Consider the following 230,686-nt stretch of genomic DNA (forward strand, 5'->3'; position numbering starts at 1 on the left):
GTCAATTTGTGCTGAATCAATGGATGATCGCAAATCACCAATTTTCCCATGTTGTCCCTCCGGTAATTGTAAGTCTTATTTATAGCCAAAGTAAGCACTTGGCTTCTCAGGTGGCTAAATCCTATCTATTATATCATCACCAAGACTGCTTTTCACCTACAGATAGACAGATCCGCGAGTCGTCCTGCTTCCTGCAGATTCCCAGCCCATGGAAGCTTAAGGCAATATAGCCACCTCTCTGGATATAAAACAAAGCTTAGTTTGTACGATTAAGCGCTTTTAATACTATTCACAGTTCTTTCACTACTTTTAATGAAAGTTCCATGAACTTTCATGTAATTTTCAACATAATTCATTCGTTTTCTCAGCAGCTATTTGTGAACATTATGTAACAGCAACGCAGCAAATAAAAAGCCTTTGCGTACTTCCGGCGGAACCGGGTACGCAAAGGCGATTATTAGAGGACTCTGATTAGTATTGCAATCCAGGGTAAATCGGATATTGTTCAGTCAGCTTGGCTACCTCACGCGCCGCCTGAGTCAAGTTAGCTTCATCCTGCGGGTTCTTCAGGACAGTAGCAATAATCCGGCCGATTGTAACCATAGCCTGCTCATCCATACCGCGTGAAGTAACAGCCGGTGTGCCGATGCGGATACCGCTGGTTACGAATGGGCTAGTCGGGTCAAACGGAATCGCGTTCTTGTTGACTGTAATTCCGATGGAATCCAGCACCTTCTCAGCAACCTTGCCGGTAATGTTCAGGTTGCGGGTATCAAGCAGGATCAGATGGTTATCGGTTCCACCGGATACAATATTAATACCTTCACCAACAAGGGTCTCTGCCAGTACCTTGGCATTCTTAACTACGTTCTCGGCATAAGTCTTGAATGAAGGCTGCAGCGCCTCACCGAACGATACGGCTTTGGACGCAATCACATGCATCAAAGGTCCGCCCTGGGAACCAGGGAAGACTGCTTTATCAATCGCGGCAGCCCATGGCTGTCTGCACAGAATCATCCCGCCGCGCGGACCGCGCAGGGTTTTGTGCGTAGTTGTAGTGACGAAGTGGGCATGAGGAACCGGATTCGGGTGAAGACCGGCAGCCACCAGACCGGCAATATGGGCCATATCGACCATGAACAGAGCGCCCACATCATTTGCAATCGAACCGAGTGCGGCAAAATCAATCGTACGCGGATACGCGCTCGCACCGGCAACGATCATTTTGGGACGGTGCTTGAAGGCGGCTTTGCGCACTTCATCATAATCGATCAGGAAGGAATCCTCCTGTACACCATAAGCCACGAAGTTATACAGAATTCCGGAGGCATTCACCGGGCTGCCGTGGGTCAAATGGCCGCCATGCGCCAGATTCATACCCAGTACTGTATCGCCAGGGCTAAGGGCAGCAAGATATACAGCCATGTTAGCCTGTGCGCCGGAATGCGGCTGCACGTTGGCATGCTCTGCACCGAACAGCTCCTTGGCACGGTCACGGGCCAGGTTCTCTACGATATCCACATCTTCACAGCCGCCGTAGTAACGCTTGCCGGGATAACCTTCGGCGTATTTGTTCGTAAGCACGGAGCCCATGGCCTCCATGACGGCTTCACTTACAATATTCTCTGAGGCAATAAGTTCAATGTTCGCACGCTGGCGGCTCAGTTCGAGGCCCATCGCTTCCAATACTGCCGGGTCACTTTTACGCAATTGTTCCATGTTTCTAATTTCCTCCCTGTAACTCTGATTTATGTGGTGTTAGTTAAAACCTCTCACTTCAGTCACAATTCACGGAACCGCTAGTCTCAGGCGTGCGGTACACGGCCCGTTCCCCGCCGATCAGCGGCGGTCTGCTCCATGCGGCATTTACCCGGGCAGCCCCGATATACCGCAGGCTAGGCCGGTAAGGTACGGCAATCCGGCGCAGATGCATGCCAATCAGGGTCTCCCCGATATCTATACCGGCATGAGCTTCAATCGTCTCTGCCAGTACCGGATCTGTCATGGACTGGTAGGCCGCTGCAGCCATAGAGCCTCCGGCCCCCGGAATGGGTACAGCCGACACCTCTCTGAGACCAAGGGCTTCCAGCAGAGCGCGTTCCATCACCAGCGAACGGTTCAAATGCTCGCAGCATTGATAGACCGGGTGAAAACCAAATTCATCCGCAATCTGCGTAATCCCCTCCAGCAGCTGCCGCGCAACCTCCAGCGCACCGCCTGTCCCAATCCGCTTCCCTGCCACTTCGCTTGTGCTGGCTCCGACGACCATGATCTTCCCCGGACCGAGCTGGCCCGCTACTGCAAGTTCACGCGTTACCGCAGCAGTGGCTGCGGCCAAAGAAAGCTCCCCGCCGCCCGTTAGCTGCTGCTCTGCAGCCGCCATACCGGATAAGCGGTCATCCCCTGACTTCTGCTTCAGGACTTCCTCCATCTTACCGCCCCCTTCAACCGTTTCTGATTTCCATGGAGATGCAACTTTTAAACAAAAAAGAGCAGTCCGCAGGTTGAACTGCGGATGTGCTCTTTTGCCCAGGCGACCGGCCGTTTATTCCAGGTGCTCCATCGTGGTTTCATCCACACTTGTCGCCAGTTACACCGGAACCGGATCATATTTATTACATCTTAAGGGATAGTCAGCAAAAAATCAACCACTTCAAAGCCGTCTCAGCGATTCAAGCTTATCGAGTAGACTGTACAGCGCCGTACGGATCTCGGCAGCCGCCAGCTCGTAATCTTCACGCGAGCCGCCGAACGGATCACTGATATCGAAGCTGGGGATACGCTGGCGGATCTCAATCATCCGCTGCATAGCCGCAGCATCCGGCTCGGTGCCCAGGGCCAGATTCAGCTCCGCATCTGCATACAAGCTGTCCAGCTCCCGGATATCGGCGTTCACGGATTCCTGCGTCTGGACATACTCCTTAAGGGTATGGGTCTTGGTAACGGCGTCAGGAAAATATTGCAGCAAATGCCGCTTATGCGCTCCTGTCAGGGTGAGGATCAGATCGGCCCAAGCCACTGCCTCCCCGTTCAGCTGTGAGGATACGATGCGGTCCTGAATCCCTTCATCCTGCAGAATGCCCGCAGCATGTCTGGATATGGAAGTACCCGGGACAGCAGAAACTCCGGCAGACCGCACCTCCACATGAATGCCCCGCTCCTTCGCAAGCTTCCGCAGAAGCCCTTCGGCCATGGGACTACGGCAGGTATTACCTGTGCAGACAAATAAAATATGCAGCAACCTTTCCACCTCCGGTAAACATTATAATTTCGGTATGAAGCAAGCTTAAAAATTATGGGTATTGCCGTTATTGTATCAAAAGATGAACATCAAGCCAAACGCCAGGAGAATGGCTCCGCCCAGCGCTTCCCCGTACTCTCCAAGGCCCCGGCTCACCCGCCTGCCCAGCAGCAGCCCTGTAATGGACATAACACCGCCACAGGCACCGAAGGCCAGCACGGTTAGAATAATACTATTCACAAACATCCCAAGCGAAACCCCGACCGAGAAAGAATCCACACTTACACTGAGCGAGATCAGCAGCATGCCCCACACTGTCCGGTGATCCATCTGCCGACTGCTGCCGCCGTCGTCCTGACGGAAGGAGTTGAACACCATATGTCCGCCCAGCAAAACAAGCAGGCCTCCGGCAGCATAGGTGGTAACCTGTCCCAGTAAATGCCCGACATAGCTGCCCGTGAACAAGCCCAGCAGCGGCATCAGCACATGAAAAAAAGCAATCAGCAGGCTAAGCTGCAGCACATGCAGCAGACGGATGCCCCTCATCCCGATGCCCACGCCAAGCGAGAACGCATCCATCCCCAGCGCAACTGCCATAATGGCCACTGTTACTATCTGGCCCCAGCCCCCATGTATTCCGCCCCAGCCCCCAACCATTCCGTCCCAGCCCATGAATAACCCTCCACCCTGAGTCCGTAAGTTCTTGTACAACAACGATATGCGGACAAGATGGTATTCATGACTGTGGGGTGGATGGCAGGGCGGGGGCGAAGGGCCATGGCCTGCGTAAAATCAGGTGTATCCGAACATTCATTTTCCAAATTTATCGAAGTATTCCTTTGCCTTTTTGAGGATGGCTAACTCTTCCTCCATCTCGGCCAGCTGCCGATCGCGTTCCTTCAGTTGCCGTTCAAGCTCTCTGAGTTTGTTCTGATCGGCTTCCTGATCCTTTCCACTCATAGCAGCACCTCCACGTTAATCTTATGAGTTCCAGTCTTAGAAGGAGGACATGGTCCATACCATCCTAACAGCAACTGACTACCCGGCGTCGATCACTGATTCTCCAGCGGCTTTCATCAGCCGGTTCATGATGGCTGCGCCTAGGCCCGTGACCGGGCAGGCCTCGGCCAGAATGTACGTGGCCCCCGCTTCATCGAAGCGCCGCAAGGCGGCATACAGGAAGCGGGCGGTCTCCTCCGGCGAGGACAGCGAGCCGAGAGACACCGTGCAGGCGGCCGGGTCGGCGGGATACAGGGACCTATGCTCCTCGAAGAGGAGCAGGCCCGTGATCTCGCCCGCCCGCTGCGCCGCCTGCAGCAGCCCAGCGGCGGTCTCCGCCACGCGCTGCGCGGAGGAGCCGCGTACGATGCCAAGCGCGCCGCGCGGGGCATAGTGCGTGTACTTCATGCCCGGCGCGCGCGGCGCCGGGCCGCTGCCTGCGGCCGCCTGCGCAGCAGCGCCGGCTTCGCCGCCGCCGGGCACGGCTGCCGGCGGCACAGGCACGGACCCGCCGCCGGATGCACCGGCAGGCATGTCCGCCCCGGCGGCCGGCTCCGCTGCGGCCGCTTCAGTGCCGGTCACCGCCGCGAGCTGCTCGGCGGTGATGCCCCCGGGACGGAGCACGGCTACCGTCCCGTCCGGCTGCACCTGCACCACGGTCGACTCCAGGCCGACCCCGGCCGCGCCGCCGTCCAGAACCCCGCCGATATATCCGGCGAGGTCTTCCAGCACATGGGCGGCCAGCGTCGGACTCGGCCGCCCGGAGCGGTTGGCGCTAGGCGCAGCCACCGGACAATCCGCCGCGCGCAGCAGCGCAAGCGCCACCGGATGATCCGGCATGCGCACGCCAACCGTATCCAGACCCGCCGTCACCAGCGGCGAGAGGACGCCGGGACGCACCGGCAGCACCAGCGTCAGCGGGCCGGGCCAGAACGCATCGATCAGCGCCTCGGCCACCGGATGCACCTCCGTCACCAGGCGACCGAGATCCTCCCGCCGGGCAATATGAACGATCAGCGGGTTATCGGAGGGACGGCCTTTGGCTGCGAATACCGCTTCTACCGCTGCGGTGTTCCGCGCATCTGCGCCCAGCCCGTACACCGTCTCCGTCGGAAAGGCCACTGTCTCCCCGCTCCGCAGCAGCGTTGCCGCTTCCGAGATCATGCCCAGGTCACTCGTGCTCACCGGCAAACCGTCAGAACTCTCCGTTCCGCCATCCGTTCCCTCCTTGCCGGAAGCAAGGCTCCAGTACAGGGTGGATTCTATATGACCGCTGCGGCGCTGGGCCGCGAATGGTAAATGCTTATCTTCTGTCATCTATCATCACTAGCTTTCTAAATTGAATTATTACGGAACAAAATCATCCGACCGGATGAATGGGATTACCTGCGCGTCAGCACAATGTATGCTGTTTTCCACATACAATTGGTCCATATGCCTGCATGGTAGCCAATGTATGCTGTTTTTGGCATACATTTGGGCCATACTCCTTCACGCCAGCATAATGTATGCTGTTTTTCACATACATTCGGGCATTCGCCTCCTGTGCCAGCACAATGTATGCTGTTTTTCACATACATTTGGTCCATAAGGCCCTGTGCCAGCTTATGGCATTCGGTTTTAGGCACCTTGTCCACAACAGGAGGAAACAATAGTTTCCTCTACACTCAAAAACGGCCCCCTCAGGTGGAGCCGCCTCTGCTCAAGTTCTGCAATCATCGTACCATATCCGGCGCAAAAACTGTAGAATCCAATATACGTTTACGCCATGCTTTTCAAGACATTCAGGCAAACAGCCCGCAGATCCAGCTCCAGATATTCTTCAGCAGCTCCCACACGAAGAACTTCACCTTCGGTGCCTCAGCAGTATCACCCGAACTTCCTTCCTTGTTAGCAGAATCCGAGAGACTGGATACTGCCCCTTGCGCTGTTCCATCCGCCGCCTTCACCTTCGCACCGTCTCCCGAAGCCTTGGCTGAAACCTTAGCCGCACCCTTGGCCTCCGCCTTCGCAGCAGCCGGTTCCGCAGCCGCAGCATCCCGGTTCCTGCATCGATGAAGCAGAGCGGCGGAAACAGCACACACCACCAATTCTGCCCTTTGCCTGATCCAAGCGTGACCCGGACGGCCTCGTATTCTCCGGCTGGGTAGACCCGTCCGCCATACATTTTGGTCGGAAAAGGAACCGTGCCCAGCTCCACCTGATAGCCGTATTCAATCCCGCGCTGCGCCAGCTCTCTGCCCACCAGCTCATTCAGCTCCGGCAGATGATTACGGATCAGGGCACGGGCCTGCTCCAGACTCTGCGGATCTTCCAGCCCGGCCACCCACTGATTAATCTGCTCCACGATCCGGTCACGAATCTGGCGCTTGACCAGCTGATCCCCGGTGCCGTCCGAATTCGCCAGAATACGCAGGCGGATTGACTCCTGCGGGATCGATACCTCCGCTACGGCAGCATCGCTTTTTTGCCCTTCCCAGGCCATCATCAGAATCATAAAAAAACAAATTAAAATGGCAGTATACTTAAAGGTAATTCGCAGGGAATCCCCTCGTTCCAGCTTATAATCCTCCATCTTCCGCAGCCCCTCTCCCTTTGAACCTCTTATGTTCCCAGTATGTCCAGGAATGAGAGACTGCAAACCTATTAATCTATGATTTATGAAGTAGAGACGGAAGCACCTAGTTTTTGGACAAAAGGGATTTGCCCTTCGTGTCCGGTTGCGGCAGAGGGAGATCATCCTCCACATCCTGCCCGTAGAGCCTTACGCTCATCGCAATTCCCATACAGGCCATATTAATCAGCAGCGAGGTTCCGCCGTAGCTGATGAACGGCAGGGTAATGCCGGTCAGCGGCATCAGTCCGGTCATCGCACCGATATTCTCCAGAATCTGATACAGCAGCATCGCCACAATCCCGACAATCAGGAGCGGCCCGCCACGGTCCCTGCATTCTAGGGCAATCAGGATTAATCTGTGGATCAGGATAAAAAAGAGCATCAGCAGCGCCGCTGCGCCCAGGAAGCCGAATTCTTCCCCAATCTGCACAAAAATCGATTCCGAATACAGATACGGCACACGGTTGCTCTGTACGGAGCTGCCCTCCAAATAGCCTTCTCCCTTCAGGCCCCCGGAGCCAATCGCCGTCTGAGCATTTTTCGTCTGATAGCTCGCCGTGCTGCTGGCCAGCTCAGGCACGAGCCAAGGATCAAACCGGCTGACGAAGTGATCCCGGCCCAGCGTTTTCTCAATGAAATCCACCGTCTGCTCGTGATAGTTGATATAGCACAGGATGAAGCCCAGAATTGCTCCGCCCGCGACAACTAGACCGATCAGCGCATGCGAGAATTTGATACGCCCGATCCATAGCAAGCCAAGCAGGATTACGATATAGCTGAGCGCATTGCCCAGGTCATTCTGGACGATAACCAGCGCGCACGGCATGAATGCAATCAGACCCAGCGGCACGACATCGCGCCAGAACTGGAGCCGGGTTTTATTTTTACGGACAAGCATGGTGGTCAGAAAAATAATCAGAATCAGCTTGAACAGCTCCGCCGGCTGAATACTTAAATCGCCAATACCGATCCAGCCCTGGGCACCATTCTTAACCTTGCCGAAAAAGCTGACCGAAAGCAGAATTCCGATTCCGGCGATGTAAATATAGAGTCCATACCGCACCAGCAGGCGGTAATCGAACAGGGTGATCAGGATAAACGCGATAAATCCCAGCGCATAATACTTCAGCATGGTGATATGCATACCATCCAGGCCGTCTCTTCCGTGAGTCACGCTGTAAATGGAGAAGATACAGACCCCCATCAGCACAATCAAAATAAGCACAATGCTGCCGTCTATTCTTTTGATTCTCTGCAACATAAGGATATACCCCTCAAACTCTACGGATTAGGAATCCGCCCGCTGCACCCAGCCCAGGCTTCAACCCACTAATTTCCATTGTAATGCAATTGGGAGCATTTATTCAATTTTTCTATTTCTGCATAGCTGACCCACTAAGCCCTCCTTCTAAGTATGTCAGCCCAGGTGGAAACGGATTTGCCGTCCATTTGCAAAAAAATACCGGAACCCTTCGTAAACGAAGAATTCCGGTATGGATGAAGCATTCAGCTTCCCTAAATGCGCGGGCTTTATTATTCTTAATAAGTTAACTTCTCTTGGCGGAAGCTGGGGAAGAATACAGTGCAGGACTCGGCAGATCCTCCTCCACCTCTTGCCCATGCAGACGCACGCTCATAACAAGCCCTATGCTCGCCATATTGATCAGCAGTGAGGTGCCTCCGAAGCTGATGAACGGCAGCGTAATCCCGGTCAGCGGCATCAGGCCCAGGAAGGCCCCGATATTCTCAAAAATCTGATACAGCAGCATCGCCACCACCCCGACGATCAGGAACGGCCCGCCCCTATCCTTGCACTCCAGTGCAATTAGTATCATCCGGTGAATGAGGATAAAGTACAGCAGCAACACCAGTGCCGAGCCGACAAAGCCGTATTCCTCCGCAATCTGCACAAAAATGGAGTCCGAATAGGTGTATGGTACACGGTCAGTCTGCACCGAGCTGCCTGTCATGTAGCCTTCACCGCTCATGCCGCCGGAGGCGATGGCCATTTTGGCGTTCTTCGTATGGTAGATCGCCTTGGCCGTCGCCTTATCCGGTACCAACCATGGGTCGAAGCGCTCGATCCAGTGCGAACGTTTGATATCTACCAGGAAATCCTTAATTTCATCATGATAATGAATATAGCTCATAATTCCGGCAGCCGCAGAGCCGCCTATAACCAGCAGCCCGATCAGCGCATGGGTGAATTTGATATTGCCGATCCACAAGAGACCGATCAGAATAACGATGTAAGAGAGCGCATTTCCAAGGTCATTCTGGCTGATTACGATGACAAACGGCACGAGACTGAATAATCCCAGCGGGACCACATCACGCCAGAACAGCAGCTTATTTTTATTTTTGCGTACAAGCACAGCTGCCAGGAACAGAATTAAAATCAGCTTGAACAGCTCCGCCGGCTGAAGACTGAAGCTGTTGCCGAACTTGATCCATCCCTGTGCACCGTTCTGCTCTGTGCCCACGAAGCTGACCAGGATCAGAATGCCAATCCCCGTGATGTACACATATAACGCATATTTTACAAGCAGGCGGTAATCCACGAACGTCAGCCCGATAAAGGCAACAAAGCCCACGATATAGAATTTGATCATCTTAATATGCGACCCGTCCAGCCTCTCACGCCCGTGGGTCACACTGTATATGGAGAAAATGCTGACCACCATCAGCAGCACAAGAATCACCAGGATAACGCCGTCAATCTTCTTAATCTTCTGAAGCATATTCTGTCTCCTTACTCAGTACTGGTTCTTCCCGTTCTTGTCTCCCGGCAGCCGCCCAGGCAGAAGTTCCGTCACGTCTATTGTAAAGGAAGGGGCCGCCTAAATACAATTTACCAAATATTGGAGATTTCCTGACTTCTTCAAAAATGACGCCGCACCAGACGGTTACACCGGCCCGGCTACGTCCGTCCCCGGCGGGCAATGCCGAGTACATGCCGGGGAATCCCGGCGAGATCATCGATGGTGATGATCTCGTCCCAATGTCCGGCAGCCCGCAGCAGTCCGGCTACCTGCTCGGCCTGCCCCTGGCCGAGCTCGAAGCCGACCAGGCGCGGCGGAGCCGGGAGCAGCGGCAGCTGCTCCATCATGCGGCGGTACGGGTCCAGCCCGTCCCCGCCGCCGTCCAATGCCGTGCGCGGCTCATGGTCGCGCACCTCGCGCTGCAGCCCGGCGATGTCGCCGCCGGGGATATACGGCGGGTTGGAGACGAGGATATCCGTCTCCAGCCCCGCGAACGGCTCGAGCAGATCGCCGAGCCGCAGGTCCACCGCCGTGCCGTGCCGCTGCGCATTGCGCCGGGCCACGGCCAGCGCGCCGGGCGAGATATCGCCAGCGCAGACCCGCCACGCCGGCGCTTCCGCCGCCAGCGTGACGGAGATAGCTCCGCTGCCGGCGCCGATATCGACGGCGGTCAGCGGCCGTGCGGCGCCGGCTGCGCCCGCGCCGCTTTCCCGGCGGGCTGCGTTGCGGCCCGCCCCGCTGTGGGCGGCTGCTTCATCCGCAGCCGCGATATCTTCACGTGCGGCTTCGCCCCGCACCACGCCGACCGCTGCTTGTCCCTGCTCGTCTCCTCCAGCTTCCGGTGCGGCTTCGCCCCGCACCCCCGCCATTCCGTCCGGCCACAGCTCCGCGCCGTACTTCAGAATCGCCTCGACGAGCAGCTCCGTCTCCGGGCGCGGGATCAGCACATCGGGCGTGACCTCGAAGGCCCGGCCGTAGAATTCCTGCTCGCGGGTGATGTATTGCACCGGTTCTCCCGCCGCCCGGCGGGTCACCAGCGCTTCCCATTCGGTCTTGCGCGCCAGCGGGAACGGATCAGCCAGCGCCATATAATAAGCCGCCCCGGACAAGCCCAGCACATGCTCCAGCAGGAGCTGGCTGCTGCGCTGCGGCTCCGTAAGGCCGTGTCCGGCCAAAAAAGAAGAAGCCTCCGCAAAGGCTTCCCGGATGCTTTGCACGTCAGGCATGACATAAGAGTCGTGTTTCAAAGCATTATTCTCCTTTTTCCATCAATTCTGCTTGTTCCGCAATTGACAGTGCCGAGATAATCTCGGTAATATCCCCGTTCATCACCTGATCCAGACGGTGGAGGGTTAAGCCGATCCGGTGATCCGTCACACGGCTCTGCGGGAAGTTGTAGGTGCGGATACGCTCACTGCGGTCACCGGTTCCCACCTTGCTTTTACGTTCTCCGGAATACTTGGCTTCCTCTTCCTGACGCTTCAGATCCGAGATCCGGGTACGCAGCACCTTCAGGGCCTTATCCTTGTTGGAGTTCTGGGACTTGCCGTCCTGGCAGGTAGCCACGATCCCCGTTGGTACATGGGTTACACGTACTGCTGATTTGGTCGTATTAACGGACTGTCCGCCCGCGCCGCTCGAACAGAAGGTATCGACACGGATATCCTTGTCATGAATCTCGATTTCGAAATCTTCCGCTTCCGGCATTACGGCCACGGTAGAGGTAGAGGTATGAATACGTCCGCCGGATTCTGTGGTAGGGATGCGCTGCACACGGTGTGCGCCGCTTTCAAATTTCATTTTGCTGTAAGCGCCGCGCCCGGTAATTTGGAAGATGACTTCCTTGAAGCCGCCGAGATCATTCGTGTTCACATCCATCAGCTCTACGCGCCAGCCCTGGGCATCGGCATAACGGGTATACATCCGGTAGAGGTCAGAGGCGAACAAGGCCGCTTCGTCCCCGCCGGCTGCGCCGCGGATTTCCACGATTACGTTCTTGTCGTCGTTAGGGTCCTTAGGCAGCAGGAGCAGACGAATCTTCTCCTCAAGAACGGCCTGACGCTCGGACAGGTCATCGATCTCCATCTTGACCATTTCTTTCATTTCATCATCAAGCTTCTCGGCCTGCATCATCTTCGCGGCTTCAAGCTCTTCCATTACGTTCTTATATTCACTATACGCCTCAAAGGCGGGCTGCAAGTCGGATTGTTCTTTGGAATAGTCCCTCAGTTTCTTACTGTCGCTTGCAACATCCGGGTCACATAGCAGTTCACTGAGTTTCTCATAGCGGTCCGCCAGGGATTGCAATCGGTCCAACAAGGGAATTCACCTCTCCTGATTCAAATTCTTCGTTCATTATTACTTTAAATTGTTGCTACAACTGAAGTAGATATACGACTTTATATTATACCACCACAAGCCTCAATTGGCTACAGTACATGCGGCGGGCCGGGGATTTTTTTAAATTTTGATTCTGTATGATCTTATGATGTTGAGCCTCCGGCCAGCTTATACACCGGCACCGAGTCCGAATGACGCAAAGAAACCATCCAGCAAGCAAACCTCTACTCCTGAATGGCCTCTCTATAACAAGCGAAAAGTCTCTATACGTTGAACCGGAAATGCATAACGTCGCCGTCCTGCACCAGATATTCCTTACCTTCCAGACGCAGCTGCCCACGTTCCTTGGCACCGTTCATTGAACCTGCCGCCACCAGATCGGTATAAGCTACAACCTCCGCCCGGATAAAACCGCGCTCGAAGTCCGTATGAATCACGCCCGCTGCTCCAGGGGCCTTAGTGCCCTTGCGGATAGTCCAGGCACGAACCTCTTGAACGCCCGCAGTGAAATAAGTGTACAGACCCAGCAGCTTGTAAGCCGCTTTGATCAGACGGTTAAGCCCGGATTCCTGCAGACCCAGCTCCTCCAGGAACATCGCCTTGTCTTCGCCTTCCAGCTCTGCAATCTCCGCTTCCACCTTGGCACTGATCGGCACGACTTCAGCATTCTCGGCTGCTGCGAATTCGCGGACCTGCTGCACATAAGGATTCTCCTCGGCAGTCGCCACTTCATCCTCGCCCACATTCGCCGCATACAGCACCGGCTTCAGGGTGAGCAGGTGAAGGTCGCGCACGATCTGGCGCTCATCGTCAGACAATTCCAGACTGCGTGCAGGCTGGTCCTGATACAGGGCTTCCTTCACACGCTCCAGTACTTCTACCTCCTGGGCGTATTTCTTGTCGCCGCCCTTGATGTTTTTGCGGGAACGCTCAATCCGCTTCTCCACGCTCTCCAGGTCAGCCAGAATCAGCTCCAGGTTAATCGTCTGGATGTCGCTGATCGGATTCACCTTGCCGTCTACATGGGTCACGTTCTCATCGACGAAGCAGCGCACCACATGAACAATGGCATCCACCTCACGGATATGGGCCAGGAACTTGTTGCCCAGGCCTTCGCCCTTGCTCGCACCGCGCACCAGTCCGGCAATATCGACGAATTCAAAAGCGGTCGGAACCGTCTTGTTCGGCTGTACCAGCTCCACTAGCTTATCCAGACGTTCGTCCGGCACTTCTACAACCCCGACGTTCGGGTCGATGGTGCAGAATGGATAGTTGGCGGATTCTGCGCCCGCTTGTGTAATTGCATTGAATAATGTCGATTTGCCTACGTTGGGAAGTCCAACGATACCTGCTTTCAAAGCCATTTATATGACAACTCCTATTTTCGGTTGGTTTGATCACCGCATGAAATACCGAACTGATCTCAAACCATTATATATTAGAACAAATTCTCCAGCAACAGCAGATGTCAAGGGCGGGCGGCCAAACTCATCTTACCGTGTAAAAAATATTTACTTGGCGCTGCCCGTTGTGGTCAGTTTTTCAATTACATTTGGCCTACACGGCGCTTCTACTCCAATTGTGGTCGGTTTTTCGACTACATCCAGCCTACACGGCGCGTCCGCTCCAATTGTAATCGGTTTTTCGACTACATCCAGCCTACACGGCGCGTCCGCTCCAATTGTAATCGGTTTTTCGACTACATCCAGCCTACACGGCGTGCCCGCTCCAATTGTAATCGGTTTTTCGACTACATCCAGCCTACACGTTGCGCCAGTCCCATTTTGTTCGTTTTTCCGTGAATCCTTGGCTCACACATCGCCGCACTTACTCCCGAACACTGCCCCTTATGCAAAAAGACTCCTTGAGGAGTCCAGTTACTTCGGCTGGTGCTGTGCAGAACCTTATGCCTGCCTGGTGCTACTTTCCGCCTGCGGCCTACAGCGTCTTGGACATTGTGATGTCTGTAACCTGGAAGCCCATTTTCTTGTATAGCCCGAAGGCGCGTTCGTTGTGCCCAAAGACATGCAGTCCGATCTTGGCCGCCTTCAGCTTCCGGGCTTCTTCATCCAGCAGGAGCAGTGTCTGCTTGCCATAGCCCCGGCCCTGGAACGGCTCAAAGATATAAATGTCATAAATGAACGCCTCCCGCACCCCGCGGTTCTCGGTCACGTTGAACCAGAGATAACCGGCTTGAATCCCCGAAGCGTCCTCTACTACCGAATAGAAATAAGCTCCCGCCGTATTGAGGCCTTGCGGCAGGTAGCGATTCATCGATTCCTGGGCCTGCGCTAACGCTGTATCTGCATCCCAGGCTCCGGCTTGTACTTTCTCTTCTGCGTAGTCGCGGGTAGATTGCTTCAAGAACGACTGAAACGCAGATTCGTCCATCGGGACCAATGTAATCGTCATTTGGATACCTTCCTTCGGTTCTGATTATAAAAGTAAGCCTGGCTCAGCGCCGGACCAGACGCGGCGTTCCACGCAGTGCGGCAAGATCCGGCGCACCGATGCCGAACATCACCGTCCGCAGCTCCAGCTCTACCTGGGCCAGCGCCTGATCCAGCGCCTCCTCGGAGCTGACGGCCGGACCCAGCAGCCCCCGTCCGAAGCCCGCCAGATCAGCGCCAAGGGCCAGCGCCTTGGCGGCATCGACGCCGTGCTTCAGTCCGCCGCTGCCGATCAATGCCCCGCGCGGGGAGACCGCGCGGACCTCGGCAATGCACTCCGCCGTGGGAATCCCCCAGTCGGCGAAGGCCTCCGCAGCCGCACGCCGAACCGGGTCGATGCTGCGGAACTTCTCTACTTGGCTCCACGAAGTGCCGCCTGCTCCGGCAACATCAATGAAGGCAGCACCCGCCTGATACAGCCGGGCAGCCGTATCGCCGTCAATCCCCCAGCCGACCTCCTTGATCCCCACTGGAATCTCAAGACTCCGGCACAATGCCTCTATCCGCTGCAGCAGGGAACCGAAGCCGGTGTCACCCTCAGGCTGGAATACCTCCTGCAGCCCGTTCAGATGGAGAACCAGCCAGTCCGCTCCGGCAATCTCAACCGCCCGGCGGCATTCTTCTACCCCGAAGCCGTAGGCGAGCTGCACGGCTCCGACATTGGCAATGACCGGAATCGTGGGTGCATTGGCCCGCACATGGAAGGTAGCCGCCAGCTCCGCGCGTTCTACAGCCGCGCGTACCGAGCCGACACCAAGTGCCCAGCCCCGGCGCTCCGCCGCTTCGGCCAGCCGCTCATTGATCTTCCCTGTAGCCGTGCTCCCCCCGGTCATGGAGCTGATCAGCAGCGGGGTACGCAGCGTACGGCCTAAGAACTCAGTACCCAGTGAGATGGTATCGTAATCCAGCTCCGGCAGCGCGTTATGGCGGAACCGGTACTGCTCGAACCCCGTTGTAATTCCGTTGCCGGCCACATCTTCATTCAAGCAGAGCCGTACATGCTCAATCTTCCGTTCTCCGGTTCTGGAGTCGGGCAGCAGAGATTTATGTCCGGCATGGCCTGAGCCTGCTGCCTCCTGACCTGGCTGGGGCCCTGTTCCTGAGGGCTTCACAGCGCTCTGCGGCACACCGTTTCGCGGCATATCATTCATGCTGTCTTCCTCCGTTTCTGCTTCACTTTTCTCAAAAAAAGAACAAAATCATCCTACGGAGAATGTATGCTGTTTTCCACATACAGTTGGCCCATGCGCCTGCCTGCGAGCACTATGTATGCTGTTTTCAACCTACATTCGGCCATACGCCTTCCTGCGAGTACAATGTATGCTGTTTTTAACATACATTCGGGCATACGCCTGTGTACAGGCACTATGTATGCTGTTTTCCACATACATTTAGGCATGTGCCTGCGTGCGAGCACTATGTATGCTGTTTTTAACTTACATTCGGCCATACGCCTGCCTGTGAGCACTATGTATGCTGTTTTCCACATACATTTAGGCATGTGCCTGCGTGTGAGCACTATGTATGCTGTTTTCAACATACATTCGGCCATACGCCTGCCTGCGAGCACAATGTATGCTGTTTTCCACATACATTCAGCAACAAAGACACTCTACGAGTTATTCAAAGACTGGTGCCGCCCCTAAAAGGCGGCGAAACCGTCTCTACTTGCAATATATCCCGCTCCACAATTACCTTCCATTATAGCACAACTATAGCACAACCCCGCTCGGCCATTGAACGCTGGCGGGGGTTTCACTCCTCATACATGGCTTGCAATATATTCGCCCACCAGCCTGCCGGACAAGGACACCACAGGGGTTCCCCCACCAGGATGCGTGGTTCCGCCCACATACCACAGTCCCTTAACATCGCTGGAACGGTTGCCCGGGCGGGCGAAGGTCTGCTTCACCGTATTGGAGGATATCCCGTAAATAGCTCCCTGATGCGCCAGCGTATCGCGGGCAATATCCTGCGGAGTATACCGCTCCAGCACCTCTGCGGACGACAGCCCGCTCACACCGTGGCTCTCCAGTACAGACATTACCCGCTCCCCGTACGCATCCCTCTCCTCACTCCAGTCACAGGCCGGGCTCAGATATGGCGCATTAGCCAGAATGAACAGGTTGCTGCCGCCCGCAGGCGCCAGCTCAGGCTCGGAATAACCGGAATGGCATACATACACTGTCGGCTGCTGCGGCGGACGCTTATGCTCGAAGATATCCTTGAATTCCTGCTCGTAGTTCTCCGGGAAAAACACTGTATGATGCAGCAGCGCATCATACGTGCGCGGCACACCCGCCAGCGTTACCAGCCCCGACAGGGAGGGTTCGTAGGCTTCAATCTTGCGGTCCGTCATTCCAGGACGAACCGCTTCGGGCAGCAGCATCCGGTTGATGCTCAGAACATCGCCACCGGCAATAACCGTATTGGCCGGGTAGAAGCCCTGCGCCGTATCCACACCTTCCACCGCACCGGAGACTACGGAAATTCCCGTCACCTCCGTGCCTGTAATCAGCCGTACGCCCAAATTCCGGGCGAGTGCAGACAGACCGCTGATTAATTTATAGGTGCCGCCCTTCACCCCGTATACGCCTTCCTGAATCTCCAGATGACCAAGCATGGCGAAGATGGAGGGGGAGCGATACGGCGATGATCCCACATAGGTGGCATAGCGGCCCAGCATAGCCAGCGTATTCGGGTGGCTGAAGTAGCGGAGCAGCAAGCTATGCAGGCTGAGAAAAGGCCTTACGCGCACCAGATCCCGCACAAGGGAAGGCGAGAGCTTATCCCTCCAGGATAGCAGCAGCCTGTTCAGGAACTGCTTCTCGCTGAGCTGATACAGCCGCGAGGCTTCCTCCAGAAACTCCGGGAACCGCGCAGCATCCGCCGGGCTGTAGGAAGCCATCTGCTCCCGCATTCGCCCGGTATCCCTTGAGAAATCGACAACCTTGCCGTCTGCGAAGACATTGCGGGTGCGCGGCTCCAGCTCATAGAGCTGGACATAATCCTCCATGCGGGCTCCCGCAAGCTCATAGAGCGAGCGGAAGACATGGGGCATCGTAATTGTACTGGGGCCGCGGTCGAAGGTGTAGCCCCCCGCCTGAACACGCTGCAGCTTACCGCCCGGATGCTGCTGGCGTTCCAGCACGGTGACTTCCCAGCCTTCAGCGGCAAGAGTGACCGCACAGGACAGCCCCCCGAATCCGGCGCCTATGATTACTGCCTTCGGTTTCATCCATAACGCCTTCCTTTCCATTCATAGCCTGCGCGCGTGCGGCTTCCGCGCCAGGACGCCACAGCAATCAGCGACAGGCAGAGTATACTCGCCGGAAGTAGGAGACAGAACCAGAACGGCTGCCGACCGGCAGCATCGCTGGTCCGTTTCACGGCCAGACCGGCAAACAGCGCCGCAGCGGGCCAGAGGGCCGCACCGGGCTGTCCGCTTAGGGCATAGTACAGAACGGCGGCGGCGGGCACCGCATACAGCGACAGATATGCAATAAGCACACCCAGCAGCAGCAGCGGGCTGCGGCCGATACCGGCATAGATATTCTTCCGGTAGCCATTCCATACTTGCCGGGCATTGTGATACATCCGCATGAACGCCTGCTCCGTAACATCCATGAGCGCCACCGTTCCGCCCGACCGCTTCACGGCGCGGGCCAGCGCCATGTCATCCACCAGCTCGCTGCGGATGGCTTCATGCCCGCCGCAGCTGTCGTAACTGTCCCGGTGAATCAGGATGAAGCCCCCATGCGCCGCAACAAACCGCGGATCTCTGGAGCCGCGGACCAGAGGAATGGGCAGGTGGCAGATGATGGTGAAGACCATCAGGGGAACAACCAGCCGCTCCAGCCAGGTTCCGGTCATCTGCCGGGGGAAGCCGGTAATCATGCCGCCGCCCGCTGCTTCAGCAGCAGAAAGCGCCGCCTGAAGCGCCCCGTGCTGAAGACGGACATCTGCGTCCAAGAAAAGCAGCCAGTCTCCGCTTGCCGCTTCTGCAAGCTGAGCGCAGGCATGGGACTTGCCCAGCCAGCCCTCCGGCAGCTCTCTTCCCTTCAGAACGCGTACTCCGCTGCCCGCTGCAGCGGCAATAGCCCCCGTTCCGTCAGTTGATGAATCATCCAGTACAATAATCTCCACCCCGATTCCGCCGGTGTTTGAGGCCATTACAGAGGAGAGGCAGTCCCCAATATTATCCGCTTCATCCCGGGCGGGGATCAGTACCGATAAGCTCAAGGCCCGTGAGGATGCTGTTGCTTTTGCTGGCAGCGCCTTCGCCGCTCTTGTACCGACCGCTGCCCCCAGCTTGGGGAGCTGCGCTGCATTCCATATTGCGAACAATAGCTGGAGCAGCACAATACCGGTTACAGCCTGAAAGAATACGTTCATCCTCTCCCACCGCCCGGCCGCAGCAGGTCAAGCCATTCATTGGTAGATCTCCCCCGGCGGAGCAGCGGCCTGAATTCATCCGGCATATAGCCTTGATGATTAAGCACTCTGCTGCGGTGGGACTCCAGTTGTCCGCCAAGAACAGTCTCCAGCGTACGAGCTACCCTTGAGCGGTCCATATCCGCCCAAGGGAGCAGCAGCGGCGCACCGGCCAGCAGCGTAGCCTCCGGCTTCGTATGCCGGAACAGGCCGTGGTATAGCGTCACTGGGACTACGGCCGTCTGCGGGCTGAGCCGCAGCGCCAAGGAAGCCCCTTCCTTCAGACTCAGCGGCCGGTGCTCCAGCGGCCGGATTTCGCCTTCGGGATACATCCAGACACTCTCACCCTTTTGCAGCAGTCCGGCTGTATACCGCAGAGAAGCCCGCGCATCTCCGGCATTGCCGGGGTTAATGGAATAGGCGCCGAGCTTCCTGAAGAAGGCATACTTCCGTAGCTGCTCCTCTTCCATCATGAAATAATGCCGCTTCCCCGGAAGCTTCCCTGCGGCGTGATAGGCCAGCAGACCATCCCACCACGAGCTGTGATTCATAAGGTAGAGAATCCCCCGCCCGGCAGCGGCAGCGGGCTGAAGCTCTCCGCTGATTCCAATGAAGTGGAAATGCCTGCGCAGCAGATACAAGGAATTATAACGGTAGAATAACCAGTCAAACCTTCCCGATGGAACGGCTTCCAGCATAGCGTAGACTCCCTTCGGCCAAAGCGGCGCCTGCCCCGGCGATCACCGCGCAGGCAGGCAATCCCTCTGTCAGGCTGATCAGGCCGAACAGGATCAGGATCGCCTGATACAGGCGGGTGCCTCGGCGGGCAGCCAGGCGGGTGAACGGCACAGCCGGGAGCAGCATGGACAAGGCAGCGCCTGCAATCAGCCAGCCGCCGAAATTGCTCCAGGGCACCTGATAGAAGCCCCCGCCGCCCTCCCAATGCCAGAAGTTCCTGGCATGGGCAACAGGATCGAGCACCAGATCCATCAGGACCGTCCAGAAGCCGACCTGCACGGCCCGCAGCAGCAGGAGCCGGAGGCCGCGCTGTCCGAAATCATGGCTGATCAGCACGGCATTGCACACAACCGCAATCCAGGCGAAGCCCAGTGTAACCGGCACACCAAACAATAAAGGCCCGAGAATAGTAGAATAATTATAATCCCCAAACAACCGGCCGGAATGCACGCCTACCCATTCCACCGCCATTCCGCCTAACCAGATAAGAGCCGCAGCATACCAGAATCGCTTGGTCATCCGGCCTCCCGAAGAATTGACTGACCAGTCAGACATGAAGGGTTTGAATTGCCCCTTGATTAATAAGTCCAGCCCATAGGCACCATAGAATACGAGAAATAATCCGTTAGAGAATTTCAGGCTGTCCGGAATTCCGAACACGATCAGCAGCAGCGCACCGATGGTATACCAGATCCAAAAAAGGGTTCGGACCATCGTTAGACCACCGCAGTTCTTGCACCGGCATACCGCACAACCGTACGCTGGAACAGCTGGAGCTTGGCTTCATCGGTGACATAGGATCTTTTGCGGAAAACATCATACCCGTCTGCCTCCACAGCATCCAGAATAGCAGCATAGAAGGATGCGGCAAGTTCAATGGCAAGGCCGCTCTCCAAAGGATACGTATGCACATGCTCCAGTCCTTGCCGGAACCAGTCCAGCGCTTCTGTCCGCAGCTCCTGAATAACGGCAGTGAAACGGTGATTGACCTCTCCGTTCTCCAGCTCCCGCTGGCTGTAGCCATGTCCCTCCATTACCTCAAGCGGCACATATCTGCGTCCTCTTCTGAGATCCTCTCCCACATCGCGGATGATATTGACCAGCTGCATTCCTATCCCCAGCGCAATCCCCGATGTCCGTGCCGCTTCACTCTGATCATCCCGCAGAACAGGCAGCAGCATCTCCCCTACCGTTCCCGCTACAAGATAACAGTAATCCTTAAGCTGCTCCATCGTGTCATAGGCTGTGAAGGTAAGATCTCTAAGCTGTCCCTCCATTTGCAAAAGAAACGGCTCACGCTGAAGCTGCGGGAAGCTGCTGAACAGCCAGCGCAGCGCCGGCCAGATGAAATGCCCGTCCGCCTGCTCCAGATTCATGAAATGCTCCCGCAGCTCATGAATGCTGTATGGCGCGCCTTCCGGCTCATCCACACTATCGTCTATAATCCGGCAAAAGGCATAAATAACATGCACCGCCTCACGCCTGGGACTTGGCAGAACATCAAACGCCTTATGGAACGAAGTGGACCCTTTCTTCATCAGTTCCTCACATTGCTGCAGTATCCTTTCATCCATGTACGCTCATCTCCTTTATCATTTCCTGAACGGCAAGCTTCGCTCCCTGCATCACGATCGGCACACCGCCGCCCGGATGGACGGAAGCACCTGCGGCATACAAGCCCTTAAGCGGATAAGGCTTCGGCTGGGGCCGGAATACCCCCGACTGGCTCAGCAGCGGTGCAATACCGAAGCTGCCCCCGCCATACATCCCTTCCTGCTCCGCATCGGCAGGCGTTCTAAGCCTGCGCCAGATCACACTCGCGGCAAGCCCGGGGAAGCCCCGCTTCTCGGCATCCGCCATGACTTTATCGGCTAATGCTCCGGCTATTTCCTCCCAGTTCTTATCCGGCGCCGCCGGGACAGGAACAAGGAAATACAGCACGCTCTGTCCGGGAGGAGCTGCACTGTCGTCCAGCGCTACCGGATTAAATACATAATAAGATGAATCCTGGGGAATTTGTCCCAGGTCAAACAGCTCATGCAGGCTGCTATTCAGACTATCCGGCAGGAAGAACTGGTGCACCAGCGACTCCAGCCAGCGCTTATCCGTAGCTGCATAGATTAGCAGACAGCCCGAGGAAGGCTTCCAGCTTCCGCGTTTTATGGCCTTGGCCGATACGGATCTGCCCTTATTCGCCGTTACAAGCTGTGCCTGTTCCTGCTTGAACACACCAGGCGGCAGCAATTGCTCTACATTCGGGAAATCTCCATTGTACAGAACGGCATCATAAGGAATCGACTGCCCCTGAACAACAACTCCGCAGCAGCGGCTTCCTTCAACAAGCAAGGATTCCACCTCAGCGCCCGTATGAATCTGTACCCCGCGTTCTTCCAGCTCCCGGGCCATGATCTGCGGCAGCGTCCCGTATCCGCCCTTCAGCATCCAGATGCCGAAGGCATGCTCGGCGTAAGGAAGCATGGTGTAGATACCGGGTGTGCGGAAGGGCGCTCCTCCAATATAGAGGCTCTGCAGGGAGAACGCATCCTTAAGCTCCTCATTGCGAAAATACTGGCCGATCGCAGAGCGCAGATTCCGGTAAGCGCGCAGGCGGACCATCAGCGACAGGTTAGCCGGACTAAAGAATTCCCGCCCGCTGGCATACCCCCGCTCCAGGAACGACGTCCGCCCCTGCGGATACAGCACTGCCATGTCCTTCATGAACCGGGTGAAGCCCTTGCCCTCTCCGGGATAGAGCCGGTCAATCTCCTCCGCCTGCGCCGCAGCATCCGCGAATTTAGTTAACACACGCCCGCTTCTGAAGTGAACCCGGTAGAGCGGATCACAGCGCAGCAGCTCCAGGCTGGATCGCGGAAGGCCGCCTTCCTCCAGAATACCGAGAAGCATCTCCGGCAGCAGCACGATGGTAGGGCCGCGGTCAATCCGGTAGCCGTCCTGCTCTTCAAAGGCCACACGCCCGCCCGCTTGGGGTGCCCGTTCATAGATCACCACCTCATGTCCCTGACGGGTAAGCAGCAGCGCTGCCGTCAGCCCGCCGATTCCGCTGCCTACGATGGCAATGCGGCTCATAACGGAACCCCCGCACCTGCGCCGGGCGCACCCGCCTGTACGGTGAACCGCCCCCGCACAGCCTGGTCATGCTCCCGCAGCAGCCGTGCGCTAATCTTGGCCGACTCGAAGATCGTCGGCAGGCCGCTGCCCGGATGGGTTCCCCCGCCGACCAGCCAGATGCCGCGTACCTCCTCAAAGGTATTATGCGGCCGCAGATGCATCATCTGCCCGAGATTATGGGCCAGATTGAAGGTGGCCCCGTTATATACATTCTGCTGGTTCTGCCAGTCCAGCGGAGAGAAGAACAGGCTCTCTTCCACGCGTCCGGCGATTCCGGCAAGCTGCGGGATCTGCTGCAGCCGCTCCATCATCCAGTCCTCCACCACAGCACGCTCTTGCTCCCAGTTGATATCGGCACTCAGATTAGGCACCGGCATCAGCACATAGAGCGAGGACTTACCGGGAGGCGCCAGTGTCTTATCGATGACTGACGGATTATGAATATAGATAGAAGCATCCTCCGACAGAACGCCCAGCTCCGTGATCTCTTTGACATTACGCCGGTAATCGTCCGCGAAATGAACCGAATGATGACTGAGGTCCACCTCTCCATCCACACCGAGGTAGAGCATGGCGGTGGAGCAGGAATATCTTTTACGGGCAATCTTGGCAGGGGTGTATTTCTTCAGAAGCCCGGGCTCGAACAGCTGGGTCATTGCAGATCCAAAATCTGCACCAATCACAATATAATCCGCATCCACCTTCTCCCCGTTCTCCAGCAGCAAGCCTGCGGCCTGCCCGTCCTTGACGATAATGCGTTTCACCCCGCTTGTGGTATGGACCCGCCCGCCATGCTCCTGGATGACCTCAGCCATAGCCTGAAGCACACGGTTAATGCCGCCAGTCGGATGATAGAGGCCGTAACGGTGCTCCATGTACGACAGAATCGTGAAGGTGCCCGGACACTCCCAAGGCGACATTCCCAGATACTTGGCCTGGAACGTGAACGAGAACCGCAGCCGCTCATCATCGAAATAACGGGACAGCCGGTTGTATACGGTGTCTGTAGCGTTCAGCTTAGGCAGCGCGTGCAGCACATCTCTTTTAAAATAATCCCCTAACGATTGGAACGGACGCTGCAGCAACGGGATCACCCGCTCCAGCTTGTCGGCTTCTTCGGCCATGAACCGGCGGTAGCCGTTGCCATTGCCCGGGAACAGCCGCTCAATCTCCTCGGCCGTCTGATCCTGGTTCGTGGAAGGCGTAAATACGGTATCTCCAAAATGCAGTGAATACAGCGGATCAAGCGGTGTAAGCGAGACATAGTCATGCACCGAACGCCCTGCCAGAGTGAACAGCTCCTCCAGCAAATGCGGCATCATCAAGAAGGTGGCTCCCCGGTCAAAACGGTAGTCTCCCAGCTTCAGCTCGCCTGATCTTCCGCCAACTTCTGCCTGTTGTTCATAGAGATCTACTTCATATCCTTCGGCGGCAAGCAGCATGGCGGCGGCCAGCCCGCCCGGTCCTGCGCCGATTACTGCGACTTTTGCGGTATCTGTGGTTCGGATCAAGCGACGTCCTCCTTCGTTCAAACATTATACAAAAACTATACAATAGTGATACAAATATCATACATACTTTGCCGGGCCATGTAAATATCATCCGCCGGACTTCCAGCAATTTGGTTGCTAGACTTGTCCATAGCAAAAGAACCGGACAGCCCTGTACAAGGGTTCTGACCGGTTCCTATGGAATCTACTTCAATTAAAATCCGCTATATTTGCTAAGCCCTATGCCGGATTCCGGCATATTCCTGATCGAACCAGACTTGCCATTTCTCCGGCGGCTCCGCCATCACATAGGTGGCGTTGGTATCCTGGAGGCTGATTGCCTCATAAGCTCTACCGCCCGCAATGAGCTGCATCTCCGGGTACAAGCTGCCTAGCCGTTCAAGCAGCTCCTCCGTATAAGGGACTAGCGTACCATTCGTAACGGATAGGCAGACAGCTCCGATCCGCTCTTGCTTCTCCAGCAGCTCCATCACACCGTCTTCGGGGGTATTAGCCCCCAGATAGATGACTTCAACCCCGTTCCTGCGCAGAAACAGCGAGAACAGCAGCAGGCCGACCTGGTGATGCTCTCCTGCCGGGCAGAAGGCAAGCACCTTGTGCAGATGGGCATACACCGGGAACACGTGAAAGAACTGGGACAGCCGGTTCGAGATCCTATGTGTCATATAATGCTCCTGGGCCACGGTTGCCGTCCCTTGCTCCCAGGCATCACCAACCTTCACAAGAACAGGCACCAACACCTGATGGACCATCGCCTCATAGCCGTACAGGGAGAACCCGAAATCGATCAGGGCATCGGCCCGCTCACCCTGGATGTCGAGCAGCGCTGCATAGATCTGCTGCCTCATTTTGTCCAAGGCATCCTTGGGGTCACCGCCCGCAACGGACAGCCGTTCATCCAGGTCCTTCTGCTTATGCTGCTTCAGCATCCGCACAGCATGTGAGATACTGATGCCCGGTTTATCGGTCTGTTCCTTCAACCAGCGAAGGTCCTCAATATTCTCTTGGTTGTACAGTCTATAGCCGGACTCGGTACGTTCCGGGACGACAGCCGCATACCGGTTCTCCCACGCCCGCAGAGTGACAGAGGGAATATCGAGCATTTCGACGACCTGTTTGATGGAATACACGATGGATCTCACTGCCTTCCTGTTTACACTGAATACATTTGAAGATTCAAACCTTATACAAATTATTTACACTCATTATACAATTGCATCTGTGTTATGTCACCAGAACTTGTATGATGCAGCTTGCAGGTACGGCGCGGATGAACAGGAGCGCTTTGTGCAACACTAGATTTTTCAGGGATTTTGCCGTCAGCTGCTTCACTTCTCCTTAGCGGGCGTTATAGGTATTTACAATGCCGGGCTACCCTATAGCCGCTCTAGCCCCGCAGCAGACCCAGGAGGATAACTATGAATCAAGGCCGCCATCCCGTCACACCCGAAAAGTTACAGATCACGCTGGCTTCAGGTGCCATTACGGCATCCCGCCACAAGCGTCAGACGCAGTTCTTCCTGCGCCGCCGCTCCAGACTCCTGCTGGCCCTGATCCTTCTTCCCCTCTGGCTGGCCGGGGTGATGATCTATCAGACCCATAAGCCGCTGCCGCCCGGAATTTCTGCGGAGAGCCCTGCTTATAAGGTGAGTACGGTCGCCTTCTGGCATGATCTGACCTATCAGGACAGCAGCGGGAAGCAGGCAAGGGAAGAACAGATTCTGCCCAGAATCCTGCAGATTATTGAAGAGTCCAGACAGTTCCTCGTGATCGATCTGTTCCTGTTCAATAACTATACCCATACAGACCAGCAGTTCCCCGCTGTCAGCAGACAGCTTACCGATAAGCTGCTTGCCCAGAAAGCCGCCTATCCCGCCATGGAGATCATCTTCATCACCGATGAGGTGAATACGAACTACGGCTCTGCGCCTAATGCCCTCCTGGAAGAGATGAGAGCCGCCGGTATTAAGATCATCATGACGGATGTAGACGGTCTGCGGGACTCGACTCCTGCCTATTCTGCGGTCTGGCGCACCTTCATCCAGTGGTTCGGACAATCCGGCACCGGCTGGATTCCGAATCTGATGGCCAGCGGAGGACCGGACATTACCGCACGTTCCTACTTGAAGCTGCTCAATGTCAAAGCGAACCACCGCAAAGTCGTGCTCAGCGAGAACACCGCCCTGATCTCCTCCGGCAATGTGCATGATGCCAGCGCTTATCATTCCAACATTGCCCTGGAGGTGCAGGGTCCAATCCAGGAGGATATTCTGCGGAGTGAGCAGGCGGCGGCTAATCTCTCGGGAGCCGGCCCCTTGCTGAGCAAGCCCCCTGAATTCAAACCGCCCGCCGCCGCAGCCGGGGAGCCTTCGCTTGAAGTCCGCTATCTGACCGAAGGCAAGGTATACAAATATGCCCTGGATGGGATCGCTGCGGCAGGACCCAGGGATGTCATCTGGATGGGTATGTTCTATCTGGCGGATGACGGAATTATTGATGCCCTGCTTGCCGCAGATGCCCGCGGCGCCCAGGTGAGACTGCTGCTTGACCCTAACCAGAATGCCTTCGGACGGGACAAAATCGGCATCCCCAACCGTCCCGTTGCCATGGACCTGGACCGCCGCTCTCAAGGAAATATTCTAATCCGCTGGTACAATACAGGCGAGGAGCAGTATCATAGCAAGCTGATGTTCATTGCCAAGGCGTCAGGCGACTCTACCCTGCTGGGCGGATCAACGAACTTCACAGCCCGTAATCTGGACGACTATAACCTGGAGAATGACCTCTATGTATCCGTTCCGCGGGAACAGCCGCTGTATGCGGAGGTGGAGGGCTACTTCAACCGGCTATGGAACAACGAGGGCGCTGAATACAGCCTGCCGCTCACGGAATATCAGAGTGACGTCACCTGGTTGAAATACATCCTCTACCGGATACAGACCCGGCTTGGATTCACTACCTTCTGATGGAACAACAAAATCACCCTTACGGGTGAATGAGATTACCTGCGCGCCACTTATCCACAACAGAAGAAAATCATAATTTCCTAAACAACAACAAAAAAACGGTACCATGTCCCAAAGGACGGTACCGTTTTTTGTTGTCTGCTTGTCCGCTTACAGCAGCGGAGACATCAGCCGGGCTGCGGATTCCAGCAGCCGCTCCAGCAGTCTTTTCTCCATGAAGGTCTCATGGACAATCTGCCGCGTGGACTGCAGGTCACGCTCGAAGTCTGCAACAATGCGCGAGACACTCTCGGTCTGCAGCAGCAGCGCGTTCACCTCAAAATTAAGATGGAAGCTGCGCATATCCATGTTCGCTGTTCCAATCGTAGCAATTTCCCCGTCTGCAATCAGCAACTTGGAGTGGATGAAGCCCTTCTCATATTCATAGATCTTCACGCCGGACTCCAGCAGCGCCGGGAAGTAGGAATGGGAGGCCAGGAACGGAATCCATTTATCCGGCTTGGCCGGGAACAGCAGGCGGACATCCAGCCCCGACATCGCCGCCACACGCAGCGCAGTCAGTATATCCTCATCGGGGATGAAGTAGGGACTGGCAATCCAGACGGATTTTTCCGCTGTAGTAATCATGGAGAAGAAGATGTTCTTGAGCGCACGCCGCTCATTATCCGGGCCGCTGGCAATAATCTGCACCGCCCCGTCTCCGGTAGTGAAGCGAAGCTGCGGGGAGAGGTAGTCCTGCTCCAGGATTTTCTCGCCGGTCGTGTGCATCCAGTCCTGCAGGAAGATAATCTGCATCGTCCGCACCGCTTCGCCCCTCAGCAGCATATGTGTATCCCGCCAGAACCCGTAGGTCTTGCTGCGGCTCAGGTACTCATCCCCGACATTCAGCCCGCCCATGAAGCCGACATCGCCGTCGATGACCACGATTTTGCGGTGATTGCGGTAATTCACCCTGCTGGAGAAAAAGGAGGTAGAGTTGCCGTAAGCAGCCACCTGCACCCCCGCATCACTAAGCTCCTTAAGGAAGGCTCTGGAGAGCTGCATGCTCCCGACCGCATCATACATGAACCGGACTGCAACGCCCGCGCGGGCTTTCTCAATCAGAATCTGCTGAATGCGCGTGCCGATATGATCCGCCCGGAAAATATAATATTCCATATGGATATGATGCTGCGCCTGCCGCAGCTCCAGCAGCAGTGTCCCGAAGGTCTCCTCCCCGTTGGTCAGGATGCGCGACTCTGAATTGAAGGAGATCGGCGTGCGCCCTAGCCGTTGGGACAGGCCCAGCAGCTTCTGCTGCGAGGGGCTGAACACCGACCAGTCCTGGTGCATCCGCAACGCATCGTTCTCAATCCGTTCATAGGCCATGAGGTCGCGCTGGGCCTTCTTGTCATACTTGCGCCGCTTGAATACATTCTGCCCGAACAGGAAATAGAACACCAGCCCCAGCACCGGGATCAGCGCGAGCAGCAGAATCCAGGACACTGTGGTGGAGGGATTGCGGTTCTCCATGAAGATCCCCAGCGCGACAGAGATAACCGTCAATGTCGAAAATATACTGATAATGGTTCCGGCTGTACTGCCGAAAATCCCAAATCCAAAATAATAGAAAGCCAGCATAGCCGCTATGATGACCATAGCCTGCAGTCCTCTTCTCATATGTACCCTACCTTCTCATTCCGCCGATTCTCACCAAAATGACACATTTATATCTTACATGAAGAATCCGTTTCTTCCTACTGAAACCTGCAAATTTGTATTGCTGCAGGATATATAATATAATCTCACTGACCAATCAGTCAAATACAGAACTGTCTAGTCAGAACGGGGGCCTATATCGCCTTGACCGCTAAAAGCATGACCAAAAAAGAACAAATCATTAAGACCGCCATGCAGCTGTTCGCTGTAAAAGGCTCCTCCTCCACCTCCATGCAGGAGATTGCCGAATTATGCGGGATCTCCAAAGGAAGTCTGTATCTGATCTTCAAATCCAAAGAGGAGCTGGAGCGCAGTATATACATCTACTGCTTCCGGATGATTCATGATCCGCTGCAGCAGGAGGAGCAGGCAGCAGGCAGAGAGCCCAGGGAGAAGCTGCGGAACCAGCTCGAAATACTGCTTAGTCATGTATACGAGCTGCGCGAATTCCTGCAGCGCCAATTCCAGGAGGTGGCCGGCCGGGGTGTAGCCGAGATTCCCGATTGGGTGAAGCAGAACAACGCTGCCCTGCTGCGCTGGTTCCAGCAGAAGCTGGAGCTCATGTACGGCCCAGAGATTCTGCCCTATGCAGGCGAGCTGTGCGTACTCAGCCACGGCATGATCAGTTCCAGCATCAAGCTGCTGTTCGGTCAGGAGACTGTTGTCTCCATCCCTGAGCTGGCTGACCGGCTGGTGGACTGGCTGGACATTATGGTCTCCGGCCTGCTTGCAGGGAAGCCCGCCCCTCTGATCTCTTCCGCAGTCCTTGCCGGATGGGCCGAGGGTCAAGGAGAAGGAACGCGCCAGAGCCCGCTTCAGCAGATTAAGGCGATGAAGCTCCTGCTCAGTGAAGCGGACGGAATACACCACGAGCATGCCGAAGACGGCCTGGAGTCCCTTAGTATTCTGGAGAACGAGATCCTAACCTCCCAGCCCCGTAAAGCGATCATTCAAGGGATGCTGGCCAATCTTGAGGGGTACCCCGGGCTATCCGGCGAGCTAAGTCAATTGAAGAAAGTATTCGCTCCTTATATGCACACTTCCTGCGGATTTCATTAAGCGAAGCGCAGATGCGGCACGCCTGTAATATCAAGATTAAATGTACTGGAGGTTCTTTTTACTGATGAAAAGCCTAATTAATTTCTCGCTCCGCAACAAATTCGCCGTCTGGCTGCTGACGATCATTATTGTCTTCGCCGGTCTGTACAGCGGATTAACTATGAAGCAGGAGACCCTGCCTAACATTAGTATCCCTTATCTCAGCATTACTACTATTTATCCCGGAGCTGCACCCGAAGGGGTCGTGAATGACGTCAGCAAGCCGCTGGAGCAGAAGCTCCGCAACGTAGACGGCGTGAAGATGCTGACCTCCACCTCTCTGGAGAACGCCTCCAGCGTCACCATTGAGTTCGACTACGGCACCAACCTGGACAATGCCACAGCAGCAGTGCGGGAAGCCTTGAACGAGGTGAAGCTGCCGGATGAGGTGCAAAAGCCGCAAATCTCGCGCTTCAGCCTCAGCTCGCTGCCGGTCATCTCCCTCAGTATCTCTGACGAGAGATCCGGCGATCTGGAGGAGCTGACCCGGGTTGCCGAGAATGATATCCGCCCGGCGCTGGAGGATATCGAAGGCGTCGCCTCTGTGCAGATTGCCGGACAATATGTCAAAGAAGTGTCCCTGAAGTTCAATCAGGAGAAGCTGAAGCAGTACGGACTGACCGAGGATACGATCAAAGGCATCATCCAGGCCTCCTCCCTGCGGGTTCCGCTCGGATTGTTCGAGATGGACAAGTCACAGAAGGCTGTTGTCGTTGACGGCAACATCACTACGGTGGAGGACTTGCAGAATGTCAGCATTCCGCTGGTTCCTTCCGCCCCTGGTGCTGCCGGGGCAGGAGCTGCCGGTGCGGAAGCCGGGGAAGCAGGCGGTGCAGCTTCAGGTGGTGCTAGTGCTGCTGGCGGCACCAATGCTGCTGCTGGCAGTACCGGCGCTGGCGCTGGCGCCATGACCGGGCTGCCGACGGTGAAGCTGAGTGAGCTTGCCACTATTGAGGTAGTCGGCAAATCGGAATCAATCTCCCGCACCAACGGCAAGGAATCAATCGGGATTCAGATTGTGAAGGCCAATGATGCCAACACCGTCGATGTCGTGAACGGGGTCAAGGACAAGACAGAAGAACTGAAGAAACAATACAAGTCGATGGATCTCACCGTACTGCTGGATCAAGGCAAGCCGATTGAGGATTCCGTGAACACGATGCTGTCCAAGGCTGCCTTCGGCGCCCTGTTCGCCGTGCTTATCATCCTGCTGTTCCTGCGCAATATCCGTTCTACCATTATTTCTATTATCTCGATTCCATTATCACTGCTGATTGCAGTATTATGCCTGCGGCAAATGGATATTACGCTGAACATGATGACGCTCGGCGCCATGACCGTAGCCATCGGGCGGGTAGTCGATGACTCCATCGTCGTCATTGAGAACATCTTCCGGCGGCTTACGCTGACAGGCGAGAAGCTTCGCGGCAGAGAGCTGATCAGCGCGGCTACCCGTGAGATGTTTGTGCCGATTATGTCCTCAACCATTGTGACGATTGCCGTCTTCCTGCCGCTCGCTTTTGTCAGCGGGATGGTCGGTGAGCTGTTCCTGCCGTTTGCCCTCACTATGGTATTCGCGCTGCTGGCTTCACTGGTGGTTGCCATTACCCTGGTGCCTGCACTGGCCCATACCCTGTTCCGCAATGGACTCAAGAAGGGGAAAAAGGGTCACGAAGACAAGCCCGGCGCATTGGCGGGCGGGTATGTCCGAATCCTGGACTGGTGTCTCTCGCATAAGCTGATCACCTTGGGTGTTGCTGTACTGCTGCTGGCAGGCAGTCTGTTCCTGATTAAGCCGATCGGCGTCAGCTTCCTGCCTTCCCAGGAAGAGAAGAATGTTACGCTTACCTTCTCCCCGAAGGCCGGGCAGACGCTGGAGGATGTGAAGGCGCTGGGCCTGAAGGCGGAGAAGTACATTCTGGCGCAGGAGCATCTTGATAAAATGCAATATTCGATCGGCGGCAGCAGCCCGTTCGGAATGGGCTCAGGCAATTCAGGCTTGTTCTATGTCACGTATGACAGCAACACGCCTGATTTCGATACCGTGAAGGAGAAGTTAATTGAAGGCTTGAGCCAAGAGGTGCCGGATGGCGTGTGGGGCGATTTGTCCGGCATGGCGGGAGGCGGACTCGGCGGCAGTACCCTTACTGTTAACATCTTCGGCGATACGCTGGAGCAGCTCAAACCGGTAGCCGATGACATTGCCGGGATCGTTCAGGCAGACACCAAGAACTTCAAAGACGGGAAGACCAGCCTCTCTGAAGCCTATGATCAATACACCATCGTCGCTGACCAGGCCAAGCTTAGCTCACTGGGCCTAACGGCCGGACAGCTTGCGATGAAGCTGAGCCCTGCCGGAACCCGGCCTGTACTGACTGAGGTAGAGCTGGACGGCAAGAATTACAAGGTCTACATTGAGACGGACAAGGATTCCTACAGCAGCATTGAAGAAATGAAGGCCGCCACGCTCACTTCTCCACTGGGTATTACTGTACCGATTGGCGAGGTAGCAAGCATCGAACAGGGCCAGTCCCCGGATTCCATTACCCGTGAAGACGGCAAAATGAAAGTCGAGGTAACCGCCGACATTATCTCCAGTGACATTAATAGTGCCTCCAAGGCTGTGCAGGACAAAATAGAGGCTCTTGATCTCCCGGACGGCGTGACCATCACCTTCGGCGGAGTCACCGAGCAGATTAATGAGACCTTCGGACAGCTTGGCATCGCCATGCTCGCGGCTATTGCGATTGTATACTTCGTGCTCGTAGTCACCTTCGGCGGCGGTCTGGCACCGTTCGCCATCCTGTTCTCGCTGCCGTTCACAGTCATCGGCGCTCTTGTTGCCCTGCTCCTGGCCGGCGAGACCTTGAACGTCTCCGCACTGATGGGTGCGCTGATGCTGATCGGTATCGTGGTCACCAATGCAATTGTCTTGATTGACCGGGTAATCCATAAGGAACAAGAGGGAATGTCTACACGCAAGGCGCTGCTTGAGGCCGGGGCTACCCGCCTTCGCCCGATTCTCATGACTGCGCTCGCTACTATAGGCGCCCTGCTACCATTGGTTACAGGCCTGGAGAACAGCGCCGGAATCATCTCCAAGGGGCTTGGCGTAACCGTCATCGGCGGTCTCGTCAGCTCCACGCTGCTGACCCTGGTCGTTGTACCGGTGGTGTATGAGTTCCTGATGAAGTTTCGGAGTAAGAAGACTTACGAATAAATAGGGGATGAACTTCAGTTTCAGTTATATGAGCTGATCGTAAGAACGTAGCGTAAAGCTCAGACGTCACTACGGTGGATATTTGGACTTCCGGCCGCTGTTGTCTCCAGATTTCCTGATTTAGACCGCTTGTTGCGGTAGAAATCCGGAGACAAAGGCGGACGCTACCGCTCCTACAGTTCCAAAATCCCCCTCCGATCCTACACGCTTTTTGTATTTTCTTTCAATCAAAACCTATAAAGTGAAAGCTTAAGTTCAAGACCCCGCGAGCAGAAAAAGGCGCTCTTCCGATTTATGGAAGGGCGCCTTATTGATTGAGTATGGATGCTTATTAAGCCATCGCCGCCGCACTGCTCTCCAGCGAAGCCTTCCAGGCACGCAGCATATGCAGATCCTGCGGCAGGAATTCCTCCAGCATATGGCTGAGTCCCAGATACAGCGGGCTCTCGGTGGCAGAGTTCATTCTCGCACAGAATTGTGGGGTCCACTTCAGCAGATGCTCCTCAAGGAATCTCTCCTGGATCTCCAGAAGCTCCATCGCACTGCGGATCGAGAAGCTGTTGTACAGCATCCGTTCATGCAGCACGGCCATGAATTCCAGTTCAATGGCAATATGGTCGTCGGCTTCGCCGCTGCACTTCTTGAAGACAATCCCCGCCGAAGCGTACACATCCGACAGCACGTTGCAGAATTCTTCCTCACGGCCCAGCTGAGCCGCTTCACGGGCTACGAAGGAGCTGACCGCGCGCTCGTTCATCAGACGTTTGTATTCGAGTTTCTCTTTCTCACAGATGGCCGGTAGCATAGACGGCTCCTGGCTGCACAGATAACGCTTCAATTCACGGCCGCCTTCGGTCATCTCCGCAGCGACACTCATCTCACGGTTACGGCTCCACTGGGCGACCAGTGAGAGAGATGGTTTTCTTCCATAGAAGTCCACCAGCAGCTGATATATTAATCCCCGACTCTCCAGCCAGCGGCTGCAAGCCTCCGGCACGACAAGCGATGGAACAGTTGGTATGGTCATTTTGCAAATCCTCCCTACATAGTTTGCCGGATACCCGGGGTATCCTTAGGGATCGCCGCCTGAGCCTTCCGGTATCATAGCTGTGCTTCGCAAAAGTAAAAGTATCTAAAGTTTGAATCTTCCGCACCTAAATTATATCGAATATGATAAGCGCTTTCGGTGAGCATTCTATGACCATTCCCTGGAATTGTCGCACTTTTGTCATAATTAGGCTGCTGCTTTGGCCTTCTGTCCCCCTATGCTTTAGATTGTCCGCTGTGCATTGACGCGGCGGAATGGTTTCTTTAAAATTTAAACTAAAATCAACAGGTGAAGGAGCAACGCTATGGAGCCGCTGACTGACCCTTTTGGACGCATACATGATTACCTACGCATCTCGGTTACAGACCGCTGCAACCTGCGCTGTATCTATTGTATGCCCGCCGAAGGAATGCAATTCCAGCCGCAGGACGAGATTATGAGCTACGAGGAGATTGCCGCTGTGGTGGAGGCGCTTGCGCCCCTGGGCCTGCGGAAGGTCCGGCTGACGGGTGGCGAACCGCTGGTCCGCAAGGATCTGGAGAAGCTGGTCTCTATGATCGCCGTCATACCCGGCATAGATGACATATCATTGACGACGAACGGGCTGATGCTGCCAGCCAAAGCGGCTATCCTGAAGCAGGCCGGGCTGTCCCGGGTGAACATCAGCCTGGATTCGCTGCGGCCGGACCGCTTCTCGATGATTACCCGCGGCGGTGATGTTGCCAAGGTACTGAAGGGAATTGAAGCCGCAGAAGCCGCTGGCCTGTCCCCGATCAAGCTGAATGTCGTGCTGATGAAAGGCATTAACGATGACGAGATTAAGGATTTCATCGCCTTGACCTTGAACAGTCCGCTCAATGTTCGCTTCATTGAATACATGCCGATCGGCAGCGCCAGCGATGCCTGGCGGCAGACCTATCTGCCGCTGGAGACTGTAGTAGAGGCCTGCAAGGAAGCGGGCTGGACCACCGAGGAGGCCGATATGCCCTCCGGGAATGGCCCTTCCCAGAACCGGCGTGTCACCGGCGCGAAGGGAACCTTCGGGCTGATCCATCCGGTCAGCGAGCATTTCTGCGACAATTGCAACCGCCTGCGCCTAACCGCCGACGGCAACATCAAAGCCTGCCTGTACTGGCAGGACGAATATAATGTGCGCCCGCTGATCAGCGACCCTGCGGCGGTGCAGGCCCTGTTCCGCGAGGCGCTTGGCAACAAGCCGCATAATCATGAAATGGCCCTGGCCCTGGAGCACAAAGCCCAGAGCCATACGCCCACCGCCCGCCGCATGTCGCAGATTGGCGGGTAGGTGACACAGAGAAAAATGTAACAGGCCCATGAACAAGTTCATGGGCCTGTCTTTATAACACATTCATAGTCGTGGAAGCTTGTATGTGCTTCAACCCGACTTCGGAAACTCTGAAATGGCAATTTCAAAATCCACAGATATCGTCCCCCGGATCACCTGCTGCTCACTGTCTAATTTGGCGGATAAGTCTACGCTTTGCATAATCACATCATCGCCTTTGTACCGTTTGCGGGTGAGATAGTAGGTTGCTAACTCGCTGCAGAATTGGGTGTAGTTTTTTTCATGGAGGAATTTGTTATGTTCACCAAAGATACTATAAATCTTCCGGTACGGAATATAATCCGCAAATCTCTGTAAAACATGATCCACGTCCCACTTATACTGATTAGCCATTTGAACGATCTTGAACAGCGCCATGAATATTTCATTTTCGTGATTTGAGATGTATTCGACATATGCATCAAGAACCTCAATCTGCCCATCCATTAAGCGGTAAAGATACGTATTAGCCGTTCCCCAGTCTATATATTGAGCCTTAATACGCCATGCTTCTTCGTCATCTTCCCGTATCCAGCTATGATCCATATATATAGGTATCATATCGAGTGCAGTTTTGTAATCTCCAATCTCTTCATAAACACAGGATCTCATAAGCTGAGCATATAATATATATGTATACAGAGGCCTTTTATATAACTTATGATCTCTATGCTTACGGCCTGATTCACCATGAAGGTCATAATGGACGGAGGCCACTCGGAGCATTTCTTCTACAACCTCAGATACCTTGTCCCATTTCTGAAGCGCAAGATAGATATCCGCCAACTCTTTCAGCGCATCCAACTGATTGACTTCATCCAGCTTATCAACATAATTCTCTAATAACGTAGCAGCAATTAGATTTCCCTGCGGATCATCCCCGAGGTTAATCAGGAACAGCCTGTATTGACAGAGCGCCAGGCGCTCAGAGTGCTGATATTTCTCGCTGGCCCCCACATTTTCATAGATTAATGCTGCGGCCTGCCAGTTCTCCTGCTCAAATAACTCCTCGGCAACCTCGAACAGCAACGGTGCATACAGCAGATTATCGAGTAAATTCTGCACAACCTGCTCTATACAATCCAGACGCGATAATGCCGCGCATTGCAGCAGGAATGGCCGCAAGCGCCGCCAAGTCGGTGTCGAATCGTATAAACATTCATCCACATACATATTGTAAAAGTAATCCTCTGGCAGTCCCATCCCGCTTGTCACGCGGATCAAATGATTCATCGCCAAAGCCTGCTGCCCTTTCATCACACGGCTCAGTGTGCCGGAATGAATTCCGCTGGCAATCGCAAACTGATTAATAGACAGTTTATGTTTTGTGAGATACGCCGCTATCTCGTCTCGAATTTTGACTGTATGCTCCACAGCATTTACCACCTTTTTTATACACATGTCCATTGGAACTTATATCTGACTCTCCGATTGTTTCTCTTGTGTAGTGCTTAAGCGGGCGGCCTCTTATTCATCCGGTAGGCGTTATCGTACGCATTGAGCAATTCATCCAGTACTACCGATTGCCGTAAGACCTCCGGATGATTGAAACCGCCGTATTGAATATGTAATTTATGAAGCTTACTTCTAGCTTGTTCTATGCGAATTCTAACGATTGCTGGACTATGCATGGGAATCCCGCCTCCTTATGCAACATTATAGATTTTTATGTAAAACTACAAAATATTGGACTGATTGCATTATCTGTTAAAGTGAATATATTGACAAAGCTCTGACGAGATAGAAGTTGTCCATAAAAAAGACGCCCCAATGACTCTGGAGCGTCCATTCTGATCTTATACGCTAATATGAGATTTCTCTCAATATCCACCATGTCCATGTCCCATTGGTTCAACCAGAACTGAAAGTTTACCTGTATTATTTGGATTGACTGGATCACCATATGCCACTGGAGCAACAAGCATTAATACTAGACTACACAAGACTAGCAGTAGTGTGCCTTTTCTTCTCATAATGGTTTCGCACCTCACTAATGTAATTTTTGTACTGGTTCTTTTGTTCGTGATTAGCTCTATCACGGTGCTGTTCAAATAAATCTATACATTTAATGATCTTGACTTCACTGTTAATTTGAATAGAGAACAGAAGACTCTGCAGTACAGTCTGGACCCCTTCAGTTCGATTGTGCTGTAAGTAATAGGTTGCTAATTCTATTAGAAACTGTGCGTAGTGGTCTAACTTCACTTGTTTATGATAGTCACCAAATGGGTTAGGATAATCTCTCAATGGCAGATGTTTATAGAATCTTAATAAAATAGAGTCAACATTCCAGTCATATCGATTTGCAGCTTGAATAATTCTGAATAACCCTGTGAAAATTTCACTCTCTCTTATTGAAATATATTCGACATATTCTGCTATTACTCCTTGTTCACCGTCCATGATACGGTACAAATAGTTGTTTGCTGTAGCCCACTCTTGAAATTGAGCAATGGTCTGCTTAGCTTCATCAGTTTGCTCTCTTATCCAACTACCATCTGCATACATGGATACAAGTTTTAATGCCTCTGCATAATTTCCTTCCTCTTCACAGACCAATGACTTTAGCAAATGGGAATATAATATGTAACCATATATCGGCCTTTTGGAATGCCTGAGCGCACTCCGATTCTGATTCGAAGAAAATTGTAAGCTATATTGAATTGAAGCAATCCGGTATAACTCATTGGCTAGATCTTCAACCTTGTTCCATTTATGAAGTGAACTATATACATTGGCTAGATCCTTCAATCCATCCAGCTGATCCGCCTCATTCAGGCGCGGGATGTAGCTCTCGAACAGGGTGGCCGCGCGCAGGTTCGTGCTCTGGTCATCACCCAGGGCAATCTGGAACAGGCGGTATTGGCAGGTGGCCAAGCGTTCGGAATACTGGTATTTCTCGCTGGCGCTTACGTTCTCATAGAGGAGTGCCGCCGCCGGCCAGTGGCCCTGTTGGAACAAGCCTTCCGCTACTTCATAGAGCATGGGAACATAGGTCAGATTATCCAGCAGGTTCTCCACCAGACGCCCGATACAATCCGTTCGCCCCAGTTCCGCACACTTCACAATGAACGGGCGAAGCCGCCGCCAGGTCGGTGCCGAATAATAGAAACACTCCTCCACATACAGACTGTAAAAAAAATCCTCGCTCACCCCCATTCCCGCAGTGATTAACTCCAGATGGCTCATGGCAATGGGCTGATGGCCATTAATAATCCGGCTCAGTGTCCCGGAATTAATGCCAGATTTTATGGCGAACTGATTAATGGACAACCCCTGCTGGGTTAAATAATCTGCAAGCTGGTCTCGAATCATGACTGCAGGCTTCAAAGCAACACCACCTCACACATTCCATAATTTAGAACATTATGTTTATATCTGTATGGTAGAGGATCGGATTTCAACCGTCAATAGAATAGAGTCAAATAAAACAACTATAGCTCGAAAGTGTGAAGAATTCGAAACAGTTTGGCAACGGGCTTGCCGAATCTTACGGATAAGGGCTGAATCAATAATTTAGAAGTTATTGAATAAAGGCCAGAAACATTTCATTAAGGGGAGCGTTTATGAAAAGAATCGGCATCATTTCAATTTCATTAATACTATTACTTGTTTTAATATATGTTTTAGTCAAACCAAATCCTAAGATTGTTAGCGTCACTCTTATTTCTGAAACAGCTGAAACTACTTACACTGATAACGATAGCATCCGGGTATTCAATGATGCTATAAGAACTGTGAAAAAAGTACGCGGGGCTGTTGATGTGGGTCCACCAACGTATCGAATGAATGTTACTTACGCGGATACCGAAGTTGTGAGATTCAGCCTTTATTTAGATTTTAAAACCAAAAGTGGATTTCTGATTAAAGATAGCAATAGCGAAAAAATGTTGAAATTAAAAGATCGCAGCTCTAAAGAATTAACAGATCTATTGAGTAAAGTAAGTACAAACTAAAATAGTCAGTTAAATGACTTGAATATCTGGAGCCAGCTTCGTATGCATTACAACAGCCCCCACAGCTGAACTCCCATATAAACGGCGATCCCCCAGATCAACAGGGCGGAAACGGTATTCAGCCCCTTCATGACTTTGCCGGAAGCATCCAGCCTGCCGAGCTGGCGGCCCGCTGCAGCAAGACCCAGGAACCAGAGCCAGGAGACAGTCACTGTCGCCGCCGCGAAGACCCAACGCACCAGCCCATCGTATTGCAGCGAGCTGGTCCCGATCACGCCCACCGTATCTAGAAGGGCATGCGGGTTCAGGAGGGAGACAGACAGCGCATAGAGTATCTGTCCCTTCGGCGAGAGACGGCCCGACTCATCCTTCGCTGGAGTAGAGCACCAGATTCTCCAGCCCATGAAGGTGAGAAACAGAATGCCCGCTCCATATATAACAGGCGTGACCCAGCTCACCGAAAGAATGACCAAGGAAACTCCGCCGACTGCCGCAGCGATAAGCAGCGTATCGCAGACTGCCGCTGTCAGAACGACAGGCAGCGTACTGCGGAATCTCGTATGCTGTGCCCCTTGATTGAAGACGAATATATTCTGTACGCCCAGCGGCAGAATCAGCCCGAAGGCCAGGATGATTCCATGTATAATGGCCTGTACCATTTCTTTTCCCCCTTCTATCTTCCTTATGATGCTTCCAGGGTAAACCAGCTTCACAGGCTTCCTCCGGTTATAGCCTAATGATCGTACCCTGACCTAGTGACTTCCGTAACCATCCAAGTTCTTCGCCACTTACCAACCAAGACGAATGAAAGCGGAGGAATCATGGTAGACTGGAAGAAAGAAGGAACGAAAGAGAGAAAGAAATGAGGGCTATGCTATTCAATAGCGGCTGTGAGGAGCGACAATCGCTCGGTAGCCCTCGCAGTGGCACAATGTGTTCAGTTTTTCGCATACATTGGGGCCGGTTGCCTGCGCTGAAGCATAATGTGTTCAGTTTTTCGCTTTTGTACATTATTTCGTCCGGAAGGAACCTGCCCTTGACACATCCTCAACGGTACAACCATACAACAACAGACTTAGGCACGCCCGGCCCATCCGTATATACGGACGATTCTCGGCCCGCAGCTCCTGGAACGCAGCAAGCTGGTGCTGGCTCCGGCCTGCTGGACACATGGAAGCCGGACCCGGCTTCTCCGCTGCCGCTGCATAGTCAGATCTTCGACTACTTCCTGACCAAGATCACCACCGGGGCCTGGCCGCCCGGCATGCGGCTGGCCCCGCAGCGGGTGCTGTGCCGCCAGCTCGGCGTGAACCGCAGCACAGTGGTTACAGCGCTGGGCCAGCTTACCGCCCTTGGCCTGATTGAAGGCAGACGCGGCGGCGGAACAATAGTTACAGGCGGGCGGCCGCCTATCGGCCGTACAGATACGGTAAACGCAGCGGCTCCAGCCGGGCCGGAACGCTCAGGCAACTGGAATGACTATGTAGAGGAGGGAATTCACTATCCCAACCTGCCCACCATTCAGGACATTAACCGGCTCGAGTATGAGCCGGACCTGATCCGCCTTGGCACGGGTGAGCCAGCGCCTGAGCTGCTGCCCGGAGCAGCGATGAACGAGGTGCTGGCCGGACTCGCGCAGCGTGTTCTTCCTCCGCTCTCCTATGAGGAGCCGCTCGGTAGTCCGGCGCTGCGGGCGGCGGTCAGCCGGTTACTGGCCCGGAGCGGCATTACCGCCGGCCCGGAATCCATCCTGATTACCTCCGGTGCCCTTCAGGGGCTTCAGCTCATTGCCCTCGGGCTGCTGCCGCGCGGCTCGTCTATTCTGCTGGAGAAGCCGTCCTATCTGTATTCGATTCACGCCTTCCAATCTGCCGGGGTGAAATTCAGCGGCCTGCCTATGGACGGGCGTGGTCTGATCCCGGAGCAGCTTGCAACCGAGGCGTTCCGCAGTAAGGCGGCGATGCTCTACAGCATCCCTTCTTTTCATAACCCTACCGGAATCCTGATGGATGCCGACCGCCGCCGGGAGCTGATGGAGGTCACAGGCAGACTTGGGCTGCCCATTCTGGAGGATGGGGCCTATCAGGAATTATGGCTGGACGCTCCGCCTCCACCGCCGCTGAAGGCACTGGACCATGAGGGACGGGTCCTGCATCTGGGTACTCTGTCCAAGGCCGCCAGCCCCGGTCTGCGCATCGGCTGGATTGCCGGACCGGAGCCGGTCGTCCGGCGGCTGGCCGACATCAAGATGCAGAGTGATTATGGCGCAAGCTCCCTGTCTCAGCTGGCGGCCGCCAGCTGGCTTACGGGCGGCTATCATGAGGAGCACCTGCATGTGCTGCGGGGCAGACTACGCTCGCGCCGCAACCACATGCTTGAGCTACTGCAGCTCCATTGCACCGGACTGGCAAGCTGGAATATACCGGCAGGCGGCTTTTATATCTGGCTGTCGCTCCGCCAAGCTGTCCCCCCGCGCAAGCTGTTCACAGCGGCACTGCGTGCCGGACTGCTGCTGAATACTGGCGATCTGTATGACCGCAGCGACGGGAGGCATCTCAGACTGTCCTACGCCTATGCCTCTGCGGTAGAACTGGAGCGCAGTATCCCCCTGCTGGCAGAGATGATCCGGCGGGGACTCTGATGGGAGACAACGCAGCCCTATCTCAAGCGAATGCGCAAATAGCCCCGAACCCTGACAACATCATCTATCTGTCATGGGTTCGGGGCTACGTTGTTCGGACACCTGGGGAACCGGAGGACATCGCCTGCGTAATCACTCGCCTGTCCGGTGAACACTGGGGCTTGGTCAGCAATCTGATCATTACCTTCTACCGCAGGCTCATCCGCCCTGCTGCGGCAGCCGCACGATGAACGCCGTCCCCTCTCCGGGACGGCTCGTTACGTCTACGCTGCCTTCATGGAGCTCCACGATCTTCTTCACGAGCGGGAGTCCCAGTCCGCTTCCGCTCCCGCTGCTGACGCTTCTGGACTTGTCTGCCTTATAGAACCGTTCGAAGATCCGCGCCAGCTCTTCTTCGCTCATGCCTATCCCGCTGTCCCTGACCTCCACCTCGGCCCATTCCCCCATGCTGCGCACAGTGACGGTGATCCGTCCGCCCTGAGGGGTGAATTTGATGCTGTTATGCAGCAGGTTGGTCCATACCTGGCTCAGCAGATCCTGCACCGCAGTCACGGTGGTCTCCTGAAGCTCGGCCTCCACCTCAATCTCCTTGCCCAGCCACTGTGGCTCTGCGGTCAGGATCATCGCCTGCACTTGCTTATCCAGCCTATAAGGCTTCCGCTCGAACGGGAAGCTCTCTGCCTCCAGCACGGACAGCTTTAGCAGATTGTCGCTCAGGCCAGACAGACGGCGGCTCTCCGCTTCAATAATATCCAGGTAATGCTTGCGGATCTCAGGACTAAGGTTCTCCTCTTGCAGCGCGGCAGCGAACCCGCGGATCGAGGTCAGCGGCGACTGGATCTCATGGGATACGCTGGCGATGAAGTCCTGCCGCATCAGCTCCATCCGGCTCAGCTCACTCGCCATTTCGTTAATCCCTTCCACAATCCCTCCGAACTGCCGGTACTGGCCGCTGTTCTCCAGTTCAATCTTGAAGTTGCCTTGAGAGATCTGCCGCATGGCTGTAAGGATCGGCCTATAGAAGTTCTGATCCTTACCGCGTGTAGCGAAGGCAATCATCGCCCCGCAGACGAAAAAGATAATAATCTGCATCGCCATCACAAACAGGTGATACCCATATTCGGAGAAGGACCAGTGAAAATAATGGACCAGCAGCCTTGAGCCGAAATAGCTCCCGTTCCAGGTGATAAAGAACATGCTCAATAGTCCGGCTATAGGTCCAACTATTTTGACTTTCTCCCATATCTTCATAACTCTGCGCTTCATGCCTATCCCTCCAGCCGGTAGCCAAGCCCCCGGATCGTGCGAATGGAGAATCCGAATCGTTCCTGCGGAAACCGCTCGCGCAGACGGCCCACATGAACATCCAGCGTCCGCTCATTGCCTTCGTAATCGTAGCCCCAGATCTCTTCAATCAGCCGGTCACGGGTCAGCGTCTGCCCCCGGTAACTGGCCAGCTTGAAGAGCAGCTCGAATTCCTTCAGCGGCAGCGTGAACTCGCTATGCTCGGACTGCACCTCATAGGTGGCGCGGTTCATCCGCAGACTGCCAACGGTAACACTCTGGGCGGCCGAAATCTGGTAACGCTTCAGCAGGGCCTTGACCCTGGCGATTAGCACCGGCGGCTCGAACGGCTTGACCAGATAGTCGTCTGTGCCCAGCTCGAAGCCTTTGACAATCTGCGAGGTCTCCCCTTTGGCCGTCAGCATTAGAATCGGAAAATCATACTGCTTACGCAGCTCCCGGCACAGCTCCCAGCCGTCCATATTCGGCATCATAATATCAATGATCGCCATATCCGCCGCAGTCTCTTCGAGCAGCCGCAGCGCCTCCAGTCCGTCAGAAGCGCTCAGCACCTCGGCCATCCCTTCAGCTCTCAGGAACACTCCCACCAATTCGCGGATGTGCGGATCGTCGTCCACTACCAGTATTTTGACCATAGTCTGTAGAACCCTCCTCTATCCCTTGGCCCAGAAGCTCAGGTGTGTTCATCTGCAGCTGCTGCTCGGCGAATTCACGGTACAGCTCATGGTCCCTCAGCAGCTCCTCATGCGTGCCTTTGCCGGTGATCCGGCCCTTCTCCATAAAAATAATCTGGTCCGCATTCACCACCGTAGCTAATCTGTGAGCAATCACAATCGTAGTCCGGCCCTGCATCAGATTGCCCAGCGCCTTCTGCACTACGGCCTCCGACTGGCTGTCGAGGCTTGAGGTAGCCTCATCGAGCATGAGAATCTTCGGATCGCGCAGCAGTGCTCTGGCGATGGCAATCCGCTGCCGCTGTCCGCCGGACAGCTTGACGCCGCGTTCACCGACATCCGTGTTGTACCCGTCCGGGAGCTCTTCAATGAAGCCGTCAGCGTAAGCCATGGCCGCAGCCCGCTTCAGCTCCTCCTTGCTAATCTCGCGGTCCAGCCCGTATCCAAGATTCTCGGCAATGGTACCGGCCAGCAGCGGGCTTTCCTGTGAGACATAACCGATTCTCTTCCGCCAGGATTTGAGGGAGAACATCGATGCCGGTTTGCCGTCCAGCCGGATAACTCCGCTATGCGGCTCATAGAACCGTTCCAGCAGCGAGAACAGGGTTGTTTTACCGCCTCCGCTCGGACCGACAATGGCAGTCACCTGCCCCGGCTGCATAGTGAAGCTTACCTTGCTGAGCACCTTCTCGCCCGTCTTGTATCCGAAGCTGAGATCCTCCACTGCAATCGGTCCCTCTGTGCCTTCAGCCTCTTCCACGCCGTCATACACCTCTTCCTCTGCGGCAAGGGTCTCAATAATCCGCTCAGAGGCTCCCTTGGCCTTCTGGAGCTGGGTGAAGAATTGCGTCAGCTGCGTCAGCGGCATAATAATCTGGATCAGATACAGAATGAAGGCGACCAGTTCACCGGCAGTAAGCGCCCCCGAGGATACCAGCATCCCGCCATAGCCGATAATAACTACCAGCAGCATCATGAAGACGAAGGAGATCAGCGGGCTGATCAGGGCGCTGATCTTACCCTCACGAATCCCGAAGCCCAGCAGGTTCATAATCCCTTTCCGCCCGGCTTCATACTCTTTCTGCTCCGCGCCCGAGGATTTCACCAGCCGAATCTCGGACAATACGCCGCTGAGTACAGCGGTGAAGGAGGCCGTCTCGTCCTGCGTGCCTTTAGAGATCTTGTACATCTGCCGTCCCAGCGGCACCAGAATGAGCGCCGACAGCGGGAGCACCGTGAACAGCACCAGCGTCATTTTCCAGTTCAGATAGAACAGCACCAGGACAGAGCCGACAATGGAGATGAGGCCGGTGAACAGACTGGCCAGATGCTCCGAGATCAGTGTCTTGAGAATTCCTGTATCATTAGTCATCCGGCTGACGCTCTCGCCTGTCCGGTTCTCATTGTAGTAGGAGACGGGCAGCACCAGGAATTTGCGCCACAGCCTGTCACGAAGACCGGCCACAACTTTTTGCCCGACGGCATTCAAAAGATAGATCGAGACTCCGCCGGCCACGGTCTGCGCAATGAACGCTCCGGCGATGCCGGCAATCTGCAGCTTGCTGACAGAAGCCAGCGAGAAGCCGTCCACCAGATTCTTCGTGAACATGGGAATGACCAGACCGACGAGGGTCGAAATGATGCTGAGGCCAAGGGCCAGCGCCAGCAGCAGATAAGATGGCTTGGTTTCGTGCAGCAGCTTCAGGAACGGCTTCATGGCCGCTCCCTGCTTCTGCGGTGCTTGCTTGTTTGTCATAAGGAATCCCCTTTTCCGGCAGATAGATGCATGGAGCAGTGGCGCCCCGCTTCCGCCTTAGAACCCAGAATAACTGGCCTATGTAAACTGAAGTTAAACAGATATTTTGCCATTGATTTGTAGTTCCCCATAAAAGTTGGTTTGTATCCCTTTTCAACAAATGTTACAGTGATATCAGCGGCATCATAAGACGGCCACAGCAAGAATGCAAGGCATCCTAGCGGGAAAGGAGTGCAACGTTTGCGGGATCATCTCGATAAGCAGCTGTCTTTCACCTCTCTGAAATGGTTCAACTTCTTCGTATATGGAACGGTTGTCCTCTTCACCAGCTTCTTTCCCTTATATCTGCAGGATGTAGGGATGAATAAGCTGGAGATCGGGAGCCTGATGTCTGTAGGCGCACTGGTCTCCATTATTGCCAACCCCTTCTGGGGCATCTGGAGTGACCGGTATCAGAATATCCGGCGGATTGTCCTCGTCATGCTGACGGGAACGCTGGTCTTGACTCAACTTGTCTTTCAGGCGAATACATATGAAATGATCTACATCTCCATTCTGTTCTTCTATTTCTTCCAGGGGCCCCTGTTTGCCCAGAGCAACACGATGATTCTCAGCTATATTGACGGAACCAGCCGCAGCTTTGGCTCTTTCCGGTTATGGGGATCACTAGGCTGGGCTTTCACCGCCATCCTTGCCGGTCCCGTAATTGAATGGGCCGGCATCTCTGTGCTGTCCTATCTGTTTGCATCACTGCTCTGTGCGGCGATGATTGCACTGATCACGCTGCCGAAGCTGGACCATTCGATCGGAATTGCCCCCTTGCCCTTCAAAGGCATGAGCCAGATCTTCCATAACCCGTTCTTCCTGTGCTTCATCCTCTTCGGCATCCTGGTCTCGATTCCGAATACGATGAATAACACCTTTGTGTCACTGTACATCACGGAGCTGGGGGGAAGCAAGACCATGATCGGTCTCGCTGTGTTCCTGTCCTCCATCCTGGAGATGGGTGTGCTGCTCCTGTGCAATTACGTTCTCCGGCGCAAAATCTCTGTCCTGCTCGCCTCGCTCACGCTGGTCAGCGCGCTGTTCTTCCTGCGGTGGTGGCTGATGGCCGATGCAACGACTCCGCTGCAGGTCGCACTTATTCAGGTGTTGCACTCCATTACCTTCGGCGGCTTCTTCTATGTCGGAACCCAGCTGACTATGCTGCTGGTGCCAAGGCCCTACCGTTCCTCGGGACAGGCTCTCTACACGCTCACCTGGAGCGGAATCTCCGGCATTCTTGGCGGCGTCCTCGGCGGCTGGATGTATCAGACCCTCGGCGCGCAGACGATGTATCAATCCGGTGCGCTTCTTGCCCTGTTCGGGGCGATCGGCTTCGGAATGATGTGGCTCACTGTCATTCGCGGCAGCTACCGCCCTCCGGCTGATCCCGAGGACGAGTTGGCGGAAGACTAGGAATGCGCACAAGTGGAAACGGCTTTGCCGTCCTTTAAAAGGACGGCACCGTTTCAGCGAGAAATAGAAGGATAATTTATAGCGTAAAACATATATATTATATTTGGATACAGCAAACAGGCTTGGCCTCCCGGCGGGAGACCAAGCCTGCCTGCTTATATGCAGCTCTTCTAGCCTTTCTTGGGCTGGAAGGAGCTTTTGAGGGATACAATCAGATTGAACACCAGATGCTCCGGCGACGAATACTTGCTGTCTACGTTGAAGTACCCGTGACGGAAGAACTGGAACTTGTCCTGCGCCACACTGTCCTTCAGCCCAGGCTCCACGAAGCCCTGCAGGATCTCGATGGACTTCGGATTCAGCTGATCCAGGAAGGTTGGCTCCGGCTTGTCAGCGGAAGCTTCCAGACCTTCTACTTCAGCATCCGTCTCCGCCTCTTCGGCAGAGATCAGCGGCTCATACAGGCGGAATTCCGCCGGTACAGCCTGGCCTGCATCTACCCAGTGCAGCGTTCCCTTAACCTTGCGGCCGGTGAAGCCGCTGCCGCTCTTCGTCTCAGGATCATAGGTACAGTGCAGCTCCACCACTTCGCCGTTCTCGTCCTTGATGAAGTCGTTGCACTTGATGAAATAAGCATTCTTGAGACGCACTTCATTGCCGGGGAACAAGCGGAAATACTTATTCGGCGGAATCTCCATGAAGTCATCGCGTTCAATATAGATCTCACGGGAGAACGGAATCTGGCGGTTGCCCATCTCCGGGTTCTCCACATTGTTCTCAATTTCGAAGTATTCGGTCTCGCCTTCAGGATAATTCGTAATAACCACCTTCAGCGGCCGCAGCACAGACATCGTCCGGGGAACCGTCAGCTTGAGATCTTCACGGATGAAGTGCTCCAGCATCTGCAGGTCCACCAGCCCCTGGCTCTTCGAGATGCCGGTCTCATGCACGAAGCTGCGGATGGCTTCCGGTGTATAGCCGCGGCGGCGCAGCCCGGAGATCGTCGGCATGCGGGGATCATCCCAGCCGTCCACATGGCCTTCATCGACCAGCAGCTTCAGCTTGCGCTTGCTCGTAACGGTCTGGGCCAGATTAAGTCGTCCGAATTCATATTGATGCGGTGCAGCCTCCATGTCACATTCCGCGACAACCCAGTCATAGAACGGGCGCTGGTCCTCGAACTCCAGGGAACAGAGGGAATGGGTGACATGCTCAATGGCATCCTCCAGCGGATGTGCGAAGGTATACATCGGATAAATGCACCATGCGTCGCCCGTATTATGGTGATGGGAGTGGGAGATCCGGTAAATGACCGGGTCACGCAGATTGATGTTAGGAGAGGACATGTCAATTTTGGCGCGCAGAACCTTCTCGCCGTCCTTGAATTCTCCCGCCTTCATACGGTGGAACAGATCTAGGTTCTCTTCTACCCCGCGCTCGCGGTAAGGGCTGTTCTGCCCCGGCTCCGTCAGGGTTCCCCGGAATTCACGGATCTGCTCGGCGCTGAGATCATCGACATAGGCCTTGCCCTTCTTGATCAGCAGCTCGGCCCGCGCATACATCTCCCCGAAATAATCCGAGGCGAACCGCAGCTCCTCCCATTCATACCCGAGCCATTTCACATCCTCCTGGATGGAATTGACGTACTCGGTATCTTCCTTGAGCGGATTCGTATCATCGAATCTCAGATGGGTCTTGCCGCCAAACTCATCCGCCAGCGTGAAGTTAATCCAGATCGCCTTGGCATGTCCGATATGTAAATAACCGTTCGGCTCCGGCGGAAAGCGGGTGACGACTTCCTTAACCTTACCCGAGCGGAGATCTTCGGTAATGACGTTCTTAATGAAATTGGAGGGTGTACCCTGGTTCTCCACATTGATCAACCTTTCATTCTGTAATATAACTACTTCCTTGTATGAACATGTTTCCTACTAATATACCCGTTAAGCAGGGAATGTTCAACAAGTGGAAACGGCATTGCCGTGCTTTTAAAGGACGGTACCGTTTCAGCCCCGCATCCTTTGACTTCTCTCCCGGCGATGGAGTAGCATGATAAATATAGGAATATTAAGACAAGGGGGATGCTTATGCAACCGGTAAAACTGCCTAAAGAGCAGCGCGATATGATTACGGACAATATCCGTGCCTACTTCGAGACGGAGCGCGGGGAAACGATCGGCCACCTGGCCGCAGAGAATCTGCTGGAGTTCTTCCTGAAGGAGCTGGGACCGGCGATCTATAACGGGGCGCTTAGCGACTGCCGCACACTTACCCTCCAGCGCATGCAGGCTCTGGAGGAAGACATCTACGCCTTGGAGTGGAAGAAGCGTTAGTTCAGCGTGGGTTATATCTCATAACGTATAGGGGGCAGCCGCATGTTTAATTATGTCATAGATGAAGAGCTGAAGCTGAAGCTGCTCATGCCGGAGCATGCCCGTCAGATGTTCGCCCTGGTGGAACGCTCCCGCCACCGACTCAGGCAGTGGCTGCCTTGGGTGGACGGCGTAACCGAACAGGTCCATCTCACCACGTTCATTAAGAACTCCGTGAAGCAAGGCATTGATAACGGCGGCTTCACTGCCGGACTGTGGGTCCGGGAGGAATTGGCCGGAATTATCGGCTATCACGAGATTGACTGGCATAACCGCTCGGTCGGCATCGGCTACTGGCTGGGCGAAGGCTATGAGGGACAAGGCTATATGACCAGCGCCTGCCGGGTCTTTGTCGATTATGCCCTGCTGGAGCTGGAGCTCAACCGCATCGAGATCCGCTGTGCCACAGGCAACCTGGCCAGCAGAGCGATCCCCGAACGGCTGGGATTTATCTTCGAAGGGGTCATCCGCCAGGCGGAGAAGCTGCCTGGCGGTTATGTGAACCACGCGGTGTACGGCCTGCTGCGCAGCGAATGGAAGCTGCTGGGCTGAAACTAACTATTTTATATAAATTGAACTAATGGTTTTTATGTTTTAGGATTATCCGTGACTCCAGAGAAGTTTTGGACTTCCGGCCGCTGTTGTCTGCAGATTTCTTGATTATATACCGCTGTTCGCGGCGGAAATCCGCAGACAAAGGCGGACGCTACCGCTCCTCCAGTTCCAAAATTCCCCTCCGCCACTTTTCCTTTAACTTTAATATTTTAGTTCAATTTATATAGTTGGACTTTTTCCACTTGTTTGCGGTTATTTGCTTGAAGTCGGCGGATTAAGATACGATTTTCCATTTGTTTACTTTGCAGGGCAGAGCAGGTGGCCCAGCTCTCCTAGCTGCTCTGCCTACTCCCCTCCCCCCCTTGCCCTTACCCGTCCTAGCCCTCCGCCGCATCCAGCCATCTCTGGAACCGCTCCCGGAGGCCGGCCGCAAGGCTCTCCAGTCCGGCCAGCTCCGCAAGGCCCGTATGGTCCTTGCGCCCATGCTCCATCGAGTACAGAACCTGCCTCACCGGGATACGGCCTGCACCGCTCGCAAGCTTCACGATCCGGTCCCCGGCCGCAAGGCTGCCTTCGCGCAGCACGCGGAGGTAGAAGCCGCTGTAACCGGTAGACAACACCTGGGCCGGCATATCCGCAGGTCCATGCTTCTGCGTGAGCTTGAAGCACGGGAAGCGCGGCTGGCTGACCTCCAGCAGTGCTGTACCGATCTCAAAAACATCCCCGATGCACACCTCGGTCTCCAGCAGTCCGCGCGCCGTGATATTCTCGCCGAAGGCGGAAACCTCCAGTTTCCGGCCAAGCCACTCCTCCCAGTGGGCATAATGCTCCACCGGATAGACGCAGACTGCCTTGTCAGGGCCTCCATGATTGACCAGATCCGCTTGCCCGTCTCCGGTGAACCCACCCACCCGAAGTGCAAGCGGACCGGCTACCGGCAGCTTGTAGATTCCGGTATCCAGCGGCTTACCGCGGTACTCTACCGTCTTCGGCTTGCCTACATTAAGCGAAACGACTTTCATCTTCACTTCACTCTCCATCCCCTTCTCCTCCCGTCAGCCTGCAGCTCATGAATACTTCATCCACATAACGTCCGCTTAAGTAGAACTCCTCCCGCAGCCGTCCCTCTTCCTCGAATCCGCATTTGCGGTAGAACTGGAGCGCCGGTGTATTGCAGGAGAGCACACGCAGCCGCAGCTTGCGGATGCCATGCTTCGCGGCATGGCGCTTGATCTCCGCGATCAATCGGCTGCCTACACCCAGCCGCTGAAAGCGCGGGTGCACAGCGATATTCACCTCGCATACATGGCGGTTGCTCTCCATCCCGCTGGGACAGCCGAAGCCGACATAACCGCATAGCTCCCCGTCCTGCAAGGCGACAAGCTGGGAGCCGGGCGGCGCATGCAGCAGATAGTCCTCCCGAGAACGCCACATCAGTGGACCCGGGGTTGTATTCTCCGTCCAGATCATATTATCGAGCACGATCAGCTCACGGGCATCCTTGATTTCGGAGGGCCGGATAAGCAGTGCAGCATCTCTGTTAATTGGTTGCATTATTATACACCCCTTGCCTTACTAAGCAGTTAGTAAAAGGATTATTTGCAGCATGAACGATTATGCAGTCCTGCGCTCAAGCTGTACAGCGGAACGGTTCATATAGGCGTGGAGCGCGAAGAATCCTACGGACAGCACAGCCATGCCGCAAGCCAGCCAGCCGGTTGGCGCAAGACCGCCCCTGTCGAACTGAACACCCATCAGATAAGGCCCGATGACACGGCCGATTGCGCCAATTCCGCCGCTCAGTCCGAGATAGAACGGCGCGCTGCGCTGGGCATGCTCCGAGATGAAGGAAGGCATCGCCGGAGAGATCAGCATCTCCCCAAGGGTAGCCAGCACCATACCCAGCAGCATCCCCGGATAGCTTGGCATAAACAGAATTACAGCATACCCGCCCAGGTAAAAGACGGCGCTTGCTGTCATCTGCGCGGTTGACGTCTGCGCGAACCCGCGCTTGATCAGGCTGACCAGCGGCTGCGCCGCGAAGATCAGCACGCCGTTCAGCGTCCAGAGGAAGCCGTATAGCTGCTTCGACCAGCCTTCCGAGATAATGAACGGCGAGACTCCGCTGTTCCAGATCGAATTGCCGATCAGCAGGAACATCGAGCCCACCGCCATGAACAGATAGATCCGTATATGGCCGAGGAGTCTCCAGCCCGATAATTCATGCTGCGGTTGCTTTTTCGATACTGTGCTATGAGCCGGTGCCGTCCCTACCTTACGCAGATAGACGAAGAAGAATCCGGCAAATACGGCCGAGGTCACCCCGTTGAGCACAAAGCTAAGCATATAATTGCCCAGGAAGCCGCTCAGCGCGGTTCCGAGGGCTACCCCTATATTATTGGCAACATAGATGATATTGAACAGCTCTGCGCGCTGCTCCGCGAACCGGAAACCGATAAAGGCCTGGATCGCCGGGAGGGAGAGGGAGTTGAACAATCCCATCAGACCCATGACGATTATGAATACGCTCCAGCTTCCGCTCGCCCACGGGAGCGCAAACAGCGTCAGGGCGTTCATGGCCAGAGCGCCGACAATCAGACGGTTGACCCCTACCTTATGGTACAACGAACCGCCCAGCAGCTGTCCGGCAATTCCGCCAAGTGACTGCACCAGCAGAACAATTCCCGCGTCCTTCATGCTGCGTCCCAGTTCATCGAATACATACATTGTAACCAGCGGCCACATCAGCGCACTGCCGGTAGCATTAATAAGACTGGCAATCAAGAATACTTTAATTTCCTTCGGATAGGCCTGCATGAATCTCATATCTTGTCTGTCATCCCCTGTAACATAGCTGTCATTAATCCATCCAGTATCATCCCAAAACAGGGGGCGGGGCAAGCATACGCGTTAATGCTGTATCGCGGGAAACCAGGGAATTATCCTATTGAAAATCAATCCTGCCTCTCCGCCGGCAGCGATATGTATATTCTATTCCCCGCTCTTTCACACGTAAAGAAAAATACCTTGCCCGCACTGATTCGTTCCCCGGAAGCCGGGGTAATGATCCATATGAAACACTCCCTATTTTATTCACCGTGAGATCCGATTTCGTTCCCCCGAATCGGATTGCACGGTGAATTTTGTTTTGTCCGGAGGATGATCCTGCTGTCCCCGATACAAAAACACTCCCTGTCTCTACGAATCCCTTGATGCAGGGTGCCGAGAAGCAGGAAGTGCTTAGGCCAAGCTATGTTACAGACCAGCGATGTGATTCACACCGGGTCAAAATCTGTAGATTAAGCGTGTTTCTTCAATCCAGCAGCAGGTACGCCTGCGGCTGGGCTCACAGCACCCGGCTCCTTGCGCAGATAAGCCATCCAGTACGCCGCAGCCACGAAGATTGCGCCGCCCGTCAGATTGCCCAGCCAGACCGGAACGAAGTTGGCCACATACTGGCCCCAGGTGAAATGTCCTTCGAAGATCGCAGCAGGGATAAGGAACATGTTAGCTACAACGTGCTGGAAGCCGATGGCTACAAATGCCATGGTCGGGAACCAGATACCGAGGATTTTGCCGCTGAAATTGTCTGCCCCGTACGACAGCCATACCGCCAGCGCTACGAGCCAGTTACAGCCGATCCCGGAGATAAAAGCCTGCAGGAACGTAGCATCGATCTTATGCTCCGCCATACTTACCAGCTTCTCCAGATACACGCCATCTGATGTAAGACCAACGATGTGACCGAAGAAATAAGCGACGAATAAGGCACCCGCCAGGTTGCTGAGTGTGATCAGCACGAGGTTCTTAATGACTTCCCAGAACGAAATCTTCTTCGCAATAAAAGCCAGCGGCACCGCCATCATATTCCCTGTCAGCAGTTCCCCGCCCGCAAGCAGCACCAGGATCAGTCCGACCGGGAATACCGCAGCCCCGATGAAGTTGGCAATGGACCCCCACTCGGCAGGCGCACCGGCAATGACACGAATATCCAGCAAAAATCCGAGCGCGATAAACGCTCCTCCCAAGAAACCAAGAATAAGTACAGTGCTGAGCGGATTATGCGCCTTCTTCACTCCGTTCTCTACCGTGACCTCAGCGATTCCCTGCGGTTTGTTATAAGCCATGATTCCTATCCCCTTCTAATTACTTAAAATTTGTTCCTTTATGCCATTGTAACGTGATCACAATCACATTTACGTGATAAAAGTCACTATCATAAAAACCACGTGAAAGTTTTCACTGACATGTCAAATTTACCACAAAAGCTGGCTGTACGGAAAATTTTTTCATTCCCGCTGCCATTGCATCGAGAGTTCACAAAAAAAGAGCCCTAAGCGGGCTCCGGCAAAATATTCAGCTCTTATACGTGTACAGGTTCTTTGACGGCAGCCGGTTTCGGCAGAGCCTGAAGGCCTGCGGTATTCAGGAAATTCCAAGGCTTGTTGTAATGCGGCTGGAAAAAGAAGTCGATGAAGGCCAGCTGGTCCACGGTCATCTTATTCTGGATGCAGACCGATACGGTATTGATCGACTGCGTCAGATCCATCTTGGACATAATCTGCGCGCCCAGAATGCGGCGGGTGGCACGGTCAAAGACCACTTTTACCTGAACCTGCTCGAAGGTCGGCATGAACTCCGGACGGTAGTTGTCGATCAGCATCACGCTCTCCGTATCCATTCCCTCGGCTGCAGCAGCCTCTTCAGTCAGTCCGGTTCCGGCAATATTGTCCTCGTAGATCTTGATGCCCGATGTTCCTTGTGTACCCATGTAAGGGATCGTGTTCGAGACCAGATTGCGGGCAACCAGCGTTCCCATACGCACAGCGTTGGTGGCCAGCGGGATGTATGCATGTTTACCCGTTGGATTGTAATGAATCGCGCAGCTGTCACCGGCAGCATAGACATCCGGCAGGCTGGTCTGCATATAATCGTTAACCATAATCGCGCCGTTCGGCAGCATATCCACTTGACCCTTCAGCAGCTCTGTATTCGGACGGAAGCCAATGCAGAGAATCACCAGATCCGTCTCATGCTCACCCTTGCTCGTAATCACCTTGGTCACTCTGCCGTTCTCACCAGCGAAGGAGGCGACCTTCTCGCCCAGCGCCAGCTTAATGCCGTGATCCTCAAGCGACTGCTGGATCGGTGCGGTGAACTCTTCATCGAGATATTTGCTCAGGATGCGGTCTTCCCCATCAATCAGCGTAACTTCCTTGCCATTCATCTGAAAAGCTTCCACCAGCTCGACCCCGATATATCCGGCACCGACCACAGTAATTCTTTTCACCTTCTGCGCTTCTTCGATAATGGTGTTGGAGTGATTGTAGTTCTTCGAGAGCAGGATGCCCTCCATCTCTATTCCTTCGAGCTTAGGCACAATCGGCCATGAACCTGTTGTCATAATTAGTTTGTCATAAGTATCTTCCATTTCCTCGCCGGTGACGAGGTTGCGGGCCTTCAGGGTCCGGCGGGCGGTGTCAATGTTGATTACCTCATGACGCATCTTCGTCAGCACACCCAGGGCGGCAAGCTGTTCCGGGGAGGAATAGAATAGTCCCTGCGGGTCCTTGACCACACCGCCAACGTATAAGGCTATGCCGCAAGACAGGAATGAGATATTATCGTTGCGCTCGTACACCGTAATCTGTGCATCCGGGTATAACTGTGCGGTATTTACAATGGCGGCCGTTCCGGCGTGGGTACATCCAATAACTGCTACTTTCATGATTTCTTCCTCCTCCAAGTTGAAAAGCTTATTTAGTAGGGCTTGTGATTGCGTCTGTAAAAAAGTGCTGTACTGACTGCGTTTATACAACTTTACATTTGTGATTGTTTTCACTTTATACACTGATTATATTGTGATATTTATCACATTGCAAGGGTTATTGTGATTTTTCTCACATTGTTCACAATTTCAAATTTTAATAACTTTGGAGTTTCACCGCATCATCCACTCCATTTGTACCGCCGCTGCACTCTTCAACCTTGGCTTAGTTTCCCCCGGAGGAGGGGCATTATGTCTGCCAGGAGCAGGAAACAGCAGGAGGAAATTTGGCCTACGCGGCGCGCCCGGTCCAATTGTGATCGTTCTGTTTTTAGGCGCGCTGCTCATTTTCATGCTGGGGTTGTGCCTTGAAAGACATGTTTGTTTTGGCATACAAAAAAGCCTCACCCTCCGCAGCATATCTGCGGTAAAGTGAGGCCAAACTACAACTGTTAGCTGATGCTGTCTTATTCCAGACCCGAGATTACGCCATCCTCGTCCACCAACAGGCTTTCTGCCGCAGGCTTGGCGGGGAGACCCGGCATCGTGACCATGTTGCCGGTGATCACTACAGCGAATCCCGCCCCGAGGGACAGAGTGATGTCCCGAATGCCCATGGTGAAGCCTTCCGGGGCTCCGAGCAGCCGGGGCTGATCCGAGAAGGAATACGGGGTTTTGGCCATGCAGACCTGAAGATGATGCAGGCCCAGCCGGTCAATGACAGCGAGACTGCGCTTGGCTGCCGGAGAGAAGGCTACTCCCGCACCACGGTAGATCTCCGTGACGATGCGGTTGATTTTCGACGGGATATCCAGTTGGTCTTCATACAGCGGCGCATAATTCACAGGCTCTTCCCGGTCCAGCAGCTTCATCAGCTCCTTCGCCAGCTCCTGTCCACCCGCGCTTCCCTCCGCCCATACCTTGGATACGGCAGCAGGTACACCCAGCCGCCCGCAGGCTTCCAGCACCTCATTCACTTCAGCAGGGGCATCCCCTTCAAAATGATTCAGCGCCACCAGCACAGGCACGCCGAACTTGCGCAGATTCTCAATATGCCGCTCCATATTGGACATTCCGGAGAGCAGCGCCGCCCGGTTGCCCTCATACAGCTCTTCCTTGCGGACGCCGCCGTTGTATTTCAGCGACTTCACCGTCACCACCAGAACAGCAGCCGAAGGTGTCAGCCCGGCCTGGCGGCATTTGATGTCCATGAATTTCTCCGCGCCCAGATCTGCGCCGAAGCCTGCCTCCGTCACCACCACATCGCCCAGCTTCAGTGCGTAGCGGGTTCCGATTACACTGCTGCAGCCGTGGGCAATATTAGCGAACGGGCCGCCATGTACAATGACCGGGGTTCCTTCCAGCGTCTGGACCAGATTCGGCTTCACCGCCTCCTTCAGCAGCGCAGTCATCGCCTCCACGGCTCCAATCGCCTGTGCGGTTACCGGCTGACCCGCATGGTCATACCCGACCAGAATGCGGCTGAGCCGCTGCTTCAGATCCGCAAGGTCGCTGCATAGGCACAGCACGGCCATAATCTCGGAGGCTGTTGTAATCTGAAAACCGCTCTCCCGCACAGTTCCGTTGCCGTCCCCAATGCCGGTCACGATATTCCGCAGGCTGCGGTCATTCATATCCATGACCCTTTTCCAGACGATTCGCTGTGGATCAAGCCCCAGGCTGTTGCCCTGGAACATATGATTGTCGATCATCGCCGAGAGCAGGTTATGTGCTGACGTCACCGCATGGATATCCCCCGTAAAATGCAGGTTAATCTCATCTGCCGGAACGATCTGCGCCTTGCCGCCCCCGGTCGCTCCGCCCTTCATCCCCAGACAGGGACCAAGCGAGGGTTCACGCAGCGCTGCTACCGTCCGTACACCCGCTGCATTCATCGCTTGGGCGAGCCCGATGGTCGTCAGCGTCTTGCCCTCACCTGCCGGTGTAGGATTCATCGCGGTCACCAGAACCAGCTTGCCGTCCGGTTTGTGCTTCAGCTCTGCCCAGAGCGAGGGCGCCAGCTTGCTTTTATATTTGCCGTACAGTTCCAGATGCTCCTCCTTGATCCCCGCTGCCGATGCTACCTCTGTAATTAACCTCATGCCGTTATGTAACCCTCCTGCCGTTATTATCCTGCATTCTTGCTTCCTGTATGCGATTCATGTAGTCAGGCGAAGCATTTCTCTTCAAAGAATACAGGGTCTCTGAAAAGATTCAAGGATAATTTTCATACATTATAGAAAACTCCCGGACCGGGCGCATCTGCACCACTATCCGGGAGAACACGTATAGCCTGGCTCCAGCCTTCAGAGCGGATGATTTCAGCCTCATTACAGCATGGATACGATAAGTCCCTTCATGCTCTCCGGTGATTCCTTAGGCTCGACACGGGCCGCCACATTGCCGCTGCGGTCAACCAGGAACTTCGTGAAGTTCCACTGGATATCACTGCTCTCGCCGTCACCCGGCTGCTGGCCCTTCAAATATTGAAACAGCAGGCTCGCCTCCGGACCATTCACATCGACCTTGGCGAACACCGGGAACGTAACCCCATAGTTAATCTGGCAAAAGGACTCCGCTTCCTCGCTTGTGCCCGGCTCCTGACCGGCGAACTGGTTACACGGAAAGCCCAGCACCACCAGCCCCTGGTCCCCGTACTGTTCGTACAGCTTCTGCAAATCTCCGTATTGCGGGGTCAGTCCGCACTTGCTGGCGGTATTGGCGATCAGCAGCACCTTGCCCTCATAGTCCTTAAACGGCACTTCTGTACCCGAAGGCGTCACTCCTGCAAAACTATAAATCGACATCTCTGCTTCGCTTCCTTTCGGCTGTATGCCCAGTTCTTAAGTGCGCTTTATATAAGTAACCTCTTCATTCTACCCTATTCGCAGCCAAAACCAAATTCCAGCGGCAAAGGCTATGCCCTGCGCTGCAGCCCGCAGGCTTCGGCGATGAGCCGGATGGATTGCAGCTTGTCCCTGAACTCATGGATATGCGAAGAAATCATCAGCTCCCCGCAGCGGTATTCTTCCGCCAGCAGCTGGAGCTGCTCCCTGACTTCAGCAGGCGAGCCTATGACCATCCGCTTCCGGTTATCCGTAATGGTGAAACGGTCGTAAGGGGTATATGTATAGTTCAGCGCAGTCTCTACGGACGGGGTCGGGGAAGAGAGGTGTTCCCTCTCCAGGCTAACCAGTGAGAGATCCATACTGGCAGCCAGCCGGTCTGCTTCGGCCGATGTCTCTGCACAGACGGCGAACACCGCAAGCAGCGGCTTCGGCGATGCAGCGGCCACGGATGGCGCGAAGCTGTCCTGGTACTCATGCACCGCTCCCGCTCCCCCATTCCCGGCAATGAACCGGGCGAAGGCATAACCGGTTCCCAGCCGGGCCGAGAGCGCCGCACTCTCCCGGCTGGAGCCCAGCAGCCAGATTTCCGGTGCTGAGTCTACTGCAGGCGTTGCCCGCAATCCGGCATAGCGCTGCGGGGATGCTCCGCCCTCTGTTTCATAGAGATAGGCTATCAGCTCCTGAATCTGCTGCTCGTACCGGTCAACGTCGTCAATAGTCACACGGGTATCCTGTACTGCTTTGGCGGCCAGGGCACCGCCGCCTGCCGCTCTCCCTATCCCGAGATCGATCCGCCCGGGATAGAGCGCCTCCAGGACGCGGAAATTCTCCGCGACCTTGAACGCACTGTAATGCGGGAGCAGCACCGCTCCCGAGCCGATGCGGATCGCTGAGGTTACCGCAGCGAGATGCGCCATCAGCACTTCCGGGCTGGAGCTGGCGAGGCCCGGCGCAGCATGATGCTCCGCGACCCAGAAGCGGTGATAGCCGAGCCGCTCCGCTTCACGGGCAAGCAGGGCCGTCTGCCGGAGCGCCTCTGCCGGAGTGCTTCCCACCGATACCGGGGATTGATCGAGAATGCTTAATTTCATATGAGAGCAACTCCAATGGGTTGGATTATAGAGTCTTCAGAGATATCTTGGCGTCCTGCTGCTGTAGGATCTGTATTCTTCGCCAAAGACAAGACGCAAATGCTTCTCCTCCTGCAGAATCAGCAGATGAATAGCAGCAACATTCAACACTAGAATAACCAGCGTCAGCCAGCTCGGATACATAAGATAAAGACCTGCGAACATCAGATCGAAGCCGACAAAAGCAGCGTTCCGGCTAACCTTATACACCCCGCGGGTCACCAGTCTGGTTGTTGTGGACTTATCAATTCCTACTCTCCAGGAAGTGCTCATCGCTGCCATGGCAAGAATGAATACCGCACACCCTATACTAACTATACCCACACCGATATAATTCACAACCGGAAGATTATAATGCCGCCCAAGCAAGTTCACAAGATACGGCTCAGCTATGGATGTTCTTTCTGTTGAGAATTACAAGCTTTAACACATAAGAGGCAAGGAACGTACAGAATAAGATCAGGGATAGGAGATTGAGGGTGGTCATTAGGTTGCTGGGTCAATTGTTTCCTGCACAGCAAATAGGCAGCACCGCAAGTATCACGGAACCGCCTGATTTACTTTACTTTTATAGGATGGGATGGAGCAACGTTGTTACTGTTTCAGGGAGTCATGCTGCTTGCCGTGCTTGTATTGCTTGAGTTGCCAGTGGTACCGCTACTTTTAGTGCTGCACCATCTTCACCAGCATATGCGCCAACCGGTGGCGCTCCTCCTTGTTCCCGGCCTTCCACAATTCCAGCAGCAGCTTCTCTTCGCTATTGCGGGGCTCCTCGTACGCTGCCAGATAATCGGCGATTTTCTCGGCGGCCAGCGCCAGCTGTTCCTCGCTGAGGCCGATTTTTTGCGCCAGTTGAATGCGCTTTCCTAAATACGCCTTGAACTGCCCGAAATTGTCCAGAATCATCTCCTTCTGCCCCGGATCGATCCGGTCCAGCGCCTCCGTTACCCGGTTCATGGTCACACTGCCGTCCTTACTCACCACATGATTATGTTCAGACATCCAGAACGCCTCCCATTTCATAGTGTGCGGTTTCCCACTACTTAACCAGCGTTTCCGGGGGTGAACCATGCTGCTGAACGAGCCACTACCCGCCTCAGAAGCAAGCAAGTAGATAAACGTATCTTATTTTCCCGGTTTCAGACGATTGGCCGGAAGCAAGTGGAAAAACAGCATCTAATTTGTGGAGTTTGGGTACTTTTGCTGAATATTGATTCATTAAGTGCTCATGATCCAACTGCTGCCCGAGGAACGCTCAATCGCGCCGTAGCAGGTGGATGAAATCCACTTATTTCCTGTGACTCGTATCATCATGGCATATAGTTCCCAACATTAGTGTTCCGTTAGTGTCCAGGTATGCCCAATGCGGAGATACACCCAGCCGTACAGACACACAAACGGCCCCGCAAATCGCGGGACCGCCTGATCATAGTGTAGGGTTAATTCGACACCGGGACGGCGTCATAATATTCCTCGAGTGTAATCCCTCTTTCGGCTATGGAAGCCGCAATCTCCTTGCCTACATAACGGACATGCCAAGGCTCATACTTGTACCCGGTAATCGCCTCCTTGCCTTCAAGGAACCGGATAATATAGCCGTATTCAGCGGCATGGGCGGCAAGCCACTCCGCTTCCTTCGTTCCTGCAAAGCAGCTCTCCGCCGCACACTTGCCGTCTCTGCCGGACAGGTCAATGGCCAGCCCCGTCTGATGCTCGCTGTGTCCCGGCATGGCGCTGTAAGTCCGGGCCTTCTCTTCGCCGTCTCTGGCGACATAGTTATCGAACAGCCGTCTCTGGGTCGATTCCGAACGGTAGCCGGATACACCGGCCAGATAGACCCCGTCCGCCTTCGCCCCCGCGAACATCTCCTCCAGCGCCGCAGCCGCTTCACGCCGCAGCATCCGCTTCTCAATCTTCTCCGAGAAGATAAAAGGTACGTCCGGGTAGACCAGATCGGCAGGCTTATACTGATCAGGCAGGCTGTACTGCTTATTAACCATAACCGTGATGCTCTCCGGCTCGGCTACCACCATCTGCGCAGCATTGTTCCCGGATGTGCCATTGCCTGAACCGCCAGGAGCTGGCTGATCCGTAGGCTCCGGCACTGCCGAAGCTTCAGGCGCTGCCTCCGGCCCCTCGGCTCCCAGATCTGTGCCTGCATTTATATTGGTTTCGTTCTCCTGGGAAGCGGACGGTGCCGTGTACTTCCCGATTCCCCAGCCGACCGCAATGACGACGATGAGTAGAATGACAATTTTAGCGGTTTTGGACATGCTGTGTAATCCTCCTAAACGTTGTGTACCCCCGCACTCCTGAATTCGGCAGAACCCCGCCTGATCAAAAGTGCAGGTTACATTCTTTATCTCTCTATTTATACTTGTACCCGAATACCTGCCCGAATCTTTCTGGCGGTATCTATTAGACAGGCCTGGTAGCCAAAAGGTTTCAGTAAATAAATATTACCATAGAGTCATTGGCTGTTACGCCAACGGCCCTATGGTAACAAGGATTAGCTATGCATGTAAAGCGCCTTTATCTGGAGGAGCCGCGTCCGCCGCGTGCACCGCCGCCGGAGCCTCCACTGCGCCCGCCCCGCGATGAATTCCCGCCGCTGCTGCGTCCGCCCGAGCTGAAGCCGCCCTTACCGCCCTTAGAGCCGCCGCGTGAGCCGCCTTTGGGAGCGGAGGCGTTATAGCCGCCCGCATCGTTGCTGCGCGCTACATGCGCCCGGAATTTCGGGCTCGACTTCGCGCCGCCGGGATTATACCCGGCCCCGGAGCCGGCACCCTTCGAAGCGCCGTAGCTGAAGCCGCCAGCTTCTGCGCCCCGGGATACGTTGGTGCTGTAGCCGCTGCTCGGCCCGCCCTGGGAGGCGTTGCCTCTGGCGGAACCGCCCCGCGCAGCGCCGCCCTTGCCGCCGCGCCCGGCTGCGGCACCCGCACCTGCACCCGCAGCATAGCCGCTGGCTGGTGCGCTGTCGCCACCGCTGGCGAAGGCGCCGTAGCCGCCGCCAGGTCTCGGCTTCTTCGCCGCGCCTTGCCCGGCGGAGTCGCCCTTCGGCGCCGCAGCGGCGCTGTACGCGCTGCGCTTGCCGCCTCCGGCCGCGTCCTTCCGGCTGCGGCCGCCGCCTTCCGCAGGCGCGCCCCAGCCGCCTGCGTCTTTGCCGCCGCGTCCGCGCCCGCCCGGACGCCCTGCGGCTTCGCCGCGCGGCGCACCGCCGCTGCGGCCCTGCCCGCGGCCGCCACGGCCGGCGCGCGCCGCTTCAGGCGCCGCGCTCTGCCGCCCGCGCGGCGAGCCGCCGCCTTGCACGGAGGTGAATTCGCCTACGCCGAATTCATCCTTCTCGTACCGGCGGCGGTCCAGCCGCTGGGAGATGCCGTGCTCGATCAATTCGAGCCCGGCGCGCTCACGCGGCGAAGCGAACGTGATCGCGAGGCCCTTGCCTCCGGCGCGGCCGGTGCGGCCAATCCGGTGAATATAGCTGTCCGCATCCAGCGGAAGATCATAGTTGAAGATATGGGTGACCCCTTCAACATCCAGACCCCGTGCCGCCACATCCGTAGCCACCAGCAATTGGAGCTTGGCGTCACGGAACCGTTTCATGACGGCTTCGCGCTTGCCCTGAGACAGATCGCCGTGCAGCTCGTCACAATCATACCCGGCCGCCTGCAGCGCCTCGTTCAGCTTGATGGCCCGGCGCTTCGTCCGGCAGAAGATGATCGCCAGGTAAGGACGGTCGCGCTCGATCAGGGAGATCAGCGCCTCCTCCTTGTTGCGGTCAGAGCATTCCACCACCTGCTGGCGGATATTGTCCAGAGGAATCGGCGAGCCGCTCTTGATAATGACATCCAGCGGCTCCTTCATATAGTTCGCTGCCAGCCGTTTGATCGGGTCCGGCATCGTCGCGGAGAACAGCATCGTCTGGCGGCGGTAAGGCACAGCCGTAATGATCGTCTCCACATCCTCCAGGAAGCCCATATGAAGCATCTGGTCCGCTTCATCCAGCACCAGCATCTTCACGCCGCTAAGGTCCAGGGTCTCCCGGCGGAGGTGATCCAGCAGCCGTCCCGGTGTACCGATGATCAGATGTCTGCCGCCTTCCAGCTTGCGCAGCTGCTTCTCCACATCCTGCCCGCCGTAGACGGCCAGAATCTTCACACCCGTGTGACGGGCCAGCTTGCGCGCCTCTTCGGTAATCTGCAGCGCCAGCTCACGCGTCGGTGCCAGAATCAGCGCCTGCGGATAAGCGGCCTCAACCCGGATCTTGTCCATAATCGGCAGCAGAAAAGCCAGCGTCTTCCCCGTTCCCGTCTTCGCACGTGCGATCACATCTAGACCCTGCACCAGCGGCGGAATCGCCTCTTCCTGCACCGGCGTCGGCTTCACGATGCCCTGCCCCTTGAGCAGATCCATCAGCACTTCAGATACTCCTAAATCTTTAAAACCCGGCAATTGCTCCACCTCACTAATTTTCTAAATTTTCAGTTCATCCTGTCAGTCCATAACTTATATTCATCCATGTAACGGAGTAATGTACGCAATGTAAGCTGAGGGGCATTTCACCCTCAGGTCCTTTGACAAGGACGGTACCGTTCACATTCTTATCGTTTCAAATAAAAGCGGAAGCACCCCGTCACCGGAGCCCTTCCGTCCCATGGGCCCGCAAGGCAGCGGTCGAACGTTCGGTTATACGGCGCAGCAGCGATCCACCGGACGTTCAGACGGCACTCCATTTGCGTTCCATTACACTTTAATTGTGGCAAGTTATCTTAATATTGTACTTGATTTTGCAACCTTTGTATGCATTCGGCGAAGAATAATTATTTATCCGTCTCTTCCGGCTAGAATCTGCCCGATTTGAAGATGGAGAATAGCAGCCACAGAATCATCAGCAGCGCGATGACCGAGCCGATCTCCACAATCGGGAAGTCCCAGAGCAGCGACGGCTCGCCGCGCAGGGAGGAGGCAACAATCAGTCCGGCCATGATGATGCTGAAGGCCAGCAGCACGATACTGAAGGAGAGGCGGTTGCCGATCCGGCTGAACTTATGCTCCAGGTCCTGCAGCTCGGGGACCCCGATCTCCACCTTCAGCTTCCCCTTGCTGATCAGCGAGGAGAGCTGCCGGGCCTGAGCGGGAAGCTCAACCAGACTCTCGGCAAGATCAGCTACCCCGCCCAGCAGCTTGCGCTGCAGGCGGCTTCCGCTGAAGCGCTGCTTGATCAGCCGCCTGCCGAACGGCTCGGCCATCTGCATAATGCTGAAGGCCGGGTCCAGGCTGGCGACCATGCCCTCCAGGGTCAGCATCGTCTTGCCCAGCAGCGCCAGATCCGGCGGAATGACCAGCCGGTGCTTGCGGGCAATGCTGAACAGATCATTCAGCGCCTTGCCGATGCTGACCTGCTTGAACGGGATATCATAATACTGCTCGCGCAGCCGGTCCATATCCTCGTGCAACGCCATCCGGTCGGCCTCCTCCGGGATCACTCCCAGGCGCAGGATGGCCCGTACCATCGAGTCCGTATTCTTGCGCATGAGTGCGATCACCAGCGCGGACAGGCCATCCTTCATCTCCTCGCTAAGCCGTCCGACCATCCCGAAATCAATCAGGGCCAGCTTCCCGTCCTCCAGCACCATGACATTCCCGGGATGCGGGTCGGCATGAAAGAAGCCATGAATAAAAATCTGGTTCAGCATCATCTCCACAAACTGCTGGGCGATTGTCTTAAGCTTCACGCCCGAGCCCAGCAGTTCGTCCTTGCGGTTCAGCGTAATTCCTTCCATGTATTCCATGGTCAGAATCCTGGTGGAGCTGAAGTCCCAATAGATGGCCGGTATATATACGTTATCTTGAGCAGACAGCTGCCCGGCTATGCGCTCGGCATTGCGCCCTTCCTGGGCATAATCCAGCTCCGCCAGCAGCGCCCGGGAGAATTCCTCAACCATCCGGGCTAATCCGTATTGCCTGGCCCAGTCCATCTTGCGCTCGGCGAGCAGGCTCAGATCCGATAGAATCTCAAGATCCCTGCTCATCGTCCGCATGACGCCCGGACGTTGTATTTTGACCGCTACACTCTGCCCGCCATGCAGCACAGCCCGGTGCACCTGACCGATGGAGGCGGCAGCAAGCGGATTATTCTCAAAGTATTGGAAGACCGCATCGATATTCTGGTCCAGCTCCTGCTCCAGAATATTGCGGGCTGTCTCGGCTGAGAACGGCGGCACATGGTCCTGCAGCTTGACCAGCTCCTGAATAATCGCATCAGGCAGCAGATCGGAGCGCGTGCTGGCAAGCTGGCCCAATTTGACGAAGGTTGGCCCCAGCTCCTCCAGCACCCTGCGGACCCGTTCACCGAGGGTCACACTTTCATGAACCTCCTGTGTGATGATCCTGCGGGGAAGTGACAGAAGATGGTAGAGGCCCAGTTCCTCCACCATATAGCCGAAGCCATGACGCATAAGCGCCATGGCGATTGCCCGGTAACGTCCGGCATGCCTTATGCGGACAGCCATTTATTCCGTACGCTGTTCCGGCACGGTGGTCTCCTGGGGTGACTTGCCCTCAAGCTCGGCAACACGGCCCTCAAGCTGGGCAATGCGCGACTCCAGCCTGGTGATATCCTCCTGCACAGGTACCTTAAGCTCCTTCAGCACCCGCTGAACCTGCTCCTGCACGGCAGACTTGAACACACCCCGTTCTTCATCTCCGCGCTCTACCAGCCGTTCGACCAGCGCCTTGGATTCCGACGGGGCCAGCTCGCCCCGCTTCACCAGATCGTCAACGACCTTCTCAACCTTCTCCTTGCTGACAATGGTGAGGCCTACGCCTAATGAGATAGCTTTCTTCAACAGATCACTCATGGTACTTCCCTCCCAAAGATTGCAGTTATGGATAAAGTATACCCCTTCGCCCGCCATTTCACAAAACAACCCCACAAAAGTGGGGCTAAGCTTCGATATGGCCGATTATTTGCCGATTATTTGCCGATTATTTGCTGATTATCTGGGGATACGCGCCGCCCAGGTGGCTGCCCGCAGAATCAGCTGACGAACAGCCGGATGCCGGAACGACGGCTCATGATGGCCGGGCATCAGATAGACCACCCGTCCCAGGCCATAGCTGTGGCACCAGGCCGCAGGCAGCATCTCCCCGTCCGCTTCGTATTCGAGCAGAACCTGCTTCTCGGTGAACGGATCGAACTCGAACCGGTACGGCTCTTCATCGAGCTGGAAGTCTTCGATGCCTTCGGTAATATCATGCTCCTGCACCTTGAACTGAAGCGGAGTATAGGCCGGATGGCCGGTGAATCTGGCACCGATCAGCTGGGCCAGCTCATAACGCTTCGCCAGGGATACCCCGGTGTGCAGGACAATCAGACCGCCTCCTCCGCTGACATAGCTCAGCAGACCTGCCGTTTGCTGCGGAGATACCGTTTCATTCCACAATTCATTATATGCAATGCACAGATCATATCCGGACAAATGCTCGCTTAGCATCAGCTTCTTGTTCTCTGAGCATTGTACCGTCAGAAGCTCATGCAGAATTTCACTGACCTGCTTGTCCACACCTTGCAACGGGTGAAACCGGGGGTGTGTGTAATCGCCTAACAACAGGCATTTTCTCTTGTCCATAGGTCTCCTCCTCCATATCTCTCTGTATTTGTAGCAGTAACTATAATTGAACGGCCTGCTGCTACCGGTTAGCCGCAATATAGCGGCCCAGGGTAACGAACATGCTGCCCATCCGCTCGTGCTCCGGCATGACAATCCGCTTCAAGCCTTCTTCCTTCAGAGCCTCCGAGGTCATACGGCCGACAGATACCGCCAGCACCCTCTCTTCAAAAGCCTGCACCAACGCCGCAAGCTGCCCCTGCTCCCGCGCATGCTGTGCCAGGAAGCGGAATTGCGGCGCACTTGTGAACGCCACTGCATCCACCTGTCCTTCGGTGATCTCTGTGAGCAGCAGCTCCAGCGCTCCAGGCTCCGGCTGAGTATACCGGTAAGGCTGCACACAGCTTACAGCTGCGCCCGCCTGCTCCAGCCAACCGGTCAGCTGCGGGGCAGTCTCCCCATGCAGCTGAAGCATGACCCGCTTGCCCTGCAGATCATAGTCCTGCAGGCCGCGAATCAGTCCGGCAGAGCTGCCGTCATCGTCACGCACGACCGGCTCAAGTCCCCGTTTCTTCAGGGCATTCACTGTCTTATAACCACGGGCAGCAACAGGTGAGCCAGAGAGAACCTCCAGGAAGCGGTCCGCAAGCGCCAGCTTCGCAGCCGTCTCGAACAATGCGTCCAGCCCCATACCGGTAGTCAGAATAGCCAGATCCGGCGGCTGCTCTGTCCAGGCAATCAGCCCCTCACGCAGGGCGGCATCATCCAGAAAGGTTGTCCCTTGAGCGGGACGGTGCAGCGCGGTTCCTCCCATATTCTCTACCAGCTTGGCCATGTCTTCCGCTTTACGCGGACCGGCCAGGGCTACGGTAATGCCCTTTAATTGCTCTGCCATGAACGCTTCTCCCCTTCATCACCCCGTATTGTTGCTTACCAGTATACTTGCAAAGTGAGGTAAAAGAAAAGACCAGACCGCATATTCGGCCTCATGAATTCTGCTGATCCTCAGGGAGGTTCTCCCCCGGCTTGACCGCTTCCGGCGCGGCAGGAGCCTGGTTTCCCGGGTATAGCTTGAAGCGTCCGACCAGCTGCTGCAATTCATCGGCTTGCCGGCTCAGGTCGGCTGAGGAAGAGGCGATCTCTTCCACCGAGGCAAGCTGCTGCTGGGCTGCTGCCGAGATCGTCTCGGTACTGCCTGCCGCAGCCTCGGTAATGCCGCGGATCTCGCTAATAGCCTGATCCAGACTATCTGCTTCTGCAGTCAGGGTCTGAACGCCCTCGTTCATTCCGCCTATAGTCTCCGCGGCCCCCTTAATCGCCCTGCGGATACGCGAGAACGAACGTCCCGTTGTATCCACAGCCATAATGCCGTCCATCACCTTAGTCTTCGCATCCTCCATGCTTGCCGTAGCCCGGAGCATCTCTGAATGGATAGAGGCAACCTGCTCGGAGATCAGGCTTGCTGACTTTCCGGATTCTTCCGCAAGCTTGCGGACCTCCGAGGCTACCACAGCGAACCCGCGACCCTGTTCACCGGCTCTGGCCGCTTCTATGGACGCATTCAGCGCCAGCAGGTTCGTCTGCCGCGAGATTCCCGAGATCACGCCGGTAATCCCCTGGATCTGCCCGACCCGCTCACTCAGCTGATCGATGACCTTGCCCATCTCCTCCACGGTCTCATGAATGCCGTTGATTTTGTCGACTACGCTGATGACCGAATCATTGCCCTCCGAAGCCGACAGCGAGGTCTTGTCCATCATTACCGATACCTGCTTCATGAACTCCGAGATATGGGCTACCTCGGTTGTGGTAGCAGCCGTGCTTGCCATTCCTTTATGTACACTGCCCACCTGCTGCTGTGTACCGGCTGCCACCTCCTGGATGGCCACTGTCACATGCTCTATAGCTTTGGTCGTCTGCTCTGCCCCCGCGCTCAGCTGCTCAGCGGAGAAAGAGACATTATCCGTCATCGTCTGCACCCCGATAATCATCTGCCGCAGATTCTCCACCATCAGGCGGAAATTCCCGGCCAGCAGGCCGATCTCATCCCCCCGGAATTCCCCGATATCCTCAGACAGGTCGCCGCGGGCAATCCGCTCGGTTGCCTTGCGCAGGCGGATCAGCGGCTTCAGAATCGACGCAATGTTGAAATAGATCAGCACCAGCGCCAGCAGCACGGATACAGAGATGACCAGCCAGACCGTCTCACGGATGCCGCTGGTTGCCTGCGTAATCTCATTCAAGCTGATGGTGCCTCCGATTCGCCAGCCCGTCAGCTCATTCACCATGAAGGTCATCTTCTTGGGTGCATCCTTATATACATAATCGAAGCTTCCGCTCTCACTCCCGAACATCTGCTTCACGAACTCAAGCGAGGATTCCGCGCCAATCGCTTCTGTGGGATGAACCAGGAATTTCTTGCTGCTGTCGATAATCAGAATATAGCCCTCCTGACCGACCTTGATATCCGTCATACCGGCAAGGGAGGACAGATTCAGATCAAGACTGACTACGCCGTCCCCGTCTGCGAGCACCGCCGATACCGCAATGGCGCTCTCCCCGTTCACCGTCTGAAATACCGGTGAGATCACAGTGCCGCTGCCCTGCTTAAGCGCATTGATATATGTATTCTCCTTGCGCGGATCATAGCCTTCCGGCAGCTCCAGCTCTGCCGCTCGGATGCTCTTGCCTTTGCTGGTTCCGGCATAAATATCAAGCACATCGGGATGCAGTGCGGCATACTCCCGCAATCTGTTCTCCAGTGCAGGCGCCGCCAGTCCGGCCGCCTCGTTATTAATGGAATCTGCCGGAAGCTGTCCGGCGAAATAGAGAATATCATCTATTTTCGACTGAATATTGGAACTTATGATCTGGTTCACTGCAACTACACTTTCCTGGGCATTATTGGTAAGCTGCTCCCCCATGTTGCTGCTGGCCGATTGATAGGTTAACCAGCCTATAATGATGCTCGGTACCAGCAGGACAAGCAGATAGGTAGTAATCAGCTTCGTACGGATGTTCAGACGCACCTTTTTATTCATATGATGGACTCACTCTCTCTTTCATTCTTCCTGGGTCTTAAGAAGGATCATAGCGGCAGGCTTTATATATAATTAAATATCAGCCCCCGAAACCCTCTTTTTTCCGGCAATTAATGATAATTTCCCTATATTTATTGATAATTTTTATAGGAGCACAGCAAAAAGACCGTTTCCATGAAAACGGTCTTTTGTTATATTCCGTTACTAAGCGAGCCGGCACACCTCATACAAACGTCCTAGTTCTGGCGTGAATTTCTGCTCTGGCAGGCCGGGCAGATGCCTCCGAATACCACATGCGTATGAGTGATCGAATAGCCTGTATCTGCTGCAACCAAGTCGCTCCACTCCTGCGGGACCTGGCTCATCACTTCATCCACGGCACCGCAGATTTCACAGACAATATGCTGGTGGTCGTCCAGGCGCGCATCATACCGGCTGGCCGCCTCGCCCAGCTTCAGCTCGCGGATCATCTGCTTATCTGTAAGGTAGCGCAGGGAATTGTAGACCGTTCCATAAGCGAGGTTATGCCCCTGCTCAACCAGCCGGTTCATGACTTCCGCAGCGGTAGGGTGATCATGGGAATTGCGGACGATATCATACACGGCTTGACGCTGAGAGGTCAGGTTCAGGGTTCTCATCTTTATCATCCTCTAATTTGTTTTTAGATCAAGTATAAGTCCTGATGCCGGAAGCGTCAATCCGCCGCGGCTCTATTTGATCATTCCAGAGTATTTAATGTCCACCTTGGCCTTGACCTGAAATTGCAGCCGGGGATACAGACGCTCCCAGTCAGCCATCTCCGTATCATTATTCCAGTGCCGCGCGCCATAATGCAGCCCCCAGCCCAGCGGGTCCATGCCGCTGCCTTGTATTTTGACCAGCAGTGCGGTTACGGCATGTTCCAGTTCCGCTGCACCGGCCTCCCCAATCTCCTTCAGCATATGGTGGGTGACGATCTCCGCCGTGCTGTTCTCCTCCAGGATCGCCCGGATTTTAATGGTATAGCGGAGATAGGGATCTTCATCTGCGGGAGTGACAATCTGGTAGCTTGAAGAGGAGCTCTCCGTATAGTACTGATACATACCGCCGCCTATATGGGCGGGGAAGTTCGTCCGCAGATTGGAGCGGGACAGCAGGTTGAACAACCGGGTCTCGTCCGGGGAGAGGACCAGCTTGATTTTTCTTTTATCCAGTAGAGTGATCTTGTCAATCAGGAACTGGTCCTTCTTCTGCGCTTCAATAACCGGCAATATGGGGTCTATCCCATTCTCATAAATACTCCGCATAAGCTGGTAGGAATACACACTGGAGATGAAGGGCGACTCGGTGCCTTGCCCGCTCATTGCCAGAATCAGCGAGTTGGACGGAATGCGCTCTGACGGCGGCTTAACCTGAAGCACCTCCAGCGCCCCCGGCCTGCCCACGGCGAAATTAAGAATCAGCTGGATGTCTCTGCGCCGGACTGCCCAGTCCGTTACATGCCGGATATCATCCGCGGCAAGCCCTTCCCCCAGAATCACCGATTTGCAGTGCACATAGTCGAGCTCCTTCTCCACCTTGGACTTCATTCTGCGCAGTGCTTCAGAGATACTATCCGATTCTTCGGTCAGGATCTGCATCTTCTCGTCAATCTTCGTGACATCCCCTTGCGGAATCGCCAGCTTCAGACTAACCTTGAACGTTCCTTCCTTCCGGCCGGGATCAATGCCAATAGCAACCACAAATATTCTCCGGTCAATATCCTTGAAATTGCAGCCTGTAAGGGCCAGGGTCATGGTTGCAGACAGCAGCATCACCAGCAGAGTCCCGATTACTCCCGCTCTCACGCTCTTCGCCTCCTTACCATCCAGTAGCACCCGAATAACAGCAGGATCAGCAGCAGCTCCCCGTACCAGCGGATATGCAGCAGGAATACCCCTAGCATATTAAGATCGTACTGATCTATGCGCATCAGGAGCAGGGTGCCCGCTGCAAAAACCGCCAGAATGACGATCTCCTGCCACTGTCTGGTCTTAGGTCTGCCGGGGGCGGAGGGGAGCTGGCTGAGGAGCAGCTCTTTGCCGACATGCCACTGGATAATGGCACTGACCAGCGCCAGCGTGCTGTAAGCAAAATAAAAGAGATAGAGCATACGCTCAATCAAAAACGACTCAATCCGGATGCTGTCCGCTGTGGTGAACCAGGTGTACACATGCCGCTCGACACCGACGGTTCCGTGATATCCGATGGGCACATAAAACGTGATGGCCAGCACGAGCAGCCCCTCCAGACTCAGAATCCAGATATGCTTCAGCTTCAAGCCATGAAATACCCGGTTGAAGACAGCCATATTAATGTAGCCGCTGAATGTAAAGGTCGCTGCCGCGAGGCTGTTCCAGTCGGGAGGATGCAGGGCATGTGTCATGATCTGCAGTACGGCGTCCCAGCTAAAGTCCGGGTTCACCACCGCCTTGACTGTCGTGTATAGAATTAAGGGGAGCGTGATGGCCAGTGTAATTTCCAGTCCATAGAGCAGGGACAGCGAGTCTATTCTGGCACACAGACAGGTCAATATCAGGAACCCGAGCAAGACTGCCATCGGGCCGGTGTCCGGGCTGATGAACCGGAGGGTAATGTCCACAAAGGACAAAAGAATCAGCGCCCCGGCCAGATACCAGAGAACCGCATATACGACAATTAGCGGAGAGGCCAGCAGCCTGGGCATCACTGAACCGAAGATCTCCGGCAGTCCCTTTCCCGGGAATTTACAAATGACACTGGTGAAAAGATAGATGAACAGCGTGCCCGTGCCCACCGCAACCAGAATGGAGGACTGCGCACCGTCGAAGCGGGCATCCAGCAGCTCCCGCGGGGCGAAGTTAATGATATTGATCAAGGAATTCATGAGAAACAGACAGTAGAAATAGCGGCTGTTTGCCATCAGGAGCCCCCGCTTTTCTTCTTCAGTGACGCTCCCAGCGAATCAAGGGCGAACATCTTGAAATACGGCTGGCCGAAGCTGCGCTGGCTGCATAAGTACAGCGTGAAGCCCACCAGACAGATCACGACACCGACAAGCCCGAGCACAGCTGCGGCAATGACAAAGAAATACTTCAGCACACGGATGGAGAAGCTCATCATATTCAGCGGAACCAGGAAATTGGATATCGCCACTACGGAGACGAGAATAATCATAATGTTGCCGATCAGCCCTGCCGCTGTAGCAGCCTGCCCCAGGATCAGACCGCCGACCGTGGTCGCTGTAGGACCGATGGCTCTGGGCAGACGCAAGCTGGCCTCCGTCAGGAACTCCATCATAATCATCATCAGAATCACCTCGACAAAAGAAGGGTAAGGCACCGTAGCACGGCTTCCCCCGATCAGCAGGGCGATCTGCACCCGCACAATCTCCGGATTGTATGAGGTGAAGGCAATGTACAAGGCCGGCAGCCATAACGTCATGGCCACGCCCAGAATGCGCAGCAGCTTCAGGAAGCGGCCGACGAAGGGCAGATGGATTTTGTCATCCATGGCGGTGAAGAAATCATTGAATATGGACGGAAGCACAATCGCATACCCGGTCGTATCCAGCAAGACCGCCACCTTGCCCTCTGCCAAATTGAATACCACCCGGTCGGGGCGCTCAGTTACTATGGTCTTGGGAAAAATGCGCAGCTTGTCGCTGCTGATATATTTCTCCAGTTCACCGGCAGCCTGCAGAATGTCGAGCTTCAGCGAGTCCAGCTTCTCTTTTAACTCCGCCAGCACCTGGTGATTCACCCGGCTCTCGTCATAGAGAATTGCCACCTTAGTCTTGGACACATTGCCGATAACGGTAAATTCCATCTTGAGCGCAGAGGACAGATACCGCCGCCGAACCAGATTGAGGTTCACCGCCAGACTCTCCCCCAGCGCATCGGAGGGACCTTGGCTGATACTCTCCGTAATCGTCTCCTTGATACTGCTGGCCTCCGCCCGGAGGACATCGAAGCAACAGAGCTTGCCCTCCCGCCCAATACAGGCATAGCCGCTGAGCAGAAGATCCAGAGCACGCTGCCCGTCTGTCACCTCTTCACTGCCGGGGTAATCGGCCACATAGCTGTAGTAGGCTGCGGGATGGCCCATCTCGTAGAACGGAGCAATAATATTGCGGCTGATGGCCTGTCCGTCAGTCACACTTTTGATATAGAGCAGGCTGACCTGTCCCGCCGGAATCGTCAAGATCTTGTCTTCAAGGTCGCCGAACCCGCTTAGCTGGCTTCTGATCCATTCGAGCAGGACCGCTTGTGTATGCTGTTGTTCCGACATAGGTCTCTGCCCCTCTCCGCCCGCTGCTCCGTGAATTTCTTCTTAGGTTGGCACTTTCTGGCGGTTTTCATGCACCTGCCGGGGGAGCGGGGCGTTTCTTTTCACGGAAGAGTGGTAATAAATGAAATGGATCATCACTTAGGAGGGACTAGACTATGAGCACACAGGAATCCCGTCCGCAAGGTCTTCCGCAATTTCCGGAATCGTTATGGCTAGACAGTACAGGTCTGCCGTCTTTTCCGGTGCTTGCGGAAGATCATGTCACAGACGTAGCTATTGTAGGGGCAGGAATTACCGGGATTACTACCGCTTATCTGCTGTCCAAGGCCGGATATAAGGTCACACTGCTAGAAGCCGGACAGATTCTCGGCGGGGCCACCGGCTATACCAGCGCCAAAATCTCCGCCCAGCACGGTATGATCTATCATGATCTGCTGAAGCATTTCGGCGTGGAGCAGGCCCGGATGTATTATCAGTCGAACAGCGAGGCCATGGAATGGATGATTGCCACAGCGGAGGAACTGGACCTGTCCTGCGGGATGAAGCGGGAGGCGGCCTACCTGTATGCGGATCAAGGTGACGAGAAGACGCTGAAGGCGCTGAATAAGGAATTCGAGGCTTACGGCAAGCTGGCACTGCCCGGAGAGTGGCTGGATCAGGTCCCCCTGCCGCTGGGCGCGGGCGGGGCCATCCGGATGCCGGATCAGGCCCGTTTCCACCCGCTGGAATACCTGAAGGGGCTGCTGCAGGCGGTTCTGGACAGGGGCGGCGCCGTATTTGAGCATACGATGATCGGAGAGAAGGTCGATACGGACGGACAGATAACCCTGCATACCGAGGGAGAGAAGCTCCAGATCCGCTGCCGCCATGCCGTGTCGGCTTCCCACTTCCCCTTCTATGACGGCGGCTCCCTTTACTTCTCACGGCTGCATGCCGAACGCTCCTACTGTCTGGCGTTCGAGCCGGAGACGGATTATGAGGGCGGCATGTATCTGAGTGCCGGTGAACCGGCCCGTTCGCTGCGGGCAGTGGAATGGGGAGACCGGAAGCTGGTCATCGCCGGCGGGGAGAACCACAAGACGGGTCAAGGCATTTGTACGTTCGGCCATTATGAGAATCTGGAGCGGTTCGCCGGGGAGCTGCTGGGCATCCGCAGTATTCCGTTCCGCTGGTCCACCCAGGACCTGATCACGCTGGACCGGGTGCCCTATATCGGCAAGCGCGCTGAGGACGAGGAGATCTATATCGCTACCGGCTTCGGAAAATGGGGCATGACGAACGGAACCGTGGCTGCCCGCCTGATCGCAGACGGCATTCTGGGAAGCAGCAACCCGTACACCGGGTTATATGATCCCTCACGCTTCAAGGCGGTGCCCGCGATCAAGAACTTCATCGTGCAGAACTTCTCGGTCGCCAAGGAGCTGGTGGCCGGCAAAGTGGAGATTGTACACACCAAGACGAAGGATCTGGAGCCGGATCAGGGTGCAGTCGTCTTCCATGACGGCAAACGCGTAGGTGCCTACCGCGACCCTGAGGGCCAATTGCATCTCGTTGACAGAACCTGCACTCACCTGGGCTGTGAATGCGAGTGGAATGACGCCGAGCGCTCCTGGGATTGCCCGTGTCACGGCTCCCGCTTCTCCTACGAAGGCGATGTGCTTGAAGGTCCGGCGACCGTGCCGCTTAAGACGATCACGCCGGAAGGCTAAAGCGGGATGACCGGGCGCTGGTGGACATTAGCGGCACAAGTGGTACCGGGGGACTGGCGGCCTGCACTGCCGGAGCTGCGGCTCCGGCGTGATTGTGCCCGGCCGCTCAGGTATAATAGACAGTATCTTCTAGAATTACCCATCATTCTATATATAAGGAGCGTGACGACAGGTTATGGATTTGAGAGGAACCAGTATTGTCATTACAGGTGCAGGCAAGGGAATCGGCAAGGCGCTCGCTATGGCGCTGGCTAAGGAAGGCGCCAACCTGGGGCTGATCTCCAGAACCTCGGCGGACCTGGAGGCGCTGAAGGCGGCGCTGACCGAGGTGTACGACATCAAGGTCAGTATCGCCGTAGCCGATATTGCAGTACGTGAAGAAGCAGAGCGGGCGGTAGTAGCGCTGCAGAAGGACCTCGGCCCATTCGACGCGCTTATTAACAACGCCGGGATCGCCCAGTTCGGCACGTTCCTGGAGATGGACCCGGCAGACTGGGAACGGCATATGCAGATCAACCTGTTCGGGGCCTATTATGTGACACGTGCGGCACTGCCTGCGATGATCGAGCGTTCAAGCGGCAATATCATCAACATCTCCTCCACCGCAGGGGAACGCGGCTTCGCCGCAGGCTCGGCCTACTGTGCTTCCAAGTTTGCTCTTATGGGCATGACGGAGTCACTGGCGATGGAGGTACGCAAGCATAATATCCGTGTCGTGGCGCTGACCCCAAGCACAGTGAATACAGGCCTCGCTACCGGCGCGGGTCTTAAGATCGGGGACGAGGACCGGATGATGCAGCCGGAGGACGTTGCCGAGCTGACGCTCGCTGCGCTTAAGCTGCCTGACCGTGTCTTCCTGAAGACGGCAGGCATCTGGACCACCAATCCGCAATAATGGAGGCGGAAATTACGCAAAGCTCTACAAGGAGGACTTGGCATGCTGGTAGTTACTAATACGATTAAGATCAAGGAAGGGCATGGTGAAGCGCTGGCCTCACGGTTCAGCGCAGATAACGGGGTGCAGAGCATCCCCGGCTTCATCCGCATGGAGGTGTGGCGCGGCGCTCCCAAGGAAGGCGTGGAGGAGCTGAAGATCAGCACCGTCTGGGAGAATGAGGAAGCGCTGAACGGCTGGACCTCAAGCCCCGCCTTCCGGGACTCGCACCGCGGTGCCGGCCGGAATGAAGCCATTGTCAGCTCCTCGCTCGACAAGTACGAGCTGGTGCACAGCCGTACTCCGAATGTCCAGGCTGAATAGCTCCGCTCAAAAGAAGGGCTTCTCCCTTTAATAGAGATTCGCCGGCAACAGCAAAAAATCGCTCCTTTCGGGAGGGTTGATGGATCTTCCATTTTCCCGAAAGGGCGATTTCTTTGTTGTTTTTTCAGAAAATTGTAGAACTAACTACTTCTTACCGCTGTGTATCCGAAGCAGAGGCTTCGCTAATCTCCTGATGCTTGCCGGGCCAGAAGGCCAGACGGCCGAAGAGAACAGTGATAGCCGGTACCAGGAAGGGACGGACAACGAAGGTATCCAGCAGGACACCGATCGCAGTGATGATGCCGAACTGGACCAGTACCTGAATCGGAAGACTTGCCAGAACGGCGAATGTACCGGCCAGGATAAGTCCGGCGGAGGTAATGACCGAGCCGGTCTCATTCACACCTTCTGCAATCGCCTGCTTCAGCGGCATATGCTTACGCTTTTTCCAGATATTCGAGATCATGAAGATGTTGTAATCCTCCCCGAGCGCTACCAGGAAGACGAAGGAATATAGCGGAATGGACCCTTGAATCGCATCTGCTCCGAGCACATAATGAATGATGATCCAGCCCAGGCCCAGTGCCGAGAAGAACGATAGAATTACTGTCCCCACCAGATATACTGTGGCTACGACAGATCTGAGATAGACCAGCAGCAGCACCGTAATCAGGCCGATAACAACCGGGATGATCAGATCGGTGTCACGTTCCCCAAGCTCCTTGGTATTGTGCTGGGTAGCGGTCTGGCCGCTAATCCATACCTTATCCTGCGCGTTCTCAATCCCTGATTCCGTCAGGGCCGACTCAACCGTAGCCTGAAGTGCCGGGATATGGTCCATCGCCTCAATCGAATACGGATTGTCCTTGAACTCAATATCATAGGCATTAATCTTCGGGTTGACGGCCCCCTGCTGCGGGTCTGAGACCACATCCACGTAAGACAGGCTGCTCAGCACGGATTTCAGGTCTTCTCCGCCGGATAACCCTTCCGTATCAACCATCAGTTTGGCGGGTGCCAGCTCACCGGGGGAGAATTGCTTGCCGATCAGGTCGAAGCCTTCCCGCGACTCCATAGTCTTCGGGAATGACGACAGAATATCATAGGTGAACTTAATTCCGCTGGAGAATGAGGCCAGCACTCCCAGAAGTACTACGGTAATTCCGACAATGGCCCACGGACGGGATACCACCAGGTACCCGATTCCCTTACGGCGGGCAGGCTGCGGCTGCGGCACCGGTCTGCCCTTGGCCTTGGCCCGCTCTGCTTCCATCTGCGGCGTGCGCGGCACGAACGGGAAGAAGGAGGTCCGTCCGAAGATCGCCAGCAAGGCCGGAACCAGGGTCAGACTGGCTACCCCCATAATCAGAATCGAGACGCTGAACGGCACTGCAAACCGGTGGTACGCGCCGTATTTGGCCAGTAGCAGAGCGAAGAGGGCCAGCACCACGGTGAAGCCGCTCATCGCAATCGCCCCGGAGGAGTGGGAAATGGCGCTCAGCAGTGCGCGCCCCTTATTCTCCTCCACCTTCAGCATCTGACGGAAGCGCGAGATCAGGAACAGGCAATAGTCTGTCCCTGCCCCGAAGAGCAGCACCGTCATTATCGAGACTGCCTGCGAATCCACCGTAATCCAGTCTTCCCTGGCCATCAGGCCAAGCACCGGGCTGGTTACGCCATAAGCGAAGCCTACAGCAACCAGCGGAATCAGCGCCAGAATCGGCGAACGGTAGATCAGCAGCAGGAAGACCAGCACCAGAATGACAGTGGCAATCAGCAGCGACACATCGGCATTCTTGAACAGCCCTGTAGCATCTACTGAGATTCCGACCGGGCCGGATACGCGCAGGCTCAAGTCACCGCTGTCCGGCTTGGCGGCAGACGGGTCAGTCCCCGTCTCCGTCCGGACCAGCTCCTTCAGGCTCTTCAGCGACTCTCCGAGCTGGTCGCTGTCCGCCGTCTTGTCAAACAGCACCGGGGTGACCAGCGTGCTCCGGTCCTCCGACAAGGACGCCTGCAGCGCCTGCGGCGGCAGCTTGCCCAGCGGCGGAACGAAGTTCTGATGCATAAGAGGCTGCTGCTCCAGCTTGCTGTATAGTGCTGTTATATGTACGAGATCCTCCTCCGCGATTCCTCCGTCACGATGCCATACGAGCAGTGCCGGCACTCCGCTTCCGGCCGGAAATTCTCTCTCAGCAACGACCGATGCCCGCACCGATTGTGAATCCTCCGGCAGATTGGAGGCATTGTTAGCAACCTGTGAATTCACTGATGGCCATAGCATCGTAAGCACCCCGACCAGTGCAACCCACACCAGCAGAGTGATCCATTTGGTCTTGCTCCCTGCTACCCATTTTCCGTAGCCCGACATACCTTTCATCCTCTCTCCTATCCGTCCGCCCAAAAAAATGAGCCGCGGGTCATTTTGATATCCTTATCATATATACCCCGAAAATTTTAAGCAAATCTTTTTTCTGAAATGTTGAAAAACTAGAGTGATCACTGCCGCTGCTGCCCGGAAACAGCTGACTCAATGCCGCTAATAACGGGTGATCGTAGATACTCTCTCTAGTATTATCTGGAGAATTCGATTTAGACCTGCTTTTGAATCCGCAGACAGAAATGTTGCAGGAATTGCAACTTCCGCTCACAGATAAGCTGATAATTCGAGGAATGCTGTATAAAATGCAGGAAAGGCTAGGTTGGTGGAGTCGAGTAGTGGCATAGTTAAGTGGTGAGTTGATGTGTGAGTTGCAAAAAAAGCGTTCATAACAGAGAATGTCCGAAGACGCTCTGCATGAACGCTAGGTGATGCCTGGCTGTGACCTACAGCCGGCTATATTCAGGTAACTATTCCATTCAGATCAGAGATCAGCCTGCGTCCGGCAGGTCATCACCGGAGAACTGGCTGTTATAGAGATCGGCATAGAAGCCGCCCGCTTCCAGCAGTTCCACATGGGTGCCCTTCTCAATGACGCTACCCTGGTTCATCACCAGGATCAGATCGGCATCCTTGATGGTGGACAGGCGGTGAGCGATCACGAAGCTGGTTCTGCCGTGCATCAGCGTGTTCATCGCCTTCTGGATCTGCACCTCTGTGCGCGTATCTACGCTGCTGGTTGCTTCATCCAGAATGAGGATGGACGGATCGGCCAGAATCGCCCGGGCGATGGTAAGCAGCTGCTTTTGACCCTGGGAGATGTTCGAGGCCTCTTCATTCAGAATCGTGTCATACCCGAGCGGCAGCGTACGGATGAAGTGATCGGCATGCGCAGCCTTGGCTGCCCGCACCACATCAGCCTCCGTAGCCCCTTCCCGGCCGTAAGCGATATTATCGCGAATGGTCCCGTTGAACAGCCAGGTATCCTGAAGCACCATACCGAATTTGCTGCGCAGCTCGCTGCGCTTCATATCGGTGATGTTCACACCGTCGATCACAATCTCCCCGCCGCTGATCTCATAGAAGCGCATGAGCAGGTTGATCAGCGTGGTTTTGCCGGCTCCGGTTGGCCCTACAATCGCAATGGTCTGTCCCGGACTGACCTCGATGTTCATGTCTTCAATCAGGAGTTCACCCGGCTTGTAGCCGAACTGCACGTGACGGAATTCCACAGAGCCCTCTTCTGCAGCTGCTGAACGTTTCGCCAGTGTAGCAGCCACTTCAGGGACTTCCTCTTCCTCATCCAGCAGTTCAAATACACGTTCAGCCGAAGCGATGGTGGACTGAATGATGTTGGCAATATTGGCAGTCTGCGTAATCGGCATGGTGAACTGGCGCGAATACTGGATGAATGCCTGGATGTCACCGACATCGATCGCTTTTTTGGTCACGAAGATCCCGCCGACCACACATACCAGTACATACCCCAGGTTCCCGATGAACATCATCAGCGGCATGATAATCCCGGAGATGAACTGTGAGCGCCAGCCGGAGTTATACAGCTCCTCATTGATGGCATTGAAGTCCTTCAGGGAATTCTTCTCCCGTCCAAAAGCCTTGATGATCCGGTGCCCGGTATACATCTCCTCCACATGACCATTCAGCTGGCCCAGCGATTTCTGCTGTCCGACGAAATAGGTCTGGGAGCGCTTGGTGATCAGCATAATCACTACGAAGCTCAGCGGCAGCGTAACGATCGTAATCAGGGTCAGCCACGGGCTGATCGTCAGCATCATCACAATAACCCCGACAATCGTCACAATGGAGGTGATCAGCTGGGTCAAGCTCTGCTGCAGGGTGGTACTGATGTTGTCCACATCATTGGTCGCCCGGCTAAGAATCTCCCCGTGGGTCCGGGAATCGAAATATTTCAGCGGCAGCCGCTCCAGCTTGCTGTTGATCTGCTCGCGCATGTCGTATACGACCTTCTGCGCCACACCGGCCATGACATACTGCTGGATATAACTGAACAGCGCGCTGAACAGATACAGGCCTGCCAGCAGGATCAGAATATCATTCACATAGCCAAAATCAATCGCCGCCCCAGGCACGCCCATCATCTTGCCATAAGCGCCTTCGAAAAGCTTGGTCGTTGCCTTACCCATCACCTTAGGGCTGAAAATACTGAATACGGTACTGGCAATCGCCATTACGAATACGATAATCAGCTGTACCTGGCGCGGGCGCAAATACCGGATCAGGCGGCGCAGGGTGCCCTTGAAATCCTTCGCCTTCTCGGGAGGCATACCCATGCCGGGTCCGCCCGGGCCGGGGCCGAATCCGCCGTGTCTGCGGGCGGGCGGCTTCATTGCTTTGTTCTGCTCACTCATGCTATTTCCTCCTCTGACAGCTGCGAGGATACGATCTCGCGGTACACCTCATTGTTGTCCAGCAGCTCGCGGTGCGTGCCCATACCGACAATTTGACCTTCATCCAGTACGATAATACGGTCTGCATCCATTACCGTGCTTACCCGCTGTGCGACGATAAGGACAGTAGATTCCGTAGTCTCCTCCTTGAGCGCGGCACGCAGCTTGGCATCGGTCTTGAAGTCGAGCGCGGAGAAGCTGTCATCGAACAGATATACCTCAGGCTTGCGGACGAGGGCACGGGCTATCGACAGACGCTGCTTCTGGCCGCCGGAGACGTTACCGCCCCCCTGGGAGATGCTTGAATCGAAGCCTTCCTTCATCGCTGTGACAAAGTCATAGGCCTGTGCCACCTTGGCGGCATGAAGAATCTCCTCCTCGGTAGCATCCTCTTTGCCGTAACGGATATTCTCGTTGATGGTACCGGTGAACAGCACGGCTTTTTGCGGAATATAACCAATCTTGCTCCGCAATTCCTCCTGCGTCATCTGGCGCACATCCACACCGTCCACACTTACCGTACCTTCTATGGCATCATAGAATCTCGGAATCATGTTCAGCAGCGTGGACTTGCCTGACCCGGTTCCGCCGATAATGGCGGTAATCTCACCGGGGCGCGCACTGAAGGTAATTCCCGACAAGGCTGCCTGCTCTGCACCCGGATAAGCGAAGGATACATTGTCGAACTCCACATACCCGCGCAATCCGTCACGGCCGTCCTCCTGTGTAGCTGTAGCCGTAGTCTTCAGTTCTGCAGAGGTAGGGTCCTTAATCTCTGGCTGCATATCCAGCACTTCATTAATGCGCAGCGCTGAGGCAGAAGCTCTTGGAATCAGCACGAACATCATCGACACCATGATCAGCGAGAACATAATCTGCATTGCATACTGAATGAATGCCATCAGGGAGCCAACCTTCAGATCCCCGTCGCCAATGCGGATTCCGCCGTAATACAGAATGGCAATCATCGAGAAGTTCATGACGATCATCATCAGCGGCATGAGTCCCGCCATCACCTTGTTGACTTTAATCGCCGTGTCGGTAAGGTCGCGGTTCGCCGCACTGAACCGTCTGTTCTCATGCTCAATCCGGTTGAAGGAGCGGATGACGCGGATACCGGTCAGATGCTCGCGCAGCACCAGATTTAATTTGTCCAGCTTGATCTGAATCGCCTTGAACAGCGGCAGACCCTTCATTCCGATGAAAAATATCGCTCCGACCAGCAGCGGAATCACCACTACAAAGATCAGCGAGAGCTTGGCGTCCTCCGACACCGCCATAATAATCCCGCCGATCATCATCATCGGAGCACCAACCATCATGCGGAGCATCATAGTCAGAACGGTCTGAACCTGTGTAATATCATTAGTGGTACGTGTAATCAATGAGGCCGTACCCAGCTTATCGAATTCATGGAGCGTAAAATTCTCCACATGATTGAACACCCGAGAACGGGTATTCTTCCCGAAGCCTGCCGCCACTCTGGCTGACAGATAGCTGGCAATAATAGAGCATAGCACACCGCCAGCCGCCACCAGCAGCATGAAGCCGCCGATTCTCCAGATATAAGGCTGGTCGCCGTCCACAATCCCCTTGTCGATAATGTCACTCATCAGGGTCGGAAGATACAAATCCCCCATGGACTGCAGAAATACAAGAATCAGTACAGCCGCAATGGCCCAGCGGAAGGGCTTCAGTTGTTTCATTAATTTAATCATGCTTCTCATCTCCGTTCATTTGTAACCGGTCTAGATTAGGCGGAGGATTATCCTCCATAAAGGCATAGACTTTCAGCAGCAGTTCAGCCAGTTGATTAGATTCTTCCTCACCTAAATACTCCACCATCCTGTTAAGTGTGGCGTCCATATGGTCCCTGGCCCTGCGGGTAATAATTTTCCCCTGTTCGGTCAACTTGATGCGCACTACCCTCCGGTCAGACGGATCAGCCTGCCGTTCTACCATCTGCTTGGCTTCAAGACTGTTAATCAGCTGGGTTACTGTTGGCGGAGTCAGTCCCAGGAAGCGGCTGATCTCCGACACCTTAAGTCCCAGATCTGAAGCATGCGACGCCCGTGCAATACATATCAATAAAGTCATCTCACTTGGCTTATGCCCCTCCACTGAGTGATGCCAATGCCCTTTGCGCAGCTTCCGGAGTGCAGAGAAAAGCTTGTGTCCGACTGAGTTTTCACCTTCGCGATTTATCCCAATGCTTCCACCCCATTTTAGTTAGGTCTACAAATAATTAAACCATGTATTAATTAGGCTACCTAATTATATTTTCGAGCCTGCAATTTGTCAATTCCTGATTACGCTCTTACTATGTAATTTATTTCACATTACCACGCGCAAACGCTCCCGCGACACAGAGGGCCGGGGAGTCTCTCTTAGCTATACAATTAACTGCTCTAATCTGCTCTAGAATTCCACTCCGTGTTCAACAGCGGTAAAGCCTCTTACCTTGGACTTCTGTTCTGTTCCTGTACCCGCAAGAATGAAGCTAAACAATACCAAAACGCTGGCCGTCATCAACAGTGATCTCTTCATGCGCTCTCACCTCCCTGATCAGCTCCCGGTAAGCATTCTGCTGGGTATCGGAGGCATAGTCTCTGTTCAGTTCAAATAAGGTTACACAATTAATAAAGTCCTTGCCGCTGTTCAGCCTAATGGTCAGACGCAGACAATGAATGATATAGTCGATTCCCTTGGCATATTGCTGGCGGGAGATATGGTAGATCGCAATCTGATAATAGAGACGGTACACCCGGTCTACATTGATCGTATCCTGGAATTGTTCGAAGCGCAGCATCTCCCGGGAAAAGCGCGACATCACCGCATCAGCGGAGAACCCGAAGCGGTTGGCCGACTCCATAATGATCACCATGCCGGACAGAATCTCACCGGGATGCTCGGACAAGAAAGCGATATAGGACGGCAATACAGAGATATTGCCCATCAGAATCTCCAGCGTGAACCCGTTGGCCGTGGCAAACAGCTTGAAGCTGTCCACACTGCTGCGCCCCTCGTCATCCAGCATCTCGAACCATCCCAGGTCCGCATAGCCGGCGGTATATTTCTTGGCCTGCTGATACTCCCCCTGCTTGGTAAGCGCCGAGGCCTTCAGCAGATAACCGTGCCCGTAATAGACCACCAGCGGACGTTCTGCCTGAAAGGCCTCTGCCCTCTTCCCCTTGCTGCGGCGCAGCTCCTCGCGGTAGATTCCGCTTGCTAATGCCCTCAGCTCATCAGCGAATTTCTCCACATCCTTCCAGCGGTGCAGCGCGAAGCATACCTTCGCCAGCTTCAGCAGCCCGTCCAGCTGCATCTCCTCGGGAAGCAGCCCACGATACGGCTCGAAGCTGATTACGGCGCGCAGCTTCTGCTCCATATCCACATCCGGAGTGGATTGCAAAGACATGAAGATACGGTACTGGCTAATCGCCATACGCTCGGAATAGCTGTCTTGTTCATGGTCTACAATCAGCTTGTAGAATACGATGGACTCCTGTACTTTGCCGCTGCAGAATAGCCTCTCTGCCACCCTGTAGATGATATCCAGCGGCCGCTGATATTCCATAATCCGCCTTAAGACCTCTTCAATGCATTGCTGCTTGCCCATCTCGGCACATTTAACCAGGAAGGGCTCGATACGGCGGCGGGAGATCCGCTCTTCACTGAAGCACTCATCCACATACAGCGGATACAGCCAGCCTTCCGGGAAGCCGAAGGCCCGGATCACGGCATCGAGCTGTCCCAGCGAGATGGGCTTCGGCGGATTGCCGTGAAGAATGGCGCTGAGACTGCCGCGGTTCAGGCCGGAGACTTTGGCAAATGAGGCAAGATTATGGCCCGAGCGGGACAGATTCTTCTCGATTTCCGTACGTAATGTAGTCAGCTTCGCCTCCACCCGGCACCTCCCTATCCATCATTCAGGTTATCCTTCTATTAATTGCCATTATAGGACAACACTATGAAAAGCACAACAAAATGGCCCCACATTAGTAGGACCATGATTAACAAACACCGTCAGATGCTTGGGTGTATTATAGATTATTGCTGCAGAGCCGCCTGATTCCTGATCCGCTGGCTCTTCTTATTCTTGCCGTAGGGCGCGGCTCCATTCTTGCGGCTGCGCAGGCTCTCCATCATCAGGTTCTGAGCCATCACAATATATCCGTCCAGCCGCTGGCTAAGCTCCAGCACTGTATGGTCGCTCAGACTCCGTTCCCGGGCCACCTCCAGCAGCTCGCTTCTTAAATTCTCTATAGTAAGGAAGAGCTCATCTTCTCTGTAATCCCGGCCGCTAACATCAGGAGAATTCTGGTAAAGGTTCACGGTTACTCACCTTCTCTCTATCAACTTCTCCCTTATCATAAATCATGATGCCAAAAAACAAAATTTGCAAAAAAAGAAAAAAATGTCGGCGGAAGTATAAATAAGCTCTGTTATTTATATATCCTCCGGAGGCTCCGGCCGCGAATACCGCTCTCCTAGTACATTCATCGCAAAAGCAATCCACTCCCTGGCAGCAAAGGACAGATAGCGGTCCTTGCGCCAGATCATGCCCAGCTGCCAGGGAATCACCGGCTCGGTCAGGGGAATCACCGCAATCCGCGAACGGTCAATATCCCGGCAGATGGTCTCCGGCAGCAGCGCAATGCCCATTCCGGCGGCGACCATCCGGCTGATCAGATCCCACTGGGAGCTTTCATAGACCACCTTGGGCTGAAAGCCAGCTTTGACACATTCCGAGATAATCCGGTCATGGAGGGCGAAGTCCTCCCGGAACAGGACGAACTCCTCCTCGGCCAGCTCTCTCAGCGGCACCTGCTGCGCTCCGTCCAGACGGTGGCCTGCGGGAACCAGCAATTCCAGCTTCTCCTCCACAAAGGTGAAGCAGTGGAATCTGGCCGGGTCCACCGGCAGTACAATCGCCCCGATATCGAGCAGGCCGGACTCTACGTCATCCTCCACTTTCTTCGCCCCGTCCTCATGCAGCCGGATCGTCACCTCGGGATACTTCCGGTGGAATTCCCCGATGACCGCCGGGAAGAAGCTGGCTCCAACCATGGGCGGAAGTCCGATACGGATATGCCCCTGCTTCAGATTGCGCAGGCTGTCCAGCTCGGAGGAGAGGCTGGCAAAGGACTCTACAATGTTTTGCGCCTTGACGAGCAGCAGCTCTCCCGCATCCGTCAGACGGATGCTCCGGCCCTCGCGGTAGAACAGGTCGGCCCCCAGCTCCGTCTCCAGATTGCGGACCATCTTACTGATGGTCGGCTGGGTGATATACAGCGATTCTGCGGCTCTGGAGAAGCTGTTCAGCCTGGCGGCCTGCACGAAATACTCCAGCTGTCTGATATCCATTAGGTAACCTCCATGCATAGACAATTAGAATGCGAGCTATTCAATCCATTCATTGTACCTATGAAAGAATTAGATGTAAAATTTCAGTAAGAGATGAAAGGAGGTAATCATGATGAAAAAGATTGCCTTAGGCTTACTGCAGGTGGCCGGACTAACCGTGTTCTCCCTGCTCGTTAACGGATTAACCTCACTACTGCATATTCCGCTTCCCGGAAGCATTATCGGGATGATTCTATTATTCCTGCTGCTCGAATCCGGCGTGATCCGGCTGAACTGGGTAGAGGCAGGAGCTTCTTGGCTGCTGGCTGAGCTGCTGCTGTTCTTCATTCCATCGGCTATCGGGGTCATGAACTACTCGAAGCTGCTGGAATCCTTCGGCCTGCAGGTACTGGCTGTTGTGCTCGTGGGCACCTTTGCTGTCATGGCCAGCTCGGGTCTGCTGACAGGGATGATCTATAAAGTAAAGGAGCGTAGAAGCTCATGATGACCGGACTATTATTCCTTGGACTTACCATTGCGGTATACCTTGTAACCAAACGGATTTATGCGGCCAGCGGCAAAATGTACGCCTCTCCGCTGATCATCACCCCGCTGGTAATCATCGGCTTCCTGCTAATCACAGGCAGCTCCTATGAATCCTACAATGCAGGCGGCAAATGGCTGTCAGACCTGCTTCAGCCGGCGACAATCGCCTTTGCGATTCCGCTGCACAAGAACTTCAAGCTACTCAAAAAACACGCCGCCGAAATTGCGGCAGGCGTGCTGTCAGGAACGGTAACGGCTGTACTGTCGTCCATGCTGCTGGCCAAATTAATGCACCTGAGCGGAGATCTCGCCACCAGCCTGGTCCCCCGTTCGGTAACTACGCCGATTGCCATGAGCATCTCACAGAGCATCGGCGGAGTTCCCAGCATCACCGCAGTCTTCGTCATTCTCACGGGTGTGCTTGGAACGATGATGGGTCCCTCGGTGCTGCGCCTCTTCCACATTGAGAATGAAGTGGCACGCGGGGTCTCGCTGGGCACTGCAGCGCATGGCACCGGCACCTCCAAGGCCTTCGAGCTTAGCTCGCTGACCGGCACCATCTCCAGTATCTCGATGATTCTGGCGGCGCTGTTCTCCATTGGGCTGGCACCCGCACTGATTGCAGTGTTCATTCATTAAGCAGCTCCCTGACCCTAGGACAGAGTCCTACAGCTTCACCGGCAATCCGCTCTGGGCGGATTCATACGCGGCGCAGGTTACCTTCAGCGTCTTGTACCCGTCCTCATAATCGCTGAGAATACGGGAGCGGTCTCCGGTGCGGACAGCGTACAGGAAGGCCTCGCTCTCTACCGCGTAAGGATTGCCCGAATTCTTGTATTCCTTGCTGTCCCCGCTGCGGACTTCGAGCAGACGCTCCGGATTCCAGTCAAGCATGCCGTTGTCATTATAGAAGCTGATTCCGGCCTTGTTCACCTCACCGGGCAGCACACAGGTATTGGAGATACTGGCGATAATGCCGCTCGCAAGCTTCAGCGACACGGTGCCCACATCGGCTACGGTCACCCCTTCATGCTTCTCATGCATAATCCGGTTGCCGAACATGCCGTAGACCTCTGTCACCTCACCGGCCAGATAACGCAGCAAGTCAACAATATGCGTCGTCTGCTCCGTGAATTGCCCGCCGGACTGCTCCTGATTGCGCCACCACGCCACGCCGGGCATTCCGCCCATCCATTCTCCGGTAATCATCCCTACCTTGTCTCCGGCAAGCGTCTGCTTCAGCCGCTGGATATTCTCCTGATAGCGGAAATGATAGCCTACCGAGGTCAGCAGCTGATGCTGCTTGATATCCTCCAGCAGACTGGCCGGAATGGCCGTACTTGAGCCTAGCGGCTTCTCGATGAAAAAGGGGATATCCCTGCGGATCAGCGCCCGCTCAATCGCCCCGTGCGACTGTGGCGGCACGCAGATGTAGACGGCATCCAGCTTGTGGCTGTCCAGCATCTCGGTAATCCCCCCGTAGCCTTCGGCCCCGTAAGGGCGGGCCATCTCTTCTCCCTTAAGCTTGCTGCTGCCGCAGACCGCCTTCAGCGACACATCCTCCATGCCAGCCAGCAAATCCGCATGTACCTTGGAGAACCAGCCTGTTCCAACAAGTCCGATATTAAGCGTCATGTCTTTACCTCCTGAGTTGTCTGGTGAATGCCTTTTCAGTAGATTATACCCGCTTAGGTCATAACAGAGTAGTCCCGCCACTCCTCTGGAAGCAGCTGCCGGTAGGAAGGCTGCATGAAGCGGTCGTCTGCAAGCACAATGACCCCGCTGTCGCTCTCACTGCGGATCAGCCGTCCTCCAGCCTGCTGCACCTTGCACATGCCAGGGTAGATATAAGCATAATCGAAGCCGTTCTTGCCCTGTGACTGGAAATAGCTCCGGAGCAGATTGCGCTCCAGACCCACCTGCGGGAGTCCAACCCCCACCACCATTACCCCGTTTAACCGGTCGCCGGGCAGATCCACCCCTTCGGAGAAAATACCGCCCAGCACGGCAAAGCCAAGCAGCGGCTCCGGGTTATCCGGGCGGAAGGCCGCCAGGAAGCTCTCCCGCTCCGGCTCGCTCATCCCGCTGCCCTGCAGCAGCGTAGGGACTTCAGGGTACTTCTCAGTGAACACCTCATAGACATTCCTCAAGTACAGATAAGAGGGAAAGAAGACCAAGTAGTTGCCCTTCTTCGAGACCATGCCTCTAAGAGCATTACTCAGCGGCTGCAAGGAAGCCTCCCGGTCATGAAACCGAGTGGATACCGGCAGGACAGACACCTGCCACTGCTCTTTGTGAAAAGGTGAGGCCAGGCTCAGACTGTAGTCCTCCTCGCCTGCACCGATCATGTCCCTGTAGTACGAGAGCGGCGAGAGGGTCGCAGAGAACAGAATCTGGCTGCGAAAGCTCTTGCCCATTTGCTGCAGCAAATGCGACGGATCGAGATTGAACAGCTTCAGATACACATCTCCGCTGCGCACCTCGGCATAGGTAATGTAGCGTTCATCGTAGGTTTTGAAGGTGCGAAGCATCCCCTGTACTGCGTAATAGGTATCCAGCAGGCTATCCGCCCCGTCCTCCTCCGCCTGCACAGAGCCTACCAGGGAAGAGGAATTCAGCAGCTCCAGCTCCGCTTCGGCTGCGAAGTTCTCCAGCAGCTCCGGCAGCTCCTCCGGATAGGCCGCCCACTCTCCCGCACCCTTATCACCGCAGATCTTACGCAGGGCAATGAAGAAGGCGTTCACCGCTTTGGCGGCAGTGCCGAGCCGGGGATTCGCCGCCTTGTAGGTCCGGCTGAGCGCCAGGAAGGGTGCCTTGGTAAGCGAAGCAGAATACATCTCCCGGCCCCGGTCCACCAGATTATGCGCTTCATCCACCAGCAGCACGGTGTTCTTCTTACGCTCCTCAGACATGCGCTTCAGGCTAATGCGCGGGTCGTAGATATAATTGTAATCGCAGATAACAACATCGCAGGCATAGGCGGCATCCAGCGAGAACTCAAACGGGCAGACCTGATGCTTATGGGCATAGCCGGCGATCGTCTCCCGGGTCATCAGTGTCTCATGCTCCAGCATATCAATCAACGCGCCGTTGATCCGGTCATAATAGCCCTCCGCATACGCGCAGGAATCCGTGCCGCAGATGCCTTCCTCCCGGAAGCAGGCCTTCTCCTTCGCCGTCAGCGCAATGACATGCAGATGCAGCCCCCGGCGGTTCAGCATCGTGGCTGCCTCCTGCGCCGCGATCCGTGTAACGGTCTTGGCGGTCAGATAGAAGATACCGGCCGCCTTACCTTCGCCCAGCGCTTTGACCGCCGGGAACAGGGTGGACATGGTTTTGCCGATGCCAGTCGGTGCCTGGGCGAAGAGGTTCGCCCCCTCAGCAATGGAGGTGTAGACTGCGGCTGCGAAATGGCGCTGGCCGGGCCGGTAAGCCGAGAACGGAAAAGATAGGTTCGTGATGCTCTCCCCTCTCTTCGCCTTGTAACGGACCATCATTTCGGCATACGGTGCATACCTGCTTACTGTCTCAAGCGCAAAGGCCGTCAGCGCTTCACGGGACATCTCCCGGTAGAGACTATACTGTGCCTCGCTTCCCCGCTGCACATAGGTGAGCTTCACCTGAATGTAGGGAAGCTCAAGATCCGTTGCCAGCATGTAAGCGTACATATAAGCCTGGGCCCAGTGTACCTCCTTCCCTTCAAGCGCAGGATCCGGGATTCCGGCCATGGACTTGATCTCCTCCACTGTCAGGCTTCCATCCTCTGCCGTAAGCAGGCCGTCGCAGCGCCCGTCAATCTGGAACAGCAGCTCTCCGTAAGCAATTCCGGTCTTCAAATAGACCTCCTTGCGGTCCCCTTCCTTATATTGCTTCTGGATCAGCTGATGGCTGCGCGTCCCCTCCGCCATGGCGGCTCCGCTGCGGAAGCCCGGCTCCAGACTGCCGCTGCTGTAGGCAAATTCCACAAGCGCCCTCACGGACAGTGTGATTTCTGTATGCTCCATCCGTCCCCACCTCCAATAATTTCCGCCAGCTTCCGCTGCGTAAGGCTCATATTCTTCGTTTAACGCCGATATTCCCCCGCCTGAGGGAGTGGCCTGTGCCGGGTTCGTTCTAGCCGTAGTTTACGCGCGCTCCAGGGAGTATACGGCCGCTTCTGATTTTTGACATTCCTTCCCTGGCACTGCATAATAAGTTCTATTGATAATGGTATTCTTATGTCCTCATGCTGCTGTTTCCTATCACCCGGGAAACCTGTTCATTCTTCAGAAAGAAGGCGAAGCTGTGTCATCCCAAACTGTGAAACGCTGGCTCCTTAAGCCATTTGTGTTCTTTTCCATTCTTTTTCTGTTCAAAAGCCTGCTGGCCTGGGGTGTAATCTTTGATGATTTGCAATTCTGGAAATCCGTATTGACGGAGCTGCCCTTTGTCTGGGCCCTATTTTTCCTGATTGAGCGCTTTGCTTCCAGACGGAAGCTCGGCTATTACATGACGGTCAATCTGCTGGTTACCGCGATCTTTTTTGCCGCCATTATGTACTTCAAATATTACGGGGTCATTGTCACTTACCATGCCGCCGAGCAGGTGAACCAGGTCACTGCCGTCAAGAACAGCGTGTTCTCATTGATGGACCCTTATTATCTGCTGATCTTCACCGATATTATCGTGCTGGGCTTCTACTTCTTCATTAATAAGAACGGACGCAATTATAAAAAAGACCAGATCAACCGGCGCAGCGGCCGGACGCTGCATGTCGTACTGTTCGCGGTCTCGCTCGGACTCTGCCTGTTCAATATTCTTCCGAATAAGGCGAGCATGAATGAGATCAAGAAGGCCCAGGAAATGGGCATCCTTAATTATGAAGCATACACGATCTTTGCCAAAGATAAAACCGAGCTGGTCCAGGCCAGTGAAATCACACAGAGCACAATTAACCAGCTCAAGGGCATCGACCCTTCAGCAGTCTCGGCATATGCCGGTGCCGCCAAGGGCAAGAATCTGATTATCATCCAGCTGGAGTCCTTCCAGAGCTTCCTGATGGGTCTCAAGATAGACGGCCAGGAGGTTACCCCTAACCTGAACCGCCTGATGGAGGAGAGCCTGTACTTCACGAACTTCTATCAGATGGTCGGCCAGGGCAACACCTCCGATGCGGAATTCGTAGTCAATTCGTCCTTCTATATCCCTCCGCAGGGCGCAGCTACCATGTCTTATATCGACAAGCAGCTGCCAAGTCTCCCCCGTCTGCTGGGAGACAACGGCTATCAGACGGCCACGTTTCACACCAATGTAGTGGAATTCTGGAACCGGGGCGAGCTATACAAAGCCCTCGGCTGGCAGAAATATTACGATCACCAGTTCTTTGGTGACGAGGATGCCTTCTTCTTCGGCGCTTCCGATGAGGTGCTCTACCGCAAATCCTCGGAGAAGCTGAAGGAAATGAGCGATGCGGGCCAGCCGTTCTATGCCCAGGTCATCTCCATGTCGGCGCATCACCCGTTCACTATTCCTGAAGAAAAGCACAAGATGAAGCTTCCTGAGCGGTATGAAGGAACCTTTGTCGGCGATTATGTCCGGTCCCAGAACTATGCGGACTATGCCTTCGGACAGTTTGTAGATGAACTGAAGGCCAGCGGATTATGGGAGAACAGTCTGGTTATGGTCTACGGCGATCATATGGGACTGCCGATCTATTCGCTGGATCATGACGACAAGCAGTTAATGAAGGAAATCTACGGCTATGATTACAGCTACGCCAATATGCTCAACATCCCGCTGCTTATCCATGGCGAAGGAATTGCTCCGCAGAAGCTTGCGCAGGTCGGCGGAGAAGTCGATATTATGCCTACAGCTGCCAGCCTGCTGGGGGTATCCATGGATCACAACATTCATTTCGGCCAGGATTTGCTCAGCCAGTCCTACAATCTGCTGCCGCAGCGGTATTACCTGCCTACCGGCTCCTTCATTTCCAGCTCTGCCCTGCTGATTCCGGGCAACAGCTTCGAGGATAATACCCAATATCCGCTGGCGACCGGAGGTAATGCTCCGGCCGGCAACGAGGATGAATACAACCGCGCTCTGCGGCTGCGCCAGCTGTCTGACAGCTACGTCACGCAACTGCCGGACAAAGAACCTGCCGCAGAATAGCCAGACTAGACAAGACAAGAGGCAGCGCCTCCCCGTAACGGGAGAAGCGCTGCCTCTTTGTGATGCTTATGTTAACGCTCCTGATTCTCCAGCATGAGATAATAATCCGCGAAGTTCTCCAGCTCTGCCGGCTCCAGAATGGCCAAATGCTCTTCCAGCAGCAGCAGTGACCGGCGCTGTGCTTCTTCCAGCACCTCTTGTCCCTTGCCGGTAATCGTGACGATTACCGCTCTGCGGTCATTCTCGTCCGTCACGCGGGCGATCAGCTCCAGCAGCTCCAGCCGGTCCAGCATGACGGTGACTGCACTGGACTTCACCTCCATCTTGTCCGCCAGCTGAATCACCCGTGCCTGCTGCTCCTGAAAGATCATATGCAGCAGCCCGAATTGCGGCACAGTCAAGCCCAATTCCTTATGAAATGACATCTGCGACATGATTCTGCGCTGAACCTTCCACATGGATAATCCCACACGTTCGATCAAAGGATTGATTTCTTGCGACATTCCTTCAGCTCCCAGTCCGTTTGTTCTGCTTCAAGCGTACCATTATACCGGTCCGGCATACAATATTTTTTGAATTTAAGATAGGATTAAGCGTCTATTTTCAATGATTTTTTATACATAATCCATCATTTTCCGACACAAAAATTCTTTTTTTTGACGTATGCTCAAACCGCAGCGCATGCGCTATAATCGTAGCAGTGAACCCCATAATTCACTTAATCTTTTAGAGTCAGGGCTGGTGATATTTGTTATGAAATTGGCAACAAAATTAACATGGATGATGCTGATCGTATTGCTGCTGGTTGGTTCATCCATAGGCTTCTTCGGTTATCATGCGGCTTACAAGCAGATCGATGAAGCTGCCGGCATTGAATTGGTAGGCTGCGCCAATATCACTACCGGTCTTATCGATCCTGCCGACATAACCGCTCTGGCTGCCGGCGATACCAGCAAGCTGACTGCGATCGAAGACCGCATCGGATGGATCAGTGATCACAAGCCTATTTTCAAAGAAGCCTTCATTCTATCACTGGATGGCAAGGTGCTGGCCGCTGACAAGAACTTCAAACAACGCGGCTACAAAGCTGGAGACCCCTTCTACTTCGCAGATGAAGATAAAGAAATGATTACCACGATGAAGCACTCCGCCTACTCGAAGGTGTATACATATCAGGGCACCTCCCTCAAAACCGGCTACGGCCCCATCTATCAGGACCATGACCCTACCAAACCCATCATTGCATTAATGGCGATTAACTTCGACGGCCCCTTAATTCAATCCCGGACCATGGATATCATCACCCAGCCCTTCCTGATCGGCAGCTCCATTCTGATTATTGCGATTCTCGCCGCTTATCTGCTGATCCGCCGGATGGTCAGCCCTCTTACCAAGCTGTCCGCATCCGTGAACACGGTAGCCCAAGGCGATCTGACCCGGGAACCGCTGCTCTTCACAGCCAAGGACGAGATCGGCGAGCTTGCCCGCGACTTCAATGCGATGACTCTGAATCTGCGCAACCTGATTACACAGGTCAATGATACGTCCATGCTGGTTGCCTCCTCTTCCCAGGAGCTGTCCGCCAGCGCCCAGGAGACCAACCGCGCCGGAGAGCACAGTGTTAATGTCACCCTGGATCTCGCCGACGGGGCGCATACCCAGCTGCAGAATCTGGAGGGCAGCTTCAAGGCCGTACAGGATATGTCGCATTTCATTACTGAAATTGCAGGCAATGCGGACAGCGCAATGAACCAGGCAGCCATCAACTCCCAGAAGGCCCGGACAGGCCGGGAATCTATGGACTCGACCACCTCCCAGATGGCCATTGTAGGTGCGAGCATCTCGGATCTCTCCGGCATTATTGAGACGCTGGGCAGCCATTCCAAAGAGATTGAGAATATTGTCGGCACCATTGCCAGTATTGCCGAGGAGACGAATCTGTTATCCCTCAATGCGGCAATTGAAGCCGCACGGGCCGGAGAAGAGGGCCGCGGCTTCGCTGTTGTGGCAGGCTCAGTACGCAAGCTGGCCGAGCGATCTGCCGGATCTGCCCGCCAGATCGGTGAGCTGGTTAGTCTGATTGTCCAGCAGATGGACAAGGCCGGAGAGACGATGAGGCACTCTACGGAAGAAATGCATCACGGCAAAGAAATGATTATAGCGGCCGGCCATTCCTTCTCCGAGATTGAGTCGTCCGTCTCCGATATGTCTGCACATAGCCAGCAGATCTCAGCCACCGTGCGTGAACTGGCCCTGCTCTCTGACGGACTTGTCGCTTCGATCCAGAAGATCGTAGCGGTCTCCAATCAGACGGCCGAGGGCGCCGAGACCTTGTCCGCCTCGTCTCAAGAGCAGCTTGCCGCCATGCAGGAGGTCGAATCCTCCGCCGCATTCCTCTCCTCCCTGGCAGAGAAGCTGCAGGTATTGGTCGAGAATTTCAAAATCTAGACCGGAGCTTTATATATTATATTTATGAAAAAGGCTGCCCTGATGTGGAATAACCCTCCACATCCAGGACAGCCTTTTGGTGCAAGAGCAACCAGGAGCATTATGCCGTATTCTCAATGAACCATTGGCCTAATTCGTTAACCGGCATCGGACGGCCGTAGTAGTAGCCCTGCATCACGCTGCAGCCCAGCGATTGCAGCAGTTCAATCTGCTCCGTAGTCTCCACGCCCTCAGCCACAACCTCCATGTTCAGATTGCTGGCAATGGCAATGATGTTGCTGATGATCGCTTTCTTGGAATGCATCTTGCTCTTGCGGATGAAGACCTGATCAATCTTCAGGGTATTCACTGGAATCTCATCCAGATTGCCAAGCGAAGAGAAACCGGTTCCGAAATCATCCAGGGACACCCGCACACCGAGATCCCGCAGCTTGGAGAGCTGGGCAACCGTCTCTTCCATATTGTTCATCGCAATCGACTCGGTAATCTCCAGTTCAAGGAAATGCGGCGCAAGGCCCGAACGCGACAACGCCTCTTCCACTACCTCATACAGGCTTCCGCCTTCAAACATCCGTGCCGACATATTAATCGAGACCGCTACACTAGCAACCTTCGCCTGATGCCAGAGCATATTCTGTCCGCACACCTCATGCAGCATCCAGTATGTAATAGGGACAATCAGGCCGGTCTCCTCGGCGATCGGAATGAACTCTCCCGGAGAGATGACGCCATGCTCCGGATGTCTCCAGCGCAGCAGCGCTTCAAGCCCCACGGTGACATTCAGCAGCGAATCCCATTTGGGCTGGTAGACCACCATGAATTCCGAGCGGGCCAGTGCCTTGCGCAGATCCTTCTCCAGTGACATCCGCCGGACCTGATGACGGTTCATCTCCAGATCGAACACACTGAATTTATTCTTGCCCGAATCCTTGGAGGTATATAGCGCCGTATCGGCTGCCTTCATTAGCGCCGAACGGTCGGTGCCGTGCGCCGGAGTCATGCTGATTCCCACACTCGCAGTTACGTACAATTCGTTACCTTCAATGCTGTAAGACTTCTTGAGCTCCTGAAGGATATGCTGTGCTACCTCCTCCGCCGCCACGGCGGTGCAATCCGGCAGCGCAATCAGGAATTCATCCCCGCCAAGCCGGAACACCTTCCCCTTCCCGCCCACACAGCAGGTCAGCCTGGCAGACACTTCACACAGCAGCAAGTCTCCAATATCATGGCCCAGCGTATCATTAATCGATTTGAAGCGGTCCAGGTCAACAAAAAACACGGCGCCGGAGATCCCGCCGAAGAAATCATCCTTGAAGTAGCGCTCCAGACCATGCCGGTTCGGCAGCTCGGTGAGCGGGTCATGATAGGCCATGCGCTCCAATACATCCCTGTCCAGAAAAACAGTCCCGCCGGAGACTGCCAGCACGAACAGGGTAACCAGTGAAATCCCTGTCAGCAGAACCACATCGGTCTCCATCAGCATCGGGGCGGGCGCCTGCCAGCTGTAACTATGCAGGTCGCTTGCTCTCAGACTCGTATAATGCATACCGGTAACCGCCAGGGCGATGAATAGAGCCGAATACAGCTTCCAGCGGTTGAAGCCTGTATGATCCTTGAATCTGCGGAACATTAGAACTCCGATGTAGGAAGCAGCAAGGGCAATCAGTACCGATACAGCCTGATCCATTGCCCTGTAATGAATCTTGGCCTCCATCTCCATCGAGGACATTCCGGCATAATGCATGAACGAGATGCCGCTGCCGAGTATACCGGCGCCCGCAAGAAGCCGCCAGCTTCTCTGGCGGGGAGCCGTAACCAGCTGAAGGGTTGCATAGCAGGAGGACATAATAATAAGCAGGGACACGGCAGCCATCACCGGATGGTAGCTGACCTTGAACGGCAGGCGGCTGGCCATAATGCCGACAAAATGCATGGCCCAGATCCCGCCGCCAAGGACACAGGCACCTGAGAGCAGCCAGAGACGTCTGACCCGGCCCGCGGAATGGGAAACCTGTGAAATCAGATTAAGCGCGGAGTACGCTGCTGCGGCAGCTAGCGTATAGGATAGTAAAACGATCCAGATATTATAGTGGATTCCCATTTGATCCATAGTTGACCTCTTCACTGGTTATAGTATCAGCGTCGTTTCAGGGTCTATCTTAAGTTATAAATCAATATACGGATAGCGGATAAATGGAAGAGTATATAATGATTGCAGGTATTCTCTGAAAACTAACTTTAGCTGTATTTTACCTTGTAATTACCGGGCTGTCTAAGTAAATAATGGAACTTGGACCCTTTTTTGAACGCCGGCAAAAATTGTCCATATTTGTCCTCAGCCGCCTGCGCGAAGGGTTGGAAATCCGTTGTCCCGGGAGGTGTCCGGCAGGAAGGCCCTGCGCCAGATCCAGGCATTTGCAGCTACCAGAATTACCATGTAGATGTATATTCCTGCAGGAATCAGGGTGAAGACATAGTGCACTCCGGCCAGCCCCCCAAGAATGAACAATTGTACAAAAGCACTGCCGGTGAATTCCTTCCGCTGCGCCGCCTCGTACTTCTCCGAGAACGGGAGCGCCTTCGGGAACGTAAGGAAGCAAATCACGGCATACAGCAGCAGAGCCAGCAGGACGACTGCCATATCTGCAATAATCCAGGAGCCCAAGAGAGCGGTGAACACTGCCGCCTCCAGCAGAAAGAGCGGCACCAGCAGCTTCACGACCGCTGCCTTCAGCATTCCCCGGTAGACCAGCCCCTTGCCCGGCAAAGGAATCACCTGATAGATCCATGCCCCCTTATAGCTGGCCGAGTAACGAACCATCTGCACGACTGTCATCAGCAGCAGCGCGCTGTAATAGATAAACAGGAAGGACTTGGAGCTTCTGATCCCGGCCAGATCGCCGCTCCACACCTGATTGAAGATGAAGATAAAGGGAAAGATCAGCGAGAAGCCGATGGTCGGATATACCCGGAGCTTGAACTCGCGTTCATTCTTCATCATCGACCAGGTGAAGCGGAAGAACATGGCCTCCGCTTTGTTCCGGCACACAGTCTCCGACAGCACACGGGCAAGCCGCCCGCTATCCCGGCCCTCTGCGCCATGCTCAGCCAGCTTCTGAAGGCTGCGTTCAAATACCGGCATCAGCCGGATGTAGGCGGCGAACATCACGGCAGGCACCACCACAGAGAGCGCTGTCAGAATAACCACGGACCGGCTTCCTGTTCCGCCGCCCAGCAGCTCGAACGGCGCCCCGAACCAGACCGGAGCCAGCAGAAAATGCCACCAGGCGGGAGTGAAATCCAACCCCAGCTCCGATAGATTGAACATCCGGCTAACCAGCTGCGCGCCGACAGTTACCCCCACAGACAGGATAATCTGAACGTAGTTGATGATGTCCTTGAGCTTTTCCCCGTCAAAGAACCTCAGGATCAGCAGATAGATTAGCGCAGTGAACACCAGAATGAAGCCGTCCATCAGCAGAATCTCAGCTGCGTACACGAAGAAGAAGCCCGGCCCGTGCCGGAATAAAGAGAATAACAGCGAAGGTCCGGTGAAAGTCAGCGTTAAGGTCAGCAGATAGATCAGAATATGTAAGCTCTTGGCCATGTTCAGTGTACGGCGGTCCACCGGCTTGGAGAAGAGGATGTTCTTGTCGCGCAAATCCAGCATCACCGTCGAGAAGTCGGAGATCAGCGTCGTGGTGATCAGGAACATCACTATACTGAACAGCAGACTCATCATCAGCATATGATGATCTCTGGGCGCGACCATAGCGATCAGCATCAGCCCCAGCAGCAGATAGAGCCACTGGACTCTGAAGGGCGAGCCCTCCATCTCCAGCTTGGAATTGTGCGACCCGGAGAACAGGGTAGGTGTCCGTCTGCCATCCATCATCAGCTTGACCTGAAGAATGCGGCGCATGAGCGCATAATCGGCTCCCAGGCCCTTAAAGATCCACTGTATCCGGTCAAGCAGCTTCAGAATCAGGAATTCATTCATGCCCCGCACCCTCGCCTATCACAGCCACGAACTCGCTTGCAATATCCCTGTATTGATCGAACCCGGTCAGCTGATTGAAAATCTCCTCCAGCGACCCCTCCCGGCTCTGCTCCCGCAGCTGCGTGAAGGTTCCGTCCGCTACAATATCGCCTCCGTCCAGCAGGATGATCCGGCTGCTGATTCTCTCGACCACATCCATAATATGCGAGGAATAAAAGATGGTCTTGCCCCTGGCGGCAAGCGTGGCGAAGATCTCCTTGACCACCATGACACTATTGGCATCCAGCCCGCTGAGCGGCTCATCCAGGAACAGAATATCCGGGTCATGCAGCATGCTGGCAATCAGCAGCACCTTCTGCTTCATCCCCTTGGAGTAGGAGGCAATCCGCATATCATAGGCCTTCTCCATTCCCAGCAGCCCCATCAGCTTCCGCGCCTTGTCATCGGCATCCGCCTGCTTCAGTCCGTAGAGCTCACCGGTGAAGGTCAAATACTCCCGCGCTGTCAGGCTGTCATACAGCTCTGCTACCTCAGGCACGTAACCGATTCTTTTTTTGTAAGCCGTATCCCCGTCCGAGATATCCCTGCCAAAAATCCGTATGGTCCCGTTGTAACCCTCCACCAGACCGAGCATAATCTTGACCGTCGTGCTTTTACCGGCCCCATTGGGTCCGATATATCCGATAATCTGCCCGCGGTATACCTTCAGATCAATCCCCCGCAGCACCATCCGGTCACTATAATTCATCCACAAGCCCTCAATTGAAATCACCGGCTCTTCCGTTAAGCCCATTGACGTCTCTCTCCCTTCGGTAAGCACACTCTTCCTTCAAGCAACAGAAAGTACCATTAACCCTATTCTAGCAAATTTTAGCACTTGATTCCTGTGATTTATTGCAGCCTGATTTCTGCATCAACCCGGAAACGGAAATTAACATATTCATACATTGACATTCATAAAATTACCATATACATTAAACCCATAATTCCGACCAAAAAACTATTATTAGGAGGTTTTAGAGCAGCATGAATAATATCGACAACAATCTATTAACCGCCATTGAGACGAATTGGCATGGCTTTGTGGTCTCTATTATCGTATTCGGTATCCTTTATTTCCTGGCCCGCAAGAGAATCGGCTTCGGCACCCGTGTTCTGGCAGGGCTGGGCATCGGACTGATTGCAGGAATATTTTTTCAATATTTCACGTTGGAGACCAAGGCCATCAGCACCTTCGGCAGCATCTATGTCAGTCTGATCCGTATGCTTGTTGTGCCGCTGGTGTTCATTCTGGTATTGAACAGTATCTCTTCCTTAACTAACCTTGAATACCTGCGCAAAATCGGAATTAAAACCTTCGCCTGGTTCCTCGGCACCACCGGTGTTGCCTCCATCATCGGTCTGTCTGTAGCTCTGCTGTTCAACCCGGGCAAAGGCATCCAGCAGACCGTTCCCGAGGACTTCACCGCCCGTGAAATTCCCACCTTCTCACAGGTGATCCTCGACCTTGTCCCTTCCAATCCCGTGAATGAAGCGGCTACCGGCAAGGTGGTGCCTCTGCTGATTTTTGCCATCTTCCTGGCAGTGGCCATTTTAAGGTCGGCTCCAAAAAGCCGGAGGCTGTGAAGCCTGTCCGCGATCTTATTGAATCCTTGACGACAGTGCTGCACCAGGTTGTAAAATTCGTCATCCGCCTGACGCCTTACGGCGTGTTCGCATTGATTGCCGGAATTACGGCACGCTACGGCTGGGATACCCTTCAGGAGCTGGGAGGTGTCATCCTTACCTCTTACGCCGCACTGATTCTGCACTTTGTCCTGATCTTCGGCGGGCTGGTACTGCTCGTTGCCAAGGTGAACCCTATCCGCTTCTTCCGCAAAATCTATCCGATGCTGACCGTGGCCTTCACCACCAGAAGCAGCTACGCCACCTTGCCGATCAATCTGGAGGTCATCACGAAACGGCTGCATGTCTCCCCGCGCATTGCCAGCTTCGTGGCTCCGCTCGGCGCATCCGTCAACTTCAATGGCTGCGGCGGCGTATGGCCGGCCATTGTGGCTGTGTTCACCGCTCAGGTCTACGGGATTCAGCTTACCGGGACTGACTATATCACGCTGGTGCTGGTCAGCATCATCTCCTCTATTGGGGTAGCGGGAGTGCCTGGACCGGCTGTAATCTCTACCACCGTTGTATTGACAGCGCTCGGCTTGCCGCTTGAGGGTATAGCCATCGTTGCTGGGGTGGAAGCCCTTATCGATATGGGCCGCACCGCAGTTAATGCTACCGGGACTACCGTAACAGCCCTGCTGGTGGCGAACTCAGAGGGCGAATTCGACCGCGAAGCCTTCAACCGTGGGGATAAAGAGGATGATGAGCTCCTCCTGAACCCAATCTAAGCAAGCTCCCTCTATAAAAGCATAAGGACGCCAAAAAGCAGCGATTCCTCCGTGACTGGAAGAATCGCTGCTTTTTGGCGTTGTTTGTATAATGAACAAATGATTACGTCAAGCTGATCCGCTCACGCCTCCGGGCTGATGTAAGGCAGCTCTCGATCAGCCTCATATTCAGCAGCGGGTCCTCCTCCGCAATCCAGGGCTTGCCGCTGAAGACTGCCGTAGCGAAATGGTCGGCCTGCTGGACGTAAGGATTGGCTCCGACGGCTTCGACACGCCGGGGCTCTCCGCCGCCGTATACGAAGAACTCCGCATCATCGAATCTCGCATTGAACGGCATCGGAATCTCGATCCGCCCCTGCGTACCGAGCACCTCCAGGAGCTGGCGGTTGTACGCCCACATCCCGCAGTCGAAGATCAGGCTCTTCCCGCCGGGAAACTCCACCAGCCCGGAGGCCATCATATCTACATTGTCATGCTCCGGCGAGAACAGCGCGTGCACGGTTACCGCCTCCGGCTCTGTACCGAACAGCAGCCGCGCGGCCGTGAGCGGATAGCAGCCGACATCATAGAGCGAGCCGCCTCCCCAGGCAGCGTTGAAGCGGATGTTGGAGGTATCCGTAGCATCGTTGTAGGTGAACGTGCCGCGGATGGTACGTACCGCGCCGATCTCGCCGCTGGCGATAATCACCTGCAGCTCATTGATGCGCGGATGATGCCGGTACATGTAAGCCTCCGCCAGGTGAACGCCCGCCTTCCGGCAGGCCTCTACCATCTCGGCCGCTTCACGGCTGTTGAGCGCAATCGGCTTCTCGCATAGGATATGCTTACCCGCTTCCGCCGCGCGGATCACCCATTCACAGTGGAGATGATTGGGAAGCGGAATGTAGACGGCATCCACCTCCGGATCGGCAAGCAGCTCTTCATAGCTGCCGTAAGCCTGCTCAATGCCGAATTCGGCGGCTACGCTGCTGCTCTTCGTGAGTCCGCGGCTGGCCACCGCCCGGATCACCCCGGTCTCAGACTCCTGGATAGCCGGCATTACCGAGCCTGTAGCGATCTGCGCACAGCCCATAATTCCCCAGCGAAGCTTCTCTGCCATCGTTATCACCTTCCTTATCTTAGTGTGACCCATATAACAGCTATACCCAGCACAAGGATTCTTGCCGCACTCATCAGCACGAAATTCTTCACCGCCAGAATGAAGGTCGTGCCTTTATGCTGCTCCTGATAGAAGCGTGCAATATTGCGGCGCAGCGGAATCAGGGTCAGCAGGAGCAGCAGGACCAGGACCGGATGGACCCCGAGCAGCACCAGCACAATCAGATCGGCAAAAGACACATAATAGAGCAGCTTCCACAGCAGCAGCGCATTCTCCCGTCCGATGTACACCGGCAGCGTGTATCTGCGGTTCTCGATATCATCCTCGATATCGCAGATATTGTTCGCCAGCATAATTCCCGCAATGCCCAGAATGGCCGGGACGGAGAACCAGAACAGATACAGCACCTCAAGGAAATTGATATGCAGGCTGATCCATTCGCCCTTCAGCAGCAGAGTGACCACTGCCTGATCCGAATGAATATAAGCCGAGATGAAAATAATGACGAACCCCATGAACAGCCCGGAGAACAGCTCGCCGAGCGGCATCCGCGAGATGGGGATCGGTCCGAAGGAGTACAGGATGCCGATCAGGAAGGAGAGTCCCCCGAGCAGGAATACCAGCAGTCCGGTCTGGAACACCAGGGCAATGCCCCCGCCTGCCGCCAGCACAAGGAGAATGACGATCAGCGCCACCACCGTAGACTCCTTCAGCTTGAAGCGGACAATCGGATTATGGGTCTCATACCCGTAGCCATGGGTTTTGGCGGCCTTTTTGTAATCATAATAGTTGTTGATCGCTGTTGTCGCCATATCAAAGCTTAAGAGGGACACCAGCATCAGCACGAAGCGCAGGATATAGAAATCCTCGAACCGGTACAGGGCATACAGCGTTCCCAGCAGCAGCGGGAGCATACTGGCCACCTTCGTCGGCAGCTCGACAAACTTGAAGAAAGTTCTTATATTCACGGCCATTCATCCTTATCAGTCATATGAGCACGTTACTGTGCAGTGGTTGTAATGGTAACCGGCGACCATTCAGCGATAACCGTCTGTCCGTGCGCCGACACGCTGCCTTCCGGGGTCAGGTCCTTCTCCGTCATAATGCCCAGCGCGATGGTGAAGCTGTTGAATTTCACGGGCACATTCCGCTCGCGCCGCACCTCATTCCCATTCACATAGAAGGCAGCCTCATTGTTGCCCCGGTGGTAGGTGATGGTGTACGTGTTGAATTCGCGCGGCTTGAAGTCCGTATCCTCCTTGAAAATACAGAAGTATTTGGTCCCTCCCGTCTCGGGTACGGTTACCCCGGGGAACGGAAGGATGCCGTACACACTGGCGTATTTGTCGTTGCCGGCGAAGAAATCAAGCGCAGCGCCTGTGGTGAAGTCCAGCAGATTCAGCGACACATAGCCGTCATACAGATCCCCTGGTGCAGTGCCCTGTGTGCGGGCGCGGATCTGGAGCTCGAAGCGGATTTCGCCTTCCTCCGGAATCTCTACCGGCTGGGCCGAATAGTACATATGCTTGGCATTATCCAGAATCTGCACCTGATCATGTCGGCGGCTCAGCTGAGCCCGCACATACAGATACTCATTACGCACAATCACCACTGCTTCCGGCTCACGATACGCCCAGAACGAGCCGTCCGGCAGCTTAAAGCCGCCCGTCTGCCAGACCTTCCCTTCCTCCAGAATGGTATGGAAATCCCCAATTACCGTTTGCTTGCCCTGTGTTGCAGGCATACCTTCGTTCGCTGGCAGATGCTTGTCCATGAATTCTCCCGCTTTCTATAGTGTAGTAGTCAATGATATATATTTTAAAATAGCCCCTGGATCAGCAGGGCTGCTGTCATGACCGCCCCGCAGCGTACCGATGCGCGCTGTGAGGCACCCATAAGCGGCAGATAGGCTTCAGAAGGATTCTCCGGCTGGAGGCTGCGGTAGATCCGTATCGGGGCAATGGCTGTCAGCAGAGCGAGCAGCGCGTATACCGGCAAGATATGAAGCAGCACACATACAATCAGTGAAGCATAGGAGATGTAGAGCAGTACCTGCGAGAAGATCAGCGCCCTGCGCTCCCCCCATACCACGACCAGTGTGCGTTTGCCGGCCTGCCGGTCGGCTCTCCAGTGCAGAAAGTGATGATTGAACAGCAGCAGGGTTGTGAGCAGGCCGCTCGGCAACGATAACAGCACCGGCTTCAGGCTGAATGCTCCGGTCTGTACGAAGTAAGCGCCAAGCACCGGCATGAGTCCAAAAGCCAGGAAGATGGCAAGCTCGCTGTAGCCCTTGCCCCGGTAGCCGAACCGCAGCGGCGGCGCCACATAGAAATAGGCGATCAGCGCCCCTCCGGCCACGAACCACAGAATTTCCCAGCCGCTGTACAGGCTGAGCAGCAGGCCACACCCGGCCGCAACGGCCAGCAGCCCCCAGGTCAGCAGGGCAAACAGCGACTCACGCATGACGCCCCCGGACAGCAACCCGGAGTTCGTAGAGATGGCTCCAGGTGTATGCTGCGCCTCTGTATCCGTGCCGTTGCGGAAATCCCAGAGGTCATTCACCATATTGGAGAATAAATGGGCCGCAGCCGCTCCGATGAACGTTATTACAAATAAAAACGGATGGAACACTCCCTGCCATACATAGGCCCCGGCTGTTCCCAGGACAACCGGTATGAGCATAACGGGGATCACTCCAAACCGTGAGGCTTTCTTAAAAAGGGTCCACTTCTCCAGCATGCCAAGAAAAATCTCCTTTTATTATTATTTGATAATTATTATCATTAAATTATTATACATCAAAATTCGACACTTCGGGCAGATTTACGCTGCAAAATATTCCCTAATCGTGGTACACTATAACCGATGGTACTTATTTCCTATTAAATCTTAAATAATGAAGGGGATCAGATGAAACTCCGCAAAAAAATAATCATCTTCATTAGTTTTGTCGCTATCCTCGGCATTGGCGCCACCTATCTGATGCTTCATGTGATTCTGCTGAACCGCTTCGAGAAGCTGGACGAGGCAGAGCTGAAGCGCAACCTGAGCAAGGCTACCGCAGCTTATCATCAAGAGCTGGACAACCTGAGAACGGGACTCCTTGAGGTTGCCGTCCGGGATGAAACCTACCGCTTCATAGAGAACGTAGCGGCTACCGGCTCTGCGGACTCCGGCAGTACGGCTGCCGCCTTCATCCGCAGCAGCCTTGAACCGGCTGCTTATCCAATGAATCATTTCGATATGATTGCCCTGCTTGATCTGGACGGACAACCGCTGTACGGCGGCTCCTACGACCTTCCGGCAGGAATAGTCACCCCGCTAACTGAGGAGCAACTGACGTTAATCAAGCTGATCCGAAGCCGTCTGCCTGTGCCGGGATCTCCCGGCAAGAGCCGGAGCGGCTTCGTTAATCTGGATAAAGGGACTATGCTAATTACCCTTACGCCTATTCTTAACAGCAGCAAGAACAAGCCGGTCATCGGAACGGCCATTGCCGGACGGATGCTGCACCAGGATGGAATCGCACAGATCTGGGAGGATACCCTGTCCACAATGGAGATGTCGCGCCTCACTACCCCGCTGCTTGCGGACAGCGGAGGGGAACGCGTCTGGACCAGCCCCGCCCGGGGCGGGCAGATGTCCATCCACACCATACTGGACGACCTGTTCGAAGATCCCGGGATGGTCCTCACCCTTAAGGAGCCTCGCCAGTTCTACAACAGCGGGCTCAAGTCGCTCTCCACCTTCCGTATGTTCTATTTCATCTCCATTCTGCTAATGCTGGGTGCCAGCCTCCTCTTCGTGAACCGTTTCATTCTGAGAAGGATGTCCACTCTGGTACGCAACATCCGAATGATCGGCAGCAGCAAGGATCTCTCCATCCGGATTCCCAGCTCAGGCAAGGATGAATTCAGTGAAGTGGAGGTTGAATTCAACCGGATGATTGATTCACTGGAGCAGACCCAGGATGAGCTGCGGCAGCAATCGATGCTGGACCCGCTGACCCGTCTGCCCAACCGCTCGCTGTTTTTCGACAAATTGAATGAAGCGATTGCCGCCGTCAAGGGAAGTGACCGGCAGATCGTGCTGGTCTTCATTGATCTGGATCATTTCAAGACGGTGAACGATACCCTCGGCCATGACTTCGGAGATGCCATCCTGAAGGAGACCGCCTTCCGCATCACACAGGTTGTCGGCAAGCATGACGTGGTCTCCCGGCTCGGCGGGGATGAATTCACCATTCTGCTCTATGATGTGCCTGATGAAGGCAGCATTGCCCGGCAGCTCTCCCGGATTCAGGAAGCCCTCTCCATGCCGCATCGGATCAAGGGGCATCTTCTATATAATACCGCCAGCATCGGCATCAGTATTTATCCGCAGAACGGGGAAGACGCCGATTATCTGGTCAAGCAGGCAGACCTGGCCATGTTCCATGTCAAGGAGACCGGCCGCAATAACATTTTCCAGTATTCAGAGGATCTGGAAGCAGGCATCCGGCGCAAAAAGGTACTAGCCCAGCAGCTCCTCTCCGCTGCCGCCGGGAACGAGTTCGAGCTGCACTACCAGCCGATTCTCAACACGGGACAACTGCAGGTATCCAAGGTGGAGGCCCTGCTGCGCTGGCACAGCCCAGCCTATGGCCCCGTCTCCCCAGCCGAATTCATCCCGCTGGCAGAGAGCAGCGGCTCCATTGTTGGCATCGGCAGCTGGGTGCTGCGCCAGGTCTGCTCTGATATGCGCGATTTCCGCAGCCGGGGCCTTGAGCTCACCGCCGCAGTGAATATCTCCGCGCTGCAGCTCATGCAGCCGGGCCTGCTGGAGCTGCTCTTAGAGCTGCTCGATGAATATGAGCTGCCCGCCTCCAGCCTGGAGCTGGAGATCACGGAGAGCGTGCTCGTCTCCGGGGACGGCATCTTCCTGTCGCTGCAGCAGCTTCGGGCCCACGGGTTCCGGATCTCGCTGGATGATTTTGGCACCGGCTTCTCCTCCCTCAGCTATCTGCGCCGCTTCCCGGTGGATGTGATCAAGATTGACCGCTCCTTCATCTCCGAGATGTCACGGGAGGCCCAGGGCGATATGCTCGTCAAGGCGATTATCGAGCTGAGCCATAATCTGGGGCTGCGCGTAGTCTCGGAAGGCATTGAGCATAGAGAGCAATTCGATATGCTGCGGGAGCTGGGCAGCGACGAGCTTCAGGGCTACTATATCAGCAGGCCGCTTCAGGCCCAGGCACTGTATTCTTTTCTGGAGCAGGGTAATTATTACACCGGCCGTTAAGAGACTTCTTTTATAGGCAAGCTACTGGCGATATGATATGATAGGCAGGCTGATAACAGCACCCGGCTTAGGGTGCTGTTATCCTATGCGAACACTTATGAAAATTGGAGGCTTTCATTGTTATGTCAGCGCAACCGCACACCGCACAGTCCGTCAAAATCGTTACCGCCGACCCCAGCGCCATCGGCTTATTCGGACTAGCCATCGTTACCCTGGTCGCTTCTTCACAAAAGCTCGAAATTACAACAGGTCTCAGCTACTGTATTCCATGGGCCATCTTCCTTGGAGCCTTCGCCCAGCTATTCGCATCCATCCAGGATGCCAAGCACAACAATACCTTCGGCATGACTGCCTTTGGCGCCTATGCGTTCTTCTGGTTCGGCATGGGGGCAAGCTGGCTGATCAAGCTCGGTGTATTCGGTGCAGTGCTGGCAGAGGGCGTGGACCCCAAGCAGCTGGGATTTGTTTTTGCAGGATATCTTGTGTTCACCCTCTTCATGACGCTTGGCGCTGTTGAGGCAAACCGTGTACTGCTGATTATTTTCATCCTGATCGACTTTCTGTTCCTCGGACTCTCGATGGATGCCTTCGGCGTCGCTGCGGAATTCTTCCACAAGCTGGCTGCCGTATCGGAAATGGCTATCGGTATCGTATCGCTCTACGGCTGCGGCGCATCTGTGCTCAACGCCCACTTCGGACGTACCTTCCTGCCGATTGGTGCCCCGCTGGGCATCTTCAAAAAATAGCACCGGCTTCCAGCCGGGCAGGGCCATGCCCTTCTCTCCAAAGACTCGGATAAATGCTTACTGCCCTTTTATGCAGATGGTGTTTATCCGTTTTTGGATTCAGGCGGGTTTTGTTAGGAATTCCCTTGCGCAAACACGATAATAATGACATGCTATAGAGACCCAAACGACAATTATCGACATTTCCCTGCGGTTTAGGAACCGCTTATTATACACTTTGACATCTGCGGCTTTTATTTTTCCGGTATCGGGGGCAATCCATGGCTTTCCTTAGTAAAAAGCCTTTAAGCATCATCATCGGCTTCATCATCATCCTGCAGCTCTGCCTGTTCTATTATTATTCCGTATCCCTAGCCCGGGAATATAGAGCCGAGAAGGCGGATCTGGCCTCACAGGCGGTCATGCTGGCCTCGAACATCGAAGAGCGGGTGGCCATTGTGAAAGGGGTCAGCTCCTTTATCCAAACCGTCGGCTTCGCTGCCGATCCTGCACTAATCCAGAGCTACCTGGTCACCGCACACGCCAAGAACACCAGCAATGTCACGAATATCATGATCGCTCCGGATGGTCTGATCCGCTACCTCTACCCGCTTGAAGGTAATTCGACACTGCTCGGCAGAAGCCTGCTGCTGGATTCCTCCCTGGCCTCTCCCGGCATGATCCAAGAAACGCTCCGCTCCCGCAGCATTACAATAGACGGTCCGCGCACACTTGCCCAGGGCGGCTATGGCATGGTGATCCGGCAGGCCATCTATAAGGATAACTCTCTGGAGGGCATCGTCTCCGTCACCGTAAAGATAGATAATATCGTTAACCAGCTTGTGTATAAGGACAGCAAAATATCTGTCACCACCAAGGATCATACCTTCCTGTTCGGCAATGAAGCCCATTCGAAGGACCCGCAGCTTACGGTTCCCGTGAACACCTATAATCAGCACTGGCTGATGGGTACTTCCATGCAATCGCATAAGAAATGGCAGGTGCTGCTCAGCGTACTGTGGATCGATATTGCTTTTCTGCTGGTGATTGCCTTCATTCTATATATTTTCTGGTATCAGAGCCGCTTCAACCGTGAGCTGGAACGGGTGGTCAGCATCCGGACCCGGGACCTGCGTATTTCCAAGCGTCTCTATGAAAAGCTTGCGCACTACGACAGTCTGACGGAGATCCCCAACCGGCGGTTCTTCATGGACGAATTTGAGCGTCTGCTGCAGAGCTCGGAGCCCACACAGACCTATAGCTTATTCTTTTTCGACCTGAACCGGTTCAAGGAGATCAACGATACGCTCGGCCACTCTACGGGGGATCAGGTGATCAAGACCCTGGCCGGACGGCTCAAATCCGGGAGCCTGCCCTTCAAGCTGTTCGCCCGTACCGGCGGAGATGAATTCGTGATGATCTTCGCGGGTCTGCCGCACACGGATATTCCTGTGATCGCCGGGCGGATCAGCACGCTGATCTCACAGACCCTCCTGATCTCGGGAGCGCATCTGAGCCTGTCCACCAGCATTGGCATCTCCCTGTACCCCGAGCATTCGCAGAATACGGACGATCTGCTGAAATTCGCCGATATGTCGATGTATCAGGCCAAGTCGCAGGAGGACACCAATTACTTCATCTTTGACTGGGAGCTGCGCGAGAAGCTGGAGCAGAAGACGATGATCGCCAAATATCTGCACTCCGCCCTGGAACGGGAAGAATTCGTGCTTTATTATCAACCCCAGATCAACGCCATCACAGGGGAAATGATCGGCATAGAGGCGCTGATCCGCTGGAATCACCCCGAGAAGGGGCTGATTGGACCAGGGACGTTCATCACTGCCGTTGAAGAAGCCGGACTGATGATCCAGCTCACCGATTGGGTGCTGCGCGAGGTGTGCCGCCAGCTCTGCGAGTGGCGCGGTCTGGGGATGCCGCTGCTGCGGACCTCGATCAATATCTCCAACAGCTGGTTCTACAACCGTAACCTGATTGAGAATCTGTTCGCCGTGCTTGACGAGTACGGGCTGGATACCGATGTGCTCGAATTCGAGATCACCGAGAGCACCGCACTACTAGAGGAGCATTATCCGCTGCTGCAGCAGATGCGCGATCACGGGATCATCGTCTCCATCGATGATTTCGGCACGAAATATTCATCGCTGAATTACCTGAAGCATTTTCCCGTGAACAAAATCAAGATTGACCGCACCTTCATCACAGGCATCGGCGTCAGCTCCATAGATGAGACCATCATCAAATCCATCGTCTTCGTCGCTTCCCAGCTTGGCTATGACCTGATTGCCGAAGGGGTCGAGACGCAGGAGCAGCTGGCCTTCCTGGTGCAGCATAATTGCCCGCATATTCAGGGATTCCTTTTCTTCCCTCCGCTGCCTGCCGATGAGATCCGCAAGCTGTTCTCCTGAAGCTGTCCGGATGCTTTGCACGCGGGTATGGAGATCGTTATAATTAGCTTCATCCGATGTTAACCCGAAAGGATTCTGAGAACATGAATAGATTGACTACCGGCGAAATGGCCGGAACCGCCCTGTTTGCGCTGATCCTCGCCCTCCTGGCGTACCGGATTATCCGCGGCATGCCGAAGATGGCCGGAGACATTACCGCCTTCCGCAAACGGACCCTCGTCTGGACCCAGGTCGCCCTGGTGCTTACCGTCCTTCAGCTCAACTTCAAGGCCGGAGACTGGCGCTTCGGCATTATCCTCGGCCTGATCGTCCTGTTCACCGGCAGCATCTGGCTGTCCGCCCGCCGCTATGACAATGCCCGCCGGGCTGAGGCCGAGCAGGGAGAGGAGCATTGAGGGACACGGTGCATTTGCTGCTTGGAGCGGGGATAGCTGACTGGAGACAACCTGGAGTAACCCGTCCACCATTCGCCCCCCTCTCTATCCGCATCCAGTAGATGCTGTTTTCCACATACATTCGGCCATACGCCTGTATGTGAGCACAATGTATGCTGTTTTTCGCATACATTCGGGCCATACGCCTGCATGTGAACACAATGTATGCTGTTTTTCGCATACATTCGGCCATATGCCAGTATGTGAGCACAATGTATGCTGTTTTTCGCATACATTCGGGCCATACGCCGCTGTACCAGCTGCTATTTACCTTTCAGGCTCCCGCCAGGGAGCCTTTTCTGTGTCTTCCGGCCGGGCTGCAGGCATACTTTCCCTCTCCCTAACCATACTAATGACATTCTATGGATACCGATGGAGGGCTGATGAATGGGCAAAAAACTGAATCTGCTGATGTTCAGCGGGGAGTATGACAAGGCGATGGCCGGGCTGATTTTGGCGAATGCGGCTAGGGATATTGAGGTGGAGGTTACGATGTTCTTCTCGTTCTGGGGGCTGTTTCTCGTCCGGGACCCGGAGACTATGACGCTAGAGGATAAGAGTATCTATGAGAAGCTGATGGATGTCATTACTCCGAAGGGACCGGAGCAGCTGCCGCTCTCGCGGATGAACTTCAGCGGGCTCGGCAAGCTGATGCTGGAGGAGATGATGGAGGATCAAGGAGCACCGAAGCTTATACATTTCCTGAAGGGCGCGCGCAAAAAGAACATCAAGTTCTACGCCTGCAAGCTCTCGGTGGAGATCATGGGCTTCAAGCCGGAGGAGCTGCTGCCCGAGGTGGAGATTATCGATGCCGCCGCGTATCTGAAGGATGCGCTGGAGAGCGATATCCAGCTCTTCATCTGATGGCTATGGGCTTTAACCTAATTACGCCACCGGGCATATACTGAGGCAGACGAAGACGGATTGGTTACCCCCGGCGGGCACGCAGAGGCTGCGACTCACACGATACTTGCCTTGCGCAGCACCAGCGCCTGCCGGAATCCGTCTCAAATGATAGAGCATTCATTGCCTGGAGGGATTGTCCGTGCTGAGTATCCACCGCGCCGCTGCGGCAGACGCGCCGTCTTCACTGCAAGAGCATTTCGCGGCATTCCGTGAGCACACTGTCGGCAGCCGCCATCTGATCTCCACCCCCTACGGACGGCAGCCGCTGCTGTACGCCGACTGGACGGCCAGCGGCCGGCTGTATGAGCCGATCGAGCGCAAAATACAGGAGACCTTCGGCCCCTATGTCAGCAATCCGCATACCGACTCCAACACCACCGGCCTCACCATGACCCTGGCTTATCATGAAGCACGGAGCATCATCCGGCAGCATGTGAACGCCGCCCCCGCAGATGCCCTGCTCTTCTGCGGCAACGGCACCACCGGCGCGGTGAACAAGCTGCTGCGGATTATGGGCCTGAAGCTGCCGGAATGGCTGAAGCAGGAAACCCTCTGCGCACCGGAGGAGCGCCCGGTTATCTTCATCAGTCATATGGAGCATCATTCCAATCTGCTGCCCTGGCAGGAGAGCTTCGGCGATGTGGTTACCGTCCCCTCCGGGCCGGGAGGAGAGGTGGATCTGCAGCAGCTCGGGGAGCTGCTGACGATCTACCGGAACCGCCGCTTCAAGATCGGCTCCTTCACCGCCTGCTCCAATGTCACCGGCATGGAGACCCCGTATCATCAGCTCGCTGCACTCATGCACCGGCATGGAGGGGTATGCTTCGTGGATTTCGCAGCCAGCGCCCCTTATCAGGAGATCAATATGCATCCGGCAGCCCCGCAGGAGAAGCTGGACGCCATCTTCTTCTCTCCGCATAAATTCCTCGGCGGTCCGGGAACCGGCGGCGTGCTGCTGTTCGACACCGCGCTCAGCACCGGCCGGCTGCCGGATGAGCCCGGCGGCGGCACCGTGGTATGGGTGAACCGCTGGGGCGGACGCCGCTACATCGATGATGTTGAGGTCCGCGAAGACGGGGGCACCCCCGGCTTCCTGCAGGCGATCCGCACCGCCCTCTGCGTGAAGCTGAAGGAGCAGATGAACGGAACCGGACAATATATGATCGTCCGTGAACAAGAGCTATGCCGGAAGCTGCTCTCGGGGCTGGCGCAGATTCCCGGCTGCTCCGTGCTGGAGGGCGTACACCGTAAGCGGCATGGCATTGTCTCCTTCACGCTGAAGGAGATTCATTACAATCTCGCGGTACGGCTGCTGAATGACCGCTTCGGCATTCAGGCGCGTGGCGGCTGCTCCTGCGCCGGTCCGTACGGCCATCAGCTGCTCGGGCTGAATCCGGCGCAATCCCAGGCATTTATCCAGGCGATCCACGCCGGGGACCAGTCGCTGAAGCCGGGCTGGATCCGCCTGTCCCTGCACCCGATCATGACGGACCGGGAGGTAGAGCATATGGTCTTCGCCGTACAGTCTATTGTCAGCAATATTGGAGAATGGAGCAAGGATTACCGCTACAATGCTGTCACCAATAGCTGGCTTCATACCGGGGAGAGAGGCGTTACAGAGGACGAGGAAATTCGTGAATTATTTGTGCTGTAGCGGCGCTTGGCCGCGCAGCTCCCGCTCCCGCGCCAGCCGGGCGAACCTGGCTTCAATCGCTTTAACCCCCCACAGAGAAGCTCCGATAAACAGCAGCACATAGATGATTTCCGCCGGATGACGGATGAACCGCTGCACATCATTGCCGATGTAGGATACCGCAAATACCATAATGGCTTTACCGGCACACAGTGCAATAAGATAGGAACGCAGCCGCATTCCGGCCAGACCCGCCGCCATATTAATCACCACGAACGGACCTACCGGGAACAGGCTAAGCAGGAACACATAGCTGAACCCGCTTTGGCGGACCCAGGTCATCGCTTTGGCTACCTTGGGCCGCTTGGCCCATTTGGTGAGGTAGGGATGTCCGGCAATCTTGCGGATAATCAGGAAGGTGACCGTGCAGCCTGCGACCAGACCGATCCAGGAATACAGGAACCCCAGCCATAACCCGTACACCGCCCCGTTAAGCCCTACAATTGCTATAGTCGGCAGCGGAGGTACGAACGATTTCATGAAGGTAAGCCCCACACCCGGCAGCGGCCCGAACGAGCGGTATTGCTCCAGCAGCTGCAACAGGCGCTCCTCGGTCAGCCATGACATAATATCTATATAGAACATTTCTTCAGCGCTCCTCAAGTACTCTAGTGAGCTTCAATTATACAATACTTTCTGCTTCTCTGATGCCAATCAGAAGCGGCTTTACTGTCTAATTTATGGACGATACCGTATCAGCGGGAAATAGAAGGATATGTAATCAACAGGCTGGACAAGCGCAAGCTGCCGGAGATATGATGAAATTATGAGAACATTTGATTATAGTCTGCTGGCCAAAAGAGTGCTCGCCCTGTTATGCATCGGCCTGCTCGCCGCAGTGGCGCTGATCCCCCTGCTCGGCTCCTCGTCTGCCTGCTACAGCCCAAGGTCAGGATGGGCCGATTTATCCTCCTGCACCTTCGATAATTCTGCCGTCTACCCGCTTGAAGGGAAGTGGGAATTCTATTGGCAGGAGCTGCTGGAACCGCTGGATACCTTATCCGGAAAAGCAGAGGCACCGGCCTATATGTCCGTGCCCGGCGCTTGGGGCCGGGCATCGGAGGCTACCGGCTTCTCCCGCTACGGATATGCAACCTACCGTCTGCTGGTTCAGCTGCCGCCGGAGGTTCCCGCCTTCGCCCTCAAGGTGAGCAATATCCGCAATGCCAGCGAGGTATATGTAAATGGCGAGCGGCTGGGCGGAAGCGGAACGCCGGGGGAATCCCGGGAGACCACCAAGCCGCGCAATCATCCGTATTCCCTGACTTTTCACAGCAGAGATAATCTGGCGGAGATTCTGATACATACGTCCAATTTCACCTATTCAAGCGGAGGCATTGCGGAGCCTATCCGGATTGGCACCCTTGCTGCTATAACTGCCATCGACCAGCGGAACCGGACCTACGACACTTTGCTGGTGGCAGGCTTTGCTTTTATCGGCTGCTATTTCATCGGCCAGGGCTTTCAGCGCAAAGAGGACAAGTCCTCGCTTCAGTTGGCTATCTTCTGCTTCATGATCGCCTTATATATGCTGACGCACAGTGAGAAGCTGCTGCTCGAGTACCTTCCTTCCCTCTCTTATGAAGGATTCAACAAGCTGCAGGCGGTATCCGGTGTAGTCGGGTTCTATTGTGTATCCAGCTATACCTATTCTTTGTTTCCCGCACTCTATTCCCGGCTCTTTAAGCGGATCTGCTCTGTGTATGCCTTAAGCTTCTGCATCGTTGTACTGCTAAGCTCATTGACTGTGTATTCGCGGATTACAGGGCTGCTGCTGGCCTTCAGCTTCATCTCTGTCTGCTATATGTTCTATGTTATGGTCAAAGCCATTCTGCTTAGGGAGACCGGTTCCTACTATCTGCTGATCGGTGTCATTGCTGTAGTGATCTTCACCTTATCCTTAGCCAGCAATCTGTTCTTCGGTACCGAACTCTACGCTGTTCCGCCGATAGCCGGTCCGATCTTCATTCTTGCCGAAGGGCTGTTCCTGTCTGCGCGCCACGCCCATGCCTACGAGACCATTAAGCAGCTGTCCCGGCAGCTGGAGCGCAAGGACAGGGATAAGGATGAGTTCCTGCTGAAGACCTCCGCCGAGCTGCGTATGCCGCTGAATGCCATCATTAACGTGGCTTTATCCATGCATGAGGGAGCCGGAGGACCGCTAAGCCCGTCCCAGCGGGAGGATATGCGGCTGATTCTCGGTACTGGCAGAAGGCTGGCCTTCCTGGTCAGGGATATTCTCGATTATGAGCAGATCAAGCGCCAGCGCATCACCCTGCAATGGGGGACCGTCGATGTCCAGGGGGTGGCAGCCATTGTCATTGAGGTCTTCCAGTTCCTGAACAAGAAGGGCAGCATCCGCATCAAAAATCACATCCCGCCGGGCCGCTTCCTGGTCCAGGCTGATGAACAGCGGCTGATGCAGATCCTCTATAGCCTGCTGGATAATGCACTGAAATTCACGGACCGCGGCAGCGTGGTCATCGAGGCCGCCTGGCAGGAGGAGTTCCTCTCCATTGCCGTCACCGATACCGGAAAGGGCATTCCCGAGGATCAGCTGGAGTATATCTTCCATGACTATGAGCAGCTGAGCGAGGCCGATTCCCTTGAGACCGGAGGCCTCGGACTGAGCCTTGCGATCAGCCGTAAGCTGGTAGAGCTGCATGGCGGGAGCATCTCCGTCTCTTCCCGGGTTGGCCGGGGCAGCACATTCACCTTCACGCTTCCGGGCAAGGAATCGGAAGCCGCCGCTGCCGCCCAAGCCGGAGAACAGGCGCTCTTAAGACAAGCGTATACCCAGCCGGAAATGCTGGATGACCTCTGGAAATACCGGTCGGCTAATCCGCCGCAGTCCAGCGGACAAGCCGTTCCCTATGCGCCGCGTATCCTGATCGTAGATGACGATTATGCCAGCCTGAAGGCTCTGACCAACCTGCTGTCGCTGGAGAATTACAGCATCGCAAGCCGCAGCAGCGGCAAGGAGGCGCTCGCGCTGCTGGCTGCTGACCGTAATTTCGATCTCTGTATGATCGATGTTATGATGCCCGAGATGTCCGGCCTTGAGCTATGCAGGATCATCCGCCAGACTTACACCCCGCTGGACCTGCCGATCCTGATGGCTACGGCCGGGCAGCAGCTTCACTTCAACGAGGCGGCCTTCCGCGCCGGAGCCAATGATTTTATCCATAAGCCTTATATCTGGAGCGATCTTAAGGGACGGGTTAACACGCTGGTTCAGCTAAGGCGGTCTGTCTCCGAGCGGCTCAGCTCGGAGATCGCCATGCTGCGTGCGCAGATCAAGCCGCATTTTCTGTACAATGCTATTAATACAATCATCTGGATGAGTACGCGTGACACCGAGAAGACGCAGCTGCTGCTATACGATCTGAGCCATTTCCTGCGTGGCAGCTTCGACTTCAGCAACCAGGAGACCGCCATTCCATTCGAGAAGGAGCTGGAGCTGATCGAAGCCTATCTGTCACTGGAGCAGGCCCGGTTCGGGAAGCGGCTGAATGCCGAGTATCATATTGAGGTTAGTGAATTCCCGTTGCCGCCGCTGATTGTGCAGCCCATTATAGAGAATGCTGTTCGTCACGGACTGATGGAGAAAATTGACGGAGGAACAGTGATCATCTCCACCCGGCAGGAGGGCGGTGATATCCTGATCACCGTCTCGGACAACGGAAAGGGAATGAGCGATGAACAGCTATCCTCGTGGATGAAGGACGACTACCGATCTTCGCATGGCGAAGGCACCGGAATCGGCCTGCGGAACATTAACCGCCGGCTGCTCACACAGTTCGGGCGTCCGCTGATTCTTACCCGGGGAGCCAGCGGAGGTATAGATGTACTGATAACAATCCCATGGAAGGAGGAGGTCTCCTGAGTATGAGCATCTCTGTAATGGTAATTGATGACGAATGGCCGGCACTGGATCAGATGAAGCGGCTGCTGCTCCAGTGTGAAGGAGTATCCTCTGTCCTGACGTACGATAACCCGCGCGAAGCCCTCGCTGCTGCTTCCGAACTGAAGCCGGATGTTCTATTCCTGGACATCCAGATGCCGGAGCTGTCCGGCCTCACTTTTGCCGAAAAGCTGTTGCCAGTATCTCCGGACACAGACATCGTATTCGTAACCGCCTACCGGAATTATGCTGTCGAAGCCTTCGACTTGTCTGCGATGGATTATCTGCTGAAGCCCGTTGATCCTTCGCGGCTGCTCAAGACCTGGAACAAGCTGCTCAGTAAGCGCCTATCGCCTGCAGCTGCCGGGGCTGCCGGGGCAACTGGAGCAACTGGAGCAGCCGGGAGGACAACTGCGTTCCGGCTCCTGGGGGATTATGAGCTAACCAGCCCTCAGGGCTTGGTGAAGTGGAGAACACACAAGGCCCAGGAATTATTTGCGTATCTGTGGATTCACAGGCAGGGCAGTGTCAGCGTCATTCTGAATGATGTGTTTCCGCAGTGGAATTACGAGAAGGGCAAGCAATATCTGCACACTACGGTCTACCAGATCCGCACCACCTTGAAGAAAGCCGCGCTGGAGGACAAGATTGAGCTGACCTTCGGCAGGGAGAACTACAGGCTGGAATCGAGGGGGATTGAGGGGGACATTGAGAAATTCCAGGAAGCTGCGGCGCTTGCGCTGCAAAGCAGCCAGCTAGAGGGTATGCAGCAGGCCGCCGCTCTGTACACCGGTGATCTGCTTCAGTCGCTGGACAGCCTATGGGTGTATTCCGCACGTGACAAATACCGGCGGCTCTATCTCAAGCTGCTGGAGCAGCTTACCTTGGGATTAGTGCAGGCTGCACGGCCTAACGAGGCCGAAGATTACGCCGTGCGCCTGACGGAGCTGGAGCCGCTGGAGGAGAGCTACGCCCTGCGGTTAATCGCCATCTATTACGAGACCGCCAAGCCCCTGCGCGCCCAGCGCAAATTCACCCAGTTCAGTGAATCCTACATCGCAGAGACCGGCGATGCGTTGCCGGACTGGTTCGTGGACGAATACCGTCGGCTGGGTAGATAGGGTCCGGGTATTTTCAGGGGGGAATTGGATCGTGTTATACTAACATAAAATAAATCCCAATATTCAAGTGAGGTGCTATCCTAATGCTGCCCCAAAGAGAAGAATTACAACGGTTACTAAAAAAGGCAAACCAGCATGCAGTCGCAGAAGCCAAGAAAGCAGGAGCTTCTATCTATTATATGAGCATTTTGCATTAATCTAAACCCTTGCTATACAAAGGGATTTTGGATATAAAAAAGGACTTCACCCCAACTTGGAGAAGTTTTTTGGTGACCAAACCAAAACACTCAAGAGGAGGAAGCCCCCTTTGTATATTCTCCAAGAAAGTCTATTTTCCTTTGAGGAGCTTCAAAAAATCGAATCGAAAGAACGACTGCCTATCTTTTTTAGTGCACTGGACTTACGACCGTATGCCAGGCAATTGAAAAACCCTTCACCCCGAGGAGCGGATGGGCACTGCCGTCAAGGCATTCTTCGCGCATTACTCGCGGCTCCCTTAGAGAACATCGATACGTTCACTGGCCTAGCGCGTAGACTGGAGTTTGACCTTCGTTTTCGTTACCAATGTGGGCTTCGGCTGGATATCCCTGCCCCTTCCATTTCCACGTTAAGCCGGGTTTTTGCCGAATTGGCCCGTAAAAACCTTGCCCGGCAGTTATTTGAGGATCTTGTCGCTCAGTGTCAAGAAGCTGGAATCATCGACGGCACGCATGTCGCTATCGATAGCGCAGCGATTCGCGCCTATGAGAAAAAAGAACCCAAGCGGAAAAGCGAGCTCACCGGCAATGCCAACTGGGGAGTTAAACTCGATACGTTTGGCAACAAAGTCAAGTGGTTTGGCTATAAGCTGCATCTGGCCGTCGATACGAAGAGTGAACTTCCGATTGCCCTAAACGTTACGCCTGCTCATGTGAATGATGGCGATGAGGGACCCGGACTCATGAAGGAAATCGTCAAGCGATTCAAGCCTCTTTTTTTCATGCTGGATGCAGGATATGACCAAATGAAAAACTACGAAACGGCTCGCAGCGTCAACGCCCAAGCGATTATTCCCATGAATCCGCGGAACGAAAAGGAACCTCCTGCAGGCATGACAAGCAAAGGGACACCTTACTGTTCGATGGGGTTTCCAATGACGTATTGGGGACAGGAAAAGGAACGTTTGAAGTTTCGTTGTCCACACGCTACGGGGAAAGTAGATTGTCCTTTAGGCATGACGGCCTGTTCGTCGTCCAATTACGGTATGGTCGTTAAGGTCAGCAGCAAAGACGATTTACGCCGCTATTCATTACCACACCGCGAAAGCCGGAATTGGAAGGAACTCTACAACAAGCGAACGAGTGTAGAACGCTGTAATTCTCGAATGAAGACCTATCTAACGGCAGACCAATTGCATGTTTGGGGCATTCAGAAAGTTACGACTCACCAATATTTGAATGCCATTGTGCTGCTTGCTTCTGCGCTCGCTGTATCGAGACAAAGAGTTGTAACGGCCGCTTAAAATTTAGCTATTCCGCAAATTCTGCCCGTCTGTCCATTTTTGCTCTTCTTTTCCCAAAACCTAAATTTAACTTGCAGTATAGCCTTATCTTTTTCCTGCAAATGAATTATGCAAAATGCTCATATAAAAAACGGGAAACGAATTCGTGAAGATGCCACTGGGCAAAAATTCGAAATTACTTATGATGTAGCCGGTAACCGGACTGAGCTTGTTAGTCATGAGTGAATCTAAATCTGTAATGACGGTTTTTGCCGGAACTAATGGAGCTGGAAAAAGCACAATTAGTTTCCAGTTGAGGGACTATGTTGGAATCATTATTGATCCTGACCAGATTGCTAAGAGGATTAATCCGGAAAATCCCAGAAGTGCAGATCTGTCTGCTGGACGAGAGGCTGTAAAGCAAATAAGGGAACTAATCAGTCGTAAAGAAGACTTCGCTATAGAAACTACTCTATCGGGAAGTTTTGTCTTACGTCACATGAAGACAGCTAAGCAACAAGGTTATAAAGTCGTCATGTATTATATTGGATTACAGGATGTACAAATGCATATAGATCGGGTAGCTTCAAGAGTGGAGCAAGGAGGGCATTGGATTGCCGAAAAAGATATCCGCTGGAGATACGGTGAATCCTTAAGCAACCTGAAACCTGCATTAGAGATCTCAGATGAAGTCACCATTATCGACAACACCAGTGAACCTGAGGTGGTGATGGAAATCCAGAACTCACAAATCGGCTTTTGCAGAGATGAAATTCCTGCATGGGCTAAAGGAGCTTTAGAATTTTATTTATAATCCCGGCATTTTTTCGATATTTTACGCCATGGTTCGACGTTTATCAGTATTTTATCAGTGACAATTGTTACCATTGTTCATATACAAGATCATTCGTGCATAGGGATGCATCATTATGATGGCAATGGGGGATGTAACATGAATAAAAGGAATAGATTCAAGCGGGCAATCAGAGGGATGAAGGTACTGCCGCTTATGATGTCCATGATTCGTGAGGCTGCAGTGGATACCACCGCTCCTGCGATGTCTGTTGTGGTGACCACTGACAAAGAGGCCTATAATCCGGGGGATGAAGTTACCGTGCTGGTGCATTTAAAAGACTTCGCGCCAAATGACCTTGGCTACAGCTATCTTAACTTCATTATCCAATATGACAGCCAGGTATTTGATAACCTTGAATATACACAGCATTCGGTCTATACGGAAGGAAATTATACGGCTGGCAATGAGGTCGATAACCTGTTCCAGTTCAATTTTCAGAGTCCCGTGGACGGCAGCATCTATCTCGGAAAAAACACAAGTATGCGCGGCATTGATATTCAGGTTGAAGCGGGCAACGGGCAGCAGGCGATTCCGGCAGTAGATCAGACTCTGGTCACGTTCAAGCTGAGGGTCAAAGAACTTACGCTTGCCTCCTCCTCAACGATCAGCCTGGCCAATGAATTCACCAGAATCCGCACCTCTGAAGCCGCGAATAGCATCTATCTCTACTCGCCCGATGTCACAGCGAACGCCCCGGCAAGGATCGAAATTACCCAATCTCCGTCCGTCTCCGTCTTCTCTGCACTGGAGTCCGTTAACCGTCTGACGTAGCAGTGTACCCTGCAACTGCGGCAGCTCCATCCACATACATATCCCTTACATAATTAGCTGCCGTCTATATTTCTTGTACTATGGTGTATATACACCCTAATCTCACACTGTGCATCAAACGGATTGTGATTCAAGCCAAGGGCCGCGGCTACGGGACAACGACGCTGAAGCTGCTGGTCCATTGGGCATTCAATCACAAGGATACGCACCGGCTGTGGCTCGACGTTAAGGATTACAATGTCAGAGCGCAGCATATCTATGAAGCTCCCGGCTTCAAATTGGAAGGCACCCTCCGCGATTGTATACGGACGGAGGGTGGATTTGAATCGATGACAATCATGTCGATGCTTCGTGAGGAATATAAGGGGAATGATTCAATGTAATGCGGGTTCACTGATGAATCTCAGCAGCAGTCTGTCTGGTTCGGCCAACAAGCAGCGTCGTCACATGCTTGCGCGCGTCCGCTGTGAGCAGCAGCAGCTCCACCGGCCCGCCGGCCGGCTCCCTGCGGATGAAGGTAACGCTGGCACCGTCCAGATCCTCATAGATTCCGGAAACGGTATAGCCCAGCCCGATAAGATTGTCGATTTCCTGCCGTTCCCGGTCGAACTCTGCAAATGCTGACATCTCAGACCACTCCTCCGCTGATTTCTGCCTGGGCTGGATGGGGAGCTTCGGCCTCGAAGCGCTTGCGGTGCAGGTATTTGCCTTGGCCTGCGGCACCGACGAATACTTTGTCCCGGATCACGAACTCTCCCCGGCTCAGCACAGAGACCGGCTCTCCCTTGACTTCCAGCCCCTCGAACGCATTATAGTCCACATTCATATGATGAGTCTCTGCCGACAGTGTCCGTTCCACTGCAGGATCGAAGATCACGATATCAGCATCGCTGCCCACGGCAATCGTACCCTTTTGCGGGAACAGGCCGAACAGCTTGGCGCTTGAGGTGGCGATGATATCCACGAATTTGTTCAGCGTGATCCGGCCCTTCTGCACCCCTTCGGAGTAGAGGACACTGAACCGGTCTTCAATAGTGGGTCCACCGTTCGGGATCTTCGAGAAATCTCCCCGCCCCAGCTCCTTCTGTCCCTTGAAGTTGAACGAGCACTGGTCGGAACCGATGGTCTGCAGGGTCCCGCTCCAGAGGGCATCCCAGAGCACATCCTGGTTCCACTGTTCGCGCAGCGGAGGGGACCAGACATACTTGGCGCCTTCGAAATCCGGCTTCGCCAGCGCCGACTGATCCAGCACCAGATACTGCGGGCAGGTCTCGCCGTAGACGCGCAGCCCTTTCTTGCGGGCCTCCGCAATTTTCCAGGCCGCCTCGGCGCAGGTGACATGCACCACATAGAGCTGTGAATCCGTCAGCCCGGTCAAATACGCCGCCCGGCCCGTCGCCTCGCCCTCCAGCTCAGGAGGACGGGTCAGCGCATGATAGAGCGGATCGGTATTTCCTGCGGCAAGCGCCTGGTCCACCAGATATTCGATGACATCCCCGTTCTCGGCGTGCACCATGACCAGCGCCCCTTCGCGCTTCGCCGCCTGAAGCGTCTTATACAACACCCCGTCGTCAGCCTGGAACGTGTTCTTGTAGGCCATGAACACCTTCAGCGAGGTGATGCCCTCCTGCTCAATAATCTGCGGCAGCTCGCTGAGCACCTTGTCATTCAGCTCTGACACCATCAGGTGGAAGCTGTAGTCGATGACCGCTTTATCCTGCGATTTGTGATGCCAGGTATCTACAGCCTGCTGGAGCGGCTGCCCCTTCGTAGTCAGGCAGAAATCAATGACCGTGGTGGTTCCGCCGTAAGCAGCGGCAATCGTGCCGGTCTCGAAGTCATCGGCGGTAACCGTACCGCCGAAGGGCATATCCAGATGGGTATGGGGATCAATCCCTCCCGGAAAGACATAACAGCCGGAAGCATCAATGATCTCCGCGCCCGGCGCTTCTAGATTCAAGCCGATTCCGCTGATGATTCCATCCTCAATCAGGACATCCCCCGTATACGTATCTGCCGCTGTAACGATAATTCCGTGCTTGATGATCTTCTTCATCTTAAACCACCTCCGCTTCCGAATAAGAACCGTTAACCCCGCTTATGATCCGGCTGCGCTGATTCCAGCTCATCGGGGCCGCTCCGCCCTCCAGTGCAATCATATCAATGGCTCCGTCTGCCGGGCAGACAATCGAACACAGATTGCAGCCTACACAATCCTCCTCGCGCACTTGCAGAATCGCCTTGCCCTCCGCATTCGTCAGCATATCGATGCATTGATGAGAGGCGTCTTCACAGGCAATATGGCATTTATTGCAGTTGATGCAGTTCTCCTCGTTGATCCGCGCAACGACTTGATAGTTAAGGTCAAGATCGCCCCAGTTGGAATACTTAGGCACCGACTTGCCAATCAGCTCGGTTACTGAAGCCAGTCCCTTCTCGTCCAGGTAATGGTTCAGACCGTCGATCATCTCCTCCACAATCCTGAAGCCATGATGCATAACCGCTGTGCAGACCTGAATCCCTGTCGAGCCCATCAGCATGAATTCGACGACATCCTGCCAGGTGGAGATGCCGCCGATGCCGGAGATCGGCACGCCGACTTCACGGTCCCGGGCACATTCTGCCACCATGCTAAGGGCAATCGGTTTGACAGCCGGGCCGCAATAACCGCCGTGCGCTCCCTGGCCGCCGACATTCGGAATTGTATTCCAGCTGTGGATGTCCACCCCGGCCAGACTGTTGATGGTATTGATCAGGCTGATCGCATCCGCTCCGCCCTTGACGGCGTGCCGGGCCACCACGGTAATGTCGGTGATGTTCGGCGTCAGCTTCACAATGACCGGGGTGGTTGCCACCTCCTTAACCCAGGCGGTCTGCGCCTGCACCAGATCAGGCTGCTGGCCCGAAGCCGCGCCCATGCCGCGTTCAGCCATGCCGTGCGGACAGCCGAAGTTCAGCTCCAGACCGTCTACGCCGATAGCCTCCACGCGCTTCACAATCTCATGCCACTTCTCCCGCTTCGGCTCCACCATCAGGGAAGCAATGATCGTATGGTCCGGGAATCTCCGCTTCGTCTCATAGATTTCCTTCAGGTTGACCTCCAGCGGACGGTCAGTAATCAGCTCAATATTGTTGAAGCCCGCTACACGCTGGCCGCCAAAATGAACGGCGGCGAACCGGGCCGAGGTATTGATGACCGGCTCTCCGAGCGTCTTCCACACCGCGCCTCCCCAGCCTGCCTCGAACGCACGCTGCACCTGATAGCCTGTATTGGTAGGCGGCGCAGAGGCCAGCCAGAACGGATTCGGTGACTTGATGCCTGCAAAATCAATACTGAGATCTGCCATTGCCATTCCCTCCCCTTCTAAGAAATACGCTTTATACGGCAGAGCCGACTACGCCATCCTGACGGCCTGACCACTGCTTCACAATCGCATAGGCAACATCCTTGCCCTGCTGCGCGGCAGATACCACCATGGCCTCCCCCGTCCCTGCGCCAAAAACAATATCACCGGCAGCATAAATCTGCGGATCAGAGGTACGGCCGGTCGCGGGATCAATCTCAACTACGCCCCGCTTATGCTTAAGCCCCAGCGCCTCAATGAGGTCCATCCGTCGCTTCTGGCCGATAGCCACCACTACGGCATCCACCGGGAGCAGGAATTCCGAGCCCTCCACCGGGACGGGAGAGGGGCGTCCATCCGGCCCGGCCTCACCGCTCAGCTCCATCCGCACACATTCCAGTGCCGCGACATTCCCCAGCTCATCCCCGACAATCCGCTTCGGCAGGGTCAGCCAGTTGAATTCCACCCCCTCCTGCTTGGCGAATTCATATTCGAAATCATAAGCCGTCATCTCCCCGCGCGTCCGGCGGTAGATCATCTTCACATTCGCCGCGCCGAGCCGCACCGAGCAGGTGGCCGCATCAATGGCCGTATTGCCCGCACCAATGACAGCCACACGCTGTCCCATCAGCTCTAGGGCAGGAATACCGGTCTTAGTGGTCTCCACCAGTTCGATCGCATCATAGACACCAGACAGCTTCTCGCCTTCAATCCCCAGCGGAGGGACGTAACCCATCCCGGCCGCCAGCACAATCGCATCATATCCGGCCTTAAGCTCTTCTATGGAAATATCCACGCCCACCTTCATTCCTGTGCGGATCTCTACGCCCAGCCTCTCCACCTGCTCCACTTCCCAGATCGAAATGTCCTGCGGCAGCCGGAAGGAGACAATCCCGTGGGTATCCAGGCCTCCGGCCAGCGGCTTCGCCTCATAGATCACCACCTGGAAGCCTTCGCGCGCCAGCTCTCTGGCCGCTGACAGACCTGCCGGTCCGCCGCCGATCACCGCTACTTTCTTGCCGTTAGGCTCACCTGCCCGGAAGAGCTGAAGGCCGCTGCGGATCGCCCAATCCGTGGCATAACGCTGCAGCAGGCCAATCTCAATCGGTGCGGAAGCGCCGTTCAGCACACAGGCCCCCTCGCACAGCTCCTCCGTAGGACATACCCGTGCGCAGCTTGCGCCGACCGGATTAGCGTCCATGATGGTCTGCACCGCCCCTCTGAGATTGTCGGTAGCGATTCTTTTGATGAAGGAAGGGATATTGATGCTGGTCGGACAGGCCTGGATACAGGGCGCATCATAGCAGTACAGACAGCGGTTGGATTCCTCGGTGGCCCCCTTGCGGGTAAGCCCCGGCTCTGCCTCGGCAAAATTACGCATGAACAGCTCAGGCGTCAATGTGGTTAACGGTGATGATTGCTCCATCGGGTACCCCTCCTTCTGGCCAAAGTAGCTTCCACTCTCGGCTTCGTTTATGTTATATAATATAACATTATTACGATGATCGCCTTATTATTTTGCATACTTGTAAGAATTATTGTAGTAAAATAAACTTCAAGTCGGTAAAATCGCTAATCACACTCCAATTTAAGTTAAGTTTCCTGACATATTATATTCAAACTATAGCCAATCCGTTTTTTCGTTACATTAGACAGATTGTCTAATTTCAAAAGTCACTTTTTTTACCTGTGAGAATGGCCTGAGAACGAAGTGAATGAGGGGGAAGCTTATGGACTGGGAACTTGTATTTACGATCCGTGACGCGCTGAAGCGGCCGCTGTTCGCTGAAGCTGAGCTGATCGGGGGAAGAAACGGCCTGAACCGGGCCGTCCGCTGGGTGCATGTGCTGGAGAGCGCGAGCCTGGAGAGTCTGATTCACGGGGAAGAGATGATTCTGACCACCGGAATGAGCGCAAGCACGGATCTGGACGCTGCCCTGTCTTTCATGCAGAATCTGATTGATAAGAACGCCGCCTGCCTGTGCATCGAGCTGGGAGCCTACTTCAGTGCCATTCCGCAGGAGATGATCGCTCTTTCAAACCTGCACGATTTTCCGCTGATCCAATTCACCCGCACTGTACGGTTCGTCGACATTACACTCGATCTGCATTCCCTCATCATCAACCGCCACCACCGGATGCTGCAAGAGCTGGAGAGCATCTCCCGCGAATTCCACCGGCTGACGCTAACCTCCCAGGGAACCCTTAAGGTCCTGCAATTGTTATGTAAAAGCACCCGCACACAGATTCTCTATATGCAGCTGCAAGGCAAACCTCTCTTCTTCCCGGCCCTGGCGCCCGAGGAGCAGCGCCCGCTGTTGGGCTTCTTCGAGACCTTCAGCGAAGAGATGGAAGGGGTACAGCCCGAGGCTGCCCCCTATATCCGCGAATACGGCCACAAGACCATCGCCGTGAAGCCCGTTGGAGCCTTGGATCAGACCTGGGCCTATATCCTGATGGTCTGTCATCACAAGCCGCAGGAATTCGACTGTCTGCTGCTCGATTCCGCCTCCTTATCCATCGCACAGGAGCTGCTGCGCACCCGGTACATGGAGGAACGAAGGCTTTTCTCGGAGAATCTGTGGGTGGATGAGCTGGTCGGGGGACGTACTCAGGACGACAACCGGCTCAAGGGGCTGGTCGGCCCGGACTTCAACCTGGTTAATGAGCTGCCCTACCGGGTCTGCCTGATCGAGATCGAGAATCCCCGGGATGTCAAATGGAACAGCTCGGAGAATGACTGGGAATCCATCACCTTCCATCTCTCGCTCATCCTGCGCTCCATCTTCGAGAAGCACTCCCTCCGGCCGCTGATCACCCTGAAGAACAACCGGCTGACCGTCATTGCCCTGGATATCCAGTCCAAGCTGCCCGGCAAGCTGCGCCTGCAGCAGGCGCTTGATTCCCTGCAGCATATCCGCGCGGATGAGAAGCTGAAGGACCTGCAGCTCGTCATCGGAGTCAGCAAGTCCCACCGGGGCCTGAAGCACGCTCATGCCGGTTATCAGGAAGCCGTACAAGCGCTGTCTCTTTATTCCTGTTACCAGAAGCCGGTCCTCATGTATGAGGAGTTAGGCGTCTTCCAGCTGCTGCTCAGCCTGAACGACGGCAAGACGCTGGAGAATTTCATCCGCAGCTATATCGGCCCGCTGATTGACCACGATGAGGCGAAGGGCAGCGAACTGCTGCTGACGCTGCGCGTCTACCTCGATCATGACGGGTCGAAGCAGATCGCCGCCCGCAGCCTCTTCATCGTCAGGCAATCCCTCTACTACCGGCTGGACAAAATCACCGAGCTGCTCGGCGAGGACTTCATGCTCCCGGAGAACCGGATCTCCATTCAGGTCGCCCTGCGCGCCTACCAGTTCCTGTACCCGGAGAAATTCACTCTGCCCAGCTCCCGTTCAGCACAGCTGTGAAGGTATCGATGATGAACTGCACATCCTCATCGGCCGAGGATAACGGCGGAGCGAAGGTGAGCACATTATTGAAGCCAGCCACCGTATCGCCGTTCTTGCCGATAATCAGCCCCTTGGCTTTGCAGTCGGCAATAATTCCCTTAACCACACTTAGCTCAGCAGGCACTCTGGTGGCCTTATCCGCCACCAGCTCAATCCCCAGGACCAGCCCGAAGCTGCGGATATCGCCAACCAGCTTATGCTCCAGAAGCCCAGCGAACCCGCCTTCCAGCCTGCGGCCCAGAATTCCGGCGCGTTCGACCAGCCGCTCCTGCTCCAGAATCTCCAGGTTGCGCAGGGCAAGCGCACAGGCAGCCGGATTGCCGCCGAAGGTGTTCACATGCCGGAAATGCCCGTAGTCATCGCTGTTATCCTTGAAGGCCTCATAGATCTCCTTGCGCACAGCGGTAGCCGATAACGGCAGATAGCCGCTCGTCAGCCCCTTCGCCATTGTGACAATATCGGGCTTGATCCCGAAATTGTGGTGTCCGAACTTGCGGCCAGACCGCCCGAAGCCGCAGATCACCTCGTCGATAATCAGCAATACGCCGTAGGTCCGGCAGATCTCCTGCACCCGGTCCATATAGACCTGATGCGGGACAATCACGCCCCCGCCGGTAATGACCGGCTCCATAATTACCGCCGCTACAGACTCTGCGCCTTCCCAGACAATCATATCCTCAATCGCCTGCGCGCACTGGAGGTTGAACGCCTCTTCGGTCATGCCGGCCGGACGGCGGTAGCTGTCCGGCGGCGCTACATGCAGGAACCCGCCGCCCAGCGGCTCGTACTTGTACTTGCGCTGCGCCTGCCCGGTCGCCGCCAGGGCGCCCAGCGAGCTTCCGTGATAGCCCCGGTAGCGGGCAATGAATTTATGGCGGTCAGGCTGGCCGGTCTGCTGCTGGTACTGGCGGGCGATTTTGAAGGCTGCTTCGTTCGCTTCCGAGCCGCTATTGGAGAAGAAGATGACATACTCATCCTCCAGCCACTCATTCAGCTTCTCGGCCAGCGCGATGGCCGGCATATGGCTCTGCGTCAGCGGGAAATACGGCAGGCTCAGCAGCTGGTTGTACGCCGCCTCCGCCAGCTCCTTGCGCCCGTACCCCACATTCACACACCACAGGCCGGACATGCCGTCCAGGAATGTGTTGCCGTCGATATCGGTAACCCACGAGCCGCTTGCGGATGCTGCAATCATCGGCGGATGCTGCTCACTGTAAGGGGTCATATTATGCCACAAATACCGCTGGTCCTTCTTCACCGCCAGCTCGCTTTCTTTGCCCAGACTCTGCACGGCACACTCTCCTCCTTGGCTTTCCTTCTTTTAGTAACGCGCGGTAATCATTTTCTTGCGGGTGTAGAACTCCACACCGTCACGGCCGTTCGCGTGCAGATCTCCATAGAACGATTTCTTGTACCCTGAGAAAGGGAAGAATGCCATCGGCGCAGGCACGCCCAGATTGACACCCAGCATCCCGGCATCGATCTCCTCGCGGAACTCACGGACCGCCCTGGCGCTGTCGGTATAGATGCACGCCCCGTTGGCGAAGGGCGACTCATTCGTGACCGCTATCGCCTCCGCCAGATTCTTCACCCGCACCACTGACAGCAGCGGCGCAAAAATCTCGTCACGCCAGATCTTCATACCCGGCACCACATGATCGAAGATTGTCGGGCCCAGGAAATAGCCGCTGCCCGCAGCCGCAGCATCCTTGCGGCCATCCCGCACCAGCACCGCCTTCTCGGCAAGCCCAGCTTCAATGTAATCAATCGTCCGGTCTTTGTTCGCCTGCCGGATGACCGGGCCCAGGAACACACCTTCCTCCTTGCCGTTCCCGATCTTCAGCCCGTCCGCTGCCTCCGTGATCCGGCTCACCAGCTCATCGGCAATGTCCTCCTGCACCACCACTACAGCGCAGGCCATGCACCGTTCGCCCGCCGAGCCGAAGGCTGCGGACAGGATATTTTTCACCGCATGGTCCAGATCGGCATCCTTCAGCACGATCGAATGATTCTTCGCGCCGGCCAGCGCCTGCACCCGCTTGCCGTGCGCAGTCCCCTGCTTATAGACATATTCCGCCACCGGCTGCGAGCCGACGAAGGAGACCGCCTTCACCTCCTCATGCGCCAGCAGGCCATCCACCACCTCATGCGCCCCGTGCACCACATTCAGCACCCCCGGCGGGAAGCCCGCTTCTGCGAACAGCTCGGCCAGCCGGTTCACCAGCAGTGGTGTCCGCTCGGAGGGCTTCAGCACAAAGGTGTTGCCGCAGGCTACCGCCAGCGGGAACATCCAGCAGGGCACCATCATCGGGAAGTTGAACGGGGCGATGCCGCCCACAACTCCCAGGGGATAGCGGTACATGCCGGACTCTACGCCTGTCGCGATATCCGGCAGCTGGCTGCCCATCATCAGCGTGGGAGCACCGGCGGCGAATTCCACGCATTCGATGCCGCGCTGCACCTCGCCCAGCGCTTCCTCCAGGCTTTTGCCGTTCTCCAGCGTAATCAGTTCGGCCAGTTCCTTGCTGTGCTGGATCAGCAACTGCTGGTACCGGAAGAAATAGCGGGCCCTTCGCGGAACAGCGACCCTTTTCCACGCGGAATAGGCTATGGAAGCTGCCCGCACGGCTGCATCCAGCTCTTCCCGGCTGGAGATCGGCACATAGGCAATGATTTCGCCGGTCGCCGGGTTGAACACTTCCTCCTGCCGCCCGGAGGAGGACTCCACCCAAGCTCCATTTATATAGTTCTTCACCTTACTGGCCTGCCCCGTGAGCAGTGTCATCGTCCGCACCTCTTTTCCTGTGTTCGTCCGCTACCCTAGAAGAGATGACCGCCTTACCAGGCGGCCATCTGTTGCAGCTATGAAGGAATCCTGTTGCCTGTTATTTCGCCGCCATCTCCACAATCTCGTTCGTGTAAGCCTCCTCCACCTTGGAAGCCGTCTTGATGACCCCGAATTTCAGCGCGATATCGGCAGTCTGCTGGAAAGCGGCAGCATCCGTATAGCCCAGCTTGGAAGCATCGAAGCCCTCCGGCTGGATCAGCTTGGCAACCTCCGTCATCATCGTCAGCTGATGCTCCCGGGTTGTACTGCCCGCTTCGGCAAGCTTCATCACACTGTCCACAGCCGCTTCGGGATCAGCAATCGCATCCTCCCAGCCCTTCAGGGAAGCACGGACGAACTTGGCCGCCGTCTCCTTGTTGCCCTCCAGCCACTCCTTGTTGGCGAACAGGTTGTCTTCAAGCATCGCCACACCTTCGTCATTCATGTCGATGACACTCAGGTCCTCCGCCTTAACGCCCGACTCCAGCACCACCTGATATTCGTTGTAGGTCATAGCCGAAGCCGCATCCAGCTCACCGCCGAGGAACTGATCCATGGTGAAGCCCTGCTTGGTGAAGTTCAGATCCTTGCCAGAATCCAGCTTGTATTTATCAAAAAGCGCCAGAATCTCAAACTCATTGCCGCCCATCCAGTTGCCCACCTTCTTGCCCTTCAGCTCAGCCGGTGTAGTGATGCCCGCCTCCTTCTTGGATACCAGCACCAGCCCGCTCTTCTGGAAGATCTGGGCGATCTGCACCAGCGGCATCTCCTGCTCCTGGCTGGTCAGCAGGCTCGCCACCCAGTCCACCCCGATGTCAGCCGAACCGCCGGCCACCTGCTGCTCAGGCACGATATCCGGCCCGCCCGGCAGAATCTCGACCTTCAGGCCCTCCGCCGCATAATACCCTTTGTCCTGCGCCAGGAAGTACCCTGCGAACTGGGCCTGCGGCACCCATTTGAGCTGCAGCTTCACGGTAACCGGCTCAGCCGCCGGTTCTGTAGTTACCGCAGCTTCCGGTGAAGCTGCCGCCGCATTCCCCGCAGTCGCTTCTGCTCCGGAGGGACTGGCGTTGTTGTTGCCGCCGCAGCCCGCAAGCAGCGAGATCAGCATTAGAGCCGCTGCAAGCCATAATCCTCCACGAGTTTTGCCCTGTTTGCCCTTCATCATAGCAACTCCCCCTACCCATCATTTTTTTGTAAGACGGCCTGACACAGTATGATTGCGCTCTTGTTGCTATTTGCAGGAATTACACACTACGTACGCCGGGAAGGGTGCCACTTGATAAACACCTTTTCCAGCCGCTCCACGACCAGGTAAAAAATCACTCCGGCAACCGCGGCAAGCACGATACAGGCCCAGCCCAGCGGCATCTTCGCCACCTTGATGGAATTCGAGAGCAGATAACCCAGCCCCCGCGAGGAAAAGAAAAACTCCCCGACAATCGCCCCGATCATGCTCGCTGTAGCGTTGATCTTCAAGGCGGTGAATACATAAGGCAGACTGTTCTGAATCCGCAGATGGCGGAATACCGCCCGTTTGCCTGCCGCATAGGAATGCATCAGGTCCAGCGCCAGCGGGTCCACAGCCGCCATGCCCTTGTAGGCATTGATCGCCATAGCCGCCATCGTGGTCGCGGTCACAATTGCCGCCCGCGAGCCGATGCCGTCACCGAACCACAGGTTCATGATAGGGGCAAGCGCCACTATGGGCACGGCATTGAGCGCAGCTACCATCGTGAGACTGCCGCCGCCCCAGCGGGGCCAGGCCGTAGCAGCCAAGGCAATCAGGAAGCCGCAGCCGGAGCCGATCAGCATACCAAGAACGGCTTCAGTGAGGGTATACCCTGTATAAGAGAGCAGCAGACTGAGATTGTCCCGCATCGCTTCAGCGATGGCGGAGGGCAAGGGGAGCTGATATTTCTTCAGATCGAAGATGCGGTGAAAGATCTGGAGCTCCCACAGCAGCAGGAACAAAGCTCCGGCAAGCAGCGGCAGCACGAACCCGGGGTTCAGCCATTTCAGGAATTTCCATGGATCTCCGCCTTGATCCGTATCTGGCGCAATAACGTTGTTAGATGACGGGAATTCGCGAACCGTATTACTTTCCATTAGCGGCTGCCTCCTTGGGGACGGAATTCCGGCTGCCAGGGGGCTACCAGACGTTCCACCAGACTCATCAGCCAATAGCTGGCCATGCCCAGCATAGCACCAACCAGTACCGTAGACCAGAACATATACGTATGGGAGGGTCCGTAATAGAGATTGCGGAGCATAATGACCCCGATCCCGCGCTGCGCACCCATGAGCTCAACCAGAATTGCACCCGTTACAGCCAGCGGCGCTGCAATCTTTAGCCCGCTGAACAGCCCCGGCAGCGCTGCCGGGAAGCGCAGCTTCCAATATACAGCCCACGGTTTAGCGGCATAAGAGTGCATCAGCTCCAGGGCAGAGGGGTCCACACTCCGCAGACCGCGCAGCATATTCAGCGCCACCGGGAAGAAGGTGATATAGCCGGAGATGATGATCCGCGACAGCTGCTCATCCCGCACAATCCCGTATATAATCGGCGCCAGCCCCAGAATTGGAATCATCTGCGAAGCAACCGCATACGGGAAGGCAAGCTGCTCTATCGTCCGGGAGAGACTCATCAGCACGGCCAGCAGCACTCCAGAGAGCGCTCCGATCAGGAAGCCCACCCCGGCATTGCCGAAGGTAGCTCCCCCTTCACGGAGAAGGGTGCCGCTGTACTGCCACAGAGTAAGCGCCACCTCGTGGACATAAGGCAGCTTGGACTGGGCCAGCGGCGTCTTCGCCACATGCAGCAGCCACCAGGAGACCGCCTCCCACAGCACCAGCAGACCGCAGATCCAGACAAACAGCGGTAGCGCGCGGTTCCGCATTAACGCACGGTTCAGCTTCATCACTACACCCCTTCGAAGCTGTCGCGGATACGGGCAATCAGCTCGAAGAACTCCGGACGGTTCCTCATGTCCGCCGTACGCGGACGGGGCAGCGGAATATCGACAACCGCCGAGAGCCTGCCCGGATGCGGAGACAGGACGAACACCCGGTCCGACAGGAAGATCGATTCGGGAATACTGTGGGTAACAAATACAATCGTGCTCTGTACCTTACTCCAGACGGAGAGCAGCTCTTCATTCAGCCGCTCGCGCGTGAATTCATCCAGCGCCGAGAACGGTTCATCCATGAGCAGGATTTCCGGCTCCATGGAGAGCGCCCGGGCAATCGCTACACGCTGCTGCATCCCCCCGCTGAGCTGCCAGGGATACTTATCGGCGAATCCCTGCAAGCCCACGAGATCAAGCAGCTCCAGCGCTTTGTCCTCACGGATCGATTTCTTGACGCCCAGCAGCTCCAGCGGCAGTGTAATATTATGCTTGACCTTCCGCCAGTCATACAGCACCGGACTCTGGAACACGATACCGTATTTCTGTGCCAGCCGGGCCTCCTTGGCATTTTTGCCTGCCACCATGATATTTCCAGCCGTTGGTGTTATAAGATCTGCCATCAGCCTCAGAAGAGTAGTCTTTCCGCACCCGGAAGGACCCAGCAGGGAGACGAACTCCCCCTTGGCAATATCGAGACTTACCTGATGCAGGGCCAGCACATCTGCCGTCTCCGTCTGGTAACGCATTTCGACATGCTCCAGCTGTATTTCAGGAATTTTTGCTGCTACTAGTGACATCTCCAGTCCCCCTCCATCCCTGAATCTATTCAATGTTAATTAACATCACATAATTATCTTAACCCTCGTCCTCTCCCTCATCTCATGTAGGATTAATTAACATGTTACACGTTGCCTGCGAATCCCACATTAGACAAAGCGTAACATTGAGACTGTGAAATTCCGTCACTTTGTCTAGGGAGCCGCTTACAGTGTAAATAATAGAGCTGATTGCCGATAAAAATAGTAAGTAACTATAAGTGGAAACGGCTTTGCCGTCCTCTCAAGGACGGTAACGTTTCAGCCAGGAGACTATTCACAATGTCCAATGCTTATCTCAATTCATGGAGGCGCTCCCCATGGCATCTCTGATTTCCAACTACATTATTATCGTTTCGATCTCCGGTGTGCTGAACGCCTTGCTCGCCCTGTTTGCTTTTTACAGGAAGACTGACTTCTCGGGCCTGCGCGCATTCATCGTCAGCTCCGCCGCCTCGGCGGTATACACATTCGCCTTCGCGCTCGAGCTCTCGGGGAACTCGATGGAACAGATTAAGTTCTGGATCAAGCTGGAGTATCTCGGAATGCCGTACATCGCGCCCTCCAGTCTGCTGATGATCATGCACTTCGTGGGCTTAGAGAAGCTAGTCTCCCGAAAACTGCTGGTCCTCCTCTACTCCGTCCCCGTGATCTCCACGGTGCTTGTCTGGACCAACGACTCCCATCACCTGTTCTATAAGGCTATCTACTTCCGGGAAGGCGCGCCTGCACCGCTGGTGGATATCGTCATGGGACCCTGGTATATCGTGCAGGGTAGTCTGACCTTCGGCTGTATGTTGGCCGGTATGTGCCTGATCCTCTGGCGCTGGGGGCGGATGCGGCGGGCTTATCTGCGGCAGATGCTGATTATTTTTGTCGGACAATTCCTGCCTGCGCTGGGGGCCTTCCTCTATCTGATGGACCTGACTCCATACGGAACAGACCCTGTACCCGTTGTGATGAGCGTAACCTCCTCCCTGTATATATGGGCCATTCTGTCCAGAGGGATGCTGACCGCCGCACCGATTGCCCGCGAGAATCTGTTCGAGAGCATGCGCGACGGCGTACTGGTCATGGACCTCTCCGACAAGCTGGTGGATTATAACCGGGCCGCTGCCGAGATGCTTGAGGATCTGGATGCCTCCGCCATCGGCCGCCCGCTGGCCCAGCTCTTCCTGCCTGCCGGCAAGGAAGCTGTCGATTATGTAATGAATTCCAATCCGCAGATTAGCGAGGAGCAGGAGCTGGTATGGCATTCCGGCGGAGAAGTCTGCTATTATCAGGTCCGTTCCTCTCCAGTCCAGAAGCATGACGGCCATCTTGCCGGGCGGATGATCATGCTGATTGATGTTACCGAACGCACCCTGCTCCAGGAAAAGCTGCTGCAGCTCGCCACCATCGACAGCCTGACCGGCATCTACAACCGGACCCACTTCATGGAGCTGAGCCGGCAACGGCTGCAGGAAGCTGCCGACTCCGCCGCCCCCTTCTCGGTCATCCTGCTGGATATCGATTTCTTCAAAAGCATTAACGACCGCTACGGGCACCATCACGGGGATATGGCCTTACAGCATGTAGTAAGCGTATGCCGCCAGCATGTCCGGGAGGGGGATGTCTTCGGACGGTACGGAGGTGAAGAATTCGTCTTAAGCCTGCCGGGGGCCCTCTTGAAGGAAGCAGCCCTGATCTCTGAGCGTATCCGCAGGGACATCGAGCAGAGCACCTTCTCCACCTTCACAGGAACAATTAAAATCACAGCCAGCTTCGGCGTGACTGAAGCCTTCCGCCGTTCGATCTCACTGGAGGAGCTGCTCTCGGAAGCAGACCATGCCCTCTACTCCTCCAAGCGTAACGGCCGCAATAGCGTTCATCTGTATGGCGTCTCCTCCATCACCCGCTTCAAGCCCATGTGATGGAGGCAAGCCCTCTTTTCCTGCCCGCCGGGTATATCTGCCTGCTCTTTTGGTGATACCTGCTCCCATAGCCGCTTTTTTTATCCAGTTCTTTCCTGGCTCCGCCCTGATTTCAGTCATTCCCGCCCTGCCGTTGTTTGCTTTAGCGGGTTTTCAGTTTAATAAGAGTTAGCCGATCCGTTCGGCAGAATTCAGGTTCATGCGACATGGAGGGGGTTCTATGATCAAGATCGGGCTGACCGGCTTCGGAGACCATGAGGAGCTGTACGGCAAAATCAAACCTGCCGACCGCCTGCCCGCCTACAGCGCCCATTTTCCCATTGTGGAAATTGACAGTTCCTTCTACGCGGTTCAGCCGGTCCGAAATTACGAGAAATGGGTCAACCAGACGCCGGAGGCGTTCCAGTTCATTGTGAAGGCTTATCAGGGAATGACCGGACATCTGCGGGGGAAAAAGAATTACTACGATACGCCGGAGGAGATGTACCGGGCCTTCCATACCTCTATCGCTCCTGTCCGCTCAGCGGGGAAGCTGGCGATGGCACTGTTTCAATTCCCGCCCTGGTTCGACTGCACCAAAGACAACGTGGATGTCCTGCGTGACGCGAAGGAGCGGCTGCTGGATGTGCCCGCTGCCATCGAATTCCGTAATGATTCCTGGTACAGCCCTGAGATGCGTGAGCGGACCCTCGGGTTCCTGAAGCAAGAAGGCTGGATTCATACGATAGCCGACGAGCCGCAGGCAGGCTCCGGCTCCATCCCGATTGTCCCTGTCGCCACCCGGCCGGACCTCACCTACGTGCGGCTGCATGGGCGCAACACTGCAGGCTGGAATCAGAGCAGCCACCCGGACTGGCGCAAGCTTCGCTATCTGTACCGCTACAGCACCGAAGAGTTAACGCAGTGGCGGGACCGGCTGCTGGAGCTTGAACAGACCTGTAAGAATATTTACGTGGTATTTAATAATAATTCTGCCGGGGATGCCACTCCCAATGCTCAGGAGCTGCAATCGCTGCTTGGGATCGACGGCGGGCTGGCCCCGCGCCAACTGGACTTATTCAACTGATGTACAGAGGTCTACATAAATCTCTTCTACTCCTTGCTGAAGTGCCAGTATTACCAGAATCTCCAGATCAGATAACTGTCGGAGTCGTCTTACCCATGTAAAGGAGGCCTACCTATATGAAGAGAAATCATACTATGATGCAATTTTTTGAATGGCATGTCGCGGCGGACGGAGAACACTGGAAACGGCTGGCCCAGATGGCCCCGGAGCTGAAGGCGGCTGGCATTGATTCGGTATGGGTTCCCCCTGTGACCAAGGCCGTCTCGCCCGAAGATACCGGTTATGGAGTCTACGATCTCTATGACCTCGGTGAATTCGATCAAAAGGGTGATGTGCGCACGAAATACGGAACCAAACAAGAGCTGATCGATGCCATTGCCGAGTGCCTGAAGAACGGCATTGCGGTCTATGTGGATCTGGTCATGAACCATAAAGCCGGAGCGGATGAGACGGAGGTGTTCGAGGTCATTGAGGTGGACCCGAACGACCGCACCAAGGATATCTCCGAGCCGTTCGAGATTGAAGGCTGGACTAAATTCGATTTCCCGGGACGCGGGGATGAATACTCCAGCTTCAAGTGGAATCATACCCACTTCAACGGAACGGATTTCGATGCCAAGGACGGCCGCAACGGCGTCTTCCGGATTGACGGCACGAATAAAGGCTGGAATGAGAATGTGGATACCGAATTCGGCAACTATGACTATCTGATGTTCGCCAACATTGATTACCTCAATGCAGATGTGAAGCAGGAGATGTTGAACTGGGGCAAGTGGCTGGTCGATACGCTGCAATGCAGCGGATACCGGCTGGATGCGATCAAGCATATCAACCACGAGTTCATCAAGGAATTCGCCATGGAGATGAAAAAGAAGCGCGGCGAGGACTTCTACATCGTCGGTGAATTCTGGAACTCCAATCTGGAAGCCTGCCGCGAATTCCTGAACACTGTAGATTACCAGATCGATCTATTCGATGTCTCTCTTCATTACAAGCTGTACTCCGCCGCACTGGCAGGCCGGGATTTCGACCTGACGCATATCTTCGATGATACGCTCGTACAGACGCATCCCGCTAATGCTGTCACCTTCGTTGACAACCACGACTCCCAGCCGCACGAGGCACTGGAATCCTGGGTGGGCGACTGGTTCAAGCAAAGCGCCTACGCCCTGATTCTGCTGCGGCGCGACGGATATCCCGTTGTCTTCTACGGGGATTATTACGGCATCGGCGGCCCTGCACCGATGGAAGGCAAGAAGGACGCCATCGATCCTCTGCTCTGCGCACGCTACACCAAAGCTTACGGGGAGCAGGACGATTATTTCGATCATCCGAACACTATCGGCTGGGTCCGGCGCGGCGTTCAGGAGATCGAAGGCTCCGGCTGCGCTGTAGTCATCTCCAACGGAGACAACGGAGAGAAGCGGATGTTCGTGGGCGAAGCGCGCAGCGGAGAGGTATGGGAGGACTTCACCCATAACCGCGGGGAGTCCATCACCATCGGCGAAGACGGCTGGGCTGTATTCCCGGTGAACGGCGGCAGCGTCTCCGTCTGGGCGCTGCCCGAGCCGAAGCCAGCCGATGCCTGCGCGGAGGAGTAAGCTTGTAAAGATGAAGAATGCCGTCCCTGTTGTTAGGGGGACGGCATTTGTTTTATAGGTGAGAAGTGACTCGGGTAGTGAAGTCAAGTGCAGTAGTGTTCCTCATTTCATTCGCAGGCTCACTTTTGTTCTTTAAATCAAGTAACCACCTCAAGTACACTCATTTTACTTTTAGTACTCCAACACATCTATTCCTCTGCGACTTCACTGCCTTCGCAACCCTCTCCCATTTTATCCACATATTATCCACAAAAGAAATATATTACTCTCTATAAACCTAAACAATTCACTCATTTCCTCATCTGGTACTCATCCGGCCCATTTTCAGAACCACCTATGAATTTATCCCTTTCATTTACTCATCCGGCCGACTTCCGGCTCCACCAACGGGATTTATCCCTTTAATTTACTCATACGGCTCATTTTCAGCCCCGCTAATGGGATTTATCCCTTTCATTTACTCATCCGGCCCACTTTCGGCTCCACCAACGGGATTTATCCCTTTAATTTACTCATACGGCTCATTTTCAGCCCCACCAATGGGATTTATCCCTCTCATTTACTCATCCAGCCCACTTTCAGCACGGGATTCACATTAGCAGAGGAGTCATATGGGTGAGCTGGAGTCACCGTGTAAAAGCAAATTTGTCCTGCGGGCGATTCTGCTGAAAAAAGATTTATCCACGATGTTATCCACAGTACGTTCAACATCTGACGGATGCCTATAGAATTCCTATTGTGAATAACGCGAAATAGGCGAATCCACGCCGCAGGGGCTATGAATTCGCCTATTTATGCTGAGCAAGACATAGCTTGCAGTTAGCATTTGCATTTATTGGTTAGCAGCTTGCGGTTAACGAGTTGTGGTTGTGTTGTCCCCTTCAGCCCAGACGCCTGTGTCACTGTTCAGGATACGTTCGATCGGATAAACCTTCCATACCGCCGTTACTACAGCCGAACACAAGACTGCTTTGAGCAGGTCGCCCGGAAGAAACGGCCACATGCCTGCCGTCAATGCCTTGCCGAGTGAATCCATGCCTGTAGAATAGGCCAGCCACCCCACACCGCCCGGATAAACTAACAGTGCCCCGAAGATAAAGTTAGCGGCCAGCAGCTTCACGAAGGTGTATTGGTCCTGCTTAATGCGTTCGGCGAAAAAGCCGATCAGCCAGGCCACGAACGGCCAGGAGAAGATATATCCTGCGGTAGGGCCAACCAGGACCGCCAATCCTCCGCTTCCGCCCATCACCTGGAATCCGGCAGCGGCGAGTCCGATCACGATCAGTACAGCAAGCGCCCCGTAACGGGCCCCAAGGATCGAACCAGCCAGCATTACCGCGAGGGTCTGCATGGTAATGGGTACCGTGGAGAAGGGCAGCGAGATTTTCAAATAACTCAGAGCTATCATGACGGCGGCGAATAAGGCACTGAATATCAGGCCGCGGGTGGTCCATTTCTTCATGGCCGGGAGGTTCCCCCTTTTCTAAAAATATAAGCGTACTATGTCAATAAGCAAAAACAGACTAAAGAGACAACTCAAACACACCTAACTCTTTATTTTCCAAAAAATAGTTAGCAACTGACGAAAAGCAATGGACAGAACCGGCAGGTCTCGAACTTGAAAGGAAATAGCCTCGTGTTCAATTCTGTTATGCAATCTGGCTGAGTGCAGATCGAGTTCTAACGTACAATTCGCATTAACAGAACGAGGTGGATAAGGCTTATATACGAGGTCTGGTCCTCAAGAATTTGATCCGATCTTCCCTCCGTTCCAGACCTAACGGTTCAGTCATTTCAGGCTTATTCAGGCAACGTCCGACGTTAGAAAACAGCTATAACGAAGCTTCTTATTGATCTCTTGAGCAAGCGAACAAGTGGGCTTCGCGGAGAGAAAGGGCTTCTTGTCACGAAGCATTGCAAATGCAATCTTAAGCACCTTGTTCCCCATGGCTACAAAAATGGATCGAGGATGCTTCCCACGGTTCTTCAAGCGTTCGTAAAACGGCCTTAGATCCGGGTTATGCAGGCAGAGGCTTCGTCCGGCTAAGAAGGCAACATAGCGCAAATGGGAATTGCCTTGTTTGGAAATTTTCCTGTACGAACCGGCACCTCCCCCCGTTTGCTTCACGACGGGATTCGTTCCTGCTTTCTTAATCAACTGTCCGGCATGAGTATAATGAGACACATCGCCCATCTCTGCGTAGAGCTCAGCGGCGGTAGAGACACCAAGGCCTGGAACGGTAAGTAACAGCCGTCCGTCGGTCTGAAGCAGGAGGCCTTCGATCTCTTGCTCAAGGATATGGATCTTCGTGTCAAAAGCGCGAAGATCTTGTAGCTTCATTCGTAGCAGAAGGAGCTCGGGACGAAGGGTTTGCTCGTCAGAGGAAAGCGACTCTGTGGCGACCTGAAGAAGCTTACGAATGGCAGTTGCTCGAAGCTTCAGATTATGCTGGATGGACAACTCCCGCAGTCCTGTCTCCCCCAGCTTACAAATCGCTGCGGGATGTGGGTAGTGCTCCATAAAGAACAGGGAGGCCTTTCCCCAAAAGTCGCTAAACACCTTGATCTTCTGAGCCCGCCCATGCTGATGGTCAGCATAGCCCTGAAATTCGCGCCAAACGATGTCCATGAGTGTTCGGATTTCCATCCGCAAAGTGGAGCGTTTGCGGATCTCCGAGCGTCTGGCCCGGGTAAGAACATGCAACTGTCGCCGAAGCCCCTCGGCCAAACGGAACTCAGTGGCTTTATTGTTCTTCAGCGCATGAGCGATAGCGACTAGATCGAGATCATCGGTTTTACACCAGTTCAGCGCGCTAGCCCGTTCTTCGAAGGTCGTATACGCGTTGAGAATCTGGACGAGGTAGCCTTGCTTGGCCATTTCTCTAACGATATCTTCATAGTAATGGCCCGTAGCTTCGATTCCCAAAAACAGCCGTACGGCCCCGGTGGAGACCACGGCTTGTTCGATGGCATCGTATAACATTTGCATGCCGGAGTGATTGACGGAAAAGAAAAAGGGTTTTGCAATGATGTCGCCGAAGTAATTGCAGATCAGGGCTTTCTGGTGGAGTTTGGCTGCATCGATAGCTACGATGAGGACCTGCTCCAGGTTAACACCCCGTAGTTGTTGACTGAACTTGGTTCCCTTTAAGCCTTGAATATGTAGGGATTTCCCCATGCGACTTCAACCTCCTGTGGTAGGGTAGGTAAGATTGAAGCTCTTTGTCAGGTGCTTCTTTCTTCGATAGTCGCTGGGGATTTTCCTTTTCTACGAGGATTATATATTACGCCAGAATGTATATGTTTCACGCTACAAATTATCCTTCTATTTCTCGCCAAAACGGTACCGTCCTTTAAAAGGACGGCAAAGCCGTTTCCACTTGGGATCACTATAACATCACCCTCCAGATACAGCAATCCTGAAATCTTTGTTATAATGGGTAGCAATTGTTGACTAGAGCTGGACGGAAAGCAGGCATGAGGATGATCAGGGCGCATAATGTAAGCTTGTCCGTGCGGGAGGGGCAGCATCGCCGTACGGTACTGCAAGGGATTAACATTCATATAGAGCCTGGGGAATGGTTAGCGCTCACTGGGGCCAACGGCTGCGGCAAAACCTCGCTAATCCGCTCCTTCAACGGACTGAACACCCCCTCCGGCGGCAGTCTGTCCGTGGCCGGACTGGACCTGCGCCTGCCGGAGAACCGGATTATAGTAAAGCAGCGGGTGCAGCTCGTATTTCAGAATCCCGAAGCACAGACGGTTGGCTCCACCCCCTTCGAGGATATCGCCTTCGGACTGGAGAACCGGGGATTGGAACGGGGGCGGATGATTGCACGAATCCATGAGATTCTACAGCAGGTAGGACTACGCCATAAAGCGGAGGCAGAGGTATCTACACTATCCGGCGGAGAGCGCCAACGTCTGGCGGTAGGCTGCTGCCTGGCACTGGAAGCCGAAATGATTATCTTCGATGAGGCTACCTCGATGCTGGACCCTGAGGGGAGATCAGATATTATGGAGCTGGCCCAGGGGCTATGGCAGGCAGGGACTACCATCCTCTGGGTCACGCAGCGGATGGAGGAGCTGGCCGCAAGCCCGCGCATCGCGGTGCTGGGCAAGGGGCAATTGCTCTATGACGGCAGCCCGCGCAGCCTGTTCTATACCTCGGAGCTGCCGGAGACCCTCAGCTGGCTTCCTTCTCCGGCCGTCCGGATCGGGAAGCTGCTGCAGAAGCAGGGCTGGCCGCTTCACCTGCTGCCGCTGACCGGACAGGATCTGGAGGAGCTGCTATGAGAATTCATACGGAGCATCTCTCCTTCTGCTATGAAGGCGGCAGGCCAGCCGTTCAAGAGATATCTCTGGATATCCCTACAGGTTCGCTGACCGTCCTCTGCGGTGTGAACGGGAGCGGTAAGTCTACGCTGCTCCGTCTGCTCGCGGGCCTTGCACAGCCCTCCTCCGGGCAGATACTTTACGATCACGGGAAGAAGACGGACTACAAGACTGCCGAAGCTGCATCCATGGTATTCCAGCAGCCGGAGACTCAGCTGTTCGCGGGTACGGTACATAAGGATATCGAATACGGCCTGATGGAGCGCGGGGTGTCCAAGGAGAAGCGGACGGAGATCATCGCGGGCGCTCTGGCGAAGACCGGGCTGGCTTACGATGAATTCGCCGGACGCTCTCCCTTTCTGCTTAGCGGGGGAGAGAAGCGGCGCGTATGTATTGCGGGCGCCCTGGCCGTACAGCCCGGGCTTCTGATTCTGGATGAGCCGACCGCAGGGCTGGACCCCCAGGCAGCGCAGGCACTGCTCGAAATGGTACAGCAGCTGCGCAGTAGCGGCCTGACCCTGATCATCGGCACCCATGATCTGGACAGCTTCCTGCCGGTTGCCGACAAGGTCATCGTGATGAAGCAGGGGGCTATCCATTATGACGGTACCGCTCCGGCATTGACTGCTGATCCCAGTCTGCTGGCAGACGCCGGACTCACGCCCCCCGTCTATGCTTCTATGGGACGCAGAGCGGTGCAACATGGCCTGCTGGAAGCAGTCCCTGACAATCTGGAGGAGCTGCTGATAGGGCTGGAAAAGCACCCGCTGCCTAAGCCGCAGACGGACTGGTTGCCGGCAGGCACTGGCGCCTCTGCCCGCAGCAGCGCCATGCCACCCGGCAACCAGAATACCAAAACCAGCGAACAACACAGTACGGAATACAGCTTAGAAGGCACCTGGAAGCGAGATAATTCTCCTCGATCCTCCAGAACAGAGAGGGTTCAGACGATAATCAGGCCTGGCAATCCAAGACAAGAACAGAACACCCCGCGCAGGCCCGGCTGGCAAGGACTCGATCCCCGGGCCAAATGGCTGGGGATGATTCTCGGCTCGCTGGTCCTGTTAGGGATGAACACTCTTCTCCCGCTGCTGCTTACCGCCGGGCTGCTGGCCGGGCTCGCGGCTTCGGCCCGCATCTCCTGGCGCCGGGCCTTCCGCTTCTTCCGCCCGTTCCTGCTGATGTTCCTGTTCCTCTGGCTGCTGGCCGGGCTTAGCTGGAGCTCTCCCGACTTCGCACTCGGTCCGCTCAGCTTCAGCTACGAAGGACTAATGCGCGGGGGAATTAGCGTGCTGCGCTTCCTGCTGCTGATTGCCCTCGGCTTCCTGTTCACCGAGACGACCACCGGTGCCCCCTTGCGCGAGGGTCTGGAATGGGGCATCGCTCCGCTGCGGACCCTGGGCATCCGCACCCGTAACTGGTCGCTTGCCGTATCCGTGACCCTGCAGTTCGTGCCGTGGATTCTCGGCAAGCTGGCCCAGCTGCAGCTTGCGCTGGGCTCACGAGGAAGACGCGCCCGCGGGGTGGCCCGCTGGTCCCCAAGGCAGGTCGCCCTAATCATCGTGCCTCTGCTGATTCTTGTCCTGGGCATGGGCGACGAGCTGGCGACAGCCGTAGAATCACGGGGGTACGATCCCGCCAAGCAGCGGACCCCCGTCTATCAGCTCCGCTGGAGCAAGCGCGATACGCTGGCAGCGCAAGGTATCCTGGCGGTTGCAGCTATGCTGTGGTGGGTAGCGCGTATCAGCTGAGCGGGTACGGGACGATTCAGCGAACAAAATCACCATAGCGGATGGATAGTGTATGAACTTATACGTCTGCGCAGCTAATACAGTTAAACCCACCATACCTATCCGCCCACTTGTGGGGCATCCGGCAAAATCAGGGGCACTATTGCCCCTGATTTTTGCTTCCATTGGCCTTAATTCGGCCTACTCTCCTTCGCGTCAGCTCATTGAGATTGTATGCTGTTTTTGGCATACATTTGGCCCGCGACCCTCGCGTCAGTCCATGTCGCATACCTTCCAGCGTGAAGGCCTCACTTCCCCTCCTCCGGATGCCTGGAGACCAGCCTCACCAAATCCAGAGTCAAGAGAGGGAGAGTCACCGCAGCGGGATAGGCCAGATAACGCGGCTCCCACGCCGGGTTGAACTTCTCCTTATACCGGCGCAGACCGGAGAAGCCGTACCAGTGGCCTCCGCGTTCAAAAACCAGCCGGGCAAGCTTCTCCTCCCGCAGCGCTCCAAAGCGGCCCCCGACATTGGACAGCGGGGCAGACCCCAGATTGAAGCTTCTGTAACCGCGCGCTTTCGCCCATTCCAGCAGACACAGGAACAGGTAATCCATAGTCCCGTTCGGGGTATCCTTGCGATGACGCATCAGATCCACCGAGACCGTCTTCTGCCCGTCATAACCAGGAGCCATGGAGGCAAAAGCCAGCAAATGGCCATCTGCTCCACGCAGCAGCGCCAGCGGTGCGAGCTGGAGGTACGGCTCGCTGAACCAGCCCAGCGAGTAGCCTTTCTCCTTGCGCCCGGCCAGCCATTCCTCTGACAACAGGCGAAGCTCCTGCAGCAGCTCCTTCGAATGCTGGGCCTCTGTGATCTCGAAACGGTAGCCCTCGCGCTCGAACCGCCCCTTCACATTACGCAAGCTGGCGTTCCGCGAACCGCTAATACTGAAGTCCGCCAGCGGGACCAGCGCTTCTTCCCCCAGCTTGAAGAACCGGTAGCCCTGCTCATGATAGAGCGGAAGATGCGCCGGGGTCGCCTGATAGAAGACTACAGATAGTCCATACAAATCAGCAGCCTGCCTGAACTCACTGATTCCGTTATTAAGCAGATTCATCGGCCCCAGCGGGTCACCCAGTACCACCAGCTTGTCCCGGACTCTGGCGAAGGCGAACAGCACCTTGCCTTCCTGGGCCCAATAGAAGCTTTTGTCGCCAAGAAACAGCATATGGCTTAAGGCATTGCCCCAGCCTTCCGAGAGGAAGCGCTCCAGCCGCGCCATATCCTTATTCGCGAGAAGCGTATCTGCCTTGTGCTGCGGCCTGAGGGCTACAACCATCGTCAGCAGCAGCCAAGAGAAAATCAGTCCGCCGGCCGCCGTGGCGGCCACATTACTGTGCTGCCGCAGCCATTCCGGCTGGATGCCGGGCGGGAGATGCTTCAGGAAGCCGTGATGGGTATAACTCGCCAGCCCGTAATAGCTGAGGGCTACAGCCGAAGTCAGGAGCAGCCACCATAAGGTACTTTTGGCGCTAAACGGAACGCTGATCCGGTAGAACCGGCTTCGTGAGATCCACAGAATCATCGCCACCACCAGCAGGAACAAGGCCTCCTCGTAATCGAACCCCTTCGTAAATGCAAAGACCGCCCCACCCAATAGGAGCAGGCTCGTCCAGACATAAGCCCTGCGGACACGCAGGGAGATTCCCCGCGACAGCAGAATCAGCATAAAGCCGATTAGCACGGACAGATGGTGCGAGATCTGCATCACTGGCAGCGACAGGAGCTCCTCTGTCACCTTCAGCCTGTAGAGCAGCTCAGGCGTAGCTGCCGACAGCAGCAGAAGCAGACCGCTGGCCAAGACCAGCTTGCCGAGTGCCCATACGCCCAGATCGCTGAGGAAGGTATATTGACCGGGCCAGCCCCATATTTTCTGCCAGACCGTCAGGGGGGCTTCCACTCTGTCGCCGCTGCGTTCAGCGCCCTTCGTACCCGGCAGCCCGAACTCCAGCGCAGCCAGCACCAGTCCGAGCAGCCAAGGGATAATGTAATAGAATAATCTGTAGATGACCAGAACTGCCATAGCATGGTCGCTCTTGATGCCAAGCTGGGTAAGCCCGAGCAGCGCAATCAGATCGAACGCACCGATGCCGCCGGGAGCCATACTTAGAATTCCCGCTATCGCAGCCACTACATAGATACTGAAGACGGTGAGAAACGGAGCGCTTCCGAGCATCTCACCGGCAATGAACCAGAAGGTCAGCCCGGCGAACACCCACTCCAGGAAGGAGGCACCCACAGAAGCAACCACAGTAAGCCAGGCGGTTCTCCCCTCACCCCGGTTGACCCATTTGGCGAAGAGCGCAGAGCGCTGGAGGAGTACAAAGAACGGCAGATACAGTGCTATCCCCCAGACTGCAAAACCCAGCCAGCGATGCGCCTCCAGCAGCCGGTCCGCCGGCAGAAGTCCGGTTATCGTCCCCCACCCAAGCAGCGACAACCCCGTAATCATCAGCGGTGACAGGAACACAATGGCCGGCGCGAGCAAGGATGCAGGCACACTGCTCCGTTTATAGAGCAGCGTTCTAAGGCCCGCGCCAGCCAGACCGGCGAACCCGATCATATTATTGAACGTATTGGCAATCCAGGCATAACGGAAGGTCCGCAACCAGCCGATCTGCAGGCGGAAATGCCGCCGGATCAAGTAATCATAAGTACTCATGACCGCCACCGACAGCAGCGAAATTCCCAGCATCTGCATAATAGAGGGTACGGGAACGGATTTCAGATCACGGATAATTTTGCCTAAATGAATTTGCTTCAGCTCATGCTGCCCCTCCAGATAGACCAGACCGATAATCAGCAGCGGAAAAAGCGCACGCACCGCCTTAATCCGGTAGATGGATATCAGCAGCCGTACGAGCTTGAAGCGTTCCAATTTATTTTTGATTACAGTATGCATGACTTCACCTGCCTCACTGCCGAACGCTCTTGTTGCCTGAACATATTCAGCCCTCTTCATACGAACCCATTATAACAAGATCCTCAACAGAACTCCCGTATAATGGTCACATGTCTACAAGAGTTAGACGGCGGGCGGAGGATAAGTCCCTGCATCAGATTTATATTTATCCGGGGATGGTGGGAAGCGTATACATCTATATTTGCACAAGTGGAAACGGCTTTGTCGTCCTTTTAAAGGACGGTACCGTTTCAGCGAGAAATAGAAGGATAAGTTATCGTGTGCAACATATTAATTCTATATTTTAAAAGCACCCGGACTGCGATTAGTCCGGGTGCTTTTATCATCGTACCAAGGGTTGTCATCCCCTAACGGAGAGCCTGTCACCATGGCAATGGCGGCTCCCTTCAGAGACATGCTGTTCTCGCTCAGGCTATACTCGAATGTCGAATCTCCCTGCGCTGTCGGTGGTTGCGTTAGCAATCTCCTGAACGGATGCTGCTGTCAGCTTATGGTTACCGGCAGGCTTGTCCGGAGGCGCGGCAGCGCTCTGGGCAGAAGCGGAGCTGCCCGCAGCCTGTGACTTCTGGGTAATTTGTGCTTCGATGTGCTTGATCTGCTGTTCTAGCTGCTTGGTTTTGGTTTCTTTGGCTTGCTCGCTGTCCTTGCTTGCGCTTACTTTCTCAAGCTCAGCTTCCAGCTTCGCCTTCTGCTTCTCAAGTGCAGCGGTATCGCTGGCGCTGGAAGATGTATAAGATACAGATGATGAAGCGGCAACGGATGAGACATTCATGGGTGTCCCTCCTTTCACCTCTTCAATATATCCCTTTTCTCTACAATGAACGTTAAAATGCGCTGAAAGTTTGCTGAATATCCCTTCAATCCTTCCTGGCCCTCCGGTTCACCAACATAACGCTCAGCAGGATGATGACCAGCCCGGCGATGGTATTGGCATAGACCTGCTCCTGCAGGAAGATTACACCCCACAACAGGCCAAATACAGGCACGAGGAAGGTGACACTAACGGTCTTGACCGGGCCGATATTGGCAATCAGCCGGAAATACAGCAGATACGCCACTGAGGTGCAGATCAGCGAGAGGCCGAGGACAGAATATACAGCGGCGGAAGAAGGCAGATGATCCGGGGCAAAAATCACCGCCAGCGGCAGCAGCACCACACTTGCGCCCAGCTGTTGTCCCGCAGCAAGCGCCAGCGGAGTGAGGCCGGAGCCTACGCGTGATGCGTATAATCCTCCGAACGCATAGCAGAGCGCGGCTCCAAGAGAGTAACCTACGGATAAAAGAACCGTGCCGGTCAGCGGGAGCGGACTCCAGCCGACCAGCACACCCACACCTACCAGGCCTATTATCAACCCGGCTGATTTGGCCGCCCCCGGCTTCTCCTTCCGGGTCCCCCACGCCGCCAGTGCCGCGAACATCGGAGTTGTAGCATTCAGAATCGCCGCCAGTGAGGCGCTCAGATGCAGCTCAGCCATACAGATCAGCGTGAACGGAAGCGCTGCGTTAACCGCACCGAGCAGCAGGAAAGATCTCCAGTGCTTCAGGAGGCCCAGCCTGCGCCGGGTCAGCAACGCATAGAGCAGCAGAGCACCTCCGGCAATCGTAACGCGCAGCTCTGTCGTGAAGACCGGACCGAGCTCCGGCGAGGCAATCCGCATGAACAGGAAGGAAGCCCCCCAGGCAAAAGCAAGCAGCAGCAGGGTAGCAAAGTCCTTGCGGCTCACGGCTTGACCTTTCTTCTGCACAGCAGCAGATAGGACAGAACCGACAGGAGGCCCGCTCCCGCGATGACCAGCGCCATCGGCAGGGCCGAGCCGCTGCCGCCAAGTCCAACCAGCGGAGCCGCGCAGCTCCCCAGCAGCAAGGGAAGCAGACCCAGAAGCGCAGAGGCGCTGCCAGCGGTCTCCCCCTGATCCTGCATCGCCAGCGAGAAGCTGGTCGTACCCACAAGACCTACACTTGCAACCACAGCGAACAGACAGATTAGGATCGGCAGCAGCCCGCCATCGGCGAGGAGGGTAATCAGCAGCAGAATACCTCCAGAGGTACTGAGCAGAAGGCCGCAGATCAGCAGCTTACGCTCACCCACTCTGGCCGACATCCGCCCGGCAATCTGCCCGGTCAGAATAATGCCGAAGCCGTTCACGGCGAAGATCAGGCTGTACATTTGCGGGGATACCCCGTAAATCGTCTGCAGAACAAAGGAGGACCCCGAGATATAAGCGAACATGCCTGCCATAACAAAGCCCTGGGAGAGCGCGTAGCCCATGAATCCGGCATTGCCGAGCAGGATGCGGAAGGTACGCAGGGTCCCTCTGAGCCCGCTGCGGATACGCCGTTCCTTGGGCAGGGTCTCCGGCAGCCGCAGGAGAATGACCGCCGCGAAGAGCAGCCCGCATACGAATAAGACTACAAATACGCCCTTCCAGTCCGTCACTCTCAACAGCTGCCCCCCGATAACCGGCGCTGCAATCGGGCCCAGTCCGTTGACAATCATCAGCAGCGAGAAGAACCTGGTTAATTCCGAGCCACTGTACATGTCACGGACCGCCGCACGGGAGATCACCACCCCTACCGATCCGGCCAGGCCCTGGACGAAGCGCAGCACAATCAGCAGTCCGATGGACGGGCTGAACGCACAGAGCAGCGAGGATACCGCATAGATCATCATTCCGAACAACAGCGGAATCCGGCGCCCGTGCACATCACTGAGCGGTCCGGCCACAAGCTGGCCCGAAGCCAGTCCCAGCAGGAAGAAGGTCAGGGTAAGCTGAATCATGGCGGGACTGGTATCGAAATAGAGGCCAAGAGCAGGCAGGGCAGGCAGATACATATCAATCGACAGCGGACCAATGGTAGCGATGGCTCCCAGAATCACGGCAAGCTGCAGCCGCTGGCTTCTGGACGGCCCGCCCTCAGCCAGGCTTGTCACCGAATTTTGCTTCATCATGAACAGGATACATCCTTTCTTGCCCGTAACCTTTAGTAAGACGGCAGTGCCATTTATGTTCAGGTCCGTTTATATATTTCTCCATACTACCGATTACCGCCGGAATGTTCAATGAATTTCTGGTTCGGCGGAAAAGCGCGGTTCGGCAGGAACGGCCTGCATGGAAATCCTGCAGAAAATGCAACATTACCATCTCCAGAACCACAAAAAACCGCCTGCCGTAGCCGCCAATCCTCTCGGTGATCGGCAGGCCCGCAGGCGGTTATCTCGGGTGGTGCTGTTGTTACTTCACAGAATCGGTAAGAGCGGCCAGCCAATCTCTTGCCGCCTCCGCCTCGGCGGCGCTCAGGCGGTGCCCCTGATTGCCCCAGTGCGAGGTAACCTCAGCTCCGGCGCCGCTTAACAGTGCTTCCAGCTCCCGGGTCTCCTCGGATCGGATAATTGGATCATTGGTCCCTGCCCCGATAAAGACCGGAACCCCCTGCAGCGAAGGAATCGCCAGGCCGCGCAGCGGAACCATCGGGTGCAGCAGCACTGCCGCCCGGAAGAGGGCTCCGTAATGGAAGAGCAGGCTGCCCGCGATGTTCGCACCGTTGGAATAGCCGACAGCCACCAGATTACCGGCATCGAAGCCATATTTTGCAGCCGCTTCCTCCAGGAACTGCTTCACCTCATGGGTGCGGAAGATCAGATCCTCCTCATCGAAAATCCCCTCCGCCAGCCGCCGGAAGTAACGCGGCATGCCATTCTCCAGTACGTTGCCGCGGATGCCCAGCACAGATGCTCCGGGCGCCAGCAGCTCCGCCAGCGGCAGCAGATCACGCTCGTTGCCGCCTGTGCCGTGGAATAAGACCAGTGTTGGCTGGGTTACGTCTGTACCTTGCTCAAATACATGAATCATACCGGCTTCACCTCCAGTTCACGGATTTCAAACGGGCTTAGATTCGCTTCAATCGCCGCACGCTGCGGCTCAAACCACGCCGGAAGCATAAGCTTCTGCCCCAGCGCCTCAGGTGCTTCATCACGGGCGAAGCCTGGAGGATCGGTGGCAATCTCGAACAGAATTCCGCCTTCTTCCCGGAAGTAGATGGCATTGAAGTACTGGCGGTCCTGCACCGGAGTCGGCTGGTAGCCGTGACTCTGAACCCGGCGGCCCCACTCCAATTGCTCACTGTCATCTGCGGCCCGCCAAGCAATATGGTGAACCGTACCTGTACCGCCGCCCCCCTGCGGAACCGGAGTGGCCTTCAGATCAATAATATTACCGATATTGCCGGAAGCTCTGTAGCGGATGTAGCCATCCCCTTCAGCGATACGCTCAATTCCCAGGGTGCGGGTGAGTGTATCCGCTGTCCGATCCGGGGCCGTGCTGTAGAGGACAGCACCTCCGAAGCCTTTGACCGCATGCTCTACCGGAACGCCGCCGAACGACCAGGTGCTCAGCGCCCCCTCTTCCCGCTCCACCAGCTCAATCCGCAGTCCGTCATAATCCGCGAAGGAGAGATACGACTCGCCGATTCGGGTAACCTTAGTCACAGGAATATGGTAAGCGGCCAGCCGCTGCTCCCAGAATCCGAAAGCGCCGGCCGGTACAGCATAAGTGGTCACACCGACCTGTCCTCCGCCGATTCTGCCTTTACGGCCATGGGCCCATGGGAAGAAGGTGATAATCGTACCCGGCGCACCCTGCTCATTTCCGAAGTAGAGGTGGTAGACTTCGGGGGCGTCGAAATTGATGGTTTTTTTGACGAGCCGCAGGCCTAGAATTCCGGCATAGAAATCAGCATTACGCTGAGCGTCTCCAACAAAAGCGGTAACATGGTGAATCCCTGCAGTATGCATAGTCATGAGTGAACCCTCCTGATAGTTGTGATGATGATGCGCTTATTTTAATTGAAGAATATTGCGTCTAGTGAAATCGAACCCGCGCCTGTCAGCGCTATACCTACAGCGACTACCAGCACCGTTAAAGGAAACTCAATCCCGTTCGCCGTGGACCAGAATCCGTTAGGAGCATGAACCTTCACAATGGCACCGAGCATCGTTGCCGCAATCAGCACCGCAGCCACCGGAGTCAGCAGACCCAGAGTGAACAGCAGGCCTCCCACCAGCTCCATCAGACCTGCCAGCACCGCCATACGCACGCCGGGCTTAATGCCAATCGACTCCATCCAGCCGCCTGTTCCCTTCGGCCCATATCCGCCGAACCAGCCGAACAGCTTCTGTGCACCATGCCCGATGAACGCTACACCAATCACCAATCTCATCAACAATAAACCTACACTAACCATTTTAAACACTCTCCATTCTCTTGGTTTTAATTATCTTAACATTAAGATATTGGCTAAAAAAATACGCTGATCTATTATTCTCTCCATTAGTTCAGCGTGCTAACAAGCAAACAACCTTACCGCCGCTGAGCTGCTACGGACTACCTTCTATACGCCCTTGCCCAGCTTCTTCAGCAGCAGCGTCGCCTGAGCCTTCTCTTCGCTGTCCAGTCCGCCCATCAGGCTGTGTATAGAATCGACATGCTGCGGGAAAATATCATCAAACAGCTCCCGTCCCGCCTCCGTAATCTCGGCATACGTAACACGGCGGTCATCCTCGCAAGGAACGCGCTTCAGCAGTCCCCGCTTCTCCAGCTTGTCGATATTGTAGGTGATGCTGCCGCTGGTGACCAGAATCTTCTCGCCAATCTGCTGAAGTGGAATCCGGTTTCTATGATACAGCACCTCCAGCACCATAAATTCCGCCGATGCCAGCCCGTGACTCTTCATATCCTTCACCGCCTGATCCATCAGGCTCTTGTACGCCTTCGACAGAACGACGAATAATTTAAGCGATGCTGCCTGCTCCTGCGTAGTGTCTGCTTCTGTTCCTGCTGTCTTATTCTTGCTGCTCATTTGGTACACCTCCTGACCGGCTGCATTTATCTTCAAGTTAATTATCTTTAAGTTAAGATAAATATACGTTATTGGAAGCAGTCTGTCAAGCGTGGGAGGTGAATTAATTTTCATTCTGCCCGGCGCAAGGAAGGATCGCTCTATGCTGCGGTCATGTGAAGCCTAATTCTTACAAAAAAGCTTGCCTCTGCGGGTAAATACTCCCCCCAACCGGCGCAACAATCCCCCCTCCAACTCCCGCAATAAGCAAGTGGAAAACTGTATCTTAGTTATTCTATTTTCGTAATTTATACGGAAGCAAGTGGAAAATCTACATCTAATAGAGCTGAATTTCGCCACTTTGGGTGAACTATCCTTAATTAAGTGCCTTTTATCCAGCTGCTGTTTTAGCAGGGTTTATTCGTTCATCAGCAAGTGGACAAAATCCCTCTATCTCCCGCTCCGCATATTTGATTTGTTCTCTAAAACGGCGTAGACTTTCAAAAGGTGAGTATACAACGAAGCAAACGGCTCTTAGCAAGCAACTTATTGGTTATTCCTAATACTTCAAATGAATCCTATCCTAACTTATACCAAGGCTACAAAAGGAGGCTGATTATGGAATCGAAGGCTCATCATCATTCCGGGGCCGCCGCGCGCAGTGCTGCGGCGGAAGAAGCCCCCGCGCCGCGCGTGCTGATCGTGACGGCAGTCGCGGCTGAGCGCGAGGCGGTCCTGCGCGGCCTCGCCGGCAGCCGCAGGTTCGACGTCATCGCGGCGGGCGCCGGCACCGCAGCGGCAGCGGCGGGCACCGCCGCCGCCCTGGCAGCCGGCTCGTACGGCTGCGTAGTCAGCGCCGGGATCGGCGGCGGCTTCCCGGGCCGGGCTCCCGTAGGCTCGCTGGTCGTCGCCAGCGAGATGCGGGACGCGGCCCTCGGCGCAGAGACGCCGGAGGGCTTCCGCAGCGCTGCCGAGCTTGGCTTCGGCAGCGTGTCCGTGCCTGCGCCCGGCGGCACGGTGCAGGCCCTTGCGGCCGCGCTCGCAGCGGCCGGCCTCACGGTAAGCACGGGCCCCGTGCTTACCGTGTCGACCGCGACCGGCACCACCGGGACGGCCGCGGCTCTGGCCGCACGCCACCCGGAGGCGGCAGCGGAGGCGATGGAAGGCCACGGGGTCGCCGTGGCCGCCCAGGCGCTGGGAATCGCGGCGCTGGAGCTGCGCGCGATCTCGAACCCGGTCGGCCCGCGCGACCGGGCCGCGTGGAAGATCAATGAAGCGCTGGACGCTCTGGCAGCGGCGGCGGCTATTTTACGGGAGGTGCTGTAATGACACAAGAGCTTCATATTGCTTATTCCCCTTGTCCTAACGATACCTTTGTCTTTCATGCCTGGGCGCATGGCCTGATTCCCGGCGCACCCAAGCTGGATGTAATGTTTGCCGATATCGATATTACGAACGGGCTTGCAGCAGACGGCGCCGGGCCTGAAGTGCTCAAGATTTCCTACGCCGCCCTCCCCTGGGTGCTGGACAAGTACAAGCTGCTCCCTTGCGGCGGTGCGCTGGGACGGGGCTGCGGCCCGCTTGTACTAACCCGCAAAGGCGCAGGCGCCATCAAACATCCGCGCGAGCTGTCCGGCCGCAGAATTGCCGTCCCGAGCGAACGCTCTACGGCATACCTGCTGTTCCGTCTTTGGGTAGCACAGCAGGTGCAGGGCGGTCCGGCCGAGATCGTCGTTATGCCTTTTGATGAGATCATGCCTGCCGTGCAAAAGGGAGAGATCGATGCCGGACTCGTCATTCACGAAGCCCGCTTCACTTACCCGTCTTACAATCTCAACCTGCTGACTGACCTCGGGAGCTGGTGGGAGAGCGATACCGGCTTGCCTATTCCGCTCGGTGCGATCATTGCCCGCCGCGATCTGGACCATGACGCCATTACCGGCTGGATTCGCAGCTCACTCCAGTATGCCTGGGACCATCCTCTCGACTGCCAGGAATACGTGCTAAGCCACGCCCAGGAGCTATCGCCGGAAGTGGCCAAATCGCATATTGATCTTTACGTCAATGAATTCACGATGAGCCTTGGCGAGGACGGCTATGCGGCCATCTCTGCACTGCTGAACCGGGCTGCTGCCGAAGGGCTTGTGCCTGCGGTTGATCCGGCGCTTCTGCGTTAGCAGGGGGAGCTTCATGACCCTCCGTTCCTTTTGAACAACAGGCATGACTAACTTATCCTACACTTAGCTACCTATAGCGAGGAGGCCATTCCTATGATTCCTTCAGGCAACAGCAAGGCTAATATCGACCGTTTTTTGGGGTACCAAAATGACTACGACCGTTATCGGCCGGAAGCGCCGCCGATGGTGATTGAACTGCTCACCAGTTACCTGGGCCACCGTCCTGCCCATGTTGCAGATATTGGCTGCGGCACCGGCCTGTCCACCTTTCTGTGGAAGGATGCCGCCAATGCAGTGACCGGAGTGGAGCCAAACCCGGATATGCTGGGCAAGGCTCAGGACAAGCTCCGTCTTCTCGGCAGCGGAGCGGATAACCTGTATTTTGTGCAGGGCTACTCCAACCAGCTTCCTTTCGATACGGAGAGTGTGGACATTATCACCTGCTCCCAGTCGTTCCACTGGATGGACCCGGACAGCACTCTTCAGGAAATCGCCCGTTGTCTGCGGCCCGGCGGAGTCTTTGCCGCCTACGACTGTGACTGGCCTCTGGTGCTGCAGCCCGCTATTGAAGCCCGTTACAACCGGCTGATTGCGGCTTCGGATGCCATGCTTGCGGAGCTTCAGCCCGGTGCCAACCAGGCCAGCAAATGGGACAAGGAAGGTCATTTGAACCGGATCAAAGCCAGCGGACGGTTTACGTACGCGAGAGAGATTGTTTTTCACAATATGGAGTCATGCGATGCACAGCGCTATATCGGGCTGGCCCTCAGCCAGGGCGGCGTCCAGTCCCTCCTGAAGCTTAGCCCGGCCTCGCTTGAGCAGGACATCGCAGAATTCTCGGCACAGGTAGAGGAATTCTTCCAGGGCCGGACCTTGCAGGTACCGGTTAGCTACCGGATGCGGACCGCTGTGAAGTAACCATCCCCGTTAGCAACCAAGCTCCTGTCTAAATAGTACAAGTAGAATCAAAAACGCGCCCCAGTTATCCCCGCAAAGGAACCGGGGCGTTTCAATGTCTCGGAAGACTTAACCAGGGACATTCCATGTCTGCCCTTCCTTTTGTTCACTGTATCTACTAATCCGCTCTATTGACCATTGGAATATTATCACATATTATTACACCAATGAAATAAAAATCTAATTACTGGGATTAGGTCAGGTGGTGTTATATGAAGTCCACAACCACGATTCGCGATCAGGTAACCGCATATTTGTCTAATCAGGGCCTGTCCATTAATCAGTTTGCCATCTCTTCAGGAATTAATTCCGGCACACTCAGCCGTGTCGTTAAAGACCGTCAACCGATTGCCATGGATCATCTGGAGCGTATTACCCGGGGTATGGGCCTGCCGGAGGACTACTTCTATACCTTATACGTGGACGAATGCTTTCATCATTCGGCTCCCACCTGGCGGCGCTTGCGGCCGTTTCTTGTGCGTTCAGCGGCGCTCGGCCGTCTTGACTGTGTTGAACAGGTAGTTAGGAACCTGCTGGAGAATCTGGTCTATGCCCCTATGCTATTCGAAGTTGCAGAAGGATTGTTCGAGCAGGGATTGTGGCACGCAGCAGCATTATTGTATGAGAATGTGAGCACCAGTGAGAAATATCAGAATTCCGAACGGCTGGCAATATGCCAATATCGCTTGTTCCGGATTGGCCTCGGTGATGACCAGAGCAGTAATCTGCGGGTAGCCATCCTGTTCGAATGCTTCATCGACCGGCTGAATGAGGCGGATCAGCTGGACGGATTGAAAGACCTGCTGGATGTCTACTACTCTCTGCAAAAGTGGTCCAAGGTGAACGAGCTTGCCGAGAAAATGCTTGAGCTGGCTACCCTCCGTTACAATCTCCAGCTCCGCTCGAAACGTAAACCGGACAACGAAAGATCACCTTCAAGTCCGCTGTATTTATATATTCTCCGTTCCCATCTCTTTTTATCAAGTGTCTGTATGGAATATGGGGACTATAAGTCTGCAATAGAGCGTGTAAGCCTTTATACAGATGTGCCTTGGATACAAGAAACTAATGACGAAAAAGAGCGGATATTAGCCCAATTCAAGGAGTGGGGTAGAGCAAATATCTATTTGTATCGTATACTCGATGGGCAGTTAGAGGTACTAAATAATTATGTGGAATTTATATCTACCCAGCCAGACGAGATATTCACGGCAATATATAACATTGTTAAATCTGCAAATCGGTATAATTGGAATATAGACCATATTCTTGAGCGCTTCTCTAGTTACATCCCTTACAGAACATATAACTCCGAATTCGGTGAATATAACCAGCAAGTTATGGCTGATAAACACACCAGATTTCTCGTTGAATTAGCAGCCTACTACTTACATAATAAAAGAAATGAAGGGATTAGTTTCGTCCTTCAAAGTTTGGAATCCTCTGCTAAAATTAACAACGAGACTATAGTCATCACCTGTGTAGATCTGTTTGAACAATACAGACATATAGCACGTGATGATGAAATCGAGAGTTACAAACTTCTAATCAGAGAGGTGCACAAATTTAATGAGAAAAAAATTATTTAAGCTTATTGTACTATGTAGTTTAGCCGCAGTAATTAGTTCCACTGCAGGAACCATAGAGTCAGTAACAAGTAGCGATGCACAGTATTCTTTTCAAACTATGTCTCATGGTATAGGAAGTTAATTACTCCTCCTTCCTATTTACCAAAGATCTTCATACTGCATTCTAGCTTTCCCCCAGCATTTACCCTATACTTAACATCAGCGAGACGAAGAACGTCCCGGTTGCCCTTTAGGGGAAGCCGGGGCGTTTTCTATTTTCCGGAGAGGATGAGGAGCATGACTTTTGAAGAAGCACATGAACAATTTATCAGCGGACACTTGAATTGCAGACCTGAGGGGGAACGAAGAGCACGCTTGGAAAGGGGGCATCGGCATGCCGAGGTGCTGTTCCTGAAGAATGTATGGTGGCCTTTGCGGGGACATTTTACCGGACTTCACCCGGAGTATGAGGTGATGGATTGGCGGGGACGATCTTATTTCGCTGACTTTGCTTGGCTGCCCGGATACGTAAAGCTGCTGATCGAAATCAAAGGCTATGCTTCGCATGTACGTGATATGGACCGCAACAAATACTGCGGCGAGCTGAACCGCGAGACCTTCCTGTACGCCATGGGCTATCATGTGATTTCCTTCGCATACGATGATGTTGAACAGCGTCCCGAGCTCTGCATAACCTTGCTGCGGATGGTGCTGGGCAGATATCAGCCTGCGGCAACCCCAGTATCGCGCGTACAGTTGATGGAGCAGGAGGTCATCCGGTTAACCGTTCATCTAGCCCGGCCTATTCGCCCGCAGGATGTAAAGCAGCATTTCTCAATTGATTACAGAACCGCTGTCCGCACCTTGCGAAGTCTGTCTGACAAGGGCTGGCTCGTACCGGTTCCCACCAGCAATCAGGAACGAACCGCACGATATGAGTTGAAGCGCGGTGTACTGGAATATTTTAATTAGCCTTCGGCAAATAATTGGAAAAACGCATCTTAATTTCGCTATTCCCAAGGAATACTCGACAACAAGTGGAAAACCAGCAACTGCTGCTCCTGGTTTTGCCGCTATAGGGCGATCTGGGGAAATTTAAGTGCTGTTTTTCCAACTCTCTCCCCCACAACCCATTAATACTCATCAGTAGGTGGACAAAATCCATCTGTTACCCGCTTCCGCAGCATTATCACCCAATTCCACCAACATAGATTACTCCACCAGCATCGGCAACACCGTTCTTATCCTCTATCAAACCATCAGCCGCCAGCACCCCACTCCTTCAATCCTCGTCAGTCCCCATTCCTCCACGCCGTTATAGTCCCGCTCCCCTATCCCCTATGCAACTCCCGCCACCCACTTCCACCTTACCCCCTGGCAAGCAAAAGCCCCCCGCCTACGCAATACGCGCATGCAGGGGGCTTCTGTACTCTTCCGGCGCTTACGCCAGCTACTTCTTATTCATCTTAAACATCAGGAACAGCTCATTATAGTGGGCAAGCATCCGCTTGCCGAGGTTGTCGTAGACCTCCAGCCGGTCGGTAAGCTCGGCGGGCGGGTAGAAGCGCTCGTCACCGGAGATGTCCTCCGGCAGCAGCTTCAGGCCGGGAACGTTCGGCGTGGAATAGCCGACGTATTCCGTATTCTGGGCCGCCACATCCGGCCGCAGCATGAAGTTGATGAACTTATGCGCGCCTTCCACATTGCCGGCGGTGCGCGGAATGACCATGTTGTCGAACCATTTGTTCGAGCCTTCCTCCGGCACGACAAAGTCCAGCTTGTCGTTGTCATCCATGATCTCCGAAGCGTCGCCGGACCAGACGATACCGACCGCCGCTTCTTCGTTGGCGAGCAGCATTTTGACCTCGTCGCCCACAATGGCCTTCACATTCGGAGACAGCTTGTTCAGCTTCGCGAGTGCCTCCTGCAAATGCTCCTCCTTCGTGTCGTTGACGGAATAGTGCAGGCTGTTCAGCGCCATGCCCATGACCTCACGGGCTCCGTCCACGAGGAAGATATTATTCTTCAGCCGCTTGTCCCATAAGGAATTCCAGCTGCTGAAATCGATGCCCTTCGTCATCTCCGGGTTGAAGATGATCCCCACCGTCCCCCAGAAATAAGGAACCGAATACTTGTTACCGGGATCGAAGGACAGATTCATGAACTTGGAATCGATGTTGGCGAGATTCGGCAGCTTGCTGTGATCCAGCGGCAGCAGCAGATTCTCTTCCCGCATCTTGGCGATCGCGTAGTCAGAGGGGATCACAACATCGAAGATCGTACCCCCCTGCTCTACCTTGGTCAGCATCGCTTCATTGGAATCGAACGTCTGGTAGATGACCGTAATCCCGGTCTCCTCCTGGAATTGCTTCAGGAGATCGGGGTCCACATAGTCGCCCCAGTTATAGATAGTCAGCGTGTTGCCGCCAGAATAGCCCTGGGCCGAGTTCAGCCGGGAGGCCAGGAACATCAGTCCGAAGGCGACGATCAGAATCGCCAGGAACGTATTGACTAGCTGCTTCATCTAGGCACCCCCGCTTCGGCCACCGGCTCGGCAATTTGTGCCGCCGGGCGGCTCTTACGCTGGTTCAGGTAGTAATAACCGATGACCAGCAGAATTGTGAAGAGGAAAATCAGCGTCGACAACGCGTTAATCGACAGCGAGACCCCCTGACGGGCACGGGAATAGATCTCCACCGACAGGGTGGAATAGCCATTGCCCGTGACGAAGAAGGTGACTGCGAAATCATCCAGGGAATAGGTCAGGGCCATGAAGAATCCGCTGAAGATTCCCGGCTTGATGATCGGCAGAATGACCTTCGTGAGCACATCCCGGCGCGTAGCGCCGAGATCACGCGCGGCATCCGTCAGGGTCGGGCTCATCTCCTGCAAATGCGGTAGGATCATAATGACCGCAATCGGAATGCTGAACGCCACATGCGAGAGCAGCACGGAGGTGAAGCCGAGCTTGATCCCGACAATCGTGAACAGGATCAGGAAGGAGGCGCCGATAATGACATCCGGGCTGACAATCAGCACATTGTTCAGCGAGAGCAGCGTGTTTTTGGCCCGGCGGCTGCGGACATGATGGATCGCCAGCGCACCGATTACCGCTATGATGGTCGCAATGGCCGATGACAGAAGGGCGATGACCAGTGTGTTAATCACAATAATCATCAGCCGGGTATCGGCAACTACCTCACGGTAATAATCCAGCGTGAAGCCTTCGAACTTGTGCATCGTACCGCCGCTGTTGAACGAGTAGTACATCAGATAGAAGATCGGCGCGTACAGCACCAGGAAGACCAGCACCAGATAGATATTGGCGATGCCGTTCTTGTTCTTAATCCTGCGTCTGTTCTTCATCCGCGCACCCCCTTCCGGGAGCCGCCGGTCAGAATCATGAACAGCGCCATAATGGCGATCAGGAACACCGCAACGGTGGAGCCCATACCCCAATCCTGTGTGACCAGGAAGTGCTGCTCAATCGCGGTACCGAGCGTAATCACCCGGTTTCCGGCAATCAGACGCGTAATCATGAACAGCGACAGCGCCGGAATGAACACCGCCATGCAGCCGGAGCGTACACCCGAGATCGTCAGCGGAAAAACCACCCGCCGGAACGTTGTCCATCCCGATGCACCCAGATCGCGCGCAGCATCCACCAGCGACAGATTCATCTCATCCAGGGCACTGAAGATCGGCAGAATCATGAAAGGAATGAAAATATACACTGACACAAACACAAAACTGAAGCCCGTGAACAGTATCTGCTGCTCGCCCAGACCCATCAGATCAAAGAAATTATTGACCGGGCCGAAGGTGCCGAAAATCCCGATGAAGGCGTATGTCTTCAGCAACAGGTTGATCCAGGTCGGCAGAATAATCAGCAGCAGCCAGAGCTGCTTGTGCTTCGTTCGCGTAAGCAGGTAAGCGGCCGGATAAGCCACCAACAGCGAGAACAGCGTAATCAGAAAAGCGTACCAGAACGAATTCAGCATCATCCGCATATAGACCGGTGTGAAGAAATTGACGTAGTTATTCAGCGTCAGCTTCCCCTCCAGATCGAATAGGGAATAGTAGACCACCAGCAGCACCGGCGCAATGACAAACAGCGCGATCCACAGGTAGTACGGGATGAGGTAATACGACTTGCCCTTAGTCATCATGGCTCTCCACCTCGGCGTAAGCCTCCAGACGCTTGTCGAACTCCTCCTCCGTTTCACCGAACCGCATAACATGGATCGCTTCCGGGTCAAAATACAGCCCGATCTCGGAGCCAACCTCCGCCTTACGGGTAGAATGGACGAGCCATTCATGGCCGGAGCCGTCATAGCAGCTGATCTCGTAGTGAACCCCGCGGAACAGCTGCGAATCCACACGCACCTTCAGCTTGCCCGCCTCAACTGTAGCAATCTCCAGATCCTCGGGACGGATGACAATCTCCACCGCTTCATTCGGCCGCAGACCGGCATCGACACATTCGAACCGGTGACCGTTGAATTCCACTACATAGTCCTCAATCATCACACCCGGCACGATGTTCGACTCTCCGATGAAGTCGGCCACGAACCGGTTAATCGGTTCATCGTAGATATCATTAGGCGTGCCGCTCTGCTCAATCTTGCCGCCGTTCATGACGAAGATCCAGTCGGACATCGCCAGCGCCTCTTCCTGGTCATGGGTGACGAAGATGAAGGTGATGCCCAGCCGTTGCTGCATCTCCCGCAGAATATACTGCATCTCCGTACGCAGCTTCAGATCAAGCGCCGAGAGCGGCTCGTCCAGCAGCAGCACCTGCGGCTCGTTGACAATGGCGCGCGCAATGGCCACACGCTGTCTCTGTCCGCCGGACATTTCATTAATGGCCCGCTGATCATAGCCGACCAGGTTGACGAAGCGCAGCGCTTCCTGCACCTTTTGATGAATGATATCCTTCTTCAGCTTCTTGATGCGCAGTCCAAACGCCACATTCTCGAATACGTTCAGATGCGGAAACAGCGCATAGTCCTGAAATACCGTATTGACCTGCCGCTCATTGGCGGGAATGTGGTTGATAATTTTGCCGTTCAGATAGATCGAACCTTCCGTCGGCTCCGCGAAGCCGGCGATCAGACGCAGAATGGTCGTTTTTCCGCAGCCCGAAGGGCCCAGCAGCGTGTAGAATTTACCGCGTTCAATTTCGAAGCTCACGCCTTTGAGTACAGCCTCTTCGTCGTCGTATTGCTTAATCACCTGGTCAAATGAAATAATAGTGCCTTCCGGGGTAGCTATAGCTAACAACCTCCCTTACTTATGTAGTACAACCTATTTTACCCGCTTCTTGCGGGAGACAATCCGGCAGCAGCATGCTTAGCACGGATAAGCGACAATTCTTGCCTTGGTTCGACAGACTTCAATATATATAGCATAAATGAATCCTGCAATATATGCGATAGCTTACATTGTGAAATCGCGCACAAAAACTTAACAAGTTCGTAAAATCTTGCCCGCCTCCCGCCTGTTTTGAGGTGCTATAATGAAAACGGATGAAAACCATAAAATTTTTCCTATTTACATGAAAGAAGATGACAAACATGAACGAGGGCTTACAGGAGCGCCTTGAAAAGTTCGGATTATCCTTATATATGATACGGATTACGCTCGCCGCTTCGCTCTCGTGGCTGGCTGTGCACATTATCTACGGGGACCATTACCTGTACTTCGCGCCGTTGGCGGCGATTCTGATTACCCAGAGCAGTGTCAAGGCCTCCCTAGAAAAAGGCGTCTACCGCATGACCGGCGTGGTCCTTGGCGGCATCGTCAGCCTGATCGTAGGCAAATTCTTCGATGTGGGTGCGCTGTCGATTCTGCTGATGCTGCTGATCGGCATCGGGGTGGCTACCGCCTGCCGGATCAATATCCAGGCCGTCTCGCAGGTCGGCGTCACCTCGGTGCTTGCACTCACCTTCTATCATGACCAATATATCGTCTGGAGAGTCGCCGAGACGCTGATCGGCGTGCTGATTGCCCTCATCATCAATATGATTATCGTGCCGCCCAAGAGCTTCGTCAAGGTCAAGGACCTGGCGCTGAAGGGCAGCCTGACCTTATCCGATGCCTTAACCGGATTCGCTGCAAGCGGCCGGGATGCCGCACAGGCCAAGGCTGCTCTTGAGAGCTCCGGCGAGCTGCTGAAGAAGAGCGACCGGCTGCAGAAGGAGATGCATTACACGCTGTCTCATTACCAGTGCCGCAAGGACATTGGCAAGCTGACACAGACGACCACCCATCTCATCAAGGTCCACTCCTATGTCAAAGCCATAAGCGAAGAGATCGCCCTGCTGCCGGCCCATTATGCCGCAGCCGACTGGATGCTGGAGGTTGTAACCGCAACGGCAGACTGTATCGCCCTGTACGGCACACGAACGCTATCGGATGCCGAATGCAGCGGACGGTCACTCCCCGAGAGTCTGAGAAGAGCCCGCGATGTGCAGCTCGCCTGGTTCTCGGAGCTGCAGGATCAATGCCCGCTCGCGGCCTTCCGTGATCTCGGTGCGGTATTCTCCCACCTGAACCGGATTCTTGAAGAAATTGAACGCGCCGATTATGCGGCCCTTTCCACCGTACCACAGCATGTCAAGGCACAGCCTGCACGCGCCATCCAATTCATACAAAAAGGACTCTTCCACAAGCTATAAGCTTGGGAGAGTCCTTTTTTGGGATTTCTGCAACTTGTTGACGGGATGGGATGCGCGCAGGTAAAGTAGCTTGGATGGCAGACGTAAAGTAATAATAGTTGGAAAAATGACACTTAATTCAGCCAACCTAACCGATTTGACTGAAGCGGTTGGATAAAGTACATCTAATCCGCCGAATTCTATGGAATCCCTTAAAAGCGAGCAAAATAAGTGTTGTTTATCCATCTGCTGTTCCCATAGGAGGTATTCCACCAGCAGCAAATGGAGAAAATCCAACTAATTACTACAGTATCCCGGTGACGCAAAATGGGATATCCAAATCTCACCTGCGTACATTGCTGCACTCAGAGCTAAATGCCTAAAACGGTAGTTAATCTGTAGGCAAGTATCTCCAGCCCCCGTAGGCTGTAACGTTCTCAGCTCCGGCGGCGGCATAGCCTTCGCAGATGAAGCCCGTCACTTCGCGGCCATCGGCAAGCGCCACCCGTCCCAGACCCAGCGGGGCCGGGATAAGCGTGGCGAATGCGCCCAGCGATTCCACCGGCATCTGCCACAGCTCCAGCTCGATAGCGCTTCCCCCTGCCGCCTGTCTCAGCAGACCCGGCTTCGCCGGCACGGTAGGGAGCTTGACCAGCTCATAACAGGCAGCAGTCCGCGCCTCCTGCCAGAAGTGCGCGCCATGCTCCAGCATCTGCTTCTCCAGCGGGAAGCCGCGCATATGCAGCCCGCAGACCGCAAGTGTAACCATGCCGGACGCTGGTAGTTCGGCGCTAGTAGCAGCACCAGTCCCTCCGGCCTCACCAACGTCAGCCCCAGCAGTACCACCTGCACCACTAGTACCTCCGCCAGCTTCCGACTCCAGCGATTGGTGCTCTGCCAGAAGTTGAGCCTCGGCCCCGGCAGCACTCCCCCCACTCTCACCATCATTCCCCTCCGCCAGAAGCCGCGCCCCGGCTCCGGCAAGCAGATGCTCACTGTCCGCCAGAGCGAACAGCGTAATGCCGAACGGCAGGTTCCCCGCCGCTTCCCCGGCGGGAATTGCCACCGCCGACAGGTCCAGCAGGTTGCAGTGATTGGTGTAGCGGCCCATATCGGAGTTGGCCCCTACCGGGTTCGCAGCCACCTGCTCCCGGATCCAGGTTCCGCCGCAGGTCGGCAGGACCAGCACCGCATCCCGCAGCAGCAGCTCCGCTTCCCGCTTATACTGCTGCAAGCGGTGCATGGCCTGGAACAGGCTCGAAGCAGTGTGGCGCTCCGCGGCCCCGGAGGAGAGAATCGACTCCGTTACCGGCAGCACTGCTTCACGGTGACTCTCTACGAATCCGGCCAGATCCGCCCAGCGTTCGGCTACCCAGGGGCCGTCGTACAGGATGGCTGCCGCTTCGGAGAACAGCGTACAGTCCACCCGTTCAACCGGCAGCCCCAGCGCCTGAACCGCCGCTTCGGCCCGTTCCCAGGCCCGGCGGTATTCGTCCGCATGGGGCCCGTAGAAGTCCAACGGCGCTTCCGGCAGCAGCAGCTTCCCGGGCAGAGCGGCAGCCTCCCGCTTCACGGAACGTGACCACGGATCGGCTGCATCGAAGCCGCGTGCTGCGCGGTCCACCGTGAGTGCATCCTCCAGATTGTGCGCGAATACGGTGACACAATCCAGGCTGGCACACGCCGGCACTACGCCGCGCACCGGCCAGGCGCCCAGGCTGGGCTTGTAGCCGACCAGCCCGTTCAGTGCGGCCGGCACACGGCCCGAGCCGGCGGTATCAGTGCCCAGGCTGAATACCGCTTGGCCCCGGGCTACAGCAACCGCCGAACCGGCGCTGGAGCCGCCGCTGATGTATTCGGGACGCAGGGCATTATGCGTCTCGCCGTAAGGGCTGCGCACACCGACGAGTCCGGTGGCGAACTGGTCCAGATTGCTTTTGCCGACAGGGATCGCCCCCGCAGCCACCAATCTCGCCACGACCGCTGCGTCGGCTTCCGGCTGATAAGCGAATTCAGGACATGCCGCCGTCGTGGGCAGCCCCTTCACATCGATGTTATCCTTCACCGCGAATGGAATGCCCCACAAGGGATGCTCCTGTGGATTCAGCTCTTTGAGCGCTGCCAGGTAGGGAGCGATCTGCGCCACGGCGGGCGCTTCAATCCAGATGTTCATGTCCTTATCCCGCGCAGCGCGGCGGATGATCTCCCGGATAACCTCCTCCGGGTCCAGCGTGCCGCTCAAATACTGCCCCCGCAGCCAGCCGGCTGTCAGCTTCGCGGGCCATTCTGTTATTGCTGTCATCAGGCTTCATCTCCTTCTCTGCGTATCGGTGCCGGACCTGCGGCCCTTGCCCATCTCATGCAGCTTCAGCGCAAGCTGCAGCTCCAGCATATCGTCACCGTCATCCTGGCTTAATCCCAGCAGCTCACAGGCCCGGTCGATCCGGTAGGTGACCGTATTATAATGAGTGAACAGCTCGCCGGAGGTCCGCTTCACGTTGCGGTTGCACTTGAAATACAGCTGGAGCGTCTGGAGCAGCGAAGCATTATGCTTGCGGTCGTACTCCAGCAGCGGAGCAATATACTGATCCCTGTACTCGGTGATCTCCTCCAGCTCAGGCAGATGGTACAGCAGCCGGAAGACACCCAGCTTCCGGTAATCGACATAAGACCCGCTGTAGCCGCTGATTTGGCGGATGCGGGCGATTTTGCGGGAGGATTCATAGCTGAACCGCACCTGATCAGGGCCGTCCGCAAGATCGCCAATACAGAAGGCGCAGCTCCCGCTGACAACTATCCGGTTCATCTCGGCCAGCAGACGACCCAGCGTCTCCTCCAGCGGAAGCTCCGGCTGCTCCGGCACGGTCAGCACCAGCTCCCCTTCAAGGATGGTGAGCTTCACATGCTGAAGGTCTGCCCGGGCACGCACCCGCTTCACTACCTGCTGCAGCTGCTTAAGCTCCGGCTTATCCTCCAGCCATCCGATGGTTACAGCACGCAGCGGACGTTCCGGTAGCGGACAGCCGCAGGCTGCGCCACGCAGCTTCAGATCCTCGGCAGCGGCAATCCGGCCGCTGATCCAGTCCTGCAGGAACTGGTCCACATACTTCAGCTCCACCTCCCGGCGGGCCCCGGCATTGATCATCTCCAGTCCGACCAGTACACCGACCCGATCAATCGTTAACTGATCCACTACCGATAGCTCGCTGTTCCACTCCAGCAGCACCAGCAGACATTGCTCTGCTCCCTTGTCATTGACAGCCGAGACATAAGCTCGGATACGCCGTTCTCCAACTGTGAGGAATGTAATGCCGAGACTGCCTTCCTGGCGAAGCTGTATCCAGGCCGGAAGCTGCTCCTCCAGCTGTAGCGCATCCGCCTGCGGAGAACAGAAGACCTGATCGGTATCATCCAGCAGGACGACCGGATTATGCAGCATCCCGTCCAGCGTCAGCAGGAAATCCTCAATCCCGTCGCCATGGAGAAGCTGCTTCGACAGCTTCTGGAACCGGCTCTGCAGCTGCGAGAGCTCCCGCGCCTCCTGCACCAGCACCCGCTCCATAATGTCGCGGACCACATCGGAGAAGGAGGTGGAGGCGGGCAGCTCGAAGATCGGGAAGCCCAGCTGATCCGCCAGTTCCAACGCCCTCGGCGGAATCTCATCGATATAACGTTTGGTTTTGATCCCGAGCGCGGACACTCCCTTCTGGTTCAGCTGGGGAATAATCTCTGCGATCAGCTCCGGCCGGTTATGAAAGGGGAAGCCGCTTGTAATCAGGAACTCTCCCGGACGGACCCAGTCAATAACATCGGGAACCTCCATTACATTGACCCGGTTAATATAACGTCCAAGGCCCCCGGCCCCAGCCAGCAGGGCCGCTTCCTTCAGGTCGGGAATCAGCAGGATATCGCTGCAGGTCAAACCGGTAATTACATTGCTGCCCATGGCTCCGCCGCCTTTACTATAGCTTGGAAGAATAGATATCCTCGATTAGTGTAGTGCCGAAGAAGCTGTTGGACGGTACCTCCGCCTCCGCCGGTACAAAAATACTGATCTGCTCCGAAGGAGCATCCCCTGTATTCCTGACAGAATGGACTACGCCCGCAGGCACATGGAACGTATCTCCGGCCCGGTAGCTGTACCACTCCCCGTCACATAGCAGCTTGACCTCTCCTACGGTAATATGAATGATTTCGACTACATCATGATAATGCGGCAAGACTTGGCCGCCGATCCCCAGCTTCTCCCACAGAATCGAGCTCATGCGGATGCCCAGGCGGTCCGCCTCCGTTGCCGAGACAATCTCCCGGTGATACAGCTCTATGTGATTCGGCATAAGCTCCCATGTCATATCTGCTGCTGCCAGCACTTTCGTTTCCTGTGTATGCATATTCGATTCCCCCATGATGGATAGTGATAATACATTGCTCCTGTCAAAAAGCTCTGCTACCTGCGGCGGAACACAGCCGCCACTGGTCCTCCGCCCTTCGGCCCCTGATGCTCGCCTCCGCCGGAGACGTAGATCATCGGGTCGCCGCCGACATAGGCCAGCACACCGCCGACTACAGCCCGCGCATGGCGGGTATGATTGATATCCGAGTCATCCAGCATGATATGGCGGCGTCCGCGGATGACGCCATCGGGATCGGCTTCCGCCTTGGCCAGCACCTGCACCAGCTCTTCACCAGGATAACGGTCCAGCAGGCCCTGAAGCGCAGCGCCATCCACAGCATCCTGCATCACGGCATGGTCGATGTGGTACGGGCCGTCCGCAGACAGTGAGTTCCCGAACACAATCACTTCGCAGCAGGACAGCTCACTGCCCGCCGAAGTGGAGGCTACTACGCTGAATTGAGTCCAGTCCGTGCAGATATCTTCTTCCTGCAAGGCCGCACGATCCACCTCACCCAGCGCTACCCCGGCACCCAGTGCAGAAGCTCCTCTGGAATAGCCCATCGATTTATAAGTATCCTCTGTGACGAGCGAACCCTCACGGCTGTGTGCCTCATAGATCTGCTCAGCGGTAAGCAGCGGACATTTGATCTGTACAAAATGCACATCCTCCGGTGAGGTGATGCCCGCATCCATGACCGCACGGGCCACGGCATCCGCCACTTCGTCCACCTGAGGAAGCCGTCCCAGCTCCTCCGGCCGGAAGCTCCGGGTTCTGGCGACTCCAATGGCGAGTGACTTCAGGCCATCAGTGACCACACCCGGCTCCTTCTGCCCGCTGCGGCTGATAACCGTGAAGTGCGGGCTGAGCACCCCTTCCGTACCGCCGGACATCACATAAGAGATGTCGGCAGCTCCTCCTTTTGCCGCTTCAGCAAAGAATCCTTTCAAGGCCATCACAGCATAACCCCGTGTAAAATCATTCACACAGCCGTTTCCCTCCGTCTTCCCCAGCACCGCGACCACTTCCTCCGGCCGGAACAGGCCTGCTTCCACCGCTGCGCTTAATCCCGACATATCATGCGGTGCGCCTGCCGGGATTCGAATGACCGAGCAGTTCATCATAGATCATCGCTCCTTGTCCAGAAAATAACCCGTTTCTCCAGCAGTCCGATACACCAGAACAGCAGCAGGCCGCACAGCGCCGAAGCAATAATGGCCGAGAACATCACCGGCGTATCCATATGATAGGAAGAGACAAGCACTACATAACCGAGTCCCTTATTCGCTCCGACAAATTCGCCGACTATGGCACCGACTATCGCGAGCGAGGTGGAGATTTTGAGGGCAGAGAAGATATAAGGCAGACTCGTCGGCAGGCGCAGCTTCCAAAAGATTTCGCTTTTCGTCCCTTTGTAGGTGGAGAACAGCTCCCAGGCTTCGTATTCAATGGCCTTAAGCCCCTTGACACTGTTCACCAGAATCGGGAAAAAACAGATCAGCATCGAAGCGATTACCTTCGAGGTATACCCGGTCCCCAGCCAGACGACCAGCAGCGGGGCCAGCGCCACCAGCGGCGTAGTCTTAAGGGCGATGGCCAGCGGGAACATCCCTTTCTCAATCGGCTTGGAATGAACAAAAATCACTGCGGTAGCCAGGCCGAGGATATTGGCGAGAATGAACCCGGTCAGCGCTTCGCCCAGCGTAACCAGTGTATGCGACCACAGCGAGCCATTGATAGCCGAGACTACCTGCGTAGGCGCAGGTAGAAGATACATCGGAACCGACAGGAGACGTACAGCCAGCTCCCACAGCAGCAGGAAGCCGAGCGCAAACGTGACCGGGTACAGGGTGTCTTTGATTTTGACCGTCATAGATGCTTCACCCGCTTTCTCAGTTCCTTGACAATCCGGTGGAATTCCGGCAGCTCCTCCATGCCCGCCTCACGCGGGGAGGGCAGCGTCACCGGAATGATATCCGTCACACCGGCAGGCCGGGGAGACATCATCACGACCCGGTCCGACAGCAGCGCGGATTCATGGATCGAATGGGTGACCATCACAATGCTGCTTAGACTGGTCTCCGGGCTCTCCCATAGCCGCAGCAGCTCGAAATTCAGCTTCTCGCGTGTCAGCTCATCCAGCGCGCCGAACGGCTCATCCATCAGCAGCACCGTCGGATCGGCCGCCAGCGCCCGGGCAATCGCTGCCCGCTGCTGCATCCCGCCGCTGAGCTGATGCGGGAAGTGGTTCAGATAATCCTGGAGGCCGACCAGGCGCAGGGCACTTTCTGCTTTTTCACGTGCCTCGACTTTGCTGAACTTCTTCTTCTCGCCCAGCTCCAGCGGCAGCATGACATTCTGCAGCGCGCTGAGCCACGGCATCAGGACCGGCTTCTGAAAGACCATGCCCAGGGACAGATCAGGTGAAGCATACGCCACCTCTCCACCGGTCTCTGGACTTAACAGCCGCAGCATCAGCCGCAGTGTCGTGGATTTCCCGCAGCCGCTCGGTCCGAGGATCGAAATGAACTCATTGCGGTATACATCAAGACTGACCTGATTCAGCACAGGCACGTTGCCGAAGGACAGAGAGCAATTGCGCAGGGAGAGCATGGTTTCCCGGGTACCGGGATGCTGCGCGGCGGCAGCATCCAGCTGTTCTTTGATCGCTGTTGTCATTGTCGGTCCCTCCTTATTTCAAAAACTCGTTGGTGAACAATCCGCTTATGTCCTGTTCCTTTTTCACAAATCCCAGCTCGACCAGATTCTTCTGCAATGTCTCCCAAGATGCCTCGTCCATTGAGCCCAGCGGGAGCTTCTCCGGATCCAGCAGCGGAATGCTGGCCTTCATCATATTGACCTCATGCTTCAGATCCAGCTTCTCGCCATACTTCAGACCGAATTCCGCCGCTTCCTCCGGATGCTTTACTGCATAATCCCAGCCCTGCATAGAGGCCTGCACGAAGCTTGCGACCATCTCCGGGTCCTTCTTGATGATAGACTCCGTAGTGAACAAGGTATCGGCATAGAAATTGATGCCATAGTCGTTCGGGTCGATAATATTCACTTCCTTGCCCTGCTCCTCTACAGCCAGCACTTCATTAATGACATAGCCGGGCCAGGCCTTGACCTGACCGGTTAACAGCGGACTCAGATCATATTTGACCGGCATCTCTTCGATTTGCGAAGGGTCGATGCCCGCGCTTTTCTCCATGGCACGGAAGGTCAGCTCTTCATTGCCGCCCAGCTTAATGCCTACCTTTTGCCCGACCAGATCCTCCATCGTCTTGATCCCGGACTCTTTGAGCGTGAACATAACGAACGGGGTTTTGCGGTAGATCGCGGACAACGCTTTGACCGGGACGCCTTTCTCTCTGGCGATGACGATCTGGTCGGCACCGGTAACTCCGAACTCCTCACTGCCGGAAGCTACCATCTGCACAGCCGGGAAATCCGAGCCCCCCGGGCGGATCTCAACATCCAGCCCCGCTTCTTTATAGAAGCCTTTTTCCACCGCGGTATAAAAGCCGGCAAACTGCGCCTGGTGAATCCACTTCAGCCGGAGCACCACCTTTTTCAGCTCGCCCGAGCCTTCCGCTCCCTGGCCTTCAGCCTTCCCGGCTTCCGTATTGTTACCGCAGGCGGTCAGGAGCAGCATTAGCGAGGTTAACAGCATCAGCGCTTTTGTTCTGGACTTGTTCCACATGGTTATTCCCCCGTTTATGAATGATTTAGTATTGCTCCAGCGCCTTCAGCACCGCTTGTGAATCACTTACACTGCCGAACACTCCGCCCTGCATTTGAACCATACTCAGCGCCGCCAGGTGATTCGCTTCATCCGTCGCTCCTGTACAATCTGCAAGGATCAGACACTCGTACCCGCGGTCATTGGCTTCCCGCATCGTGGTGTGTACACAGACATCGGTAGTAATACCGGTCAGAATCAGATGGGTAATTCCTTTATTCTTCAGGATCAGGTCCAGGTCTGTTGCGTAAAAGCTCCCTTTGCCCGGCTTGTCTATAATGTACTCTCCGTGGGCAGGCGCCAGCTCATCAATGATCTGCCAGCCGCGCTCCCCCCGCACGAGGATTCGTCCCGCCGGTCCTTCGGAGCCGATCTCGGCCCCGATCTGGCGGCTGCGCCACCGCTTGTTCGCCGGCAGATCCGACAGATCCGGCTTATGCCCCTCGCGGGTATGGATCACGTTGAAGCCTTCGATGTCCCGGATACGGGCCAGCAGCCGCTGAATGGGCTGGATCGCCCTCGCTGTTAATGAGAGGTCATAACCCATTCTCTCGACGTAACCGCCCTTGCCGCAAAAATCCGTCTGCATGTCGATAATCATCAGCGCTGTCTTCGCCGGGTCCACAGCCCCGTCATAAGGCCAGATGTAAGGTGTTGCTGCAATCTGCATGGTTTATGCTCCTCTCCTGATGTCGCTATCTCTATTAATGTTATATTAGTTAACATTAATTCGCGTTTCCTTGGTATGAGTTAGATTATATTACAATGAATTTGCGATGTCTTCGGTTTTATTACGAAATAATACACTGAATGTTTGTGTTTATTTACATAGTTAACATACACATAACATTAACACTCGCAAAACCGCTTATCAAAAAAGAACACTCCGAGTCTTACCAAGCCCAGGGTGTCCCAACAGTTGAATGCTCATACTTTCCTCCCTCTGCCTCTTCCATAAGCTGTAAGCGCTGGGAAACCAGTTTTTTTGTCGAATTAGAGCTGCATATTTCGAGTTTTTTGATAAATAGGCATAATATAGTTGAAAAATAGCTCTTTAAGTACTAGAATTAAGCTTGTTTGCAGAAATTAATGACGCGCAAGAACTATTTATGACTCTTTTTGTCGATTACAGTCGACCATAACTCCCACCTCTACAGGATGTATATCATTGATCTATTTCTAAAGGCAAACTCCCCGAAAGGGCAGGACGCAAAGCTATGGGCCTAAGAACGCCGGAATCTGCGTTTACGGTTGCCAGGCTGCCAATAGAGACCACTTAAGCCAGCTGTTCAGGAGGGCAAGCCTCCCAGGCTTGATGATGTTCTTTTTCTGTACGAATTGCCATTGATCATACGAAAAAGTGAGGTTACAACCATGCCGCAGCAGGATATCGAACCAAGCCGATATGAATTCGTAGAGTCCCTGATGCTCGAACGTAAAGGTCTCCTGGATTCATTCTCTGTGGAGGGCCGAGCTTCTGACGGGACAACTGGAGATAAGAATGGAATTATCCTCGTGCAGGACAACCAGATATTCATTACTCCCCCGCTCCCCGGAGGTGCTCCCGCCCGCATTTCTGCGGTCCACCCTGTTGTCCTGAAGATCAACTGGAAGACCGTTACAGAGCCAACCGAGGTGACCAGAGCGGATTATATCACTTGGGAGATCTGTGAGAAGCCGCAATATGAAATTACCGTATCGACTGACAAGCTCAAGGTCTACTTCACTTTATACCGTGCAGAGAAGTACGCCTGGAATCTGGTCAACTGCCCCGCCGCCTTCGAAGCGGTCGTCCGTGCCCAGCCCAATCCGGCGATGCTGCTGTCCACGCTCACCATAGAACAGATTATCGCCTCACTGGACAACCGTTTTATTCTGCGCAACCTGAACATTCCCGCCCTGTACGCGGAGCTTACGAACCCTACATATCTCCCCGTATGCATCGCTGAAGGCAGAGCCCCGCTGCCCGGCAAGGAAGCCCGGCTGGAATTCCTGCTGCCTGAGCATACACTGGAGGGGAACCGGATGCTTCAGGGACAGGGAGCCCGGGGTCAGAAGCCTGCGGAACCCTTGGAGTATCTCCGTTTCCCGGGAGCCCCCTTTGCCTTTGCAGGCGAAGTCTTCGCCCGCAAGCTGCCGCCGGAAGAAGGCATTCCCGGCCTCGACACAGACGGAAGGGTCCTGCCCCCTCCCCCGCCGCAGGATATCTACTTTGCTGCCGGTAATCATGCCAAGCTCCTTCCCTGTGGTAATATCGTAGCCCGGCACACCGGCAGGCCCCGTATCTGCGGAGGAAGCGGCAGCGTCCGGATATGTGACTTCCCTCCGGTCAGTCTTCTGGCCAGAGAGATGACAGATCCTGCGGGCGATGTTATGTTCGCAGGTGACATCATTGTACCGGGAGATCTGGAAGGACCTGTACGAATTGAAGCCCTCGGGAATGTGTACGTCTATGGCGATATCCGCCAATCTACAATTATAGCCACCGGCAGTATATACGTTAGCGGCCAGGTCACCGGCAGCGGCCTGTACGCCGGACACGCCGGGGTAATGCAGCATCGTCTGCACAGCCTCGCATGCCTGCTGCGGACAGAGACGGACGGACTGCTTGAGGCAGCGCGCCAGCTGGCCAAGAATGTGGAATCCCGCCAGCAATCCGTGAATTACGGCCTGGTAGTCATGCTGCTGCTGGAGGATAAATACAGCCACTTGGGCAGCCTGATCCGTGATTTTCAGGCTGCGCTAAGCCGTATGAACGGGGCGTTCGGCTCCGGCACGGACCAGCTCTGGCAGATGCTTGAGGTATTCGCCCATCCGGGACAATTCACCGGGTACATCACGGACAGTGTCCTAAGCCGCTTCTCCAGGCTGCTGCTTAAGCTGGGTGAGGAGATTGAGCTGCTCCAGGAGGAGCATGCGGTGATTAATCTCGCCCGGTCACAGGACAGCCGCCTGGAGTCCGGCGGCAAGCTGCTTGTGCGTGATTCCTGCTAAGACTACTACTATATAAGGAGAAGTGAGAGCGTGCGATATAACCGTCTGGGCAATAGCGGCCTGCAGGTGTCCGCCCTGGGTCTTGGAACTAATTCCTTCGGCAAACGGGCAGATCAGGAGACCTCGGTCCGCATTCTGCACACCGCTATGGATCAGGGCATCAATTTCATCGATACCGCCAATATCTATGCCGGATCTGAATCGGAGCGGATCATCGGCCTTGCGCTTGAAGGCAAACGCCATAACGCAGTGCTGGCGACCAAAGCCGGATTGCCGAAGCATGAGGGACCCGGCGGCAGCGGCTCTTCGCGCCATCATCTGATGCAGGAGCTGGAGGGCAGCCTGCGCCGGCTGAAGACCGACTATGTCGATCTGTATCAGATTCACACCTTCGACCCCTACACACCGCTGGAGGAAACGCTGCGCACGCTGGATGATCTGATCTCCGCAGGCAAGGTGCGCTATATCGGAGCCTCCAATTATGCCGCCTGGGAGCTGATGAAGGCGCTTGGAATCAGCGAAGCCCGGCACTTCGCGAAATACATCTCTATCCAGTGCAGCTATTCGCTGGCTGACCGCACGCCCGAAGCGGAGCTGCTTCCGCTCTGCCTGGATCAGGGTCTGGGCATCATCCCATACTTCCCTCTGGCGGGCGGCATTCTTACCGGCAAATATACTGGCAGCAGCAAAGCCCTTGCCGGCTCCAGAGCAGAGACCGATCCGAACTTCCGCCGCTTCCTTACCCCGGAGCGCATCTCGCTCGGGGAGCAGGTTCAGGCCATTGCGGAGCGACTGGGCACCTCACCTGCAGCTCTATCCCTGGCCTGGCTGATGAACAGGCCCGCCGTCTCCACGGTGATTGTCGGTGCAACTACAGTAGAGCAGGTACAACACAATCTGCAGAGTCTCTCCGCTTCACCGGATGCGGGAATACTTGAGCAGCTTGACCAGGCCAGCGCCGCCTTCCGCACCGGCGAGCCGTTTGCAGTCTACCGGCTGCCGTAAGCGCTGACGGTGACGTTCATATCCATACACAAAAGCGAGCCCCCGTATACGGAGACTCGCTTTTGTGTATTTTGGCTAATGCTGAAGCTGTATTGCATTATACCGCAGCAATGAACCGCTCCATGTCTTCCTGTACCGTAGTAATACCGCCGATGCCGAAGGTATCTACCAGAACCTTAGCTACATTAGGCGACAGGAAGGCCGGAAGTGTAGGACCCAGATGAATGTTCTTCACGCCCAGATGCAGCAGCGCCAGCAGTACAATCACCGCTTTTTGCTCATACCAGGCAATGTTATAGGAGATCGGAAGATCGTTGATGTCTGCAAGACCGAACACTTCCTTCAGCTTAAGCGCTATGACCACAAGGGAATAGGAGTCATTGCACTGGCCGGCATCAAGTACACGGGGAATTCCGCCGATATCGCCAAGCGCCAGCTTGTTATATTTGTATTTGGCACAGCCGGCGGTCAGGATCACCGTGTCACTCGGCAGCTCTGCCGCGAAGTCGGTGTAATAATTCCGGCTCTTCATCCGTCCGTCGCACCCAGCCATGACGAAGAATTGCTTGATGGCGCCGCTCTCTACTGCTCCAACCACCTGATCCGCGACATTCATTACAGCCGCATGCGCGAAGCCGCCGATAATCTCGCCTGTCTCAATCTCCACCGGAGCGCCACAGCTCTTGGCCTGCTCAATCAGCGCCGAGAAATCCTTCTCTCCATCCGCGCCTGCCGCGATATGCTGAATTCCCGGATACCCGGTGTTGCCTGTCGTGTACAGCCGGTCTTTGTAGCTGTCCTTCGGCGGCACAATGCAGTTCGTAGTCATCAGAATCGGACCATTGAAGCTGGCGAATTCCTCATTCTGCTTCCACCATGCATTGCCGTAGTTGCCTACGAAGTGGCTATACTTCTTGAAGGCCGGGTAGTAGTGGGCCGGCAGCATCTCACTGTGCGTGTACACATCCACTCCGGTACCCTCGGTCTGCTTCAGCAGCGCCTCCATATCCTTGAGGTCATGACCGCTGATCAGAATACCAGGGTTCGTGCCTACCCCAATATTGACTGTGGTAATCTCCGGATTGCCGTAGGCTGCGGTGTTCGCACGGTCAAGCAGCGCCATCACATCCACGCCGAACTTGCCGCATTCCAGCACCAGCGCTGTCAGCTCACCGCCGCTCAGATTGTTATCCAATGCAGCTGCCAAGCCTTTCTCCATAAAAGCATGTGCTCCTGCTTCGTAGAAGCCCAATACCGCGGCATGTTCCATGTAAGCAGCCATTCCCTTCAGGCCATAGGTCAGCAGCTCGCGCAAAGAGCGGATATCCTCATGTTCTGTAGCTAGCACACCTACCGTTGCCGCCTTGTCCATCAGCTCTTCATCGGTCACTGCATTCCAGTTCGCCGCGTCATGCTCCGACAAATAGGCCATCACTCCGGCATCAGCCACTCTGCTGTGCCACAGATCCCGCAGGGCCAGTCCTTCCCGGATCTTCGCCGTGAAGTATTCCGGCACAAAGTTAGCATTGGTAATGGTAGCGAACAAGCTCTCTATCATAAATTTCTCCGTCACCGGATCAGTAATCCCCAGCTCACGCCCGCTGCGCGCGAAGATGGCAATACCCTTAAGTGTATACACCAGAAGATCCTGCAGATTTGCTACCTCACTGGTCTTACCGCACACCCCCTGAATCGTACAACCCGTCCCCTTAGCTGCCTCCTGACACTGGAAACAAAACATTTCGCTCATTACCTGGATCACTCCTTATCATTAATGGAATCGCTCTGTGCCTCGCCTTTACAGTTACCAATAATTGTAGTAGACTTTCGTCTATCAATCGGTAACGAATGTTACCAATTACAACACATCGGGAGGAAAAGTATGAGACCGGAGCCTGCTTCGCTGCAATCCTGCCTGCTATTTCGCGGAAAGTCCGCAGATGAGATCGAACAGCTGCTGCATACACTGGCTTACTCTGTAAGTTCCTACCATAAGAATGCGATTATTCTGGCAGAGGGTGATCCGGCGGACCGGCTTGGTATTCTGCTCTCCGGCCGCATTGAGGTGCAGAAGACACACCCTACCGGCAGCAGTGTAACCATCGCCCACCTAAAGGAAGGGCAGACCATAGGCGAAGCTGTATTATTCCGCAGGAATAACACCGTGCCCGCCACCGTCACAGCCACTGGCCCCTGCAAGGTGATGTTCATCAGCAAGCAGGAGCTGCTGAGATTATTCGCGGCCGACACCGATATCCTCACCCGCTTCATCGAGAATCTGTCCGAGCGGCTGGTGCTCGTGAACCGGAAGATCGAGAACCTGTCCGCCGGTCCGCTGCGCCGCCGTATCGTAGACTTCCTGCTGGAGCAGGGAGAGCAGCAGGAGTCCGATCGGCTGAAGCTCCCCTTCAGCCGGAAGGAATGGGCCGAGCATATGAATACAGCCCGCCCCTCCTTGTCGCGGGAGCTGGGATTCCTGCGCGACCAGGGCTGGATAGAATTCAAGGGCAATGAAATCACCCTGCTGAACCGGAGCCGGATGCATGATTACATCCAGACTCTGCCCTCTTCGGCAGGCAATCTATAGGAACCGCAAATAACCAAGGAGGATACAAGCATGCCACCATACACTGCACAACAGATCGACCGGCTGCTGGCTGAGCACAGACAATGGTTCGCCAGCGGAGTCACGAGAACCCCCGGCTTCCGGCTGGAGCAGCTTCAGAAGCTGAAGGATGCCATCTCTCGAAATGAAGCCCGGATTATCGCTGCATTGAACCAGGATCTGCATAAAAGCGAATTCGAGGCTTACGCCACAGAGATCGGATTCACGCTGGACAGCATCGGCTATATGATGAAGCATCTACGGCGCTGGATGAAGCCGGTGAAGGTAGGCTCACCGCTGCACCTGTTCCCGGCACGGAGCAGAATCATAGCTGAGCCTTACGGGACGGTGCTAATTATCGGGCCGTTCAACTACCCGTTCCAGCTGCTGATCGAGCCGTTAATCGGCGCCATTGCCGCCGGGAACTGCGCCGTACTGAAGCCCTCCGAGAGCACGCCCGCTACCTCCGCTGTCATTGATGACATGATCCGGGAGACCTTTGATCCCGCTTATATCCGGGTAGTACAGGGTGAGAAGGAAACGACGAATCTGCTGATTCATGCGGCGTTCGATTATATTTTTTTCACGGGGAGTGTGCCTGTCGGCAGAATTGTCATGGAAGCGGCGGCGAAGAACCTGGTACCGGTGACCCTTGAGCTGGGCGGCAAGAGCCCCGTAATCGTCGACCGGAGCGCCGACCTGGAGACCGCCGCGAAGCGGATTGTCTGGGGGAAGCTGATCAATGTGGGACAGACCTGTATTGCGCCTGATTATCTGCTGGTCCATAGGGAGGTAGCAGCCGAGCTGATTGAGCGGATGAAGCGCTGCGTCACTGATTTCTATGGCACAGATATCCGGCAGAACACAGACTACGGACGGATCGTGAATGAACGTCAGCTGCGGCGGATCGGGGAGATGCTGGAGCGGGACCGCGATAAGCTGATTCTGGGCGGGACGGTCATTCCCGAGGAGCTATATATCGAGCCGTCTCTGATTTATCCGGCGGCCTGGAGTGACGCTTCCATGGAGGATGAGATCTTCGGGCCTGTGCTGCCGATTATGGAGTATACCCGGCTGGAGGAGGCCATCCAGAGCATCAACGCCCGTCCGAAGCCACTCGCTCTCTATCTGTTCACCCGCGATAAGCAGGTGGAGCAACAGGTGATGACCGAGGTGTCCTTCGGCGGCGGCTGCATCAACGATACCATCTCCCATGTAGCCAGCACCCGGCTGCCGTTCGGAGGTGTCGGGAATTCCGGGATCGGCGGCTACCACGGCAAATACAGCTTTGACCTCTTCTCCCATCACAAAAGCATTGTTAAGCGAGGCACCCGTCTTGACCTCGGCATTGTCTACCCGCCCTACGGCAGCAAGGTCAAGCTGGCGCGGAAGCTGCTGAAATAGCGCTAACTTACCTCAACCCGCCATCCGCCCAGCGACCCAGCCCGCGACCTCTTTCTCCGGAATAGGCTTGCTGATATAGTAGCCCTGAATCTTGTCACAGCGGGTCCGCTCCAGAAAAGCAAGCTGCTCCGGGGTCTCCACCCCTTCAGCCGTAACGTTCAGTCCCATATCATGGCCGATGGTGACGATGGAGCTGGCCAGCGACCTATTGTTCGGGGTATCGATGCTGTCGATGAAGGACTTGTCGATCTTCAGGGTAGTAATCGGGAGCTGCTTCAGATAGCTGAGTGAGGAATAGCCCGTTCCGAAGTCATCCAGCGCAATGCCAATGCCCCTCTCCTTGAGCGCCTCCAGCTTGGAGCTGATCGCCTCGAAGGATTCCATGAAGATCGATTCCGTAATCTCCAGCTCCAGATGCTCCGGCGCAAGCCCGGTATCCTCCAGCACGCTCAGCACCATCTCTGTGAAGTCATCCTGCATCAGCTGAATGACGGAGATATTGACCGAGATATGATAGCCCTCATAGCCCTGATTCTGCAGATCCTTGGTGAACCGGCAGGCAGCCCGCAGCACCCACTCCCCTATGGGGATGATCAGGCGGCAGTCCTCGGCAATGCGGATGAAGGATAAGGGGGAGACGAAGCCGAGCACCGGGCTGTTCCAACGGATCAGCGCCTCGAAGCCCCAGAGCTCACCGGAGCCGGTATCCACCAGCGGCTGGTAATGCAGCGACAGCTCATTATTGGATACCGCGCTTCTTAAGTGATTCTCAATAATCATCCGTTCGTCAAAATACTGCTGCATCTCCTGCCCGTAGATCATATAGCTGCCTTTGCCCGCTTCTTTGGCCTTGTACATGGCAATGTCTGCATTCTTCAGCAGCTCTTCCGCACTCTTCCCGTTCTCCGGGTATTGGGCAATCCCGATACTGGCCGAGATATGCACCACACTTGCATGAAGCTGGAACGGCTCCATGAAGCCCTGTACCAGGGAATCCGCATAGCGGATCACCTCTCCTGCTTCCGCCACATCCTTGAACAGAATCACAAACTCATCGCCGCCGAAGCGGAAATGCTTACTGCGCCCGTCAGAGCGGCTAAGCAGCCGTTCCCCGACCTGAACCAGCAGCTCATCCCCGAAGGTATGGCCCATGGAGTCATTAATGTACTTGAAGTTATCGAGATCCAGGAAGAACAACGCCGCATGGCCGCCGGAATGCTCTTCAATGAATTGTTGCAGCTCCTCGGCTAACGACAGCCGGTTCGGCAGACCGCTAAGCACGTCATTATAAGCCAGCAGCCGGTATTTCTCCTCACTGGTCTGCAGCAGCGCCTGATTCTCCACCACCTTGTTATACTGCTCCAGCAGCTCATCCTGCAGGGCAGTCAGCTCCTCATAGGTCGATTCCAGCTCCTGATAGCTCGTCTGCAGCTTACTCTCATAACCCTTGCGGTCCGTGACATCCACCATCGACCCGGCAAACCGGATATATCCGCCGCCCGCATTACGCAGCACCTTGCCCCGCGCCTGAAACCACTTGTATTCACCTGCCTTGCTCCGCATCCGGTATTCAGCGTAGTAGTAAGAAGAACGACCCTCCAGATGCTGGATACGCAGCCGGTTCTCCTGCTCGGCATCCTCCGGATGGAGAATATCCCGCCAGCCGCCGCGGCTCTCATTAAGCTCATCCCGGGCATATCCCAGCACCTCATACCAGCTGTCCGAGAAATAATAGATCATCGTAGACATATCAACGTCCCAGATTACCGCATCCGAGCCATAGGTTGCCAGGCTGAAGCGTTCATTGCTTTTTTCCAGGTTGCTTCTAATCCTTCTGACCAGCTGCACATAGAATAACAACACCAGAATGAAGGCTACCAGCACTGCAAAGGCAGCCACGATGCTCAGCACCAGCACCTTGTAGGTCTGATAAAAGGAGAACGGCTCGTTAATCACTTCGCTGCCCTCCGGCAGCTTATCCGGTGATATCTTGAACCGCTGCAGCTCATTGTAATCAAACACCTTGCGTACATTACTGTCGGTCACCACCGGGATATCCCCGGCACGCTCCCCCTTCAGGATACGCAGCGCCAGATCGGCCGCCGTCTGCCCCTGCCTTCTGCCGCTGATCAGGCTCCCGCCGAAGGCGCCGTGGTTCAATGCAAAATCATAGATATGGTACACCGGAACACTGCTGCTCTTGCCCAGCTCGCTTGCGAACCTGTCGAATTCCACAATTCTTCCGGTAGAGTCACTATAATATGTAGTCATGAGCACAATACTGTCCGGGGACAGCGCCGCTGCCGTGGCTGTGATCTGTTCCATGGACAAGCGGTTCATGGGGAACAGCTCAAGCCCCGGATTCAAGGCGCTAATCTGATCCATCACCATCCGGCCGGTTGACAGTCCGCTCTCCGAATTATCGAAGACGACATACACCTTTTTCAGCGAAGGATTAAGGTCCATGGCCATACGGATGGTGGGTGCGGCATCTATTTTCTCAATAACGCCTGTCATGTTGCTCTGGTCCTCGATACTGGACACCCCCAGCTCGTTGACCCCGCTGAAAATAATCGGAGCATCGTTCAGAAGCTCATGGCGGTACTTCATTGCGAAGCTCAGCGCCGCATCGTCCGTTGTAATGATCGTATGAATAGGGATGTTCTGATACTTGAAGCGGATGGTTTCGTAGAAATGTTCGAGGTTACCCTGCGTGGGGTACCTTTTCCAGTCCATATATTCAGTGTAGATGACGGGGGGATTAGCTGTGCCCTTGAGACGTTCCTCTATTCCGGCACTTTGGTCATCGGTCCAGGCAAAACCCTTGTGATAGGAATGCAGCACCAGCACATTCCGGGCGGGAAGCTCCTCGGCTGCGGCGAATGCAGCTCCTGCCGGGCCTGTTGTACACAGGAAGATCAACAGAGGCACAAGCAAGCTTCTTAACAACCTGAGATGAATATGTTCTACACTCATTCGCACACTCCCGTTCATCTATCTCATAATCGGAATCTGACAAGTAGAAGGATAATGTATTCATGGGGCTTCATTACGGGGACTGCTTTGATACAATTATAGGGGGTAAAGGTGTTTTTAGAAACAACAAAAAGCGACAGCAACCGTCGATATTGGACAGAGCAGACCGCTCACGTTAGAATGAATCTGCAGTTGACTGCTCAGACAGGAGGCCAGGCCATGCCGACCATCAAAGACGTTGCGCTGAAGGCTGGCGTATCGGCAACCACCGTATCCCGGGTACTGAACAACAGGGGTTACTTAAGCGAGGAATTGAAGCACAAGGTGCACCAGGCGATGGAGGAGCTGAATTACCGGCCGAACGAACTGGCCCGCTCCCTTAGCCGCTCGAAATCCAACATCATCGGACTGATTATTCCGCATGTGTCTTTGCCTTTTTTCGGCGAATTGACCAGTCATATTGAAGAACATGCCTACCGGGAAGGCTATAAGCTGCTGCTCTGCAATTCGTGGCAGGACAAGCAGAAGGAACAGGAATACATCCATATGCTGCGCGCAAGCCGGGTAGACGGCATTATTATGGGCAGCCATACGCTGGAGGTGGAAGCCTACCGGCAGATGAATCTGCCGCTGGTGACATTCGACCGGCAGATCTCACCGGATATCCCTTATGTCTGTTCGGATAATTATGAGGGAGGCAAGCTGGCTACCACTCTTCTGATTCAAAAAGGCTGCCGGCACCTCGCCCATATCGGCGGGCATCCCAAGCTGAACATCTTATCCCATCTGCGCTGCGTGGCCTTCGAGGATATGGCGAAGCAGCACAGCCTGGAGTATGTCACCCTCCATACCGACAACAACAGCTTCGACTTCGAAGCTTACGAGCAGCTGCTCGGGCAGCTCTTCCTGGAGCATCCTGAGGTGGACGGGATTTTTGCGGGCAGCGATATCATCGCCGCCTATGCCCTGAAGGCCTGCCGTACCAGAGGACGGCGCGTCCCGGAGGATGTGAAGATCGTCGGCTATGACGGCATCGCGCTCCGCAGCCTGCTCGATTTGCCGATCTCCACCATCCGCCAGCCGATGGAAGCGATCGGCAAGCTCGCCGTGGACCTGATCCTGCAGCAGGTGAAGGGCCAGAGCGTAGCCGCCGCGCACATTCTGCCTGTGGAGCTGGAGGAGGGGGGGACTACCTGAGAGGGCAGCTACTTGAAGGGCTACTATCGAACCCCCCCCCATATATCGCCGCGACAGCAAGCTCCAGTGTGTCAGGATCAAGGACAACAAATTCATGGTCACGTGGCGACTTACTAAAGAACAACCAGCCTTGCGGCAAAATCTTAATTAGAACGTTCTTCTCGCCGCTTGTGCTGATCACACTTTCAGAAAAGAAATTTAGCCACCTAAAGAAGAATAATAAAACATCACAATCAAACTTTTTTATGAAAAGAGGGTTTTGTGGTATTATATGTAATTATGAGTTGCGAAATAAATGGAATGGGGATTCAAAATATGGAACGTAAAATTCAACTAATGGAAACCTACGTAAATATCGACCTTGGAAACTCACCCTTTTTAAAAATAGATAAAGGGTTGCAAATTCCATACTCTTTCATCAAGGGAATAACAACAGGCAGACCGATACCAAATGCTTTTAAACTATATGGTGCTTTATTAGGAGAAAAGAGAAATGGGTTATTTAGATCAAAAGGTGGTTTTCAACTGCACTTTTTTGAGAATGAGCTAGAAACTCTTCATTTCGATTTGGATAGCTTTAAAGTTGGTAAATTCAAAATATCAAAGTTGATCATTGGCATTAAAAATCCTGAAGAAATAAGTAAAAATATTTCCGAAAGAGTTGAATTAACGTCGAATGATAGTTAAACATGTATAGTACTCCGGCACTCTACTTTTTCCTAGAAGTAAGGATCTTTTTTGCCCTGACGGCTTCACCGCTCCTCTTTGCCATAAGCTCTCTTGCGAGATATTCTGCTGTCTTTGCTCTTCATGCGAACGCATCGGTTTCCTCTCTCCTTTCGGTTCAGCCCTTCCGGTTTCTGGCGTTCCGTACTCCCGTACTATGGCCTCTGCTGACTATGATTTTGTCATGTTGTGATGACTCATCCGACTATCCCTACCTCAAATTGAGTTCGTATACCTTGGTTCGTGCATTTACCTCCAGCTTCCTTCAGATTCCGCCTCGCGGCGGACACCCTTGCTCTTGGCTAACGGTAGGCGTTCGCCAGCCCCCGTCCGGGACTTTCACCCTAGTGATGGCGCCCATGCTGGGCGTATACCGAAAGAAGGGGCTGTCTCAAAAGTCATGAAATGGCTGCTTGTGACAGCTCTTTATTGCGGAGTGGAATCAACATGAGCACTTAGGTGGACGCTCCGCAAACGGACCGTTGTTCCAATCGCTGTTGTGTCCAGATTTTTTTCATTCCCCTTAGCGGTGAAAATCCGGACACAAAGGCGACCGCTTCCGCTTTTACACAATCGTTCCGTCCGCACCGCTGCTTAAGCGGGAAACCACTCATCCATGCTAAAAAAGAAACAAAAAAATAGCTCAGAGGGCGTTCGGCAGTTGCGTAAGGAGGTGTTGCCTTAAAAGACGACCCATTAGCTGTACGCTGAATGACAGAACCGGAAATTGCTTGGACAACTGAAGAACAATCGAGGCTTCCGGAGATTTCTGCAAGTGGCTGTCGTCGCTCATAGAAAATTACTCTTGGGACAGCCCCTCTCCATCGGGCCTGTTTCCGGCCGATTCAATGGGATTTATCCCCTTCATTTTCCCATCCGGCCCGCTTCCGGCCAATTTAATGGGGTTTATCCCTTTCATTTTCCCATCCGGCCCGTTTCCGGCTGATTTAATGGGATTTATCCCCTTCATTTCCCCGTATAGCCCGCTTCCGGCCAAAGCCGAAACAGAAGAGGCTGCCCAAACAGCCATTGCATGGCTATGGGACAGCCCCTTGTTTAATCTCATAGTAAGTGCTGTGTAGCATGAACAAAATCGACTTTTGAGTAAATAATGTTCTATTCCTCGCCAGCACATTGTATTCGCTTTTTCGCATACATTTGGTCCACTAGCCCTCGCATAACAAATTGTATTCGCATACATTGCGGCCGCGTGCCTTCTCGCAGCACAATGTGTTCGGTTTTTCGCATACACCCTGCCACGCCCCTGCTCCCTTACTATACGGACAGCACTCTCGCTATCCGATGCCGCCTTCCACAAGCGGCTAACGCGCCGCGAACAGCTCCAGCAGCTTCCCGGCGTCCAGCTCCGCCGTAGAGGGCAGCACCAGGTCGGACGCGCCAAGCTGCCCGGCCGCGCCGATGCCCACAGCCTTCATGCCTGCCGCACGAATCGCGGCCACGCCTGCGGCTGCATCCTCCACGCCGATGCAGTTGCCCGGCGGAACACCCAGCCGCTCTGCCACCTGCAGGAAGATCTCCGGATCGGGCTTGCCCTTCCGGAGCGCAGACGGGTCGGCAACCGCCTGGAACCAACGGGCTGCGCCGAGGCGCTCCAGAATGAGCGGCGCATTCAGGCTGGCCGAGGCCAGCCCCACGGAGATTCCCCGCTCATGCAGGGAATCGAGCAGCTCCCGGATCCCCGGCAGGAGGTCCGCCGGGGTGATCCGGCCGATCATCTGCCGGTAATGATCGTTCTTCTGCTCCGCCAGCCGGAGCTTCCCGGCTTCAGGCAGCTTCGCAAGACCGCTGCCCTCCAGCACAATCTCCAGCGACTCCATCCGGCTGACGCCCTTCAGCCGTTCATTCTTTTCCCGGCTGAAGGGTATACCCAGCTCATCCGCGAGCGCCTGCCAGGCCAGATAATGAAATTCAGCGGAATCCGTAATCACGCCGTCGAGATCGAAGATTACGGCCTCCAGCCGCCCCGCGAAAGGGATCCTCACCGGCTCCTGCGGAAGCAGCTGTAGCGCCTGCTTCTTATGCCTGATCTCAAGCGCCGTCCCCTCCAGCAGCGTATACACTACCGCCTCACGTTCAACGAAGATATCCAGCAGCTGACCGCCTACTGTAACCTTGAAGCGGTAGCTCTCCCACTGCTCCGGCAGGACAGGGGCAAAGCCCAGCTCCCCCTGAGCCAGCCGCATGCCGCCGAAGCCGTTCACAATCGACATCCAGGACCCGGCCATCGCCGCCATATGCAGCCCGTCCTTGGCATTGTGGTTGATATCGTCCAGATCCATCCGTACCGTACGGCTGAAATAACGGTATGCCCCGGCCAGATCGCCGATCTCCGCAGACATAATACTGTGGATGCAAGGAGACAGCGAGGAGTCATGCGTCGTCAGCGGCTCATAATAATGGTAGTTGCGGAGCTTATCCGCCAGACTGAACTTGTTCCCGAGCAGGAACAGAGCCATTACCAGATCGGCTTGCTTCAGCACCTGATGCCGGTAGATCACCAGCGGGTGATAGTGGAGCAGCAGCGGATACTTATCCGCAGGCGTATGCTCGAAATCCCATTTTTGCTTACTCAGAAAGGTGTCATCCTGGGCATAGATCCCGAGCTGCTCGTCAAAAGGAATGAACATCCGTGCTGCGGCCTCTCTCCAGCCCTCTGCCTCTTCGGGAGTTAACCCGATCGCCTGCCGCAGCCGTTCGTAATCCGCGGGATAGTCCCGCTGAAGCAGCAGAGCTGTCTCATAGGCATACTGGAGCTGATCCTGCACCATGAGGTTGGTGTAAGCATTGTTATTCACAATCGCCGTATATTCATCCGGCCCTGTTACTGCATCAATGCAGAAGGCCCCTCCGCGCGCGGGGTTGTAGTGGCCCAGATCGGCCCAGAACCTTGAGGTCTCGAACAGCATCTCCGCACCCCGGCTAACCAGAAAATCCATATCGCCAGTGGCCTGGATATATTGCTTCAGGCCGTAGGCAATGTCGGCATTGATATGCGCCTGGGCAGTGCCTGCGGGGAAGTAGGCGGAGTTCTCCTCGCCGTCAATGGTCCGCCACGGGTACAGCGCCCCCTTCTGCGACATGACCGCTGCCCGCTCTCTGGCCTTGCCGAGCGTAGCATAACGGAATTCCAGCAGCGCACGGGCGATCTCCGGCTGCGTGAAGGTGAAGAACGGCAGCATGTACATCTCCGTATCCCAGAAATAATGCCCCTCATAGCCTTCGCCGGTCAAGCCCTTGGCTCCGATATTCGTTGCTCCGTCCCGGCCCACGGATTGCAGGAGCTGATAAGCATTGAAGCGGATGCCCTGCTGGAGTGCAGGATCACCGCTAATCTCCACATCCGCATGTGCCCAGTAGCTGTCCAGATACGTCTGCTGCTCCTCGGCCAGACCGGCGAAGCCCAGCTCATTGGCCAGCGCCAAGACTTCAGCACTCCGGCCGGGCAGCTCCTCCTCCCTGTAATCCCTGGAGGTATGATACGTTATATATTTGGTAAGCGTCACCGTATCTCCACTGCGGACAGCAGCGGCGTAACAGACGGAGATGCGCTGCCCGATCAATTGGTGGCTCATCTCGCGCCCGGACTTCGCCTGCAGCGCATGGCTGACAGCGGTCAGCAGCGCAAACCGCGTGTGGCGGGTGCGCTGCTTCATCCACAGCTTCCGGGCGGCAGCGTCATATCCGGTATCCTCCAGCAGCAGGCGGGACTCGCCGCCGCCCGCCCCCAGCCTCGGGTCACCGGTAACCTCAGGCCGGACAATTTCGCCGTCCACCGCTGAATCGAACTTCAGTGTCCCGGAGAAGTTCAGCGCCGTCACCGCATAGTCGATAGCGGCCAGATGCTTATGCGTCAAGGCAACCATCCGGCGGATCACCAGCAGTACCCGGTGTCCGGCGGGAGATTCCCACTCCAGCTCCCGGTGCAGCATACCGCTCCGCATATCCAGCCGGCGCTTATACCGGTGCAGCTTCCCCTGATCCAGCCGGAACTCATGGCCTTCGATGCTCAGCCGGATGATACGGGCATCGCTCACATTCAGCATGGCATGGTTGCGGGAGGGGTACCCGAAGGCCCCCTCAGGATAGACAACCGGCTCAGAATCAAAGAAGCCGTTCAGATAATTCCCGGCTACCGAAGCCCCCGCCTTGCCTTGATAGCCTTCCTCGAAATTCCCGCGCATGCCGATATAGCCGTTGCCTAGTGCGAAGACACTCTCGCTCCGCTGATTGTATTCATCCTCGTAGTGTTCCTCTTCGATACTCCACTCCCGGTAAGGATATAAGGCGGGAGGATGCTTACAGGACTTCATCTTTATGTTCATCTCCGTGCGTATCTCCGTACTTATCTCCGCACTGATCTCCGGTCTCATCTTCGTATTCTCCTCCCGATTGCCGACTTCTCTTGTCCCAGCCGCAGATCAGCCTTTGACTGAGCCGCCCATCAGACCCCGGACGAAATACTTTTGCAGCAGGAAGAAGATCGCCAGCGGCATCAGCATCGAGATAAAGGCTGCCGAGGTCAGCAGATGCCAGTCATTGCCGCGCGAGCCGACCAGATCGGCGATCTTCATCGACATGACCTGTACCGACGGCTGGTTCCCGATGAAGATCAGCGATACCAGATAATCATTCCATACCCAGAGGAACTGGAAGATTCCGATGGAAGCGAGTGCAGGTACGGATAGCGGCAGAATCAGTCTGCTGAAAATAGTAAAGTGGCTGGCGCCGTCAATAAAAGCCGATTCAAACAGATCCTTCGGCAGCTGGCTGATGAAGTTATACATGAAGTACGTAACCAGCGGCAGGCCGAAGGCCGTATGTGCCAGCCAGATTCCCAGATAACTGCCGTTCAGCCCAAGCGCCGTGTAATCCTTGAGTACCGGAATGAGCGCAACCTGAATCGGAATGACCAGCATCGCAATAATGATGACGAACAGCGTCTTGCGTCCGGGGAACCGTAACCAGGCGAAGGCATAGGCGGCAAAAGAGGCGATCAGCACCGGAATCACCGTCGCCGGAACAGCAATCGTCAGTGTATTCCAGAACGCCTGCGACAATCCGCTCCCCTTTTGCACCGTTTCACTGCCATCCGCTTCCTTGAGTGTGTACTCCTTGCCGGACAGCACATTCTTATAGTTGTCGAGCGTGAGATCAGGCACCGCCTGCCAGCCCTGCTCCTGCATATTCACCGTACGTGCCCTGCGGTTCTCCCACATCAGGCGGCTGCCATCCGCCTTCACCCCTGCCTTGAGCTGTTCATCCGTATAGGTCTTGCCGTTCACCTCAATCGGCTCCCGCAGATCCACCTCCTTGGGAAGCTGCACCGTCTCTCCCGCTTTCCATTCCTGATGGGGGAACACCTTCCACCAGCCGGTCTGCAGAATATCCGCCGCAGGACGGAAGGAGGAGGCGAAGAGTCCGAAGGTCGGCAGAATCCAGAGGAAGCAGATGACGCCCAGAATCAGATTGACGGCCGTTTTGCTGCCTTTTTTTTTCTTGGTGCCCACCATTAGAATCCCCCCTGCTTGCGGAACTGCCGCAGATTAATAAGGATAACAGGCAATACCGCGATCAGGAGCACGATAGCCAGCGTAGAGCCGTAGCCGAAGTTGCGGTACATGAAGAACTGCCGGTAGAACTGCGTCGCTACAACTTCTGTATCATATTGACCGCCTGTCATCACCATGACAACGTCAAATATTTTCAGCGTAAAGACAATAATCGTGGTGGTCACCGTCAGAATCGTCGTAGAGATGTAAGGAATCATGATGCCAAAAAAGATCTTTACCTCACCCGCGCCATCCACCCGTGCAGCCTCCAGAATATCCTCGGGCACTCCTTTGATGGCCGCTGAGAAAATAACCATCGCAAACCCCGTCTGCATCCAGATCAGAATGATAATCAGGAAGAAGTTGTTCCACGGCTGCAGCATACTCGTCCAGGCCTGCGGTTCACCGCCGAAATAGGTCACAATCGCATTCAGCAAGCCAATCTGCTCATCGCCCGGCTGATAATAATAGACGAACTTCCAGATGACCCCGGCGGCAACAAAGGAAATAGCCATCGGCATGAAAATAATCGATTTGGCGATCCGCTCATAGCTGCTCCGGTCGGCAAGAATGGCAATCAGCAGCCCGAAGCAGACACAGGCCAGCGTGCCCACGAACACCCAGAGCAGGTTGTTGCGCAGAGCCGTAGCCATCAGACGGTCGCTGAAGATCGCGGCGTAATTGCTGAGTCCGACGAACTTCTCGGAGGAAGCGTTGAAGAAGCTTAAGTACAGCGTCCGCAGGGCAGGCAGAATCAGCAGCCAACCGAGAATAAGGACAGCCGGTCCGACAAAAACATAGGGCAGCACCTTCCTGCGGACATGGTCCGGGTACTGTTCCACGGCCCAGGTCAAGGTGTAGTAGATCAGATATACGCCCAGCACGCCCCACAACACTGCGAGCACCGCAGTCAGCAGCGGTTGAAGCGTTGAATCGCGGAAAAACAGGAAAATCAGCCCGTTGACCACAATATTCGCAAGCAAAACGCCCAGCGATAGCAGCACTGCCCTGCCGCTAATTCTCTGACTGGCCTGCGCCCCGGCGGCCCCCGGCTCCGGCCTTATTTGTGCATCCATATCGGTTCCTCCTATAGGCTCTGTTAGAGCAGAGCCCTCTTCATAAGCACCCGTTACCACCAGCTGAGGGGCAGGCTTGATTGCTCAAGACCGCCCCTTCAACCTCTTGGCGTCTAAGTCCCGCGCATCCTGGGTCTTAGTTCTTCCAGCCTGACTGAATCTGCTCCAGGGCCTGATCCAGCGTAGCGGTTCCGCTCACATAGTCAGTCATGCCCTTCCAGAAGGTACCTGCCCCCACCTTGCCCGGCATCAGGTCCGAGCCATCGAAGCGCAGGGTCGAAGCATCCTGCACCAGCTTCGCCATCCGGCGGTCGGATTCGGACTGGTACCAATCCAGGGAAGCATCATTCATCGGGGCAATGACACCGCCGGATTGCACCCAGCTTTTGATCGATTCGCCAGTAGTGAAGAACTCCATTACAGCGCGTACTTCAGGGCGGTCATTGAACATAGCGTAGATGTCGCCTGCCACCAGGACCGGCTTGCCGTACTGCTCATCAATCGGCGGAAGATAGAACCAGTCATAGTCTGTATCCACCTTGGCCGTTTCCGGGAAGAAGCTGGTAATGAAGTTCCCCATCAGGTTGAACCAGGCTTTGGGCGGATTCTCGAACATCGGCTTCGGAGCATCGCCGAAGGCAGTAGTGACAATGGATTTAGCACCGCCGTAGACATAATCCTTGTTCAGCCAGATCTTGGACATCACTTCCACCGCGTTCTTCACTTCCGGCGAGGTGAACGGAAGCTCACCGCTTACCCACTTGTCGTAATTCTCAGGGGTCGTGGTCCGCAGCATAATGTTCTCTACCCAGTCGGTTGCCGCCCAGCCGGTTGCCGCGCCGCTCTCAATACCGATTGCCCAGGCTGGATCACCGTCTTTGGCGATTTGCTCCGTCAGGGCCATCATTTCATCCCAAGTCTGCGGAACCGTATATCCCGCTTCGTCAAATTGCTTCTTCGGATACCAGACCAGGCTCTTCACGTTGCTGCGGTTCCAGATCCCGGCCATAATCTTGCCATCCTTGCCGTCCATGGTGGACATATCCAGCCAGCTCTTATTGTAATTGGCCGTCAGCTTCGCCTGATCCAGCACCCCGGTCAGATCGATCACCTTGCCGGTCTTGGCAATAGAGGAGAGCAGGCCCGGCTGCGGGAAGTCCGCGATATCCGGCGCATTGCCGCCATCGACCCGGATATTAATCGTGGCTTCGAATTCCTTGGAGCCTTCGTATTGAATATCAATGCCGGTCTTCTCTTCAAATTCCTTAATGCTGCTCTCGAACTTCACCTGGTCCGCATCGACGAACGGTCCGAACATCGTGACCTTCGTGCCTTTATATTCACCCTTCATCGCCAAGTCTAATGGACTGCCTGCCGCAGCGGGATCCGGACTCTCTGTTGCTGCTGCGTTGTTATCTGCTGAAGGTGCGGTTGTTGGCGCTTCTGTAGCTGCCGGAGCCTGCGTTGGTGCAGCGTTGTTATTGCCGCCGCAGCCGCTGAGCATCATGGTGAAGGATAGACACAGCACCATCGCAAGTGACAGTTTACGTGCTGGAGCTTTCTTCATTGTTTCATACATCCCCTTTAATTGTTTTTAGAGACTGCATTAAGCCAGCTTCATTACCGGAATTCCTTCCGGCAGCGCAGCAACTCACCCCCTTATCGAAATTCACGGACAACAGGCACCCACACCCATTACAACCGCTAATTCAAACATATATTTTCCATATCACACTCAAATGTATACGCTTCCAATAGTGTGTTAGCACCTTCTGCTGTGGGTACGTTTCCTGAAATGGTTCCCGGAACGGTCCCGAAACAATTAGCTCATATTCCTGTAACGCATTATTCTGAAAAGCTTTTCAGAATAATGCGAAGAAACCGTGCTGCCCTATCCCCAGGCAGCCGTGCTTCAGCCCGCAGGAACTACATCTCATTTCTCACGCGAGGATTCTCTTACGATTAGCTTATGCTCCATCTTCTCTTTCATGACAGCCACCTTGCCCGTGGTCAGCAATTCATGCAGCTTCTCGGCCGCCCGGTACCCCAGCTGATAGATAGGCTGTGCGATGGTTGTCAGCTTCGGAATGAACATCCCCGACATCCGCAGATTGTCGAAGCCGATGACCGACACTTGTCCGGGAACCAGAATATTGCGGTCCTTTAAGTAAGAGATCGTTCCCATGGCGAACTCATCCGCTACACAGAATACAGCCGTTAATTCCGGATATTCAGTGAACAGCTCGTGCGTTGCCTGATAGGCCTGCTCAAAGCGGTGGTTAGCATACTTGATTTTGCCGATATTACGATCCAGCCCCGATTCGCTCAGGGCTCTCACGAACCCCGCCATCCGCGGTGGCCCGGACACCGAATTATCATGATTGAAGCCGATCATTCCAATCTCTTGGTGCCCCAGCTCAATCAGGAATTTCACAGCATCATACGCCGCCTTCTCATCATCCACCTCGACCGACGCTACCTCGTACTCATCGGAATGGGAGGAGACCAGCACGAATGGAATTCTGCAGCCTATAAGCTTCTCATAATACTCAGGGTGCAGAATATCACTGGCGAACACAACACCATCCACCTGCTTCTCATGAAAAGTATCCATATAGGACAATGTCCGCTCCTTGTCACGGTCTGTATTGCAGATCATCAGACTGTAACCGAGCTTAATGCAGGCATCCTGCATTCCCCGGATCACCCCTGCGAAATAGAGGTTCTCAATATCAGGAATGAGTAGCCCAAGAGTGAACGACTTCCTGTAAATTAACCCCCGTGCGAATGCATTAGGCTGATACTTGAGCGCTTCTATCGCTTCGATGACCCGGCTGCGCTTGCTCTCCACGACCGTATCCGGGGCATTCATTACACGGGACACAGTGCTGATGGATACTCCGGCCATCTTGGCGACATCTCTGATTGTTGGCTTCATAGTCTGACTTCCTTCTTATTCTTTTAGCCCGAAACGTGTGCCCTCCTTACCAGGGTTGGCCTTGCCGCTTAAGTTAGAAAAGCTTTTCAAAGCGATTATAGCAAGGCTCCCTTAAATTGGCAAGCAAATTGTTATGCGCTTACATTCTTGCCTGCGGAGCCCTTGCTGTACGGTTGTAACCGTCCAAATTCAGTCCAAATACTCCAAATTCATCCCTTCAGTAACTGTACCTTTCCCCTTCAAGTTCCCTCTCCCCGTCATGCCGCTTACTTAAAGTGTGTAAATTATATTATTTCATGTTATAATTGGCGGGTATATTGATTCATGGCTGCAAATAATGCTACTGATGCGGAATGCATCTACTATAGGAGGGATTCATGTGAAGCAATTGCACGACATACCATTCTCCGTACTGGATTTAGCCCCTATCCGGGAGGGCGGAACGGCGGCGGATTCTTTTCATAACACCCTTGATTTGGCCCGTCATGCTGAGAAGTGGGGGTATAACCGCTACTGGCTGGCAGAGCATCATAATATGACCGGCATTGCCAGCTCCGCTACCTCCGTGGTTATCGGACATGTGGCAGCCGGAACTAACACCATCCGCGTTGGTTCAGGAGGCATCATGCTCTCCAACCACGCACCGCTTATGATTGCAGAACAATTCGGCACGCTGGAATCCTTGTATCCCGGACGGATTGATCTGGGTCTGGGCAGAGCCCCCGGCTCGGATCAGGCGGCCGCCAGAGCACTGCGCCGCGGCCTCGGCAGCGATGGCAGTGAATTCCCCGAGCAGCTTAGCGAGCTGCGGGCGTATTTCGACCCCGAAGGATCAGGCTCCCGTCCGGCCGGTGTCCGTGCCGTGCCCGGTGAAGGGCTGAACATCCCGATCTGGCTGCTCGGCTCCAGCGGCTTCAGCGCCCAGCTTGCGGGCCAGCTGGGTCTGCCTTTTGCTTTTGCCAGCCACTTCGCACCGGATTATCTGCTGCCGGCCCTGCATCTGTACCGTACCAGCTTCAAGCCTTCAGCTGTACTCGACAAGCCTTATGTTATGGTGGGCTTGGGAATTACGGCAGCGGATACGGTAGAAGAAGCGCGCAGACTTGCCACTTCCCAGCAGCAGCAATTCCTTAACATTATCCGTGGCCGCACCGGCAAGCTCCAGCCGCCTGTAGACAGTCTGGACGGAATCTGGACCTCCCAGGAGAAAGCACTGCTTATGAGCAAACAGCAATACTCCATTGCGGGCGACCAGGCCCTGATCGAAGAACGGCTGCTCCAGATTCTCGAAGAGACGGGTGCCGATGAGTGGATTATCGCTTCACAGATCTATGATCACTCTGCCCGCCTGCATTCGTATGAGCTTGTGGCCGACCTGTTGAAGAAGTAATACTGCCGATTTTATTGAATTAATCAGCCCGTACAACGGCCTGCGCAAACCCAGCAGGTTAGTTATACGGGCTGTTTCTGTGCAGCAACCACGAGTTTTCCGCAATCACCATGTTCTTTATAACATACAATAAAATGCAATAAACAGAGAAATAAAGAGATATCCGTAGGTATTCGGACTTAAATCTAATTTCAATAGAAAAAGTAGCTAAATTCATTAATTTCAAACCCCTTTTCCGGTTTTTCTTTATGCCCATTTGAGATTATACTGTAATTAATATTCGTTATAACGAACGTAAACGCATTTTTACCATTCCGCCTCGTTCACGCACGTTTAGGCTTATCTAGATCCGTTCGTACTCGTTCTGATTTATATCATCGCTTTAATTGGTAGTAGTTCTTCAAGAAACCACTTTATTCGACAAACTATGATTTAGAAGCGCGAACCGGGGCGGATTGTGGCTAGTGGCTGCCGAAGGTCTGCACAGGAAGGGGCGGGGAGAGTGAAGAAGAGACATACATCTATAATTGGCGCGTATATTTTGGCCGTTCTGGCAGGTGTAATCTGGCATGCCGGAGGGGTCAGCGCTGAGGATACGATCAAGCTCACTGTCAACTCACATACGACCAGTACGGCAACCATGAACAACATGCAGCCGGGAGATACGATGGCTTCGGATTATAAGATTATCAATGACGGAAATGATCCGTTCGATTACGCAGTAGCCTTTCAGTTCCGCTCCGGGGACGCAGATCTGTACAATATCCTGCAAATGACCCTGCAAAAAGAGGGAGTAATCCTCTACTCAGGGGTAATGAGCGAGGCCCCGGGGGTAGTGACCATCGGCTCGCTTGCCGGAGGGGAAGAGGAAGCTATCGAAATGAAGGTGTTGTTCCCGCCGGAGGCAGGCAACGAGTTCCAGGAGAAGACGGTAAGTGTCGCCTTTGAATTCACGGCAACTGCTGCGCCTGCGCCGACAGCCAGTCCGACCTCTACACCGCAATCCACAGAGGAGCCAACGGCTACAATAACGCCTATGCCTACGTCAACGCCCGGGTCCTCCAGCAGCCCTGGCAGTACACCGCCTGCTGCAACAACAGTCCCTACAGCCTCACCGGCCGGCACTGCATCGCCTGGCAGCTCAGCAGCGCCATCACAGGCACCGGCAACTGCTACGGCAGCACCGGATGGAGTGAGCGTAAGCGAAGAGCCTGTTCCGCTAGGGGCAGGAGAGGAAGACGGCGGCAACCGTCCGTCCGCAACTCCTGATTCCGGAGCCGCTGCACCCGGCAGCACACCAGCCCCTTCACCGGGGAAAGAGGTCAACCTCACAGACGACACGCTTCCGCTGGGCGGGCCGGAGGAAGACGGCAGACTGCCGGACACAGCCAGCCCTTGGTACAATCTGATTGCGGCCAGCCTGGTTGTCGCCATGATTAGTGTGCTTGTGCTCCGCAGGCTGGGCCAGAAGAAGTAACTTTATGTAGATGTAAGGAGGAGAGAGCATGAAGATACGCAGCGGGTTCACTTTAGCCGTCAAGCTGATCTTCCTGCTCTCTGTGTGCGTTATGCTGTATTCCGCCTTCCAGATCCTCCAAGCGCCCGCCGAAGCCCGCGAAGCCCTGAGAATCTGGGACAAAAAGAGGGAGGAAGCCCAGAATCCCGTAAGCTCCGAAGAAGAAACACCGCTTCCTGAAGGTATGGTCAGCAGCGCAGAATCACCAAAAGGCGACAAACCTGCTTATATAGCAGGAGAGGTAATCGGGGAGATCTATTTTCCGAAGCTGAAGAAGCGGGTCGCCATTCTGGAGGGAACCGGACGGGCGGAGCTTAACCAGGGCGCCGGACACGATGAGGCAAGCGCCGCCCCGGGCGCCTCAGGGAACAGCGTCCTGGCCGGACATCGTGACACCGTCTTCCGCAGCCTCGGGGAGCTGGAGCCCGGAGACACGCTTGAGCTTGCGACAGCAGAAGGAACTTTTACCTATGAAGTGACCGGCAGCCGGATTGTTGATGGAGATGCACGGGGAGCAATTAAGCCCAGCAAAGACCCCATACTCACCTTGATTACCTGTTACCCGTTCTCTTATGTAGGCTCAGCGCCCGACCGCTACCTGCTCTCGGCCAAGCTCGTCTCCAGCCAGCTGCCGGGGCAGCAGCCATAGCCCGTTCTCCCGTCCCCCACTTACACGCTGCCTTCCCCCTTCCAACTTATCTCCGGCCCCTCGCCTCCTTCTAGCCAGTTATCCCCTTTCACTCCTCTCCCTTTGCCTAAAGTATGAGACCCGGGCCGGATCGTGATAATATAGACATACGAAGCTGAAGAGGAGATGACCTGCATTGAAGGAAGAATTAATTAGACGTTTTGTATCGTATGCTGAAATGGATACCCAATCGAATGAGGACAGCGAGTCCTGCCCGTCCACTCCAGGCCAAATGGTACTGGCGCATAAGCTGGCAGAGGAGCTGCAGGAGCTGGGACTGACGGAGATTACGGTGGACGAGCATGCCTATGTCATGGCCTCGCTGCCCGCCAACACAGATAAAGAGGTTCCGGTAATCGGCTTCCTGGCCCATCTGGATACCGCTACAGATTTCACCGGCACGAATGTGAAGCCGCAGATTGTAGAGAACTATGACGGGCAGGATCTGGTGCTGAATGAAGCGCAGAATATTATCATGTCCACGAAGAGCTTCCCGGAGCTGAGCGGTTACAAGGGGCATACGCTGATTACGACCGACGGCACCACCCTGCTGGGGGCAGACAACAAGGCAGGCATCGCTGAGATCATGACGGCTATGGCCTATCTGCTGGCGCATCCGGAGATTAAGCATGGCAAGATCCGGGTCGCTTTTACCCCCGATGAAGAAATTGGACGCGGCCCGCATAAGTTCGACGTTGCCGCCTTCGGCGCTTCCTATGCCTATACTGTGGACGGAGGCCCGCTCGGGGAGCTGGAATATGAGAGCTTCAATGCCGCCGCCGCCAAAATCACCTTCCACGGAGTCAATGTCCATCCCGGTACAGCCAAGGGCAAGATGATCCATTCGTCCAAAATCGCCATGGCCTTCCATCTCCGTCTGCCCGCCGGTGAAGCCCCTGAATTCACAGACGGCTACGAGGGGTTCTACCACCTGATCTCCATGCAAGGCAGTGCCGAACACAGCAAGCTGCATTACATTATCCGTGATTTTGACCGCGACAGCTTCGAGAACCGCAAATCGAATATCGCTGCGATTGTGGAGGAATTCAAATCTACGTACGGAGCGGACAACATCGTGCTGGAGATGAATGACCAATACTATAATATGCGCGAGAAAATCGAGCCCGTCCGGCATATCCTCGATATCGCCCGGGAAGCGATGGAGGACCTCGGAATCACGCCGGTTATCCGTCCAATCCGCGGAGGAACTGACGGCTCACAGCTCTCTTATATGGGGCTGCCTACACCGAATATATTCACCGGAGGCGAGAATTTCCACGGCAAATTTGAATACGCCTCTGTTGACGTAATGCTGAAGGCTGTACAGGTTATCGTTGAGATTGCCCGTCTGGCGGAGCAGAAAGCGTAAATAAGATTATATTAAAAACAGCAAAAACCCCGTGCTGCCCTGGAACAAGGGGCGCACGGGGTTCTTATATTTCTTTGGTCACAGACCGTTAACCGTCTGTTGCTTTACTGCTTAACCGGCAGCCAGCCCGGCGTGTTCACCAGTGCTCCCCAGAGGTAATCCGGGATCACAAGCTCTGCCTGGGCAGCCGGATCGAGCTCTGTCTTAATCTCATCGGCCCGGCCCCCGGCCAGCTTCTGCACCCAGTCCGGTTCAATCAGAAGCGGCCGGCCCAGGGCAACCAGGCTGATGCCGCTGTCCAGACTCTTCAGGGCATCGGCGGCAGAGTAGAGCGAGCCTACGCCAATTACCGGAGCCTTGTCTCCCGCCCGGTCTACGATCTGCTCAATGCGCGGACGGCTGTCCTCCGTTCCCCGGTGCGGCAGCGACCACAGCTCCATGAGGGAGGCATGCAGGTAATCAAGCCCTTCCGCTGTCAGTGCATCGATTAGGGCAAACGTGTCAGCCATCGTAATCCCCGGTGTCTCCGGCTCTTCAGGCGAGAAGCGGTAGCCTACAAGGAATGCACCCTCTGCATGCTGCTTCACCGCAGCCTTGACACTGCGCAGAACGGCCAGCGGGAAGGCGAGACGCTTCTGCAGATCCCCGCCCCATCGGTCTTCGCGTCTGTTAGAATGCGGCGAGAAGAACTGCTGCAGCAGATATCCGTTCGCACCGTGAATCTCGACGCCATCGAAGCCGGCCTCGATCGCCCGGCGCGTCGCTTCACCGAAATCAGCGATAATTCCGGTAATCTCTTCGTCTGTCAGCGGGCGCGGAACCGCACCCTGTCCGCCGCCCGGCAGCTCAGCCGGCACATCGCTTGCACTGACAGGCTGCCCGTCAACCAGCTGCTCCGGCGGGCATTGGCGTCCGCCATGGAAGATCTGGAGCACGGCCTTCGCTCCTTCGCCCTTGATGGCCTCCGCCAGCTCACGCAGGCTTGGAATCAGCCCGTCATGGTCAGCTCCGAATTCGCCCGGGAAGCCCTTCCCGCCGCGTGAGACATAGACACACGCGGTAATGACCATCCCTGCCCCGCCCGAACGGCGGATATAATAATCCAGCTCCGGCCGGGAGACGGTTCCATCCTCATTCGAGGAGAAATTAGTCATCGGCGCCATGACCACACGGTTCTTCAGTTCAATCCCGTTCTTGAATTTGAACGTCTCCAGCAGCGGGCTATATTCTGTCTTCAGCATACCTACCAGCCTCCATGTATTTAAATCTTCACAAACGTTAGTATACAACTTAATTTTGCACAATACAAATATAGCACCTTCGTTCACAGATGCTATCTATCACAGGGAGGTGCATCTTTCCAGATCACCTTGTCCCCGTAATTCTTGCCCCAGTCATACATCATACGCAGCACCGGCATCAGAGTATGTCCATACTCTGTCAGGGAGTATTCTACCCGCGGAGGAACCTCCGCATATACCTGCCTGAATACCAGCTGATCCTCCTCCAGCTCGCGAAGCTGGTTGGTCAGCATTTTCTGGGTGATATGGGGGATCAGCTTTTTCAATTCACTGAACCGCTTGGTCCCTTCCAGACCCAGGTGCCACAGTATAATCAGCTTCCACTTGCCGCCGATCACAGCGAGCGTAAGCTCCTTCTCGCAGTTGATCTCCTTCAGATTGATGCGGTCTTTAATTTCAGTTGCCAAGATCTAGCCCCCTTCCGGCTATAATCATAATACCAATCCATCATGGGCCGCACATAGGCAGCAAAGGATGCCCTCCCGTCAAGGAAAGCATCCGTGTGATAGCTTTATTGTATTCCAAGCTCTATTCTATTCCAAATCGTATGCTATTCCAAATTGGCATGCTTGCCGAACATCCGGCCGGAGGTCTGCCCCGTCTGCTCCATGATCCGCAGAATGACTGCATCATAGAATACAAGCAGCGTCTGTTCAAACAAGGAGGCCATCGGCTGCAGCGTAGTATAGCCACCGTCCGGCCGTTCCTTGGGAGCGCCAGGCAGCTTAACTGTATAATCTGCGAGACATCCGATCGTCGAATCCGGCTGAATGGTCACGAGGACTACAGCTGCACCGATTGCCTTGGCTTTCTCAGCCATGGAGACTAGTCCCTTCGTCTCGCCTGAGCCGGAACCCAGTACAAGCACATCGCCGGGGCCAATGCCCGGCGTTACTGTCTCTCCGACCACATAAGCTGTCCGCCCGGCCTGCATCAGCCGCATGGCGAAGGCCCGGCCCATCAGGCCGGAACGCCCGGCACCGGCCACGAAGATCTGACCTGCGCGCAGCAGCAGCTCCGTCAGCGCCTCGCCTTCTCCGACATTCAACCCGGAGACGGAGCCTTCCAGCTCCTTCACAATTTCCTGTGCATAATGCTGCGTGTCCATGGCTGCTTAAGCCTGGCTTACAAGGCGCTTCATTTCCGCCGCAGCTGCCTTCATGTCGGCTTCGCCGGTAATGCCGCCGCCCACGATTACCAGATCAGGCTGCGCAGCAATCACTTCAGGCAGTGTACTCAGCTTAATGCCGCCGGCAATTGCGGTTTTGGCCCGGGTAACCACGCTCTTAATATCTCTCAGATCCGCGAAGGAATTCTTGCCTTCAGCCTGATGGTCATAGCCGGAATGCACGCAGACATAATCCACACCCAGCGCATCCACTTCAGCGGCTCTGGCTTTGAGATCCTTCACATTAATCAGATCGACCAGGATCTCTGCACCTGTCTTCTTCGCTTCCTCCACCGCACCGCGGATCGTTGAATCATCAGATACACCCAGCACAGTCACGATGCCCGCGCCTGCTTCCACTGCCTTCATGACCTCATATCCGCCAGCATCCATGATTTTGAGATCAGCCAGCACCGTAAGCGCCGGAAAAGCTTCCTTGATCGCTTTTACCGCATGCAACCCCTCATTAATAACAACCGGAGTTCCAATCTCTACGATATCTATAGATTCGGCAACCTCAGCAACCACCGCCTTAGCTCCAGCAATATCCACCAGATCGAGTGCTAATTGTAATTTCATATGTGTAAGTTCTCCTTATCCGTAAATTATTTTAGAAAGTGCTGTTTCTCAGTTTAGGGATATACTGCCGATTAGGGAAGTAGGCACTTTAAAGTGAGGTAGTCACCTGGAGGATACTATTGGGCGAAGCCGGGGGATTTTTAGCCGACATGTCTGAAATCCTACTGCATTTTCACAACGGCTGTGCTACCATACATTTAATTCGAAGAATTACAGCCGCGAGGGAATCCTAATAAGAAGGTGTATGATGGAAACAAGCAAGCCCAAGACATTCAACTTAATGAAGCTGACCTGGCCGATCTTCCTGGAGCTGTTCCTGTTCATGCTCATGGGCAGTATGGATACCTTCATGATCAGCTCTGTGTCCGATGATGCGGTCTCCGGTGTCGGAGCAGCCAATCAGATTATTGCCATAGCTATTCTGGCGCTTAGTGTCATCGGGAACGGCGCGGCGATCGTCGTGTCGCAATACCTCGGCTCCAAGCAGCCCAAGGAAGCCGCCAGAGTGATCGGCAATGCAGTTACCCTGAATCTTGCGGTAGGGATCATACTTAGTACAGTGATGCTGCTGCTCGGAGGCCACCTGCTGCAGGCGCTGAACGTGAAGGGTGACATTCTCGCCTACGCCCGCTCGTATATCAACATTGTCGGAGGCGCGATCTTCCTGCAGGCCCTCATCAACGCGCTGGCCGCCACCATCCGGACCCACGGCTTCACCAAGCAGACGATGGCGGTATCGCTGCTGATGAACGTTATCCATGTCGGCGGTAACTATCTGCTGATCTTCGGCCATTTCGGACTGCCTGCGCTAGGCGTGGAGGGTGCGGCCGTGTCAACCGTAATCAGCCGCTCCATCGCTCTCTTGATTTTCTTCCTATTGCTCTACCGGATTATGGAGGTACGCGTGAAATGGAGCTATTACGTTCACCTCTCCAAGAAATACGTGCTGCAGATTCTCAAAATCGGTATTCCGTCCGCCTTCGAATCCGTAATGTACCAGTGCTGCCAGCTCGTCTTCACCCTGTACATCACCTATTTGGGGGCCGAGGCCATGGCTACCCGCCAGTATGCGGTTAATATCTCGAACTACATCTTCCTGTTCAGTGTAGCGGTGGCAATGGGGACCTCAATTATTGTGGGGCATCTTGTAGGTGCAAAACGGACGCAGGAGGCTTACTCACGGGTGTTCACCAGTGTGAAGTGGGCGCTGCTGGTCACAGTCCTCATGGACCTGATCGTCATTCTGTTCCGCAAGCCGCTGCTGGGTCTGTTCACGGATAATGAGCTGATTATCGCTATGGGCGCCCAGGTCATCCTGCTCAGCTTCTTCCTGGAGACCGGACGGACCTGCAATCTGGTCATTATCAACTCGCTGCGCGCGTCGGGCGATGCCAAGTTCCCGGTCTACATGGGCATGATATCCATGGTGTGCATGAGTCTGCCGCTGGGCTACTTCCTGGTGTTCACACTTGATCTGGGTCTGGCCGGGGTATGGCTGGCCACAGCGTTCGACGAATGGGTGCGGGCAGTCATTATGTACTTCCGCTGGAAAAGCAGAGCCTGGGAGAAGCATGGCCTGATCCAGCACGAACCGCCGGAAGCCGCTCCGGCAGCTCCGGCGCACTAACTTTGCGGCAGCTCCTCAGGCCGGCTCGCACACAAATAAGGGATGCTAATCAGCCACCGGAAATACGGCTGATTAGCATCCCTTTGTCTGTGCGCTTGTCCCATGCTCAGTTCCCCGTGGCTACTGCAACCTTATGTCTGGCTGCGAACTGCTCCGGCGTGACTGCTTTGCCGAACAGCGCCTGGATCATATCCAGATGGACCTGGGCAGCATGCGGCTTCATCTCCACATCCGCGAACAGGGTAATACTGCTGGCATTGTTCAATTCATTCAGCAGATCCACGTATAGCTGCGGCAGCTCCTCATTCGTGGTATCGACCTTGGTCGCCGGAATCACCCCCGCACTCGTCACTGAAGCCTCGCCCCATTTGAAGACGAAGTATTCGACAAAAGCCTTGGCCTCCTCCTTCACCCTGGACGATTCCGCTACGAACAGTCCGACACCCGGACCGCCTACCCAGTCGCCCGAATTCCCCTTCCCGCCTTCAACCGTAGGGAATTTGAAGAAGCCGACCTTGTCCTTGAAGGCCTGCGGAATCTCCGGGTTGGTCGTGAAGTTGGGCAACTCCCAGGTACCGGTCAGGTACATGGCCGCCTTTTCTTCCATGAATTCCGATTTGCCCTCATCATACGACAAGCCGTTGAAGCCGTTGTTGAAGGCGTTCATATCGACGAGGTTCTGCACTTCCGCCGCAGCCTGCACCAGTCCGGGATCATCGAAATAGCCCGTCCCCTTCGTTGCCCGCTTGAGCGTCTCACTTCCGGCAATACGGTCCGCCAGATACATATACCAGAGCGAGCCTGTCCACCGGTCCTTATTGCCCAGCCCCACCGGAGGCACACCATGACTGGAGAGCGCTCTCACAACTGCCTTGAACTCCTCATATGTTGTTGGCACCTGAAGATTATATTGGGCAAAGATCTCTTTATTATAAAAGATCGGTGAGATGTTCATCTCCAGAGGCAGCGCATAGGTCTTGTTATCGACAACATAAGACTCTGTAGTGCTCTTCAGGAACTTATCCTTAAGCTGCCCGCCATGCAGGATGTCATCCAGCGGAGCGAATAATCCGCCTCTTACATAAGGCTCCATGAAGCCGGCTGCCCAGGTTATGCCCACATCGGGAAGGTCATTGGAAGCGGAGAGCACCTTGAGCTTGCTTTTATACTGCTCATTCTCCAGCACATCCTGCCTGATGATAATACCCGGATGCTCCTTCTCATATTCTGCGATAATCTGGCTGACCAGCTTATACTGCTGCGCGGAGAGTCCGGCGGGCCAGATGTGCATCATATGAATGGTTATTTTTGGGGAAGAGGCACCGGTAGCTGCAAGCTCACTATTATTCTCTGCCGCAGAGCCGCAGCCTGTCAGAACAAGCAGCCAGATGCAGGCCAGGAGCAGCCCCTTGGTCATGTGATTTCTTCGCATTGCCATTGCCTCCCCATCTCACATTGCAAAAGGCCGTAATTATCCATGTAATCGCTATCATTCAAATTCTAGCATCGTACTCTGAGGCAGATAAGGGCACATTTATTGGCTAAAATACCACATTTATTGGATTTCCTGCGCTCCGCCCTTCATCTGCTGACGGTACCGGCTCGGGCTTATCGCCTCCAAGGACTTGAAAACCTTAATGAAATATTTATCCGTCCGATACCCTACACGCTCTCCAATCTCCCCGACCGGCAGCGCGGTTTGGAGCAATAACTCCTTCGCCCGCTGAATCCGCAGACGGGACAGATATTCCGTGAAGGAGACCCCGGCCTGCTCCTTGAACAGCACGCTGAAATAGCTGGCATTCAGGTGAATCATCCCCGCTACCTCAGCCATCGTCAGCTGTTCGTGCAAATGCTGCTCCACATAGGCAATGGCCTCCTTAACCGGCTGCCCCATCCCGGCCTGCTCCGGGTCAATCTCCAGCAGCTTGTGATCCACCAGCTTCTCCAGCTTCACATGGCGCTGCTGCTCCTCCTCCCGCTTCAGCGCATCCTCGACCACTGTCAGCAGCTCGGACTTGTCCAGCGGCTTCAGCAGATAATTGACTGCCCCCAGCCGCATCGCCTGCTGCACATAATCGAACTCCGCATAGCCGGAGATGACAATGATCACCGGCTTCCGGGGAGCTTCCTGCAGCGAATGGATCAGATCCAGCCCGCTCACCTCCGGCATGCGCACATCTGTGATCAGCAGATGGACGCGCTCCTGCCGCAGCCGCTCGCGCGCTTCCACCCCGTTGTCGCAGGTCTCCACGATATACCGGCCTGCCGCCCATACTTCCAGCGTCTGCTTAATCCCCTGACGCGTTCTTGGTTCATCATCTACGATTAGAATCGTCTTGTTGCCCAGACTCATAGGTATCCCCTCCATTGCTTGGAATCTCAAACCTTATTACAGTCCCCTCAGACCGCCGGCTCTCTACGATCAGCCCCTCCGTCTTCATGCCCGCTTCCGCATAGTACAGCTTCAGCCGCCGCTGCACATTCACCAGCCCCACTCCGCTGCCCTTGGCAGAGACCGGCGGCCCGCCATCCAGTGCATCTCGCAGCGCCAGCAGTGTGGCCTCATCCATACCCGGCCCGTTGTCCGACACCTCAACTGAGGTCCACCCCTTGCGGGAGGAGGGGGTGATTATGACTTCAATCACACCCTTGCCGACTCGGCTCTCCACTCCATGGAGAATGGCGTTCTCGACAATTGGCTGAATCAGCAGCTTGGGTACCGGTACAGCAGCCTCATGCGGGTCAAGCCTGATGTTCCAGGACAGCCGCTCTCCCATCCGCATCTCCATAATCCGCAGATAACGCCTGATCTGCTCCACCTCTTCACTCAGCGTGACCCATTCATCCTTGTTGTGCGGGCTGCCCATAATGTAGCGGAAGAGCCTGGACATCATGACCACTAATCCGGCCAGCTCCTCTTCCCCCTTCTCCTCCAGCGACCAGTTGAAGGCCTCCAGCGTATTGAACAGGAAATGGGGATTGATCTGCGCCTGCAAGGCTTTCAGTTCGGTCCGGCTCTGCAGGACCTCCTTCTCATAGACCACTCTGATCAAATCATTAATATTAGCCACCATACCGTTGTAGGTATTATTCAGCTCCCGGAGCTCCATGGTTGATACCTTCTGCGAATTGGGTGTCAGCACCCCCATGCGGGATTTGCGCATCGCCCGGATCAGGTGAATAATCGGCCGGGTAATCATTGTTGACAACAGAAAGGATATAATCAGGAACAGCAGGGTTCCGATTCCGCCTGACACCAGCAGTACCGTCCGCAGCACGGACAGTCCCTTGGTAACATAGCTGACAGGCGTCAGTACCAGCAGCGTCCAGGAGGTCTTGTCTGAGCGCAGCTTGACCTGCACATACTCCTTGCCACGGAAGCTCACCGTCTGATCCCCGCTCTCCAGCAGCGGCAGCAGATCCTCCTGCGGCGTTCCGCTGCTCCCGAGGAGCTGTCCTTCATCATTCACGAGCAGCACAGACTCCCCGCTGTCACTGCCGGAGAACGGATCGTCGAGCTGGAAGTAGCTGCGCTGGATGCGGGCCATCAGGTAGCCGCCCCGCGAGAACCAGCGGTCCATCAGGCTGACCTGGCGGATCGCCAGCAGGCTCTGATCATCATGCGGATCAACGCCGATCCAGACCAGCCGCCCCTTCTGGGCATTAGCCTCACTGATATGCTGCTCGTTAATTCTGCTCTCCAGGCTGCCTTCCTTAATCGGGAACAGCAGCCTGTAATCAGCAGTATATAGCTCCAGCGAGCCTACACTCGGCATGTACGCCTGATAGCTGGAGATAATCTGTAGCAGCGACTGGCGCTGATTGAAGGACACCTCATTGCCGTCCAGCTCCTCCAGCAGCAGCTGTTGAACGGTAGGATGATTGGCCACCTGCTCCATCAGACCGTCAATCTGGCCGGTCAGCGCGTCCAGCCTTCCGTTGGCCTGAACCGCCGTCTGCTGGATATGCCGCTCGGCATTATTTTTGAGCAGAATAGAGACACGGTCATACACAAATGCTCCGGACACCAGAATAATAATGAGCATCACCAGCAAAAAACCGATGAATATCTGATTGCGCAGTGTGTTGAGCTCTCTGAACCTCTGAAGCATCAGAATTCCTTCTTTCGTTGGCAGCGTTTCCAACTCTATTCTCCAAACCCCGGGAGTTTTGTCAAGATAAATCATTCCCCGCAGGCGAGAGACAGCCCCGAAGTCCCCGCGGATACCAGCAACAAAAAACCCTTAGCACAGTTCTCCCGGTTCGAGGAACTGCCCTAAGGGCTTACACAGAAGACTACTTAGATGAACATTAACGGAGTGATCCATTCGAAATGCAGGGCCGCCCACAGCAGAACCAGCAATACCGCGCCGATGCAGTAGCTTATCACCTTGCGGCGAGTTGGCTCCAGATAAATATCCAGCGGAATCAAGATCAGAATCAGACCAATCGCAATGATGTTAAGCATAGGCTTATGATAAAAAATCCCCGCTGCATTCAAGGCAACCGCAAGGAGCGTCAGAAGCAGAAAATATTTTCTCATAGCTACATCATCCCTGTATTTGCCATTATTGTCAATCCAAAAAAAATAGCCCATTGCGGGCAAGGAACGGACAGCTGTATAGGGTTACTCTCCTCTAATTCCGTATAAACCGGTCAGAGAGCGGCAGCCTTAGCGGATAGTAACGCTCTTCTTAATAGCCTTCGCGTCCAAATTCTTATTAACGAGCGTAGGCAGCATCTTCATGCTCCGGGTCATGGGCGAATTACATTGCCAGCAGGTAGGCACATGTTGGAAGGCAAAGTTGTCGCGTATCCATCCGGTGCATTCTTCCTTGGTGCAGGACCAGATAGCCGTCTCTTCCTGCGGAAGATCTACCATTGCTTTTTTACGAAAATACATAAGTACCCCTCCTAATAGCTTGGTTAGTGCGTCCTACGGACTGTTATGGCAGAACGGAAGCTTGTTCTCTACTACATGGTCATAAAAAAAACTACCCTCAACTGGTGTTAAGGGCAGCTTATTTGTGGAATTACAGTTTTACAACGTTCTCAGCCTGTGGTCCACGAGCGCCTTGAGTTACGTTGAACTCAACGCGTTGGCCTTCGTCCAAAGACTTGAAGCCTTCGCCAGTGATTGCGGAGAAGTGTACGAATACGTCGCTTCCGCCTTCAACCTCGATAAAACCGAAACCTTTGTCTGCGTTGAACCATTTTACTGTACCTGTTTGCATGATATTACCTCCAAAGTTTATTTAACACATGTCCTTTTATTCCTACGTATTGTACGAACAAATAAAAATTCACACATTGGAAAAGGCTTCATACACAAATGCTAACCTTTTACAATATGTGAATTAAGGGTTAAATTTATGATTAACTTCATTGTAGCACACTATTTTCCCAAATGCAAAGGGTTACTGCCAATAACACAAAATAAATTTTAAATTTTAGAGAACCTATGCCAGGCGCACGGCTTTGGGGGATCAGCCGCGCACCACCGGCTAAGGCTTCAGTCGATATATCCGGCCAGTCCCTTGTCCATCAGGTAATCCATTTCTGCATCCAGAATGGTCTCCACCGTCAGCTCGTCCAGCTTCACATCACGCTGCGCAGTCACATAGTCAACCAGATCATCATTATCGATATCAACCTCGCCTTTGGCATTGGCCTTGGCCTTATTAATGAACGTCTGCTCATGCTTCAGCACCAGCCGGATAACGGCCGGGGCCACCTTCGTCTGTGCAGACAATACCTCCACCAGTTCCTGCTCGTTCACTTCATTACTCATCTTCGTTCGTCAGCTCCTTGGTATATATGAACCCTGATTGTACCACAAGTCCCGTTCGGGCGTGCAGCCTCATCTCCACCAGGGCAGAACCGGATATCCGGCGGCCCCTGCGGTTACAGTCTCCCCGATTCTCGGCGTGGCCAGCCGTACACCTCTCAGCGCCGCAGCAGCCGAGATCCGTTCTGCCGGATCAGTCCAGTCATGCATCGACAAGGTGAATGCGCCCCAATGGATGGGGATCAGCAGACCTCCCTGCACATCGATGTGCGCCTCGACAGTCTGTACCGGCAGCATATGGATATCCGCCCAGCGCGGATCATATTGGCCGCATTCCATCAGCGTAAGATCGAAGGGTCCATGGGTACGTCCGATCTCGGCAAAATGCGGGCCATACCCGCTGTCTCCGCTGAAGAAAACCTTGGTCTTCTCCCCCTCCATAATCCAGGAGCACCACAGCGTGGTGTTGCGGTCCAGCAGACTCCGCCCGGAGAAATGCCGTGCCGGAGCGCAAGTGAAGGTAATCCCTTCATAGGTAAGCGTGTCGCCCCAGTCCTGCTCGCGGATCTTCTCTGCGGCCACCCCCCAGCGGCGCAGATGGGCGCCGACACCCAGCGGTACAATGAACAGTCCTACCTTATCCTTCAGTTCGCGGATGGTTCCATAGTCCAGATGATCATAATGATCATGGGAGAGCAGAACCGCATCCAGCTGCGGCAGGAGGGCAGCCTCCAGCGGAAGCTGCTTGCTGTAGCGGCGGCCGCCAATGAACGGAAACGGAGACGGGGCACGGCCCAGCATAGGGTCGAGGAACAGGGTCAAGCCGTCCATCTCCAGCAGCACCGCTGAATGCCCGAACCAGGTAACCCGGGTATCGCGTCCCGCTCCTATAGAGGACGGCAACAGCGGCTGCGGCTGAAGAGGCTCGGCAGGTCTGGAGTGGGGGTTACCCTTAATGAAGTCCTTCAGAATGGAGAGTCCGCTGCTTCCAGCCTTGTCACCGCTCAGTTCCGCAGTCTGCGGATAAGCAAATTTGCCCTTGCTGTAATGGGCGGAGCCGAGGTTACGGGCCCTCTCCTGCTCCCCGGCCCTGCGCCCGAACGCCGGATAGACAGTCATGATAAGATACGCAGCGGCAACAACTGCAAGCAGAATAGAACCAATAATAATCAGGGTCATGCGGTAATCCTTCTTTCTGCGGGTTCGTGTCTAGCGATTCCAGCCCATCTTATATAACGGGATCAGCCTTTCCTATTTCGCTTGGCCCAGCTTGCGGGCTACGATAAGAATAAGCAATAGCGAGACCACAATAATAATGGCATTGAAGCCCCAGCGGCCCTGAAGCCACCAGCTTGTGCCGGGCGGCTCTGCTGCCGTTACCGGTACCCGGGTCTCTGCCCCCAGCGCGGCCTGCACCAGCTTCTCCCCGCCAATCCGGTCTTTGAAATTAATAATATCATACTGCGGAGCGGTTGCCAGCGTGTTGCCATAGCGCAAGGAATACGGCGTCTTCTCCCCTCCCGCAAATACAAGCCGGTCTACCAGGTATTCGATCTTAAGGTCCGTGATGGAGATGGGGGCATCGTCCAGATTGTAGATAACCATCCGCAGGGAATCAGAAGAGGCTGGCGTAACCGGCTGAATCTCAGTCCGGGAGATCCGGGTATCCTTGAAATCCAACCGGTACAGCTCCCCGCTTCCGGTGACCGGGAGCTTGATCCCGGCACTGTCATACAACTCATAGCGCCGCAGGAAATTCCCGGCGCTGCCGAGCATCACCTTCCCAATCTTCAGCCGGTCCGTGTTGCTTATCATGATCTCGGTACGGTTCTCCACCTGCGTAATCTCCGCCTGCGGCGATTTCTGCCGCATGAATGCAGCCGTGCTCCACTCCCGGCTGCTGTCCACCAGCGTCAGGCCGGGGAACTCCAGCCCCTCCGGGTTGTTCTTCACTACAAGCCGGTAATAGCCGAACTTGTAGCTGCGCTCCAGCGTAATGCTGTCCGCACTTAGCCCGTTCGTGGCATACAGATCCCCTGTACCAAGCTGCTCCCAGGCCTGCCCGTCATAGCCGCCCCACACCTCCACATGCTTCAGGAAGGATTCTGCGGGCAATTCGAACACCAGGCGGTTCCCCTGAATATCGACATGCTCGGCAAGCGGCTTAATCTGATAATCCAGCAGGGTATCCGTCCCATTCACTGCCTTGTGGATCAATTCCGAGGCATAGATCGCGCTATGCTCCTCCACCTTCTCTGCTCCACTCTCCATATAATAGGGAACCGGAGCGCCGGTGCTGTCCTGTATACGCAGATCGCGCAAGTCCTCTGCCGCAGAGCGGTACACCGCTTCATCCAGATACAATTTATAGTACGGAGCCGTCTCCGGGACGGAGATTTCGCGTGAGAACTTCCATTGCCCGCCGCCCGTCTTCTCCGCTTCGCCGGATGCCGCTGCTGCACTGTGAACCGGGAAAGCGCCGGGACCCAGCACAAGTCCGCCCAATACAGCGAGCAGCACAGCCGCCACTCTAGCTCTCTGTCCTGTCTTGCTCAGCAAGCGCATAAGCTTCCTCCATTCTGACCGATATCCGCTGGTAGAGGTAGGATATCCCCAGCAGGCAGAGTCCGAAGCTGAAGTACGCGATGATCTTGCTGCCGGTGTTCAGCAGGGTCAAGTCATAGAGCAGCAGCTTGCCGGTTGCCAGCAGGGACAGCGCCAGGCCGAAGCGGCGGATATACAGATATCTTTTCCAGAAGCCGTACATAATGAACAGCACGGCCAGCAGCAGATAGAGCAGACTGAAGGCCAGCCCGCCGTCACGCACCTGCATCTGCACCCCCAGGAACGCTGTAATCATCACCAGCAGATAGATACCCATAGCTACCGGGTACAGCTCTATATTCTTGTAATCGCGCAGCAGCGTCGTCCGCAGCAGCCTGGCACTGCTGAACCACACGAACACATTGAACAGGATCAGCAGACCCAGCACCACAATATCTGCAGCTGTGCTGCGGGACCAGCCTTCCGGAAGACTGGGCAGACCCAGTGTGATGCCAATACAGACTGCATAGGCGATCCCGTGCAGCACCAGGACCATGATGCCGACCACCCTGTCATACAGAACGCTCACCTTCGGCAGCGCATAAGCGAGTCCAGAGGTAAGCACGCCCGCCAGCAGCAGCTTGTAGAAGGCATTGTGCGCCATATCCTCCGGCACCATCCGGTCGTACAGGCGTAATGCTTCATACACCACATACCCGTAGAAGTTGACGATAGCCGCATATTTGAACCAGACGGTAGCCTGCACCTCCGCAGGTGTGCTGCGGAGCAGCGTCTCCTGATTCGAATAACGGATGGCATACAATAAGGCTACAATCACCATACCTGCGGTAATAAATGTATACTTCAGATCGAAATAGGAGTTCGTGTAGTAGATTACCGCATTATAATCAGATAGCTGCAGCAGAACGTCGAATCCGAAGAAGGTTAGCAGACAGAGGGAAAGGATGCCCCAGCCTGCACGTTCTACCATTTTGAAGCGGTACAGATGTCCGTAGACTGTAAGCGCAACGCCTTCCACCAGCCAGCCAATCGACCACCAGGCCGCTCCAAGCTGGAACGGAATCATCAGAATGGCAAAGGTCAGTGAGGTGACATAGAACAGCAGACGGCTCTCGCGTTCCTGCGGCATCTGCTTCTCCAGCAGCACGCCAAGCCCCAGATACATCAGGCAGAAGGCCAGCGCCAGCGCGCCTTTGAATTCATCCAGACCGGCATTCAGGAACAGAAGATACAGCGTTATGCAGCTAACGAGCGTGTTACAGCCCAGCAGGCCGAAGTCCAGCCAGTTCAGCTTCGTCTTGAATTTGAACGGATACCAGAGGGTAATCCCCAGATACATGGCGAAGGTCAGCACAGCGCAGAGAATGCCCGCAGCATAGCTATCCGCCAGATAAATCAGCAGCAGGATAGACGGCGTATTGAACAGGAAGCTGATGTAATTGACAACCACCCAGCGCTTGCGCAGAGAGATCAGCAGAATCAGCAGGTTCAGCACGAACAGATATCCCATAGCCGCGTACACCGCACTCCCCTCCAGCCCGAAGGCTCCAATATAAGAGAAGAGCGGCAGATAGCCCCCTACAAGCCCCATGGAACAGATTGTCCGTGACTCATAGCGCAGCGACAGCAGCACAGCGGACAGCGTGACCAGCACCGACAGGCCGATCCCGGCCCATAACCCGATAATCTCCAGCAGAAAATAACTGTAAAATATCGAGCCGTACAGCACCGACACCCCGCCGCCAATCAGACCCAGTGCGAAGGCTCCCCGCCCCTTGCGGAACAGCCACTCCCCGCCCCCCAGCATGACTGCCCCCAGCAGGAAGAAGGCGCTGCCCTTCATATAATCATTGAACCAGGTGGAGTAGGTGTATCTGAACCCGGCGCCCACTGCCAGGATCAGCAGCAGAATCCCCAGGCGGTTGATCCAGTTCAGGCCGATCTTCATTTCGATCCGGTTCTGCTTGCGGCGGCGCTGCAGGGTTTCCTCGTCAACTCCTTCAGCAGCCAAATCATCCAGACCGCTGTCCATCGTCCCCCTGAGCGAACGCTCTGCCTCCCGCTGCCACTGTCTGCGCAGCAGAATACTCTCATTCAGCTTCGCCTGCACCTCATCCAGAATATATGTGATCTGGGTTTTCTCCTGGCCCAGCTCACGCGCGCCGATATTGTACATCTCCTCTATTCGCCGCTTGGCGTCCTGCTCGAAGGACGTCAGACGGTCGAGATACGCATGATCCCGTGAGGCAAAATAAGTCTGCAGCTTCTGCCGCGATACCCGCAGAATGCCCAGCTTCTCATCCAGAATCTGCTCCGCCAGCGCAATCCGCAGCTCCGAGTTGTCGCGCTCAAGCCTCGCAGCCTGAGCCTTCAGCTCCGCCAGGCTCTGCCTGTTTGCCCCATTTTCCGTTCTTAACACTTCGTTCTCACGGACGAGATCACTGCTCTCATATTCTTCAATCAAAGACTGGTATTCCTTCAAAAGCCCGTCCTGCTGCTGCTGCACAGCCCTCATCCGATCTCTGAAATCCTCCATAGCCGCCCCCCGGTATCTGCTAATCGGCAAATTGTTAATATATTGATATTACTATATTTCTAATTACCACCACAGAGCTTACAAAAACCACATCGCTTAGTTAAGATCCTGTCACATTTTTGTCTTGGCAGACGTTATAGGTTTATTATTATCTTAATATTCGGGAGATGGGGAGAATCGTACATTGAAACTGAACCTGCACCAACCGCACAAACGTTATATCCTCATCCTGCTGCTGGTGGTGGTCTTCCTGCCTGTACCTTTTAGACATAAAGCAGTGACCAAGCTTAGCATTACCGGCCTTGACGGAGCCGTAATCACAACAGATGCCTATACGCTGACAGCGGACCATAAGTTAATGCTGGATAAAGACATCGCTGAACGGATTCTGAATGCACGTATCGGCTGGGAGAAGGAGATGCCGCTCCCCAAGGGTGTGTACTATAAGGATCATGTAGCGGTACTCATGTATCACCATCTAGCGGAAACGCCGTTAACGCTCTATCCCGGCGTATTACCCGCCGTACAGTTCGATGAGCAGATGCAGCTCCTGAAGCAGGAAGGCTTCCATGTCATTACGATGAAGCAATACCGCGAATTCATGCTGGACCGCGCGCCGGTTCCCGATAATGCAGTTCTATTGACGTTCGATGACGGCTATGAGAGCTTTTACAAGCTGGCTTTTCCCATTCTGCAAAAGTACGGCTACACCGCAGTGAACTTCATCATTGTCTCTGATGTAGACAACACTAGTAAGCGTCAGGTGCCCAAGCTGACCTGGGAGCAGATGCGGGAGATGAAGCGCGCCGGAATGGGCTTTTATAATCATACGTATAATTTGCATTATTACGCCGAAGTCGATGCAGAGGGCGGCACCCGCCCGGCGGCGAGCTCCCTGCTGTACATTCATGATGAGAACCGGAATGAACTGAATGAAGAATACTACAGAAGAGTAACCGGGGACCTGGCTCATGCAGAGCGCAGGCTGAAAGAAGAATTGGGCAATACGGATTCGGCTATCGCTTTTCCTTACGGCTCCTATAACGACAAGCTGCTGGAAGTCTGCGATTCACTCGGCATCCGTCTGAAATTCAATATCGGGCTGGGCCTGAGCTCCAGAACCACACTGAACGCTCCACGAATCAATGAAGGGAACCGGACCCTAACCCCAGAGCTGTCCATCCAGCAGCTGAAGCAATTCGAGCCGCCGATGATTCTGACCGTGAATGGGAAGAAGGTTCTCCTTACCGGAACTCCGCCGGAGCTGCGGAACGGAAAGGTCCTGGTTCCGCTGGATGCGCCATGCTCCGAGCTAGGCGTAGCGATGCATTACGACCGCAGCAGCGCGGTCCTGAAGCTGACGCGTCTTTAGCCAGAACAAGGCCGGTTGAGGCTGCGCCTACCCCTTAGCCGCCTGACGCACCATAGGCTCGCGGCCTAAGGTTACCCGGTTCTTGCCGGTGGCCTTGGACAGGTACAGCGCCTCGTCCGCCTCGCGGTACAGGTCCTCGAAGGTCACATCTGCCTGATCCGTAAAAGCAATGCCGATGCTCACCGTAAGCTGGATATGATGCCCTCCGTCCAGCTCAACGATGTGCTCGCCCATAGCGGTGCGGAAGCTCTCCGCCTCCTTCAAGGCCGCAGCTTCGCTGCCGGCGGAGAAGCAGACGGCGAACTCTTCGCCGCCTACGCGCCCGGCGATTCCTTTGTCATGATATACCTGCATAATCTTGCCCGAAAAATCCACCAGTGCCTGATCACCGGCCATGTGTCCGTATGTATCATTAATTAATTTGAAATCATCGATGTCGAACAGCAGCAAGGCCATACCCGCGCCGATCTGTGCGGAGTAACTCTGCACCAGCCTCATGAAATGCCTGCGGTTGTACAGCCCGGTCAGATCGTCCACCGTGGCCTGATGCAGCAGCTCCCGCTCATACCTCTTCTTCTCGCTAAGATCACTGAATACCAGCAGCATTCCCGTACTCTTCGCCCGGACCTGCTCCGTGGCAATGAGCGCAACCCCGTAGCAGGACCCGCTCCGGCCGGGAGGCTCGATTTCGAACTGTCCCTCCCTCCGCTGCGCATAGCAGGCCGACAGCTGCCCGTGCTGCCTCAGCAGCGGCTGAATGCTTGTGCCCATCCAGGTCTCCGGCTTCTCCTCCAGCAGCTCAGAGAGCATAGCATCCGCCGCCTCATTGATATCCATTATGTAATCGTAGCGGTCCGTCAGGACGATGCCGTCCTTCATATTCTCGAAGATTTTATTCTTAGCCAGCGGATATAAGGACAGTCTGGGATCGCGGAACAAGGTGAGGTAAGCGGCCACGATGGGCGGCAGGTAGGTGAAGGCCGTGAAGCCTGTAATCGTAATGTGCAGCAGCGGAAGCAGGAACACCGACAGGACCGGCACCAGCAGACTGAATAACAGCAGCGCATTATGACGGAAATAATACCTAGGACCGTTCAGGAGGGAGATCGCCAGCAGATATACAGCATACAGTCCGAATAACTGATCGTACGCGATGAGAATCATGCTGAGTACCGTGGGCTTCACTACGATTCCGGTAACACCGGCCACCGTAGCCAGTCCGACCTCACTGCGCATCAGATGATGGTAAGAGTCGGTGAAGATCAGCAGCACATCCACCGCCACCGGGATACAAAAATAAATAAGCCTCTTGGACAAACCCTCAGAGGAACGGGATACATACTCTTTAATAACCGCATAGGTGAAGATCGCACTCAAAAAAAGCGGGCCCTGCTGCACATTCTTCCACCATAGCTTCGCCTCGAAGGAATCCGTTAGAATCTCTCCTGCTGTAGCCGCGAAGATCATGCTGACCAGCAGCATCAATATCCATAAATAGCATCTTCCTGGTGTATGACGGTGCTTGTAAGAACCGATGCCCATGTAGAGACTTAGAACGCTGCCCATTACCAAGTAAAACGGATAACCCTGCATCCACGGCATGTCATATTTCTCCTATTTTTGAGATTGCTTTGCCTTATTATATCCTACTCTTTCGCACAAATGAATCATTCTGCCAAAAAATACTACCGGTACCTAAGGTTCCGGACAAAACAAAAGAGGATACTCCTTCACCATCTGCATGGATGCGGGAATATCCTCTATAGCAATACCATTATTTCTTCTGAGCGAGACGTTGTTTGAACTTGTCAACGCGGCCGCCAGTTTCGGTATCTCTTTGTTTACCTGTGTAGAACGGGTGGGATGCAGAGCTGGAGTCTACACGGATCACCGGGTAAGAGTTGCCGTCTTCCCATTCCATAGTTTCACCGGATGATTTGGTGGATGAGCTAAGGAATTTGTAGCCTACGCTAGCATCGAAGAAAATAACCTGGTTGAACTTAGGGTGTATGCCTTGTTTCATTGTAGTAACCTCCTTTCCATACGGATACAACTTATGAAGAATTATTGAAGCCATCTCTTGGTCTATTTAAAAATCCGGTTAGACAAAGGGAGATGCGTAAATCTTCCGATTTTTACACGCCATACTATCATACGTGAAATGAGCCGCTGAGTCAAGAGCCTGTCCTAGAGGGATTTCACCATTCCGCCGTCGATCAGCAGGGACTGTCCGGTAATATAAGTATTGGCAAAAGAACCGAGGAATACCGCCGCCTTGCCGAACTCCTCCGGCGTGCCGGTTCTTCCCAGCGGAATCGCCTTCAGGGCTTCCTCCTGAATCTGCGCAAGTGTGATGCCCTGCGCGTCCGCCCGCTTGCCGTCAAGCTGGAGGATCCGGTCTGTGCCGATCCGTCCGGGGGCCAGGCTGTTAATCAGGATGCCCTCCGGGGCAAGCTCTGTAGCCAGGCTCTTGTTCAGCGCGCTCACGCCTGCGCGGAACACATTCGAGAGAATCAGCCCCGCGATGGGCTGCTTGATCGAGACCGAGCTGATGCTGACGATCCGCCCTCCCCCTGCGCTGCGCATATGCGGCAGCGCCTCGCGGATCAGGCGGACCGCGCTCATCAGCGTAAGCTCAAAGCCGCCGCTCCAGTCAGCGTCGGCCATATCCCCGAAGCTGCCGCCCGGAGGCCCGCCGGCGTTCGTGACCAGCACCTCCAGGCCGCCGCCAAATTCGGCGGCCGTCCGCACCGCCCGGGCAATCTCCTCCGGGCGGGTCACATCCAGCTCCGCTACGGCGACCTCCTGTCCCGTAGCCTCACGGATCGCCTGCCGCGCCGTCTCCAGCTGCGGCAGGCTCCGGCTCGCAATCGTCACCCTCGCCCCTTCACGGGCATACTCCAGGGCGGTCGCCAGCCCCAGCCCCTTACTCGCTGCCGCAACGAGCACCGATTTCCCCTCAAGACCCAAATCCATCATCCAGTCCTCCTGTCAGATTGGTTGCAGGACTTCCTGCTCCCACTCATTATACATCGTATTCCAGTTCTTTTTTGGCCTGGACAATGAAATCCAGCGGATTCTCGATGGTGTCCGCCGCATATTCCACTGCACCGATCTTCAGCCCCAAGGTGACCTTGTACTTGCCGGAGAACTCCGAGTCATTCAGCTCCTGCAGCCGCTGTTTGATCCGCTCAATGACAATCTTGGCCCCTTCCCGGTCCGTGAAGAGCAGAAGGCCCCAGGTAGCATCCTCCTTGTCCAGCAGATACAGCGCATCATTGGTACGAATGCTCGACTGGCTGAGCTGGGAGACATCATAGATGGCTTCGGACAGCTGCTCTTCCGGGATCAGGCGGCGGATTTCATTCCAGTACTTCACCTTCACCACAAGCAGCGTCAGCGGGATTTTATAACGGACCGAGATTCCGGTGAACAGGCTGGCGTCCTTCTGAAAAGAAATGCTGTTGCGCAGATCCGTATTCTCATCCACCGCAGCCAGATTATTCGTGCGCTTCAGCAGCCGTTCATTCTCTGCCTGCAGCTCACGGGTGCTTGAGGTGAAGACCCACAGCACCACCGTAAGCAGCGGGGTCATAATCAGCCAGAAATACGTCTCTACACCGATCGATGCGCCCTGCGATACCGTCTGATAGACCACGAAGAAGCCGTAGCCGAAGACAAACGCCAGATTCAGCGTCAGTCCCGCCGTGACCGTGGTGAAATACGTGACCAGCGCCAGGATGAACGATACATTCAGAATAATAATGTTCTGGACGTAGTTATCCGGTGAGCCCGCGATATATACGATGCAGGCGAAGATCAGAACCAGAAAGGCCAGGAAGCCCAGATCCGAGGTCAGACTGCTGCGGTTACGTCTCACGCTTGATCACCACGTTTCTTCTTATGTTTGCGCAGCATCAGAATCAGCGCCACGACCACCAGCGTCACGATCATCACTGCTGCAGTCACGAAGCCCAGCACATCGCTGCGCTCCATCACCCGCGAGACCAGAGAGTCCGGCTTGGCGCCGGAGACCGTCTTGAAGCGGTAGGCATTCACCGTGCCGTCCTTATCCGCCACAACGCCGTCACCGTACACCCTCCACCTGTCCTTCTCGCTCCCGATCAGCTTGGAGACTACGAAGTAGCTCTCAGAGCTGACCGCAGTGACCGCAAGCAGGCCGCGTCCGCTCTCGTAAGGGGATTCCAGGAGCTGGAGCGTGCCGATCGCGGCTCCGTACTGCTCGTCGAGGGCGATTTTCTCATTGGAGAGGAGGGTTGACCCGTCCTTGTTATACTTGAAAAAGAGCTTGCCGTTATTGTCACGAATCACCTTATTATTCTTATAGCTCCCGATCGCAATAATATTGTTGTCCTTCAGGTTATCCGCTGCTGCGTTATCGCTGTAAAAGTGGACATCACCGGTATTGCCTCCGGCAAACTGCCCGAGCATATTGAAGACATTCCCGAGGCTCCGGTAGGTGTAATCATCCCTCTCCTTCGGCAACACCACCGCTACACGGTTGAAGATGCCGTCCCGCAGGAACGGATACGGGTAATTGCTCAGCAGGAGGTCGGTGCGGTCCTTCGTGTTCAGGCGCATCAGTGATTCCTTGCTGATATAAGCCCACGGCATCTCCTCTTTGTTCGGTGTACAGAGCATGCTCGCAAGCTCCAGATCAAAAGCCACCGTCACGGTGAAGTTGCCGGAGATATTCAGACTCTGCGGCACATTCAGATTCAGCACATCACCGTTGGCCAGCTCCTTCGTCAGCTTCTTGCTGCCGATGGGCGTATTATTGATGCTCACCGTCACCAGGGAACGGTTGAAGTCCAGATTCGCCGCATACCGGAAATCCAGGCTGATTCTGCCGTCATCCGCAATGGAGCGGTTGGACGGGAGAGAGACGAAATACGTCTGCTCCTGATGATTCGGCCCGGTGAGCTTGTCCCCTGTCTCCGTGAACGTAATGTTCGAGCTGATGGCCGGCGCAGGGTTCACTACATCGGTAGCATTAGTAACCACCTTCAGATCCTTGCGGAGCTGGCTCATCAGCTCCCGGCTTGCCATCAGCCGTCCGGCCTTGATCAGCAGGCTCTCGTCCTTGGAGGTCACCACCAGCGTAGGCAGGGAATCCTTGTTCACCAGCTGAATGACCGCATGGGTGCCGAGGTCATCCGCCGTACTTACCAGCTTCTTGATCCTATCGGGCAGATGATCATACATAGCTACCAGCACTACTGCACTCTTGTCCTTGACGGTATCCTCGCGGTAAGGCAGCAGCGGAATGTTTCTGTCATTCAGCGTGTTGCCTTTGGCGAAGCCCGAGAGGGCGTAAGTAGCACTCTCCAGCTCTGCTCCGCTGGCATTCTGCGGCACGGCGAGCAGGCTTTGTTCATTTTTTACCGTATCCATTCCTGAGAATCTGGCACTGAAATCCTGAATGCCTCCAGTAATGGCCTTCGGTGTATAATTCACAGCAATGTTCGAGGTGTTGAACAGATGCAGCCAGCTATCCTGCATATCATCGATATTACACAGTTCATAGCCGCCCGTCGTGGTTCTTAAGCTCCCTTGTATCCGCAGCGTATTGCTGCCCTTCGTCAGGAAGCCTTTGGGCGCCTCTACACTCAGGCTCTGCTGCCCGTTATTGTCCAGGGACGGCCGGAAGGAATAGAACGGAATGCCGTTCAGCGACAGTGTTACGCTCGACAGCTTATCCTCACTGATCTGTGAGGTCTGGAATTGCAGATTGATCATCACTTGATCCACATTCCAGTAATCCATGACTGTGAAGAACTGCTGCTGGGAGCTTGCGCCCCTCAGCGAGACATCGCTGGTGAACAGCGTCTCATACGTTGCTCCCGCTTCACCGGGAAGCACCGCCGCCTGTGCCGCAGGGATTTGAACCAGGAAGAGGGAGAGGCAGAGCAGCACTGTTAGGATCTGTTTTTTCATCATGTTCCGTATCTCCTGACATCTTATTTCTGGACCTCCGGCGCACTAGTACCGCTCGGTTTTGTACCACTTGGCTTCCCGTTTGAAGATAACGTCTTTGAAATAGTTGTACAGCCCGTAAGCGGCCACTACCATCCAGAGCTGGCAATACGAGACGTACATCAGCAGAATGATCCACAGGTTCGACAGGCTCATCTCACCCTTCTCCGTGGTCAGGGTAACGAAGATCCCCACCACGAACAGCACAATAGCGAGCAGCCACAGGAAGCTGCTGAGCCCGGCAATGGTGGTATGTACATACCCCATGGCATGCAGCACGAGCAGAATATCCGAGGTGACCAGCGAGATCAGCAGGAGGAAGTAGATCGAGACATAATACAGAATATCGAAGCGGATCTTCGCCGCCTTCCGGTCGATGAGGAGCGGAAGGTTCTTCACAATGACATAGATATTGCCCTTCGCCCAGCGTGTCCGCTGCTTGAACCATACCTTCACCGTCTGCGGCTCCTGCTCCCAGGTGACCGACTTCGGCTGGAACTTGATCCGGTAGCCCATCATATAAATGCGGAAGCTGATCTCCGTATCCTCGGCAATTGCCTTCACATCCCACCCGCCGATGCTCTCGACAATGGTCCGGCGCATAATGAAGTTCGTTCCCGGGATCGTACAGAGCTTGAACAGCTTCCAGCGCCCTGCTTGCGCCATCCACTGGAAGGACAGAGTCTCGATATTAATGAACCGGGTCAGCAGGCTGGCATCCCGGTTGCGGGTTCTGAACTTGCCGATTACCGCCCCCAGGGAGGCATCATTCATAATCTCTGCCACCAGGTACTTCAGCGCCGTGCGCTCCGGCGTATTGTCGGCATCATAGATCGCAATCAGCTCCCCGCTGCTGCGGGTGAAGCCGATGTTCAGCGCATTGGATTTTCCTTTGCCGCCTGTGACGGCGTCCGTATTGATAATGATCAGCTTGCGCTGCGGATTCCGCTCCCGGATAGCATCCAGCAGCTCAGCGCTGTTGTCTGACGAATTATCATTGATGACGATAATCTCATACCGGTCATGCGGGTAATCCAGTGCCAGCAGGGATTCCACGGTTTTGCTGATGACGACCCCCTCATTGTGAGCAGGAACCATAATCGTCACCATGGGATGCTCCCCGTTAATCTCAGGCACCGGTTCGTTTTCCGTTTGAATGTAGTACAGATACCCCGCTATAATCAGCATCACATTCACCAGCAGCAGGGACCAGATACAGATGACCGCGATCACCATCAATACGTCTGAGATCGTCATAGTATTCTCCTAAACTCGCTATATTTTCCCCGAATTACTTGTTCAAATATTTCCTGCGGTACAGCCTGTAGCCGATAGTGAGCAGGCCGCCGAACAAGAGCAGCGCAGCCAGGATCACGATGATGAAGAATTGATTCTGCACGCTGAACAGCCTGTTGAAGCTTGTCGCCTGCTTATCCTTGTACTGGAAATCAACGGCGACCTTCTGCGGAGTATAATCGACATCCAGTGTGTTCCCATCCAAGCGGATCACCCCGTCAGCAGACTCAAGGGTGTGCTTATCCGTGCGGACCGTATGGGCCTCCTGCTTATAGTCTGCGAAGGTATACCATTCCGCATTCAGATTCTGCAGAAGTTCCTCCAGCCCGCGCTCATCCTCCGGCAGGTCCAGCGTCACCGCCGTATTCAGCGGAAGCTCCGGCATCGCCTTGCCTGTTCTGCCAATTCCCTGCAGCAGCGCCGGGGGCAGACTGTACAGAGAGGAAGAGAAGGCCGCTGAGGTGTCTGTCTGCTCCATATAATGGGTCTCTCCGTCTGGGAAGAGCACCGCAGAATTGAAGAACCCCATGCCTGCGGAAGAATACTCTTTGTCATACGTCCAGTAGCTCTCGGCAGCAACGCCGAGCGGTGCCACGCCCCCTTCCGCCAGCACATTAATGAACTGATTCATCTTTCCGCGCAGGGACCGGTCATTCGAATTGATCGGCGGTCTGACCGCAGGGGCATTGACCACGATGCTGCCGTTGCGGGACTGGACGGCTTTGAGCGCCTCCAGATACCGCTTCATCGCGGGGAAATCCGTATTCGCGAATACCGGACGGACACTGGCGATGAAGGGAATACCGCTTCGATACAGGCGGTCTGCCATCTGCTCCAGCAGATTCAGATCTGAGAAGGGATAGATCTCCTTGATTACCAGATACATCTGCGGCTGTGCGGTATAGTGCAGCCAATCCTTCAGCACATAGGCCGCAGCTATGGCTGTGAAATCGCCCTGCTTCAGATAAGGCAGGTAAGCGGAGCGGCCGCTGCTTACCGCAAACGGCAGCTGCGCCGCCGCATCTGATGAGGACCACGTTCCATAAGAACGCCCCGCGGCCGAAGCGGTGATATAAGGCATCCCTTCGGCCTCCACCGGAATTCCGGTGAATCCGCCGATGGAGAGGCTTGCGCCCGCTCTATGCCATACCCCGGTCTTCAGCCGCAGCGTCTGCTGCATCCGGGCAGGCGGTCTATATCCAACATGCAGCATAGCCCCCTTATACCCGGCTGCCTCCTGAAGGTAGGCTTGATTCGTAATCTCAAGCTCATCATTGTTAATCACAGTGATCACGCCGGAATAGCCCTTCATGCCGCCTGGCTCATAAGAGGAAATAGGCTTCAGCGTGACCTGTGCGCTGTAGGCGGCAAGCAGCCGTTGCAGCTCGGCCACATTCCCCTGCTGGCCTGAATTCTTCGCCAGACTGTCGAACAGCAGCAGAATCCGCTGCGCCGGAGCCGGAGAAGCCGCAGCGGATGCCGGACCGGCAGACGGCAGCAGATCACCCGCCAATACAATGAACAGCAGAATGACGATTCCTCTGCGTCTCACATGCCCACCCCTTTATTCAGTGCCGGATATTCCTTGAGCGGCCGTGCAGACGGCGCAGACGGCACCGATCTGCGTGATGAGATTCCGCGGCCGATTACGCTGGCAGCCGTCTGGAAGATGATCAGGTCGAAGGCCAGAGTGAACAGGAATTCATGCTTGGCAATATCCGCGTCACCCGCCCCGATAATGGAGACTACGATACCCGACAGTCCGACCAGCATCGTTGCCAGAATCACCAGCAGACGCTGCATCCCCCGGAAATCCCGGGTACGGATGGACCGGACGAACGATGGCATATAGACCCCTATCGTTACGGCCATCCAGAGAAGAATGAAGGCAAAGGGACGGGGCGCCAGCTTCTCCTTAAGTGTGCTGTACAAGCTGAAGAAATGACTCTGCGCCCGGAACTCCTTGCCTGCGGACAGCTCATAGTTCCCCATAGCCGCCGGTTTAATTTTATAGGCACTCTCAGCAGCCGTATCCAGGATCGAGCCCAGCTCATTCGGGTGAGAAGCATAATAGGTCAGAATGGAGACGAAGCCGTAGCGGCTGTAGAAATTTTTATCCAGCAGCTCGGATTTCACATCCACCGTCCCGTATTGGTCATAGTACGTATTCTCTTTGAGAATTGCGTATTGTTCATTGATTCCGAAGGAGCCAAGCGCCGTCTCCGGGTTCTTGGATTCCATCAGCACCCCGCGCGTCATCGCATGATACTGGTTAATATTCACGAACTCTTTGGAGATATTAAGATACGTCGCAATTCCGGCGAACATC

The 230,686-nt window shown here is 55.1% G+C and carries 186 protein-coding genes, 2 pseudogenes and 2 riboswitches (2 of these 190 cut by a window edge); of the genes and pseudogenes, 54 read left to right on the forward strand and 134 right to left on the reverse strand.

The genetic code is table 11. The features are described from left to right. From upp to MKY86_RS29315, 23 genes and pseudogenes are all read right to left on the reverse strand, one after another. A protein-coding gene (gene upp, locus MKY86_RS29200) for a uracil phosphoribosyltransferase (RefSeq protein WP_036721735.1) crosses the window boundary here: on the reverse strand, positions 1-50 show its 5' end (the start). The gene continues 580 nt to the left of window position 1, outside the view; the window shows 50 of its 630 coding nt (coding positions 1-50); the start codon lies at positions 48-50; its stop codon lies off the left edge, out of view. Positions 51-471: 421 nt separating this feature from the next. Next, positions 472-1,719 (reverse strand): serine hydroxymethyltransferase, encoded by a 1,248-nt coding sequence (gene glyA, locus MKY86_RS29205; protein WP_076084548.1) that lies wholly within the window; start codon positions 1,717-1,719, stop codon positions 472-474. A gap of 58 nt (positions 1,720-1,777) precedes the next feature. Next, a complete protein-coding gene (locus tag MKY86_RS29210) occupies positions 1,778-2,383 on the reverse strand; it encodes a TIGR01440 family protein (RefSeq protein ID WP_076084560.1) in 606 nt (201 codons plus the stop codon). 137 nt (positions 2,384-2,520) lie between these two features. Next, positions 2,521-2,604, reverse strand: a riboswitch (ZMP/ZTP riboswitch). A 49-nt stretch (positions 2,605-2,653) separates the two neighbouring features. Next, positions 2,654-3,241 carry a low molecular weight protein arginine phosphatase gene (locus MKY86_RS29215; protein ID WP_036721738.1) on the reverse strand — a complete coding sequence of 196 codons (588 nt, stop codon included), beginning with the start codon at positions 3,239-3,241 and terminating at the stop codon, positions 2,654-2,656. A gap of 75 nt (positions 3,242-3,316) precedes the next feature. Then, complete coding sequence (locus tag MKY86_RS29220; RefSeq protein WP_340827646.1) at positions 3,317-3,913, reverse strand: manganese efflux pump MntP; 597 nt, start codon at positions 3,911-3,913, stop codon at positions 3,317-3,319. 138 nt (positions 3,914-4,051) lie between these two features. Further along, positions 4,052-4,201 carry a V-type ATPase 116kDa subunit family protein gene (locus MKY86_RS29225; RefSeq protein ID WP_143803782.1) on the reverse strand — a complete coding sequence of 50 codons (150 nt, stop codon included), beginning with the start codon at positions 4,199-4,201 and terminating at the stop codon, positions 4,052-4,054. A gap of 78 nt (positions 4,202-4,279) precedes the next feature. Further along, a complete protein-coding gene (locus MKY86_RS29230; RefSeq protein ID WP_340827903.1) occupies positions 4,280-5,404 on the reverse strand; it encodes an L-threonylcarbamoyladenylate synthase in 1,125 nt (374 codons plus the stop codon). A gap of 620 nt (positions 5,405-6,024) precedes the next feature. Continuing rightward, positions 6,025-6,782: pseudogene (gene spoIIR / locus MKY86_RS29240) on the reverse strand (stage II sporulation protein R). A 139-nt stretch (positions 6,783-6,921) separates the two neighbouring features. Then, a complete protein-coding gene (locus MKY86_RS29245) occupies positions 6,922-8,118 on the reverse strand; it encodes an FtsW/RodA/SpoVE family cell cycle protein (protein ID WP_076080822.1) in 1,197 nt (398 codons plus the stop codon). Between the two features lie 286 nt (positions 8,119-8,404). Then, on the reverse strand, positions 8,405-9,598 hold the full coding sequence (locus tag MKY86_RS29250; RefSeq protein ID WP_076080824.1) for an FtsW/RodA/SpoVE family cell cycle protein: 1,194 nt from the start codon (positions 9,596-9,598) through the stop codon (positions 8,405-8,407). Between the two features lie 179 nt (positions 9,599-9,777). Further along, on the reverse strand, positions 9,778-10,866 hold the full coding sequence (locus tag MKY86_RS29255; protein WP_340827648.1) for a N5-glutamine methyltransferase family protein: 1,089 nt from the start codon (positions 10,864-10,866) through the stop codon (positions 9,778-9,780). A gap of 4 nt (positions 10,867-10,870) precedes the next feature. After that, complete coding sequence (gene prfA / locus MKY86_RS29260; RefSeq protein ID WP_076080826.1) at positions 10,871-11,938, reverse strand: peptide chain release factor 1; 1,068 nt, start codon at positions 11,936-11,938, stop codon at positions 10,871-10,873. Between the two features lie 284 nt (positions 11,939-12,222). Then, positions 12,223-13,323: a redox-regulated ATPase YchF gene (ychF, locus tag MKY86_RS29265; protein ID WP_036726185.1), complete on the reverse strand. Its 1,101-nt coding sequence runs from the start codon at positions 13,321-13,323 to the stop codon at positions 12,223-12,225. Between the two features lie 574 nt (positions 13,324-13,897). Continuing rightward, the gene (locus MKY86_RS29270; protein ID WP_340827649.1) at positions 13,898-14,371 is read right to left on the reverse strand and encodes a GNAT family N-acetyltransferase; all 474 of its coding nucleotides are present in this window, start codon (positions 14,369-14,371) and stop codon (positions 13,898-13,900) included. A 43-nt stretch (positions 14,372-14,414) separates the two neighbouring features. Then, the gene (gene fni, locus MKY86_RS29275; protein ID WP_083685381.1) at positions 14,415-15,560 is read right to left on the reverse strand and encodes a type 2 isopentenyl-diphosphate Delta-isomerase; all 1,146 of its coding nucleotides are present in this window, start codon (positions 15,558-15,560) and stop codon (positions 14,415-14,417) included. Positions 15,561-16,171: 611 nt separating this feature from the next. Beyond that, entirely contained in the window at positions 16,172-17,647 is a 1,476-nt protein-coding gene (locus MKY86_RS29280) for a phytoene desaturase family protein (protein WP_076080828.1), read from the reverse strand. Further along, positions 17,644-18,804, reverse strand: a complete 1,161-nt coding sequence (locus MKY86_RS29285) for a glycosyltransferase (RefSeq protein ID WP_076080830.1) — start codon at positions 18,802-18,804, stop codon at positions 17,644-17,646. Before MKY86_RS29285 ends, MKY86_RS29280 begins: the two co-directional genes overlap by 4 nt. Continuing rightward, complete coding sequence (locus tag MKY86_RS29290) at positions 18,801-19,541, reverse strand: lysophospholipid acyltransferase family protein (RefSeq protein WP_076080832.1); 741 nt, start codon at positions 19,539-19,541, stop codon at positions 18,801-18,803. Before MKY86_RS29290 ends, MKY86_RS29285 begins: the two co-directional genes overlap by 4 nt. Then, the gene (locus MKY86_RS29295) at positions 19,510-20,295 is read right to left on the reverse strand and encodes a carotenoid biosynthesis protein (RefSeq protein ID WP_076080834.1); all 786 of its coding nucleotides are present in this window, start codon (positions 20,293-20,295) and stop codon (positions 19,510-19,512) included. Before MKY86_RS29295 ends, MKY86_RS29290 begins: the two co-directional genes overlap by 32 nt. 2 nt (positions 20,296-20,297) lie before the next feature. Continuing rightward, positions 20,298-21,155 carry a phytoene/squalene synthase family protein gene (locus MKY86_RS29300; protein WP_076080836.1) on the reverse strand — a complete coding sequence of 286 codons (858 nt, stop codon included), beginning with the start codon at positions 21,153-21,155 and terminating at the stop codon, positions 20,298-20,300. Then, positions 21,148-22,668 carry a phytoene desaturase family protein gene (locus tag MKY86_RS29305; protein WP_076080838.1) on the reverse strand — a complete coding sequence of 507 codons (1,521 nt, stop codon included), beginning with the start codon at positions 22,666-22,668 and terminating at the stop codon, positions 21,148-21,150. Before MKY86_RS29305 ends, MKY86_RS29300 begins: the two co-directional genes overlap by 8 nt. Next, positions 22,665-24,221, reverse strand: coding sequence for a phytoene desaturase family protein (locus tag MKY86_RS29310; RefSeq protein ID WP_076080840.1), 1,557 nt, complete (start codon positions 24,219-24,221; stop codon positions 22,665-22,667). The genes MKY86_RS29305 and MKY86_RS29310 overlap by 4 nt, the downstream gene beginning before the upstream one ends. A 212-nt stretch (positions 24,222-24,433) precedes the next feature. After that, a complete protein-coding gene (locus tag MKY86_RS29315) occupies positions 24,434-25,351 on the reverse strand; it encodes a MerR family transcriptional regulator (protein ID WP_076080842.1) in 918 nt (305 codons plus the stop codon). A gap of 288 nt (positions 25,352-25,639) precedes the next feature. On the opposite strand from MKY86_RS29315, the gene MKY86_RS29320 reads away from it, so the two are divergent. Further along, entirely contained in the window at positions 25,640-27,187 is a 1,548-nt protein-coding gene (locus MKY86_RS29320) for a phospholipase D-like domain-containing protein (RefSeq protein WP_083685382.1), read from the forward strand. Between the two features lie 150 nt (positions 27,188-27,337). Here MKY86_RS29320 and cls read toward each other — a convergent pair whose 3' ends face one another. Then, positions 27,338-28,846, reverse strand: coding sequence for a cardiolipin synthase (cls, locus tag MKY86_RS29325; protein WP_076080844.1), 1,509 nt, complete (start codon positions 28,844-28,846; stop codon positions 27,338-27,340). A 183-nt stretch (positions 28,847-29,029) separates the two neighbouring features. Between cls and MKY86_RS29330 the strand changes: the two genes are divergently transcribed. Next, on the forward strand, positions 29,030-29,944 hold the full coding sequence (locus MKY86_RS29330; protein ID WP_076080846.1) for a TetR/AcrR family transcriptional regulator: 915 nt from the start codon (positions 29,030-29,032) through the stop codon (positions 29,942-29,944). A gap of 64 nt (positions 29,945-30,008) precedes the next feature. Beyond that, complete coding sequence (locus MKY86_RS29335; protein ID WP_076080848.1) at positions 30,009-33,203, forward strand: efflux RND transporter permease subunit; 3,195 nt, start codon at positions 30,009-30,011, stop codon at positions 33,201-33,203. A 331-nt stretch (positions 33,204-33,534) separates the two neighbouring features. On the opposite strand, the gene MKY86_RS29340 is transcribed toward MKY86_RS29335, so the two are convergent. Then, positions 33,535-34,230, reverse strand: a complete 696-nt coding sequence (locus MKY86_RS29340; protein ID WP_076080850.1) for a TorD/DmsD family molecular chaperone — start codon at positions 34,228-34,230, stop codon at positions 33,535-33,537. A gap of 325 nt (positions 34,231-34,555) precedes the next feature. Here MKY86_RS29340 and moaA point away from each other — a divergent pair, with 325 nt between their 5' ends. Then, entirely contained in the window at positions 34,556-35,557 is a 1,002-nt protein-coding gene (gene moaA, locus MKY86_RS29345; protein WP_076080852.1) for a GTP 3',8-cyclase MoaA, read from the forward strand. A 90-nt stretch (positions 35,558-35,647) separates the two neighbouring features. On the opposite strand, the gene MKY86_RS29350 is transcribed toward moaA, so the two are convergent. The 3 genes from MKY86_RS29350 to MKY86_RS29360 form a co-directional block, all read right to left on the reverse strand. Then, entirely contained in the window at positions 35,648-36,970 is a 1,323-nt protein-coding gene (locus MKY86_RS29350) for a helix-turn-helix domain-containing protein (RefSeq protein WP_076080854.1), read from the reverse strand. Positions 36,971-37,047: 77 nt separating this feature from the next. Next, positions 37,048-37,227 carry an aspartyl-phosphate phosphatase Spo0E family protein gene (locus MKY86_RS29355; protein WP_076080866.1) on the reverse strand — a complete coding sequence of 60 codons (180 nt, stop codon included), beginning with the start codon at positions 37,225-37,227 and terminating at the stop codon, positions 37,048-37,050. Positions 37,228-37,531: 304 nt separating this feature from the next. Then, on the reverse strand, positions 37,532-38,926 hold the full coding sequence (locus tag MKY86_RS29360; RefSeq protein ID WP_340827655.1) for a helix-turn-helix domain-containing protein: 1,395 nt from the start codon (positions 38,924-38,926) through the stop codon (positions 37,532-37,534). Between the two features lie 236 nt (positions 38,927-39,162). On the opposite strand from MKY86_RS29360, the gene MKY86_RS29365 reads away from it, so the two are divergent. Continuing rightward, positions 39,163-39,552, forward strand: a complete 390-nt coding sequence (locus tag MKY86_RS29365; protein ID WP_076080869.1) for a hypothetical protein — start codon at positions 39,163-39,165, stop codon at positions 39,550-39,552. A 47-nt stretch (positions 39,553-39,599) separates the two neighbouring features. Here the strand turns inward: MKY86_RS29365 and MKY86_RS29370 are convergent, their stop codons facing one another. Continuing rightward, positions 39,600-40,211 (reverse strand): LysE/ArgO family amino acid transporter, encoded by a 612-nt coding sequence (locus MKY86_RS29370; RefSeq protein WP_076080872.1) that lies wholly within the window; start codon positions 40,209-40,211, stop codon positions 39,600-39,602. 500 nt (positions 40,212-40,711) lie between these two features. Here MKY86_RS29370 and MKY86_RS29375 point away from each other — a divergent pair, with 500 nt between their 5' ends. Together MKY86_RS29375 and MKY86_RS29380 are read left to right on the forward strand one after the other, a co-directional pair. After that, the gene (locus tag MKY86_RS29375) at positions 40,712-42,193 is read left to right on the forward strand and encodes an aminotransferase-like domain-containing protein (RefSeq protein ID WP_076080990.1); all 1,482 of its coding nucleotides are present in this window, start codon (positions 40,712-40,714) and stop codon (positions 42,191-42,193) included. Then, a complete protein-coding gene (locus MKY86_RS29380; RefSeq protein WP_143803784.1) occupies positions 42,193-42,423 on the forward strand; it encodes a hypothetical protein in 231 nt (76 codons plus the stop codon). Before MKY86_RS29375 ends, MKY86_RS29380 begins: the two co-directional genes overlap by 1 nt. On the opposite strand, the gene MKY86_RS29385 is transcribed toward MKY86_RS29380, so the two are convergent. From MKY86_RS29385 to MKY86_RS29395, 3 genes are read right to left on the reverse strand one after another with little or no spacing between them, the layout of a single operon-like run. Beyond that, complete coding sequence (locus MKY86_RS29385; protein ID WP_076080875.1) at positions 42,392-43,459, reverse strand: sensor histidine kinase; 1,068 nt, start codon at positions 43,457-43,459, stop codon at positions 42,392-42,394. The genes MKY86_RS29380 and MKY86_RS29385 overlap by 32 nt on opposite strands. Positions 43,460-43,461: 2 nt before the next feature. After that, positions 43,462-44,133 (reverse strand): response regulator transcription factor, encoded by a 672-nt coding sequence (locus tag MKY86_RS29390; RefSeq protein WP_076080878.1) that lies wholly within the window; start codon positions 44,131-44,133, stop codon positions 43,462-43,464. Beyond that, positions 44,063-45,928 (reverse strand): ABC transporter ATP-binding protein, encoded by a 1,866-nt coding sequence (locus MKY86_RS29395; RefSeq protein WP_076080881.1) that lies wholly within the window; start codon positions 45,926-45,928, stop codon positions 44,063-44,065. The genes MKY86_RS29390 and MKY86_RS29395 overlap by 71 nt, the downstream gene beginning before the upstream one ends. A 240-nt stretch (positions 45,929-46,168) precedes the next feature. Here MKY86_RS29395 and MKY86_RS29400 point away from each other — a divergent pair, with 240 nt between their 5' ends. Next, positions 46,169-47,386, forward strand: a complete 1,218-nt coding sequence (locus MKY86_RS29400; RefSeq protein WP_076080883.1) for an MFS transporter — start codon at positions 46,169-46,171, stop codon at positions 47,384-47,386. Between the two features lie 170 nt (positions 47,387-47,556). Here MKY86_RS29400 and MKY86_RS29405 read toward each other — a convergent pair whose 3' ends face one another. Next, on the reverse strand, positions 47,557-49,260 hold the full coding sequence (locus MKY86_RS29405) for a glutamine--tRNA ligase/YqeY domain fusion protein (RefSeq protein WP_076080992.1): 1,704 nt from the start codon (positions 49,258-49,260) through the stop codon (positions 47,557-47,559). 213 nt (positions 49,261-49,473) lie between these two features. Between MKY86_RS29405 and MKY86_RS29410 the strand changes: the two genes are divergently transcribed. Next, positions 49,474-49,719 carry a DUF2164 domain-containing protein gene (locus tag MKY86_RS29410; RefSeq protein WP_076080885.1) on the forward strand — a complete coding sequence of 82 codons (246 nt, stop codon included), beginning with the start codon at positions 49,474-49,476 and terminating at the stop codon, positions 49,717-49,719. A gap of 42 nt (positions 49,720-49,761) precedes the next feature. Beyond that, positions 49,762-50,310 carry a GNAT family N-acetyltransferase gene (locus MKY86_RS29415; RefSeq protein ID WP_076080887.1) on the forward strand — a complete coding sequence of 183 codons (549 nt, stop codon included), beginning with the start codon at positions 49,762-49,764 and terminating at the stop codon, positions 50,308-50,310. 380 nt (positions 50,311-50,690) lie between these two features. On the opposite strand, the gene MKY86_RS29420 is transcribed toward MKY86_RS29415, so the two are convergent. The 21 genes from MKY86_RS29420 to MKY86_RS29520 all read right to left on the reverse strand — a co-directional run bounded on the left by MKY86_RS29420 (position 50,691) and on the right by MKY86_RS29520 (position 74,997). Next, positions 50,691-51,353, reverse strand: coding sequence for an MOSC domain-containing protein (locus MKY86_RS29420; RefSeq protein ID WP_340827657.1), 663 nt, complete (start codon positions 51,351-51,353; stop codon positions 50,691-50,693). Further along, positions 51,343-51,867 carry a GNAT family N-acetyltransferase gene (locus MKY86_RS29425; protein WP_076080889.1) on the reverse strand — a complete coding sequence of 175 codons (525 nt, stop codon included), beginning with the start codon at positions 51,865-51,867 and terminating at the stop codon, positions 51,343-51,345. The genes MKY86_RS29420 and MKY86_RS29425 overlap by 11 nt, the downstream gene beginning before the upstream one ends. A 60-nt stretch (positions 51,868-51,927) precedes the next feature. Further along, complete coding sequence (locus MKY86_RS29430) at positions 51,928-53,139, reverse strand: MFS transporter (RefSeq protein ID WP_076080891.1); 1,212 nt, start codon at positions 53,137-53,139, stop codon at positions 51,928-51,930. A gap of 473 nt (positions 53,140-53,612) precedes the next feature. Continuing rightward, on the reverse strand, positions 53,613-54,440 hold the full coding sequence (locus MKY86_RS29435; RefSeq protein ID WP_076080893.1) for a formate/nitrite transporter family protein: 828 nt from the start codon (positions 54,438-54,440) through the stop codon (positions 53,613-53,615). A 236-nt stretch (positions 54,441-54,676) separates the two neighbouring features. Further along, positions 54,677-56,041, reverse strand: a complete 1,365-nt coding sequence (locus MKY86_RS29440) for an FAD-dependent oxidoreductase (protein ID WP_076080895.1) — start codon at positions 56,039-56,041, stop codon at positions 54,677-54,679. Positions 56,042-56,547: 506 nt separating this feature from the next. Next, positions 56,548-58,182 carry a formate--tetrahydrofolate ligase gene (locus MKY86_RS29445; RefSeq protein ID WP_076080897.1) on the reverse strand — a complete coding sequence of 545 codons (1,635 nt, stop codon included), beginning with the start codon at positions 58,180-58,182 and terminating at the stop codon, positions 56,548-56,550. 228 nt (positions 58,183-58,410) lie between these two features. Beyond that, positions 58,411-58,887 carry a glutathione peroxidase gene (locus tag MKY86_RS29450; RefSeq protein ID WP_076080899.1) on the reverse strand — a complete coding sequence of 159 codons (477 nt, stop codon included), beginning with the start codon at positions 58,885-58,887 and terminating at the stop codon, positions 58,411-58,413. Between the two features lie 110 nt (positions 58,888-58,997). Beyond that, a complete protein-coding gene (locus MKY86_RS29455) occupies positions 58,998-60,020 on the reverse strand; it encodes an LLM class flavin-dependent oxidoreductase (RefSeq protein WP_076080901.1) in 1,023 nt (340 codons plus the stop codon). A gap of 36 nt (positions 60,021-60,056) precedes the next feature. Continuing rightward, entirely contained in the window at positions 60,057-60,434 is a 378-nt protein-coding gene (locus MKY86_RS29460; RefSeq protein ID WP_340827658.1) for a methyltransferase family protein, read from the reverse strand. Positions 60,435-60,722: 288 nt separating this feature from the next. Further along, complete coding sequence (locus MKY86_RS29465) at positions 60,723-61,061, reverse strand: DUF3243 domain-containing protein (RefSeq protein ID WP_076080903.1); 339 nt, start codon at positions 61,059-61,061, stop codon at positions 60,723-60,725. Between the two features lie 437 nt (positions 61,062-61,498). Continuing rightward, the gene (locus MKY86_RS29470) at positions 61,499-62,332 is read right to left on the reverse strand and encodes a M15 family metallopeptidase (RefSeq protein ID WP_036726142.1); all 834 of its coding nucleotides are present in this window, start codon (positions 62,330-62,332) and stop codon (positions 61,499-61,501) included. A 259-nt stretch (positions 62,333-62,591) separates the two neighbouring features. After that, positions 62,592-64,472 carry a DEAD/DEAH box helicase gene (locus tag MKY86_RS29475; RefSeq protein ID WP_083685399.1) on the reverse strand — a complete coding sequence of 627 codons (1,881 nt, stop codon included), beginning with the start codon at positions 64,470-64,472 and terminating at the stop codon, positions 62,592-62,594. 428 nt (positions 64,473-64,900) lie between these two features. Further along, positions 64,901-66,571 (reverse strand): ABC1 kinase family protein, encoded by a 1,671-nt coding sequence (locus tag MKY86_RS29480; RefSeq protein WP_076080907.1) that lies wholly within the window; start codon positions 66,569-66,571, stop codon positions 64,901-64,903. Next, positions 66,572-66,919 (reverse strand): phasin family protein, encoded by a 348-nt coding sequence (locus MKY86_RS29485; protein ID WP_076080909.1) that lies wholly within the window; start codon positions 66,917-66,919, stop codon positions 66,572-66,574. A gap of 138 nt (positions 66,920-67,057) precedes the next feature. Further along, positions 67,058-67,690 carry a ThuA domain-containing protein gene (locus tag MKY86_RS29490; protein WP_076080911.1) on the reverse strand — a complete coding sequence of 211 codons (633 nt, stop codon included), beginning with the start codon at positions 67,688-67,690 and terminating at the stop codon, positions 67,058-67,060. A 61-nt stretch (positions 67,691-67,751) separates the two neighbouring features. Continuing rightward, on the reverse strand, positions 67,752-68,564 hold the full coding sequence (locus MKY86_RS29495) for a uroporphyrinogen-III synthase (RefSeq protein WP_076080913.1): 813 nt from the start codon (positions 68,562-68,564) through the stop codon (positions 67,752-67,754). A gap of 91 nt (positions 68,565-68,655) precedes the next feature. Further along, positions 68,656-70,710: a methyl-accepting chemotaxis protein gene (locus MKY86_RS29500; protein WP_076080915.1), complete on the reverse strand. Its 2,055-nt coding sequence runs from the start codon at positions 70,708-70,710 to the stop codon at positions 68,656-68,658. A gap of 236 nt (positions 70,711-70,946) precedes the next feature. After that, entirely contained in the window at positions 70,947-71,348 is a 402-nt protein-coding gene (locus tag MKY86_RS29505; protein ID WP_076080917.1) for a Fur family transcriptional regulator, read from the reverse strand. Between the two features lie 72 nt (positions 71,349-71,420). Further along, entirely contained in the window at positions 71,421-72,536 is a 1,116-nt protein-coding gene (locus MKY86_RS29510; protein WP_083685384.1) for a Ger(x)C family spore germination protein, read from the reverse strand. Further along, positions 72,533-73,630, reverse strand: coding sequence for a GerAB/ArcD/ProY family transporter (locus MKY86_RS29515; RefSeq protein ID WP_076080919.1), 1,098 nt, complete (start codon positions 73,628-73,630; stop codon positions 72,533-72,535). The genes MKY86_RS29510 and MKY86_RS29515 overlap by 4 nt, the downstream gene beginning before the upstream one ends. Further along, entirely contained in the window at positions 73,630-74,997 is a 1,368-nt protein-coding gene (locus MKY86_RS29520; protein ID WP_076080921.1) for a spore germination protein, read from the reverse strand. The genes MKY86_RS29515 and MKY86_RS29520 overlap by 1 nt, the downstream gene beginning before the upstream one ends. 155 nt (positions 74,998-75,152) lie before the next feature. On the opposite strand from MKY86_RS29520, the gene MKY86_RS29525 reads away from it, so the two are divergent. The 3 genes from MKY86_RS29525 (at position 75,153) to MKY86_RS29535 (ending at position 77,964) form a co-directional block, all read left to right on the forward strand. Next, positions 75,153-76,706 (forward strand): FAD-dependent oxidoreductase, encoded by a 1,554-nt coding sequence (locus MKY86_RS29525; RefSeq protein WP_076080924.1) that lies wholly within the window; start codon positions 75,153-75,155, stop codon positions 76,704-76,706. 175 nt (positions 76,707-76,881) lie between these two features. Next, on the forward strand, positions 76,882-77,601 hold the full coding sequence (locus tag MKY86_RS29530; RefSeq protein ID WP_076080926.1) for a 3-ketoacyl-ACP reductase: 720 nt from the start codon (positions 76,882-76,884) through the stop codon (positions 77,599-77,601). Between the two features lie 42 nt (positions 77,602-77,643). Then, positions 77,644-77,964 carry an antibiotic biosynthesis monooxygenase gene (locus MKY86_RS29535; RefSeq protein ID WP_076080928.1) on the forward strand — a complete coding sequence of 107 codons (321 nt, stop codon included), beginning with the start codon at positions 77,644-77,646 and terminating at the stop codon, positions 77,962-77,964. Between the two features lie 151 nt (positions 77,965-78,115). On the opposite strand, the gene MKY86_RS29540 is transcribed toward MKY86_RS29535, so the two are convergent. From MKY86_RS29540 to cidR, 7 genes are all read right to left on the reverse strand, one after another. Further along, positions 78,116-80,344: an MMPL family transporter gene (locus tag MKY86_RS29540; RefSeq protein ID WP_076080930.1), complete on the reverse strand. Its 2,229-nt coding sequence runs from the start codon at positions 80,342-80,344 to the stop codon at positions 78,116-78,118. Between the two features lie 491 nt (positions 80,345-80,835). Continuing rightward, positions 80,836-82,734: an ABC transporter ATP-binding protein gene (locus MKY86_RS29545; RefSeq protein WP_076080932.1), complete on the reverse strand. Its 1,899-nt coding sequence runs from the start codon at positions 82,732-82,734 to the stop codon at positions 80,836-80,838. Further along, on the reverse strand, positions 82,731-84,491 hold the full coding sequence (locus MKY86_RS29550; RefSeq protein ID WP_076080934.1) for an ABC transporter ATP-binding protein: 1,761 nt from the start codon (positions 84,489-84,491) through the stop codon (positions 82,731-82,733). The genes MKY86_RS29545 and MKY86_RS29550 overlap by 4 nt, the downstream gene beginning before the upstream one ends. After that, positions 84,484-84,870, reverse strand: a complete 387-nt coding sequence (locus MKY86_RS29555) for a MarR family transcriptional regulator (protein ID WP_083685386.1) — start codon at positions 84,868-84,870, stop codon at positions 84,484-84,486. Before MKY86_RS29555 ends, MKY86_RS29550 begins: the two co-directional genes overlap by 8 nt. Before the next feature lie 403 nt (positions 84,871-85,273). Beyond that, positions 85,274-86,680: a DNA-binding protein gene (locus MKY86_RS29560; RefSeq protein ID WP_076080940.1), complete on the reverse strand. Its 1,407-nt coding sequence runs from the start codon at positions 86,678-86,680 to the stop codon at positions 85,274-85,276. Positions 86,681-86,823: 143 nt separating this feature from the next. Next, a complete protein-coding gene (locus tag MKY86_RS29565) occupies positions 86,824-87,108 on the reverse strand; it encodes an aspartyl-phosphate phosphatase Spo0E family protein (RefSeq protein WP_076080942.1) in 285 nt (94 codons plus the stop codon). Positions 87,109-87,222: 114 nt separating this feature from the next. Then, positions 87,223-88,140: a cidABC operon transcriptional activator CidR gene (cidR, locus tag MKY86_RS29570; protein ID WP_076080944.1), complete on the reverse strand. Its 918-nt coding sequence runs from the start codon at positions 88,138-88,140 to the stop codon at positions 87,223-87,225. Positions 88,141-88,252: 112 nt separating this feature from the next. Here cidR and MKY86_RS29575 point away from each other — a divergent pair, with 112 nt between their 5' ends. After that, positions 88,253-88,624 (forward strand): CidA/LrgA family protein, encoded by a 372-nt coding sequence (locus MKY86_RS29575; protein WP_036728241.1) that lies wholly within the window; start codon positions 88,253-88,255, stop codon positions 88,622-88,624. Further along, complete coding sequence (locus MKY86_RS29580; protein WP_076080997.1) at positions 88,624-89,304, forward strand: CidB/LrgB family autolysis modulator; 681 nt, start codon at positions 88,624-88,626, stop codon at positions 89,302-89,304. Before MKY86_RS29575 ends, MKY86_RS29580 begins: the two co-directional genes overlap by 1 nt. Before the next feature lie 27 nt (positions 89,305-89,331). On the opposite strand, the gene MKY86_RS29585 is transcribed toward MKY86_RS29580, so the two are convergent. Further along, the gene (locus MKY86_RS29585) at positions 89,332-90,300 is read right to left on the reverse strand and encodes a Gfo/Idh/MocA family protein (protein ID WP_076080946.1); all 969 of its coding nucleotides are present in this window, start codon (positions 90,298-90,300) and stop codon (positions 89,332-89,334) included. 53 nt (positions 90,301-90,353) lie between these two features. Continuing rightward, entirely contained in the window at positions 90,354-92,669 is a 2,316-nt protein-coding gene (locus MKY86_RS29590) for an ATP-dependent DNA helicase (protein WP_076080949.1), read from the reverse strand. A 280-nt stretch (positions 92,670-92,949) separates the two neighbouring features. Between MKY86_RS29590 and MKY86_RS29595 the strand changes: the two genes are divergently transcribed. Next, on the forward strand, positions 92,950-94,812 hold the full coding sequence (locus MKY86_RS29595; protein ID WP_076080999.1) for an LTA synthase family protein: 1,863 nt from the start codon (positions 92,950-92,952) through the stop codon (positions 94,810-94,812). Positions 94,813-94,883: 71 nt separating this feature from the next. Here MKY86_RS29595 and MKY86_RS29600 read toward each other — a convergent pair whose 3' ends face one another. Beyond that, complete coding sequence (locus MKY86_RS29600; protein WP_076080951.1) at positions 94,884-95,315, reverse strand: MarR family winged helix-turn-helix transcriptional regulator; 432 nt, start codon at positions 95,313-95,315, stop codon at positions 94,884-94,886. Between the two features lie 250 nt (positions 95,316-95,565). Here MKY86_RS29600 and MKY86_RS29605 point away from each other — a divergent pair, with 250 nt between their 5' ends. Then, the gene (locus MKY86_RS29605) at positions 95,566-97,260 is read left to right on the forward strand and encodes a methyl-accepting chemotaxis protein (protein WP_076080954.1); all 1,695 of its coding nucleotides are present in this window, start codon (positions 95,566-95,568) and stop codon (positions 97,258-97,260) included. A 100-nt stretch (positions 97,261-97,360) separates the two neighbouring features. Here the strand turns inward: MKY86_RS29605 and MKY86_RS29610 are convergent, their stop codons facing one another. The 3 genes from MKY86_RS29610 to MKY86_RS29620 form a co-directional block, all read right to left on the reverse strand. Beyond that, positions 97,361-99,370: a putative bifunctional diguanylate cyclase/phosphodiesterase gene (locus MKY86_RS29610; protein WP_036728233.1), complete on the reverse strand. Its 2,010-nt coding sequence runs from the start codon at positions 99,368-99,370 to the stop codon at positions 97,361-97,363. A 225-nt stretch (positions 99,371-99,595) separates the two neighbouring features. Then, the gene (locus tag MKY86_RS29615) at positions 99,596-101,260 is read right to left on the reverse strand and encodes a hypothetical protein (RefSeq protein WP_076080957.1); all 1,665 of its coding nucleotides are present in this window, start codon (positions 101,258-101,260) and stop codon (positions 99,596-99,598) included. Further along, complete coding sequence (locus MKY86_RS29620; protein ID WP_076080960.1) at positions 101,253-102,053, reverse strand: ABC transporter ATP-binding protein; 801 nt, start codon at positions 102,051-102,053, stop codon at positions 101,253-101,255. The genes MKY86_RS29615 and MKY86_RS29620 overlap by 8 nt, the downstream gene beginning before the upstream one ends. Before the next feature lie 233 nt (positions 102,054-102,286). On the opposite strand from MKY86_RS29620, the pseudogene MKY86_RS29625 reads away from it, so the two are divergent. Beyond that, a pseudogene (locus MKY86_RS29625) lies at positions 102,287-103,656 on the forward strand (dicarboxylate/amino acid:cation symporter). Between the two features lie 103 nt (positions 103,657-103,759). On the opposite strand, the gene MKY86_RS29630 reads toward MKY86_RS29625, so the two are convergent. Genes MKY86_RS29630 through MKY86_RS29645 form a run of 4 tightly spaced genes read right to left on the reverse strand, consistent with a single transcriptional unit; the run spans position 103,760 to position 107,494 of the window. Beyond that, complete coding sequence (locus MKY86_RS29630; protein WP_076080962.1) at positions 103,760-104,755, reverse strand: Gfo/Idh/MocA family protein; 996 nt, start codon at positions 104,753-104,755, stop codon at positions 103,760-103,762. A 14-nt stretch (positions 104,756-104,769) separates the two neighbouring features. Then, complete coding sequence (locus MKY86_RS29635; protein ID WP_076080964.1) at positions 104,770-105,723, reverse strand: 1,4-dihydroxy-2-naphthoate polyprenyltransferase; 954 nt, start codon at positions 105,721-105,723, stop codon at positions 104,770-104,772. Between the two features lie 32 nt (positions 105,724-105,755). Continuing rightward, positions 105,756-106,529: a DUF6081 family protein gene (locus MKY86_RS29640; RefSeq protein ID WP_340827662.1), complete on the reverse strand. Its 774-nt coding sequence runs from the start codon at positions 106,527-106,529 to the stop codon at positions 105,756-105,758. Between the two features lie 44 nt (positions 106,530-106,573). Next, entirely contained in the window at positions 106,574-107,494 is a 921-nt protein-coding gene (locus MKY86_RS29645; protein ID WP_340827663.1) for a prenyltransferase, read from the reverse strand. 171 nt (positions 107,495-107,665) lie between these two features. Here MKY86_RS29645 and MKY86_RS29650 point away from each other — a divergent pair, with 171 nt between their 5' ends. From MKY86_RS29650 to MKY86_RS29675, 6 genes are all read left to right on the forward strand, one after another. Beyond that, positions 107,666-110,035 carry a bifunctional diguanylate cyclase/phosphodiesterase gene (locus MKY86_RS29650; RefSeq protein WP_076080966.1) on the forward strand — a complete coding sequence of 790 codons (2,370 nt, stop codon included), beginning with the start codon at positions 107,666-107,668 and terminating at the stop codon, positions 110,033-110,035. Positions 110,036-110,157: 122 nt separating this feature from the next. Then, a complete protein-coding gene (locus MKY86_RS29655; RefSeq protein WP_036692138.1) occupies positions 110,158-110,781 on the forward strand; it encodes an acetate uptake transporter in 624 nt (207 codons plus the stop codon). 260 nt (positions 110,782-111,041) lie between these two features. Continuing rightward, positions 111,042-113,186 carry a bifunctional diguanylate cyclase/phosphodiesterase gene (locus MKY86_RS29660; protein WP_076080968.1) on the forward strand — a complete coding sequence of 715 codons (2,145 nt, stop codon included), beginning with the start codon at positions 111,042-111,044 and terminating at the stop codon, positions 113,184-113,186. 83 nt (positions 113,187-113,269) lie between these two features. Further along, complete coding sequence (locus MKY86_RS29665; RefSeq protein WP_076080970.1) at positions 113,270-113,581, forward strand: hypothetical protein; 312 nt, start codon at positions 113,270-113,272, stop codon at positions 113,579-113,581. A 426-nt stretch (positions 113,582-114,007) separates the two neighbouring features. Then, complete coding sequence (locus tag MKY86_RS29670; RefSeq protein ID WP_076080972.1) at positions 114,008-114,484, forward strand: DsrE/DsrF/DrsH-like family protein; 477 nt, start codon at positions 114,008-114,010, stop codon at positions 114,482-114,484. 181 nt (positions 114,485-114,665) lie between these two features. Beyond that, complete coding sequence (locus tag MKY86_RS29675; protein ID WP_083685390.1) at positions 114,666-116,180, forward strand: aminotransferase class V-fold PLP-dependent enzyme; 1,515 nt, start codon at positions 114,666-114,668, stop codon at positions 116,178-116,180. Here the strand turns inward: MKY86_RS29675 and MKY86_RS29680 are convergent. After that, entirely contained in the window at positions 116,166-116,804 is a 639-nt protein-coding gene (locus MKY86_RS29680; RefSeq protein ID WP_036728222.1) for a TVP38/TMEM64 family protein, read from the reverse strand. The genes MKY86_RS29675 and MKY86_RS29680 overlap by 15 nt on opposite strands. Before the next feature lie 181 nt (positions 116,805-116,985). On the opposite strand from MKY86_RS29680, the gene MKY86_RS29685 reads away from it, so the two are divergent. From MKY86_RS29685 to MKY86_RS29710, 6 genes are all read left to right on the forward strand, one after another. Further along, a complete protein-coding gene (locus MKY86_RS29685; protein WP_076080976.1) occupies positions 116,986-120,105 on the forward strand; it encodes an ATP-binding protein in 3,120 nt (1,039 codons plus the stop codon). 2 nt (positions 120,106-120,107) lie between these two features. Beyond that, positions 120,108-121,244 carry a response regulator gene (locus tag MKY86_RS29690; RefSeq protein ID WP_076080978.1) on the forward strand — a complete coding sequence of 379 codons (1,137 nt, stop codon included), beginning with the start codon at positions 120,108-120,110 and terminating at the stop codon, positions 121,242-121,244. 307 nt (positions 121,245-121,551) lie between these two features. Beyond that, entirely contained in the window at positions 121,552-122,745 is a 1,194-nt protein-coding gene (locus MKY86_RS29695) for a transposase (protein WP_076078203.1), read from the forward strand. 217 nt (positions 122,746-122,962) lie between these two features. After that, positions 122,963-123,538: a zeta toxin family protein gene (locus MKY86_RS29700; RefSeq protein WP_076086387.1), complete on the forward strand. Its 576-nt coding sequence runs from the start codon at positions 122,963-122,965 to the stop codon at positions 123,536-123,538. Positions 123,539-123,676: 138 nt separating this feature from the next. Next, positions 123,677-124,351: a cohesin domain-containing protein gene (locus tag MKY86_RS29705; protein WP_076086390.1), complete on the forward strand. Its 675-nt coding sequence runs from the start codon at positions 123,677-123,679 to the stop codon at positions 124,349-124,351. 125 nt (positions 124,352-124,476) lie between these two features. Next, positions 124,477-124,734 (forward strand): GNAT family N-acetyltransferase, encoded by a 258-nt coding sequence (locus tag MKY86_RS29710; RefSeq protein WP_340827664.1) that lies wholly within the window; start codon positions 124,477-124,479, stop codon positions 124,732-124,734. Positions 124,735-124,741: 7 nt separating this feature from the next. On the opposite strand, the gene MKY86_RS29715 is transcribed toward MKY86_RS29710, so the two are convergent. The 4 genes from MKY86_RS29715 to MKY86_RS29730 are packed head-to-tail and all read right to left on the reverse strand — an operon-like array spanning position 124,742 to position 129,121. Further along, the gene (locus tag MKY86_RS29715) at positions 124,742-124,978 is read right to left on the reverse strand and encodes a hypothetical protein (protein WP_076086396.1); all 237 of its coding nucleotides are present in this window, start codon (positions 124,976-124,978) and stop codon (positions 124,742-124,744) included. A 1-nt stretch (position 124,979) separates the two neighbouring features. After that, positions 124,980-126,407 carry a dihydropyrimidinase gene (gene hydA, locus MKY86_RS29720; protein ID WP_076086399.1) on the reverse strand — a complete coding sequence of 476 codons (1,428 nt, stop codon included), beginning with the start codon at positions 126,405-126,407 and terminating at the stop codon, positions 124,980-124,982. A gap of 1 nt (position 126,408) precedes the next feature. Continuing rightward, positions 126,409-127,698 (reverse strand): NAD-dependent dihydropyrimidine dehydrogenase subunit PreA, encoded by a 1,290-nt coding sequence (preA, locus tag MKY86_RS29725; protein ID WP_076086402.1) that lies wholly within the window; start codon positions 127,696-127,698, stop codon positions 126,409-126,411. Between the two features lie 31 nt (positions 127,699-127,729). Next, positions 127,730-129,121, reverse strand: a complete 1,392-nt coding sequence (locus MKY86_RS29730) for an NAD(P)-dependent oxidoreductase (RefSeq protein ID WP_076086405.1) — start codon at positions 129,119-129,121, stop codon at positions 127,730-127,732. A 304-nt stretch (positions 129,122-129,425) separates the two neighbouring features. Here MKY86_RS29730 and MKY86_RS29735 point away from each other — a divergent pair, with 304 nt between their 5' ends. Further along, a complete protein-coding gene (locus MKY86_RS29735) occupies positions 129,426-131,114 on the forward strand; it encodes a PucR family transcriptional regulator (protein WP_076086408.1) in 1,689 nt (562 codons plus the stop codon). Here MKY86_RS29735 and MKY86_RS29740 read toward each other — a convergent pair. From MKY86_RS29740 to MKY86_RS29765, 6 genes are all read right to left on the reverse strand, one after another. Next, a complete protein-coding gene (locus MKY86_RS29740; protein ID WP_076086411.1) occupies positions 131,080-132,447 on the reverse strand; it encodes an aspartate aminotransferase family protein in 1,368 nt (455 codons plus the stop codon). The two genes, MKY86_RS29735 and MKY86_RS29740, sit on opposite strands and share 35 nt — an antisense overlap. A 30-nt stretch (positions 132,448-132,477) precedes the next feature. Next, positions 132,478-133,941 carry a CoA-acylating methylmalonate-semialdehyde dehydrogenase gene (locus MKY86_RS29745; RefSeq protein ID WP_076086414.1) on the reverse strand — a complete coding sequence of 488 codons (1,464 nt, stop codon included), beginning with the start codon at positions 133,939-133,941 and terminating at the stop codon, positions 132,478-132,480. 100 nt (positions 133,942-134,041) lie between these two features. Continuing rightward, positions 134,042-135,151, reverse strand: a complete 1,110-nt coding sequence (locus MKY86_RS29750; protein WP_076086417.1) for an ABC transporter substrate-binding protein — start codon at positions 135,149-135,151, stop codon at positions 134,042-134,044. Between the two features lie 86 nt (positions 135,152-135,237). Continuing rightward, positions 135,238-136,092, reverse strand: a complete 855-nt coding sequence (locus tag MKY86_RS29755) for an ABC transporter permease subunit (RefSeq protein ID WP_083685814.1) — start codon at positions 136,090-136,092, stop codon at positions 135,238-135,240. After that, positions 136,092-136,904, reverse strand: a complete 813-nt coding sequence (locus MKY86_RS29760) for an ABC transporter permease subunit (protein WP_083685816.1) — start codon at positions 136,902-136,904, stop codon at positions 136,092-136,094. Before MKY86_RS29760 ends, MKY86_RS29755 begins: the two co-directional genes overlap by 1 nt. 2 nt (positions 136,905-136,906) lie before the next feature. Then, positions 136,907-137,689 (reverse strand): ABC transporter ATP-binding protein, encoded by a 783-nt coding sequence (locus tag MKY86_RS29765; RefSeq protein WP_076086420.1) that lies wholly within the window; start codon positions 137,687-137,689, stop codon positions 136,907-136,909. A gap of 338 nt (positions 137,690-138,027) precedes the next feature. On the opposite strand from MKY86_RS29765, the gene MKY86_RS29770 reads away from it, so the two are divergent. From MKY86_RS29770 to MKY86_RS29780, 3 genes are all read left to right on the forward strand, one after another. After that, positions 138,028-139,620 (forward strand): histidine kinase N-terminal 7TM domain-containing diguanylate cyclase, encoded by a 1,593-nt coding sequence (locus MKY86_RS29770; protein WP_076086423.1) that lies wholly within the window; start codon positions 138,028-138,030, stop codon positions 139,618-139,620. Positions 139,621-139,840: 220 nt separating this feature from the next. Next, positions 139,841-140,686: a DUF72 domain-containing protein gene (locus tag MKY86_RS29775; RefSeq protein WP_076086426.1), complete on the forward strand. Its 846-nt coding sequence runs from the start codon at positions 139,841-139,843 to the stop codon at positions 140,684-140,686. 116 nt (positions 140,687-140,802) lie between these two features. Continuing rightward, positions 140,803-142,287, forward strand: a complete 1,485-nt coding sequence (locus MKY86_RS29780) for an alpha-amylase (RefSeq protein WP_076086429.1) — start codon at positions 140,803-140,805, stop codon at positions 142,285-142,287. A gap of 853 nt (positions 142,288-143,140) precedes the next feature. Here MKY86_RS29780 and MKY86_RS29785 read toward each other — a convergent pair. Both MKY86_RS29785 and MKY86_RS29790 read right to left on the reverse strand, forming a co-directional pair. Next, on the reverse strand, positions 143,141-143,749 hold the full coding sequence (locus MKY86_RS29785; RefSeq protein WP_076086432.1) for a biotin transporter BioY: 609 nt from the start codon (positions 143,747-143,749) through the stop codon (positions 143,141-143,143). Positions 143,750-144,091: 342 nt separating this feature from the next. Then, entirely contained in the window at positions 144,092-145,465 is a 1,374-nt protein-coding gene (locus MKY86_RS29790) for an IS110 family transposase (protein ID WP_076074672.1), read from the reverse strand. A gap of 305 nt (positions 145,466-145,770) precedes the next feature. On the opposite strand from MKY86_RS29790, the gene MKY86_RS29795 reads away from it, so the two are divergent. Further along, entirely contained in the window at positions 145,771-146,583 is an 813-nt protein-coding gene (locus MKY86_RS29795) for an energy-coupling factor ABC transporter ATP-binding protein (RefSeq protein ID WP_076074675.1), read from the forward strand. Then, complete coding sequence (locus MKY86_RS29800) at positions 146,580-148,373, forward strand: ATP-binding cassette domain-containing protein (RefSeq protein ID WP_076074677.1); 1,794 nt, start codon at positions 146,580-146,582, stop codon at positions 148,371-148,373. The genes MKY86_RS29795 and MKY86_RS29800 overlap by 4 nt, the downstream gene beginning before the upstream one ends. Positions 148,374-148,660: 287 nt before the next feature. Here MKY86_RS29800 and mprF read toward each other — a convergent pair whose 3' ends face one another. From mprF to MKY86_RS29840, 8 genes are all read right to left on the reverse strand, one after another. Next, positions 148,661-151,315 carry a bifunctional lysylphosphatidylglycerol flippase/synthetase MprF gene (gene mprF / locus MKY86_RS29805; protein ID WP_076074931.1) on the reverse strand — a complete coding sequence of 885 codons (2,655 nt, stop codon included), beginning with the start codon at positions 151,313-151,315 and terminating at the stop codon, positions 148,661-148,663. Positions 151,316-151,748: 433 nt separating this feature from the next. Next, entirely contained in the window at positions 151,749-152,108 is a 360-nt protein-coding gene (locus tag MKY86_RS29810) for a FlxA-like family protein (protein WP_076074680.1), read from the reverse strand. Between the two features lie 85 nt (positions 152,109-152,193). Next, positions 152,194-153,060: a DMT family transporter gene (locus MKY86_RS29815; protein WP_076074682.1), complete on the reverse strand. Its 867-nt coding sequence runs from the start codon at positions 153,058-153,060 to the stop codon at positions 152,194-152,196. Continuing rightward, positions 153,057-154,286: a multidrug effflux MFS transporter gene (locus MKY86_RS29820; protein ID WP_445669916.1), complete on the reverse strand. Its 1,230-nt coding sequence runs from the start codon at positions 154,284-154,286 to the stop codon at positions 153,057-153,059. Before MKY86_RS29820 ends, MKY86_RS29815 begins: the two co-directional genes overlap by 4 nt. Before the next feature lie 283 nt (positions 154,287-154,569). Next, complete coding sequence (locus tag MKY86_RS29825; RefSeq protein WP_076074684.1) at positions 154,570-155,187, reverse strand: alpha/beta hydrolase; 618 nt, start codon at positions 155,185-155,187, stop codon at positions 154,570-154,572. After that, complete coding sequence (locus MKY86_RS29830; RefSeq protein ID WP_143803521.1) at positions 155,184-156,134, reverse strand: VOC family protein; 951 nt, start codon at positions 156,132-156,134, stop codon at positions 155,184-155,186. The genes MKY86_RS29825 and MKY86_RS29830 overlap by 4 nt, the downstream gene beginning before the upstream one ends. Before the next feature lie 41 nt (positions 156,135-156,175). After that, positions 156,176-156,577: a DoxX family protein gene (locus MKY86_RS29835; RefSeq protein WP_036728167.1), complete on the reverse strand. Its 402-nt coding sequence runs from the start codon at positions 156,575-156,577 to the stop codon at positions 156,176-156,178. 147 nt (positions 156,578-156,724) lie between these two features. Next, positions 156,725-157,192 (reverse strand): MarR family winged helix-turn-helix transcriptional regulator, encoded by a 468-nt coding sequence (locus MKY86_RS29840; protein WP_076074686.1) that lies wholly within the window; start codon positions 157,190-157,192, stop codon positions 156,725-156,727. A gap of 597 nt (positions 157,193-157,789) precedes the next feature. Between MKY86_RS29840 and MKY86_RS29845 the strand changes: the two genes are divergently transcribed. From MKY86_RS29845 to MKY86_RS29865, 5 genes are all read left to right on the forward strand, one after another. After that, positions 157,790-158,497: a futalosine hydrolase gene (locus MKY86_RS29845; RefSeq protein WP_076074689.1), complete on the forward strand. Its 708-nt coding sequence runs from the start codon at positions 157,790-157,792 to the stop codon at positions 158,495-158,497. Continuing rightward, positions 158,497-159,348: a 1,4-dihydroxy-6-naphthoate synthase gene (locus MKY86_RS29850; protein ID WP_076074692.1), complete on the forward strand. Its 852-nt coding sequence runs from the start codon at positions 158,497-158,499 to the stop codon at positions 159,346-159,348. Before MKY86_RS29845 ends, MKY86_RS29850 begins: the two co-directional genes overlap by 1 nt. Before the next feature lie 93 nt (positions 159,349-159,441). Further along, positions 159,442-160,266, forward strand: a complete 825-nt coding sequence (locus tag MKY86_RS29855) for a class I SAM-dependent methyltransferase (protein WP_076074694.1) — start codon at positions 159,442-159,444, stop codon at positions 160,264-160,266. 251 nt (positions 160,267-160,517) lie between these two features. After that, positions 160,518-161,894 carry a helix-turn-helix domain-containing protein gene (locus tag MKY86_RS29860; protein ID WP_340827665.1) on the forward strand — a complete coding sequence of 459 codons (1,377 nt, stop codon included), beginning with the start codon at positions 160,518-160,520 and terminating at the stop codon, positions 161,892-161,894. A 276-nt stretch (positions 161,895-162,170) separates the two neighbouring features. Then, on the forward strand, positions 162,171-162,845 hold the full coding sequence (locus tag MKY86_RS29865) for a hypothetical protein (protein ID WP_036728157.1): 675 nt from the start codon (positions 162,171-162,173) through the stop codon (positions 162,843-162,845). Between the two features lie 478 nt (positions 162,846-163,323). On the opposite strand, the gene MKY86_RS29870 is transcribed toward MKY86_RS29865, so the two are convergent. Genes MKY86_RS29870 through MKY86_RS29885 form a run of 4 tightly spaced genes read right to left on the reverse strand, consistent with a single transcriptional unit; the run spans position 163,324 to position 167,156 of the window. Then, positions 163,324-164,397, reverse strand: coding sequence for an ABC transporter substrate-binding protein (locus MKY86_RS29870; RefSeq protein WP_036728155.1), 1,074 nt, complete (start codon positions 164,395-164,397; stop codon positions 163,324-163,326). Next, positions 164,394-165,221 (reverse strand): ABC transporter permease, encoded by an 828-nt coding sequence (locus MKY86_RS29875; protein WP_076074941.1) that lies wholly within the window; start codon positions 165,219-165,221, stop codon positions 164,394-164,396. The genes MKY86_RS29870 and MKY86_RS29875 overlap by 4 nt, the downstream gene beginning before the upstream one ends. 14 nt (positions 165,222-165,235) lie before the next feature. After that, entirely contained in the window at positions 165,236-166,042 is an 807-nt protein-coding gene (locus MKY86_RS29880; RefSeq protein WP_076074698.1) for an ABC transporter permease, read from the reverse strand. After that, the gene (locus MKY86_RS29885; protein ID WP_340827666.1) at positions 166,032-167,156 is read right to left on the reverse strand and encodes an ABC transporter ATP-binding protein; all 1,125 of its coding nucleotides are present in this window, start codon (positions 167,154-167,156) and stop codon (positions 166,032-166,034) included. Before MKY86_RS29885 ends, MKY86_RS29880 begins: the two co-directional genes overlap by 11 nt. 293 nt (positions 167,157-167,449) lie before the next feature. Between MKY86_RS29885 and MKY86_RS29890 the strand changes: the two genes are divergently transcribed. Next, complete coding sequence (locus tag MKY86_RS29890; protein WP_051478252.1) at positions 167,450-168,553, forward strand: FUSC family protein; 1,104 nt, start codon at positions 167,450-167,452, stop codon at positions 168,551-168,553. A 370-nt stretch (positions 168,554-168,923) separates the two neighbouring features. On the opposite strand, the gene atzF is transcribed toward MKY86_RS29890, so the two are convergent. Genes atzF through biuH form a run of 8 tightly spaced genes read right to left on the reverse strand, consistent with a single transcriptional unit; the run spans position 168,924 to position 177,341 of the window. Further along, the gene (gene atzF, locus MKY86_RS29895; protein WP_076074700.1) at positions 168,924-170,834 is read right to left on the reverse strand and encodes an allophanate hydrolase; all 1,911 of its coding nucleotides are present in this window, start codon (positions 170,832-170,834) and stop codon (positions 168,924-168,926) included. A 6-nt stretch (positions 170,835-170,840) separates the two neighbouring features. Then, positions 170,841-172,478, reverse strand: coding sequence for a PucR family transcriptional regulator (locus tag MKY86_RS29900; RefSeq protein ID WP_076074703.1), 1,638 nt, complete (start codon positions 172,476-172,478; stop codon positions 170,841-170,843). Between the two features lie 16 nt (positions 172,479-172,494). Beyond that, positions 172,495-172,923, reverse strand: coding sequence for a cupin domain-containing protein (locus MKY86_RS29905; RefSeq protein WP_076074705.1), 429 nt, complete (start codon positions 172,921-172,923; stop codon positions 172,495-172,497). Between the two features lie 56 nt (positions 172,924-172,979). Beyond that, a complete protein-coding gene (locus MKY86_RS29910) occupies positions 172,980-174,050 on the reverse strand; it encodes a ring-opening amidohydrolase (RefSeq protein WP_340827667.1) in 1,071 nt (356 codons plus the stop codon). Then, positions 174,047-174,799, reverse strand: a complete 753-nt coding sequence (locus MKY86_RS29915; protein ID WP_036728133.1) for an ABC transporter permease — start codon at positions 174,797-174,799, stop codon at positions 174,047-174,049. Before MKY86_RS29915 ends, MKY86_RS29910 begins: the two co-directional genes overlap by 4 nt. Beyond that, on the reverse strand, positions 174,796-175,605 hold the full coding sequence (locus MKY86_RS29920) for an ABC transporter ATP-binding protein (RefSeq protein ID WP_076074708.1): 810 nt from the start codon (positions 175,603-175,605) through the stop codon (positions 174,796-174,798). Before MKY86_RS29920 ends, MKY86_RS29915 begins: the two co-directional genes overlap by 4 nt. A gap of 13 nt (positions 175,606-175,618) precedes the next feature. Continuing rightward, on the reverse strand, positions 175,619-176,632 hold the full coding sequence (locus MKY86_RS29925; RefSeq protein ID WP_076074710.1) for an ABC transporter substrate-binding protein: 1,014 nt from the start codon (positions 176,630-176,632) through the stop codon (positions 175,619-175,621). A 25-nt stretch (positions 176,633-176,657) separates the two neighbouring features. Continuing rightward, positions 176,658-177,341, reverse strand: coding sequence for a biuret amidohydrolase (gene biuH / locus MKY86_RS29930; RefSeq protein ID WP_076074713.1), 684 nt, complete (start codon positions 177,339-177,341; stop codon positions 176,658-176,660). A 504-nt stretch (positions 177,342-177,845) separates the two neighbouring features. Next, a riboswitch (cyclic di-GMP riboswitch) is annotated at positions 177,846-177,938 on the forward strand. 107 nt (positions 177,939-178,045) lie between these two features. Here biuH and MKY86_RS29935 point away from each other — a divergent pair. Both MKY86_RS29935 and MKY86_RS29940 read left to right on the forward strand, forming a co-directional pair. Continuing rightward, entirely contained in the window at positions 178,046-179,665 is a 1,620-nt protein-coding gene (locus MKY86_RS29935; protein ID WP_076074731.1) for a flagellar assembly protein A, read from the forward strand. 30 nt (positions 179,666-179,695) lie between these two features. After that, positions 179,696-180,670, forward strand: coding sequence for an aldo/keto reductase (locus MKY86_RS29940; RefSeq protein ID WP_076074733.1), 975 nt, complete (start codon positions 179,696-179,698; stop codon positions 180,668-180,670). A gap of 97 nt (positions 180,671-180,767) precedes the next feature. Here the strand turns inward: MKY86_RS29940 and hcp are convergent, their stop codons facing one another. Then, positions 180,768-182,420, reverse strand: a complete 1,653-nt coding sequence (hcp, locus tag MKY86_RS29945; protein WP_143803526.1) for a hydroxylamine reductase — start codon at positions 182,418-182,420, stop codon at positions 180,768-180,770. 132 nt (positions 182,421-182,552) lie between these two features. On the opposite strand from hcp, the gene MKY86_RS29950 reads away from it, so the two are divergent. After that, on the forward strand, positions 182,553-183,257 hold the full coding sequence (locus tag MKY86_RS29950) for a Crp/Fnr family transcriptional regulator (protein WP_076074736.1): 705 nt from the start codon (positions 182,553-182,555) through the stop codon (positions 183,255-183,257). Between the two features lie 30 nt (positions 183,258-183,287). After that, positions 183,288-184,679, forward strand: coding sequence for an aldehyde dehydrogenase (locus MKY86_RS29955; RefSeq protein ID WP_076074739.1), 1,392 nt, complete (start codon positions 183,288-183,290; stop codon positions 184,677-184,679). Positions 184,680-184,691: 12 nt separating this feature from the next. Here the strand turns inward: MKY86_RS29955 and MKY86_RS29960 are convergent, their stop codons facing one another. Then, on the reverse strand, positions 184,692-187,655 hold the full coding sequence (locus tag MKY86_RS29960; protein WP_076074741.1) for an ABC transporter substrate binding protein: 2,964 nt from the start codon (positions 187,653-187,655) through the stop codon (positions 184,692-184,694). Positions 187,656-187,874: 219 nt separating this feature from the next. Here MKY86_RS29960 and MKY86_RS29965 point away from each other — a divergent pair, with 219 nt between their 5' ends. After that, entirely contained in the window at positions 187,875-188,852 is a 978-nt protein-coding gene (locus tag MKY86_RS29965) for a LacI family DNA-binding transcriptional regulator (RefSeq protein ID WP_076074744.1), read from the forward strand. On the opposite strand, the gene MKY86_RS34245 is transcribed toward MKY86_RS29965, so the two are convergent. Beyond that, positions 188,845-189,033, reverse strand: a complete 189-nt coding sequence (locus MKY86_RS34245) for a hypothetical protein (protein ID WP_445669917.1) — start codon at positions 189,031-189,033, stop codon at positions 188,845-188,847. The two genes, MKY86_RS29965 and MKY86_RS34245, sit on opposite strands and share 8 nt — an antisense overlap. 134 nt (positions 189,034-189,167) lie before the next feature. Here MKY86_RS34245 and MKY86_RS29970 point away from each other — a divergent pair, with 134 nt between their 5' ends. Next, complete coding sequence (locus tag MKY86_RS29970) at positions 189,168-189,539, forward strand: hypothetical protein (protein ID WP_143803528.1); 372 nt, start codon at positions 189,168-189,170, stop codon at positions 189,537-189,539. 1,361 nt (positions 189,540-190,900) lie between these two features. Here MKY86_RS29970 and pgmB read toward each other — a convergent pair. From pgmB to MKY86_RS29995, 5 genes are all read right to left on the reverse strand, one after another. Continuing rightward, positions 190,901-193,969, reverse strand: coding sequence for a beta-phosphoglucomutase (gene pgmB, locus MKY86_RS29975; protein ID WP_340827669.1), 3,069 nt, complete (start codon positions 193,967-193,969; stop codon positions 190,901-190,903). A 48-nt stretch (positions 193,970-194,017) separates the two neighbouring features. Beyond that, entirely contained in the window at positions 194,018-195,109 is a 1,092-nt protein-coding gene (locus MKY86_RS29980) for a carbohydrate ABC transporter permease (protein WP_076074751.1), read from the reverse strand. Beyond that, positions 195,109-196,224: a carbohydrate ABC transporter permease gene (locus tag MKY86_RS29985; protein WP_076074754.1), complete on the reverse strand. Its 1,116-nt coding sequence runs from the start codon at positions 196,222-196,224 to the stop codon at positions 195,109-195,111. The genes MKY86_RS29980 and MKY86_RS29985 overlap by 1 nt, the downstream gene beginning before the upstream one ends. Positions 196,225-196,360: 136 nt before the next feature. Further along, the gene (locus tag MKY86_RS29990; RefSeq protein ID WP_076074757.1) at positions 196,361-197,791 is read right to left on the reverse strand and encodes an ABC transporter substrate-binding protein; all 1,431 of its coding nucleotides are present in this window, start codon (positions 197,789-197,791) and stop codon (positions 196,361-196,363) included. A 366-nt stretch (positions 197,792-198,157) separates the two neighbouring features. Continuing rightward, positions 198,158-199,162 (reverse strand): LacI family DNA-binding transcriptional regulator, encoded by a 1,005-nt coding sequence (locus MKY86_RS29995; protein ID WP_076074760.1) that lies wholly within the window; start codon positions 199,160-199,162, stop codon positions 198,158-198,160. Positions 199,163-199,541: 379 nt separating this feature from the next. Between MKY86_RS29995 and MKY86_RS30000 the strand changes: the two genes are divergently transcribed. From MKY86_RS30000 to pepT, 4 genes are all read left to right on the forward strand, one after another. After that, positions 199,542-200,552 (forward strand): LLM class flavin-dependent oxidoreductase, encoded by a 1,011-nt coding sequence (locus tag MKY86_RS30000; protein ID WP_340827671.1) that lies wholly within the window; start codon positions 199,542-199,544, stop codon positions 200,550-200,552. Between the two features lie 502 nt (positions 200,553-201,054). After that, the gene (locus MKY86_RS30005) at positions 201,055-202,029 is read left to right on the forward strand and encodes a hypothetical protein (protein ID WP_076074764.1); all 975 of its coding nucleotides are present in this window, start codon (positions 201,055-201,057) and stop codon (positions 202,027-202,029) included. Positions 202,030-202,057: 28 nt separating this feature from the next. After that, complete coding sequence (locus MKY86_RS30010; RefSeq protein WP_076074767.1) at positions 202,058-202,717, forward strand: sortase; 660 nt, start codon at positions 202,058-202,060, stop codon at positions 202,715-202,717. A gap of 175 nt (positions 202,718-202,892) precedes the next feature. Further along, positions 202,893-204,125, forward strand: coding sequence for a peptidase T (gene pepT / locus MKY86_RS30015; RefSeq protein ID WP_076074769.1), 1,233 nt, complete (start codon positions 202,893-202,895; stop codon positions 204,123-204,125). Between the two features lie 104 nt (positions 204,126-204,229). On the opposite strand, the gene MKY86_RS30020 is transcribed toward pepT, so the two are convergent. The 4 genes from MKY86_RS30020 to hxlA form a co-directional block, all read right to left on the reverse strand. After that, positions 204,230-205,363, reverse strand: coding sequence for an NADH-dependent flavin oxidoreductase (locus MKY86_RS30020; protein ID WP_143803542.1), 1,134 nt, complete (start codon positions 205,361-205,363; stop codon positions 204,230-204,232). A gap of 95 nt (positions 205,364-205,458) precedes the next feature. Beyond that, complete coding sequence (locus MKY86_RS30025) at positions 205,459-205,833, reverse strand: winged helix-turn-helix transcriptional regulator (protein ID WP_076074775.1); 375 nt, start codon at positions 205,831-205,833, stop codon at positions 205,459-205,461. Positions 205,834-205,976: 143 nt separating this feature from the next. Continuing rightward, complete coding sequence (gene hxlB / locus MKY86_RS30030; protein WP_076074777.1) at positions 205,977-206,534, reverse strand: 6-phospho-3-hexuloisomerase; 558 nt, start codon at positions 206,532-206,534, stop codon at positions 205,977-205,979. A gap of 6 nt (positions 206,535-206,540) precedes the next feature. Beyond that, positions 206,541-207,173 (reverse strand): 3-hexulose-6-phosphate synthase, encoded by a 633-nt coding sequence (hxlA, locus tag MKY86_RS30035; RefSeq protein WP_076074780.1) that lies wholly within the window; start codon positions 207,171-207,173, stop codon positions 206,541-206,543. Between the two features lie 181 nt (positions 207,174-207,354). Here hxlA and MKY86_RS30040 point away from each other — a divergent pair, with 181 nt between their 5' ends. Continuing rightward, positions 207,355-208,800, forward strand: coding sequence for an MATE family efflux transporter (locus tag MKY86_RS30040; protein ID WP_445669943.1), 1,446 nt, complete (start codon positions 207,355-207,357; stop codon positions 208,798-208,800). A 106-nt stretch (positions 208,801-208,906) separates the two neighbouring features. Here the strand turns inward: MKY86_RS30040 and MKY86_RS30045 are convergent, their stop codons facing one another. The 10 genes from MKY86_RS30045 to MKY86_RS30090 all read right to left on the reverse strand — a co-directional run bounded on the left by MKY86_RS30045 (position 208,907) and on the right by MKY86_RS30090 (position 219,692). Continuing rightward, positions 208,907-210,232 carry an extracellular solute-binding protein gene (locus MKY86_RS30045; RefSeq protein WP_076074785.1) on the reverse strand — a complete coding sequence of 442 codons (1,326 nt, stop codon included), beginning with the start codon at positions 210,230-210,232 and terminating at the stop codon, positions 208,907-208,909. 123 nt (positions 210,233-210,355) lie between these two features. Then, positions 210,356-211,156, reverse strand: a complete 801-nt coding sequence (locus MKY86_RS30050) for a response regulator transcription factor (protein ID WP_036728093.1) — start codon at positions 211,154-211,156, stop codon at positions 210,356-210,358. Next, positions 211,119-212,915: a cache domain-containing sensor histidine kinase gene (locus MKY86_RS30055; protein WP_076074954.1), complete on the reverse strand. Its 1,797-nt coding sequence runs from the start codon at positions 212,913-212,915 to the stop codon at positions 211,119-211,121. The genes MKY86_RS30050 and MKY86_RS30055 overlap by 38 nt, the downstream gene beginning before the upstream one ends. A 188-nt stretch (positions 212,916-213,103) precedes the next feature. Then, a complete protein-coding gene (locus MKY86_RS30060) occupies positions 213,104-213,346 on the reverse strand; it encodes a hypothetical protein (RefSeq protein WP_143803530.1) in 243 nt (80 codons plus the stop codon). Between the two features lie 129 nt (positions 213,347-213,475). Beyond that, positions 213,476-213,706: a cold-shock protein gene (locus MKY86_RS30065; RefSeq protein ID WP_036691977.1), complete on the reverse strand. Its 231-nt coding sequence runs from the start codon at positions 213,704-213,706 to the stop codon at positions 213,476-213,478. A 130-nt stretch (positions 213,707-213,836) separates the two neighbouring features. After that, positions 213,837-214,037, reverse strand: a complete 201-nt coding sequence (locus MKY86_RS30070; protein WP_036722718.1) for a cold-shock protein — start codon at positions 214,035-214,037, stop codon at positions 213,837-213,839. Positions 214,038-214,315: 278 nt separating this feature from the next. After that, entirely contained in the window at positions 214,316-214,594 is a 279-nt protein-coding gene (locus tag MKY86_RS30075) for a hypothetical protein (RefSeq protein ID WP_076074792.1), read from the reverse strand. Between the two features lie 69 nt (positions 214,595-214,663). Continuing rightward, positions 214,664-215,770: an MBL fold metallo-hydrolase gene (locus MKY86_RS30080; RefSeq protein WP_076074794.1), complete on the reverse strand. Its 1,107-nt coding sequence runs from the start codon at positions 215,768-215,770 to the stop codon at positions 214,664-214,666. 72 nt (positions 215,771-215,842) lie between these two features. Continuing rightward, positions 215,843-217,156: a DUF3999 family protein gene (locus MKY86_RS30085; RefSeq protein ID WP_076074797.1), complete on the reverse strand. Its 1,314-nt coding sequence runs from the start codon at positions 217,154-217,156 to the stop codon at positions 215,843-215,845. Continuing rightward, positions 217,122-219,692, reverse strand: coding sequence for a DUF2339 domain-containing protein (locus MKY86_RS30090; RefSeq protein ID WP_340827674.1), 2,571 nt, complete (start codon positions 219,690-219,692; stop codon positions 217,122-217,124). The genes MKY86_RS30085 and MKY86_RS30090 overlap by 35 nt, the downstream gene beginning before the upstream one ends. Before the next feature lie 184 nt (positions 219,693-219,876). Between MKY86_RS30090 and MKY86_RS30095 the strand changes: the two genes are divergently transcribed. Beyond that, positions 219,877-221,064, forward strand: coding sequence for a polysaccharide deacetylase family protein (locus MKY86_RS30095; protein ID WP_083685445.1), 1,188 nt, complete (start codon positions 219,877-219,879; stop codon positions 221,062-221,064). Positions 221,065-221,091: 27 nt separating this feature from the next. Here the strand turns inward: MKY86_RS30095 and MKY86_RS30100 are convergent, their stop codons facing one another. The 8 genes from MKY86_RS30100 to wsfD form a co-directional block, all read right to left on the reverse strand. Further along, entirely contained in the window at positions 221,092-222,666 is a 1,575-nt protein-coding gene (locus MKY86_RS30100; RefSeq protein WP_076081513.1) for a sensor domain-containing diguanylate cyclase, read from the reverse strand. Between the two features lie 172 nt (positions 222,667-222,838). Continuing rightward, entirely contained in the window at positions 222,839-223,087 is a 249-nt protein-coding gene (locus MKY86_RS30105; RefSeq protein WP_036722727.1) for a type B 50S ribosomal protein L31, read from the reverse strand. A 164-nt stretch (positions 223,088-223,251) separates the two neighbouring features. Then, positions 223,252-224,040 carry an SDR family oxidoreductase gene (locus MKY86_RS30110; protein ID WP_076081511.1) on the reverse strand — a complete coding sequence of 263 codons (789 nt, stop codon included), beginning with the start codon at positions 224,038-224,040 and terminating at the stop codon, positions 223,252-223,254. Positions 224,041-224,089: 49 nt separating this feature from the next. Next, on the reverse strand, positions 224,090-224,944 hold the full coding sequence (locus MKY86_RS30115; protein ID WP_076081509.1) for a diguanylate cyclase domain-containing protein: 855 nt from the start codon (positions 224,942-224,944) through the stop codon (positions 224,090-224,092). Then, entirely contained in the window at positions 224,941-227,025 is a 2,085-nt protein-coding gene (locus MKY86_RS30120; protein ID WP_083685443.1) for a cellulose biosynthesis cyclic di-GMP-binding regulatory protein BcsB, read from the reverse strand. The genes MKY86_RS30115 and MKY86_RS30120 overlap by 4 nt, the downstream gene beginning before the upstream one ends. Before the next feature lie 42 nt (positions 227,026-227,067). Beyond that, a complete protein-coding gene (locus MKY86_RS30125; protein ID WP_076081507.1) occupies positions 227,068-228,318 on the reverse strand; it encodes a glycosyltransferase family 2 protein in 1,251 nt (416 codons plus the stop codon). A gap of 34 nt (positions 228,319-228,352) precedes the next feature. Beyond that, positions 228,353-229,909: a hypothetical protein gene (locus tag MKY86_RS30130; RefSeq protein ID WP_076081505.1), complete on the reverse strand. Its 1,557-nt coding sequence runs from the start codon at positions 229,907-229,909 to the stop codon at positions 228,353-228,355. Beyond that, positions 229,906-230,686: the 3' portion of a glycan biosynthesis hexose transferase WsfD gene (gene wsfD / locus MKY86_RS30135; RefSeq protein ID WP_076081503.1), read on the reverse strand. It continues 767 nt past the right edge of the window; the window shows 781 of its 1,548 coding nt (coding positions 768-1,548); the start codon falls outside the window, past its right edge; the stop codon is at positions 229,906-229,908. Before wsfD ends, MKY86_RS30130 begins: the two co-directional genes overlap by 4 nt.

Origin of the sequence: Paenibacillus sp. FSL R7-0333 (assembly GCF_038000365.1) — a bacterium.
GTDB classification, from domain to species: domain Bacteria; phylum Bacillota; class Bacilli; order Paenibacillales; family Paenibacillaceae; genus Paenibacillus_AQ; species Paenibacillus_AQ silagei.

Coding starts and splice junctions, on each gene's coding strand:
- glyA (WP_076084548.1), bottom strand. CDS start 1,719: ATGGAACAATTGCGTAAAAGTGACCCGGCAGTATTGGAAGCGATGGGC.
- MKY86_RS29210 (WP_076084560.1), bottom strand. CDS start 2,383: ATGGCGGCTGCAGAGCAGCAGCTAACGGGCGGCGGGGAGCTTTCTTTG.
- MKY86_RS29220 (WP_340827646.1), bottom strand. CDS start 3,913: ATGGGCTGGGACGGAATGGTTGGGGGCTGGGGCGGAATACATGGGGGC.
- MKY86_RS29225 (WP_143803782.1), bottom strand. CDS start 4,201: ATGAGTGGAAAGGATCAGGAAGCCGATCAGAACAAACTCAGAGAGCTT.
- MKY86_RS29230 (WP_340827903.1), bottom strand. CDS start 5,404: ATGATCTCGGAAGCGGCAACGCTGCTGCGGAGCGGGGAGACAGTGGCC.
- MKY86_RS29245 (WP_076080822.1), bottom strand. CDS start 8,118: ATGTTGCAGAGAATCAAAAGAATAGACGGCAGCATTGTGCTTATTTTG.
- MKY86_RS29250 (WP_076080824.1), bottom strand. CDS start 9,598: ATGCTTCAGAAGATTAAGAAGATTGACGGCGTTATCCTGGTGATTCTT.
- ychF (WP_036726185.1), bottom strand. CDS start 13,323: ATGGCTTTGAAAGCAGGTATCGTTGGACTTCCCAACGTAGGCAAATCG.
- MKY86_RS29270 (WP_340827649.1), bottom strand. CDS start 14,371: ATGACGATTACATTGGTCCCGATGGACGAATCTGCGTTTCAGTCGTTC.
- fni (WP_083685381.1), bottom strand. CDS start 15,560: ATGAATGATATGCCGCGAAACGGTGTGCCGCAGAGCGCTGTGAAGCCC.
- MKY86_RS29280 (WP_076080828.1), bottom strand. CDS start 17,647: ATGAAACCGAAGGCAGTAATCATAGGCGCCGGATTCGGGGGGCTGTCC.
- MKY86_RS29285 (WP_076080830.1), bottom strand. CDS start 18,804: ATGAACGTATTCTTTCAGGCTGTAACCGGTATTGTGCTGCTCCAGCTA.
- MKY86_RS29290 (WP_076080832.1), bottom strand. CDS start 19,541: ATGCTGGAAGCCGTTCCATCGGGAAGGTTTGACTGGTTATTCTACCGT.
- MKY86_RS29295 (WP_076080834.1), bottom strand. CDS start 20,295: ATGGTCCGAACCCTTTTTTGGATCTGGTATACCATCGGTGCGCTGCTG.
- MKY86_RS29300 (WP_076080836.1), bottom strand. CDS start 21,155: ATGGATGAAAGGATACTGCAGCAATGTGAGGAACTGATGAAGAAAGGG.
- MKY86_RS29305 (WP_076080838.1), bottom strand. CDS start 22,668: ATGAGCCGCATTGCCATCGTAGGCAGCGGAATCGGCGGGCTGACGGCA.
- MKY86_RS29320 (WP_083685382.1), top strand. CDS start 25,640: ATGAATCAAGGCCGCCATCCCGTCACACCCGAAAAGTTACAGATCACG.
- cls (WP_076080844.1), bottom strand. CDS start 28,846: ATGAGAAGAGGACTGCAGGCTATGGTCATCATAGCGGCTATGCTGGCT.
- MKY86_RS29335 (WP_076080848.1), top strand. CDS start 30,009: ATGAAAAGCCTAATTAATTTCTCGCTCCGCAACAAATTCGCCGTCTGG.
- MKY86_RS29340 (WP_076080850.1), bottom strand. CDS start 34,230: ATGACCATACCAACTGTTCCATCGCTTGTCGTGCCGGAGGCTTGCAGC.
- moaA (WP_076080852.1), top strand. CDS start 34,556: ATGGAGCCGCTGACTGACCCTTTTGGACGCATACATGATTACCTACGC.
- MKY86_RS29355 (WP_076080866.1), bottom strand. CDS start 37,227: ATGCATAGTCCAGCAATCGTTAGAATTCGCATAGAACAAGCTAGAAGT.
- MKY86_RS29365 (WP_076080869.1), top strand. CDS start 39,163: ATGAAAAGAATCGGCATCATTTCAATTTCATTAATACTATTACTTGTT.
- MKY86_RS29370 (WP_076080872.1), bottom strand. CDS start 40,211: ATGGTACAGGCCATTATACATGGAATCATCCTGGCCTTCGGGCTGATT.
- MKY86_RS29380 (WP_143803784.1), top strand. CDS start 42,193: ATGGGAGACAACGCAGCCCTATCTCAAGCGAATGCGCAAATAGCCCCG.
- MKY86_RS29385 (WP_076080875.1), bottom strand. CDS start 43,459: ATGAAGCGCAGAGTTATGAAGATATGGGAGAAAGTCAAAATAGTTGGA.
- MKY86_RS29390 (WP_076080878.1), bottom strand. CDS start 44,133: ATGGTCAAAATACTGGTAGTGGACGACGATCCGCACATCCGCGAATTG.
- MKY86_RS29395 (WP_076080881.1), bottom strand. CDS start 45,928: ATGACAAACAAGCAAGCACCGCAGAAGCAGGGAGCGGCCATGAAGCCG.
- MKY86_RS29410 (WP_076080885.1), top strand. CDS start 49,474: ATGCAACCGGTAAAACTGCCTAAAGAGCAGCGCGATATGATTACGGAC.
- MKY86_RS29415 (WP_076080887.1), top strand. CDS start 49,762: ATGTTTAATTATGTCATAGATGAAGAGCTGAAGCTGAAGCTGCTCATG.
- MKY86_RS29420 (WP_340827657.1), bottom strand. CDS start 51,353: ATGGAGAGTGAAGTGAAGATGAAAGTCGTTTCGCTTAATGTAGGCAAG.
- MKY86_RS29425 (WP_076080889.1), bottom strand. CDS start 51,867: ATGCAACCAATTAACAGAGATGCTGCACTGCTTATCCGGCCCTCCGAA.
- MKY86_RS29430 (WP_076080891.1), bottom strand. CDS start 53,139: ATGAGATTCATGCAGGCCTATCCGAAGGAAATTAAAGTATTCTTGATT.
- MKY86_RS29435 (WP_076080893.1), bottom strand. CDS start 54,440: ATGGCTTATAACAAACCGCAGGGAATCGCTGAGGTCACGGTAGAGAAC.
- MKY86_RS29440 (WP_076080895.1), bottom strand. CDS start 56,041: ATGAAAGTAGCAGTTATTGGATGTACCCACGCCGGAACGGCCGCCATT.
- MKY86_RS29445 (WP_076080897.1), bottom strand. CDS start 58,182: ATGAGGTTAATTACAGAGGTAGCATCGGCAGCGGGGATCAAGGAGGAG.
- MKY86_RS29450 (WP_076080899.1), bottom strand. CDS start 58,887: ATGTCGATTTATAGTTTTGCAGGAGTGACGCCTTCGGGTACAGAAGTG.
- MKY86_RS29455 (WP_076080901.1), bottom strand. CDS start 60,020: ATGAAATTAAGCATTCTCGATCAATCCCCGGTATCGGTGGGAAGCACT.
- MKY86_RS29465 (WP_076080903.1), bottom strand. CDS start 61,061: ATGTCTGAACATAATCATGTGGTGAGTAAGGACGGCAGTGTGACCATG.
- MKY86_RS29470 (WP_036726142.1), bottom strand. CDS start 62,332: ATGTCCAAAACCGCTAAAATTGTCATTCTACTCATCGTCGTCATTGCG.
- MKY86_RS29475 (WP_083685399.1), bottom strand. CDS start 64,472: ATGGATCTGCTCAAGGGGCAGGGCATCGTGAAGCCGACGCCGGTGCAG.
- MKY86_RS29480 (WP_076080907.1), bottom strand. CDS start 66,571: ATGGCTGTCCGCATAAGGCATGCCGGACGTTACCGGGCAATCGCCATG.
- MKY86_RS29485 (WP_076080909.1), bottom strand. CDS start 66,919: ATGAGTGATCTGTTGAAGAAAGCTATCTCATTAGGCGTAGGCCTCACC.
- MKY86_RS29490 (WP_076080911.1), bottom strand. CDS start 67,690: ATGGACAAGAGAAAATGCCTGTTGTTAGGCGATTACACACACCCCCGG.
- MKY86_RS29495 (WP_076080913.1), bottom strand. CDS start 68,564: ATGGCAGAGCAATTAAAGGGCATTACCGTAGCCCTGGCCGGTCCGCGT.
- MKY86_RS29500 (WP_076080915.1), bottom strand. CDS start 70,710: ATGAATAAAAAGGTGCGTCTGAACATCCGTACGAAGCTGATTACTACC.
- MKY86_RS29505 (WP_076080917.1), bottom strand. CDS start 71,348: ATGAGAACCCTGAACCTGACCTCTCAGCGTCAAGCCGTGTATGATATC.
- MKY86_RS29515 (WP_076080919.1), bottom strand. CDS start 73,630: ATGGCAAACAGCCGCTATTTCTACTGTCTGTTTCTCATGAATTCCTTG.
- MKY86_RS29520 (WP_076080921.1), bottom strand. CDS start 74,997: ATGTCGGAACAACAGCATACACAAGCGGTCCTGCTCGAATGGATCAGA.
- MKY86_RS29525 (WP_076080924.1), top strand. CDS start 75,153: ATGAGCACACAGGAATCCCGTCCGCAAGGTCTTCCGCAATTTCCGGAA.
- MKY86_RS29530 (WP_076080926.1), top strand. CDS start 76,882: ATGGATTTGAGAGGAACCAGTATTGTCATTACAGGTGCAGGCAAGGGA.
- MKY86_RS29535 (WP_076080928.1), top strand. CDS start 77,644: ATGCTGGTAGTTACTAATACGATTAAGATCAAGGAAGGGCATGGTGAA.
- MKY86_RS29540 (WP_076080930.1), bottom strand. CDS start 80,344: ATGAAAGGTATGTCGGGCTACGGAAAATGGGTAGCAGGGAGCAAGACC.
- MKY86_RS29545 (WP_076080932.1), bottom strand. CDS start 82,734: ATGAGTGAGCAGAACAAAGCAATGAAGCCGCCCGCCCGCAGACACGGC.
- MKY86_RS29550 (WP_076080934.1), bottom strand. CDS start 84,491: ATGATTAAATTAATGAAACAACTGAAGCCCTTCCGCTGGGCCATTGCG.
- MKY86_RS29555 (WP_083685386.1), bottom strand. CDS start 84,870: ATGACTTTATTGATATGTATTGCACGGGCGTCGCATGCTTCAGATCTG.
- cidR (WP_076080944.1), bottom strand. CDS start 88,140: ATGGATATCAGACAGCTGGAGTATTTCGTGCAGGCCGCCAGGCTGAAC.
- MKY86_RS29575 (WP_036728241.1), top strand. CDS start 88,253: ATGAAAAAGATTGCCTTAGGCTTACTGCAGGTGGCCGGACTAACCGTG.
- MKY86_RS29580 (WP_076080997.1), top strand. CDS start 88,624: ATGACCGGACTATTATTCCTTGGACTTACCATTGCGGTATACCTTGTA.
- MKY86_RS29585 (WP_076080946.1), bottom strand. CDS start 90,300: ATGACGCTTAATATCGGACTTGTTGGAACAGGCTGGTTCTCCAAGGTA.
- MKY86_RS29590 (WP_076080949.1), bottom strand. CDS start 92,669: ATGGAGCATACAGAAATCACACTGTCCGTGAGGGCGCTTGTGGAATTT.
- MKY86_RS29600 (WP_076080951.1), bottom strand. CDS start 95,315: ATGTCGCAAGAAATCAATCCTTTGATCGAACGTGTGGGATTATCCATG.
- MKY86_RS29605 (WP_076080954.1), top strand. CDS start 95,566: ATGAAATTGGCAACAAAATTAACATGGATGATGCTGATCGTATTGCTG.
- MKY86_RS29610 (WP_036728233.1), bottom strand. CDS start 99,370: ATGGATCAAATGGGAATCCACTATAATATCTGGATCGTTTTACTATCC.
- MKY86_RS29615 (WP_076080957.1), bottom strand. CDS start 101,260: ATGAATGAATTCCTGATTCTGAAGCTGCTTGACCGGATACAGTGGATC.
- MKY86_RS29620 (WP_076080960.1), bottom strand. CDS start 102,053: ATGGGCTTAACGGAAGAGCCGGTGATTTCAATTGAGGGCTTGTGGATG.
- MKY86_RS29630 (WP_076080962.1), bottom strand. CDS start 104,755: ATGGCAGAGAAGCTTCGCTGGGGAATTATGGGCTGTGCGCAGATCGCT.
- MKY86_RS29640 (WP_340827662.1), bottom strand. CDS start 106,529: ATGGACAAGCATCTGCCAGCGAACGAAGGTATGCCTGCAACACAGGGC.
- MKY86_RS29645 (WP_340827663.1), bottom strand. CDS start 107,494: ATGCTGGAGAAGTGGACCCTTTTTAAGAAAGCCTCACGGTTTGGAGTG.
- MKY86_RS29650 (WP_076080966.1), top strand. CDS start 107,666: ATGAAACTCCGCAAAAAAATAATCATCTTCATTAGTTTTGTCGCTATC.
- MKY86_RS29655 (WP_036692138.1), top strand. CDS start 110,158: ATGTCAGCGCAACCGCACACCGCACAGTCCGTCAAAATCGTTACCGCC.
- MKY86_RS29660 (WP_076080968.1), top strand. CDS start 111,042: ATGGCTTTCCTTAGTAAAAAGCCTTTAAGCATCATCATCGGCTTCATC.
- MKY86_RS29665 (WP_076080970.1), top strand. CDS start 113,270: ATGAATAGATTGACTACCGGCGAAATGGCCGGAACCGCCCTGTTTGCG.
- MKY86_RS29670 (WP_076080972.1), top strand. CDS start 114,008: ATGGGCAAAAAACTGAATCTGCTGATGTTCAGCGGGGAGTATGACAAG.
- MKY86_RS29680 (WP_036728222.1), bottom strand. CDS start 116,804: ATGTTCTATATAGATATTATGTCATGGCTGACCGAGGAGCGCCTGTTG.
- MKY86_RS29685 (WP_076080976.1), top strand. CDS start 116,986: ATGAGAACATTTGATTATAGTCTGCTGGCCAAAAGAGTGCTCGCCCTG.
- MKY86_RS29690 (WP_076080978.1), top strand. CDS start 120,108: ATGAGCATCTCTGTAATGGTAATTGATGACGAATGGCCGGCACTGGAT.
- MKY86_RS29700 (WP_076086387.1), top strand. CDS start 122,963: ATGAGTGAATCTAAATCTGTAATGACGGTTTTTGCCGGAACTAATGGA.
- MKY86_RS29705 (WP_076086390.1), top strand. CDS start 123,677: ATGAATAAAAGGAATAGATTCAAGCGGGCAATCAGAGGGATGAAGGTA.
- MKY86_RS29715 (WP_076086396.1), bottom strand. CDS start 124,978: ATGTCAGCATTTGCAGAGTTCGACCGGGAACGGCAGGAAATCGACAAT.
- hydA (WP_076086399.1), bottom strand. CDS start 126,407: ATGAAGAAGATCATCAAGCACGGAATTATCGTTACAGCGGCAGATACG.
- preA (WP_076086402.1), bottom strand. CDS start 127,698: ATGGCAGATCTCAGTATTGATTTTGCAGGCATCAAGTCACCGAATCCG.
- MKY86_RS29730 (WP_076086405.1), bottom strand. CDS start 129,121: ATGGAGCAATCATCACCGTTAACCACATTGACGCCTGAGCTGTTCATG.
- MKY86_RS29735 (WP_076086408.1), top strand. CDS start 129,426: ATGGACTGGGAACTTGTATTTACGATCCGTGACGCGCTGAAGCGGCCG.
- MKY86_RS29745 (WP_076086414.1), bottom strand. CDS start 133,941: ATGACACTGCTCACGGGGCAGGCCAGTAAGGTGAAGAACTATATAAAT.
- MKY86_RS29750 (WP_076086417.1), bottom strand. CDS start 135,151: ATGATGAAGGGCAAACAGGGCAAAACTCGTGGAGGATTATGGCTTGCA.
- MKY86_RS29755 (WP_083685814.1), bottom strand. CDS start 136,092: ATGGAAAGTAATACGGTTCGCGAATTCCCGTCATCTAACAACGTTATT.
- MKY86_RS29760 (WP_083685816.1), bottom strand. CDS start 136,904: ATGAAGCTGAACCGTGCGTTAATGCGGAACCGCGCGCTACCGCTGTTT.
- MKY86_RS29765 (WP_076086420.1), bottom strand. CDS start 137,689: ATGTCACTAGTAGCAGCAAAAATTCCTGAAATACAGCTGGAGCATGTC.
- MKY86_RS29770 (WP_076086423.1), top strand. CDS start 138,028: ATGGCATCTCTGATTTCCAACTACATTATTATCGTTTCGATCTCCGGT.
- MKY86_RS29775 (WP_076086426.1), top strand. CDS start 139,841: ATGATCAAGATCGGGCTGACCGGCTTCGGAGACCATGAGGAGCTGTAC.
- MKY86_RS29780 (WP_076086429.1), top strand. CDS start 140,803: ATGAAGAGAAATCATACTATGATGCAATTTTTTGAATGGCATGTCGCG.
- MKY86_RS29785 (WP_076086432.1), bottom strand. CDS start 143,749: ATGAAGAAATGGACCACCCGCGGCCTGATATTCAGTGCCTTATTCGCC.
- MKY86_RS29790 (WP_076074672.1), bottom strand. CDS start 145,465: ATGGGGAAATCCCTACATATTCAAGGCTTAAAGGGAACCAAGTTCAGT.
- MKY86_RS29795 (WP_076074675.1), top strand. CDS start 145,771: ATGATCAGGGCGCATAATGTAAGCTTGTCCGTGCGGGAGGGGCAGCAT.
- MKY86_RS29800 (WP_076074677.1), top strand. CDS start 146,580: ATGAGAATTCATACGGAGCATCTCTCCTTCTGCTATGAAGGCGGCAGG.
- mprF (WP_076074931.1), bottom strand. CDS start 151,315: ATGCATACTGTAATCAAAAATAAATTGGAACGCTTCAAGCTCGTACGG.
- MKY86_RS29810 (WP_076074680.1), bottom strand. CDS start 152,108: ATGAATGTCTCATCCGTTGCCGCTTCATCATCTGTATCTTATACATCT.
- MKY86_RS29820 (WP_445669916.1), bottom strand. CDS start 154,286: ATGATGAAGCAAAATTCGGTGACAAGCCTGGCTGAGGGCGGGCCGTCC.
- MKY86_RS29825 (WP_076074684.1), bottom strand. CDS start 155,187: ATGATTCATGTATTTGAGCAAGGTACAGACGTAACCCAGCCAACACTG.
- MKY86_RS29830 (WP_143803521.1), bottom strand. CDS start 156,134: ATGACTATGCATACTGCAGGGATTCACCATGTTACCGCTTTTGTTGGA.
- MKY86_RS29835 (WP_036728167.1), bottom strand. CDS start 156,577: ATGGTTAGTGTAGGTTTATTGTTGATGAGATTGGTGATTGGTGTAGCG.
- MKY86_RS29840 (WP_076074686.1), bottom strand. CDS start 157,192: ATGAGCAGCAAGAATAAGACAGCAGGAACAGAAGCAGACACTACGCAG.
- MKY86_RS29845 (WP_076074689.1), top strand. CDS start 157,790: ATGGAATCGAAGGCTCATCATCATTCCGGGGCCGCCGCGCGCAGTGCT.
- MKY86_RS29850 (WP_076074692.1), top strand. CDS start 158,497: ATGACACAAGAGCTTCATATTGCTTATTCCCCTTGTCCTAACGATACC.
- MKY86_RS29855 (WP_076074694.1), top strand. CDS start 159,442: ATGATTCCTTCAGGCAACAGCAAGGCTAATATCGACCGTTTTTTGGGG.
- MKY86_RS29860 (WP_340827665.1), top strand. CDS start 160,518: ATGAAGTCCACAACCACGATTCGCGATCAGGTAACCGCATATTTGTCT.
- MKY86_RS29865 (WP_036728157.1), top strand. CDS start 162,171: ATGACTTTTGAAGAAGCACATGAACAATTTATCAGCGGACACTTGAAT.
- MKY86_RS29870 (WP_036728155.1), bottom strand. CDS start 164,397: ATGAAGCAGCTAGTCAATACGTTCCTGGCGATTCTGATCGTCGCCTTC.
- MKY86_RS29880 (WP_076074698.1), bottom strand. CDS start 166,042: ATGATGACTAAGGGCAAGTCGTATTACCTCATCCCGTACTACCTGTGG.
- MKY86_RS29890 (WP_051478252.1), top strand. CDS start 167,450: ATGAACGAGGGCTTACAGGAGCGCCTTGAAAAGTTCGGATTATCCTTA.
- atzF (WP_076074700.1), bottom strand. CDS start 170,834: ATGACAGCAATAACAGAATGGCCCGCGAAGCTGACAGCCGGCTGGCTG.
- MKY86_RS29900 (WP_076074703.1), bottom strand. CDS start 172,478: ATGGGCAGCAATGTAATTACCGGTTTGACCTGCAGCGATATCCTGCTG.
- MKY86_RS29905 (WP_076074705.1), bottom strand. CDS start 172,923: ATGCATACACAGGAAACGAAAGTGCTGGCAGCAGCAGATATGACATGG.
- MKY86_RS29910 (WP_340827667.1), bottom strand. CDS start 174,050: ATGATGAACTGCTCGGTCATTCGAATCCCGGCAGGCGCACCGCATGAT.
- MKY86_RS29915 (WP_036728133.1), bottom strand. CDS start 174,799: ATGACGGTCAAAATCAAAGACACCCTGTACCCGGTCACGTTTGCGCTC.
- MKY86_RS29920 (WP_076074708.1), bottom strand. CDS start 175,605: ATGACAACAGCGATCAAAGAACAGCTGGATGCTGCCGCCGCGCAGCAT.
- MKY86_RS29925 (WP_076074710.1), bottom strand. CDS start 176,632: ATGTGGAACAAGTCCAGAACAAAAGCGCTGATGCTGTTAACCTCGCTA.
- biuH (WP_076074713.1), bottom strand. CDS start 177,341: ATGCAGATTGCAGCAACACCTTACATCTGGCCTTATGACGGGGCTGTG.
- MKY86_RS29935 (WP_076074731.1), top strand. CDS start 178,046: ATGCCGCAGCAGGATATCGAACCAAGCCGATATGAATTCGTAGAGTCC.
- hcp (WP_143803526.1), bottom strand. CDS start 182,420: ATGAGCGAAATGTTTTGTTTCCAGTGTCAGGAGGCAGCTAAGGGGACG.
- MKY86_RS29950 (WP_076074736.1), top strand. CDS start 182,553: ATGAGACCGGAGCCTGCTTCGCTGCAATCCTGCCTGCTATTTCGCGGA.
- MKY86_RS29955 (WP_076074739.1), top strand. CDS start 183,288: ATGCCACCATACACTGCACAACAGATCGACCGGCTGCTGGCTGAGCAC.
- MKY86_RS29960 (WP_076074741.1), bottom strand. CDS start 187,655: ATGAGTGTAGAACATATTCATCTCAGGTTGTTAAGAAGCTTGCTTGTG.
- MKY86_RS29965 (WP_076074744.1), top strand. CDS start 187,875: ATGCCGACCATCAAAGACGTTGCGCTGAAGGCTGGCGTATCGGCAACC.
- MKY86_RS29970 (WP_143803528.1), top strand. CDS start 189,168: ATGGAACGTAAAATTCAACTAATGGAAACCTACGTAAATATCGACCTT.
- pgmB (WP_340827669.1), bottom strand. CDS start 193,969: ATGAGACCGGAGATCAGTGCGGAGATAAGTACGGAGATACGCACGGAG.
- MKY86_RS29980 (WP_076074751.1), bottom strand. CDS start 195,109: ATGGTGGGCACCAAGAAAAAAAAAGGCAGCAAAACGGCCGTCAATCTG.
- MKY86_RS29985 (WP_076074754.1), bottom strand. CDS start 196,224: ATGGATGCACAAATAAGGCCGGAGCCGGGGGCCGCCGGGGCGCAGGCC.
- MKY86_RS29990 (WP_076074757.1), bottom strand. CDS start 197,791: ATGAAGAAAGCTCCAGCACGTAAACTGTCACTTGCGATGGTGCTGTGT.
- MKY86_RS29995 (WP_076074760.1), bottom strand. CDS start 199,162: ATGAAGCCAACAATCAGAGATGTCGCCAAGATGGCCGGAGTATCCATC.
- MKY86_RS30010 (WP_076074767.1), top strand. CDS start 202,058: ATGAAGATACGCAGCGGGTTCACTTTAGCCGTCAAGCTGATCTTCCTG.
- hxlB (WP_076074777.1), bottom strand. CDS start 206,534: ATGGACACGCAGCATTATGCACAGGAAATTGTGAAGGAGCTGGAAGGC.
- hxlA (WP_076074780.1), bottom strand. CDS start 207,173: ATGAAATTACAATTAGCACTCGATCTGGTGGATATTGCTGGAGCTAAG.
- MKY86_RS30045 (WP_076074785.1), bottom strand. CDS start 210,232: ATGCGAAGAAATCACATGACCAAGGGGCTGCTCCTGGCCTGCATCTGG.
- MKY86_RS30050 (WP_036728093.1), bottom strand. CDS start 211,156: ATGAGTCTGGGCAACAAGACGATTCTAATCGTAGATGATGAACCAAGA.
- MKY86_RS30055 (WP_076074954.1), bottom strand. CDS start 212,915: ATGCTTCAGAGGTTCAGAGAGCTCAACACACTGCGCAATCAGATATTC.
- MKY86_RS30060 (WP_143803530.1), bottom strand. CDS start 213,346: ATGAGAAAATATTTTCTGCTTCTGACGCTCCTTGCGGTTGCCTTGAAT.
- MKY86_RS30065 (WP_036691977.1), bottom strand. CDS start 213,706: ATGTATTTTCGTAAAAAAGCAATGGTAGATCTTCCGCAGGAAGAGACG.
- MKY86_RS30070 (WP_036722718.1), bottom strand. CDS start 214,037: ATGCAAACAGGTACAGTAAAATGGTTCAACGCAGACAAAGGTTTCGGT.
- MKY86_RS30075 (WP_076074792.1), bottom strand. CDS start 214,594: ATGAGTAATGAAGTGAACGAGCAGGAACTGGTGGAGGTATTGTCTGCA.
- MKY86_RS30080 (WP_076074794.1), bottom strand. CDS start 215,770: ATGACCCTGATTATTATTGGTTCTATTCTGCTTGCAGTTGTTGCCGCT.
- MKY86_RS30085 (WP_076074797.1), bottom strand. CDS start 217,156: ATGCGCTTGCTGAGCAAGACAGGACAGAGAGCTAGAGTGGCGGCTGTG.
- MKY86_RS30090 (WP_340827674.1), bottom strand. CDS start 219,692: ATGGAGGATTTCAGAGATCGGATGAGGGCTGTGCAGCAGCAGCAGGAC.
- MKY86_RS30100 (WP_076081513.1), bottom strand. CDS start 222,666: ATGCCGTGGATGCAGGGTTATCCGTTTTACTTGGTAATGGGCAGCGTT.
- MKY86_RS30105 (WP_036722727.1), bottom strand. CDS start 223,087: ATGAAACAAGGCATACACCCTAAGTTCAACCAGGTTATTTTCTTCGAT.
- MKY86_RS30110 (WP_076081511.1), bottom strand. CDS start 224,040: ATGGATTTGGGTCTTGAGGGGAAATCGGTGCTCGTTGCGGCAGCGAGT.
- MKY86_RS30120 (WP_083685443.1), bottom strand. CDS start 227,025: ATGATGAAAAAACAGATCCTAACAGTGCTGCTCTGCCTCTCCCTCTTC.
- MKY86_RS30125 (WP_076081507.1), bottom strand. CDS start 228,318: ATGACGATCTCAGACGTATTGATGGTGATCGCGGTCATCTGTATCTGG.